General features: G+C 61.9%; 216 protein-coding genes, 1 tRNA gene and 6 pseudogenes. 120 read left to right on the top strand and 103 right to left on the bottom strand.

The genetic code is table 11. The features are described 5' to 3' along the window. Nucleotides 1-195 precede the first annotated feature (195 nt). Nucleotides 196-816: a glutathione S-transferase family protein gene (locus tag CO660_RS18405; protein WP_097599929.1), complete on the top strand. Its 621-nt coding sequence runs from the start codon at nucleotides 196-198 to the stop codon at nucleotides 814-816. A gap of 60 nt (nucleotides 817-876) precedes the next feature. Here CO660_RS18405 and CO660_RS18400 read toward each other — a convergent pair whose 3' ends face one another. From CO660_RS18400 to CO660_RS18380, 5 genes are all read right to left on the bottom strand, one after another. Continuing rightward, entirely contained in the window at nucleotides 877-1,284 is a 408-nt protein-coding gene (locus CO660_RS18400) for a type II toxin-antitoxin system VapC family toxin (protein ID WP_097599928.1), read from the bottom strand. After that, nucleotides 1,284-1,538, bottom strand: coding sequence for a type II toxin-antitoxin system Phd/YefM family antitoxin (locus CO660_RS18395; protein WP_097599927.1), 255 nt, complete (start codon nucleotides 1,536-1,538; stop codon nucleotides 1,284-1,286). Before CO660_RS18395 ends, CO660_RS18400 begins: the two co-directional genes overlap by 1 nt. Nucleotides 1,539-1,621: 83 nt before the next feature. Continuing rightward, nucleotides 1,622-2,425: an ABC-2 family transporter protein gene (locus CO660_RS18390; protein WP_097599926.1), complete on the bottom strand. Its 804-nt coding sequence runs from the start codon at nucleotides 2,423-2,425 to the stop codon at nucleotides 1,622-1,624. Between the two features lie 2 nt (nucleotides 2,426-2,427). Continuing rightward, the gene (locus CO660_RS18385; protein WP_097599925.1) at nucleotides 2,428-3,228 is read right to left on the bottom strand and encodes an ABC-2 family transporter protein; all 801 of its coding nucleotides are present in this window, start codon (nucleotides 3,226-3,228) and stop codon (nucleotides 2,428-2,430) included. Between the two features lie 43 nt (nucleotides 3,229-3,271). Then, the gene (locus CO660_RS18380) at nucleotides 3,272-4,273 is read right to left on the bottom strand and encodes an ATP-binding cassette domain-containing protein (protein WP_097599924.1); all 1,002 of its coding nucleotides are present in this window, start codon (nucleotides 4,271-4,273) and stop codon (nucleotides 3,272-3,274) included. A 41-nt stretch (nucleotides 4,274-4,314) separates the two neighbouring features. Between CO660_RS18380 and CO660_RS18375 the strand changes: the two genes are divergently transcribed. Next, the gene (locus tag CO660_RS18375; protein WP_097599923.1) at nucleotides 4,315-4,602 is read left to right on the top strand and encodes a hypothetical protein; all 288 of its coding nucleotides are present in this window, start codon (nucleotides 4,315-4,317) and stop codon (nucleotides 4,600-4,602) included. A gap of 51 nt (nucleotides 4,603-4,653) precedes the next feature. Here the strand turns inward: CO660_RS18375 and CO660_RS18370 are convergent, their stop codons facing one another. The 3 genes from CO660_RS18370 to CO660_RS18365 all read right to left on the bottom strand — a co-directional run bounded on the left by CO660_RS18370 (nucleotide 4,654) and on the right by CO660_RS18365 (nucleotide 6,255). Further along, a complete protein-coding gene (locus tag CO660_RS18370; protein ID WP_097599922.1) occupies nucleotides 4,654-5,211 on the bottom strand; it encodes a DUF2087 domain-containing protein in 558 nt (185 codons plus the stop codon). 175 nt (nucleotides 5,212-5,386) lie between these two features. Then, entirely contained in the window at nucleotides 5,387-5,611 is a 225-nt protein-coding gene (locus tag CO660_RS33870; protein WP_245421342.1) for a hypothetical protein, read from the bottom strand. Further along, on the bottom strand, nucleotides 5,608-6,255 hold the full coding sequence (locus tag CO660_RS18365; RefSeq protein WP_245421341.1) for an SDR family NAD(P)-dependent oxidoreductase: 648 nt from the start codon (nucleotides 6,253-6,255) through the stop codon (nucleotides 5,608-5,610). The genes CO660_RS33870 and CO660_RS18365 overlap by 4 nt, the downstream gene beginning before the upstream one ends. A gap of 278 nt (nucleotides 6,256-6,533) precedes the next feature. Between CO660_RS18365 and CO660_RS18360 the strand changes: the two genes are divergently transcribed. Continuing rightward, nucleotides 6,534-6,995 carry a DUF2231 domain-containing protein gene (locus CO660_RS18360; protein WP_097599921.1) on the top strand — a complete coding sequence of 154 codons (462 nt, stop codon included), beginning with the start codon at nucleotides 6,534-6,536 and terminating at the stop codon, nucleotides 6,993-6,995. An 84-nt stretch (nucleotides 6,996-7,079) separates the two neighbouring features. Here CO660_RS18360 and CO660_RS18355 read toward each other — a convergent pair whose 3' ends face one another. Further along, nucleotides 7,080-7,280, bottom strand: coding sequence for a hypothetical protein (locus CO660_RS18355; RefSeq protein ID WP_097599920.1), 201 nt, complete (start codon nucleotides 7,278-7,280; stop codon nucleotides 7,080-7,082). Nucleotides 7,281-7,462: 182 nt separating this feature from the next. On the opposite strand from CO660_RS18355, the gene CO660_RS18350 reads away from it, so the two are divergent. Then, the gene (locus CO660_RS18350; RefSeq protein WP_097599919.1) at nucleotides 7,463-8,359 is read left to right on the top strand and encodes a LysR substrate-binding domain-containing protein; all 897 of its coding nucleotides are present in this window, start codon (nucleotides 7,463-7,465) and stop codon (nucleotides 8,357-8,359) included. Nucleotides 8,360-8,362: 3 nt separating this feature from the next. On the opposite strand, the gene CO660_RS18345 is transcribed toward CO660_RS18350, so the two are convergent. Then, on the bottom strand, nucleotides 8,363-9,028 hold the full coding sequence (locus CO660_RS18345; protein WP_097599918.1) for a glutathione S-transferase family protein: 666 nt from the start codon (nucleotides 9,026-9,028) through the stop codon (nucleotides 8,363-8,365). 205 nt (nucleotides 9,029-9,233) lie between these two features. Between CO660_RS18345 and CO660_RS18340 the strand changes: the two genes are divergently transcribed. Beyond that, nucleotides 9,234-9,383, top strand: coding sequence for a hypothetical protein (locus tag CO660_RS18340; RefSeq protein ID WP_176536303.1), 150 nt, complete (start codon nucleotides 9,234-9,236; stop codon nucleotides 9,381-9,383). A 69-nt stretch (nucleotides 9,384-9,452) separates the two neighbouring features. Next, on the top strand, nucleotides 9,453-9,917 hold the full coding sequence (locus tag CO660_RS18335) for a YbhB/YbcL family Raf kinase inhibitor-like protein (RefSeq protein WP_097599917.1): 465 nt from the start codon (nucleotides 9,453-9,455) through the stop codon (nucleotides 9,915-9,917). A gap of 19 nt (nucleotides 9,918-9,936) precedes the next feature. Here the strand turns inward: CO660_RS18335 and CO660_RS18330 are convergent, their stop codons facing one another. Further along, nucleotides 9,937-11,304 carry a TIGR03808 family TAT-translocated repetitive protein gene (locus tag CO660_RS18330; RefSeq protein WP_097599916.1) on the bottom strand — a complete coding sequence of 456 codons (1,368 nt, stop codon included), beginning with the start codon at nucleotides 11,302-11,304 and terminating at the stop codon, nucleotides 9,937-9,939. 246 nt (nucleotides 11,305-11,550) lie between these two features. On the opposite strand from CO660_RS18330, the gene CO660_RS18325 reads away from it, so the two are divergent. Beyond that, on the top strand, nucleotides 11,551-13,845 hold the full coding sequence (locus tag CO660_RS18325) for an EAL domain-containing protein (protein ID WP_097599944.1): 2,295 nt from the start codon (nucleotides 11,551-11,553) through the stop codon (nucleotides 13,843-13,845). 35 nt (nucleotides 13,846-13,880) lie between these two features. Here the strand turns inward: CO660_RS18325 and CO660_RS18320 are convergent, their stop codons facing one another. Then, the gene (locus CO660_RS18320; RefSeq protein WP_097599915.1) at nucleotides 13,881-14,603 is read right to left on the bottom strand and encodes a LuxR family transcriptional regulator; all 723 of its coding nucleotides are present in this window, start codon (nucleotides 14,601-14,603) and stop codon (nucleotides 13,881-13,883) included. Nucleotides 14,604-15,066: 463 nt separating this feature from the next. Between CO660_RS18320 and CO660_RS18315 the strand changes: the two genes are divergently transcribed. After that, nucleotides 15,067-16,857, top strand: a complete 1,791-nt coding sequence (locus CO660_RS18315; protein ID WP_097599914.1) for a PAS domain-containing methyl-accepting chemotaxis protein — start codon at nucleotides 15,067-15,069, stop codon at nucleotides 16,855-16,857. Nucleotides 16,858-16,876: 19 nt separating this feature from the next. Here CO660_RS18315 and CO660_RS18310 read toward each other — a convergent pair. Continuing rightward, nucleotides 16,877-17,847, bottom strand: a pseudogene (locus CO660_RS18310) (glycerophosphodiester phosphodiesterase family protein). A gap of 122 nt (nucleotides 17,848-17,969) precedes the next feature. Between CO660_RS18310 and CO660_RS18305 the strand changes: the two are divergent. From CO660_RS18305 to CO660_RS18260, 10 genes are all read left to right on the top strand, one after another. After that, complete coding sequence (locus CO660_RS18305; protein WP_097599913.1) at nucleotides 17,970-18,773, top strand: alpha/beta hydrolase; 804 nt, start codon at nucleotides 17,970-17,972, stop codon at nucleotides 18,771-18,773. A gap of 51 nt (nucleotides 18,774-18,824) precedes the next feature. Then, entirely contained in the window at nucleotides 18,825-19,835 is a 1,011-nt protein-coding gene (locus CO660_RS18300; protein ID WP_097599912.1) for a ligase-associated DNA damage response exonuclease, read from the top strand. Nucleotides 19,836-20,063: 228 nt separating this feature from the next. Then, a complete protein-coding gene (locus CO660_RS18295; protein WP_097599911.1) occupies nucleotides 20,064-21,689 on the top strand; it encodes a cisplatin damage response ATP-dependent DNA ligase in 1,626 nt (541 codons plus the stop codon). Nucleotides 21,690-21,807: 118 nt separating this feature from the next. Further along, entirely contained in the window at nucleotides 21,808-22,731 is a 924-nt protein-coding gene (locus CO660_RS18290; protein ID WP_097599910.1) for an alpha/beta fold hydrolase, read from the top strand. A 123-nt stretch (nucleotides 22,732-22,854) separates the two neighbouring features. Further along, the gene (locus CO660_RS18285) at nucleotides 22,855-23,661 is read left to right on the top strand and encodes a L,D-transpeptidase (protein WP_097599909.1); all 807 of its coding nucleotides are present in this window, start codon (nucleotides 22,855-22,857) and stop codon (nucleotides 23,659-23,661) included. A gap of 141 nt (nucleotides 23,662-23,802) precedes the next feature. Next, on the top strand, nucleotides 23,803-24,537 hold the full coding sequence (locus CO660_RS18280) for a L,D-transpeptidase (RefSeq protein WP_085777398.1): 735 nt from the start codon (nucleotides 23,803-23,805) through the stop codon (nucleotides 24,535-24,537). 227 nt (nucleotides 24,538-24,764) lie between these two features. Continuing rightward, nucleotides 24,765-24,974 (top strand): cold-shock protein, encoded by a 210-nt coding sequence (locus CO660_RS18275; protein WP_085777399.1) that lies wholly within the window; start codon nucleotides 24,765-24,767, stop codon nucleotides 24,972-24,974. 167 nt (nucleotides 24,975-25,141) lie between these two features. After that, on the top strand, nucleotides 25,142-25,426 hold the full coding sequence (locus tag CO660_RS18270; protein WP_097599908.1) for a cold-shock protein: 285 nt from the start codon (nucleotides 25,142-25,144) through the stop codon (nucleotides 25,424-25,426). A 56-nt stretch (nucleotides 25,427-25,482) separates the two neighbouring features. Continuing rightward, a complete protein-coding gene (rpsU, locus tag CO660_RS18265) occupies nucleotides 25,483-25,719 on the top strand; it encodes a 30S ribosomal protein S21 (RefSeq protein WP_011424510.1) in 237 nt (78 codons plus the stop codon). A 140-nt stretch (nucleotides 25,720-25,859) separates the two neighbouring features. Continuing rightward, a complete protein-coding gene (locus tag CO660_RS18260) occupies nucleotides 25,860-26,096 on the top strand; it encodes a hypothetical protein (protein ID WP_097599907.1) in 237 nt (78 codons plus the stop codon). A 39-nt stretch (nucleotides 26,097-26,135) separates the two neighbouring features. Here CO660_RS18260 and CO660_RS18255 read toward each other — a convergent pair whose 3' ends face one another. Continuing rightward, complete coding sequence (locus CO660_RS18255) at nucleotides 26,136-26,618, bottom strand: MarR family transcriptional regulator (protein ID WP_085777402.1); 483 nt, start codon at nucleotides 26,616-26,618, stop codon at nucleotides 26,136-26,138. A 125-nt stretch (nucleotides 26,619-26,743) separates the two neighbouring features. On the opposite strand from CO660_RS18255, the gene CO660_RS18250 reads away from it, so the two are divergent. Continuing rightward, entirely contained in the window at nucleotides 26,744-27,166 is a 423-nt protein-coding gene (locus CO660_RS18250; RefSeq protein ID WP_064837534.1) for an organic hydroperoxide resistance protein, read from the top strand. Between the two features lie 175 nt (nucleotides 27,167-27,341). Here the strand turns inward: CO660_RS18250 and CO660_RS18245 are convergent, their stop codons facing one another. Next, the gene (locus tag CO660_RS18245) at nucleotides 27,342-27,860 is read right to left on the bottom strand and encodes a MarR family winged helix-turn-helix transcriptional regulator (protein WP_097599943.1); all 519 of its coding nucleotides are present in this window, start codon (nucleotides 27,858-27,860) and stop codon (nucleotides 27,342-27,344) included. 86 nt (nucleotides 27,861-27,946) lie between these two features. Here CO660_RS18245 and CO660_RS18240 point away from each other — a divergent pair, with 86 nt between their 5' ends. The 3 genes from CO660_RS18240 to CO660_RS18230 are packed head-to-tail and all read left to right on the top strand — an operon-like array spanning nucleotide 27,947 to nucleotide 30,016. Then, entirely contained in the window at nucleotides 27,947-28,675 is a 729-nt protein-coding gene (locus CO660_RS18240; protein WP_097599906.1) for a thioredoxin family protein, read from the top strand. A gap of 43 nt (nucleotides 28,676-28,718) precedes the next feature. Beyond that, the gene (locus CO660_RS18235) at nucleotides 28,719-29,186 is read left to right on the top strand and encodes a DUF1579 domain-containing protein (protein ID WP_097599905.1); all 468 of its coding nucleotides are present in this window, start codon (nucleotides 28,719-28,721) and stop codon (nucleotides 29,184-29,186) included. A gap of 50 nt (nucleotides 29,187-29,236) precedes the next feature. Beyond that, the gene (locus tag CO660_RS18230) at nucleotides 29,237-30,016 is read left to right on the top strand and encodes a VOC family protein (protein WP_097599904.1); all 780 of its coding nucleotides are present in this window, start codon (nucleotides 29,237-29,239) and stop codon (nucleotides 30,014-30,016) included. Between the two features lie 190 nt (nucleotides 30,017-30,206). Here the strand turns inward: CO660_RS18230 and CO660_RS18225 are convergent, their stop codons facing one another. Together CO660_RS18225 and CO660_RS18220 are read right to left on the bottom strand one after the other, a co-directional pair. Continuing rightward, nucleotides 30,207-31,733, bottom strand: coding sequence for an ABC-F family ATP-binding cassette domain-containing protein (locus CO660_RS18225; protein ID WP_097599903.1), 1,527 nt, complete (start codon nucleotides 31,731-31,733; stop codon nucleotides 30,207-30,209). Nucleotides 31,734-32,280: 547 nt separating this feature from the next. Beyond that, on the bottom strand, nucleotides 32,281-33,873 hold the full coding sequence (locus tag CO660_RS18220; protein ID WP_097599902.1) for an ABC-F family ATP-binding cassette domain-containing protein: 1,593 nt from the start codon (nucleotides 33,871-33,873) through the stop codon (nucleotides 32,281-32,283). On the opposite strand from CO660_RS18220, the gene CO660_RS33350 reads away from it, so the two are divergent. Next, complete coding sequence (locus tag CO660_RS33350) at nucleotides 33,860-34,036, top strand: hypothetical protein (protein WP_176536312.1); 177 nt, start codon at nucleotides 33,860-33,862, stop codon at nucleotides 34,034-34,036. The genes CO660_RS18220 and CO660_RS33350 overlap by 14 nt on opposite strands. A 157-nt stretch (nucleotides 34,037-34,193) precedes the next feature. On the opposite strand, the gene CO660_RS18215 is transcribed toward CO660_RS33350, so the two are convergent. After that, on the bottom strand, nucleotides 34,194-35,753 hold the full coding sequence (locus tag CO660_RS18215; RefSeq protein ID WP_097599901.1) for a helicase HerA-like C-terminal domain-containing protein: 1,560 nt from the start codon (nucleotides 35,751-35,753) through the stop codon (nucleotides 34,194-34,196). 199 nt (nucleotides 35,754-35,952) lie between these two features. On the opposite strand from CO660_RS18215, the gene CO660_RS18210 reads away from it, so the two are divergent. The 3 genes from CO660_RS18210 to CO660_RS18200 all read left to right on the top strand — a co-directional run bounded on the left by CO660_RS18210 (nucleotide 35,953) and on the right by CO660_RS18200 (nucleotide 37,324). Beyond that, nucleotides 35,953-36,345 carry a hypothetical protein gene (locus CO660_RS18210; protein WP_085780007.1) on the top strand — a complete coding sequence of 131 codons (393 nt, stop codon included), beginning with the start codon at nucleotides 35,953-35,955 and terminating at the stop codon, nucleotides 36,343-36,345. Nucleotides 36,346-36,431: 86 nt separating this feature from the next. Beyond that, nucleotides 36,432-36,887: an NUDIX domain-containing protein gene (locus CO660_RS18205; RefSeq protein WP_097599900.1), complete on the top strand. Its 456-nt coding sequence runs from the start codon at nucleotides 36,432-36,434 to the stop codon at nucleotides 36,885-36,887. A gap of 119 nt (nucleotides 36,888-37,006) precedes the next feature. After that, nucleotides 37,007-37,324 (top strand): hypothetical protein, encoded by a 318-nt coding sequence (locus CO660_RS18200; protein WP_085777413.1) that lies wholly within the window; start codon nucleotides 37,007-37,009, stop codon nucleotides 37,322-37,324. Nucleotides 37,325-37,335: 11 nt separating this feature from the next. Here the strand turns inward: CO660_RS18200 and zwf are convergent, their stop codons facing one another. After that, the gene (gene zwf, locus CO660_RS18195) at nucleotides 37,336-38,853 is read right to left on the bottom strand and encodes a glucose-6-phosphate dehydrogenase (protein WP_097599899.1); all 1,518 of its coding nucleotides are present in this window, start codon (nucleotides 38,851-38,853) and stop codon (nucleotides 37,336-37,338) included. Nucleotides 38,854-39,031: 178 nt separating this feature from the next. Then, nucleotides 39,032-39,910, bottom strand: coding sequence for a LysR substrate-binding domain-containing protein (locus CO660_RS18190; protein WP_097599942.1), 879 nt, complete (start codon nucleotides 39,908-39,910; stop codon nucleotides 39,032-39,034). Nucleotides 39,911-40,083: 173 nt separating this feature from the next. On the opposite strand from CO660_RS18190, the gene speB reads away from it, so the two are divergent. The 7 genes from speB to CO660_RS18155 all read left to right on the top strand — a co-directional run bounded on the left by speB (nucleotide 40,084) and on the right by CO660_RS18155 (nucleotide 47,378). Then, nucleotides 40,084-41,142 (top strand): agmatinase, encoded by a 1,059-nt coding sequence (gene speB, locus CO660_RS18185; RefSeq protein ID WP_097599898.1) that lies wholly within the window; start codon nucleotides 40,084-40,086, stop codon nucleotides 41,140-41,142. A 104-nt stretch (nucleotides 41,143-41,246) separates the two neighbouring features. Beyond that, nucleotides 41,247-42,329, top strand: a complete 1,083-nt coding sequence (locus tag CO660_RS18180) for an extracellular solute-binding protein (RefSeq protein WP_097599897.1) — start codon at nucleotides 41,247-41,249, stop codon at nucleotides 42,327-42,329. 60 nt (nucleotides 42,330-42,389) lie between these two features. Further along, nucleotides 42,390-43,424: an ABC transporter ATP-binding protein gene (locus CO660_RS18175; RefSeq protein WP_097599896.1), complete on the top strand. Its 1,035-nt coding sequence runs from the start codon at nucleotides 42,390-42,392 to the stop codon at nucleotides 43,422-43,424. Beyond that, nucleotides 43,421-44,278 carry an ABC transporter permease gene (locus tag CO660_RS18170; RefSeq protein ID WP_097599895.1) on the top strand — a complete coding sequence of 286 codons (858 nt, stop codon included), beginning with the start codon at nucleotides 43,421-43,423 and terminating at the stop codon, nucleotides 44,276-44,278. Before CO660_RS18175 ends, CO660_RS18170 begins: the two co-directional genes overlap by 4 nt. Beyond that, nucleotides 44,275-45,072, top strand: a complete 798-nt coding sequence (locus tag CO660_RS18165; protein WP_097599894.1) for an ABC transporter permease — start codon at nucleotides 44,275-44,277, stop codon at nucleotides 45,070-45,072. Before CO660_RS18170 ends, CO660_RS18165 begins: the two co-directional genes overlap by 4 nt. A 72-nt stretch (nucleotides 45,073-45,144) precedes the next feature. Next, nucleotides 45,145-46,344: an alpha-hydroxy acid oxidase gene (locus CO660_RS18160; protein WP_097599893.1), complete on the top strand. Its 1,200-nt coding sequence runs from the start codon at nucleotides 45,145-45,147 to the stop codon at nucleotides 46,342-46,344. Beyond that, the gene (locus tag CO660_RS18155) at nucleotides 46,341-47,378 is read left to right on the top strand and encodes an Ldh family oxidoreductase (RefSeq protein ID WP_097599892.1); all 1,038 of its coding nucleotides are present in this window, start codon (nucleotides 46,341-46,343) and stop codon (nucleotides 47,376-47,378) included. The genes CO660_RS18160 and CO660_RS18155 overlap by 4 nt, the downstream gene beginning before the upstream one ends. 102 nt (nucleotides 47,379-47,480) lie before the next feature. Here the strand turns inward: CO660_RS18155 and tam are convergent, their stop codons facing one another. From tam to CO660_RS18140, 3 genes are all read right to left on the bottom strand, one after another. Further along, nucleotides 47,481-48,251: a trans-aconitate 2-methyltransferase gene (tam, locus tag CO660_RS18150; protein WP_097599891.1), complete on the bottom strand. Its 771-nt coding sequence runs from the start codon at nucleotides 48,249-48,251 to the stop codon at nucleotides 47,481-47,483. Nucleotides 48,252-48,326: 75 nt separating this feature from the next. Next, entirely contained in the window at nucleotides 48,327-49,607 is a 1,281-nt protein-coding gene (locus CO660_RS18145; RefSeq protein ID WP_097599890.1) for a hemolysin family protein, read from the bottom strand. A 390-nt stretch (nucleotides 49,608-49,997) separates the two neighbouring features. After that, nucleotides 49,998-50,459 carry a cupin domain-containing protein gene (locus CO660_RS18140; protein ID WP_097599889.1) on the bottom strand — a complete coding sequence of 154 codons (462 nt, stop codon included), beginning with the start codon at nucleotides 50,457-50,459 and terminating at the stop codon, nucleotides 49,998-50,000. Between the two features lie 463 nt (nucleotides 50,460-50,922). Between CO660_RS18140 and CO660_RS18130 the strand changes: the two genes are divergently transcribed. Continuing rightward, a complete protein-coding gene (locus CO660_RS18130; protein WP_097599887.1) occupies nucleotides 50,923-51,729 on the top strand; it encodes a class I SAM-dependent methyltransferase in 807 nt (268 codons plus the stop codon). A gap of 152 nt (nucleotides 51,730-51,881) precedes the next feature. Here CO660_RS18130 and CO660_RS18125 read toward each other — a convergent pair whose 3' ends face one another. The 8 genes from CO660_RS18125 to CO660_RS18090 all read right to left on the bottom strand — a co-directional run bounded on the left by CO660_RS18125 (nucleotide 51,882) and on the right by CO660_RS18090 (nucleotide 59,109). Further along, on the bottom strand, nucleotides 51,882-52,610 hold the full coding sequence (locus CO660_RS18125; protein WP_097599886.1) for an SDR family oxidoreductase: 729 nt from the start codon (nucleotides 52,608-52,610) through the stop codon (nucleotides 51,882-51,884). Between the two features lie 23 nt (nucleotides 52,611-52,633). Then, a complete protein-coding gene (locus CO660_RS18120) occupies nucleotides 52,634-53,362 on the bottom strand; it encodes an SDR family oxidoreductase (protein WP_097599885.1) in 729 nt (242 codons plus the stop codon). Nucleotides 53,363-53,387: 25 nt separating this feature from the next. After that, nucleotides 53,388-54,458, bottom strand: a complete 1,071-nt coding sequence (ugpC, locus tag CO660_RS18115) for a sn-glycerol-3-phosphate ABC transporter ATP-binding protein UgpC (protein WP_097599884.1) — start codon at nucleotides 54,456-54,458, stop codon at nucleotides 53,388-53,390. A gap of 122 nt (nucleotides 54,459-54,580) precedes the next feature. Next, nucleotides 54,581-55,621, bottom strand: a complete 1,041-nt coding sequence (locus tag CO660_RS18110) for an NAD(P)-dependent alcohol dehydrogenase (protein ID WP_097599883.1) — start codon at nucleotides 55,619-55,621, stop codon at nucleotides 54,581-54,583. Between the two features lie 4 nt (nucleotides 55,622-55,625). Further along, nucleotides 55,626-55,832: a DUF2160 family membrane protein gene (locus CO660_RS18105; protein ID WP_010052171.1), complete on the bottom strand. Its 207-nt coding sequence runs from the start codon at nucleotides 55,830-55,832 to the stop codon at nucleotides 55,626-55,628. Nucleotide 55,833: 1 nt separating this feature from the next. Beyond that, on the bottom strand, nucleotides 55,834-56,667 hold the full coding sequence (locus CO660_RS18100; protein WP_085777431.1) for a carbohydrate ABC transporter permease: 834 nt from the start codon (nucleotides 56,665-56,667) through the stop codon (nucleotides 55,834-55,836). Continuing rightward, a complete protein-coding gene (locus CO660_RS18095; protein WP_085777432.1) occupies nucleotides 56,664-57,542 on the bottom strand; it encodes a sugar ABC transporter permease in 879 nt (292 codons plus the stop codon). The genes CO660_RS18100 and CO660_RS18095 overlap by 4 nt, the downstream gene beginning before the upstream one ends. A 136-nt stretch (nucleotides 57,543-57,678) precedes the next feature. After that, nucleotides 57,679-59,109: an extracellular solute-binding protein gene (locus CO660_RS18090; RefSeq protein ID WP_097599882.1), complete on the bottom strand. Its 1,431-nt coding sequence runs from the start codon at nucleotides 59,107-59,109 to the stop codon at nucleotides 57,679-57,681. A gap of 242 nt (nucleotides 59,110-59,351) precedes the next feature. Between CO660_RS18090 and CO660_RS18085 the strand changes: the two genes are divergently transcribed. Then, nucleotides 59,352-60,278, top strand: coding sequence for an AraC family transcriptional regulator (locus CO660_RS18085; protein WP_097599881.1), 927 nt, complete (start codon nucleotides 59,352-59,354; stop codon nucleotides 60,276-60,278). Between the two features lie 124 nt (nucleotides 60,279-60,402). Here CO660_RS18085 and CO660_RS18080 read toward each other — a convergent pair whose 3' ends face one another. After that, nucleotides 60,403-61,221, bottom strand: coding sequence for an alpha/beta hydrolase (locus CO660_RS18080; RefSeq protein ID WP_097599880.1), 819 nt, complete (start codon nucleotides 61,219-61,221; stop codon nucleotides 60,403-60,405). Nucleotides 61,222-61,481: 260 nt separating this feature from the next. On the opposite strand from CO660_RS18080, the gene CO660_RS18075 reads away from it, so the two are divergent. Next, a complete protein-coding gene (locus CO660_RS18075; protein ID WP_097599879.1) occupies nucleotides 61,482-62,405 on the top strand; it encodes a LysR family transcriptional regulator in 924 nt (307 codons plus the stop codon). Nucleotides 62,406-62,570: 165 nt separating this feature from the next. On the opposite strand, the gene CO660_RS18070 is transcribed toward CO660_RS18075, so the two are convergent. Next, entirely contained in the window at nucleotides 62,571-63,614 is a 1,044-nt protein-coding gene (locus CO660_RS18070; RefSeq protein WP_097599878.1) for a zinc-dependent alcohol dehydrogenase family protein, read from the bottom strand. A 243-nt stretch (nucleotides 63,615-63,857) separates the two neighbouring features. On the opposite strand from CO660_RS18070, the gene CO660_RS18065 reads away from it, so the two are divergent. Both CO660_RS18065 and nadE read left to right on the top strand, forming a co-directional pair. Further along, nucleotides 63,858-64,745 (top strand): branched-chain amino acid aminotransferase, encoded by an 888-nt coding sequence (locus CO660_RS18065; RefSeq protein ID WP_097599877.1) that lies wholly within the window; start codon nucleotides 63,858-63,860, stop codon nucleotides 64,743-64,745. A 462-nt stretch (nucleotides 64,746-65,207) separates the two neighbouring features. Beyond that, complete coding sequence (gene nadE / locus CO660_RS18060) at nucleotides 65,208-66,041, top strand: ammonia-dependent NAD(+) synthetase (protein ID WP_097599876.1); 834 nt, start codon at nucleotides 65,208-65,210, stop codon at nucleotides 66,039-66,041. 12 nt (nucleotides 66,042-66,053) lie between these two features. Here the strand turns inward: nadE and CO660_RS18055 are convergent, their stop codons facing one another. Beyond that, the gene (locus tag CO660_RS18055) at nucleotides 66,054-66,725 is read right to left on the bottom strand and encodes a glutathione S-transferase N-terminal domain-containing protein (RefSeq protein WP_097599875.1); all 672 of its coding nucleotides are present in this window, start codon (nucleotides 66,723-66,725) and stop codon (nucleotides 66,054-66,056) included. 117 nt (nucleotides 66,726-66,842) lie between these two features. On the opposite strand from CO660_RS18055, the gene CO660_RS18050 reads away from it, so the two are divergent. After that, nucleotides 66,843-67,460: a TetR/AcrR family transcriptional regulator gene (locus CO660_RS18050; RefSeq protein WP_097599874.1), complete on the top strand. Its 618-nt coding sequence runs from the start codon at nucleotides 66,843-66,845 to the stop codon at nucleotides 67,458-67,460. Here the strand turns inward: CO660_RS18050 and CO660_RS18045 are convergent. Beyond that, nucleotides 67,422-68,684 (bottom strand): MFS transporter, encoded by a 1,263-nt coding sequence (locus CO660_RS18045; protein ID WP_097599873.1) that lies wholly within the window; start codon nucleotides 68,682-68,684, stop codon nucleotides 67,422-67,424. The two genes, CO660_RS18050 and CO660_RS18045, sit on opposite strands and share 39 nt — an antisense overlap. Nucleotides 68,685-68,794: 110 nt before the next feature. On the opposite strand from CO660_RS18045, the gene CO660_RS18040 reads away from it, so the two are divergent. Continuing rightward, complete coding sequence (locus CO660_RS18040) at nucleotides 68,795-69,139, top strand: nuclear transport factor 2 family protein (RefSeq protein ID WP_097599872.1); 345 nt, start codon at nucleotides 68,795-68,797, stop codon at nucleotides 69,137-69,139. A 15-nt stretch (nucleotides 69,140-69,154) separates the two neighbouring features. Here CO660_RS18040 and CO660_RS18035 read toward each other — a convergent pair whose 3' ends face one another. From CO660_RS18035 to CO660_RS18025, 3 genes are all read right to left on the bottom strand, one after another. Further along, nucleotides 69,155-69,886 (bottom strand): sulfite exporter TauE/SafE family protein, encoded by a 732-nt coding sequence (locus CO660_RS18035; protein WP_097599871.1) that lies wholly within the window; start codon nucleotides 69,884-69,886, stop codon nucleotides 69,155-69,157. Between the two features lie 59 nt (nucleotides 69,887-69,945). Continuing rightward, a complete protein-coding gene (locus tag CO660_RS18030) occupies nucleotides 69,946-70,599 on the bottom strand; it encodes a class I SAM-dependent methyltransferase (protein ID WP_097599870.1) in 654 nt (217 codons plus the stop codon). Between the two features lie 196 nt (nucleotides 70,600-70,795). Next, the gene (locus CO660_RS18025; RefSeq protein WP_085780008.1) at nucleotides 70,796-71,122 is read right to left on the bottom strand and encodes a hypothetical protein; all 327 of its coding nucleotides are present in this window, start codon (nucleotides 71,120-71,122) and stop codon (nucleotides 70,796-70,798) included. Nucleotides 71,123-71,332: 210 nt separating this feature from the next. Here CO660_RS18025 and CO660_RS18020 point away from each other — a divergent pair, with 210 nt between their 5' ends. Next, the gene (locus tag CO660_RS18020; RefSeq protein ID WP_085777444.1) at nucleotides 71,333-71,935 is read left to right on the top strand and encodes a superoxide dismutase; all 603 of its coding nucleotides are present in this window, start codon (nucleotides 71,333-71,335) and stop codon (nucleotides 71,933-71,935) included. A 102-nt stretch (nucleotides 71,936-72,037) separates the two neighbouring features. Further along, entirely contained in the window at nucleotides 72,038-72,883 is an 846-nt protein-coding gene (locus CO660_RS18015; RefSeq protein WP_097599869.1) for a metallophosphoesterase, read from the top strand. A 258-nt stretch (nucleotides 72,884-73,141) separates the two neighbouring features. Here the strand turns inward: CO660_RS18015 and CO660_RS18010 are convergent, their stop codons facing one another. Next, nucleotides 73,142-73,834, bottom strand: a complete 693-nt coding sequence (locus CO660_RS18010) for a YafY family protein (RefSeq protein WP_097599868.1) — start codon at nucleotides 73,832-73,834, stop codon at nucleotides 73,142-73,144. 129 nt (nucleotides 73,835-73,963) lie between these two features. Here CO660_RS18010 and CO660_RS18005 point away from each other — a divergent pair, with 129 nt between their 5' ends. The 3 genes from CO660_RS18005 to CO660_RS17995 all read left to right on the top strand — a co-directional run bounded on the left by CO660_RS18005 (nucleotide 73,964) and on the right by CO660_RS17995 (nucleotide 76,170). After that, nucleotides 73,964-74,599, top strand: a complete 636-nt coding sequence (locus CO660_RS18005) for a LysE family translocator (RefSeq protein WP_097599941.1) — start codon at nucleotides 73,964-73,966, stop codon at nucleotides 74,597-74,599. A gap of 129 nt (nucleotides 74,600-74,728) precedes the next feature. After that, nucleotides 74,729-75,169: a cytochrome c gene (locus tag CO660_RS18000; protein ID WP_097599867.1), complete on the top strand. Its 441-nt coding sequence runs from the start codon at nucleotides 74,729-74,731 to the stop codon at nucleotides 75,167-75,169. An 86-nt stretch (nucleotides 75,170-75,255) separates the two neighbouring features. Beyond that, the gene (locus CO660_RS17995; RefSeq protein ID WP_097599866.1) at nucleotides 75,256-76,170 is read left to right on the top strand and encodes a cytochrome c; all 915 of its coding nucleotides are present in this window, start codon (nucleotides 75,256-75,258) and stop codon (nucleotides 76,168-76,170) included. Nucleotides 76,171-76,209: 39 nt separating this feature from the next. On the opposite strand, the pseudogene CO660_RS17990 reads toward CO660_RS17995, so the two are convergent. Beyond that, nucleotides 76,210-76,839, bottom strand: a pseudogene (locus CO660_RS17990) (glutathione S-transferase). Between the two features lie 41 nt (nucleotides 76,840-76,880). Then, nucleotides 76,881-77,375 carry a GNAT family N-acetyltransferase gene (locus CO660_RS17985; protein WP_097599865.1) on the bottom strand — a complete coding sequence of 165 codons (495 nt, stop codon included), beginning with the start codon at nucleotides 77,373-77,375 and terminating at the stop codon, nucleotides 76,881-76,883. Nucleotides 77,376-77,652: 277 nt separating this feature from the next. On the opposite strand from CO660_RS17985, the gene dmeR reads away from it, so the two are divergent. From dmeR to bla, 3 genes are all read left to right on the top strand, one after another. Then, a complete protein-coding gene (gene dmeR, locus CO660_RS17980; protein WP_097599864.1) occupies nucleotides 77,653-77,925 on the top strand; it encodes a Ni(II)/Co(II)-sensing transcriptional repressor DmeR in 273 nt (90 codons plus the stop codon). Nucleotides 77,926-77,944: 19 nt separating this feature from the next. Further along, nucleotides 77,945-78,916, top strand: coding sequence for a CDF family Co(II)/Ni(II) efflux transporter DmeF (dmeF, locus tag CO660_RS17975; protein ID WP_097599863.1), 972 nt, complete (start codon nucleotides 77,945-77,947; stop codon nucleotides 78,914-78,916). Nucleotides 78,917-79,045: 129 nt separating this feature from the next. After that, nucleotides 79,046-79,951 carry a class A beta-lactamase gene (gene bla, locus CO660_RS17970; protein ID WP_085777453.1) on the top strand — a complete coding sequence of 302 codons (906 nt, stop codon included), beginning with the start codon at nucleotides 79,046-79,048 and terminating at the stop codon, nucleotides 79,949-79,951. A 28-nt stretch (nucleotides 79,952-79,979) separates the two neighbouring features. Here the strand turns inward: bla and CO660_RS17965 are convergent, their stop codons facing one another. Continuing rightward, nucleotides 79,980-80,219, bottom strand: coding sequence for a DUF1127 domain-containing protein (locus CO660_RS17965; RefSeq protein WP_097599862.1), 240 nt, complete (start codon nucleotides 80,217-80,219; stop codon nucleotides 79,980-79,982). Nucleotides 80,220-80,393: 174 nt separating this feature from the next. On the opposite strand from CO660_RS17965, the gene CO660_RS17960 reads away from it, so the two are divergent. Then, the gene (locus tag CO660_RS17960) at nucleotides 80,394-82,400 is read left to right on the top strand and encodes a BTAD domain-containing putative transcriptional regulator (RefSeq protein ID WP_097599861.1); all 2,007 of its coding nucleotides are present in this window, start codon (nucleotides 80,394-80,396) and stop codon (nucleotides 82,398-82,400) included. A 309-nt stretch (nucleotides 82,401-82,709) separates the two neighbouring features. Here CO660_RS17960 and CO660_RS17955 read toward each other — a convergent pair whose 3' ends face one another. Both CO660_RS17955 and CO660_RS17950 read right to left on the bottom strand, forming a co-directional pair. Next, on the bottom strand, nucleotides 82,710-85,049 hold the full coding sequence (locus CO660_RS17955; protein WP_097599860.1) for a glucose/quinate/shikimate family membrane-bound PQQ-dependent dehydrogenase: 2,340 nt from the start codon (nucleotides 85,047-85,049) through the stop codon (nucleotides 82,710-82,712). 140 nt (nucleotides 85,050-85,189) lie between these two features. Next, a complete protein-coding gene (locus CO660_RS17950; protein ID WP_097599859.1) occupies nucleotides 85,190-86,692 on the bottom strand; it encodes a protein adenylyltransferase SelO in 1,503 nt (500 codons plus the stop codon). 260 nt (nucleotides 86,693-86,952) lie between these two features. On the opposite strand from CO660_RS17950, the gene CO660_RS17945 reads away from it, so the two are divergent. Further along, nucleotides 86,953-88,410: an MFS transporter gene (locus CO660_RS17945; protein WP_097599858.1), complete on the top strand. Its 1,458-nt coding sequence runs from the start codon at nucleotides 86,953-86,955 to the stop codon at nucleotides 88,408-88,410. A 20-nt stretch (nucleotides 88,411-88,430) separates the two neighbouring features. On the opposite strand, the gene CO660_RS17940 is transcribed toward CO660_RS17945, so the two are convergent. Beyond that, on the bottom strand, nucleotides 88,431-88,970 hold the full coding sequence (locus CO660_RS17940) for a DUF1697 domain-containing protein (protein WP_097599857.1): 540 nt from the start codon (nucleotides 88,968-88,970) through the stop codon (nucleotides 88,431-88,433). Nucleotides 88,971-89,023: 53 nt separating this feature from the next. Then, complete coding sequence (locus tag CO660_RS17935; protein WP_097599856.1) at nucleotides 89,024-91,132, bottom strand: S9 family peptidase; 2,109 nt, start codon at nucleotides 91,130-91,132, stop codon at nucleotides 89,024-89,026. Nucleotides 91,133-91,375: 243 nt separating this feature from the next. Here CO660_RS17935 and CO660_RS17930 point away from each other — a divergent pair, with 243 nt between their 5' ends. After that, complete coding sequence (locus CO660_RS17930) at nucleotides 91,376-91,765, top strand: DUF930 domain-containing protein (protein WP_097599855.1); 390 nt, start codon at nucleotides 91,376-91,378, stop codon at nucleotides 91,763-91,765. A gap of 98 nt (nucleotides 91,766-91,863) precedes the next feature. Continuing rightward, nucleotides 91,864-92,661: a polysaccharide deacetylase family protein gene (locus tag CO660_RS17925; RefSeq protein WP_097599940.1), complete on the top strand. Its 798-nt coding sequence runs from the start codon at nucleotides 91,864-91,866 to the stop codon at nucleotides 92,659-92,661. Nucleotides 92,662-92,713: 52 nt separating this feature from the next. Here the strand turns inward: CO660_RS17925 and CO660_RS17920 are convergent, their stop codons facing one another. Continuing rightward, nucleotides 92,714-94,006 carry an FAD-dependent oxidoreductase gene (locus CO660_RS17920; protein WP_097599854.1) on the bottom strand — a complete coding sequence of 431 codons (1,293 nt, stop codon included), beginning with the start codon at nucleotides 94,004-94,006 and terminating at the stop codon, nucleotides 92,714-92,716. Between the two features lie 18 nt (nucleotides 94,007-94,024). Further along, complete coding sequence (locus CO660_RS17915) at nucleotides 94,025-95,191, bottom strand: AI-2E family transporter (RefSeq protein ID WP_097599853.1); 1,167 nt, start codon at nucleotides 95,189-95,191, stop codon at nucleotides 94,025-94,027. Between the two features lie 215 nt (nucleotides 95,192-95,406). Here CO660_RS17915 and CO660_RS33865 point away from each other — a divergent pair. Continuing rightward, nucleotides 95,407-95,789, top strand: a pseudogene (locus tag CO660_RS33865) (hypothetical protein). Nucleotides 95,790-95,800: 11 nt separating this feature from the next. Here the strand turns inward: CO660_RS33865 and CO660_RS17905 are convergent. Next, nucleotides 95,801-96,661 carry a VOC family protein gene (locus CO660_RS17905; RefSeq protein ID WP_097599852.1) on the bottom strand — a complete coding sequence of 287 codons (861 nt, stop codon included), beginning with the start codon at nucleotides 96,659-96,661 and terminating at the stop codon, nucleotides 95,801-95,803. Between the two features lie 279 nt (nucleotides 96,662-96,940). Between CO660_RS17905 and CO660_RS17900 the strand changes: the two genes are divergently transcribed. The 4 genes from CO660_RS17900 (at nucleotide 96,941) to CO660_RS17885 (ending at nucleotide 99,657) form a co-directional block, all read left to right on the top strand. Continuing rightward, nucleotides 96,941-97,360 (top strand): universal stress protein, encoded by a 420-nt coding sequence (locus tag CO660_RS17900; RefSeq protein WP_085777466.1) that lies wholly within the window; start codon nucleotides 96,941-96,943, stop codon nucleotides 97,358-97,360. 129 nt (nucleotides 97,361-97,489) lie between these two features. Next, the gene (locus CO660_RS17895; protein WP_097599851.1) at nucleotides 97,490-98,158 is read left to right on the top strand and encodes a hemolysin III family protein; all 669 of its coding nucleotides are present in this window, start codon (nucleotides 97,490-97,492) and stop codon (nucleotides 98,156-98,158) included. A gap of 110 nt (nucleotides 98,159-98,268) precedes the next feature. Further along, nucleotides 98,269-98,784, top strand: a complete 516-nt coding sequence (locus CO660_RS17890) for a GNAT family N-acetyltransferase (protein ID WP_097599939.1) — start codon at nucleotides 98,269-98,271, stop codon at nucleotides 98,782-98,784. A 171-nt stretch (nucleotides 98,785-98,955) separates the two neighbouring features. Further along, on the top strand, nucleotides 98,956-99,657 hold the full coding sequence (locus CO660_RS17885; protein ID WP_097599938.1) for a pentapeptide repeat-containing protein: 702 nt from the start codon (nucleotides 98,956-98,958) through the stop codon (nucleotides 99,655-99,657). 85 nt (nucleotides 99,658-99,742) lie between these two features. Here CO660_RS17885 and CO660_RS17880 read toward each other — a convergent pair whose 3' ends face one another. Then, nucleotides 99,743-100,015 (bottom strand): aspartate-semialdehyde dehydrogenase, encoded by a 273-nt coding sequence (locus tag CO660_RS17880; protein ID WP_097599850.1) that lies wholly within the window; start codon nucleotides 100,013-100,015, stop codon nucleotides 99,743-99,745. 279 nt (nucleotides 100,016-100,294) lie between these two features. Between CO660_RS17880 and groES the strand changes: the two genes are divergently transcribed. From groES to CO660_RS17855, 5 genes are all read left to right on the top strand, one after another. After that, the gene (groES, locus tag CO660_RS17875; RefSeq protein WP_097599849.1) at nucleotides 100,295-100,609 is read left to right on the top strand and encodes a co-chaperone GroES; all 315 of its coding nucleotides are present in this window, start codon (nucleotides 100,295-100,297) and stop codon (nucleotides 100,607-100,609) included. A gap of 51 nt (nucleotides 100,610-100,660) precedes the next feature. Next, on the top strand, nucleotides 100,661-102,289 hold the full coding sequence (gene groL / locus CO660_RS17870; RefSeq protein WP_097599848.1) for a chaperonin GroEL: 1,629 nt from the start codon (nucleotides 100,661-100,663) through the stop codon (nucleotides 102,287-102,289). Nucleotides 102,290-102,379: 90 nt separating this feature from the next. Then, nucleotides 102,380-102,802, top strand: coding sequence for a hypothetical protein (locus CO660_RS17865; protein ID WP_097599847.1), 423 nt, complete (start codon nucleotides 102,380-102,382; stop codon nucleotides 102,800-102,802). Nucleotides 102,803-102,888: 86 nt separating this feature from the next. Continuing rightward, nucleotides 102,889-103,983, top strand: a complete 1,095-nt coding sequence (locus CO660_RS17860) for a glycosyltransferase family 4 protein (protein WP_097599846.1) — start codon at nucleotides 102,889-102,891, stop codon at nucleotides 103,981-103,983. 14 nt (nucleotides 103,984-103,997) lie between these two features. Next, nucleotides 103,998-106,208, top strand: a complete 2,211-nt coding sequence (locus tag CO660_RS17855; protein WP_097599845.1) for an amylo-alpha-1,6-glucosidase — start codon at nucleotides 103,998-104,000, stop codon at nucleotides 106,206-106,208. Between the two features lie 38 nt (nucleotides 106,209-106,246). Here the strand turns inward: CO660_RS17855 and CO660_RS17850 are convergent, their stop codons facing one another. Next, nucleotides 106,247-106,468 carry a hypothetical protein gene (locus CO660_RS17850; protein WP_097599844.1) on the bottom strand — a complete coding sequence of 74 codons (222 nt, stop codon included), beginning with the start codon at nucleotides 106,466-106,468 and terminating at the stop codon, nucleotides 106,247-106,249. A gap of 213 nt (nucleotides 106,469-106,681) precedes the next feature. On the opposite strand from CO660_RS17850, the gene CO660_RS17845 reads away from it, so the two are divergent. From CO660_RS17845 to ftsH, 7 genes are all read left to right on the top strand, one after another. Further along, nucleotides 106,682-107,161, top strand: coding sequence for an Hsp20 family protein (locus tag CO660_RS17845; protein WP_097599843.1), 480 nt, complete (start codon nucleotides 106,682-106,684; stop codon nucleotides 107,159-107,161). An 85-nt stretch (nucleotides 107,162-107,246) separates the two neighbouring features. Continuing rightward, nucleotides 107,247-107,756, top strand: a complete 510-nt coding sequence (locus CO660_RS17840; RefSeq protein WP_097599842.1) for an Hsp20/alpha crystallin family protein — start codon at nucleotides 107,247-107,249, stop codon at nucleotides 107,754-107,756. Between the two features lie 66 nt (nucleotides 107,757-107,822). After that, nucleotides 107,823-108,566, top strand: a complete 744-nt coding sequence (locus CO660_RS17835; RefSeq protein ID WP_097599841.1) for an NADH dehydrogenase ubiquinone Fe-S protein 4 — start codon at nucleotides 107,823-107,825, stop codon at nucleotides 108,564-108,566. 8 nt (nucleotides 108,567-108,574) lie between these two features. Continuing rightward, nucleotides 108,575-108,904, top strand: coding sequence for a DNA-directed RNA polymerase subunit omega (locus CO660_RS17830; protein WP_097599840.1), 330 nt, complete (start codon nucleotides 108,575-108,577; stop codon nucleotides 108,902-108,904). A gap of 30 nt (nucleotides 108,905-108,934) precedes the next feature. Continuing rightward, nucleotides 108,935-109,300, top strand: a complete 366-nt coding sequence (locus CO660_RS17825; RefSeq protein ID WP_097599839.1) for an SPW repeat protein — start codon at nucleotides 108,935-108,937, stop codon at nucleotides 109,298-109,300. 79 nt (nucleotides 109,301-109,379) lie between these two features. Continuing rightward, the gene (locus CO660_RS17820; protein ID WP_097599838.1) at nucleotides 109,380-110,765 is read left to right on the top strand and encodes a DegQ family serine endoprotease; all 1,386 of its coding nucleotides are present in this window, start codon (nucleotides 109,380-109,382) and stop codon (nucleotides 110,763-110,765) included. Between the two features lie 14 nt (nucleotides 110,766-110,779). Then, complete coding sequence (gene ftsH / locus CO660_RS17815) at nucleotides 110,780-112,615, top strand: ATP-dependent zinc metalloprotease FtsH (RefSeq protein WP_210421949.1); 1,836 nt, start codon at nucleotides 110,780-110,782, stop codon at nucleotides 112,613-112,615. Between the two features lie 162 nt (nucleotides 112,616-112,777). On the opposite strand, the gene msrB is transcribed toward ftsH, so the two are convergent. After that, nucleotides 112,778-113,191 carry a peptide-methionine (R)-S-oxide reductase MsrB gene (gene msrB / locus CO660_RS17810; protein WP_064801305.1) on the bottom strand — a complete coding sequence of 138 codons (414 nt, stop codon included), beginning with the start codon at nucleotides 113,189-113,191 and terminating at the stop codon, nucleotides 112,778-112,780. Between the two features lie 187 nt (nucleotides 113,192-113,378). Here msrB and CO660_RS17805 point away from each other — a divergent pair, with 187 nt between their 5' ends. Next, nucleotides 113,379-113,594, top strand: coding sequence for a hypothetical protein (locus CO660_RS17805; protein ID WP_085780013.1), 216 nt, complete (start codon nucleotides 113,379-113,381; stop codon nucleotides 113,592-113,594). 457 nt (nucleotides 113,595-114,051) lie between these two features. Then, a complete protein-coding gene (locus CO660_RS17800) occupies nucleotides 114,052-114,483 on the top strand; it encodes a MucR family transcriptional regulator (protein ID WP_010060045.1) in 432 nt (143 codons plus the stop codon). Between the two features lie 363 nt (nucleotides 114,484-114,846). Here the strand turns inward: CO660_RS17800 and CO660_RS17795 are convergent, their stop codons facing one another. Together CO660_RS17795 and CO660_RS17790 are read right to left on the bottom strand one after the other, a co-directional pair. Further along, nucleotides 114,847-115,269, bottom strand: a complete 423-nt coding sequence (locus CO660_RS17795) for a SufE family protein (RefSeq protein ID WP_097599837.1) — start codon at nucleotides 115,267-115,269, stop codon at nucleotides 114,847-114,849. A 491-nt stretch (nucleotides 115,270-115,760) separates the two neighbouring features. After that, nucleotides 115,761-116,249 carry a DUF5330 domain-containing protein gene (locus tag CO660_RS17790; protein WP_097599836.1) on the bottom strand — a complete coding sequence of 163 codons (489 nt, stop codon included), beginning with the start codon at nucleotides 116,247-116,249 and terminating at the stop codon, nucleotides 115,761-115,763. Nucleotides 116,250-116,698: 449 nt separating this feature from the next. Here CO660_RS17790 and CO660_RS17785 point away from each other — a divergent pair, with 449 nt between their 5' ends. From CO660_RS17785 to CO660_RS17760, 4 genes are all read left to right on the top strand, one after another. Beyond that, the gene (locus tag CO660_RS17785; RefSeq protein ID WP_097599835.1) at nucleotides 116,699-118,240 is read left to right on the top strand and encodes a HAMP domain-containing sensor histidine kinase; all 1,542 of its coding nucleotides are present in this window, start codon (nucleotides 116,699-116,701) and stop codon (nucleotides 118,238-118,240) included. Continuing rightward, entirely contained in the window at nucleotides 118,212-119,165 is a 954-nt protein-coding gene (locus CO660_RS17780; RefSeq protein ID WP_097599834.1) for a peptidoglycan-binding domain-containing protein, read from the top strand. The genes CO660_RS17785 and CO660_RS17780 overlap by 29 nt, the downstream gene beginning before the upstream one ends. Before the next feature lie 108 nt (nucleotides 119,166-119,273). Further along, nucleotides 119,274-120,722: a methyl-accepting chemotaxis protein gene (locus CO660_RS17775; RefSeq protein ID WP_097599936.1), complete on the top strand. Its 1,449-nt coding sequence runs from the start codon at nucleotides 119,274-119,276 to the stop codon at nucleotides 120,720-120,722. Nucleotides 120,723-121,138: 416 nt separating this feature from the next. Next, on the top strand, nucleotides 121,139-121,483 hold the full coding sequence (locus tag CO660_RS17760; RefSeq protein WP_097599935.1) for a DUF1491 family protein: 345 nt from the start codon (nucleotides 121,139-121,141) through the stop codon (nucleotides 121,481-121,483). Nucleotides 121,484-121,502: 19 nt separating this feature from the next. Here CO660_RS17760 and CO660_RS17755 read toward each other — a convergent pair whose 3' ends face one another. Then, complete coding sequence (locus tag CO660_RS17755; protein WP_176536310.1) at nucleotides 121,503-122,549, bottom strand: DUF2336 domain-containing protein; 1,047 nt, start codon at nucleotides 122,547-122,549, stop codon at nucleotides 121,503-121,505. A gap of 108 nt (nucleotides 122,550-122,657) precedes the next feature. Here CO660_RS17755 and CO660_RS17750 point away from each other — a divergent pair, with 108 nt between their 5' ends. After that, the gene (locus CO660_RS17750; RefSeq protein WP_141504868.1) at nucleotides 122,658-122,912 is read left to right on the top strand and encodes a hypothetical protein; all 255 of its coding nucleotides are present in this window, start codon (nucleotides 122,658-122,660) and stop codon (nucleotides 122,910-122,912) included. Nucleotides 122,913-123,384: 472 nt separating this feature from the next. Next, complete coding sequence (locus CO660_RS33345; RefSeq protein WP_176536309.1) at nucleotides 123,385-123,552, top strand: hypothetical protein; 168 nt, start codon at nucleotides 123,385-123,387, stop codon at nucleotides 123,550-123,552. A gap of 52 nt (nucleotides 123,553-123,604) precedes the next feature. On the opposite strand, the gene CO660_RS17745 is transcribed toward CO660_RS33345, so the two are convergent. The 3 genes from CO660_RS17745 to CO660_RS17735 form a co-directional block, all read right to left on the bottom strand. Continuing rightward, a complete protein-coding gene (locus CO660_RS17745; RefSeq protein WP_097599831.1) occupies nucleotides 123,605-124,156 on the bottom strand; it encodes a DUF1254 domain-containing protein in 552 nt (183 codons plus the stop codon). Beyond that, on the bottom strand, nucleotides 124,149-124,736 hold the full coding sequence (locus tag CO660_RS17740) for a DUF1214 domain-containing protein (protein WP_097599830.1): 588 nt from the start codon (nucleotides 124,734-124,736) through the stop codon (nucleotides 124,149-124,151). Before CO660_RS17740 ends, CO660_RS17745 begins: the two co-directional genes overlap by 8 nt. A gap of 150 nt (nucleotides 124,737-124,886) precedes the next feature. Further along, nucleotides 124,887-127,073 carry a transglycosylase domain-containing protein gene (locus CO660_RS17735; RefSeq protein ID WP_097599829.1) on the bottom strand — a complete coding sequence of 729 codons (2,187 nt, stop codon included), beginning with the start codon at nucleotides 127,071-127,073 and terminating at the stop codon, nucleotides 124,887-124,889. Nucleotides 127,074-127,266: 193 nt separating this feature from the next. Between CO660_RS17735 and CO660_RS17730 the strand changes: the two genes are divergently transcribed. Continuing rightward, nucleotides 127,267-127,743 (top strand): YcgN family cysteine cluster protein, encoded by a 477-nt coding sequence (locus tag CO660_RS17730; protein ID WP_097599828.1) that lies wholly within the window; start codon nucleotides 127,267-127,269, stop codon nucleotides 127,741-127,743. A 7-nt stretch (nucleotides 127,744-127,750) separates the two neighbouring features. On the opposite strand, the gene CO660_RS17725 is transcribed toward CO660_RS17730, so the two are convergent. Then, complete coding sequence (locus tag CO660_RS17725) at nucleotides 127,751-128,311, bottom strand: TetR family transcriptional regulator (RefSeq protein ID WP_097599934.1); 561 nt, start codon at nucleotides 128,309-128,311, stop codon at nucleotides 127,751-127,753. A 105-nt stretch (nucleotides 128,312-128,416) separates the two neighbouring features. On the opposite strand from CO660_RS17725, the gene CO660_RS17720 reads away from it, so the two are divergent. Beyond that, nucleotides 128,417-129,331 (top strand): SDR family oxidoreductase, encoded by a 915-nt coding sequence (locus tag CO660_RS17720; RefSeq protein ID WP_097599827.1) that lies wholly within the window; start codon nucleotides 128,417-128,419, stop codon nucleotides 129,329-129,331. Here CO660_RS17720 and CO660_RS33340 read toward each other — a convergent pair. From CO660_RS33340 to CO660_RS17705, 4 genes are all read right to left on the bottom strand, one after another. Beyond that, nucleotides 129,322-129,486, bottom strand: a complete 165-nt coding sequence (locus CO660_RS33340; protein WP_176536308.1) for a hypothetical protein — start codon at nucleotides 129,484-129,486, stop codon at nucleotides 129,322-129,324. The two genes, CO660_RS17720 and CO660_RS33340, sit on opposite strands and share 10 nt — an antisense overlap. After that, entirely contained in the window at nucleotides 129,468-129,851 is a 384-nt protein-coding gene (locus CO660_RS17715; RefSeq protein ID WP_245421340.1) for a hypothetical protein, read from the bottom strand. Before CO660_RS17715 ends, CO660_RS33340 begins: the two co-directional genes overlap by 19 nt. Nucleotides 129,852-130,105: 254 nt before the next feature. Then, complete coding sequence (locus CO660_RS17710; RefSeq protein WP_097599826.1) at nucleotides 130,106-130,486, bottom strand: VOC family protein; 381 nt, start codon at nucleotides 130,484-130,486, stop codon at nucleotides 130,106-130,108. A gap of 133 nt (nucleotides 130,487-130,619) precedes the next feature. Beyond that, a complete protein-coding gene (locus CO660_RS17705) occupies nucleotides 130,620-131,525 on the bottom strand; it encodes a S1C family serine protease (protein WP_097599933.1) in 906 nt (301 codons plus the stop codon). A 215-nt stretch (nucleotides 131,526-131,740) separates the two neighbouring features. Between CO660_RS17705 and CO660_RS17700 the strand changes: the two genes are divergently transcribed. Together CO660_RS17700 and CO660_RS17695 are read left to right on the top strand one after the other, a co-directional pair. Next, nucleotides 131,741-133,144: a PLP-dependent aminotransferase family protein gene (locus tag CO660_RS17700; protein ID WP_097599825.1), complete on the top strand. Its 1,404-nt coding sequence runs from the start codon at nucleotides 131,741-131,743 to the stop codon at nucleotides 133,142-133,144. A gap of 186 nt (nucleotides 133,145-133,330) precedes the next feature. Continuing rightward, nucleotides 133,331-133,699 (top strand): DUF983 domain-containing protein, encoded by a 369-nt coding sequence (locus CO660_RS17695; RefSeq protein ID WP_085777495.1) that lies wholly within the window; start codon nucleotides 133,331-133,333, stop codon nucleotides 133,697-133,699. A 9-nt stretch (nucleotides 133,700-133,708) separates the two neighbouring features. On the opposite strand, the gene CO660_RS17690 is transcribed toward CO660_RS17695, so the two are convergent. After that, on the bottom strand, nucleotides 133,709-134,602 hold the full coding sequence (locus tag CO660_RS17690) for a LysR family transcriptional regulator (protein WP_097599824.1): 894 nt from the start codon (nucleotides 134,600-134,602) through the stop codon (nucleotides 133,709-133,711). A 132-nt stretch (nucleotides 134,603-134,734) separates the two neighbouring features. On the opposite strand from CO660_RS17690, the gene CO660_RS17685 reads away from it, so the two are divergent. The 4 genes and pseudogenes from CO660_RS17685 to CO660_RS17670 form a co-directional block, all read left to right on the top strand. Then, entirely contained in the window at nucleotides 134,735-135,346 is a 612-nt protein-coding gene (locus CO660_RS17685; protein ID WP_097599823.1) for a glutathione S-transferase, read from the top strand. Nucleotides 135,347-135,404: 58 nt separating this feature from the next. Then, nucleotides 135,405-136,349 (top strand): pyridoxamine 5'-phosphate oxidase family protein, encoded by a 945-nt coding sequence (locus CO660_RS17680; RefSeq protein WP_097599822.1) that lies wholly within the window; start codon nucleotides 135,405-135,407, stop codon nucleotides 136,347-136,349. A 66-nt stretch (nucleotides 136,350-136,415) separates the two neighbouring features. Further along, nucleotides 136,416-136,877 carry a nuclear transport factor 2 family protein gene (locus tag CO660_RS17675; protein ID WP_097599821.1) on the top strand — a complete coding sequence of 154 codons (462 nt, stop codon included), beginning with the start codon at nucleotides 136,416-136,418 and terminating at the stop codon, nucleotides 136,875-136,877. Nucleotides 136,878-136,893: 16 nt separating this feature from the next. Then, nucleotides 136,894-137,209 (top strand): annotated as a pseudogene (locus tag CO660_RS17670) (TetR/AcrR family transcriptional regulator); the annotation flags it as partial. A gap of 60 nt (nucleotides 137,210-137,269) precedes the next feature. On the opposite strand, the gene CO660_RS34315 reads toward CO660_RS17670, so the two are convergent. Further along, nucleotides 137,270-137,401, bottom strand: a complete 132-nt coding sequence (locus CO660_RS34315) for a hypothetical protein (protein ID WP_259668252.1) — start codon at nucleotides 137,399-137,401, stop codon at nucleotides 137,270-137,272. A gap of 156 nt (nucleotides 137,402-137,557) precedes the next feature. Between CO660_RS34315 and CO660_RS17665 the strand changes: the two are divergent. Both CO660_RS17665 and CO660_RS17660 read left to right on the top strand, forming a co-directional pair. Continuing rightward, nucleotides 137,558-138,231 (top strand): annotated as a pseudogene (locus CO660_RS17665) (hypothetical protein); the annotation flags it as partial. Between the two features lie 33 nt (nucleotides 138,232-138,264). Beyond that, nucleotides 138,265-138,570: a Dabb family protein gene (locus CO660_RS17660; protein ID WP_085780018.1), complete on the top strand. Its 306-nt coding sequence runs from the start codon at nucleotides 138,265-138,267 to the stop codon at nucleotides 138,568-138,570. Between the two features lie 135 nt (nucleotides 138,571-138,705). On the opposite strand, the gene CO660_RS17655 is transcribed toward CO660_RS17660, so the two are convergent. Continuing rightward, entirely contained in the window at nucleotides 138,706-139,953 is a 1,248-nt protein-coding gene (locus CO660_RS17655; protein ID WP_097599932.1) for an MFS transporter, read from the bottom strand. Between the two features lie 463 nt (nucleotides 139,954-140,416). On the opposite strand from CO660_RS17655, the gene CO660_RS17650 reads away from it, so the two are divergent. From CO660_RS17650 to CO660_RS17595, 12 genes are all read left to right on the top strand, one after another. Then, nucleotides 140,417-140,665 carry a hypothetical protein gene (locus CO660_RS17650; RefSeq protein ID WP_085777498.1) on the top strand — a complete coding sequence of 83 codons (249 nt, stop codon included), beginning with the start codon at nucleotides 140,417-140,419 and terminating at the stop codon, nucleotides 140,663-140,665. 53 nt (nucleotides 140,666-140,718) lie between these two features. Then, nucleotides 140,719-141,390, top strand: a complete 672-nt coding sequence (locus tag CO660_RS17645) for a response regulator transcription factor (protein WP_085777499.1) — start codon at nucleotides 140,719-140,721, stop codon at nucleotides 141,388-141,390. Next, entirely contained in the window at nucleotides 141,380-142,783 is a 1,404-nt protein-coding gene (locus CO660_RS17640; protein WP_064706664.1) for a HAMP domain-containing sensor histidine kinase, read from the top strand. The genes CO660_RS17645 and CO660_RS17640 overlap by 11 nt, the downstream gene beginning before the upstream one ends. 118 nt (nucleotides 142,784-142,901) lie before the next feature. Next, entirely contained in the window at nucleotides 142,902-143,327 is a 426-nt protein-coding gene (locus tag CO660_RS17635; protein ID WP_085777500.1) for a hypothetical protein, read from the top strand. Between the two features lie 96 nt (nucleotides 143,328-143,423). Next, on the top strand, nucleotides 143,424-144,551 hold the full coding sequence (ccmI, locus tag CO660_RS17630; protein WP_097599820.1) for a c-type cytochrome biogenesis protein CcmI: 1,128 nt from the start codon (nucleotides 143,424-143,426) through the stop codon (nucleotides 144,549-144,551). Beyond that, nucleotides 144,548-145,030, top strand: a complete 483-nt coding sequence (gene ccmE, locus CO660_RS17625) for a cytochrome c maturation protein CcmE (RefSeq protein WP_097599819.1) — start codon at nucleotides 144,548-144,550, stop codon at nucleotides 145,028-145,030. The genes ccmI and ccmE overlap by 4 nt, the downstream gene beginning before the upstream one ends. Next, nucleotides 145,027-147,015 (top strand): heme lyase CcmF/NrfE family subunit, encoded by a 1,989-nt coding sequence (locus CO660_RS17620; protein WP_097599818.1) that lies wholly within the window; start codon nucleotides 145,027-145,029, stop codon nucleotides 147,013-147,015. Before ccmE ends, CO660_RS17620 begins: the two co-directional genes overlap by 4 nt. Continuing rightward, nucleotides 147,012-147,473 (top strand): cytochrome c-type biogenesis protein, encoded by a 462-nt coding sequence (locus CO660_RS17615; RefSeq protein ID WP_097599817.1) that lies wholly within the window; start codon nucleotides 147,012-147,014, stop codon nucleotides 147,471-147,473. Before CO660_RS17620 ends, CO660_RS17615 begins: the two co-directional genes overlap by 4 nt. Nucleotides 147,474-147,650: 177 nt before the next feature. After that, nucleotides 147,651-149,237, top strand: a complete 1,587-nt coding sequence (locus CO660_RS17610) for a Do family serine endopeptidase (protein ID WP_097599816.1) — start codon at nucleotides 147,651-147,653, stop codon at nucleotides 149,235-149,237. 76 nt (nucleotides 149,238-149,313) lie between these two features. Next, complete coding sequence (locus tag CO660_RS17605) at nucleotides 149,314-150,060, top strand: response regulator transcription factor (protein ID WP_097599931.1); 747 nt, start codon at nucleotides 149,314-149,316, stop codon at nucleotides 150,058-150,060. Then, nucleotides 150,057-151,469: a HAMP domain-containing sensor histidine kinase gene (locus CO660_RS17600; RefSeq protein WP_097599815.1), complete on the top strand. Its 1,413-nt coding sequence runs from the start codon at nucleotides 150,057-150,059 to the stop codon at nucleotides 151,467-151,469. The genes CO660_RS17605 and CO660_RS17600 overlap by 4 nt, the downstream gene beginning before the upstream one ends. 134 nt (nucleotides 151,470-151,603) lie before the next feature. After that, nucleotides 151,604-154,561, top strand: coding sequence for a bifunctional [glutamine synthetase] adenylyltransferase/[glutamine synthetase]-adenylyl-L-tyrosine phosphorylase (locus tag CO660_RS17595; RefSeq protein WP_097599814.1), 2,958 nt, complete (start codon nucleotides 151,604-151,606; stop codon nucleotides 154,559-154,561). Here CO660_RS17595 and CO660_RS17590 read toward each other — a convergent pair. Both CO660_RS17590 and pepN read right to left on the bottom strand, forming a co-directional pair. After that, complete coding sequence (locus CO660_RS17590; protein WP_097599813.1) at nucleotides 154,558-156,861, bottom strand: ATP-binding protein; 2,304 nt, start codon at nucleotides 156,859-156,861, stop codon at nucleotides 154,558-154,560. The two genes, CO660_RS17595 and CO660_RS17590, sit on opposite strands and share 4 nt — an antisense overlap. A gap of 191 nt (nucleotides 156,862-157,052) precedes the next feature. Continuing rightward, nucleotides 157,053-159,701: an aminopeptidase N gene (gene pepN, locus CO660_RS17585; RefSeq protein ID WP_097599812.1), complete on the bottom strand. Its 2,649-nt coding sequence runs from the start codon at nucleotides 159,699-159,701 to the stop codon at nucleotides 157,053-157,055. A 363-nt stretch (nucleotides 159,702-160,064) separates the two neighbouring features. On the opposite strand from pepN, the gene CO660_RS17580 reads away from it, so the two are divergent. Both CO660_RS17580 and CO660_RS17575 read left to right on the top strand, forming a co-directional pair. Next, entirely contained in the window at nucleotides 160,065-161,003 is a 939-nt protein-coding gene (locus CO660_RS17580; RefSeq protein WP_097599811.1) for a DMT family transporter, read from the top strand. A 229-nt stretch (nucleotides 161,004-161,232) separates the two neighbouring features. Beyond that, the gene (locus CO660_RS17575; protein WP_097599810.1) at nucleotides 161,233-162,105 is read left to right on the top strand and encodes a hypothetical protein; all 873 of its coding nucleotides are present in this window, start codon (nucleotides 161,233-161,235) and stop codon (nucleotides 162,103-162,105) included. Here CO660_RS17575 and CO660_RS33335 read toward each other — a convergent pair whose 3' ends face one another. The 6 genes and pseudogenes from CO660_RS33335 to CO660_RS17550 all read right to left on the bottom strand — a co-directional run bounded on the left by CO660_RS33335 (nucleotide 162,106) and on the right by CO660_RS17550 (nucleotide 169,591). Continuing rightward, on the bottom strand, nucleotides 162,106-162,264 hold the full coding sequence (locus tag CO660_RS33335; RefSeq protein WP_176536307.1) for a hypothetical protein: 159 nt from the start codon (nucleotides 162,262-162,264) through the stop codon (nucleotides 162,106-162,108). It abuts the gene before it with no gap. 101 nt (nucleotides 162,265-162,365) lie between these two features. Continuing rightward, nucleotides 162,366-162,557, bottom strand: a complete 192-nt coding sequence (locus CO660_RS17570; RefSeq protein ID WP_097599809.1) for a hypothetical protein — start codon at nucleotides 162,555-162,557, stop codon at nucleotides 162,366-162,368. A gap of 131 nt (nucleotides 162,558-162,688) precedes the next feature. Continuing rightward, nucleotides 162,689-163,582, bottom strand: a complete 894-nt coding sequence (locus CO660_RS17565; protein WP_097599808.1) for a uracil-DNA glycosylase — start codon at nucleotides 163,580-163,582, stop codon at nucleotides 162,689-162,691. A 68-nt stretch (nucleotides 163,583-163,650) separates the two neighbouring features. Next, a pseudogene (locus tag CO660_RS17560) lies at nucleotides 163,651-164,941 on the bottom strand (Hsp70 family protein). A gap of 208 nt (nucleotides 164,942-165,149) precedes the next feature. Beyond that, on the bottom strand, nucleotides 165,150-168,269 hold the full coding sequence (locus CO660_RS17555) for an efflux RND transporter permease subunit (RefSeq protein ID WP_097599807.1): 3,120 nt from the start codon (nucleotides 168,267-168,269) through the stop codon (nucleotides 165,150-165,152). After that, nucleotides 168,266-169,591, bottom strand: coding sequence for an efflux RND transporter periplasmic adaptor subunit (locus tag CO660_RS17550; protein ID WP_097599806.1), 1,326 nt, complete (start codon nucleotides 169,589-169,591; stop codon nucleotides 168,266-168,268). The genes CO660_RS17555 and CO660_RS17550 overlap by 4 nt, the downstream gene beginning before the upstream one ends. Nucleotides 169,592-169,862: 271 nt before the next feature. Here CO660_RS17550 and CO660_RS17545 point away from each other — a divergent pair, with 271 nt between their 5' ends. Then, nucleotides 169,863-170,744, top strand: a complete 882-nt coding sequence (locus CO660_RS17545) for an aminoglycoside phosphotransferase family protein (RefSeq protein WP_097599805.1) — start codon at nucleotides 169,863-169,865, stop codon at nucleotides 170,742-170,744. A gap of 6 nt (nucleotides 170,745-170,750) precedes the next feature. Here the strand turns inward: CO660_RS17545 and CO660_RS17540 are convergent, their stop codons facing one another. Then, nucleotides 170,751-171,539, bottom strand: a complete 789-nt coding sequence (locus tag CO660_RS17540) for an SDR family oxidoreductase (protein ID WP_097599804.1) — start codon at nucleotides 171,537-171,539, stop codon at nucleotides 170,751-170,753. 243 nt (nucleotides 171,540-171,782) lie between these two features. Here CO660_RS17540 and CO660_RS17535 point away from each other — a divergent pair, with 243 nt between their 5' ends. Together CO660_RS17535 and CO660_RS17530 are read left to right on the top strand one after the other, a co-directional pair. Continuing rightward, nucleotides 171,783-173,447: an electron transfer flavoprotein-ubiquinone oxidoreductase gene (locus tag CO660_RS17535; RefSeq protein WP_097599803.1), complete on the top strand. Its 1,665-nt coding sequence runs from the start codon at nucleotides 171,783-171,785 to the stop codon at nucleotides 173,445-173,447. 135 nt (nucleotides 173,448-173,582) lie between these two features. Next, nucleotides 173,583-174,197, top strand: coding sequence for a L,D-transpeptidase (locus CO660_RS17530; protein ID WP_097599802.1), 615 nt, complete (start codon nucleotides 173,583-173,585; stop codon nucleotides 174,195-174,197). A 75-nt stretch (nucleotides 174,198-174,272) separates the two neighbouring features. Here the strand turns inward: CO660_RS17530 and CO660_RS17525 are convergent, their stop codons facing one another. Continuing rightward, entirely contained in the window at nucleotides 174,273-175,175 is a 903-nt protein-coding gene (locus CO660_RS17525) for a DMT family transporter (RefSeq protein ID WP_097599801.1), read from the bottom strand. A 145-nt stretch (nucleotides 175,176-175,320) separates the two neighbouring features. Here CO660_RS17525 and CO660_RS17520 point away from each other — a divergent pair, with 145 nt between their 5' ends. Then, the gene (locus CO660_RS17520) at nucleotides 175,321-175,794 is read left to right on the top strand and encodes an Lrp/AsnC family transcriptional regulator (RefSeq protein WP_041678850.1); all 474 of its coding nucleotides are present in this window, start codon (nucleotides 175,321-175,323) and stop codon (nucleotides 175,792-175,794) included. Nucleotides 175,795-175,990: 196 nt separating this feature from the next. Here CO660_RS17520 and mgtE read toward each other — a convergent pair whose 3' ends face one another. Together mgtE and CO660_RS17510 are read right to left on the bottom strand one after the other, a co-directional pair. Further along, nucleotides 175,991-177,364, bottom strand: a complete 1,374-nt coding sequence (gene mgtE / locus CO660_RS17515; protein ID WP_097599800.1) for a magnesium transporter — start codon at nucleotides 177,362-177,364, stop codon at nucleotides 175,991-175,993. A 314-nt stretch (nucleotides 177,365-177,678) separates the two neighbouring features. Beyond that, the gene (locus tag CO660_RS17510; RefSeq protein ID WP_097599799.1) at nucleotides 177,679-178,692 is read right to left on the bottom strand and encodes a zinc-binding alcohol dehydrogenase family protein; all 1,014 of its coding nucleotides are present in this window, start codon (nucleotides 178,690-178,692) and stop codon (nucleotides 177,679-177,681) included. 102 nt (nucleotides 178,693-178,794) lie between these two features. Between CO660_RS17510 and CO660_RS17505 the strand changes: the two genes are divergently transcribed. Continuing rightward, on the top strand, nucleotides 178,795-179,202 hold the full coding sequence (locus tag CO660_RS17505) for a helix-turn-helix domain-containing protein (RefSeq protein WP_097599798.1): 408 nt from the start codon (nucleotides 178,795-178,797) through the stop codon (nucleotides 179,200-179,202). Here CO660_RS17505 and CO660_RS17500 read toward each other — a convergent pair. Beyond that, nucleotides 179,158-180,387 (bottom strand): MFS transporter, encoded by a 1,230-nt coding sequence (locus CO660_RS17500; RefSeq protein WP_097599797.1) that lies wholly within the window; start codon nucleotides 180,385-180,387, stop codon nucleotides 179,158-179,160. The genes CO660_RS17505 and CO660_RS17500 overlap by 45 nt on opposite strands. 290 nt (nucleotides 180,388-180,677) lie before the next feature. Here CO660_RS17500 and CO660_RS17495 point away from each other — a divergent pair, with 290 nt between their 5' ends. Then, the gene (locus CO660_RS17495; protein WP_097599796.1) at nucleotides 180,678-181,622 is read left to right on the top strand and encodes a diacylglycerol kinase family protein; all 945 of its coding nucleotides are present in this window, start codon (nucleotides 180,678-180,680) and stop codon (nucleotides 181,620-181,622) included. A gap of 9 nt (nucleotides 181,623-181,631) precedes the next feature. On the opposite strand, the gene CO660_RS17490 is transcribed toward CO660_RS17495, so the two are convergent. Then, nucleotides 181,632-182,981 (bottom strand): glutamine synthetase family protein, encoded by a 1,350-nt coding sequence (locus tag CO660_RS17490; protein ID WP_097599795.1) that lies wholly within the window; start codon nucleotides 182,979-182,981, stop codon nucleotides 181,632-181,634. An 83-nt stretch (nucleotides 182,982-183,064) separates the two neighbouring features. On the opposite strand from CO660_RS17490, the gene CO660_RS17485 reads away from it, so the two are divergent. Further along, nucleotides 183,065-184,432 carry an aspartate aminotransferase family protein gene (locus CO660_RS17485; protein ID WP_097599794.1) on the top strand — a complete coding sequence of 456 codons (1,368 nt, stop codon included), beginning with the start codon at nucleotides 183,065-183,067 and terminating at the stop codon, nucleotides 184,430-184,432. Nucleotides 184,433-184,438: 6 nt separating this feature from the next. Here the strand turns inward: CO660_RS17485 and CO660_RS17480 are convergent, their stop codons facing one another. The 4 genes from CO660_RS17480 to CO660_RS17465 all read right to left on the bottom strand — a co-directional run bounded on the left by CO660_RS17480 (nucleotide 184,439) and on the right by CO660_RS17465 (nucleotide 190,087). Next, nucleotides 184,439-185,926, bottom strand: coding sequence for a glycosyltransferase family 39 protein (locus CO660_RS17480; RefSeq protein ID WP_097599793.1), 1,488 nt, complete (start codon nucleotides 185,924-185,926; stop codon nucleotides 184,439-184,441). Next, nucleotides 185,927-187,426, bottom strand: coding sequence for a glycosyltransferase family 39 protein (locus CO660_RS17475; RefSeq protein ID WP_097599792.1), 1,500 nt, complete (start codon nucleotides 187,424-187,426; stop codon nucleotides 185,927-185,929). A 12-nt stretch (nucleotides 187,427-187,438) separates the two neighbouring features. Further along, nucleotides 187,439-188,455: a glycosyltransferase family 2 protein gene (locus CO660_RS17470; protein ID WP_085777531.1), complete on the bottom strand. Its 1,017-nt coding sequence runs from the start codon at nucleotides 188,453-188,455 to the stop codon at nucleotides 187,439-187,441. Nucleotides 188,456-188,593: 138 nt separating this feature from the next. Next, nucleotides 188,594-190,087, bottom strand: a complete 1,494-nt coding sequence (locus CO660_RS17465; protein WP_097599791.1) for a glycosyltransferase family 39 protein — start codon at nucleotides 190,085-190,087, stop codon at nucleotides 188,594-188,596. Nucleotides 190,088-190,270: 183 nt separating this feature from the next. Here CO660_RS17465 and CO660_RS17460 point away from each other — a divergent pair, with 183 nt between their 5' ends. Next, nucleotides 190,271-191,233, top strand: a complete 963-nt coding sequence (locus CO660_RS17460) for a lysylphosphatidylglycerol synthase domain-containing protein (protein WP_097599790.1) — start codon at nucleotides 190,271-190,273, stop codon at nucleotides 191,231-191,233. On the opposite strand, the gene CO660_RS17455 is transcribed toward CO660_RS17460, so the two are convergent. From CO660_RS17455 to CO660_RS17440, 4 genes are read right to left on the bottom strand one after another with little or no spacing between them, the layout of a single operon-like run. After that, nucleotides 191,201-192,442, bottom strand: coding sequence for an RNA polymerase sigma factor (locus CO660_RS17455; protein ID WP_097599789.1), 1,242 nt, complete (start codon nucleotides 192,440-192,442; stop codon nucleotides 191,201-191,203). The genes CO660_RS17460 and CO660_RS17455 overlap by 33 nt on opposite strands. A gap of 12 nt (nucleotides 192,443-192,454) precedes the next feature. Then, nucleotides 192,455-192,814, bottom strand: a complete 360-nt coding sequence (locus tag CO660_RS17450; protein ID WP_085777535.1) for a YciI family protein — start codon at nucleotides 192,812-192,814, stop codon at nucleotides 192,455-192,457. A 2-nt stretch (nucleotides 192,815-192,816) separates the two neighbouring features. Beyond that, complete coding sequence (locus CO660_RS17445; RefSeq protein ID WP_097599788.1) at nucleotides 192,817-193,176, bottom strand: YciI family protein; 360 nt, start codon at nucleotides 193,174-193,176, stop codon at nucleotides 192,817-192,819. A 10-nt stretch (nucleotides 193,177-193,186) separates the two neighbouring features. Beyond that, nucleotides 193,187-193,543: a YciI family protein gene (locus tag CO660_RS17440; protein WP_097599787.1), complete on the bottom strand. Its 357-nt coding sequence runs from the start codon at nucleotides 193,541-193,543 to the stop codon at nucleotides 193,187-193,189. A gap of 146 nt (nucleotides 193,544-193,689) precedes the next feature. Here CO660_RS17440 and CO660_RS17435 point away from each other — a divergent pair, with 146 nt between their 5' ends. Continuing rightward, complete coding sequence (locus CO660_RS17435; RefSeq protein WP_245421339.1) at nucleotides 193,690-193,905, top strand: hypothetical protein; 216 nt, start codon at nucleotides 193,690-193,692, stop codon at nucleotides 193,903-193,905. A 9-nt stretch (nucleotides 193,906-193,914) separates the two neighbouring features. On the opposite strand, the gene amn is transcribed toward CO660_RS17435, so the two are convergent. The 3 genes from amn to CO660_RS17420 all read right to left on the bottom strand — a co-directional run bounded on the left by amn (nucleotide 193,915) and on the right by CO660_RS17420 (nucleotide 196,238). Continuing rightward, nucleotides 193,915-195,417 carry an AMP nucleosidase gene (gene amn, locus CO660_RS17430; RefSeq protein WP_097599785.1) on the bottom strand — a complete coding sequence of 501 codons (1,503 nt, stop codon included), beginning with the start codon at nucleotides 195,415-195,417 and terminating at the stop codon, nucleotides 193,915-193,917. An 86-nt stretch (nucleotides 195,418-195,503) separates the two neighbouring features. After that, a complete protein-coding gene (locus CO660_RS17425; protein ID WP_085777540.1) occupies nucleotides 195,504-195,683 on the bottom strand; it encodes a hypothetical protein in 180 nt (59 codons plus the stop codon). A 216-nt stretch (nucleotides 195,684-195,899) separates the two neighbouring features. After that, nucleotides 195,900-196,238, bottom strand: a complete 339-nt coding sequence (locus tag CO660_RS17420) for a DUF2147 domain-containing protein (RefSeq protein ID WP_097599784.1) — start codon at nucleotides 196,236-196,238, stop codon at nucleotides 195,900-195,902. A gap of 436 nt (nucleotides 196,239-196,674) precedes the next feature. On the opposite strand from CO660_RS17420, the gene CO660_RS17415 reads away from it, so the two are divergent. After that, on the top strand, nucleotides 196,675-196,944 hold the full coding sequence (locus tag CO660_RS17415; protein WP_011424668.1) for a sel1 repeat family protein: 270 nt from the start codon (nucleotides 196,675-196,677) through the stop codon (nucleotides 196,942-196,944). Nucleotides 196,945-197,135: 191 nt separating this feature from the next. Further along, nucleotides 197,136-197,573 (top strand): VOC family protein, encoded by a 438-nt coding sequence (locus CO660_RS17410; protein WP_097599783.1) that lies wholly within the window; start codon nucleotides 197,136-197,138, stop codon nucleotides 197,571-197,573. Nucleotides 197,574-197,632: 59 nt separating this feature from the next. On the opposite strand, the gene CO660_RS17405 is transcribed toward CO660_RS17410, so the two are convergent. Continuing rightward, a complete protein-coding gene (locus tag CO660_RS17405; protein ID WP_097599782.1) occupies nucleotides 197,633-198,745 on the bottom strand; it encodes a pyridoxal phosphate-dependent aminotransferase in 1,113 nt (370 codons plus the stop codon). Between the two features lie 179 nt (nucleotides 198,746-198,924). Continuing rightward, nucleotides 198,925-199,350: a pilus assembly protein PilZ gene (locus tag CO660_RS17400; RefSeq protein WP_097599781.1), complete on the bottom strand. Its 426-nt coding sequence runs from the start codon at nucleotides 199,348-199,350 to the stop codon at nucleotides 198,925-198,927. A 312-nt stretch (nucleotides 199,351-199,662) separates the two neighbouring features. On the opposite strand from CO660_RS17400, the gene CO660_RS17395 reads away from it, so the two are divergent. Next, on the top strand, nucleotides 199,663-200,109 hold the full coding sequence (locus CO660_RS17395) for a host attachment family protein (RefSeq protein ID WP_097599930.1): 447 nt from the start codon (nucleotides 199,663-199,665) through the stop codon (nucleotides 200,107-200,109). 54 nt (nucleotides 200,110-200,163) lie between these two features. On the opposite strand, the gene CO660_RS17390 is transcribed toward CO660_RS17395, so the two are convergent. Next, nucleotides 200,164-201,030, bottom strand: coding sequence for a LysR family transcriptional regulator (locus CO660_RS17390; protein ID WP_097599780.1), 867 nt, complete (start codon nucleotides 201,028-201,030; stop codon nucleotides 200,164-200,166). 89 nt (nucleotides 201,031-201,119) lie between these two features. Here CO660_RS17390 and CO660_RS33860 point away from each other — a divergent pair, with 89 nt between their 5' ends. Next, the gene (locus CO660_RS33860; protein ID WP_097599779.1) at nucleotides 201,120-201,368 is read left to right on the top strand and encodes a hypothetical protein; all 249 of its coding nucleotides are present in this window, start codon (nucleotides 201,120-201,122) and stop codon (nucleotides 201,366-201,368) included. On the opposite strand, the gene CO660_RS17380 is transcribed toward CO660_RS33860, so the two are convergent. Then, a complete protein-coding gene (locus CO660_RS17380) occupies nucleotides 201,319-201,651 on the bottom strand; it encodes a hypothetical protein (protein WP_097599778.1) in 333 nt (110 codons plus the stop codon). The two genes, CO660_RS33860 and CO660_RS17380, sit on opposite strands and share 50 nt — an antisense overlap. Nucleotides 201,652-202,005: 354 nt before the next feature. Here CO660_RS17380 and CO660_RS17370 point away from each other — a divergent pair, with 354 nt between their 5' ends. Together CO660_RS17370 and CO660_RS17365 are read left to right on the top strand one after the other, a co-directional pair. Then, nucleotides 202,006-202,440, top strand: coding sequence for a glyoxalase superfamily protein (locus CO660_RS17370; protein ID WP_176536306.1), 435 nt, complete (start codon nucleotides 202,006-202,008; stop codon nucleotides 202,438-202,440). 82 nt (nucleotides 202,441-202,522) lie between these two features. Beyond that, nucleotides 202,523-203,890 carry an MATE family efflux transporter gene (locus tag CO660_RS17365; protein ID WP_097599775.1) on the top strand — a complete coding sequence of 456 codons (1,368 nt, stop codon included), beginning with the start codon at nucleotides 202,523-202,525 and terminating at the stop codon, nucleotides 203,888-203,890. A gap of 45 nt (nucleotides 203,891-203,935) precedes the next feature. Here the strand turns inward: CO660_RS17365 and CO660_RS33330 are convergent, their stop codons facing one another. The 8 genes from CO660_RS33330 to CO660_RS17330 all read right to left on the bottom strand — a co-directional run bounded on the left by CO660_RS33330 (nucleotide 203,936) and on the right by CO660_RS17330 (nucleotide 212,361). Further along, on the bottom strand, nucleotides 203,936-204,097 hold the full coding sequence (locus CO660_RS33330) for a hypothetical protein (RefSeq protein ID WP_176536305.1): 162 nt from the start codon (nucleotides 204,095-204,097) through the stop codon (nucleotides 203,936-203,938). Between the two features lie 107 nt (nucleotides 204,098-204,204). After that, entirely contained in the window at nucleotides 204,205-205,044 is an 840-nt protein-coding gene (locus CO660_RS17360) for a helix-turn-helix domain-containing protein (RefSeq protein WP_097599774.1), read from the bottom strand. Nucleotides 205,045-205,117: 73 nt separating this feature from the next. Continuing rightward, the gene (locus CO660_RS17355; protein ID WP_097599773.1) at nucleotides 205,118-205,339 is read right to left on the bottom strand and encodes a DUF1127 domain-containing protein; all 222 of its coding nucleotides are present in this window, start codon (nucleotides 205,337-205,339) and stop codon (nucleotides 205,118-205,120) included. Between the two features lie 88 nt (nucleotides 205,340-205,427). Then, on the bottom strand, nucleotides 205,428-206,225 hold the full coding sequence (iolB, locus tag CO660_RS17350; protein WP_097599772.1) for a 5-deoxy-glucuronate isomerase: 798 nt from the start codon (nucleotides 206,223-206,225) through the stop codon (nucleotides 205,428-205,430). Between the two features lie 203 nt (nucleotides 206,226-206,428). Beyond that, nucleotides 206,429-207,346, bottom strand: coding sequence for a myo-inosose-2 dehydratase (gene iolE, locus CO660_RS17345; RefSeq protein ID WP_097599771.1), 918 nt, complete (start codon nucleotides 207,344-207,346; stop codon nucleotides 206,429-206,431). A gap of 66 nt (nucleotides 207,347-207,412) precedes the next feature. Further along, the gene (gene iolD / locus CO660_RS17340; RefSeq protein ID WP_097599770.1) at nucleotides 207,413-209,263 is read right to left on the bottom strand and encodes a 3D-(3,5/4)-trihydroxycyclohexane-1,2-dione acylhydrolase (decyclizing); all 1,851 of its coding nucleotides are present in this window, start codon (nucleotides 209,261-209,263) and stop codon (nucleotides 207,413-207,415) included. A 196-nt stretch (nucleotides 209,264-209,459) separates the two neighbouring features. Further along, nucleotides 209,460-211,394 (bottom strand): 5-dehydro-2-deoxygluconokinase, encoded by a 1,935-nt coding sequence (gene iolC / locus CO660_RS17335; RefSeq protein WP_097599769.1) that lies wholly within the window; start codon nucleotides 211,392-211,394, stop codon nucleotides 209,460-209,462. Between the two features lie 91 nt (nucleotides 211,395-211,485). After that, entirely contained in the window at nucleotides 211,486-212,361 is an 876-nt protein-coding gene (locus CO660_RS17330; protein WP_097599768.1) for a MurR/RpiR family transcriptional regulator, read from the bottom strand. Nucleotides 212,362-212,569: 208 nt separating this feature from the next. Between CO660_RS17330 and CO660_RS17325 the strand changes: the two genes are divergently transcribed. The 4 genes from CO660_RS17325 to CO660_RS17310 all read left to right on the top strand — a co-directional run. Beyond that, nucleotides 212,570-213,685 carry a Gfo/Idh/MocA family oxidoreductase gene (locus CO660_RS17325; protein ID WP_097599767.1) on the top strand — a complete coding sequence of 372 codons (1,116 nt, stop codon included), beginning with the start codon at nucleotides 212,570-212,572 and terminating at the stop codon, nucleotides 213,683-213,685. A gap of 87 nt (nucleotides 213,686-213,772) precedes the next feature. Beyond that, nucleotides 213,773-214,990 carry an FAD-dependent oxidoreductase gene (locus CO660_RS17320; protein ID WP_097599766.1) on the top strand — a complete coding sequence of 406 codons (1,218 nt, stop codon included), beginning with the start codon at nucleotides 213,773-213,775 and terminating at the stop codon, nucleotides 214,988-214,990. Nucleotides 214,991-215,178: 188 nt separating this feature from the next. Then, nucleotides 215,179-215,269 (top strand) — tRNA-Ser (locus CO660_RS17315). 563 nt (nucleotides 215,270-215,832) lie between these two features. Further along, on the top strand, nucleotides 215,833-215,996 hold a 164-nt coding region (locus CO660_RS17310; protein ID WP_176536304.1), incomplete at its 3' end, for a porin.

Genomic DNA, 215,996 nt, shown 5'->3' with positions numbered 1-215,996 from the left:
GGCGGCCACCCGCCCGGCAGGCATCAATATCCTACATTTTTCTTATCCAAGAAGGTGGCGGCAGCCGGATGAGGGGCAGCCTCCCGGCACGCCGTTCATTGTCCGGCTCCCGAAAGCCTAGGCAACCGCCATCTCCCCCGGTTCCGGCGCACCAATCCCCGCGCTATAAGACGTGCCGAAAGGGAGTCGATAACCATGCTGACATTATATTACGCGTCCGGAACCTGCGCGCTCGCAAGCCTGATTGCTCTCGAAGAATCCGGCCTTGCATTCGAAACGAAAAAGCTCAACTTCCGCGACGGCGAGCAGCGTTCGCCGGACTATCTGAAGATCAATCCGAAGGGCCGGGTGCCGGCGCTCGTTACCGAGCGCGGCGTGCTGACGGAAACGCCGGCGATTCTCGGCTTCATCGCTGAAAGCGCCCCGGCCGCGAAGCTCGCGCCGCTCGGCGATGCCTTCGAAATGGCGCGGCTGCAATCCTTCAACAGCTATCTCTGCTCGACCGTGCATGTGAACCATGCCCACCGCCCGCGCGGCTCCCGCTGGGCCGACGAGCCGGCGGCGCTCGATGCGATGAAGGCGAAGGTGCCGCAGAATATGGCCGATTGCTTCACGCTGATCGAAGAGAAGATGTTCGAAGGCCCGTGGGTGATGGGTGAGACCTATTCGCTTGCCGATCCCTATCTCTTCGTCATGACCGACTGGCTGCCGTCCGACGGCGTCGATCCCGCCCGTTTCGCAAAGGTCAGCGACCATCACGCCCGCATGCTGCAGCGCCCCGCCGTCCAGCGGGCGCTGGCCTATGACCGGGGCTGATCCGCCCTGAGATGTTAAAACCCGTCTGTGATGCGGGGCCGGTCGTAGCCGCCCCTGCATTCACGCTGACGTCTGCCAGGGGTCGATTACGGATGCACCGGTGTCGCGGAAATCGCCGACATTGCGGGTGACGACGATGAGATCGTGGACGATCGCCGTCGCAGCGATCAGTCCATCAATGTCGCCGCGCGGCCGGATTGCTGCGATGCGGCCCCATTCCACGGCAATCTGATCGGTCACCGGAAGGATACGGCTGCCATGGTCGTGGCGCAGCTTGCGCAGCCACTCGGCTAAGTGGGTCGCGGCCTTCGGATCCGACCTCTGTTTGAGGGCAATGCCGCGCATGATCTCGCCGAGCGTCAACGCGCTCAGATGGATGCTCAGCGGATCGACGGAGCGCAGCCAGGAAACCGCCTGCGGCATGCTGCGTCGCGCCTCAGAGACGATATTGGTATCGACGAGATACATCAGAAGGTCACGCCACGGCTGGGACTCTTGGCCCTCGCTTCAACCGCATCGGCGAGATCATCGTCCCAGGCAGGACCGCCCAGCAGATCATCGACCAGCGTCGGACGGCCGGCACGCAGGGCGTCGTAATCGCCGGCGGACAATACGACAGCCGCGCGCTCACCGCGCAAGGTGACCACTTGCGGTCCTTCGTCTCGCGCCTTCTGCACCACTTTCGAGAACTGGTTCTTCGCGTCCTGCAATTGCCATTCCATAAAACTGCTCCTGGCTAGACTGTCTAGCTATATAAGAGAGGAAGGGCGGCAGGTCAATGAGGGTGTTCTCGGCTGGCCGATCATCAGCCGCCGGCGCCCTGGTATTTGCGGGTGGCGTAGCGCCAGTGGGCGATGCCGATGAGCACCCAGACCGGGCCGGCGGCGAGCGCCACCGGCTCGGCCCAATCGCCGAGAATCGGGATCGGCTTTCCGAGCAGGGCGCCGACCGGGACCGAGCTGGTCAGCGCCAGCGGCACGGCGGTGATCAGGGTAAGCTGGATGCTGCCGGGGAAGATGTTGAGCGGATAACGCGTCAGCTCCCAAAAGCCGAAGAAGATCGAGAACAGGTGGTTCGAGCGTACCCACATCAGAGCCGTCGCGCCGATCATGGTGATCATCGCACCGGTGAGCAGCGTCGCACTGGCGATCGCGGCCAGCAGGAACTCCACGGACGCGGCCGTCCAGGCGAAATCGACCGACAGGACAGCCCAGCAGAGCAGCGGTACCGCCAGGATAATATGACCGGCATAGCCGATATTGAGGCCGGAAAAGACGAGATAGGCCCAGGGGCTGAACGGCTTGACCAGGAGCGTATCATAGGTGCCGAGCCGCACCAGCTCCTCGAGATCGCGCAATTGCACGAAGCTCATAGCCGCACCCAGGGAATAGGCAAGCAGCTGAAAGCTGAAGAGCAGCGCCAGCTCCGGCCAGGTCCAGCCGCCAAGCGTCTGGAAGCGGGCAAGCAGGATGCCGATCGTGGCAAAGACGCTGCCATAGGAAAGGATCTGCGCAAGCCGGTCGAGCCAGAAGGCGCCGCGATATTCCATTTGCGAGCGCACATGCATGCGCACCAGAAGCGGAATAACGCGCAGGTGATGGAGGAGCACGATCAGCCTCCCTGCACGGTTATGCGGCGCGAGGCCAGGCGCCATAGCCAGAGCACGCCCAAAAGGAACAGTCCGGCCCAGCCGAGACCGAGGCCGAGATGCAGCCAGGTATCGGCGACGGAAAGCCTGCCGAGATAGACCGCGTTGGGATAATAGACGACCCAGGCGAAGGGCAGGTGGCGGGCGATCGTCGCTAAGGGCTCGGGGAAGAACCAGAAGGGCACCAGCAGGCCGGAGAACAGATGCAGCAGGGCGCCGAGAATCCAGTCCAGCGAGAAGCTCGTCATCAGCCAGAAGGCGATCAGCCCGAACAGCGCCGACATCAGGAAGATCAGCACGAAAGATAGCGCCCAGAAGGCGATAAACATCAGACCGTGAAACAGGCTCGCCGGCGCCACCATGCCGTAAAACAAGGCGGTGAAGGCGACGGTCGGGATCACCTGCGTCGCGAGGCGGTAGGAAAAGCTGCCGCATTCATTGGCGAAGAGATAGAGCGGATAGGAAAGCGGCTTCAGTAGCCAGACGGCGATATCGCCTGTTTTGAGCGACCGGCCGATCTCGCCGATGACCCTTTCCGGACGGGTGGCGCCCATGACAGCGCCGCCGAGCAGGGCGTAGGTCACCATCTGCTGCAGCGAGACGCCGTCGACGACGGTCGCGCCGACGCCGGCATAAACGGCGAGCCAGATGGCGACGCGGGCGACGACCTGCACCAGCTTGCCGAATATATTGGCCCAGACCTCGTTGCGATAGGCGAGCTGCGCGTGGAAAGCGCTGCGTGTGAAGGCCAGATAAGCGCTCATGGTGTGGGCGCCTGGGCGTTGCGGGCGAAGGCGAGATAGGTGCTCATGAGGCTCGGGCCCTGGCGTTGCGGCCCTCGTAGAAGGTGCGGATGACCTCTTCGATGTCGGGCTCGTGCAGCGCTACATCCTTGAGGTCGCGGTCGCTGCCGACCTCCGAAAGGATCTTGACCAGCGACACGTCCTCGCGCTCGATCAGATATTCCTTGCGCAGGCCCTCATCGCTGACGAGCGACGCCGTGCTGAGCCGCAATGGCCCCGGGTCGCTGGCAAATTCCAGCGTCAGCCGCCGGGCCGAGCCGAGGGCGGCGCGCAGGCTGCGCAATTCGCCGTCGAAGATCAGCCTGGAGTGATCGACCATGATCAGTCGCGGGCAGATCGTCTCGATGTCCTGCAGATCATGAGTGGTGAGGATGATGGTGACGCCGCGTTCCCGGTTGATCTCGGCGAGAAAGCGCCGCACCGCATCCTTGGCAACCACGTCGAGCCCGATCGTCGGTTCGTCGAGAAACAGAATCTTCGGATCGTGCAGCAGCGACATGACGATCTCGGCGCGCATGCGCTGGCCGAGGCTGAGCTGGCGCACCGCCCGGTCGAGGAAGGGCGAGAGGTCGAGCAGCTCGCTGAACTGGCCCAGATTGTTGATATAGCGGGCGGCCGGGATATCATAGATGCGCTGGTGCAGGGTAAAGCTGTCGATCAGCGGCAGATCCCACCAAAGCTGGCTGCGCTGGCCGAAGACGACGCCGATCTCGCGCGCATTATCCATGCGGGAGAGATGCGGCGTGCGGCCGAGCACCGAAAGCGTTCCTGAACTGGGCACCAGAATACCGGTCATCATCTTGATCATCGTCGATTTGCCGGCGCCGTTCGGGCCGAGATAGCCGACGGCCTCGCCGGCCGTAATATCGAAGCTGATATCGGAAACGGCCTGAACCTCGGTATATTCGCTGGTCACCAGCGTCTTGAAGGCGCCGATGAGACCCGGAAATCTCTTGTGCTGCCGGAAGCGCTTGCTGACGCCCCGTGCTTCGATCAAAGCCGGCATGTCTATTCCCTCGGATATGAAGCGAGCCGACTCGGGCGGCGATGGGCTTGAGAACGCAGGCTAACGCGAAGTGGGATTCGTTCAAGCTGAAGTTGCGTTTCGATCGATCACTTCGGCCTTGTATCGCCACGACCTTGACCGATCTCCGCCTGCGCTACATTGAAGGCATGGACAAGATCTACGCCTTGCTCATCGTTGCCGCGGCCATTGCGATCATCTTCCTCGCAGGCCGATGGAACACCTCGGATGCCGATCACTATATGGGCTTCGGCAATCTTCGTCCGCGCCGCAAGAGGCAGGGCGGCGATGATGATACGCAAGAAGAATGAGGCGCCTGATCGAAGGCTCTCTTCGATCAGGCGCTTCCGCGGAGGTCGGCATCAGCTCGCTTGGCGTTCGGAACGCTGACTGAGGATTGCCGATGCGTGTATCGGCATCGGCCGTTCGACGCGCCGGTAGACGCTGCCGTCGCGCGTCCGGCTCATCAGTCCGAGCTCGCAGAGTTCCCGACGCAGCAATGCGTGATCTCCAAACAGGTGCCTGTCGCGAAGAAGAGCATTGACCTCCTTCTCGGACATCTCCGTGGTCGAGGGAATCTGTGACCACAGAAGCCAAAGCGCTGTGATCTGATCCATGCGCCGCGAGGGCCAGCGCACTAGGCGGAGCTCTTCGTCAAAGCTGCGCTGAACGCGATCGATATGATTCCGGTCGATCTCGACATTGGCGGCAGGCACGGATGCCGGTAGCTGCCCCTCGCTCTCTGCGGGACCGGCTTTTGCACGCAGGCTCTGGAAATTGCCGCAACCGGCAGCCCGTGCCAGCATGTTCAAGAATTGGAGGTGAGATGGAAGCCCTTCGTGGGCGGAGAGCTGGAGGCGCAGCGACTTGGCAAATGAGGACGCATCGCTCACCTGCAGAGGAATGAGTTTTCTGGACATGACCTATCCTTTGGTCGTGCCGTTCCGGATGGATTACCGGTGATCGCCCTTCCGACATGGCACGGGATCGATGTCCATATCTCGGTTATTGTCAGGTTTAGCGAGTTCCGAAGAACGGCGATGCCTGGGTGAACTGCAGACCCGACGCAGCAATTATCATCGGGCTCTCGATATTTCAACAGTCTTCCAGTTCGCTGGCTCCGGCAGAGGGCCCGGCGTTCCCGGCAAAGTCGGCAGCGCAAAGTGGAACCGGCCGGGTGCCGTCGACATCGGCGATGCCGTATTCCCGCGCCAATGCCGCGGCGATCAGCACGTGCCCGGATTTCGACATGAGCAGCGGGTCGCGCCACAGCCCGCCAATGACATCGCCGATGAACTGAGGTGATTCCGAATTGCTCATGTCGAAATGCTCGGCGTTCTCAAGAACGGCTTCGGTGCGGACGAGCCCCGGATAAAGCGCAACGGCGGCGACACTGTGAGGCGCAGCTCATGGGCGAAGTCTGCGGCCATCTTGTCGGCGGCGGCCTTGGCGATGCCATAGACCGCATTGCCTTCGTAGAGCTGGGCCGCCCAGAAGGAAATGTTGACGATGAGGCCGCGTCGCGCCGAGATCATCAACGGAGCGACCGCGCGCGACATAATGAAAGCGCCCCTGAGCGCGGTGCCAATCATCGCCTCCCACCGCCACACCGGCTGCTCCCAAAATGGCCTGGGCCAGGTGAATTCCCCGTCTTCCACCATACGTTCGTAGCCCGGCCATGCATTGTTCACCAGAATATCCAGCCTGCCGCCGGCCCGGATCGCTTCGGCCACCCGCTCGCTGTCGGCGTCGCTAGCGTGGTCGCATCGATGGACGGAAAGGCGCCCCGGCAGTTTTGCCGCTTCAAACTCGAGCCCCTCAAGCGATCCCGCCTGCTTTGCCTCCGCCTCGAAACGCGTCCTGCCGGTCACATGAACGGTGGCGCCTTCGGCAAGCAGAGCAAGGGCAATGCCGCGCCCTATGCCGCGGCTCCCGCCGGTGACCAAAGCGACGACGTCTTTCATGGTGGGCTCTCCTTGATGGCTGTCGATCGACGCGCATGGCGCATACTGGCAGAGAGGCTTGTCCTGCCGGATCGCTTTTTGCAAGGCCCGGAGCCAGGCAGCCCTTGTCCACAGCCGGAGGTTTCAACCGTGGCGCCCTGACCGGGAACAAGCGCGACGTTCTGATGTTCGGAGGCCATCGGCGTCGGGCCACCGAGTCGTCGCCCCAATATGAGATCAAGAGCGACCATATCGCTGCCACAGCGAAGACGCATTGAGAGAGATCGGAGCAAGATAGGATGAACCCGAAGAGTACCTTGAGCATTGCCGGTCATCCGATCCACCCGATGTTGATCCCGTTCCCGGTCGCGGCCTTCGTCGGAACGCTGGTCGTCGACATCGTCTACGCCCGCTCGGGCGATCCAGCCTGGGCAGCTGCGACGAACTGGATGCTCGGCGCCGGCCTTGTCGTGGCGGCGCTGGCGGCCGTTGCCGGCTTGATCGACTTCTTCGGCGACAGCCGCATTCGCGAGCTGCGCGACGCCTGGTTCCATATGATCGGCAACATCGTCCTCGTCCTGATCGAGGCCTTCAACCTCTGGCGGCGGATGGCCGAAGGCAGCGACTTCATCGTGCCGACCGGATTGGTGCTGTCTCTGGTCGCAACCGCCCTTCTTCTGTTCAACGGCTGGAAGGGCTGGGAAATGGTCTATCGCTATCGCGTTGGCGTCAGCGAAGAACCCGGCAATCAGAGGAAATAGGTGATACGGCCCGATGCTCCGCCGAGCTAGCATACGGCAATCGACGTCTTCCTGCGGATCGCAGCCGCATTCCAAGCCTGATGGTCACGCGCATTTCGCAAGCGGCGGTTTGGCCTCGGCCGAGAGGACATTCTCCAATCCCAATGGCAGATCGGCGATTTCGCGGAGCGACATGCGTTCGACGTCAGGGTGCCGCAGCGGATCGTCCTCCCAGGTTTGGTTTCCGACAATTTGTGGGCGGCCGGCAGCGAAGGCCGACCTCAAGAAAAACTTCAGCAGTGACATGACGTGCTTCCTCTTTCCCGGTCGCGCCGATGATGGGGAGCACCCGGCGCTGAGCCACTCTTTCCGCATCGCCAATCCATGTTGCTCATGGAAGTCGAGCGGCATCGCCAATGCCGGAAATGTCGGCTTCCGCAGCCGAATTTTCAATTGAGATTACCGTGCTGGTGCTATAGAAAAACTATATGAAGAACCTGAATTCCGTTCATCTCAACGGTCTGCGGGCGCTGGAGGCTGTCGGTCGTCTCGGCTCGTTGCAGGCGGCGGCAGACGAGCTCGGCGTTTCGGTCGGCGCCGTCAGCCAGCAGGTGATCAAGGCCGAAGCGCAGTTGGGGCAAGTGATCTTCGAGCGCACCGCCCGGGGCATGATCGCTACCGAAGCCGGCCGGCCGGTGCTTGCAGCGCTCGACGAAGGCTTTGCCCGTCTTTTGCAGGCAGTCTCGATCGCAAGCCGCAAGGACGATACGATCCTGACCATTTCGGTGGCGCCGGTCTTCGCCGCCCGCTGGCTCGTCCATCGGCTTCATCGGTTCGCCGAACGTTACCCCGACATCAAGCTGCGGCTGGATGCAACGACCAATCTCGTCAATCCCGCGATCTCAGACGTCGACATTGGCATCCGCGTCGGCGCCGGCAAATGGCCCGATGTGAAGGCCGAACTGCTGCTGGAGCAGGAGGTCTTTCCCGTTTGTTCGCCCGAAATGGCGGCGAACCTGAAACAGCCCGCCGACATCCTCGCTTTGCCTGCCATCATTGATGGCCTTGCCATGTTCAGCTGGGAAGTCTGGATGCGCGAGGCAGGGCTGTCGGGCGCGACACTGTCGACGCGCCACGTCTTCAACGACGCCTCGCTCTGCCTAGATGCGGCGATCGCCGGCCAGGGCGTCATGCTCGCTTGGCAGACGCTTGCCGCCTTCGCGCTGGCCGAAGGCCGGCTGGCGGCACCCTTCGGCATTCGCGCGAAAACCGGCTTCGGCCATTATTTTGTGACGGCCGAAGGCGCGCGCGAGCCAAAGAAGGTCAAGGATTTCAAGGCCTGGATCCGTGAGGAAATGGCCGGCACGCTGGCGCTGTTCCAGTAGGCCTTAGACTTCGATCGGCTCCTTGCCGCGCGCCGCCTGCATCGCCTTGTAGGCCGGGCGGGACTGGCAGCGTTCGATCCAGGCCTTGATGTTCGGATGCACGTCGAAAAGGTCCGTCTCGCTCTGGGCATAGCGCAGCACCTCGGCGATGTTGAGATCGGCGACGGTGAAGCGCTCGCCGACGATCCACTGACGGCCGGCGAGATGGCTTTCGAGCGCCACAAATGGCCGGCGCAGCCCGTAGCAGGCGGCGGCGATCGTCTGCTTGCCGTCCTCGCTCTTTTCAAGCCCGTTGTCATAGGTCAGCACGATGCGCACCGAATGCGGCTCGACTTGCGAAGCCGCCCAGATCGTCCACATCGTCAGCAATCCGTCTTCCTCGACGGTTTGGCCGGAAAGCGGCCCGCCATACTTACGCGCGAGGTAGAGATTGATTGCCAGCGACTCGTGCATGACGAGATCGCCGTCGCGAATGCTGGGGATCTGGGCCATCGGGTTGAGGGCTGCGAAATCAGGCGAATGCGTGTTGAGCGGCGCCTCTTCGGCGAGCGGGTCGGCGAGCCGCCTGGCCTGCAGCACCGGCACGGAGCGGAATTCGAGCCCGAGCTCCTCCGCCATCCAGTAGACGCGCGAAGCGCGCGATCGATAGACTCCATAGATTGTCAGCATGACGATACCCCCTCGATGTGTCGCACAAAAGGTAAACGCCGGATCACCCCAGGAAAAGTCCTCGCCGCTGATGGGACGATGAAAGCTTTTGATCTGGCGAGCGCCTTCCCCGGCGGCAGATCGAGCACAATTGCCTGACAGGGGGAACAATGAAAGGGCCGGCGGGTTGGACCCAGAGATTGGCGCCGTCGAGGCGTCGAATGCGATGACCCGCGTGCGCAGCGCGCACCAGGCAAAGGAGGCCTATCGGAAAGGCGATCTGAAGGCCGATCCGGACCCTCGCAATGACGATCGGGGCATCATGCGTGGCCGCAATCAGGAGAGCGAGCATAAAAAAGGGAGCGGTCGTCCCTGACGGTGAAGGAGCCCAGATCACAAAGGAGCCCCGATTAGGAAGGAGCCCCGATCAGGAAAGGAGAGTTTCATGACCTTGACATTGATCAGCACGGCTTTTGCCCAGGACCAGCCGATCCCGGAGAAATATGCGCGAGCCGGCGAGAACCTCTTTCCGCCGCTTGCCTGGAGCGGTGCTCCCGCCGGGACCCGGAGCTTCGCTCTGGTGGTCGAGGATCCGGATGCTCCGCGCGGCACGTTCCGCCACTGCGGCATTGCCAATATCCCGGCGCAGTGGAGCGCCCTTGCCGAAAGCGTCGATACGGCGCCGGAGCAAGCCCCCCGCTTCTACAAGAACGATTTCGGCAATGCCCGATACGACGGTCCGCAGCCGCCGGCAGGCGATCGCCCGCATCACTACATCTTCCGCCTGGCGGCCCTCGACGTGCCGAAGCTTTCTACTCCGGATGCCGCCGGTATCAGCGCAATGTGGGCGGAGGCGAAGAAACACGCATTGGCGGAAGCGACCGTCACCGGCACCTATCAGACGCACTGACCATAGGCCGAGCCGCCTGTCATGAAATACGGTTCCGTTCTACGGTGAGTTGCTTATAGGGTGAGCCGCCGCCCGCCATCTCGCCGGAGACCTGTTTGTCCCATTCGAAGCCGAGAACGGCCCCTTCGGCCGTCTCCTGGAAGACGTTGTCAGTGATGACGGCGGTGCCGGCGCGTTCGGCGACCGAGACGGCGCATCCCACAGGCGCCTTGCGTACCACGTTGCCGCTGACGACGACATTTCTGAGATAGGGCCCCCATCCGATCTGCAGGCCCCAGCGCGGCGCGCCCTCGATCACATTGCCCGACACCAGCGTATCGGCCTCCGCCGCAATGCCGATGCCGAAGCCGACCTCGTGCGCGTAGGGGCCTTTCAGCGTCAGGTTGCGCACGACATTGCCGGTGACGCTTGCGAGTCTGCCACCGTCGTCGAAATTGGCGATCGAAATACCGTTCGCCGCCCCGTCGATCACGTTGGCGGAAACGACCGCCCCTTCGAAGGCGAATTCGACATAGATCGCCGTCTCGCCCGAGCGCCGGCACTGATTGCTGCTGATCTGGATGTCCGAGGCTGAATTGGCGCGGATAGCGGTAAAGGCGCAGTCGGAAATCTGGTTGTTCACCACCATTACGCCATCGGCGCGAAAGACATTGATGCCGTTGCCGTTCTGACCGGTGCCGCCGTCATTGGCTCGGATGTTGGAAATCCGGTTGCCGGAGACGACCGTGCCGTCCTCCGCCTTCTTCCAGCGATGCACGAGAATGCCACCATTGCCGCAATCCGAGACCGTATTTGCCACGATCGAAAGATTGGCGGAATCGACAGCGTAGAGGCCGGACTGGGCGGCGCCCGAAATGCGGCTGCGTTCGATCCGCCCGCCACAGCGCTCCAGCTGCAGGCCGTGTTTGCGGCTGCCGCCGATCTCGCAATTGTCGATCAGCACCTCGTCGACTCCGGTAAATTGCAGAAGCCCGCCGGCGTAGTCGCCGAGCCAGCGGTTGCCGCCGTCGATGACGAGATTGGAAAGCTCGATGCGCCTGATGTTTTCGGCCGCAAACAGATGGCCGTCGCCGGTATAGACGATCCGCGAGGCGCCGGGCACGCCTGATATGCGGGTATTGTCGGGCAGGCTGAGGTTGGAGATCTTATAGGTGCCGGGCGGCAGGAAGACCGGCACGTTCTCGGCCGCCGCCTGTCTGATCATCTGCTCCAGGTTGCGGATTTTGCGGTCCCCAATTTCGGGAACGGCGCGATATTCCACCGCGTCGATCGTACCGCGGAGATCCGGCTGGCTGGCAGCCGTCAGCGGCGAGGCAAGCGTGCGCGATGTCCCGCCCGCAAGCGCGGAGGCGGCGAGAAAGAGAAGCATGTCGCGGCGAAAAGGCATTCCGGGCTCTCCTGTCATGACGCGCCCGTAGCAGAAAACGTGCCAGCCCGCCTGTCCTCTTTTGGCACAGGCCCGTCACATCAATCCGAAATTCTTGCTGCGACAGGGACCGACGGCAGGATCTCGCCGCTTATATTGGTGTGTTATTCACTCTTTCATTTAAGCAACCCGAAGGGAATGGAGACTACTTTGAAGGGAAAATAAATGGATGTTGCGGGCCTTCAGCCGCTGCGGGAGAATGGCGTTATGCACGAAGCGAGTGCCGGGCGATGGGAATCGCTCGATTCCCTGACGGCCGAAACACGGCGCTTCGTTGCCGCGACCGAGGCGATGATGGCGTCTGCCGCCCATCACCTCTCGGAAGGCGTTGAAAACCTGCGCCTGAAGGCGATTATCCACGAACTTCCGGACTTCCTCTACGTCAAGGATCGTGACAGCCGCTTTGTCTTCGCCAACGCCGTCACGGCGGCTAGCCTCGGCCTCAGCGCCGAAGAGATCGCCGGCAAGCGCGATTTCGACCTGTTCGATTTCGAGGCGGCGCGCCGCCATTTCGATATCGAGCAGCAGATCATGGCGAGCGGCGTAGCCCGCATCGACATGGAGGAGACGGTCGTCCTTCCCGGCGCCGTCAAGCCGGTATGCCGGTTGACCTCGAAAATACCGCTGCGCAACGATCGCGGCGAGGTCGTCGGGCTGATCGGCGTTTCCCGCGATATCACCGAACGCAAGCTGCAGGAGGATCTCCATCGCGGCCAGGCGAAACTGCTCGAGATGATCGCCCGCAATGAACCGCTGCCGATGATCCTCGAGGCGCTGGTGCTGATGATCGAAGCCCAGCTGACGGATATCGACGGCTCGGTTCTTCTGCTCGACGGCGAGGGCACCCGGCTCTATCACGGTGCGGCTCCCAATCTTCCCGGAGGCTACAGCCGGCTCATCGACGGTGTCACCATCGGCCCCAAGGTCGGCTCCTGCGGTACCGCCGCCTGGCGCGGCCAGCCCGTCATAGTCGAGGACGTGATGAGCGATCCGCTGTGGGAGGATTTCCGCGGGCTGGTTGCGCCTTTCGGCTTTCGCTCCTGCTGGTCGACGCCGATCGCTACCTCTGAGAACAATGTGCTCGGCACCTTCGCCCTCTATTCCAGGGAGGTACGCCGTCCGACGGAGCATGAAATGAGGCTGGTGGCGCTCGCCACCCACATCGCCGGCATCGCCATCGAACGCAAGCGCGTCGACGATCGCATCCATTTCATGGCGCATCATGACGATCTCACCGGCCTGCCGAACCGCGCCTTTCTGAAGGAAAGGCTGGCCGGCATCCTCGACCAGGCCCGGCGCAACAATCGCAAGGTCACGGTCGCCTATATCGATCTCGATAATTTCAAGGACGTCAATGACGGCCGCGGCCACGCCGCCGGCGACGAGGTGTTGAAGGAGATCGCCACCCGCATGGCCAACAGCATCCGTCCCTCGGATATGGTGGTGCGGCTCGGCGGAGACGAATTCCTCGTGGTGCTCGTCCACCAGTCGAGCCACGATGCCGGCATCACCCGCCGCCTTCGCGATCTGCAGAAGGCGATTACTCGGCCGATGCAAGGCGAGAGCGGTGAGATCATCATCACCTCGAGTATCGGCGTCGCCGCCTTTCCCGTCGACGGCTCCACCTCGGAAGAGCTTCTCGCCAATGCCGATCGCGCAATGTATCGCGCCAAGCAATTCGGCCGCAACACGCTGCAGCATCATGATGGCGACAGCAGCGGGGTCGGCATGCCGCGCGGCGAGCAGGAGGAGCTCCATCAGGCGATAACAGCCGATCAGCTGTTCCTGGAATATCAGCCGCAGGTCGATGTCGCCACCGGCCGCATCACCGGCATCGAGGCGCTGGTCCGTTGGAACCACCCGGCAAAGGGCAGGGTGCCGCCGGCGAGTTTCATCCCGATTGCCGAAGAGACCGGCCTCATCGTTCCCCTCGGCCTCTGGGTGCTGAACGAGGCCTGCCGCCAGGCGCGCAACTGGCAGGATATGGGCCTGACGCCGGTAACGATCGCCGTCAATGTTTCGGCGAAGCAGTTCGCCGATCCGGATTTTGCGAGCCAGGTCGGCGAGGCATTGGAGCGCAACCGCCTGCAATCCCGCTGGCTGGAGCTCGAGGTCACCGAAAGCGTGGTGATGCAGGATGCCGAGCGTGCGCTCGCCATGATGGAGCAGCTGAGGGCGCTCGGCGTGCGCCTGTCGATCGACGATTTCGGCTCCGGCTATTCCAGCCTTGCGGCACTGAAGACTTTCCCCTTCGACCGGCTGAAGATGGATCGTTCGCTGGTCGAGGCCTTGCCGGGCGATGAAACAGCCGTCGCCATCGCCTCGGCCGTCATCTCGCTGGCGCAGACGTTGAAGCTCTCGGTTCTCGCCGAAGGCGTCGAAACCGATGCCCAGATGGATTTCCTGCGGCAGGCACGCTGCGAGGAGGCGCAGGGCTACCGCTTCTCCAAGCCCGTCCCGCCGGAGGAGGTGCCGCTGTTGCTGCAGGCGCAGCTTCTCTGAACTTTTCCTAAGCTGGTCACCAGCCGATCGTTGGTTTAGACTCGAATAATGTTGAGACGCAGAGCGCTGACGACCGCCTGCGTTCTCGTCGTGCATCCCAGCTTCCTGATCACGCTGCCGATCTGATTGTTGACCGCGCTTTCCGACAGATCGAGAAGCTTCGCAATCTCGCTGCTCTTCCTGCCTCCGGCCGTCATCCTCAGGCAGTCCAGCTCGCTCTGCGTAAAGGCAACCGGCTTGTGTTTCTCGTTCAATGTCAGCTGGGACAGCCGATCATAGATGAGCGTCGCGATAAACAGGAGTTTCGCCATTTCGACCATGTTGAAATTCCGAGACCCCGAAATCGACATCGCACCGCGTCCGGCCGCGGCATCATGAACGGGAAAATAGGCGCCTTTTTCCATGCCGTACCGCCTGAACAACTCGATGACGGTGGACTTCTTGCCTTCGCCGCGATCGGTATTGATCGCCTCGACATCATAATTGAAGGGGCTGGTCGATCTCAGCATCCTCCGGATGACCGGGCTGTCGACCATCAGGTTATGGGCGTCGTAATAATCGACCATTTCCGCCGGCCAGTTGGTGATGATCTTCGTCGCGCCGATTTCGACGACATCGACCGAAGGAAGCGTCATGATCAGGAAGGCCGTCATCCCCAGATCCTGGGTGAGGCGCTTCATGTATTTGAAGACTTCGTAATGCGTCTTGAAGCCTGCAGCGACTTCCTCAATTCGATTGAACTCGGCCTCGAGCGGCATGTCTTTCTCCGATTGCCTCGCATCCGGCGCTTGGCGGCTGATGTGTCCACTTGCCGCTCGTATCTGAAGTTGATTCTGCCGGCTCGAAGGACGGAAAAAATATGCATGTGCAGAGAAAAACGGAAAGGCCCTTGACTGTTGGCAACGGGCGGGCGGCCGTTGATTAACAAAGAGTTTACGGATCTTCGAACCATTCGAACCCGGCCAAGGCGAAAAAATCGGTGGCGGCACGTTTGACAACGTCCCGAAAGTTCAGCATCCCTGGGGAAGCCTCAGGTCAAGTCGCTGTTTGTGCTTTGTTATTTTTCAGCGTTGCTCGGATGTCACGCATCCGGTTTCGAGACGGCTCGGTTAAAGGAAGCTTAAAGATTTTATCGGATTTTATTTCCGGGGTGCCCGTCCAGCGCAAGCCCGCGGTGGGTGGCGGCAGTCATGCGCTCGATTTGAGCGATGGGGGAACAGCATGAAGAAGATAGGATTCGGCTTCGGTTCGGATGCCAAGGCCGTGCTTGCCGCGATGAGCAGGTCGCAGGCCATCATCGAATTCGACCTTACCGGCAAGATTCTCACGGCCAATGCCAATTTCTGTGCTGCCCTCGGTTACGACTTGTCCGAGATTGTCGGCCAGCATCACCGGATGTTCGTCGAGCCGGCAGAAGCCTCGTCGGCCGATTATCGCGAGTTCTGGGCGAGGCTCAACCGAGGCGAGTTCGATCAGCGCCAGTACAAACGCATCGGCAAGGGCGGCAAGGAAATCTGGATCGAAGCCTCCTATAATCCGGTCTTCAGCGGCGGAAAACCCTACAAGGTCGTGAAGTTCGCGACCGATATCACCAAGCAGAAGCTGCAGAGCGCGGAGGATGCCGGCAAGATAAGCGCGCTGTCGCGCGCCCAGGCGGTTATCGAATTCACGCCGAAGGGCGAGATACTGACGGCCAACGAGAATTTCCTGTCGGCGCTCGGCTATCAGCTGGCCGAGATCCAGGGCCGCCATCATTCGATGTTTTGCGACAGCGCTTACGCCAACAGTGACAATTATCGGCGGTTCTGGGTGCGTCTGTCAGCCGGCGAATTCGTAGCTGACGAGTTCCTGCGCATCGGCAAGGGCGGCAAAAAGGTCTATATCCAGGCCTCCTACAACCCGATCTTCGATATGAACGGCAAAGTGTTCAAGGTCGTCAAGTTCGCGACGGACGTGACCGCCCGCGTCAACAACGTCGATCAGCTGGCGGCATCCCTGATGGCGCTGTCCGGCGGTGATCTGACCCAGGAAGTCGCAACTCCATTCATTCCGACGCTGGAAAAAATCCGGACCGACTTCAACGCCGCCGTCGGCAAGCTGCGCGCAGCGATGCAGGCCGTGGCCGAAAACGCAACCGGCATCGCGGCCGGAGCTCAGCAGGTTCGTTCCGCCTCGGACGATCTGTCGAAGCGCACGGAACAGCAGGCGGCCTCCGTCGAGGAAACCGCCGCCGCGCTCGAAGAGATCACCACAACCGTCTCCGATTCCAGCAACCGCGCCCAGGAGGCCGGCCAGTTGGTGCGGAGGACCCGCGAGAATGCCGAGCGCTCCGGCGCGGTTGTCCGCAACGCCGTCGAAGCCATGGGCAAGATCGAAACATCGTCGGCCGAGATCGGCAATATCATCGGCGTGATCGACGAAATCGCGTTTCAGACCAATCTGTTGGCGCTGAACGCCGGCGTCGAGGCGGCACGCGCGGGCGATGCCGGCAAGGGTTTTGCCGTAGTCGCACAGGAAGTTCGCGAGCTGGCTCAGAGATCGGCCAAAGCGGCGAAGGAGATTAAGGAGCTGATCAGCGCCTCCAACGAGCACGTGAAGAGCGGAGTGAGCCTAGTCGGGGAGACCGGCAAGGCTCTGAAAGAAATCGTCGCTCAGGTTCAGCAGGTCAACGGCAATGTTCTGGCAATCGTCGAAAGCTCCAAGGAGCAGGCGACGGGATTGAAGGAAATCAACACCGCGGTTAACACCATGGACCAGGGTACGCAGCAAAATGCGGCCATGGTCGAGGAATCGACGGCCGCCGCCCACAGCCTCGCCAAGGAGGCCGACGCGCTCTTCCAGCTGCTGGGGCAGTTTAACATCGGAAGCGGGGGCTTGCGCCAATCACGCCCCGCCGTGGCAACCGCGGCTTCCAGACCTATTCCATCGGCACCGCGTGCAATGGCCGCGAAGGTGAGCGCGGCCTTCCACGGCAATACGGCAGTCGCCGGCGGCGATTGGCAGGAGTTCTGAGGCGCGCGGAGACTCTGCCTCATTTCATGAGCTTGCCGATCGTCTCGATCTCATTCGTCCATAGGCCTGCCGCATAATCCCGCGGCAGCCGCGCCAACTGCGCGGCATCGTCGATGCCGGTGGAAAAATCGCCGCCGCGACAGGGGCCGAGCACGAAAACTCCGTTCCGGCATCCTGCATCCGGTTGAGAAAGCGGTCCGGCCAGCCCCACAGCCAAGGCGCGATATTGATCGGCACCAGCATCATCCGATGCTTGCAGGCCTCGGGCGGGAGGCCGGTCCAGCCATAGCCGATATAGCCGAACAGGCAGCCCTTCAGGCTTTTGCGCGAGGCGGTTTTGATATCCGGTGCGAGCCGGCCGAGAACGTCGATCGGCTCGTCGCCGCCATAGACGATGATGCCGGCCCGCTGTGCCGCCGGAAGCGCGTTCAGCACGGCGGCGAGCTTTTCCCCCTCGGACGGATCGCGGCTCTTGATGTTGATGAGAAAGCGCCGATCCGGAAAGGTCGAAAGTACTTGCGCCAGCGTCGGCATCATGCCGATGCCCTGGCCGCGAAATGGAAAGGTCTTGCCGCCGTCGGCGGTATAGCCGTATCCGATGTCGAGCCTTCTCATTTCAGCCATCGATTGCTTGCGGGTCACGCCGTGTCCGTCGGTGCGGCAGTCGAGCGTCCAGTCGTGAAAGACGGCGAATTCGCCGTCCGTTGTCGGATGCACGTCCATCTCGACGACATCTGCGCCGGCGGCGAAGCCCGCCTGCATCGAGGCAATAGTGTTCTCCAGATAGTCGTGTTTCGGCGGCAGCATGCGGCTCGCCGTGCAGGTGTCGTTCTTCAGATCGTTCTCGTCGAACCGTTGGGCGATGCCGCGATGAGCGAGCAGCACCGGCTTTCCCGGCCGATGTTCGGCAATGCGGCTGGTATTGTTGAGATAAATGGCGGCGGCCGCGAGCGCGATCGCCGCCGCGCAATAGAAAAGCTTCCTGCCCATCTCTCTGCTCCTCCTGATTGCATCGACGAAGGCAACAGCTAGAAAGCGATTCTGGTTGTTCTTGGGCTGTTTTCCGGCTTTTCTATGCGCGGGATTATTCGCCGGAAAGGATTGGGACCGCTATGGAACGACAGGACGACGAGCTCATTCATTTCGAAGCGCAGGGGGCGGCCCCGCTGCCATTGGCTGCTGTCGAAGGCCATGTCGGGCGCGCAGGCGCCCGCATCTGGTATGCGAGCTACGGCACAGGCCCTGCCGTCATTCTGCTGCATGGCGGCCTCGGCCATAGCGGCAACTGGGGCTACCAGGTCCCGGCGCTCCTTGCCAGTGGCCGCCGTGTCGTGCTGATCGATAGCCGCGGCCATGGACGAAGCACCCGCGATGTCAGTCCCTACAGCTATGAGCTGATGGCTGCCGACGTGCTGGCGGTGATGGACGAACTGCGGCTGGAAACGGCGGCGTTCGTCGGCTGGAGCGACGGCGCCTGCATCGCGCTGATCCTCGCCATGACGGCGCCGTCGCGTGTGGAGGGCGTCTTTTTCTTCGCCTGCAACATGGATCCGAACGGCACGCTGGAATTCGTTCCGACTCCGGTCATCGACCGATGTTTCGCCCGCCACGCCAAGGATTATGCGGCATTGTCCGCCACGCCGGACGATTTCAATTCCTTCGTCGAGGCGGTCAGCCTGATGATGCGGACCGAGCCGAATTATGGGGCGGCCGACCTCGGCCGCATCGGCGTTCCGGTCGCGATCGTGCTCGGCGAACACGACGAATTCATCAAAGCCGAGCATGCCGAATATCTTGCCGGCAGCATCCCGGACGCTCAGATGATTTATCTGCCTGGCGTCAGCCATTTCGCCCCTTTGCAGCGGCCGGCGGAGTTCAACGCAGCAATCATATCCTTTCTCGACGGGATCAGGTGATGACGATCGCTTCCTCTGGCCCCGCGCCCGTTTCCCGCTATCTCTTGCATCATGAGAGCTGATGCGCTGCTTTATCCCGCCCCGGAAGGGCTCTATTGCCCGGAGGGCGGCTTTTACGTCGATCCGGTGCGGCCTGTCGAACGGGCGCTCGTCACCCATGGCCATTCCGACCACGCCCGGCCGGGGCATGTGAACGTGCTCGCCACCCGTCAGACGCTCGACATCATGCGCCTGCGTTATGGCGAGGGCTTCTGCGCCAGCGAGCAGATAGCCGATTTCGGCGAAGAGCTGGGGATCAATGGCGTCAAGGTGAGTTTTCACCCCGCCGGCCATGTGCTCGGCTCGGCTCAGATCGCCATCGAGAAGAACGGCACCCGCATCGTCGTCTCCGGCGATTACAAGCGCCGCCCAGACCCGACCTGTGCGCCCTATGTGCCGGTCGCCTGCGATGTCTTCATCACCGAGGCGACCTTCGGCCTGCCGGTCTTCCATCATCCAGATCCGATCGACGAGACCGGCAAGCTGCTGGCCTCGCTCCGGCAATTTCCGGAGCGCACCCATCTCATCGGCGCTTATGCGCTGGGTAAGGCCCAGCGCGTCATCCGGCTGCTGCGCGATGCCGGTTATGCCGAGCCGATCTATATCCACGGCGCCATGGAAAAGCTCTGTGATTATTATGTCGGCCAAGGAATAGATCTCGGCGAGCTGCAGCCCGCCACGATAGAAAGCCGCGACAAATCCACCTTCCGGGGCGCCGTCGTCATCGGCCCGTCCTCGGCCTTCGCCGACCGCTGGGCGCGACGCTTCAACGAGCCGCTGCCGGCTTTCGCCTCCGGCTGGATGATGGTGCGCCAGCGCGCCAAACAGCTCGGCGTCGAACTGCCGCTCGTCATCTCCGATCATTGCGACTGGCCGGAACTGACCGAAACGATCCGCGAACTGAATCCGGCTGAAGTCTGGGTAACCCATGGCCGCGAGGAGGCGCTGGTGCGCTGGTGCCACCTGCAGGGTATCAAGGCGAAACCGTTGCATCTCGTGGGCTATGAGGATGAGGCGGATTGAGATGAGCTGGAGAACGCGTCAAAACCCCTCCCCAACCCCTCCCCACAAGGGGGAGGGGCTTAACCTGCCGCGCCGTCCAGCCACAACATCATCGCCGCAAACGCTGTGGTTGAAAGAAGGCGGGGCAGTGCCGCGAGTTAGCCCCTCCCACCTGTGGGGAGGGCCTGGGAAGGGGTCTTCTCCTCGCAAAGTTGGGGGGGGATTTTCTCCCGGAATGCGGAGGCTTGCATGAAAGCCTTCGCCGACCTCCTCGACCGCCTGGTCCTGACCCCCAGCCGCAACGGCAAGCTCAAGCTGCTCACGGATTATTTCCGCGATACGCCCGACCCGGACCGCGGTTACGGCCTTGCCGCCATCGCCGGCACGCTCGAAGTGCGCGACGTCAAGCCTGCTATGTTGCGCGACCTGGTGCTGGAACGCATGGACGAAGTGCTGTTTCATTTTTCCTACGACTATGTCGGCGATCTCGCCGAAACCATCTCGCTTGTCTGGGACAATGAGCGGGATATAGACCGCTCCGCCCTTGCTCAGCCGCGTCTCGGCGAGGTCGTCACCCGCATGAACGGTCTCGGCCGCACCGAAGTGCGCGCCTATGTCCGCGATCTGCTCGACCGGCTGGATTCCTCCGGCCGTTTCGCCTTCATCAAGCTGACGACCGGCGCGTTGCGCATCGGCGTTTCCTCCCGTCTTGCCAAACAGGCGCTGGCCGATCTCGGCGGCAAGGACGTCACCGAGATCGAGACTCTCTGGCACGGCCTGCAGCCGCCTTACGAGACGCTGTTCCAATGGCTGGCGGGCGGCGGCGACAAACCGGCGCTGGCTACACCGGCGATCTTCCATTCCGTCATGCTCGCCAATGCCGTGGAGGAGGGAGACCTGGCAGGTCTCGAGCCGGCCGACTATGCGGCCGAGTGGAAATGGGACGGCATCCGCGTCCAGCTGTCGCGCTCCGGCGACAGGCGCAAGATCTATTCCCGCTCCGGCGACGACATTTCGGGCGCCTTTCCCGATATTCTCGACGCGATCAATTTTTCCGGCGTCGTCGACGGTGAGCTGCTTGTCGGAGGCACCGCCCGCTCCAACAGCCCGACCCGCACCTTCTCCGACCTGCAGCAGCGCCTGAACCGCAAGACCGTGACGGCGAAGATGCTCGACGATTATCCTGCCTTCATCCGCGCCTATGACCTGCTCTTCGACGATGACGAGGATATTCGCGGGCGCACCTATGTCGAGCGCCGCGAGCGTCTTTCCGATATTATCGAGCGCGCGCCCCATGATCGGTTCGACCTCTCGCCGCTCGTGCCTTTCTCTTCATGGGAGGAGCTCGACGCTCTGCGCGCCGCCCCGCCCGATCCGGTGATCGAGGGCGTCATGATCAAGCGGCGTGACAGCATCTACCAGGCCGGCCGCATGAAAGGCCCCTGGTTCAAGTGGAAGCGCAACCCCTATAATGTCGATGCGGTGCTGATGTATGCCCAGCGCGGCCACGGCAAGCGCTCCAGCTATTATTCCGATTTCACCTTCGGCGTCTGGGCCGATGACGAGGACGGCGAACAGCTGGTGCCGGTCGGAAAGGCCTATTTCGGTTTCACCGATGCCGAACTCGAACTGCTCGACAAGTTCGTCCGCAACAACACCACCGAACGTTTCGGCCCGGTGCGGGCCGTCCGCGCCGACCGGGATTTCGGCTTCGTCGTCGAGGTGGCCTTCGAGGGCATCAACCGCTCCACACGCCACAAATCGGGGGTCGCCATGCGCTTCCCCCGCATTGCCCGCCTTCGCCCCGACAAACCTCCTTACGAGGCCGACCGGCTGCGCACGCTGATCGCCATGATCGATGCGAAGCCGGGCTGAGCTTTGCGCTCCTGCGCAACAATGACGCAGGGCCATATTTTCAACATCATGTGTATTGGCGGCATCGGTTTTCCGATGCAAATCTGGCGTGCCGGGGAAATGATTTGGGTGCCGCGTCATGAGCTCGCATGAACAAAATTCCTTTTTCCGCCAACGCCGCGCCGTGCTGGCGGGGCTTGCCGGCGCGCTCGTCCTGCCGCGCATGGCGACCGCCTTCGATGTCCCCGACGAGCCGCGCCTGGCCAAGCACGACTATGCCGCGGTCCGCCGCCGCTTCCGCACGAAACTCCTGCAAAAGGGCCCGGCGCCGGATAAATACGAACCGCTGACCGCGCCTGCCGACGCCGAGAAGATATTCTACCGCTCCGGCTATGGCGGCGAGCTCGAACTGGTGGCATGGGTTTCCCGGTACAAACGCGAGCGCACTGCCAAGCCGGCCGTGCTCTTCCTGCATGGCGGCAATGCCATGGGCATCGGCCATTGGCAGCTGATGAAGCCCTACATGGATGCCGGCTATGTCGTGATGATGCCGTCGCTGCGCGGCGAAAACGGCCAGAGGGGCAATTTTTCCGGCTTCTACGATGAGGTCGACGATGTGCTTGCCGCAACCGAGCGCCTGGCGCATCTGCCGGGCGTCGATTCCGGCCGCCTGTTCATCGCCGGCCATAGCATCGGCGGCACGCTGACCATGCTGACGGCGATGAGCAGCCAAAAATTCCGCGCCGCCGCGCCGATTTCGGGCAATCCCAACGCCTTCCGTTTCTTCAGCCGCTATCCCCAGGACATCCGCTTCGACGACAGCAATGCGCATGAATTCGAGGTGCGCTCGGCGCTCTGTTACGCCCACAGCTTCAAATGCCCCATCCGGGTCGTCCACGGTACGGAAGAGTCGCATTTCAACGACCGCGCCGATCTGCTCGCCCGCCGCGCCCGCGCCGCCGGCGTCCATATCGAGACCGACACCGTCGCCGGCAACCACACCTCGGCGTTGCCGGCCGAGATCGAACAGAGCATCCGCTTCTTCCACGGGGTGGCGGCGTAAGCTCTGCCGCCGGTGGTACAGCCATGGTCGTGCAATGCAACGAACGCCAGCCTCGCACCAGCCGCGAATGCAATCGTCGCGCCAGATATCGCTGTCTCGCCGATCGTTGACTAGGGTGGTCCCATGAATTTTCTGCACCGGGTTTTCCCGATTGCCGGGCTTATGATTGCTGTCGCGCCGCTCAGCGGCTGCAACATCCTGATCCCCGATGTCGCTGCCGATTCGCCCGCCCGCTTCGTCCAGGAAACCTCGCCGGTCTTCTATCAGCCGCCGGGCGTCGATCCGCGCCGGGTGCGGCCGATCCCCGATCAGCCGGTGCCGCAGACGCGCGAGCTTTACAAGACCCAGTTCCACCAGACCTACGGCCTGCCGCTCACCAATCCCGTGCATATGGCGATGTATGGCGAGCAGCGGGCCGAGGACTTCACTCTGCCGGCGATCCCGGTCAGCCGGATCCAGCCGCAATTCCTGCGTCAGGAGGTCGACTATCAGACGACCGAGCGCCCCGGCACCATCGTCGTCGATACCAAGGCGCGTTTCCTCTATTTGGTCGAGGCTAACGGCAAGGCGATGCGCTACGGCGTCGGCCTCGGCCGCGACGGTTACGCCTGGTCGGGCCGCGGCGTCATTCAGTGGAAGCAGAAATGGCCGCGCTGGACGCCGCCGGTCGAAATGGTCTCGCGCCAGCCGGAAGTCCGCGCCTTTTCGGCGGAAAACGGCGGCATGAATCCCGGGCTTCAGAACCCACTCGGCGCGCGCGCCATGTATATCTTCAAGGACGGCCAGGATACGCTCTATCGCATCCACGGCACGCCCGACTGGCAGTCGATCGGCAGGGCGACATCGTCGGGCTGCGTGCGCATGCTGAACCAGGACGTCGTCGATCTCTACGACCGGCTTCCCGCCAAGGCCGAGATCGTTGTGATGTAGCGCTGCAACAGCGCTCTTCATATCGTCGGCTCCGGCCGGAACACGTCTGCGTGAAGCTATGGTTTATTTGGCGCAAGCCGATAGATTTCCTGGTGTCGTTATTCCAGGATTCCCGCATCAAAAGGAAATCAGTCCCGCGTCATGAGTTCCGATAGACATCTTTCCCGCCGCAGCTTTCTTTCCCTTTCGGCTCTGACGGCAGCCTCTGCGCTCACCGGCTGCGCCTCCTCCGTCAACACAGTTACATCGGGCGATACATCGATCATTTACCGCTCGCCGATGCGCCTGTTCCAGTCGCCTGGTGCCTCCAGCGTGCCGAGCGGGCCTGAGCTTGCCGTCATGTATGGCCCGATCGAGGACGGCGGCTTCCTCATTCCCGCCGTTCCCTATGAAGAGATCGATCCGCGCTACTATCGCCAGCGTGTCCTCGATCCCACCGGCCAGCCGCCTGGCACCATCGTCGTCGATACGCCGTCGCGCTTCCTCTATCTCGTTCAGGCCGACGGCATGGCGATGCGCTACGGCGTCGGCATCGGCCGCGAGGGTTTCGCCTGGCAGGGATCGGGCGTCATCCAGTGGCGGCAGAAATGGCCGCGCTGGAAGCCGCCGAACGAGATGGTTGCCCGCCAGCCGGAATTGGTCAAATATTCGATCGAAAACGGCGGCATGGAGCCGGGTCTGAAGAACCCGCTCGGCGCCCGCGCCCTCTATATCTTCTCGAATGGCGAAGACACGCTCTACCGCCTGCACGGCAACCCCGACTGGCGCTCGATCGGCAAGGCCGTCTCCTCGGGCTGCGTCAGGCTCTTGAACCAGGATATCATCGATCTCTACGACCGCGTTCCGACAAAGGCGCCGATCGTCGTCTGGCAGTGACGCCGCCGGGGCGGTCGCCAGTCGGCCGCCTCTGCTCACCGCTCGGAAAAGTTTTATTTTCGATTTAGCATTGCTTAATTCGGTAAAAGGCCTACATGGTGCCTATCGAATATGCTCGTGACCTTTGTCCATGCGCCAACGCGCTTCGTCAGATCTCCTCTCAGCATCGATATTGCCCGCGGATATTCTGCCACGGGTGCACTCAAACGGTTGAAAAGGAAATCGTTATGAATTCAGGCGTAGTCAAATGGTTCAATGGCACCAAAGGTTTCGGTTTCATTCAGCCTGATGACGGCTCCACGGACGTTTTCGTCCATATTTCGGCAGTCGAGCGCGCTGGCATGCGCGAACTCACCGAAGGCCAGAAGGTCCGCTACGATCTGGTCCGCGACAAGCGTTCCGGCAAGAGCGCGGCCGACAACCTTCAGGCCGCATGATTGTCATTCGCCTTGGCTGACCACAGATTGCGGCGCGCTGACCACGGATGTACTGGCAGCGCGCTGACCATCAAAGGCAGCTTGGTGGCCGAATGACTGGAAGAGGTCGGGTTCAAGCCCGGCCTTTTGTTTTGAAGTTGAGTAGCCGAAGAGTCGAGGGACGCAGAATGAGCAGACCAAGCTACAAGGTCGGCGACATGATCGTGCTGAAGTCCGGCCTGACCCGCACGGCAAAGGCAGACAAGCGGTGCCGGATCGCCAGCATCCTGCCCAACGATCACGGGCACGTGCAATATCGCGTTCAGTTCACCGGCGAGAGTTTCGAGCGCCGCATCACCGATGACGATATCGACATCGGGGAATCGCCACGGGCGGCGTCACTTGAGGCGGCCGCCAAAGCCGATGATGCCGAGCCGTGGCTGAAATTTTCGGGAATCCGCATGGGCAAGTAGCCCGCCGTTTTTTATCATATGACAGCGGCCTCGCCGCCGACAGGAAGGATATTCGTTTGCAGGTACTCGTTAGGGATAACAATGTCGATCAGGCGTTGCGCGTGCTTAAGAAAAAGATGCAGCGTGAAGGGCTTTTTCGGGAAATGAAGGCGCGCAGCGCTTATGAGAAGCCGTCGGAGAAGCGTGCCCGCGAAAAGGGGGAGGCCGTTCGCCGCCAGCGCAAACTTGCCCGCAAGAAGCTGCAGCGCGAGGGCCTGCTGCCGGCGCCGAAGAAGGCTGTCCGCGCTCGCTGATCCGGCCGTGGCATGCCGGCCCTAATGTCACGGGCCGGTCGCCACATCTCGGCCTTGTGAAAGTACGTCCCGGCCGTAAAATGATGTTGGCATCCGAAATGCAAGGATCAAACGCCGACACTACCCGAGAAGGGGGGCACATGACCGCCACCAAGGGAGAATTCTTCAACCCCGCCAAGCTTTCGTCTCGCGACAAGGCCGAAGCGACCGATCACACGGCCCGCGCCATCATTGCCGCCGAGGCATCGGCGCGTGACAAGAAGACGGAGAAGTTGAGGGCGCTTCGTCTGCAGCAGGCGGCCGAGGACGCGGATGCCGCACCTGCGCCTGCAAAAAAGCGCCGCGCGACGGCGAAGGCCGCCACTCGGCGGTCCTGATCCCGCCGCAGACGTCATACCGGCTTGGGGCAGGGGCTTTCAGCCGTCGCCGGCCCGGCCGAGATTGGCCCGCAGCCGATGCAGCATGTCGCGCATCTCGGCCATTTCCTCGATCGTGCAGCCGGCGGCTTTTCCGATCGCCGTCATGATCGTATCGACCTCTGACTTCATCGCTTCGCCTTTCGGCGTCAGCGACACGATCACCTGTCGCTCGTCGCGCAGATCGCGGATGCGCTTGATCAGCCCGCTCTGCTCCAGCCGTTTCAACAGCGGCGACAGCGTGCCGGAATCGAGGTCCAACTGCTCGCCGATCGTCTTAACCGGTAGGGCGCTGCGTTCCCACAGCACCAGCATTACCAGATATTGCGGATAGGTGAGGCCGACCCTGTCGAGGATCGGTTTATAGGCGCGGGTAAAAGCATGCGCCGTCGCGTAGACGGCGAAGCACAGCTGCTTTTCCAGCCGCTTCTCTTCCTCAGGTATCTCCATCGTCTTTACCGTTTGCGCTTTCATATCCGTCATCCCCGAGGCCGCGATTGTCCTCTTTCCATTCGTGAAATGCAATTTGCAAAATTAACTTGCGTACAATTTAATTGTGCGATAGTAAAACTCCGACCCGATCGAAGGGCCAACCAAAGGAGATCGTCATGCCTATTCTCTATACGACCAAAGCCTCTGCCACCGGCGGCCGCGCCGGCCGCGCCGTTTCCGAAAACGGCGTTCTGGACGTGACGCTGACCGTTCCCAAGGAACTCGGCGGTGACGGCGCGACCGGCACTAATCCCGAACAGCTCTTCGCTGCCGGCTACTCCGCCTGCTTCCTCGGTGCCTTGAAATTTGTTGCAGGCCAGCAGAAGGTCAAGATTCCGGAAGAGACGACCGTCTCCGCCAAGGTCGGCATCGGCCCGCGCGAAGACGGCACCGGCTTCGGCATCGAAGTAGCGCTGACGGTCGATATCCCCGGCCTCGACCGCGAAACCGCCGAAAAACTTGCTGCCGCGGCCCACATCGTCTGCCCCTACAGCCACGCAATGCGCACCTCGACCGAAGTTCCGGTCACCGTCGCCTGATCACGGCGATTCAGCGCCTTGGAATTGCCCCTCACCCTAACCCTCTCCCCGTTCTGACGGGGGGAGGGGACGTGCCCTGCGAAAGGTCGGCTTGGGACGGAGAGGTTGCGGCATATCCCTTCTCCGCGTCAAAACGGGGAGAAGGTGCCGGCAGGCGGATGAGGGGCAGGTCGCCCTAATCGCCCGTCGCCCGTCCACTTTGACGCGGCCGGCCCGACGCCTCAGCCGGCTTCGGCGCTTCCACCGTCACCCCCGATAGCGCCTGTAGATCCTGCCGCAGCCGTAGAACGCCGCCCGGCAATTCATCGTCGAGGGCCGCATGCGTGCTTTCCCAGATCGGCAGTGCTCTTGCCAATACCGCCTTGCCTTCTGCGGTAAGGCTGAGCAGCCGGCCGCGCCTATCCTTGGGGTTCTCCACCACTGCCACCCAGCCCCTGCGCTGTAAGGGCTTCAGCGCCGCCGTCAGCGTCGTCTGGTCCATGGCGAGCAGGGCGGCGACCGGCCCCATCGGCGGCGGTTCCGGCCGGTTCAGCGACATCATCAGGGAAAACTGCCCGTTGGTGAGGCCGGCCGGCCGCAGCGCATCGTCGAACAGCCGGGCAAGCGCGCGTGCCGCGCGCTGCACATGCAGACAGAGGCAGGTGTCGCGCACCATCAGCGTCGTCGAAAAGGGAATCTCGATCGAATTTGACATGCTCATTTTATATTGATATCAATGTAATTAGTCAAGGAGAAGGGGATGAGCCGGCTCGCCGGCAGCGCCGGAGGAGGGCGCATTTCATGCAGAACGAAGTTGTTTCCCGTGAGGAATGGCTGGAGGCCCGGCGTGCCCTGCTCTTGAAGGAAAAGGAGGCGACGAAGCTGCGCGACAGCATCAACTCCGAGCGCATGGCGCTGCCTTGGGTGAAGGTCGACAAGGACTATGTCTTCGAAACGCCCGAGGGAAAGAAATCGCTCGCCGATCTCTTCGATGGCCGCAGCCAGCTTCTGATCTATCATTTCATGCTCGGTCCCGACTGGCAGGCCGGCTGCCCCGGCTGCTCCTTCCTGTCGGATCACGTCGATGGCGCGCTGCCGCATCTCAACCATCACGACGTCACCTGGGTGGCCGTTTCGCGTGCTCCACTCGACAAGATCGCCGCCTACAAAAGGCGCATGGGCTGGAAATTTCCCTGGGTCTCGTCCTTCGGCAGCGATTTCAATTTCGATTATCACGTCTCTTTCAGTCCGGAGGACCTTGCCAAAGACAAGGTCTTCTACAATTTCACTTCTATCGAGCCGGCTGAGGCGCATGACGAACTGCCGGGCCTCAGCGCCTTCTACCGCAACGACAAGGGCGAGGTCTTTCATACCTATTCCAGTTATGCCCGCGGGCCGGAGGAACTGATCGGGACCCTGATGATCCTCGACCGCGCGCCGAAGGGCCGCAACGAGGAGAGCACGATGAATTTCGTACGCCGCCATGATGAATATGAGGATGCTCCGAAGACATCGTCCTGCTGTCACTGAGCAATCAAACATCTGGGATATCGTCATTCGAAGGGAGGAGAGCATGATGAAGGCCGCCGAAGTGCTGAAAGAGCATTCTTTTTTGGAAAGATTGGTCGGCGACTGGAGCGTCACCGCACCCGAGATGTCCGACGGCCACGACTGGACGGAGACCGTCCGCTCCCTTCACGGCATCTGGTTCGTCGCCGAAGGGACCGGCCATATGCCCGACGGCAAGCCGGCCACCACGATCCTGACGCTCGGCTACAACGCCGAGAAGGGCAAATATGTCGGCAGCTGGATCGGCAGCATGATGGACTATATGTGGGTCTATGAGGGCGAGGTCGACGCCTCCGGCAATGTTCTCGACCTCTATACGACTGGACCCGATTTCAGCGGCGATGGCCTTGCCGATTACCGCGAGCAGATCACCTTCATCGACGATAATCACCGCACTTTCACCTCCAGCGCCAAGCAGGAGGACGGCTCGTGGAAGCAGTTCATGGAAGCGCATTACATCCGCAAAATCTGACAATCACGGCGCCCCAAGCGAAAGGGCGGCGTCAGAAGAGGGAGAACATGATGTCCAAGACGCATGGAAAGTTCATCTGGTGCGAACTGATGACATCAGACACCGCAGCCGCCGCGAAATTCTACAGCTCCGTCGTCGGCTGGACCACCTCGGACATGCAGGTGGAGGGCATGCCAACCTATACGATCTTCGAGGCGAACGGCATCGGGGTCGCCGGCCTGATGGAGTTTCCGGCCGAGCTTGAAGGCCAGGGCATTCCGCCGAACTGGACGGGCTATGTCGGTGTCGACGATGTCGATCAGACGGCGAGAGATTTCGCCGCCAATGGCGGCGCAGTCCGCCGGCCGCCCCAGGACATCCCAACCGTCGGCCGCTTCGCTGTCGTCGCCGATCCGCATGGCGCCGTCATCTGCATCATGACGCCGGCGCCGATGGAACAGACCTGGCCGGAACTCGCCCCCGACGCGCCCGGCAACATCGGCTGGCACGAACTCTATGCCGGCAACGGCAGGGAAGCTGTTTCCTTCTATTCCAAGCTGTTCGGCTGGACGAAGGATAGCGAGATGGATATGGGGCCGATGGGCGTCTATTACCTCTTCTCCCATGACGGCCGGCAGATCGGCGGCATGATGACCAAGCCCGACAGCGTGCCCATGCCCTGCTGGAGCTACTATTTCATCGTCCCCGCCATCGACGCGGCGATTGAACGCGTCACATCGGGCGGCGGCAAGGTCGTCAACGGCCCAATGGAAGTCCCGGGCGGCAGCTGGATCATCCAGGCCACCGATCCCCAGGGCGCCTTCTTCTGCCTGGTGGCGCCGAAGCGGTAGTATTTTCGGATGTGTCGTTGACGGTGCACCGTGTGGCCGGCCCCTCATCCGGCTGCCGCCACCTTCTCCCCGTAAACGGGGCGAAGGGGATATGCCGCACCGGTTTCGTTGAGCCTCGACGTTGCGTTTGGCACGTCCCCTCTCCCCGTTTTTACGGGGAGAGGGCAGGGTGAGGGGCAGCCTGACACCCTCATCCCCGCGATCCCACAGAAGCAAAAAAACCTTCCGGGCTCTCCACCTCCACCAGCCGCTTCTTCTCGATCAGCCAGAAGCGGTTTCCCACTGCCCGCACGAAACTGCGGTCGTGCGATACCAGCAGGCAGCTCGCCTCCTGCGCCATCAGCTCTTTCTCCAGCGCTTCCTGTCCTTCGATATCGAGATGGTTGGTGGGCTCGTCGAGCAGGTAGAAGTTCGGCTCCGTCAGCCTGAGCACCAGCATGCCGAGCCGTGCCTTCTGGCCGCCGGAAAGCTGGCCGATCGGTTTTGCCTGGATATCGATCGTCATGCCGGCCCCGGCGAGCAACGCCCGCGCCCGCTGGTCGCCGACATCGAAGCGGCGGATGATCATGCCGATCGGCGTATCCTTGTCGGCAAGATCGGCAAGCGCCTGGTCGCCATAGCCGAGAACCAGTGATGGCGTCGCCTTGATCCCATCCTGCCCGGCCTCCGGTCTCTCGACCGCCTGTTTCAGCATCGACACCAGCCGTGACTTGCCGGCGCCGTTGAGGCCGAGCAACACGATGCGGTCGCCTTGGCAGATGAACTGACGACCGGTCTTGAACAGCAGCGTCCCGTCCGGCGTCGTCACCGCCGCGTCTTCCAGTGTCACCAGCACCTTGGCATGAGTGCCGCGGTTGGCAAGCCGGATGGCGCCGGCCGAACGTTCGAGATGCGCCGGTCTTGCCGCATCTTCCAGCTTCTCCGCCCGCTGCTTCAGCTGCTTCGTCTTGACGACGAGCAGGTCGCTGCCGGAATTGATGCCGATATTGTTAAGCTTGGCCGCCTGCTTGCGCAATTGTTCCGCCGCCTTCATGTCGCGCTCGAAACGCCGCGCCTCCGAGGCGTCGATCTCGTCGAGGGCCGCGCGTGCCCTGCTATAGGGGAGCGCAAAGGCCGGCGATTGCTCCGGCCGCAGGAACAACGTCCGGTTGGTCGTCGCATCGAGAAAGGCGCGGTCATGGCTGGAGAGAATGACCGGCACCTCGCGCGGCAGCGCATTCAGCCAGCTTTCCAGCTGCGCGATCCTTTCGAGATCGAGATGGTTGGTCGGTTCGTCGAGCAGAAGCACGTCAGGCTCGCTGACCCAGCTGCGGGCAAGCATCGCAAGCCGCTTCCAGCCGCCGCTCAATTGCTTCAGCGGCCGGCCGCGCATGACCTCCGGCACCTCGAGCGATTCCAGCACGACGTCGACGCGCCAGCTCTCGCTTTCGGCCTGATCGGCCGGCAGCGCCTGCAGCACCGCATCATAAAACGGCGTATCGAAAAGTGCAGCCGGCACATTCTGCGCGACGTGGCCGATCGTCAGCCCGCGAGCCTTGGTGATCTCGCCCGCGCTCGGCTCCAGCGCGCCGGTGATGCAGGCAAGCAGGGTGGATTTCCCGCGCCCGTTGGCGGCGACGAGGCCAATGCGGTCGCCTGAATTGACGACGAGATTGAGGTTGGAAAACAGCGGCTTGCTCAGCGTCACGCCGAGATTGTGCATATTGATGAGGGTCATATTCGTTCTCTGGTCCTGACCGGGAGCAGACGAAATCGGTGGCATCAGGCCATCACGGATTGCGTCTTTCGCGCCCGGGATAAAGGGAATGCGCGCAGTCATCTGACGGCGGCGCATCGGCCACAAAGGGCAGACCAGGAAGAGGTATAAAAGCGTCTCTGGTCAGCCCTGCAAACGCATTTGCAGGGCGTCGACGGGACCACGCTGGCGATGATGCCGGAAATAATACTGCATAGCGTGATCCTCCTTTCTCGAAAGGGTTGCAGGGCAGAAATACCATTGCCGGCGAAATGAGGCAAGGGAGGCATAATCAGCCGCCGCTGAGTGGAGGGGTGGCTCGGTGTCCGGTACTCAAGAGAGCCTCATCCTGAAGTGCCTTGAAGGACGGGGCGCGGCCGTCAGAGGCATGCAAGAAGCAGCGTTGCGACGTGCTTCTACGCCGTGCAGGCTTCGCACCTCAGCATGAGGGACGTCGGAGGAGTCGCGCTCTCATAAGCGGGTGGGGAATGGAGCGGTGCCGGCGGAGGGCGCTGCGATTAGCTCGAAATCACCCAACCGCATCGCGCGGCAATGCCAGCCGCCGTGTTATGCCGATGTTTTCGAGAAACGCCTCGTCGTGGCTGACGACGATGAGCGCCCCGTCATAGGCGATGAGACCCGCCTCGACCGCTGATATCGAGTCGATGTCGAGATGGTTGGTCGGCTCGTCGAGGATCAGCAGCGGCGGCGGTGCGGCGCCGAGCGTGCAGGCAAGGCCTGCGCGCAGCAATTGGCCGCCGCTGAGGCGCGAAACCGTCTGCAGCGCCGCATCGGCCCTGAACATGAAGCGGGCCAGCGCGGCCCGACAGGTATTTTCATCGGCTTGCGGGTTGATCCGGCGGAAGTTGTCGCGGATCGAGGCTGACGGATCGAGAAGGCTCACCTTCTGATCGAGTATGGCGAAGCCGGTCATTACCGAGACGGTGCCGGCCCGGGGCTTGAGCTCGCCGGTGATGAGCGCGAGCAGCGTTGTCTTGCCCGAACCGTTCGGTCCGGTGATGGCAATACGTTCCGGTCCCGTCACGTCGAATGACAGATCGTCGATAACGGGTTGATCAGGCAGATAGCCTGCCGTCACGCCGTCGATCTTCAGCACGATCTTGCTGGCCGGCAGCCCCGTCGCCGGCAGGCTCACCGACAATGGCTGCAGGATCTCGATCTTCTCGCGCGCCGCCTTTGCCTCTTCGAGCGCCCGGGTGCGCCGTCTTTCGGCAAGACGCGCATTGTCGCCGCCGGTGGTTTCGCTCCGCTCCTTCATGCCGCCGAGCATGATGCGCGGAATGCCGCCCTTGGCGGCCATCTTCCGCCCGGCGCTGTCCCTGTGTGCCTGACGCTCCACGTTCGCCTGCGCCTTCCTGGCGACCTCCGCCATGCGCCTTTCGGCATCGGCAAGATCATGCTCTGCGGCGGCAAGCTCGAGGGCCTTGCGCTCGCGGTAATGGCTCCAGTTGCCGCCGTAGCGCGTCGCGCCGAGCGAGGTCAGTTCGACGATCTGGTCGACGCTTTCGAGCAATTCCCGGTCATGGCTGACGATGACGGCGCCGGCCCGCCAGCCTGAAATCAACGCGATCACCGCCGCGCGGCCGTCGCGATCGAGATTGTTGGTGGGTTCGTCGAGCAGGAGGAAATCCGGCTCGCTGAAGATGAGCGCGGCAAGCGCCGCACGTGTGCGCTGCCCGCCGGAGAGTGCGGCAAGCGGCGTCTCCGGCTCCGCGTCGAGTCCCGTTCGGTTGAGCGCGGTTGCGATGCGTGCCTCCAGCGACCAGTCCGCCGAGGCAACCTCGTCGGCCGTTGCCGCGCCGGCTTCGGCACGACGCAGAAGTGCGAGCGCCGCGGCCACGCCGAAGAGATCGGCGATGGTTTCGTCGGCCGCAACCTGAACGCTCTGGCGCAGCATGCCGAGGCTGCCGCTGATCGATATCGATCCCGACTGCGGCCGAATATCGCCGGAGATAAGCTTCAGCAGCGTCGTCTTGCCGACGCCGTTGCGTCCGATAAGACCGCTGCGGTCCCTGCCGAAACTGAAATCGAGATCGGAAAAAAGCGGCCGCCCGTCAGGCGTGGCCCAGGAAATTTGCGAGAGAGTGATGGATGCAGACATCGATATGGATTTCCCCGTTGGCAAGGCGAACTGGCATTGCGATCGGGTTGAAATCCATTGCTGCACACATCCTGTTGAAATGGTCGATGGCGGGGAATTTAGGGGAGGAAGGCGTTGGGTTCAAGGCAAAGTGGCGATTCTGCATTCTTTCAAGCAGACCTGATGGCTGCCCCTCTCCCTGTAAACGGGGCGAGGGGGACGTGCCACGCGAGAGCTTCGTGAGGGTCGGAGAGGTCGCGGACTGGTCCCTTCGCCCCGCGAGCGGGGAGAAGGTGCCGGCAGGCGGATGAGGGGCTCAAGCGCGCTGCCGCGGCAAATGCCTACCGCTTCAAGCTCCCCAGGATCCCGCGCACCAGCGCCCGGCCGACCTGGGTGGCGACGGTTCGCGCGACGCTCTTCATCGCCGCTTCCACCACCGTTTCGCGCTGGTAACCGGAAGACCTGCCGCGCGATTGGCCCCGGCCCTGGCGGTTGTCGTCATCGCCGCCGAAGCCCGGCAGGTTCCAGCCGGAGGTCGTGCCCGGCTGTTCGGCCGCTTCTTCCTGCGCCCGCTTGGCGGCTTCTGCTTCCGCCGCCTTTTTTGCCCGCGCCGCCAGCATTTCGAAGGCGGATTCGCGGTCGACGTCTTCGTCATAGACGCCGAGGACGGGACTCCTGTCCATCACCTGCTGGCGCTCGCCATCGGTCAGCGGGCCGACGCGGCCCGACGGCGGGCGGATCAGCGTGCGCTCGACGATCGACGGCGCGCCCTTGGCCTCCAGCGTCGAGACCAGCGCCTCGCCGGTACCGAGGTTGGTGATGACGGTGGCGCAGTCGAAGGCCGGGTTCGGGCGGAACGTATCGGCGGCCGTCTTCACCGCCTTCTGTTCGCGCGGCGAATAGGCGCGCAGCGCATGCTGGGCGCGGTTGCCGAGCTGGGCGAGCACCGTTTCCGGCACGTCGAGCGGGTTCTGCGTGACGAAATAGACGCCGACGCCCTTGGAGCGGATCAGCCGCACCACCTGCTCGACGCGTTCGATCAGAACCTTCGGCGCGTCGTTGAAGAGCAGATGCGCCTCGTCGAAGAAGAAGACCAGCTTCGGCTTGTCGGGGTCGCCGACTTCCGGCAGTTCCTCGAACAGCTCTGACAGCAGCCACAGCAGGAAGGTGGCATAGAGCCGCGGGTTCATCATCAGCTTGTCGGCGGCAAGCACCGAGATCTGACCGTAACCATTGGTGTGGGTGCGCATGATGTCGGAGATCTTCAGCGCCGGTTCACCGAAGAAGTGCTCGGCGCCTTGCTGTTCGAGCACGAGCAGCGCCCGCTGGATCGAACCGACCGAGGCCTTGGAGATCAGGCCGAACTGGCTGGAAAGCTCGGTGGCATTCTCGCCCATATAGTTCAAAAGCGAGGTGAAATCCTTGAGATCGAGCAGCGGCAGGCCGGCCTCATCGGCGATCTTGAAGGCGATGTTGATAACGCCTTCCTGCGGCTCGGAAGCGTCCATCAGCCGGGCGAGCAGCAGCGGCCCCATCTCGGCGACGGTGGTGCGCACCCGGTGGCCCTTCTGCCCGAACAGATCCCAGAAGATCACCGGAAACTGGTCGAATTCGTAATCGGTGAAACCGATCTGCTCGGCGCGCTTGGTGAGAAAATCCTTGGGCTCGCCTTTGGCGGCGATGCCGGAAAGATCGCCCTTGATATCGGCCGCAAAGACCGGAACGCCGGCCCGCGAAAAACCTTCGGCCAGCACCTGCAGCGTCACTGTCTTGCCGGTGCCGGTGGCGCCGGTGACGAGACCGTGGCGGTTTCCGAACTTCAGGTCGAGATATTCCGGCTTGTTGATGCTGTCGTCGGGATTGCGGCTCGCGCCGATGAAAATCTTGCCGTCCTCGATCATCGCAATCTCCCTTCGGCCCTGCCGCCGCTTGTTGAGAAGGTCTGGCTTGCGCCGCCTTCATCGAACCATTGTTTCCCTGTTATAAGCAGGCAGGCGAATGCGGACAACTGTTTGCATCGAAAGCGAAACCGCTGGCTTGAGTTGCATTCGAATCTCGATTAACGTTGACGTTAACGTAAAAAATATGAGGAGGCTGACGATGAATGGAATTGTGACTGAAATCGCCGATCGCGTGGGCATTTCCCCGGAGCAGGCGGAGAAGGCGCTCGGCATGATGCTCGGCTTCCTGCAGCGCGAGGCCGCTGACGGCCCCGTTGCCCGGATGATCGAGGCCATCCCCGGCGGCGCGGATCTCGTCGCCCAGTTCAATGGCGCCGGTGCCGGCGGCGGCGGTCTGCTCGGCGGGCTGATGAGCTCGCTTGGCGGCGGCGGCATCATGGGGCTCGGCCAGCAGCTAATGGGCGAGGGCCTCGGCATGGGCGAGATCACCTCGCTCGCCAAGGAGACCATTGCGATCGCCAAGCAATATGCCGGCGAAGAGGTCGTCGACGAAGTCGTCGCCTCCGTCCCCGGCCTCAGCCAGTTCGTCTGAACGACGACAGAACGGCAAGAGCCCCGCGCCGCCGCTGCGGGGCTTACTTTTATCGCTCCCTGAAGCTCTCAAGATGGACGAACTGCATGACCGTCTGGCGCCCGCCGCAGCAGATCAGGGTGAAGGTGATCGGCCTTGCCTGGCGAGAGAACCGCTTGCTCGCCGCGGAAGTGGAAGATGACAGTGGCCGCATCAAAGGTGTCCGGCCGCTCGGCGGCTCGATCGAATTCGGCGAGACGCGCGAACAGGCCCTGCATCGCGAAATCCGGGAGGAGCTCGGCACGGAAATCCGCATCGTCGGCCCCTGGCATGTTCTCGAAAATATTTTCGAACACCATGGTTCGATCGGCCATGAATTCATCTTCGCCGCCGATGTCGAACTGGCCGATCAAGCCCTCTACGAGCGCGCCGAGATCCGCTATTGCGAACTGGACGAAACGGCGGCGACGGCGCGCTGGTTCGGTCGCGACATGCTGCGTGACGCCGGCCTCGATCTCTTTCCCACGGGCCTCGAGACGCTGCTGTCGCGCTGGCGTGATTGAGCCCCAAGGACGTTTTGAATCTGCTCGCCAAACTTTGATCGCCCGTACTCGCTCCAGAGGGAACAAGGGAGTAGAATTGCTGTTTCTGCCGCATCGTTGACATCAGAAGGAACAGCATCATGCGCAGGTTCATTGCAGCAACGTCGATCGCTCTCCTCAGCCTTTCTGGTCCGGTTCTTGCCCAATCGAACATGGGCATGGATGCCAGCGGCCGCTTCGATGGCACGCCGCCGCTCGGCACGGCGCCGGGCGCGGAGCCGCAAGCCGGGCTGGTCATCCCGCTCGACTCGATCGAAACAGGCAGCGTCGACAACGGCGTTCCGAGCGGCCGCGTCGACTGGGCGCGCTGCCCGCCGCGCAAGGCCCGTGGCGCGCTTGCCACGCAGGGCGGCAACAGCGGCGCCTCCGTCAGCCCGGCGTGCCGCGAAGGTCAATGATCAGGCACGCCCTATTTGCCGTTCTGGCTGTCGCGGTGCAGGATGACCCCGAGTTCGTGCCATTTGCGTCCGTCGCGCTCGATGAGCTCGTCGGCGCAGGTGGGACCCATGCTGCCCGGCGCGTAAGCTTCGGGCGTGCTCGGATCCTTGCTCCAGATGTCGAGGAAGGGTTGCACCGCCGCCCAGCCGGCCTCGATGCCGTCGGCGCGCTGAAACAGCGTCTGGTCGCCGATGAAGAGATCGTAGAGCAGCGATTCATAACCCGTCGTCTTGCCGATATCGAACTTGTCCGCATAGCGGAAATCGAGCGACACGGGCGTCGTATCGACCGAAAGCCCCGGCGACTTGATCGAGATTTCCATGCTCAAACCCTCGTCCGGCTGTACCTGGATCACCAGCCGGTTCGGCGGCAGGCGGCGATTGACCTCGGTCTCGCGAAACTGCGCGAAGGGCACCGGCTGGAAGGTGATGACGATCTCGGTGTCGCGTGCCGTCAGTGCCTTGCCGGTTCTCAAATAGAAGGGCACGCCGGCCCAGCGCCAGGTATCGGCATAGAGCTTCAGCGCCACATAGGTTTCGGTCCGGCTGTCGGGCGAAACATCCTTGCTGTCGCGATAGGCGGGAAGATCGACGCCGTTCAACGGGCCGGCCGCATAGGCGCCGCGCACGCCATGCGTCTTTGCCTCCTCTGGCGTATAGATGCGCAGTGCCTTCAGCACCTTGCTCTTCTCGTTGCGGATCGCCTCTGCATCGAAGCTGTTCGGCGGCTCCATGGCAATCATCGCCAAGAGCTGGAAGAGATGGTTCGGCACCATGTCGCGCAGCGCCCCCGTGGCATCGTAGAATTTGCCTCGGCCGCCGATATCGACGATCTCGGCGGCGGTGATCTGCACGTGGTCGATATAGCGGCTGTTCCACAGCGACTCAATGATCATGTTGGCGAAACGCGCCGTCATCAGGTTCTGCACCGTCTCCTTGCCTAGGAAATGATCGAGCCGGTAGACTTGGCTTTCGCCGATCTCGGCGAGGATTTGCGCATTGAGCGCCCGCGCAGAGGCGAGATCGGTGCCGAACGGCTTCTCGATCGCGACGCGGCGGAAGACGCCCTCGCTTTCATCGGTGAGCCCATGGGCGGCAAGCTTCTCAACGATGATGCCGAAGAAGGATGGCGGCACCGCGAGATAGAAGGCGGCATTGGCGTTCGGCCCCAACCGCTTGCCGATTTCGATAAAGATGTCATCCTTGGTAAAATCGCCCGACATATAGGAAATGCGCCGGCGCAGGCTCTCCCAGGCTTGGTCCTTGACCGTCTGCTCGTCTCCGTTCAGATGATTGAGGAAGGCATCGAGCCGCCCGCGCAGGAATTCATCGTCGCCCGCTTCGATGCCGATGCCGAGAATGCTGAGGTCCTCACCAACGAGGCCCTGGCGCGTCAGGTTGATGATCGCCGGCACCAGGAGGCGGCGCGTCAGGTCGCCCGTGGCGCCGAAGATGACAAGGGTGACCGGCGGGGTAGGGGCAGCGTGCATGTGTGTCGTCTCCGATTTTGCCGCCGACTATACTGCCTGCCGGTTTCGCGGCAACATAAGTGGCGAGATGTAACGCCCATTTGACACACTGGGGCGGCGGGAGTGCCGAGAGCCGGTGAGTTGCAGCGGGCGTGGCGATGTCAAGGTTGGCGCTCAGCCAAGCAGCCTCAACCCATGCTCAGTTGCGGACTAGCGAAGCATAGAACCAGTCGATGAAGACGCGGACGATTGGCGTCGCTTGAGCCTCGGATCGGCAGGCCACATAGACCGCGTCATTGGCCGGAACCGTAAGATCGAATGGCGCGACCAGCTCGCCCCGTGCAATCATGTGCGCGGTGGTGATGTTGTCGCCGAGCGCAATGCCATGGCCGTACATGGCGGCCTCGATCGACAGGCGCGCGTCGCTCATCATGTGCTGGCGCGCGGGCATCGAAACGCCGGCTGCGGTGAGCCAGGTGTTCCACTCATTGCCGCGATCGGCATGCAGGAGCATGTGGTCGCGCAGATCGCGTAGGGAACGCAGCGGCCGCCTGTTCATGAGGGCCGGGCTGGCGACGGGGAAGAGCTCCATCCGGCTCCAGAGGCGCGACCAATAATTGGGCCAGTTGCCGCCGCCGTAGAGAATGCACAGGTCGACATTCGGGGAACTCAGATTGTTCGGGTCATTCGAGGCGCGCAGGTCGAGTTGAATATCGGGGTATTGATCGGTGAACTCCTGCAGCCGTGGCATCAGCCAGAGCGACAGCACCGCCGCAACACAGGTTACCCGCAGCGTGCCGCCGGTCGCCGGCCGGGTCATCGCGGCTTTCGCTGCTGCGATCTCCGAAAATGCGTTGGAGACGACCGGCATCAGCAACGCGCCCTGGCTGGTCAGCTTCAACCATTTGCCACCGCGCTCAAACAGGCGCACGCCGAGCGATTCCTCCAAGGTGCGTATCTGATGGCTGATCGCGCCGTGGGTGACATTCAATTCGCGGCCTGCGGCGGAAACCGATCCATGGCGGGCAGTGGCCTCAAACGCGCGCAGCGGGTTGAGGGGCGGCAGACGGCTGGACATGAGACAACGACCTGTGAGAAAAAATCGCATGAAACTGTAGATTAATATCAATTGATTTTCCAGCGAGCTTGCCGTTCAATCACTGAAGAAGCCATCGGCCTCTGCGGCAGAGCTGCAGCCGAGGACCGATTTGCCATCCTGATCGCAGCATCGTCATCCTCAAGAAGGCCGCCATGTCCTGGAATGAAACCAAGCTTTCCGAACTCCGAACCAGATATGGCGACAGCCACGGCGGTGAATTGCACCATCCGGAGTTCCGCAAGGTAGCGGAGAAGATTTTTAACAAGAGCGGCACCCGGCTCGCGCCCTATTCGGGAATCCCGACATTCCTCTCCGCCCCGCTGATGCAGGTCGACAACGAGAATCCGGATTTCGGTGATCTGCAGGTGGCGATCCTCGGCGTGCCCATGGATCTCGGCGTGACGAACCGCCCGGGCTCGCGCTTTGGACCGCGCGCGTTGCGCGCCATTGAGCGCATCGGTCCTTACAACCATGTGCTCGGCTGCGCGCCGGTTCAGGAACTGCGCGTGGCAGACATTGGCGACGTAGCGTTTCAGAGCCGCTACCGTCTGGAATTGTCACATGAGGATATCGAAAAACGCGTCGCGCAGATCGTTGCCGCAGGGGTGCTGCCGCTCTCGGTAGGCGGCGACCACTCGATCACCCATCCGATTCTGCGGGCCGTCGGCAAGGAGCGGCCGGTCGGCATGATCCATATCGACGCCCATTGCGACACCGGCGGTGCTTACGACCTGACCAAGTTCCACCACGGCGGACCGTTCCGCAACGCCGTGCTCGACGGCGTGCTCGACCCGACGCGCGTGATTCAGATCGGCATTCGCGGCTCGGCGGAATATCTCTGGGAGTTTTCTTATGCCTCGGGCATGACGGTGATCCATGCCGAGGAGATCTCGGCAATGGGCATCCCTGCAATCATCGAGAAGGCGAAGGCCATCATCGGTGACGGGCCGACCTATCTTTCCTTCGACATCGACAGCCTCGATCCTTCCTTCGCGCCGGGCACCGGCACGCCGGAGATTGGCGGCTTCAGCACCCGCGAGGTCCTGGAGCTCATCCGCGGCTTCAAAGGCGTGAACCTGGTCGGCGGCGATGTCGTCGAGGTTGCGCCCCAGTATGACGCTACCACCAACACAGCCCATGCCGGCGCGCAGATGCTGTTCGAAATATTGAGCCTGATGGCGTTCAGCCCGGCAATCCGCCGTACCGCGTGACGGGCCTGGCCGCAGCCCAAGGCCAGGAACGACAAGAAGGCCGCAAAGGCCTCGAATACATTGAAAGAGGGAAGCGGCGTGCCGCATCGGTTAGGAGAAAGACGATGACGAAATTGACAATGAACCGCCGTACCGTGCTCGGCGTCGGAATAGGTGCTGGTGTAGCCATGTTGGCAATGCCCAACGTGCTGCGCGCCCAGGACAAGTCGCTGAAGGTCGGTGTTTATGGCGGCTACTTCAAGGACTCGTTCGACAAGAACATCTTTCCGGAGTTCACCAAGGCGACCGGCATCGCGGTCGAATCCGTCGCAGAGCCGACCGGTGAGGCCTGGCTGGTGCAGATGCAGCAGGCAGCCCAGGCAGGTCAGGCGCCGGCTGACGTTTCGATGATGTCGCAGGTGTCGATGCGCAAGGGCCAGGCCACAGAGCTCTGGGCTCCGCTCGATCTCGCGGAGATCAAGAATTCCAGCAACCTGCTTGAGCGCTTCATCAACAAATATCCGGATGGCCGCGTCGCCGGCATCGGCGCGGTCTCATGGTTCATCACCCTGGTCACCAACACAGATGTTTACAAGGAAGCGCCGACCAGCTGGACAGCGCTGTGGGACCCTGCCAATGCCGACAAGCTCGGTCTGCTGGCGCTCGTGTCCAACTCCTTCCTGCTCGACGTGACGGCAAAGACCTATTTCGGCGGCGCCCAGGCCCTCGACACTGAGGAGAGTATCCTCAAGGTCTTCGCCAAGCTGGCCGAGCTGAAGCCGAATGTCCGACTGTGGTATCGCGACGAGGCGCAGTTCGAACAGGCGCTGAAGTCGGGTGAAATCCCAATGGGACAGTATTATCACGACGTGACCGGCCTCGCCGCCGCGGACGGCCAGCCCGTTCGCTCGACCTTCCCGAAGGAGGGCGGCATTCAGGACGCAGGTTCGTGGGCGCTGTCGAAGGCGTCGAAGAAGACGGAAGAGGCGCATATCTTCATCGACTATATGTGTCAGCCGTCCATCCAGGCCGTGCTGTCACGCAAGGTGGGCACGTCGCCAACGGTCAAGCGCGAAACGACCGATCTGACCGAGAAGGAATTTGCGGCGGTTTCCTCCGACATCGAACCGATCATCCCACACTACGACATGTATCTCTCCAAGGCCGACTGGCTGAACGAGAAGTGGACGGAAATGATCGCCAGCTGACGCTCATTGTGCTTTCGCGGGCCCCGTTCAGGGGCCTGCCTTTCGGTCGGGAAGAGGCATATGTCGGGACTCACGCTTCAGAATATCGTCAAGGACTTCAACGTCATTCGCGCCGTCGACAATGTCGACCTGACGGTGCCGCACGGGGCATTCGTCTGTCTGCTCGGCCCCTCCGGCTGCGGCAAGACGACCTTGTTGCGCATGATCGCAGGTCTCGATCTGCCGACCTCGGGCCGCATCACGCTCAACGGGAAAGACATCACCAGGACGCCGACGCACCAGCGCGAGCTTGGCATGGTGTTCCAGTCGCTGGCGCTGTTCCCGCACCTGACGGTAGGCGAGAATATCGCCTATCCACTGCGCATTCGCGGCCGTCCGAAGGACGAGCAGGCGAAGCGCGTCGAAGAGCTGCTGGCGATGATTTATTTGCCGGGCTACGCTGACCGCTCCGTGTCGAAACTTTCCGGCGGCCAGAGGCAACGCGTCGCAATCGCAAGGGCACTGGCGATTTCGCCGAAACTGTTTCTGCTCGACGAGCCGCTGTCAGCGCTTGATGCCAAGCTGCGCGAAGCCATGCAGGTGGAGCTTCGCCAGCTTCATCAGCGGCTCGGCATCACCACGATCGCCGTCACGCACGACCAGCGTGAGGCGATGACCATGGCCGATACGGTCGTGGTCATGAACGGCGGTCAGATACGCCAGGCGGCGTCGCCGACGGAGATTTATCGCAGGCCGGCAGACAGCTTCGTCGCGGATTTCATTGGCCAGACAAATCTGGTCGAAGCCAGGCGAGAGGGCGGCGCAGTCAGCATATTGGGGCAGCCGGTCGCAGCCCTGTCGCTGTCGGCAGGTATCGAGCGCGCCACGCTTTCGATCCGGCCGGAAGACGTGCGCCTGGGGCCGCCCGAGGCCGGCGCATTGACGGGCGAGGTCACCTTCGTGCGCGATCTCGGCGGCGTCGTCGAAACCTTTGTCAATGTCGGCGGTCAGCAGTTCATTGCGGTCTCGACGCCGCGCGAGCGCCCTGACGTGGCGGTGGGCCAGAGGGTGGGCATTGCGCTGACCGACAAGGATTGCGTGGTGCTCGAGCAATGAGACGCGAACCCCCGCAGACGCTCGGCGACTATGCCCCGCTTGCTTTCCCGGCGATCATGCTGATCGTCTTCTTCGTCGTGCCTTTCGGCACGATGATTTCCGTCAGCTTCTTCAAACGCCAGCAGGGCGGCTTCTACACGCCTGATTTCGTCTTCGACAATTATATCCGCTTCCTCTCAGCCTTCTTCGGGGGAGTGCTCAGCTTCTCGCTGCTGCTTGCGATCGCGGTGGCCGCGACCTGTGTCGTTCTGGCCCTGCCTTTCACATACCTGCTGATCCGCATGAAGCGGAGCACTCAGGTGGCCTGGCTGGTCGCACTCCTTTCGATCCTGTCCCTGTCTGAGGTAATCATCGGTTTCGCCTGGTCGACGCTGTTTTCGCGCACGGCCGGCATCACCAACCTGTTTGTATGGCTCGGCCTCATGCAGCAGGCAGTCGCCCTGACGCCAAGCATCGGAGCCGTCGTCACAGGCATGGTCTATCAGGCCTTTCCCTACACGGTCCTGGTGCTCTACCCAGCGCTGGTGCGGCTTGATCCGACGCTTTCGGAGGCCGCGCGTACGCTTGGCGCTTCGCCGGTCAAGGCCTTCTTCACCGTCGTCGTGCCTGCGTTGCGCGACACGATTCTCGCCACGCTGATCATGGTCTTCATCTTCGCGCTCGGGTCCTATCTGTTGCCGCAACTGCTCGGCCGCCCGCAGCACTGGACGCTTTCCGTGCACATTACCGACCAGGCTATCTATCAGTCGAACATGCCCTTCGCGGCTGCGATGGCGGTTTTCCTGGTGTTGGTCACACTGGCCCTTGTAGCGCTCACCCTGCTCGTTGGCCGCCGAGGAGGAGCGACTAAATGACCATTCTCCGCAACGTTCTTTTCGGGGTCGTCGGACTGTTTCTCGCTTTGCCGCTGATCATTGTCGCCGGCGTTTCGGTCAATGCCAAGCAGAGCCTGACCTTCCCGCCGCAAGGCTTCTCGCTCGGCTGGTATGGCCAGATATTTCTCGATATGGAATGGCGCAACGCGCTGATCGCGTCGCTTGTGCTGGCGCTGTCGTCGGCGGCGCTTGCGGTGCTGATCGCCTTGCCGCTCGCCTGGTTCCTCTGGCGCCGCCACGCTCCCTGGGCCAATATTTTCCAGTTGCTTGGCGTGGCGCCCTTTACCTTGCCGCCGGTTATCACGGCGCTCGGACTGCTGACTTTCTGGGCCACGACCGGATTCTACGGGCAACCCTGGACGGCGGTGATCGGCCACGCCATTTTCTTCGTCACGCTGCCGCTGGTGACCATTTCGCTCGGCTTTTCGGCGATCGACCGCTCGCTGGTGGAGGCCGCCTCGACCTTGGGAGGCGACGACCGTACTGTGTTCCGAACCGTCGTTCTGCCGCTAATTTCGCCGTACATCGTGTCGGGCTACGCTTTTGCCTTTGTGCTGTCGCTCAACGAATACATCGTTGCCTACATGACGGTCGGTTTCACGCTGGAAACGCTGCCGATCAAGATCTTCAATTCGCTGCGATACGGCTACACGCCGACCATGGCGGCGGTGACGATCCTGTTCGTGGCGACCGCAGCGATCGTCTTCAGCCTCGTCGCGCGCTTCGGCGACCTGCCGAAACTGCTTGGCGCGATGACGTCAAACGAACCCTGATCGAAGCAACCAGTCCCCCACGGAACGGAGGGCGTCAGCCGTCCCTACCTCCTCAACATCGAAGCACCCGAGATGGACCTAGCGCTAGAACGACGGTTTCCCTGCGTCGCCGACATGGAAAAAGCCGCCCAAAGACGCATGCCGCGTTTCGCTTGGGACTATCTCGCCGGCGGACTCGGGCGCGAAGCTTCCGTTCGGCGCAATCTGGCGGCCATGGAAGAGGTGGTGCTTATGCCGGGCTACCTGGCCGACGCTGACGAGCCCGATATCGGCGCAAGCCTGTTCGGTCATCGTTTCGACGCGCCATTTGCCGTCGCCCCGCTTGGGCTGGCCGGCCTTCTGTGGCCCGGGTCGGAGCTGCCGCTGGCACAGGCTGCCAGGCAGCATAACCTTCCCTATATCCTCAGCACTTTCGCCAACACCTCGCTTGAGACGATCCGCCCTGCAGGCGGTGATCACACTTGGTTCCAGCTCTATCCACTCAATGATCCCGCCATGGAAGAGGACATGGTGGAGCGGGCGCGCAGAGCGGGCTACGACGTTCTTGTCGTGACTGTCGACATTCCAGCGTCCACGCGGCGCGAGCGCAACATCCGCAATGGTTTGAGCATCCCGCCGGTCTATGACCTTTCGACGATCATGCAGGTGGCGATGCGTCCGTCATGGGCGATGGGCATTCTGCAAAACGGCGCTCCCGACTTCGCCAATCTATCGCCCTACTACCCGAAGGGCTCGAGCCTTGCCGCCGCGGCCGAATTTGTCGGCAGGGTGATGACGGGTCACGTCACGCGCGAGCGCTTCAAGAAAATCCGAGACGCATGGCCAGGCAAGATCCTGGTCAAGGGTGTGCTTCGCGCCGACGAAGCGGAGGAATATATGTCCTTGGGCGGCGATGGTCTGATCCTCTCCAATCATGGGGGACGCCAACTCGATGCCGCGCCGTCGGCGGCGGAGGTCATCGGTGAAATCCGCGCACGACTTGGCCCCAAGGTCTTGCTGCTCGCAGACGGAGGCGTGCGCTCCGGCCTCGATATCGCCCGGATGCTGGCGCTCGGCGCCGATTTTGTGCTGATCGGCCGGCCATTCCTGTTTGCTTGCGCCGCCATCGGGCGTCGCGGCGGCGATCATTTGATGGACGTCCTGAAAGCCGAACTGAGGGCAACGATGGCGCAGCTGGGCTGCAAAGCCGTGGAGGACTTGCCAGCGTGTCACTGGCGGCCAAAAGCAGGGCGGGCGAAAGCGGAACTTGATCTTGGATGGAGAATTGCGTGACTGAAGCCGTTACCATGAGCATCGAAGCCCTGCAAAATCGAGTCGTTGCCATCTTCGAGCGCGCAGGATTGAACAAGGAGCAGGCGGCGGCTTTGGCGCATGTCATCGTGGCCGGAGAACGCGATGCCTGCAAGTCGCACGGAATATACCGCATCGAGGGTGCGCTGCGCACGGTAAAGGCGGGCAAGGTGATGCCTGATGCCGCTCCCGTCGTTGCACCGGATGACGGCAGCGCCATCGTCAGGGTCGATGCGCGGGGCGGTTTCGCCAGCGCGGCGTTTGAACTCGGCGTACCCGCCCTGGAGGAACGCGCCAAGCGGCTTGGCATCGCCGCCATGGTCATCAACGATTGCTCGCACTTCTCCTCCCTGTGGCCCGAGGTCGAGGCGCTGACCGCGCACGGCCTGGCGGCATTGGTGATGTGTCCGAGCTATGCGACGGTTGCGCCATCCGGAGGCAGCAAGCCTCTGCTCGGCACCAATCCACTTGCCTTCGGCTGGCCTCGCAAAGACCAGCCGCCCTACGTGTTCGATTTTGCCACGTCGGTGGCGGCGCGCGGTGAGATCGAACTGCACCGGCGCGCCGGCAAGCAACTGCCGGAAGGTTGGGCCATCGACGCTGCCGGCAATCCGACCACTGACCCGGCGGCCGCGCTTGAAGGCGCAATGATGCCTTTTGGCGGCCATAAGGGGTCCGCCATCGCCACCATGATAGAGCTGCTCGCCGGCATCATGATCGGCGATCTCACCAGTCCCGAGGTCTTAGACTACCTCGGCACGACGACCTTGGCGCCGTTCCATGGCGAACTGATCATTGCGATGTCACCCGAAGCCTTTGCCAGGGGCCGCCCCGGCGATCCGTTCGCGCGCGCCGAAGTGCTCTTCGATACGATTGTGGGACAAGGCGCGCGGCTTCCGTCGCAGCGCCGCTTCGCCGCGCGCATCAAATCGGAAGCCGAAGGGATCAGCCTCACCGCAGCGGAGATCGCCCAACTGGATGCGCTATTGGCTGGCGGACTGGCCGCCGTCAAATAAAGCACGTCGTTCGGAAATGTGCAGTGGTTTCGTGGCCACGACAGAATGATCGACACAAGCTTCGAAACCATTGGTGCGAAGTCATCATCGGGCCGCAGTCGGTCATTTCTTCACCGCTACGATGAAAATCCGTGGGAACCGCAGCAGCACCCGCCCGTCCGACAGCTTCGGATAGGCCTTTTCCACCCGTTCCAGATAATCGGCGAGAAAAGCCTCGCGATGTCTCTCGCGGGCATGGGCGAGATAGGGCATCAGCCCGGTTCCCTTGACCCATTCGACGATCGCCCCCGCATCGGCCATCGGGTGATTGTAGATGGTGTGCCAGATATCCACGCGCGCCGCCTTGGCAATCAGCCTGGAATAATAGGTGGACGGCGGTGCCAGCGGCTGGCGACGCACGCTCTTCGCCTCGAAGGCGGCCTTCCAGGGGCCGGCATGGGCAGTCTCTTCCATCGCCAGATGCGAGGGTTCGCCGAGATTGTCGGGCATCTGCACGGCAAGAACGCCGCCTTCGCAAAGCCCGTCCATTAGCCGCTCGAAAATGTCGAGATGATCGGGCAGCCACTGGAAGACTGCATTGGCAAAGAGCAGATCGGCGGGCTCCGTCGGCTGCCAGCTGCCAAGATCCGCCTCGACGAAGGCTGTGCCCGGCAGCCGCTTGCGGGCCGCCTCCAGCATGTTGATGTCGCTGTCGAGGCCGGAGACGCCGGCAGCCCCATAACGCTCGATGATGAGCTCGGTCGAATTGCCCGGGCCGCAGCCGAGGTCGACGGCGCGGCGAAGGCTCTGCAGCGGTACCTGCGCCAGAAGATCGCGCGCCGGCCGCGTGCGCTCGTCCTCGAACTTGACATATTGGCTGGCGGACCATGCCATGGCGATACCTCCTGATGTCGGGCCACGTCTTTCCTGTGGCGGATGCGGATCGTTTCGATGTTGCGCCCGTAGAGCTCAGTCGCGAACTTCAGACACGAGGATTTTGTCCACGCGCCTGCCATCGAGATCGATGACCTCGAAGCGCCATCCATCTCTCGTGAAGCTCTCCCCCAATTCCGGCAGATGTTTCAGTTCCTCCAACACCAGGCCGGCCACGGTCTGATATTCGAGATCGTCCTCGAGCTTGAGATTCAGGAACTCGGCGAATTCGTCGATCGGCGCCCAGCCGGAGACGAGATAGGAACCATCGTCTCGACGCGCGATGGCCTGCTCATCGACCGGTCCCTCCTGCAGCGCGCCCATGATCGCTTCCAGAATGTCGCCTGACGAAACAATCCCTTCGAAATGGCCGTATTCGTCAAACACCAGCACCATATGAACAGGCGATTTCCTGATGGCTTCGATCACGCTGGTCGCGGTTGCAAGGTCTGATACGACCGGGACGTCCTGCGTCAGAGCCTTGATATCGGCGCTGCCGTGTTCCGATATCGAATCGTAAAAATCCTTGACCGGAAGGATGCCGATCACCTCGTCGGAACTGCCTTTGCGAACCGGCAATCGAGACCGTTTCGTCCGGTGCAACTGCGCCCGGATTTCATCGAGGCTGTCGTCGATATCGATAATTTCGACGTCCCGCCGCGGCGTCATCAGCGCCCGGGCGGTGCGGTCCGCCAGCCGCATGACGCCTGATATCATCGCCGACTCTTCGCTTTCGATGACGCCCGCCGACTGCGCTTCGGCCAGAACGGTCTTGATCTCCTCGTCAGAGACGTTGTCGCCGGCTTTTCCTGTCTGGCCGAGCAGCCTGAGCATCAGATTTCCCGACGCGTTCAGAAGCCAGACGAGCGGCAGCGCAATTCGTGAAAGCAGCGCCATGGCGGGCGCGACCCTCGCCGCAACTGCTTCCGGTTCCCGCAATGCGATCTGCTTTGGCACAAGTTCGCCGACGATCAGGGAAAGATAGGTGATCGCCACGACGACGGAGCCGACGCCAATGGCGTCAGCGGCCGTCGATGACATTCCCTGCGCCTCCAGCCATGCCGTCAGGCGGCCGCCAAGCGTGGCCCCGGAAAAAGCGCCGGAGAGAACACCGACGAGCGTGATGCCGATCTGAACCGTGGAAAGAAAGCGACCGGGGTTTTCGGCAAGTTTGATGGCTTGAGCTGCACCTTTGCTCCCATTGTCGGAGAGGACCTTCAGGCGGGCTGTTCGAGAAGACACGACAGCCAGCTCAGACATGGCGAGCACACCATTCAGGATGGTGAGAAACGCCACAATTCCAATTTCCAGAAACACAGGGACCCTATTCGTTGAGGTTTTGATGCCGCATAAGGCGAGGCGGCGGAGCTTTCGCAGAGACGCTATATATGCGCATCACCCATCGGCAAAGCTTTCTGTGAGCTCGGCTGGATGCGAGGCGCGAGGCAGACATCGCCGCACCGTCTACGACAGGGGCCGGCACCTTCTGCGGCGGCTTTCCGGTTTGAACGGGCGGAGCTTGTACTGGATGGGTCGCTATCAGCCATGGCGCAATTTTGGCGGTGAAACAGGTCCGGCGCAAGAGGCGCTAGGCGAATTCCTTATAGCGCCTTGATGTGACAGTTTCGAAAAACGGCGGCAAGCATGCCTTCACGCATTCCTGCGTGATGCCGAACGCCGAACGCTGCGGCATCACGCGCTCGAATGTCACGCCGCCAGAATGGTGATCCCATAAGCATTGGCAGCGGCCGTCATCCGGGCGATGGTCTCAGGCGAGGGGGCTTTCAGCGGCTCGCTCGTGCCTTCCGTTTCGATGAACTCTGCCATCTCGCGATCGACGACGGCCGAAAAGACTGCCGGAACGGTCCCGCGGTTGGCATAGCCGTGCACCGTGAATGGCGGGATCGTGACGATGTCGCCAGCACCGGCCTCGATCTCCTCGGGACCACTGTCGGTCAGCCGCCAGATCGTCAAACGGCCCTCGAGAATGCGGAAGACTTCCGGGCTTGCATGCGCGTGTTTCGGCGTTCGGCTGCCGGATGGCACGGTGACGTCGAAGATGTTGAACCAGGTTCCGCGGAGCCGAAGCCGCCGCTCGATCCGTTCGCCGAGCACGAAATATCGCTTCGTGTTTTCGGCAGGCATTTTCACAAACGAGTTGGACATCATGTCTCTTTCTTCTTCTTAACGAGGCTTTTCTTGTAGGCGCCTTCTTGCCGGCGCAGCCGTTAGACCTTTGCGCCGCCTTTGGCAACCGCCCCGTTGCCGGGGCAAGATCGCCGGATGGCTTCGGCACGGATAATGCCTGATGAAGCGTCGCGGCGGATATCGGTGCAGCGGGCCGCTTCCGCAAGGTCCCCGATCCAGGGCGGCCTGCGTGAAAATGACACGGGCCTGCCGCGTTCTGAGTCTTGTCTCACCGCGACCTGCGCGGATCACATTGGTCAGACCGACAAGCGGGACCTCGGAGCAGCGATCGACGAGAAGGCCAGTGTGATTTTATGGGTTCCCGCTATGTCATATTTTCTTGAGAAACGTTAATAAGGTTCAGCTGGATTGGGTGTGACGGCGATACGCGCTACCTGAATGGCCGTGTTACGGTCCATTCGTGGTCGAGGGAGCATGGCGAGCCATGGAAACAGCAGAGCTACGATATAATTGGGCTGATTCCGACGTCTACGAGACATTCATAGGGCGCTGGAGCGAACATCTGGCAAGCCCATTTCTCAGTCATGCCAATGTTGCTCGGGGCGATCGCGTGCTCGATGTAGCATGTGGGACGGGAGTGTTGTCGAAAGCACTGGCCGAGGCGGGAGCGCATGTGATCGGTGTTGACGCATCGGAGGGATACCTGGAAGGAGCCCGCCGTCGACGATCCCACCCCAATATCGCATATGAACATGGCGATGTCCGGAAACTGCGGTTCGACGCCAATTCTTTCGATGCGGCAGTTTCCACCCTTGCCTTGGACGTCATCCCGGAAATTGAACAGGTAGTTTCGGAGATGAAGCGCGTGACCCGTCCAGGCGGTGTGGTCGCATCCGCCGTTACTCAGTTCCTTGGTGGCATGCCCGCCTTCGACCTCGTGATTAACACCGGCGCCGTCCTTGAGACCGACTTCGCAAGGCTGAGATCCATGCGGGCAGGGCGCCAGCTCTTCTGGCCGGATGGTCAGGCGACGTTGTGGCGGAAGATCGGCCTCGTTGGCGTGACCGAGATTCCCATTGTCGTGGATTGCGAGTATGCGTCCTTCGCGGACTATTGGGCCACCTTCACAGACGGCCCAGGCAGCACCACAAGCACATTGATGGCACTTTCTGACGACGCCCGAGGTTCGATCGAACAGCATGTTCGTGCTGGGTATCTGGTTGGCTTGCCCGATGGACCCCGGTCATTTCCGATGATGTTCCGTATGGTGCGTGGCTTGGTCCCAGCCTGACACTGGAGAGCATGCAGGGGCCTGCGCCGGCCCCGCGTCAGCTATCGTTCTTCGGCAGCCAAAAGCTGCCAGGCCGCTAAAGGCCTCAAAGCAGTCAGACCTATGACGTGAAGCCCGGAACTGAGCTTCTGCAACGACTTGATATTCCTTACCTAGATGTCGAAATTTGTCGGCAAGACAATCATGTCCCGGATTGTAACGTTTCGCGGGCGGGTCAGCATGAAGATGATGGCATCGGAGACCTCTGAGGGCTCGATCAGACTCCCATTGGCTTTTGCCTTCTCAAGGTTTTCCGCGGGCCAATCGGCAAGCAGAGCGGAAACGACCGGGCCGGGCGAGACCTGGCTGACCCTGATCCCGTGGTTTTTCAACTGCCGGCGCATGATCTGGACGAAACTGGTAATCGCCCATTTGGAGCTGGAATAGACCGGCTCCCACTGGATCGGCGCATGGCCGGCTACGGAGCAAGTGACCAAAATGTCCCCGGTCCCGCGCTCGATCATATGCGGAGCGATATCGCGGACGTTCTTCATGACGGCGTTCACGTTCAGATTCAGCATCCGATCGATTGCCGCGGTATCGGTATCGATAAGATCCCCGCCGATGTAGGATCCTGCATTGCAGTGCATGATGTCGAGGTGATCGACCTTTGCCAGGATTTCCGGCACCATGGCTGCACAACTTGCGGCGTCCAGAAGATCGGTGACCTGCATGACTACAGCGTCGCCGAACTCGGCAGCGTAGGTTTCCAGCGCCTGTCTGTTGTAGTCGACCATCACGACCTTGGCGCCGGCATCGACAAGCGCACGGGTCGTCGCCAGCCCGATACCGGAAGCTGCGCCGGTTACAGCAGCGATCTTTCCTTCGAGTGATTTAGTCATCGTCTTGTCTCGCCTTTTGATTTTCAGACAGCAAGGAAGCCGCCATCGACTGGCAGGACTGCGCCACTGATCATGGCTGCGTCCTCTGAAATAAGCAGTGCGATCGAGCGCGCGACATCGTCGACCTCTGCAAAGCGCGCCATCGGGTGGCGAACAATCATCGGGTTACGTTTGGAAGGCTCGGACCACGCCTTGGCGGCAAGCTCCGTCATGGTAACCGTAGGCGCCACTGCATTGACCCGGATTCCATAGGCGCCGAGTTCCTTGGCCATCACACGTGTCGCGCCTTCCAGTCCCGCCTTCGAAGCGGCGTAAGCCACGTGATCCACGAAACCACGATGTCCGGCGATCGAGGTCACATTCACGATCGTACCGCCGCCGCCGTTTGAAATGCGAGCCCGCGCGAACTCCTGCGCACAAATCAGCGCGGCCCGCAGGTTAATGCCGAGGACCTGCTCATAGCCCGCCTCCGTCATATCGATGACGCTTTCAAGCACGTTGGTTCCCGCGCAATTGATCAGCGCGTCTGCCAATCCCGCCTTCTTCATGGCGGCGCGTGCTGCTGCATTGTCAGCGAGATTGACTGATATTACCGTCGCGCCGAACTTTGCCGCAAGATCATCCAGATCGGCCTGCGTACGCGACAAGGCTACGATTCGAGCGCCACGGTGGGTGAGCAGTTCAACGCAGGCGCGACCGATACCCTTGCCAGCACCGGTTATGATGACCGTTTTTCCTGTAAAGTCCGACATGGTTGATCCTTCCGATGCCTGTTGCTCAGAACGAGAGTCTTTGCTCGGTTTGCCTGTCGAACACATGAGCCGCGGCAGGATCGACGTCGAGCCGTATCCTGTCGCCCGGCTTCAGCGCGTGGCGCTCGCGAAAGGCGCACAAGACCCGCTTGCCCGCCAATTGGACTGCCAACAGAATTTCGGCCCCCGTGGGCTCGATCAACTCGACAGTTGCCGGTACGCCCGCATCGCCATTCGACAGTATCCACTGGTCTGGACGTACGCCGTATATAACCTCCTGGCCGTTACTCGCCCGCGTGCCTTGTGGAAGGGGAAGGGCCGACCCGTCAGCGAGCCGCGCTGAGTTCAAGGAGAGATCGATTGTGGCCGGCAGCATGTTCATCGCCGGCGATCCGATGAAGCCGGCGACGAAGATATTTGCCGGCCTGTCGTAAAGCTCTAGTGGCGCACCGATCTGTTCCACCTTGCCGTCGCGAAGCACGACAATGCGGTCCGCCATTGTCATGGCTTCAATCTGGTCATGCGTGACATACACGGAAGTCGCGCCGAGGCGCTGGTGAAGAGTTTTGATTTCCGAACGCATATCTACGCGCAACGCGGCGTCCAGGTTTGACAGCGGCTCGTCGAAAAAGAACGCCTTTGGGCGGCGAACCATCGCACGCCCCATGGCAACGCGCTGCCGCTGGCCTCCGGAAAGCGCCTTCGGATATCGGTCGAGATAGGGCGTAAGTCGCAACATCTCGGCAGCCTTGTCGACCTTGGTATTGCGATCCGCAAGATTCTCGCCGCGCAATTTCAGCGCGAAGGCCATGTTTTCCCGAACGGTCATGTGCGGATAGAGCGCGTAGTTCTGGAACACCATCGCCACGTCACGGTCCTTGGCGGCGATGTTGTCGACGCGATTTCCGCCAAGCTTGATCGTGCCGCCGGTGATCTCCTCAAGGCCGGCAAGCGACCGCAGCAGCGTGGATTTGCCGCAACCGGAGGGACCGACCAGCACGACGAACTCACCGTCGGCTATGTCGAACGAGATGTTGCGCAGTGCGTGATAGGAGCCGTAATGCTTGTCGACCTGGTGGAGCTCGATCGTCGCCATGTGTCAATCCTTAGTCAGTTGTGGCGGCTTGGCCGCCGATCATTCGGGACGGGTCCACGGGCAGCTTCACCACCAGGTGTATCCTGCATCCGCCACTGAGATCCAACTTCCGCAGGTACATGCTACCTCCCAAGCTCGATCTGGATCTTCACGGAGGACGGCTTCGGTCGCACGGCGTAATCGAACGCCTCGACAGAATCCTCGAAAGCGTAGGTATCGGTGATCAGCGCGTCGACATTGATCTGGTTCGATCCCAACAGCGCGACGATGCGCGGGTAGACATGGGCGTAGCGGAACACGTGTTCGATGCGCAGCTCCTTGGTCTGGGCGATGACGACATCGAGCGGGACCGGCTTCAGGGGCATGCCGACAAGGACGATGGCGCCGCCGGGGCAACCATGGTGCGCCGTGTCGGCGATCACGTCGGCCGCGCCGGAACATTCGAAGACGACATCGACGCCCCAGCCGTCGGTTTCGCGGGCTATGACACTCTTCAGGTCTTGCGAGCGTACGTTGACGGTCATGATGGCAGGGCCGAGCTTTCGCGCCACGGCAAGCTTTTCGTCGACAACATCGGTAACGATAACTCTGGCGCAACCAGCCGACAGCGCCGCGATCGCTGTCACCATGCCGATCGGCCCGGCGCCCGTGACCAGCGCGATCGCACCGGGCGTCAGCCTCGCTTTGGAAACTGCTTGAAAGCCTACAGCCAGCGGCTCGACCATAGCGCCAGCGGCGTACGAAACGTTGTCCGGAAGCTTAAAGGTGAAGGCCGCCGGGTGGACCACGCTCGGTCTCAGTACGCCATGCACCGGCGGTGTCGCCCAGAAGCGCACCGCGGGATCGAGGTTGTAGAGACCCAGCCGCGACGCGCGACTTTGAGGGTCGGGAATGCCGGGCTCCATGCAAACACGGTCGCCCACTTTCAGGTTCTGTACCGCGCTGCCGACCTCTTCGATGATGCCGGCGGCTTCGTGGCCGAGGATCATTGGCTCGCGCACAACGAACGGGCCGATCGCGCCGTGAGTGTAATAGTGAACGTCCGATCCGCAGACGCCGACGGTCTTGATGGCGATGCGCACGTCGGTTGGACCGAGCGCCTCCTTCGGGTCCAGATCGCGAATGCGCAGTTCGTCTTTGCGTTCGAGGACGAGTGATCTCATGTCTTCAGCCCTTTCGGATAATGAACACGGCGAGCGCCAGGCAGAGCACCGTCGCCACCCATAGGGGCAATACGCCCTCCAGGAAGCGCATCCAGAGAAGATGCACTAGGATTAGGATCACGACCGAGATGAAGCCCCTGTCGAAGCCGTTGGTTCGGATAGGCAGGAATCCGTCGCGTTGGGTCTTCTGGGGTTGAACGCCAGCCATCATCTTACCCTTTCAATGCGCCGAACGTGAGGCCGGTCACGATGTGTTTCTGGACGAAGCCGAGCACGATGAGGGCCGGAAGCGTGGTCAGGAACGCCATCGCTGCCATCTCGCCCCAGTTCGTTCCGGTCACCGAGACATATTCAGCAAGCGCTGTCGTCACGGTCCTGGCGTGAGCCGACGACGTTAGGGTCGCTGCGAACAGGTACTCGTTCCAGGCGAAAATCCAGGTCAGGATGAAGGTGACGGCCAACCCCGGCCGCGCCAGCGGCAGGATGACGTTGGACAGCACCTGGCCGGTGGTCGCACCATCGACCCGCGCCGCTTCGTCAAGCTCTAGCGGAATCCCGTCGAGCATGCCCTTCAAGAGCCAGACGGCGAAGGGCAGGTTGAAGACGCAATAGAGCAGGATCAGGCCAATCTTCGTGTCGAACAGCATGAAATCGCCGAACACGAACCACTTGGTGAACAGCAGGAAGAGCGGCAGCAGAAACACGGCTGGCGGCGCCATGCGGTTGGTGATTAGCCAGAAAAACACATTGTCACCGCCGCCGATTTTATAACGCGACAGCCCGAACGCGGCGAGCAGGCCGAGCGCACACACCAGCGCTGCGTTCGATGTCGCCACGATCAGCGAATTCCAGAGATACTGCAGGAAGGTCGAGCTGTTCAGCACCGCCAGGAAATTGTTCCAGTAAAGATCGTCGATGAGGAACGACTTCGAATAAAGCTTCACGCGGGGGCGCATGGAAACGACCAGCATCCACCAGACCGGAAGCAGTGTCAGAATGGTCAGACAGATCCAAAGGACGAAGGACGCTATACCGGAACGTCTCATTGTGCACCTCCCTTGCGGCCGGTCATAGCGACGAACAGCAGCCAGCTCAGAACGATCGTGACGTATAGCGTCAGCAGCGACATGGCCGCACCGTAGCCGTAATCGGTCTTCGGAAAGACGTTGATCCAGATATGAAGGCCGATGAACCGGGTCGCCTCAGCCGGGCCACCCTTGGTCAGCATCCAGATCTCGTCGACCGAGCGCAATGCGTCCATCAGCCGGATGAAGACGGTTGTCAGCAGCACCGGCTTCAACATCGGAACGATCACGTACCAGAAAATCTGCAGCTTGTTGCCGCCGTCGATCTGCGCCTGTTCGAGCGGTTCTTTCGGCAAGGCGGTCAGTCCCGCCATGAGCGACAGCGTAACGAACGGCGTCCAATGCCACAGGTCCATGATAATCGCGGTGACGAAGGCGTGATAGGCATTGGTCGAGATGTTGTAGTCGATGCCGAACCACAGTTTCAGGTAGTAGGGCACGATGCCGAAGCCCGGAACGCATAGCAGCCGCCAGGTAGCGCCGACTGCAATGGGCGCGACAACGATCGGCAGTGTGTGGATCGTGCGAAAGAACTGCCGGCCCCACAGGCGGTCCGCCATCAGCGCGCGGGCCAGGACGTAGCCTAACAACAGTTCGCTCACAACGACGAAGAATGCGAAGACCAGCGTGCGCGCAAGCGAGTTCAGGAATGTCGTGTCAAAAACGAGGCTGCGATAGTTCTGAAGGCCGGCCCAGCGCAGGGTTGGGTCGACTGCGTTGGTGTTCCAGTCGAAGAAGCCGACATAGAGAATGTAGATAAAGGGAACGAACCCGACGACGAACAGGATTAGCGTGGCTGGTGTTAGAAACAGCCATCCGATGTTGGATTGTCTCATCCTGCGCTCCGTCAGATCGTCCTTGACACTAATTCGCCTGACTACCAGCGCCGCGGGCAGGCCCGAAAACGGCAGTCAGGAAAGGGGCGGCCACCTTGCTGAAGGCGGCCGCCAACCGCTTGGGAGGTGCGGTCTTTTACTTGCGGTAGCCGAGCTTCACGAGTTCAGCTTCGGCTGCGGTGGCGGCTTGGTCCAACGCATCGTCCGGCTTGATCTCACCGACGATCGCTTTGTAGATGAACGGCGCGACTACCTGCAGAACTTGCGCGTGGAACGGGAACGGCGGCGCTCCGGCGAACAGCTTTCCATCCTCACGCATCAGCGTGTAGTAGCCGTTCATCTTCTTGTCCTGGTCGACGATCTTGGGATCGTCGTAGGTCGAGTTCATGACGATGCGGGAGCCGGCCAACGCCCAGTCGGTCTGCACTGAAGCCTGACCGATATACTGCAGGAATAGCAGCGACGCGTCCTTGTTCTTGGACGAATGGGGGATGCCGAACGCGCCACCATCGTAATAGCCGATATATCCTTTGCCGGATTCGGCTGCCTCCATGACACCCGCCTCGACGGGAGGCAATGCCACTCCCACCTTGCCGACGACGGTCGACTTGCTTTCGTCGGTAGCGATCCAGGCAGCGTTTTCACCGTAGACGAGGCCTTGGGCTGCGCGGCCGGCGGCAAATGTCCCGGCAACCTCGTCCCAAGTGGACGACGTCGATTCCGGCGGCGCGTATTTCAGCAGGCCGATCCAGTAGTTGAGCGCCTTCTTCGCGGCGGCGGAGTTCATCTGGCCGCCGTTCGCTTCGGTGGCCGCGAAGGTCGTGCCATCGATGCCCCAGTTGTACACGCCAAAGGTCGGCGCGACCGACTCGAAGAATTCGTAGAAGGCGGCGGGGTGGCTCGACGAGGCCTGTACGGTGGTTCCCCAGAGCTCCTTGTCTGCGCCGTATTCGGTGAAGAACTTGGCGATCTGGGTATACTCTTCATGCGTCGTCGCGGGCTTCAGATCCGCACCGGTGGAATCCTTGTAGGCTTTCTGGATCGCCGGATCATCGAAAAGATCCTTGCGGTAGAGATAAGGCTTGATGAATGCTTCCATGGGAACACCCATGACATTGCCCGACTTCGGATCCTTGAAATAGTTCAGGAAAGTGGTGAAATTCTCCGGCTTGAAGTCCGGCGAAGCGATTTTCGCATTATCGGCGAGCGACTTGGTGATATCGACCAGGAAGTTGCGGGCCAGATACGTATATACGATGTCCTGCTCGATATAGACGAAGTCATAGATGCCGGTATTGGCCTCCATGTCCTTGATCGCCTTGTCGTACATCTGGTCCCAGGATGTCGCCTCGAATTCGACCTTGATGCCGGTCTCTTCGGTGAACTTCGGACCGAGCACCTGCTCGACATATTTCGATGCTGGGGTCGATTCCGAGATGCCCCGGATGGTTGCGCCCTGATAGGGCTGGGCGGCAGTCTTCCACCAGGAATCCTGAGCAAGAGCGGTCGAGCTCCAAAGGCCAAGCGAAATGAAGCCGACGCCCACGGCTTTGACGAAACTGTTCATTGTTCTCCTCCATTTGGATCGCAAAGTCGGTCCGGTTGTGCGTCTAAACTCTCCTCCAAGACGCCCAACGGACCACAATAGTTGTAGAAAGAACGGGTGGACACAAGCGCGGCCGTTGCGCAATACTGATACTCTCATGCGCGAAATACCGAATTTATTCATGATTTCTTGTGTGCGTTGCACAATCTAATATTGATTGTCGGCGTATGGGGCATGCTGGGAGGCACGGGAGAATGTGCGCAATGTCAGTTATTTCGCCGACGGTCGCGAGATTTGAATATGTCTTGACCGGCGCGGACGAGTCGTTCCTCTGGCGCCGCGACGACTATCCGTGGGAACGCAACGTCTGGAATTTCCACCCGGAGGTGGAGATCCACTATATTCCCAACGCCAGCGGCGTCCTACTTGCAGGCGATCATGTCGGCGCGTTCACCCCGGGCCATATTTCCGTCATCGGAAGCAACCTGCCGCACGACTGGGTGACGCCGCTCGGGCCGGATGAGCGCATTCCAGGACGTGACATCGTCATCCAGTTTCTGCCGGCCAAGCTGGAGCAGGCTTCGGCCTTCCTGCCGGAACTGGCGGGGCTGCGTGACTTTCTCGCCCGCGCAAAGCGGGGGCTCTCCTTCAAGGGCCGGGCGCGGGATCAGGCGGAGGCGCTGATACTCGACATGGAGTTCCAGTCCGGCTCGGTGCGGCTTTCGACCTTCCTGTCATTGCTCTCGCTGCTGCGGGACACCGACGAGTTCGATACGCTGTCTTCGGAGGCTTACGTGCCGGACCTGAGCTATGGTTCGCTCGAAGCCCTGCAACAGGTCTTCGCATATCTGTTCGCCAACCTGTCGGAGGATATCCGGTTGCCTGATATGGCTCGCATGGTCGGCATGAGCGACAGCGCCTTCTCGCGATTCTTCAAGAAAAACAGCGGCCACAGCTTCACCGACCACGTCAATAAGCTTCGTATCTGGAAGGCGGGCCAGCTATTGACCGATACCTCTCTACCGATAACGGACATCTGCTTCGAGGTGGGCTATCGCAATCTGTCAAATTTCAACCGGGTGTTTCTCCGCCACCACAACCTAACACCGTCAAAATACCGGAAACTGTCCACCAACCGCAGAACCGTTCCGTTACCTCAGGCAGTGACAGATCATATGCCTGTGCAGTGAACCTAGCGATTGGTCGATGAGACCAGCGATGCCGGCATGTCGATGGCGACAGGTGTCACCCGGCACTCCGGGTGACAGATCGTCCGGCCGACGTTGGGTGACGGCCGCGGTCCGGTCGATGTCGTCAAGACCTGATGAACGAGAGCAGGTCGGGGTTGAGGACATCTGCATGTGTGGTCAGCATGCCATGGGGGTAGCCCGGATAGGTCTTCAGCGACCCGTTTTTGAGCAGGTCGACCACACGCGGCACGGAACTTGCAAAGGGGACGACTTGATCGGCCTCACCATGCATCACCAGCACTGGCACGGTGATCTTCTTGAGGTCTTCGGTATAATCTTCCAGCCAAGAGTCGACGGTCGCGTAGTGAGCCAGGGCACCACCGGCCATGCCCTGGCGCCACCAGTTCGCAATGATCGCCTCCGAAGGCTCGGCCCCGTCGAGATTGTAGCCGTAGAACGGGTTTTCAGGGACGAACCGGAAGAACTGCGACCGGTTGCCCAGCACGCCCGCGCGGATCGCTTCGAACCACTCCGACGGCTGACCGGATGGGTTGTCCTCGCTCCGGTACATGTTCGGCGTCAGGGAAGCGACCAGTACTGCCTTCGCGACGCGCTCCGGGTGGCGGGCGACATAGCGAGCCACCTCACCGCCACCTGTGGAGTGGCCGATGTGAATCGCGTCCCGCAGGTTGAGGTGCTCGGTCAGGGCCGCGAGGTCGGCAACCCAGTGGTCCATGTCGTTGCCGGTGCCGGGCTGGTCGGACCGGCCGTGGCCGCGCCGATCGTGGGCGATTACCCGGTAGCCGTGGTGAAGGAAGAAGGTCATCTGGGCGTCCCAGTCGTCCGCCGACAGCGGCCAGCCGTGGCTGAAAACGATCGGCTGGCCTGAGCCCCAGTCCTTGTAGAAGATATTTATGCCATCCGTGGTTGTAATTGTAGGCATCGCGTCGCTCCATCTGCGCGGTTAAACATTAATTTGAAGATCATAATCAATCAATTAGAGCCATTCATCGACGAGCTACTGCAATAGGCTCTTTCGACATTTAGCGTTTCCTCTCCGATTGGACAGAGTTGGTTGAGAAGTACTTCGGTGAGGCGGGTTCGATTATATCCAGAAATTGCGACGATGGTTAAATTCCCCTTTTATTAAAGACAAATACCTTCTACGTTCGAGCTATGCCTTAAAGGTATAGCGAGGGCCCAATGGAACTCAGGCATTTGCGCTATTTTGTTGCTGTTGCGGAGGAGGGAAGCTTGCTGACCGCAGCAGAGCGGCGGCTTCACACTTCCCAGCCCTCACTCAGCAGGCAAATTCGCGATCTGGAAACCGAAGTCGGTGTAAAACTGTTGGAACGGCAGTCGCGCGGCGTGACGCTCACCGCCGCCGGCAAAGTTTTTCTTGATCACGCGCGGCTGGCGTTATTGCAAGTCGAGGCGGCTGCGGAAGGGGCCCGGCGGGCAGAACGGCCGGAAAAGCAGTCGTTCGTTATCGGTTTTCTCGCAGGGCAAGAGGTCGTGTGGCTACCCCATGCATTGCGCATTATTCGTGAGGAAGCGCCGGAGGTTGAAATCATATTGTCCAGTCAGTCTTCCCCGGACCTTGCTCTGGCACTGATGCGAGGCAAGCTGGACGTCGCTTTCCTTCGCCCCGAGACGCAGAGTGTTGGTGTGTCCTTCAAGTTTTTAGCAAAGGAGCCACTGATCGCCGTGCTGCCGGCGGACCATCGCTTGACGTCGCGCAAAAAGATCCGACCGCAGGACCTTGCCCGCGAAACTTACGTCAGTTCGGCTAGAATTTCTCCCGTATTGCAATCCGTGATCCAAGATTACGCGTCGAACGTTGGGATCACACTCAAGGCAGAGTACGAAGGCGAAGGCCTACCATCAGCAATGTCGCTCGTCGTGTCTACAGGTGGAATAACGCTTATTCCGCTTTATGCGCAAAATATGCCGACTCCAAATGTCGTTGCTAGAGCACTTGAGGGTGTGCCTCCGACAATTGATCTCGCCTTAGGATACAACGATTCAAATTCCTCTCCTTTGCTCCGCCGATTTTTGTCTCGTTCTGATGAACTAGTCGCCAACGTCCAAAATCAGAGCATCATCCGCTATGCTGAGGTTCCATAGCAGAGATCAAGCTCATCCGATTTCTGCTTGTTGGGGTGCTTCCGAATTTTGTTCCGCATTCTCGACTTTTCCGATCAAGGAGTGGCCCCAAAGGAGTCATTGGTCGTTCCGGGAAAGTTATCGCTTCCTCTCGTGGTCGTCCCAGCCGGGAGGGGGAAACGCTCCCTATGAAAACCGCGTAATCACGCTGATCCCTGTCGCCTCCGCCTTGTCGAGAGCCATCAGCGCCGGCACGGCCTCCTCGAGGCTGACGCGGCGTCCGATCAGTTTCTGCGGGGCGATCTTGCCGGCCGAAAGCATGGACAGCATCGCGTCATAGCGCCAGGCCTGCATGCCGTGGCTGCCGTAGATTTCCAGTTCGTGGCCGATCACCTGCGCCATCGGAATCTGCGGGGTGGCGTATTCTCCGAGCATCAGCCCTACCTGCACATGCCGGCCGCGCCGGCGCAGATTCTTGATCGAGTTGAAGCAGGTGGCGGGGTGGCCGAGCGCGTCGATCGAGACATGCGCGCCGCCCTTGGTGATCTCGCGCACCGCCTCGGCCACGTCGGCGACATCAGACGCATTGACCGTCGCCACTGCCCCGCATTCGCGCGCGAAGGCGAGTTTCTCTTCCGATATGTCGATGCCGATCGCATTGGCGCCGAGTGCGGTGGCGATCATGATCGCCGACAGGCCGACGCCGCCGCAGCCATGCACGGCGATCCATTCGCCGGGCCCGGTGCGCGCCTGGTCGGCGACGGCGCGGAACGAGGTGGCGAAGCGGCAGCCGAGGCTTGCCGCCGTCGCATCCTCGATCGCATCGGGCAAATGCACCAGATTGGTGTCGGCATAATCGATCGCCACATATTCGGCGAAGGAGCCCCAATGGGTGAAGCCCGGTTGGAACTGGTTCGGGCAGACCTGCTGGTTGCCGGAATGGCATTCCGAGCAATGGCCGCAGCCGGAAACGAAGGGCACGGTCACCCGGTCGCCGATCTTGAAGCGCATGACGCCACGGCCGGTGGCGACGACCCGCCCGGCAAGCTCGTGTCCCGGCACATGCGGCAGGCGGATATCGGGATCGTGGCCCATCCAGCCGTGCCAGTCGCTGCGGCAGAGACCGCTCGCGACGACCGCGATGACGACGCCGTCCTCGGAAGGCGTGGGATCGGGCAGGGTGCGGATTTCGGGCGCTTGTTCGAAGGCTTCGTAGAACATGGCTTTCATCGGCGTCTTTCTTGCAGCTATCCGCGGTTCATCATCATCGCATGCGGCAGCTGGCCGATCCAACATTCATTCCATCATTTTTGCTGATGCACCCATCGTCGAAGCTCGCGTCGCCGCGCACGAATATTGCGGCCCGGCGGTGTGGTCCGGCATTTTCTTGCTTCCGCATTTCCCACCCGGATTTGTCCTTGACCGGGCTTGCCGCTGCGGCTTTTGCTTTCCCGATTTGATAGGGAGGGCAGCATGGCCGTCGATACATCACCGCGTTCAACCACCTGGACTCATGTCGACGGGGAGTGGCTCCCCGGTAATCCGCCGCTGATCGGACCGACCTCGCACGCCATGTGGCTCGGCTCCTCGGTCTTCGACGGCGCCCGCTGGTTCGACGGCATCGCGCCGGATCTCGACCTGCATTGCCAGCGCGTCAACCGTTCCGCCCTCGCCATGGGCCTGAAGCCGGTGAAATCGGCCGAGGAAATCGCCGCACTCGCCTGGGAGGGTATTGCCAAATTCGATGGCGCCACGGCGATCTACATCAAGCCGATGTATTGGGGTGAACATGGTTCGCCCGGCAGCGTCGTCTCCGTCGATGCCGAATCGACCCGCTTCGCGCTCTGCCTGTTCGAGGCGCCGATGGGCGGCCATGGCGGCACCAGCCTCACCGTTTCGCCCTATCGCCGTCCCTCGCCGGAAACGGCGATGACCGAGGCGAAGACCGGTTCGCTCTATCCGAACAGCGGCCGCATGATCGCCGAGGCCCGCAGCCGCGGCTTTGACAATGCGCTGGTGCGCGACCTCAACGGCAACGTCGTCGAAACCGCCTCCTCCAACGTCTTCCTGGTGTGCGACGGCGTGGTAATGACGCCGGCCGCCAACCGCACCTTCCTCGCCGGCATCACCCGCGCCCGCGTCATCGGCCTCTTGCGCAAGGCCGGATTCGACGTTGTGGAAGCCACGCTCTCGGTCGAAGATTTCCTCGCAGCCGACGAGATCTTCACGACAGGCAATTATTCCAAAGTCGTCGGCGTCACCCGCCTCGACGACCGCAATTTCCAGGAAGGCCCGGTCACCCGCAAGGCGCTGGAACTCTACATGAACTGGGCCCATGGAAGGAGTGAGAGCGAGGAGTGAGCAGTGGTTCGGCGCAGCCGAAGCAATCGATCCGGTGAATCGATTGCTACTGCGAACGCCCGGAGCGCAAGCGCAGGGCCGGAGAGGTCCCGCGAAGCGGGAGCAATCGACCCAATAAGCGATTACAAACTGCGAACCTCGGGGACTGGAAGGCCGTCTGGCATGCGTGGCAAAATGGAGATCCGCGTCGGCCCCACCAAGCGGAACAGTCCCACGCCGGCAATCGGTCATCAATCGTTCGGCGACGACAACGTAACGAGCGTTTGAGATGCCCGTTGCATCTTGGCCTCACGCAGGTTGCAGTTCGTCGGGAACAATGTCGTCACGCAATCATTTCGGCTTCGCCGATCGATCCTAAACGTTAAACGCTCGCTCGACTATGCAGGGCGGGCGTGCCCGAAACCGCTCCGCTTCCCTACCGCCATAGTGCCCGCGAACTCCATAACACCGAGGAAACGACCCATGACCGTGCTGTCCGACGAACAAGGCGAGATCATCCGCGAGCTCGGCGTTGCCGCCGAGATCGATCCCGAGCACGAGATCGAGCGGCGAACCGAATTTCTCAAGGATTATCTCGTCGCTTCCGGCATGCGCGGCTATGTGCTCGGCATCAGCGGCGGCGTCGATTCGCTGACGGCGGCGCTCATCGCTCAGAAGGCCGTGCGGGAGCTGCGCGACAGCGGCCACTCTGCAGAATTCATTGCCGTGCGCCTTCCCTATGGCGTCCAGGTGGACGAGGCCGATGCGGAGCGGGCGCTTGCCACGATCGGCGCCGACCGATCAATGGTGGTCAACATCAAGGCGGCGGCGGATGCGATGCTGGCCGCCGCTCAAAACGGCGGCCTCGCTTTCGCCGATGCCGGCCGACAGGATTTCATCCTAGGCAATATCAAGGCGCGCCAGCGGATGATCGCCCAGTTCGCTCTGGCCGGCGCGCTCGGCGGTCTCGTCATCGGCACGGATCACGCGGCCGAGGCGGTCATGGGCTTCTTCACCAAGTTCGGCGACGGTGCGGCCGATATCCTGCCGCTTGCCGGCCTCAACAAACGCCGCGTCCGACTGCTGGCCAAGCGGCTCGGCGCGCCGGACGATCTGGTGTTCAAGGTGCCCACCGCCGATCTCGAGGATCAGCGGCCGCTGCGTCCCGACGAGGAGGCCTATGGCGTCACCTATGACGAGATCGACGATTTTCTTGAAGGCAAGCCGGTCGGCGAGATTGCTCGCCGCCGGATCCTTGCCGCCTATCGGGCGACGGCGCATAAGCGCGCCCTGCCGGTTGCCGTCAACGCACTCTGAGAGCGGCCGGCGCTACGGCCGTACTGGCTCGCCCGCCCGTCCGGCCGAGGCAAGATAGGCTTGCGGGGCGAAATAGACGCCGTCGGCATCGAACGCCTGAAGGTCTTCCGCCTGCAGCGCCTCGCGCACCTTGGGACGCGCCGCGACACGAGCCATGAAGCCGTGCAGATCAGGCCATTGTTTCAGATCGATGTCGATCCAGGGCGACCAGTTGAGGCAGACGAATAGATAGGCGTCGGCCACGGTGAAGGCATCGCCGGTAAGGTAGGGTGCGGTGAAACGGTCATTCAGCCAGGCAAGCCGTTTCGAGATCAGCGCGCGGATCTCCTCATGCACGCTGGAATAGATCGGATTGAACAGCAGCACCATCGGCTTGTGCAGTTCGGCCGTGATGAAATTTAGATAGGATTGAACCTCGTTGCGCCTGATGTCGCCGACTTCCGGCAGCAGGGCCGAGCCTTCCGCCAGAAACTGCACGATCGCCGGTCCTTCGGTCAGTACCTTCCCGTCGTCGAGCATCAGCGCAGGGACATAGCCGTTGCCATTGATGACAAGGTAATCTTCGCCATTGCTTGTTCTGTGGGTTTTCCGGTCGACCTGGACGAGCTCGATGTCGAGTCCCAACTCCCGGCAGATTATGTGCGGCGAAAGCGAGCAGGCCGCGGCGTGCATATAGAGTTTCATCGTCGGTTTCCCCTGTTTGCGGAGGCGGCGAGATTCCGCCCGCCGTAATGATTGGACATTTGTACTGTTTCGCATAAAATGTCCTTCGTCAAGAATTTATTGCGAAGTGGTACAAATATGAAGGATGAGAAGAAGCGCGGCCGCCCACGGGCCTTCGACGCCAAGGCAGCGCTCGGCAAGGCGCGGGATGTCTTCTGGGACAGGGGCTTTGCCGCCGCCTCGCTGGACAATCTCAGTGCCGCGACCAACCTCAACCGCCCGAGCCTCTACGGCGCCTTCGGCGATAAGGAGGCGCTCTATCTCGATGCGCTGGAGGCCTATCGGCAGGATGGCATGGAGGTGCTGAAGCAGGCGCTCGACCCGTCGCTGCCGCTGCGCGACAATCTCGGCCGTGTCTATGCCGGTGCATTGGCGATCTATCTGCACGGCGAAACCGCCGCCCGCGGCTGTCTGCTGATCGGCACCGCTTCGGTCGAGGCTGTCGAACATGAGCGTGTGCGCGAGGTGCTCGGCCGCAGCCTGAATGATTTCGACGGTGAGATCGAAAAGCACATGCGCATTGCCGTTGAAAGGGGCGAGCTTCCCGAAAGCGCCGACCCGCTGGCGCTGGCAAGGCTCGCTTCCGCCGTCATGCATTCGCTCGCCGTGCGCGCCCGCGCCGGCGACAGCCGCGAAACGCTGGAGGCGATCGCCCGCTCAGGCGTCGAGCTGATCTGCGGAAGCACGCATGTTTGATGTTTCCGTATCCCTCGGCCGTATCGCCCAGGCATAGGCCGCACCCGCCACAAGCAGTAGCGAGGTGCCGAGGAAAACTGCCCGCATGCTGATATGCCCGCCGACGAAACCGCCGAGGACAGGGCCGGCCACCTGGCCGACATATTGCGAGGAGACGGAAAGCCCGAGAATGCTGCCGGCGGCGCTGTAGGGCACGCTATGGCGGATGACGGCGGCGATGCAGGGCAGAAGCCCGCCGAGGGCTGCACCCATCAGGAAACGCAGGAGGATTAGCTGCCAGGAACTGGTGACGAAGGCCTGCGGGATCAGTAGCAGGCCCGCGACGGCGAGCGCGCCTGCTATGACCGGCCAGTGGCCGATCCTGTCGGCGAGCCTGCCGAGCCAGGAGGCCGAAAGAATGCTGCCGAGGGCGGCAGCCGACATGACGAGACCGGATATCATCGTCACTTGCGCTTCGATGGGGACGATCTCGGCGACATAGACGGTGATGATTGGCTCGATCGACATATTGGCGAGCATCAGCAGCATGCCGGTCGCCAGCATGGCGATAACAGGCCGCCTGTCGGCGATGGATTTCCAGCCGCCGCTCGCCTTGGCCGCCTGGCGGCGATCCGGCGACTTCTCCTCCTTGATCAGCAAGGTGGTGGCGAGAAAGGCGAAAAAGATCATGCCGCCGGCGGCAAGAAACGTGCCGCGGATGCCGATGATCGGCGGCAGAGCTCCGCCGATCAGCGGCCCCACGAGATTGCCGGCCATGATGCCGGACGAGAGCACGCCGAGCGCCCAGGCGGAGCGGTCCTTCGGCGTCTGCGTCGCCACCAGCACCATCGAGCCGGAGGAGTAGCCGCCGGCAAGCCCGACGAACAGGCGCAGCGCCACCAGCTGCCAGACATCGCCGGCCATGCCCATCAGCGAAATCGCCAGCGTCATGCCGAGGCTGGCGCGCACCAGCATCAGCTTGCGGCCGTAGATGTCGCCGAGCCGCCCCCAGAGCGGCGCGACGAGCGCCGCGGCAAGAAAGGTCGCGCCATAGGCGACGCCCGACCATTGCACGATCGCCGTGTGCTCCGTCACGCCGAGTTCCTCGACATAGAGCGGCAGGAAGGGAAGCAGCAGCGTCATCGCCACGATCGTGGTGAAGGAGCCGACAAGCGAGACGGCAAGGTTGCGCTTCCAGTAGATCGAGCCAAGCTTAACCCCGGCGCCCCATTGTGTGTCTGTCATTGCTTGCATCGATCCTGTAGCGCAATCGCGCCGCAATCTGGATCATCTCACGGAAAAGTGCTAGGACATATCCGATTGCGTAATGCAATCAGTCAATCGGAGGACATGCCATGAACGCAATGATCCCGACACGGGAGCAGACCGTCCGTGATCTCTACACCGCCTATCTCGCCGGCCGCAAGGACATCGCCGGCGCCATGCTGACCGAGGATTTCACCTTCTCCAGCCCGCGCGACGATCACATTGACCGGATCGCTTATTTCGAGCGCTGCTGGCCAAAGGAGCCGCTCTTCCGCGCGATCCACATCGAGTTCCTGGCGATAAACGGCGATGAGGCTGCTGTCCGCTATCGCGCTGAAAAACTGGACGGCGGAAGCTTCGCCAACATGGAAAGCCTTCGTTTCCGCGGCGACAGGATCGCCGCCGTAGAGGTCTATTTCGGCCGCAATCTCTGACCCGCCGAAACGGCATTAGAAGATCCGCAACGCCGACGTCGTGATGATGACCATCGAGACCGCCACCATCAGCGCCCGCACCGGCAGGCGCTTGACGAGGATAGCGCCGAAAGGGGCGGCGATGACGCCGCCGATGATGAGGCCGATCGCCGAATTGAGCTCAGACCACCCGAGCGTCACGACGAAGGTGATCGAAATCGTCAGCGTCACCGCGAATTCGGTGAAATTCGTCGAGCCGATCACCCGCTTCAGATCATGGCCGCGCCCGATCAGCGTGCTGGTGACGACAGGACCCCACCCGCCGCCGCCGATCGCGTCGAGCAGGCCACCGCAAAAGCCGACGGGCGGCACGGCCCAGTCCCGCACCTCGCGGCTGTTCTGCGGTCGGAAGGCCTTGTAGAGGATCAGGAGGCCGATCGCGATCAGATAGGCCGACACGAAGGGCTCGATCACCTTGCCGTCGATATTGGCAAGCAGCGTGGCGCCGATCGCGCCGCCGATCATGCCGGCCGGGGCGAGACGCGCCACCAGCCGCCAGTCGACATTGCGATGATAGGCATGCGACAGGCCTGACGCCGCCGTCGTGAACATTTCCGTGACATGCGTCATGGCGCTGGCATTGGCCGCCGGCACCCCGAAGGCCAGGAGACTTGTCGTCGACAGCACGCCGAAGGCCATGCCGAGCGCGCCGTCGACGATCTGCGCGCAGAAGCCGACAGCGATGAAGAAGAAGATATCCGATGTCATGCGGTCCCCTCAGGCGAACGGTAGCATCAGGATCGGCGATGCGGAAAAATCTTCTGGTGTCAGGAGGAAAAGCCGCGCTGCTTCAGGCGGACGATCTTGAAAAAGCCGTTCGGAAAAACCGGCAGAATATCGGTTGTTGAAAAATCGCCGCGACGCTCGGCCCAGGCGACGATGCGGTGGATTCGGAAGGCGGACGACCAGCCGATATGGCGCACCAGCGGCGCCACCGCCGCCTCGATCACACCTTGCAGACCCGCGCCGTCGCCGAGCTTGCTTGCCAGGATGATCTCGCCGCCCGGCCGCAGCACCCGGGCACATTCGTCCAGCGCCCGCTCGGGCTCGGGAATGAGGGTGATGACGAAGGGCAGGCAGACCACGTCGAACGATTTGTCGGCAAAGCGCAACGCATGCGCATCCATCACCTCGAGCGCACGCACATGCTGAAGATTTTCGCGCCGCACCTTTTCGCGCGCCCGCGCGATCATATGTTCGGAAATGTCGATGCCGGTTACACGGCAGTGGCGGGGGTAGTGGGCGAGAGTCAGGCCGGTGCCGACGCCGATTTCAAGAATATCGGTGCCGGCTGCGGCGGCAAGTGCGGCCAGCTTGCGATGGCCGTCGCGCAGGATGCCGCGATAAACGCGGTCGTAGACCGGTGCCCAGCGCTGATAGATTTTCTGCTGATCTTCCGCCCTGTTGCGACGCTCCGACATGTCTAGACCTCCCTGCGCGTGACCTTCGAGAATCGGAAAGGATTTTCGAAAGGGATCATGCATTTATCGCAAACATAGAGCGCCTTGACGCCTCTCACAGAGGCGCGGCGCGCTAACACCGAGACCTTCAACTCATGAGGGTGGGGCCGGGTTCCGCTCGGGAATGTGACTGACGTCACAATCGCTGCGGGGGCGGCTATTTCGCTGGCGTCAACCCAAGCTCTTTGGCATCCATCTCGCTGCCGATCTCGACCGACTTCTCCTGCTTGTCATAGACGCAGATCTGAACGACGAACCCCTTGGCCCCCTTCGGCTTTCCCGTCACCAGGGCCAGCCCGTAACGCGAGCTGCCAAAGGGATCAACGACGGCATTGGGTTTTTCGATTGCGACCGCAGCCTTCCTGCACTTGGCTTCCACCTCGGCGGCGAGCTGTTTCCAGGCCTCGTCCGAAGAGGCATGCGCCGCAGTGACAAGAAACGGAAGCGCGGCAATTGCGAGGTGCGGGATTATATTCCTGTTCATATCGGATCTCCATTGGTAGCGGTCGCCGACGAGGCGGTTTTCGGCGGTGTGGCGGCCGATTTGCACACTCGAATACCGCCCTGAAACTGAGGCAAATTTTCCTCCGTCCGGGTGTTTTTTGATATTTCGCCGGTTGCCTCTCCTCCTTTCCCCTCCTATGTTCCGCCTCACCTGCCGAGGACGCAATCTATTGCCAAGAGGAGATCTGACATGGCTTTCGAATTGCCTGAACTTCCCTATGATTACGAAGCGCTTGCCCCCTTCATGTCGAAGGAAACGCTGGAGTTTCACCACGATAAGCACCACAAGGCCTATGTCGACAACGGCAACAAGCTCGCCGCTGAAGCCGGCCTTTCGGATCTCTCGCTCGAAGAGGTCGTGAAGAAGTCCTTCGGCACCAATGCCGGCCTCTTCAACAACGCCGCCCAGCACTACAACCACATCCACTTCTGGAAGTGGATGAAGAAGGGCGGCGGCGGCAACAAGCTGCCGGGCAAGCTCGAAGCGGCCTTCGCCTCCGATCTCGGCGGCTATGACAAGTTCAAGGCCGATTTCGCCAATGCCGGCGCCACCCAGTTCGGGTCCGGCTGGGCCTGGGTTTCCGTCAAGAACGGCAAGCTCGAAATCTCCAAGACCCCGAACGGCGAAAACCCGCTCGTTCACGGCGCCACCCCGATCCTCGGCGTCGACGTCTGGGAACACTCCTATTACATCGACTATCGCAACGCGCGTCCGAAGTATCTCGAAGCCTTCATCGATAGCCTGATCAACTGGGACTACGTCCTGGAGCGCTATGAAGCAGCCACGAAGTAAGCGACTTCGCCCAATTCGACACCCGGCGTCGCAAACGCCGGGTGTTTTCTTTTCGCATAAAGCCGTCACAGCCCTGTCATCGGCCGTTCTTAAGCACGCCCCATGTCGTCCTCTGCTGTTCCTCTGTTCCGCTTCGGCATCATCGCCGACCCGCAATATGCGGCGGTCGCCCCACACGCGGCCATGGACCGCTATTACGCCAACAGCCTGACCAAAGTCGCCGAGGCGATCGAGATATTCAACGGCGAGGAGTTGAGCTTCGTCATGACGCTCGGCGACGTCATCGACCGCAGCTTCGCCAGCTTCGACGACATCCTGCCGGTCTACAGCAAGCTGAGGCACGAGGCGCTCTTCCTGCTCGGCAATCACGATTTCTCCGTCTCCGCGGGGCATCTGTCCGAAATAGCCGCTCGTCTCGGCATGCCGTCTCCCTATTACAGCTTCTCCCGTCACGGGTGGCGCTTCATCGTCCTCGACGGCAACGAGGTCAGCACCTTCGCGCCGCCGGAAAACCATCCTCATCGCGCTCTTGCCGCACGGATGCTGGCGGAGCTGCAGGCCAAAGAGGCGGCGAACGCCCATCACTGGAACGGTGCGTTGAGCGACGAGCAATTCGCCTGGCTCGGTGATGAGATCGCCAACGCGGCTGCCGCCGGCGAGAAGGTCATCGTGATGAACCACTATCCGGTGTATCCGCCGGGTGAGCACGGCATGTGGGACAGCGAGCGCGTCGTCGCGCTGCTCGCCTCGCAGCCCCATGTCGTCGCCTATCTCAACGGCCACGACCATGTCGGCAATTACGGCAAGGCCGGCGCCTGCCACTTCGTCAACTTCAAGGGCGTGGTCGACACCGAGAACCAGAACGCCTTCGCCATCGTCGAGCTGCACCCCAACCGCATCGAGATCCGCGGTTTCGGCCGAGAGGAAAGCCGCACGCTGGTTTATTAGGCTGCGACTGGGGCCGGCACGTCTTTTCATCCTGCTCAGGCTTGTGCCACTCTGCGTCAGATCAGTGCAATAGCTGCCCCTCACCCTAACCCTCTCCCCGTAAACGGGGCGAGGGGACGTGCCATACCAGAGGTTGGTGAGGAACGGAGGGGCCGCGGCATATCCCCTTCGCCCCGTTTACGGGGAGAAGGTGCCGGCAGGCGGATGAGGGGCACGTCGACGCGCATGTGAGCGTCGATGATCGGCCATACGGCTGATTCACGCAGACACAGCCTTCTCCGTCCACCCGCTCGTCCACAAATCCCGCAGCCGGTCGCCGTCGCCCTTGAAGAAATCGTCGGCCTCCTCGCAACCCTCCACCCGGTCGCTGCGGAAATTGCGGATCGCCTGTCGCAACTCGCACCATGCGACGATATTGGCGGTCTGCGAATAATAGATCAGCGCGATCGGCTGGATCGTCCGTTCGCTGGCGCGGCCGAGTTCGTCGCGGTAGGCGAGCATCAGCTTGCGTTCGTCGCGGATCGCCCGGCGCACGACCGCAAGGTCGATGGCAGCCGGCTGCGCGGTCGAGCCCCAGGCATAAAGCGCCTTGCTGTTCATCGCCTCACGAAGCGGCCCCGGCACGGCGCCTGATATCTTCTGGTTGACCCTGCGGGCGGCCTGCTTCAGCTCCTCGTCGGCCGTGCGTTCGAGCAGCGCCAGCGACAGAACGATCGCCTCCATCTCCTCGATCGAGAACATCAGGGGCGGCAGGTCGAAGCCCGGCCGCATGATGTAGCCGATGCCGCGACCGCCTTCGATCGGCACCCGCATTGCCTGGAGGGCGGCAATGTCGCGATAGATCGAGCGCACGGTCACTTCGAGCGTCTCGGCCATGACAGCGGCCGTCATCGGTTTTCTGGCGAGCCTCAGGATCTGAATGATCTCGAAAAGCCGCGAGGCCTTGCGCATTTTGCCACTCCATTTCTCACGCTCCTGACAATACACTGTCAGTTGGGTTTGCGTATAGAGCCGCCTATCGGATTGAAATCAATCGGGGTCTTTTGAAAATGGCCCGTGGAACTGAAGGTGGCAACTGACATGAATTACCATGAAAACCTCTGGCTCTTCTTTACCCTTCTCTTCGGCATCATCATCGTGCCGGGCATGGACATGCTCTTCGTGCTTGCCAACGCGCTGACCGGGGGTATCAGGCGGGGGCTCGCGGCAACGGGCGGCATCATGGCGGGCGGTGCCGTGCATTCGGCCTATGGTGCGGCCGGCGTCGGCGTGCTCGTCACCATGCTGCCGCAGCTCTTCAACCTGCTGCTCTTTGCCGGCGTCGCCTATATGATCTGGATTGGCGTTTCGCTGATGCGCAGTTCGATCACCGTCGACGCGGTCGGACCGGCGACGGCGCGCTCCGGCTGGCGCGCCTTCCGCCAGGGCGCCGTAACCTGTCTCGTCAATCCCAAGGCCTATATTTTCGTGTTCGCCGTCTACCCGCAGTTTCTCAAGCCTGAATATGGCCCGATCTGGCTGCAGGGGCTGATCATGGGCGCCATGACCGTCGTCACGCAGTTTGCCGTTTACGGAACGCTGGCGATGACGGCAGGCCGCAGCCGCGATCTGCTGGTGGCAAATCCCGACGCCACGGCCTTTGTCGGCCGCTGCGCCGGACTGCTGTTGGTTGCGGTCTCCGCCTTCAGCCTGTGGCAAGGCTGGAAAACCGCCTGAGCCGCCGGTTATCACATTGTTTTTATGACCCTCCGGCAAAACGTGACTGCCTGGACGCATGGATTTTGTCATGCTGCCGGTGCAGATTGGCCAGCGGCCGCCCTGGCCTCAAGAAAACGGAGAGGAAATATGAATTGGAAAGCAGTAGCTGCCGCCGCAGCGATCGCCGTCATCGCCTTCGGTTCGGTGACCGCCGCCGATGGTACCCATGATTCGCGTATTGCGCTGATGAAGAAGATAGGCGGCTCGGCGGGCGCCATGGCCGCCATCGCCAAGGGCGAGAAGCCCTATGATGCCGAGACGGTAAAGTCGGCGCTGACGACTATCGCCGCCACCGCCAAGGTTTTCCCCGATCAGTTCAAGCCGGGCAGCGATATGAACGATCCCGAGGTCAGCCCGAAGGTCTGGGAAAACATGGACGACTTCAAGGCGCGCGCCGCAAAGCTCTCGACCGACGCGGAAACCGCCCTCGCTCAGCTCCCGGCCGATGCCGCCGCCGTCGGTGCCGCGCTCAATACGCTCGGCGCCAATTGCGGCGGCTGTCACAAGGCCTATCGTATCAAGGAATGATAAGCCGGCCTGAGCAATTTCCGCCGGCGCGGATCGCCTGATTTGCGATCGACGGCGGGTCACGTCGGCAACAGGGGAGGCGGCGCATGGTCCGCAGGTTCATCCGGTTACTGCTCTGTCTGATCGGCGTCGCCGTTCTCGGCGGCGGCGCCTTCTACGTCGTGACCGCGCCCGATCCGCTGCCGGAGAGCCATTGGGCCGGTCTCGGCGCGCCGGATCCGGCAAACGGTGAGATGGTCTTCTGGGCGGGCGGCTGCGTCAGCTGTCATTCGGCACCCGGTTCCGAAGGCGATGCCAGGCTGACGCTGGCGGGCGGTCTGGCGCTGAAGAGCCCTTTCGGCACCTTCCACGTGCCGAACATTTCGCCGGATGAAAGGGCCGGCATCGGCGCCTGGACGCTCGCCCAATTCGGCAATGCGATGAAGCGCGGCGTCGGCCCGGGCGGAGAGCATCTTTACCCGTCCTTTCCCTATGGCTCCTATTCCCGCATGAGCGACAAGGACGTCAACGATCTCTTCGCCTTCCTGAAGACCCTGCCGAGGAGCGCCAACGTCGCCCCCGCGCATGAACTGCCCTTTCCCTACAATATCCGCCTTGCGCTCGGCGGCTGGAAATTCCTCTATTTTAACGATCAGCCGCGCGTCGCGCTCGCCAAGAGCGACGACAAGATCAAGCGCGGGCAATATCTCGTCGAAGGCCCCGGCCATTGCGGTGAGTGTCACACGCCGCGCGACGCGCTCGGCGGCTTCCAGGCCGATCTGTGGCTCGCCGGCGCGCCTAATCCGGAGGGGAAGGGGCGCATACCCGATATCACCCCAGCTTCGAAGAGCATCGGCAACTGGAGCGAGGCGGATATCGCCAACTATCTCGAAACCGGCTTCACGCCCGATTTCGATTCCGTCGGCGGTTCGATGGTCGATGTGCAGCACAATATCGCCCGCCTGCCGGCTGCCGACCGCGAGGCGATCGCCGCCTATCTCAAGGCCGTGCCGGGACGTTAAAGCGGCGGTGCGTCCATTCGGACGGACGAGGACGCTTGTTCAAAGCGAGGTGGGACCCGGCATCAGATCATAGGGGTGGCGCCAGCCTGGCATGCTGCTGATCCGGTCTTTCCAGGCTGCGATCGCCGGATAGGCTCTGTGATCGATCCCGGTTTCCTCCGGCATGAAGACGTAGCCTGCCAAGGAGAGGTCTGCGATTGTCAGCCGGTTGCCGACCATAAAGGCTCGGTGGGCAAGGTGGCCGTCGACAATTGCATAGGCAGCCTTGGCCCGCAGCCTCAAAAACTCGACGACCGGCGTCTCGCCGCTCTTCTGAAGGCCATAGATGAACCGCAACGTCGCGTAATAGCTTGTGAATTTATGGTTGTCGAAAAGGATCCAACGCATGATCTCGCGCCGTTCTTCGGCTGACTACGCCCCGAACTGCCCCGTCACCTCTGACAAGTAGTCGAGGATAACTCCCGATTGGCTGATCTTCGCTTGCCCATGTTCGAGCACGGGCGCCTCGCCCTGTTCGTTGATGGTTTCGCGCCATTGTTCGGTTCGCGTTTCACCGCCGAGATAATCGACGAAAATGCTCTCCCACTCGATGCCGGCAAGGGCGAAGAAGAGGGCGACCTTGTAGGCGTTCCCCGAGAGAGCGAAGCAATGGAGTTTGAAGTCAGGCATGAAATCTCCTCATCAACACAGACTTAGACCCGCGACGCGGGTTAAGCGATCGACTGCATGTAACGCATGCCGGTCACCGGTCTCGGCGTGAAATCCATCTGTTCGTAGAAGCGGTGGGCGAGCACATTGCCGGTCGCGGCGCTGACGGAGAGATAGCCGCAGCCGGCATTGCGCGCCGTCTCGCGGGCGCGGTCGACGAGCAGCTGACCGGTGCCGTGGCCGCGATGGCCGTCGCGCACGAAGAGATGGTGCAGGTCCATGCCGCGTTTGCCTTCCTGCGCCCTGTAGAGCGGCACGAGAATCGCATAGCCGATCAGCCCTTCGCTGGTCTCTGCCACAAGCGCGGTTATCCAGGGCAGCGGGCCGAACAGGTCGCGCTCCAATTGCTCCGGCGTTGTCGCGGCCGCATCGCCATGATGGGCGGCAAGGAGCGCAATCATCTCGTTGAGCTCGGGCAGATCGCGCGGTTTGGCGGTGCGGATCGTCACCACCGATGGGCGCATCAGTGAAATTTCGCTGTCTTCGATTTCAGTCATGGTCTTCGCGTCCTTTGATAATCTGCCGTCAGGACGCTGCCGATACAACAAAGCCGCCTGACGGCGGCTTGTTGACAATATGATCTGTCCGGCCGCCCTTTACAGGTACAGCCAAAAATACGAGCGGCTCTGGTGCACGTTCTTGATCATGCAGCATCCATCGCCGCAAACGCGGCATTTGTCAATGGCGTGAGCGCGTGACGTTGAAACATCTCAGACCTTGAATCCAGCCGAGAACATCAATAGGATACCCCCCTATGCTACCTGAAGGTTTGCGATGTCTCACACCACCCTGCAGAAGAAGAAGCTTATTGCCCGCGTCAGCCGCCTGAAGGGGCAGCTGGAAGCGGTCGAGCGGGCGCTCGAGGCTGAACGCCCCTGCGGCGAAATCCTGCAACTGCTCGCCTCCATTCGGGGCGCGCTGACCGGGCTGACCGGCGAGGTTTTGGATGATCACCTGCGCGAGCACGTGCTCAATGCCGAGGACGACAGAGCCCGGGCCGAGGCGGTCGAAGAAATATCTGAAGTGCTGAGAACCTATATCCGCTGATGAGAGAAGGACCCTGGGAATGAATGCCCGGATCGGGAAAGTCGAAGTGAAAGCCCTCGAACACGATCATGTGTTCCTCGGCGCCGATCATTTGCGCAACGAGCGGCGCATCTGGCTGGTGATTGCGCTGACGGCGGTGATGATGGTGGCGGAAATCGCCGCCGGCACCGTCTACGGCTCCATGGCCCTCGTCGCTGATGGCTGGCATATGTCGACCCATGCCAGCGCTCTTTTGATTTCCGCGCTCGCCTATCTCTTTGCCCGCCGGCAGGCGCGCAATCCGCGCTTCACCTTCGGCACCGGCAAGCTCGGCGATCTCGCCGGCTTCGCCAGCGCCATTGTCCTTGCCCTGATCGCCCTGCTGATGGCCTGGGAGAGCCTGCTGCGCCTCTCCAATCCGGTGCCGATCGGCTTTGCCCAGGCAATCGCCGTCGCGGTCATCGGCCTTGCCGTCAATCTCGCCAGCGCCTGGCTGCTGGCCGGCGGCGGTCATGCCGCGCATGCTCATCATGCGCACGCGCATGGCCATGGCGGTCACGGCGACCATGCCCACCATCACGCAGAGGCCGGCGACAACAATATCCGCGCCGCCTATCTGCATGTGATGGCCGATGCGCTCACGTCAGTGCTCGCCATCGCGGCGTTGACCCTCGGCAGCCTGTATGGTTGGCTCTGGCTCGATCCCATCATGGGCATCGTCGGCGGCCTGGTGATCGCCAATTGGTCCTGGAGCCTGCTGAAATCGTCGGGCGGCGTCCTTCTCGACATCATGCCCGAAGGCGAGAGCCTGCCGGGCGAAATCCGCCAGGCGATCGAGACAGAGGAGGATCGGATCACCGACCTGCATGTCTGGCAGGTCGGCCCCGGCCATCATGCAGCGATCGTCGCGGTCGTCACCTCGCAGCCGCGCGATCCGGCCTTTTACAAGGACAGGCTTTCGGCGCTGGAAGAATTGTCGCATGTGACGGTCGAGGTCACGCGCGCCGCCTGATTGCTGCGGGCGGAGAACGAAATCGCTGCTACTCAACAAGGGTGCAGCGGCTGACAACAAGTTGCGGCGGGGACGAGATGCCGCCGCAATCGGTCCTTAGCTCTATTCTCCGAATCGTCGGAGGAATTCATGGATCCCAGCCTTACTCGCCGCATGCTGATCGGCTCGGCACTCTGCCTGCCTGCTTTGGGCCTGTCCACGCTGGCGCTTGCGGCCAATGCACAGGAAACTGCGGGGGAGGGCGACGACAATATCGAGCGTCGCCTGGCCGCGCTGGAAAAGCGCACCGGCGGACGCCTCGGCGTCTCGGTGCTCGACACCCAGACGAGCATTTCCTTCGGCTATCGCGGCAGCGAAGCTTTTCCGATGTGCAGCACCTTCAAGGCGCTGGCGGCAGGCTTCGTCCTTGCCCGCGTCGACAAGGGGCAGGAGAGCCTCGAGCGCCGGGTGACCTACGGCAGGGACAAGCTCGTCGACTATTCGCCGCTCAGCGAAAAACACGCCGGTGCCGACGGCATGACGATCGCCGAACTCTGCGAGGCGGCGGTAACGGTCAGCGACAACACCGCCGGCAACCTGCTGCTCGAAAGTTTCGGCGGCCCGCCGGCACTGACCGACTGGCTGCGCTCGATCGGCGACGGCACCACGCGTCTCGACCGCACCGAACCGACACTGAACGAGGGTCGTAAGGACGATCCGCGCGACACCACGGCACCGGATGCGATGCTCGATACGCTCGGCAATCTGACGCTCGGCTCGGTGTTGACCGGGGCCTCTTGCGACAAGCTGATCGCCTGGCTGGTGGCGAGCACCACGGGCAAGGAAAGGCTGCGGGCCGGCCTGCCTGCCGATTGGAAGGTCGGCGACAAGACCGGCACCGGCCCGAACGGCTCCCTCGGCGACATCGCCGTTATCTGGCCGCCCGACCGTGGGCCGATCGTCGCTGCCGTCTATATCGCCGAAGCGACCGCGCCGGTGAAGGATCTCAACCCGACCTTTGCCGAAGTCGGCAGGATGATCACCGAGATGGTGTGATGTGTTAAATCGCTTCAGAATCAATTGATTACCGCATCGACATCAAGTTCGTGATCAGGCCCGCTTTGATTTCGAGCACGGGCCGATTGGCCTCCGGATGACCGATGTCTCTCAGCTGATCGGGTGTCAGCTCGGCCAGTCGTTGCCGGCTCACGACCGCCCGTCGCCACGCCTGCAGGCCGGCGATCAGCTTTGCGATGATGTTCATGGGGCCAGCCACCTGGTTTGTCGGCGCGCTGACGATGGGCTGTGTTTCCGTATGAGCCATTTCCGATCTCCACTTGTGATGTGCGGGTGGAACTCTGCCATGCGGGCGTTTTCGGCCTGTTCGGCTGAGCGTGAACCGGGAAGAAAACTTCAACAAGCCGCCGCTAAATCGGTGTTAAATCCGTCTTCCCAAATGCTATTCTGCGAGCGGCGGTTCAAAGTCTGGGGGCTTTCTATGCGCATCAGGTTGCTAGGCGGTCTCGAGGTCATCTCCGGAGAAGGCCGGCCAGTCCGCTTCGCCACGCGCAAGACGTCGCTGCTGTTTGCTGCCCTGGCGTTGGCAGGCCGCCGCGGCTGCCGCAGGGAGGTGCTGTCCGAAGCCTTCTGGCCGGGACGAGGTAATGAGCAGGCCCGCAATAGTTTGCGGCAGGCGCTGGTCGACATCAGGCGGTCGTTCCCGGCGAGCAGTGACGGCACCGTCTCTATCGAAGGGGATCAGGAGACGGTGGCGCTTTTCGTCGATCCCGATCAAGCCGACATTTCGCTCTTCGACCGGAAGCTGGGGACGGGGGCGAGCGCAGATCTCGCCTCCGCAGCGGATCTCTACCGCGGCGATCTGCTTGAAGGCGAGTCCATTCCGGATGAATTGGCTGAGTGGTTCGCACCGTACCGAAGCACATATCAGCGCAAGGCGCTGCAGCTCGTGGAACGTTTGAGCCTTGCTCTCTTGGAACCAGGCTCCGCGGAAGAACCGCCCTGTGAAGGGCTTGCCGAGAGGCTTCTCGCCTCTGACCCGACGGCGGAGGGTGCTCACAGGGCGTTGATGCGGATCCACACTCTCCGCGGCCACGAGAACATGGCCTTGCGCCAGTTCGAGACCTGCCTAGCTCTCCTGAAGAAGCATCTGGATGTCGAACCCGAAGCGGAGACGTCGTCCCTGGCTGCCTCGCTGCAACCGCGGCAGCGATCCGGTGATCGGCGGGCCGCGGCCGCAGTCGAGCCGCAGCTGCAGGTCTTCTCCGCTCCGACGAAACATCATGATCGGCCATCCCTTGCGGTGTTGCCGTTTCAGAATTTGAGCGGCGATGTGGAGCAGGAATATTTTGCCGACGGCATCGTGGAGGATATCACCATCGCTCTTGCGCAGTTCCGTCACCTCTATGTCATCGCCCGCAATTCGAGCTTCACCTACAAGGGGCAGGCCGTCGACATAAAGCGAGTCGGGCGCGAGCTGGACGTGGACTATGTGGTCGAGGGAAGCGTGCGCCGCGCGGGCGACCGGCTTCGTATCGCCGGACAACTCATCGACACCTCGACCGGCGCGCATCTCTGGGCAGACCGTTTTGACGGAACTTTGGCGAACCTGTTCGATCTGCAGGATCAGGTTGCATCCAGCATTGTCGGCGCAATAACGCCGAAAGTGGAAGAGGCGGAGATCGAGCGGGCTAAACGCAAGCCGACCGAGAGCCTCGACGCCTATGACTATTATCTCCGCGGGCTGGCGGCCTTCGACCGGACGGTGACCAACAGATCAGTCGTCGACGAGGCTCTGCGGCTATTCACGAAGGCAATCGAGCGCGATCCGGATTTTGCCATCGCCCACGCCCGGGCGGCGCGATGCTACGCGACCCGCAAGAGCAATGGCTGGATGATCGATCCGGCCAACGAAATTGCCGAGGCGACCCAACTGGCGAGAAGAGCCGTCGAACTCGGCTGGGACGATGCAGTCGCGCTCGCCTATGGCGGATATGTGCTCGGTTATGTCGGCGGCGACCTCGATGACAGCGCGGCTTGCATCGATCGCGCGCTCTTCCTCAACCCGTACCTGGCCGTTGCCCTGGGCGTCAGCAGTTGGGTGCGAGCCTGCCTCGGCGAGCCGGACAAGGCCGTCGAACATGCTGCCCTCGCCATGAGGCTGAGCCCCGTGGATCCGCGCCTGTTTGCCTGGCAGTTCAACACCGGCCTGGCTCACTTCTGCGCCGGTCGTTACGAGGACGCCGCCGTCTGGGCCGCAAAATCGTTGCGCCATCAGCCGAATTACCCCAGCGCGATGCGGGTGATGGCGGCGGGCCAAGCCATGGCCGGGCGGAAAGCGGAAGCAGGGGAAACGATTGCGCGCCTGCGCTTGCTGGATCCGGCGCTTCGGCTTTCGAACCTCGCCGATATTCTCCCACCGTTCCGGCGACCGGATGACCGCAACCGCTATATAGAGGCGCTTCGTATGGCGGGGTTGCCGGAGTAGGCATGCGGCGAAGGAGACCTCTGCCCCATTCGCTTTCCGCTCCGCTGGTGCCCGTCGTGCCGCCGTCTATGTCGCCGAGGCCGGCGATAGAGGCTCCCGGCATCCGCTTTTTGCTTGACCCGAGCATCCATGCACCTGACTTCAGGGTGGGTTTCGCCGGACGTCAGCTCTCCAGTCGGCGCCCGCAGCATGGATCGCCGGGTCAGGCCCGCCGATGACGGAATGTGAGGGAAACGCGGGTGATCGAAACGCTCCACTTTCCGTGGGGCTCATGCGGCGGCCGCATGGAGCTCGCGAGAAGATTTCCCATCACGGTAGCGTATACGCGATCACGTAATCGCCGGGCGTGGTGCCGACCGAGCCGTGGCCGCCGGCGACCATGACGACATATTGCTTGTTGTCGTCGGTCGTATAGGTCATCGGCGTCGCCTGGCCGCCGGCCGGCAGGCGCGCCCGCCAGAGCTCGCGCCCGTTGGTCACGTCATAGGCGCGCAGGTAGTTGTCGACCGCCGCGCCGAGGAAGGCGAGTCCTCCTTTGGTCAGCATCGGCCCGCCGATGCCGGGCACGCCCACCTTGAAGGGCAGCGGCAGCGGCGTCATGTCATGGACGGTTCCGTTCTTGTGCATATAGGCGATCTTGCCGGTGCGCAGGTCGACTCCGGCGACATAGCCCCATGGCGGCGCCTGGCAGGGGATCTGCAGCGGTCCGAGGAAGGGACCCATGAAGACGCCGTAGGGTGCGCCGTCATTGCGGTTGAGCCCCTGTTCGCTGCCCTTCTCGTCCTGTCCTCGCGGCGGAATGTCGGCGGCCGGTACCAGGCGCGAGGTGAAGGCGAGATAGGTCGGCATGCCGAACATGATCTGCCGCTCCGGATCCACAGCCACCGAGCCCCAGTTGAAGGTGCCGAAATTGCCGGGATAGACGATCGTGCCTTTCAGCGACGGCGGCGTGTAGCGGCCCTCGTAGCGGTAGCGGTGAAAGTCGATGCGGCAGAGGAGCTGGTCGAACAGCGATACGCCCCACATGTCCTTTTCCCGAAGCGGCTCGGGCGTGAAGGTGAGGTCGGAGATCGGCTGCGTCGGCGACGTATGATCGCCCGAGACTGCGCCGCCGGGCGCCGGAATCTCCTTGGTCGGGATGATCGGCTCGCCGCTGCGCCGGTCGAGCACATAGAGATCGCCCTGCTTGGTCGGGCCGACGAGGGCGGGAACCACGCTGCCGTCAGGCTTGGTCAGATCGATGAGCGCCGGCTGGGCCGGCACGTCCATGTCCCAGAGGTCGTGATGCACCGTCTGGCGCACCCAGCGCAGCTGGCCGCTGGCGATATCGAGCGCGACGATCGAAGAAGAGAATTTCTCGACATTGTCGCTGCGGCCGATGCCGATCTGATCGGGCACCTGGTTGCCGAGCGGGATGTAGACCATACCGAGCGCCTCGTCGACGCTGAAGACCGACCAACTGTTCGGCGAGTTGGTCGTGTAGGTCTGGCCATCGGCGATCGGCGTCGTCACGTCGGGATTGCCGGAGTCCCAGTTCCAGATCAGCGCGCCGGTTTTGATGTCGAAGGCGCGGATGACCCCGGATTGTTCCTCGGTGGAATAATTGTCGTTCACCGCCCCGCCGATGATGATCTTGCCGGCTACCGCGACCGGCGGCGAGGTGGAATAATAATAGCCGGCCGGATTGAAGCGCATGCCGGTTTCGAGATGCAGCACGCCCTGATCGGCAAAGCCGGTGCAGACCTTTCCGTCGGCCGCATCGAGCGCGATCAGCCGGGCGTCTGAGGTCGGCAGGTAGACGCGCTCGGCGCAGGGCTGGCCGGCGGCGGCATCGGGATCGGCATAATAGGTGACGCCGCGGCAGGTCTGGTGCTGCCGGTTGGGATTCATGCCGGAATTGGCGTCGTATTTCCATTTTTCCTTGCCGGTCTTGGCGTCGAGTGCGATCGCCCAGTTATGCGGCGTGCAGAGATAGAGCGTGTCCTTCACCTTCAGCGGCGTCACCTGATAGGTTGTCTCGCTGATATCCTCCGGCCGCTTGACGTCGCCGGTTTGGTACCGCCAGGCTTCCTTCAAGGTGGAGACATTCTCGACATTGATCTGGTCGAGCGGCGAATAGCGCTGGCCGAACGGCGTGCGGCCATATTGGTGCCATTCGCCGTCCGGCACGCTACCGCCGAAGCTTGGATTGGCGGCGACCGCATCCTTCGGCAGATCGCCGGCCAGATCATGCGGATCCGTCGTCATCGAATAGACGGCGACGAGGATAGCGAGAATGACCGGCACGGCGAGCGGCCAGGGATTAGCGCCGTAGACAATGCCGGTCGGGCTGCGAAAGCCGAGCGGCCGACGGATCCAGGGCGTCAGCAGCCAGAGGCCGAGCAGGATGATGACGCCGCCGCGCGGGCCGAGCTGCCACCAGTCGAATCCCACCTCCCAGATCGCCCAGGCGAGTGCGGCGACCACGAGCACCGCATAGACCCAGAGCGCCACCGCCTTGCGCATCAGCAGCAGCGCTGCGGTGATGACGAACATCAGGCCGGCAAACAGATAGAAAATGCTGCCGCCGAGCGAGATGAGCCAGAGCCCGCCGCCGCCGAGCGCAACCCCGATGATGATGAAGAGAATGGAGGTGATGACGAGCGCCATAAGGCTGTCTCCCGCGTGGGTTAGCCGGTGGGGGATCAGCGGAAAAGGTCCGCCGGTCAGGCAGATAGAGCGAGGGAGATGCCTTTCAACGGCTGCATTTGCCGCAGGTGGATGTCACGGTACGGTTGTATTGAAGCCGCTTAGGTCCCGCAGAAAGTCTGCAGCACTCGTTCCTCCGGCTTCGGCGGTTCCATATAAGCGGCAAATTCCGGCTGGTCTTCGTACGGCTTCGACAGCACGGTGAGCAGCGTCTCGAACAGCGAGAAATCGCCGTGTTCGACCGCAGCCTCGATCGCCTGTTCGACCCGGTGGTTGCGGGGGATGAAGGCTGGGTTGGCGCGGCGCATGGCGCCGGCGCGTTGGGCCGCTGTCTGCGGATCGCGCGATAATCTCTCGCGCCACCGCGTGAGCCAGGGGGTGCAGGCTTCCGGTTCCCGGAAGCTCCGGGCAAAGGCGGGCTCTGCGCCGTCGTTGCCGGCCAGATCGGACAGCCGTCGGAATGTCACGGTGAAATCGGCGCCCTGTGCCTGCATCAGCGACAGCAGCGCCTGGACAAGCTCGAGATCGCCATCTTCTTTGCCGGCAAGGCCGATTTTTCTTCGCATGCCGGCAAGCCACTCGGCCTGGAACCGCTCGCCATAGGCGCGGATGATGGCATTGGCCTTGTCGACCGCGCCGTCCGGCTCAGGGCCGATCAGCGGCAGCAGCGTTTCGCCGAGCCGGGCAAGGTTCCACTGGCCGATGGCCGGCTGATTGGCATAGGCATAACGGCCATGCTGGTCGATCGACGAGAAGACGGTCGCCGGGTTATAGACATCCATGAAGGCGCAAGGGCCGAAGTCGATCGTCTCGCCAGATACCGTCATGTTATCCGTATTCATCACGCCATGGATGAAGCCGACATGCAGCCAGCGGGCGATCAGCGCCGCCTGGCGCTCCGCGATAGCCGAAAACAGCGCGAGATGGGGTTCTTCGGCAGCCTTCAGTTCGGGATAGTGGCGGTCGACTACATAATCGGCGAGCGCCCGCACGCCGTCTGTGTCGCCCCTTGCGGCGAAATACTGGAAAGTGCCGACACGGATATGGCTCGCCGCCACCCGGGTGAAAACCGCGCCCGGCAGCACCTCTTCGCGATAGACCGGTTCGCCCGTTGTCACGGCCGCCAGCGCCCGGGTGGCGGGAATGCCGAGCGCGAACATCGCCTCGCTAATGATATATTCTCTGAGCACCGGCCCGATTGCCGCCCGGCCGTCGCCGCGGCGCGAAAAAGGTGTCGGCCCGGCGCCCTTCAGCTGGATATCGAAACGCTTGCCGCTGCGGTCGACCACCTCACCGAGCAGGATCGCCCGGCCGTCGCCGAGCTGCGGCGAGAAGCCGCCGAACTGATGCCCGGCATAGGCCATCGCCAGCGGTTCGGCCCCTTCGGGAACGAGATTGCCGGAAAAGATCGCCGCGCCGTCGCGGCGTAGCGTCTCGACGTCAAGGCCGAGCTCGGCGGCCAACGGTTCGTTCAGCTTGATCAGCCGGGGCTCGGCCACCGGCGTCGGCGTTTGTGGCGCAAAGAAGCGCTCGGGCAAGCCGACATAGCTGTTGTCGAACGGAAAGGCCGCACCGGATCGGATTTTCTGCGGGGTCGAGGTCATTGTTCATAGGTAGGGCCGGGGTGGCCCGCGCGCAAGCCGGTCTTGCGCGCCCGGTCGGTCGGCCGTCACGCAGATCATGCCGATGCAAGGAATCGTGATCTGCTTTTACCTCTCGTCAAAGCTGCTTTGCCAGAAAGGCCATAGCCCCGCCATGATCTCGGGCGTATAGCAGATCGTCTCCCCTTGGCTTTGTGCCATGTCATCCCCGCGGCCTTGCTGCTTCCTCTGCTCCGCCGCGCCACCGTGAGTGATTCCGGACGATGTCGGATCAGATTTGCCAGGCGCCGATGGTTCGGCGCGCCGCGCCCAATTTTCGGGTTATCGCGATGATCGTCGCAAGTGCGATGCTGATGGAAAATATCGACGCGACCGTGCTGGCGACCGCGCTGCCCACCATGGCGCGCGATTTCGCTGTGAGCGCGCCGGCCATGTCGATCTCACTGACCTCCTATCTCCTCAGCCTGGCGATCTTCATTCCGGCGAGCGGCCGGATGGCCGACAGCTTCGGTTCGCGCACAGTGTTCAGGGCGGCGATCGCCGTCTTCGTCATCGGCTCCGTCCTCTGCGCGCTGGCCCCGACGCTGCTCTTCCTGGTGCTGGCGCGGCTGCTGCAGGGAATGGGTGGCGCCATGATGATGCCGGTCGGCCGTCTGGTGCTGATGCGCAGCGTCGCCCGCAAGGATATGGTCAGCGCCATGTCCTGGCTGCTGGTGCCGGCGTTGATCGGCCCGATCGTCGGTCCGCCGCTCGGCGGCTTCATCGTCACCTATCTCGACTGGCGCTGGATCTTCTACATCAACGTGCCGATCGGCATTATCGGCATGATCTTCGTCTCGATCTATATCGACGAGGTCAAGGGCAAGGCGGCCGGCCCCTTCGATACGATCGGCTTCATTCTCTCTGGCATTTCGCTCGGCTCGCTGCTCTTCGGCTTCGAAATGTCGAGCCATGAGGGCGAGGGCGCCTTTTCGATCTTCCTGATATCAGTCGGCCTCATCTTCGGCATTGCCTATTTGAGGCATGCCCGCCGGCATCCCTCGCCGATCATGGATTTTTCGCTGATGAAGGTGCCGAGTTTCGGCACATCAGTCATCGCCGGTTCGCTGACCCGCATCACCCAGGGCGCGCAGCCTTTCCTGCTGCCGCTGCTGTTCCAGATCGGCTTCGGGCTGTCGGCCGCCGCAGCCGGCCAGATCGTTATCGCCACCGCGCTCGGCGCTCTGGCAATGAAGCCGATGGCGCGGTTCGTCTTCAGCCGGCTTGGTTTCCGCCGAAGTCTCGTTCTCAACGGCATCCTCGGCACGGCCGGTTATGCCCTCTGCGCCGCCTTTCGGCCGGACTGGCCGATGCCGCTCATCTTCGTCGTCCTGGTGCTCAGCGCCTTCTTCCTGTCCTTCCAGTTCACCGCCTACAACACCATTGCCTATGACGAGATCGAAAAGGAGCGGATGAGCTCGGCCACCAGCTTCTACACCACTTTCCAGCAGCTGATGCTGTCGCTCGGCATCTGCGTCGGGGCCTTGGCGCTGCACGGCTCGATGGCCTTCAACAATGTCGAAACGCCGTCGCTGGACGATTTCTCTACTGCCTTCATTGTCGTCACCCTCATCTCGATCACCGCGACCGTCTGGAATCTACGTTTCTCGCCGACCGCTGGCGAGGAGATCAGCGGCTATAAGGCCAGAGGGATGAAGGTGCCTGGAGAAACAAAGGCTTGACGCGCGTCGCTTGAATCAAATTATGCGCGCTGCGCTCGGTCGTTGCCCTCCATGTCAGCGGCCAGTTCCGCAAGCTTGCGGACGGTGTTGAGATTGCGCGAGGTCCCGGGCTTCAGCGCCGGCAGCTTCAGCTTCGAGCGGCCGGATCCATTGGGATAATGCACATAGATCTCCCGCCCGGCGAGCTTCGCCTCCTCGCCATCGGGCGCAGACATTTTCTCCAGCGCATCAGCGGAGGCCTTTTCGGGCAGGAAGTAGACGAGCAGGAAATTCGGCTTGGCATCGGGAAAAGGGGCGTTGGCGACGATATCATCAAGCTCTTTACGGCTGCGCACCATCACGCCTGGACGTTTGCCCATCTTGCGGCCGAGCGCTTCGTCGAGCCGCTCCTCCACCGTCTTTTCCGCCTCATCCGAGCGGAAAACCACATTGCCGCTCTGGATGTAGGTTTTCACGTCGGTAAAGCCGAGGCCTTCGCAGATCGCTTTGAGTTCGGTCATCGGCAAAGAGCCGGTGCCGCCGACATTGATGGCGCGGAGGAGGGCGATGTAGACGGGCATTTCTCTCTCCCTTTGCCGTGGGGGGCGCCACACGGCACGCCCCATCCAACCCCTTACATCTTCCCCGCCACCTTGATCGCAAACGCATACTCGAACGCAATCTCCTCCAGCCGCTGGAAGCGTCCCGACGCCCCGCCATGGCCGGCGTCCATGTTGGTCTTGAGCAGGATCGGCGCCTCGCCCGTTGTCTTGTCCCGCAGTTTCGCCACCCACTTGGCCGGCTCCCAATAAGTGACGCGCGGATCGGTCAGGCCGCCTAGCGCCAGGATCGGCGGGTAGGCCTTTGCCTCGACATTGTCATAGGGCGAATAGGCGGCGATCTGCTCGTATTCCTCCTTGCTGTCGATCGGGTTGCCCCATTCCGGCCATTCCGGCGGGGTGAGCGGCAGCGTGTCATCAAGCATGGTGTTGAGCACGTCGACGAACGGAACGGCGGCGATGATGCCGGCGAACTTCTCCGGCGCCATGTTGGCGACGGCGCCCATCAGCATGCCGCCGGCCGATCCGCCTTCGGCGATGATCTTCGCGTAAGAGGTGAACTTCTGTTGATTCAGATAATCCGCCGCGGCGACGAAGTCCTTGAAGCTATTCGTCTTCTTGTCCATCTTGCCGTCTTCGTACCAGGCAAAGCCCTTGTCCTTGCCGCCACGGATATGGGCGATGGCATAGACGAAGCCGCGGTCGGCAAGCGACAGGCAATTGGTGTTGAAGCCGGCCGGAATGGTGATGCCGTAGGCGCCGTAGCCGTAAAGCAGGCAGGGCGCTGAGCCGTCGAGCGCCGTATCCTTGCGATAGAGTAGGGTAACCGGCACCGTCTCGCCGTCCCATGCCGGGGCGAAAACGCGGCGGGTGACATAGTCCTCAGGATTGTGGCCGGAGGGTACTTCCTGAGTCTTCAGCAATGTGCGCTCGCGCGTCACCATATTGTAGTCGTAAAGCTGCGACGGCGTCGTCATGGAGGAATAGGAGAAGCGGATGACGTCGGTATCGTATTCCGCCGCGCCCGAAAGCCCGAGCGAATAGGCCTCCTCGGCAAAGGCGATCGCATGTTCCTCGCCGGTCGCCCGGTCGCGGATCATGATCCGCGGCAGCCCGTCCTTGCGCTCCAGCCACAGAAGATGGCGGGCATAGGCCATGTGGCTGATGATGAGCGTGCCGGGCTTGTGAGCGACGACTTCGCGCCAGTTTTCCTTGCCCGGATTGTCCACCGGCGCTTCCATGATCTTGAAATCCTTGGCCCCGCCGTCATTGGTCAGGATGTAGAAGACATCCCCGCCCTCGGTCAGCGAATATTCGATGCCTTCCTCGCGCGCTGCCACCAGCTTCGGCTGGGCTGTCAGATCCTTGGTCGACAGCAGCCGGTATTCGCTGGTCTCGTGGTCGTGAATATCGATATAGATGAAGTCGTCGAGCAGCGAGCCGCCGACACCCATGAAGAAGCCGGCATCGGCCTCCTCATAGACCAGCCGGTCTTCAGATTGGGGCTGCCCGAGTATGTGGTGGAACACCTTCGAGGGCCGGTGGTTCTCGTCGAGAGCCGAATAGAAGAAGCTCTTGCCGTCGGGCGCCCAGACGCCGCCGCCGCCGGTATTTTCGATCCGGTCGTTGAGATCTTCCCGGGTCGCGAGATCGCGCACTTTTAGCGTGAAGAACTCCGATCCCTTGTCGTCATAGCCCCAAATGCCGCGGCTATGGTCGCTTGTATGGTCGAGGCCGGCGAGGCGGAAATAGGCTTTGCCGGCGGCTTCTTCGTCGCCGTCGAGCAGCACGGTACGGATCGTCTCGTCGGCAACGTCGCCGTCACGGGGAATACGGAAATAACGCGGCTGTTCGCCGCCGGTCACATAGAACGTGCCATAGGCATAGGCGCCGTCCTTCATCGGTACCGAGCTGTCGTCTTCCTTGATGCGGCCGCGCATTTCGGCAGACAGCGCCTTCTGCAGCGGTTTGGTATCCTCCATCGCCGCATTCATATAGGCGTTTTCGGCTTCCAGATGCCGGCGGATCTCGGGGTCGAGGATCGACGGGTCCTTGAACATTGCCTGCCAGTTGTCGGCGCGCAGCCAGGCGTAATCGTCCGTGCGGGTAATGCCGTGGCGCGTATCGGAGACGGGCTTTTTCGGTGCGGCGGGCGGTGTCGGCAGGCTCTTGAAGACGGACAAGGAATTGGCTCCGGTGGAAATGTCGGGTTGGCAAGAGATAGAGGCGCGCCGCCGCCGGATCAAGCGCCAAGGGTGCAGGTGACCGTCCACAGTCGAGGAGACGGCACCGCCCGCCCTGCCTTGATGTCACCACAATATTTAAGGAGGTCCGCTATCACAGAGCGAATTTTGCACGCGCCCAGCCCCCGGCAAGCCGCCGGCGGCAGGATGAAGACTGTACAACAGTAAGGGATTTCCTCCGCAATGCCGAAACGTCTGCTCCTGTTTGTATCCCTGACCGGCTTGGCTGCCCCCGCCTTTGCCGTCGACCCGGCAATCAAGAAGCAGCTGGAAAAACTCGATCCCTCCACCCGCCTGGAACAGAGCTGCGACACGGAAGCGATGAGCCGCATCAACAAGGACAGCACCGGCTTCAAGCCCGACAAGGTGATCGCCTATACCTTCAAGGACCCGATCGCCGGCGACAATTCGCTGCAGGCGCCGGGCGCGGTCTTCCGCAGCAAGGGCGACTGGTATCATCTTTCCTACAATTGCATCACCGGCCCGCAGCATATCAACGTGCGCCAGCTCGACTACCAGATCGGTGAGAAGGTGCCGCGTGAGAAGTGGGACAAGTACTATCTCTACGATTGATGCGGTCTCCCGCCGGCGGCTGCGGTGACATCCGGCCACATGGCGTCTGGCAAGGCGAGCGGCTAGAGTTGCGGCGCTCGAATCGTAAAGTCCATGACATGAACCGCATCCTGCTCACATCGGCCTTGCTTCTCGCCTCCGTCTCCGCTGCATTGGCGGACGAAATGCCGCCGCCAATCGCTTCGGCTCCGGCCGCAATTGGTCCGTCCAAGGCGCCGGCGGTCAAGCTCGTCGAGCCGCGTCTGCATATCGCCCGTTCCAACATACCGGGCCATGCCCGCGTCGCGCTCACTTTCGACGCCTGCATGGGGCAGGCGGACGAGCGCATCCTTTCGACCCTCGTGCGCGAGCGCATTCCGGCAACGATCTTCGTCACCGCCCGCTGGCTGAAGCGCAACCCGCAAGCCCTTGCCGTCTTCCTGCAGAATCCGGATCTCTTCGAGCTCGAAAACCACGGCGAGAACCATATTCCGGCCGTCGATACGCCGACGCTCGTCTATGGCATCGCCTCGGCCGGCTCGCCGCAGGCGGTGCGGCAGGAAGTCCAAGGCGGCGCCGCCGCCATGGTCGCGGCCGGCATTCCCGCGCCGCACTGGTTCCGCGGCTCCACGGCCAAATACGATCTTTCCGCCATCGGCGAGATCCGCGCCATGGGATATCGCATCGCCGGCTATTCGGTGAATGGCGACGGTGGTTCGCTGCTCGGCGCTGTTATCACCGAAAAACGCATTGCCTCCGCCAAGGACGGCGATGTCGTCATCTCCCACATCAATCAGCCCACCCATGCGGCGGGGGAGGGTGTGGCGAAGGCACTGGTCGATCTCAAGACGAAGGGCACGGCGTTCGTTCGTCTTGAGGATGTCGAGGATATGGGCGACGACAAGACGACGGAGTAGGCTGCGGTTGAAGATGTGCCGTGTGGCGCGCGCAATAGCCAAAGCGAAGCCTCTACCGCAACGCATCTCCAGCCCCCCACCTGCCCTCGCCAAACCGCCGTATCCCCGGTCCTTGCCGGTCGAGCGCAAAGTCCTCGAACCAGTCGCGGTAGATCCCCGCAATCATCGCCCCGATCATCTGGGCGGCGAGATAGGAGAAGGTGATGCCGTTGCCGCCATAACCGTGGGCGGCGAAGACATGCGGCATCCCGGGCGCCGGGCCGATCAGCGGCAGGCCGTCGGCCGTCTCGCCGAAGGTTCCGCCCCAGGCATGGGCGATGCGGGTATCCGCTCTCGGCCATAACCGCTTCATCTTCTCCTGGACAGCGCTGATCTTGGCCGGCAGCTTTCGATCCCGCGCCGCGGCATCTGTCGTACCGTCGTCCTCGCCGCCGGCGACGATGCGATTGTCCGCGGTCGTGCGCATGTAGAGATAGGGATGGTTGTCCTCCCAGAGCAAGGCCCGGTCGCGCCAGAATGTGGCGGGATCCTGCGGCACGGTGGCGAAGGCCCAGCTCGAACTTGTGCGGTGCAGCTTCGGCATGTCGAAGCCCGGCATCGAATAGCCGGTCGCCAGCACGACATGCCGCGCTTCGATGACATAGGTGCCGTCCGTCTCCGCCGTGACGCAATCGCCTTCGCTGTGCAGCGCGGTCACGGAAGCGCTGACCAGTTGCGCGCCGCGCCGGATCGCCATTGCGATCAGCGCCCAGGTGAGCAGCAGCGGATCGGCCTCCGCCGAACCCGGCGAATAGATTGCGCCATCGCGATCGAATTCGAATTGGGTAAAGAGATCAGGATGTTCGAGATAGACGCCGGGCAGCCCCGCCCGCCGGCGAAGCTGGCGCTCTTCCCTGAGATCGCGGGCGCCTTCCAGGTTGCAGGCGAGATAAAGCGTGTTGCGCGGCCGGAAGCCGCAGGCGATTCCGTTCGCTGCGATCAGCTTCGAAAGACCGGCCACGGCAGCGGCGCTGCGGCGATAGATTCCGGCCGCTCGTTCGAAGCCGTAATAGGCCTCGAGTTCCGTGAGCGTGCTGTCGATTTCCCATTGCAGCATCGCGGTGCTGGCGGCAGTGCTGCCGAAGCCTGGCTCTTCCCGGTCGATGATAACAACGGAAAAGCCGCGCGCTGTCAGATGATCTGCGATCAGCGCGCCGGTGATGCCGCCGCCGATCACCGCAACATCGGTCGAAAAGCTCTGGGCCAGCGGCCTCCATTGCGGACGTATGGCATTCTTCCCCCAGAGCGAACGGCCGCTGACCATCTGGTCATGATCGGATTCGTCGAGATCGAGATCGGCCGCCACTTATGTCTCCTCGCTTGATCACTTCGGCAATTGCGGCTGCGGTTTTTCCTCGATCAGCAGTTCCTCGATGATAGTCATGACGATCAGCGACAGCGGCAGCGCCAGCATTGCGCCGACGGCACCCCACATCCAGGTCCAGAACAGGATGGCGAGGAAGACGATAAAGGGATTGATTTCCAGCCGCCGCCCCATCACCGCCGGGAAGATCAGGTTCTCCATGACGAGATGCACGGTGAAGAAGGCTGCCGCCGGCACCAGGCCGACGATGAAGCCGTCATAGGTAATGATCCCGGCGATGGCGACGGAGAGCGTCATCAGCGTGATGCCGAGATAGGGAATAAAGCTCGACAGGAAGGCGAAGAAGCCCCAGAGCACCGGCGCCGACAAGCCGCTCGCATAGGCGATGATGGTCATGACGACGCCAAGCCCGATGTAGATCAGCGAAGCGGTGGCGAAATAGAAGCCGAGCACCTGCTCGACGCCATTGATGACGCGGATCGCCGCCAGTCGTTGTGGGCGGGTGCGGAAGGTCATGATGATCGTCTTGCGCAGATTGACCCGGCTGGCAAGAAAGAGCAGCAGCGCGGCGAAGAAGATCAGTCCCTGTACCAGCGCCGGCGTCAGGCTTGTTGTCACCACATGCAGCACATTTCCGGTGTTTTCGAGCAGCGCACCGATCGACATCGGACCGCTTTCGAACGTCGCCGGCGTGATGTGCAGCCATTCGATGCGCTCCAGATAGGGCATGATGCGGCTTATCATCCGTTCGACGAAAGCCGGGGCTTCGTTGGCAAGGGTCGCCAGCGGATCAGCAAGCGAACTGACCAGCAGGACGATGACCAAAGCGACGCCGCTTGACAGAAGGAAAGCGTTGGCAAGCCTTGGTACGCCCATTTTGCTGAGATTTTCAGCGGCGAGGCCGAGAATCATGCCGACGACGACGGCAAGGGTGACCGGAATGAGGATCAGCGACATCGTGTAGACGGCGGCAAGGCCGAGGATGGCGAAAATGCCGATGATCGCCCAGGCCATGCTGATGTCGAGCCCGTCCTTCTCGAGCCGGTGCACCGGCGGGACGGGAAGTTCCTCCGCTGCCTCCTGCAACGACTTGGCCCAGGCACTGGGTTGGCGTTCGCCGATGGCGATCTTCTTTGCGTGTTTGCGGATGCCGTTGGCGATGCCCATGCGGTGAGGTCCCTGAAGCCCCATTGCTTCGCCACAAAAACGCGCCGATGCGGTTCCGGTTCCGCCGGTCCATGGCGCCGTCGTTAAAGACATCGGTCAGCCTGCGGGCAAGGGCGCCGAAGCATTCATCCTTTCATCGGCTCGCGCGCCGATTTGATCCTGCCGCCGGAACAACCTCGCGGTTGCCGGCGTTCGACCTCGGAAGGAGAGTGCTCATGATTGCAGATCCCGATCAGACGAAAACCACCGAGACCTATTCGACCGATCCCCCCTATGCGGAGGAGGCGAGACTGAAAGCCGCCGATCAGCGGCGCTGGTGGGTTTGGAACGTTCTTGTGGCGGGCGCGGCAGTTCTTATCATTGCCGGCGTAAGCGTTGCGATCTGGCCCAATCCAGCAACAATGATCCGACGGCGACGGCTTCGACCAAGCCGGATGCGATCAATACGCAGCCCTCCGGTCCCGGCGCCTTCAACAACGACCCGGCCTCCGGCCCTGCACGGCCACCCGAAGCGACAGACCGGTCGCCAACGCCGAGCGGAAACGGCGGCGGACCGACGCAGGTGACGACGCCATCAGGAACCGAGAAGGTTCAATAGCGTTTGCAGGTTCAGGCCGAAAGTGTCAGGCCGATGCCCCAGGGATCTTTGAGGAAGACGCCGCCGTCGCGCTTCTCGCTGTTGAGCTCCAGCGCGTCGAGCCTGGAAACCGCCGCGTCGAGCGTCGCCTTGTCGTTGAAACGGATCCGGTAGTCCGAAAGCCCGGTCATATTGTCGGCGCGGGCGGTCGCGCCCTGGCTGTTCCAGATGTTGGCGGCGAGATGGTGGTGATAGCCGCCGGTCGCAAAGAAGCTCGCGCCGGGATAACGGGCCATCAGCTTGAGGCCGAGCACGTCGCGGTAGAAGGCGTCGGCCTGCGGGATATCGCCGACCTGCAGGTGCAGATGGCCGATTGCAGTTCCCTCAGCCATGCCGCCCCAGCGATCCTCCGGTGCGCTGTTATAGAGGGCCTGCAGGTCTAGCCGCCGCGTCGCCATTTCGACCATGCCATCCTCAAGGAATTTCCATCCCTCGTGTGGCCGATCGGCATAAATTTCTATGCCGTTGCCCTCGGGATCGGAAAGGTAGATCGCCTCGCTGACGAGATGGTCCGAGGCGCCGTCGAGCACAACGTTGTTTTGGGCGGCGTGGCGCAGCCAGCGCGCCAGTTCGGTGCGGTCGGGCATCAGGAAGGCTGTGTGGAAAAGGCCTGCGGCATTCCGTGGCGCGACTGCCGCGTCCTTTGCCATCGTCAGCGTCAGCAACGGATGGCCCCCGACACCCAGCACTTCGCCGCTCGTCGTCTTCTCGATGACCTTCAGGCCGAGCATCGACTGATAGAAGCCGGAAACAAGGCCGAGGTCGGTGACGACGAGATGCGACTGGTCGATATAGGCAGGGCGCGTCAGCGCATAGGATGTTTCTGTCGTCATCAATGGGTCTCCTGCCTCTGCAGTTGAAGGCGTACCGGCGGTGGCGGCAACCATGCCGCCCGTGGCAGATCCGAGGAAGTATCGCCGGTTCATGCGCCTGGTCTCTTCGGTTGCCGTACTTGATCTCTATATGGCCTATCCCGATTGTTCACAGAAGGCTTGTTTTTGAGGATGAAGCGTTGAGCAGATGTTGACGATGACCTTCACCGGCTTGATCGGAGTGAATGCGCCCATATCTTCATCTGAGCAAGCTTATGCATCTCAGTCATGGAGGGAGCCATGTACAGGAAAATCATCGTGGCGATCGCGCTCGGCAGCCTCGACAGGGGAGAGAACATTCTCCGCAAGGCCGCCTCGCTGCTCGACGCGGGCGGCCAGATCGTCGCGCTCAACGTCGTCGAGGATGTGCCGACCTATGTCGCGATCGAGCTGCCGGCCAACATGCTCGAGGACGCCATGAAGGATGGCCGCGACAAGCTGGAGGCGCTGGTCGCCGCAACCGGGGTCACGGCGACGATCGACATCCGCAACGGTCCGCCGGCCAAAGCCATCATCGCAGCCGCCGAAAGCCACGGCGCCGACCTCATCATCCTCGCCTCGCATATTCCGGACTTTTCCAACTACTTTATCGGCGCCACGGCCGACCGTGTCGTGCGGCACGCCAAGTGCTCCGTGCTGGTCGAGCGGCAGAAGATCTGAATCTGCGCCGCCGTCGAGGTCGCCTGTGTGGTCTGTCACGAAGATTTACCACGCGCACGATGCGCCGCAGTTGCGCCCCCGCCCGTTCGGTGCGACCATCGCAATCGGGTACGAAACGGGTTGGCGTGCATGGCCGAGTTCAACGGTATTCGCTGGGCTTACGACAGATATGAGCTGATCGCCGACGGCATCGTCCATGGCGTCGGTCTTGTGCTGGCGCTGATCGGCGCCACCGCTCTGATCTTCTACGCCACGGTCTGGAGCTCCCACGGCGCGCTCGCCGCCGCCTGGATCTATGGCGTCGGACTGGTGCTGACGCTTGCCATCTCCTTTTCCTACAATCTCTGGCCGGTCTCGCGCACCAAATGGTTCCTGCGCCGCTTCGATCATTCGGCGATCTTCATCCTGATCGCCGCCACCTATACGCCCTTCCTCGAACGCGGCGCCGACGATCCGCTGCTCTTCTTCATGCTGATGGCGATATGGCTATTCGCAGCTGTCGGCATCGTCCTGAAATGCGTGTTTCCAGGGCGCTATGACCGCCTCGCCATCCTGCTTTACCTAGCCATGGGTTGGAGCGGCGTGCTGGTGGCGGGGCCTGTCGCCGCGCGCATTCCCTCCGCTTCGATGCTGTTGATCGTTATCGGCGGCGTTATCTACTCGCTCGGCGTCATCTTCCATGTCTGGGAGAAACTACGTTTCCAGAACGCCATCTGGCACGGTTTCGTCGTCATCGCCGCGGCTGTGCATTATTCAGCCGTCTTCACCTGTTTCAGCCTGCCGATGCCAGCCTTCTGAGCTGCGGCCTGCCGAGCGCGTCCCGCGAGCCTTTCTCTGGCGTGTCAGCCGTTTACATCTTTTGATCAGCAGCGTATGCCAATCCGGCAGTCAATCCGAACCGGGTGATCATGACAGACGCCGTCCTTCTCCGCGACGCCACCGAAGCCGATCTTCCAGCCATCCGGGATATCTACAATCATGCCGTCGAGCACACGACGGCGATCTGGAACGAAACGTTCGTCGATCTCGAAAACCGACGGGAATGGCTGAGCGCGCGCAGGGGCCGCGGCTTTCCGGTCATTGTCGCCGAGATGGCGGGCAAGGTCGCGGGCTACGCCTCCTATGGCGACTGGCGCGCCTTCGAAGGCTATCGCCACACCGTCGAACATTCCGTCTATGTCGAAAAGGATCATCGCGGCGCCGGCATCGGCGAGGCCCTGATGCGCGAATTGATCGCGCGTGCGGCGGCCGCCAATATCCATGTGATGATCGCCGGCATCGAGGCTGATAACACAGCCTCGATCCGGCTGCACGAAAAGCTCGGCTTCCGCATTGCCGGCAGATTTTCCGAGGTCGGCACCAAGTTCGGCCGCTGGCTGGACCTCACCTGCATGGAGCTTCGCCTGCCCTGCGAGGCCGATTGAGCTGCCTGCCCAAGGCCGACGGAGGGACGAGCGCTCGCTGGACGGAGTGAACCGGCAAATCATTGCCGGAGCGGTCACCATCTTTTTATTGTATTCTGAGCTGTGTAGAAAAGAGAGGCCGCCTGCTTCGCGAGAGGCGGCGTGATAAGCGTCATGGAGATCAACAATTCAATGGTAATGCATAGATCGCCGTTCGGCCTCCTTGCCTTCCTTCTTCTCGCCGCTGCTCCGATTTCCTCGCGTGCTGCCGATTGCGGCAGCACGGCCTCGCCGAAGCTCGACTGGCAGGAATGCACGAAGAAGAACCTGATGCTGCAGGGCAGTGATCTCCAAGGCGCCAATCTCTTCAGCACCGATTTCTCGCTGACCGATCTCAGCGGTTCGAATTTCAAATCCGCCAATCTGGAAAAGGCGAGCTTGGTGCGCGCCTCGCTTGAGGGGTCACATGCCGAAGGGGCCAACTTCGCCAAGATCGAGGCCTATCGCGCCAGCTTCGCCAATATTGTCGCGGACGCCGCGTCCTTTGCCGGGGCCGAGCTGCAGCGCGCCAATTTCGCGGGAGCCCGGCTTTCCGGCGCGAGCTTTGAAAAGGCCGAACTCGGCCGCGCCGATTTCGATAAGGCGGTACTGACGGGGGTGAAATTCTCCTTCGCCAATCTCTCCCGCGCCGATCTCTCCAGCGCCGTCTTCGAAGGCCCGGCGACGTTCGAGCGCGCCTTCATGTTCCTGACCCGCATCGAAGGCCTTGACCTCTCGGCTGCCGCCGGCCTCGAGCAGGCGCAGATCGATCTGGCCTGCGGCGATGCCTCGACCAAATTGCCGGCAGGCCTTTCTGCGCCTTCAAATTGGCCATGCCCTGCCGAGCACGAGTGAACTCGGGCTTTTGCATAGATTCCGTGCAGGTTGACGAAAGCTATGGCAGCAATGCCTGGCCGACGTGGAATGTGTCCGGTTCGAACTAGTGCAGCCTTAACTCGCCAATGACCCGACGCCATTCATTCGGTCCGATCAGCCGCTGATGGCTATAGCGGACGGAATGCAGCGGTCCGTCAAGGTTGGACTGCCAGAAATCGAGGAACTTGTGCATTTCCGGAAGGCCCGGGGCGAGATCGTAATCCTGCCAGACATAAGTCTGCAGGACGGATTCGAAATCAGGAAGGCGGTAGAGGATGTGGGCAGTGGTAAGGCCGTAACCGCTGAGCTGGCGCTCTAGATCCGATGAAAATTGCATGCTTCATCTCCGTTTCACGACAACGAGAAGGTGGCGCATATCTTGACGTCCATCAACGGGATTCTCAACGCACCGGCGGCTTTTGTTGTTCCTTCTCAGAATGTTAGCAGCCACTTCGGGTGAGTGCTAATTTTTTCTCTGCGCCCTCTTGAAATCGAAAAATCGCAAAACCAGATCAATGCGCGCAAAACGCTCGACAGAGGTTTGCACCCGCCCGGACTGGTCATCCGGTCCGGCCAGGGGAACAACATCGTTATTGTTTGTCCATTGGAGGAAAACATGTCGTTCCGACCGCTTCATGACCGCATTCTCGTCCGCCGCGTCGATTCCGAAGAAAAGACCAAGGGCGGCATCATCATTCCCGATACCGCCAAGGAAAAGCCGCAGGAAGGCGAGGTCATCGCCGTCGGTCCTGGTGCGCGCAATGATGCCGGCCAGATCCAGGCGCTCGACGTCAAGGTCGGCGATCGCATCCTGTTCGGCAAATGGTCCGGCACGGAGATCAAGATCGACGGCGAGGATCTGCTGATCATGAAGGAAAGCGACGTCATGGGTGTTATCGAAGCCCAGGCGGCCAAAAAGATCGCCGCCTGAGGCGTTCGCCCCGCGTTAGTCAAAAAAGCTGCCTATTGAAGGAGTTAAAGAATGGCTGCGAAAGAAGTGAAATTCCATAGCGATGCCCGTGAACGCATGCTGCGTGGGGTCGATGTGCTGGCCAATGCCGTGAAGGTCACGCTTGGTCCGAAAGGCCGCAACGTCGTGATCGACAAGTCCTTCGGTGCGCCGCGCATCACCAAGGACGGCGTCTCGGTCGCCAAGGAAATCGAGCTCGAAGACAAGTTCGAGAACATGGGTGCGCAGATGCTGCGCGAAGTGGCGTCGAAGACGAACGACCTCGCCGGCGACGGCACCACGACCGCGACGGTGCTCGCCCAGGCGATCGTCAAGGAGGGTGCCAAGGCGGTCGCCTCCGGCATGAACCCGATGGACCTGAAGCGCGGCATCGACCTCGCCGTCGATGCTATCGTGGCGGAACTGAAGACCAACGCCCGCAAGATCTCCAACAATTCCGAAATTGCCCAGGTCGGCACGATCTCCGCCAATGGCGATGCCGAGATTGGCCGTTATCTCGCCGAGGCAATGGAAAAGGTCGGCAACGAGGGTGTGATTACCGTTGAGGAAGCCAAGACTGCCGAAACCGAACTCGAAGTCGTCGAAGGCATGCAGTTCGACCGGGGTTATCTCAGCCCCTACTTCGTCACCAATCAGGACAAGATGCGGGTCGAACTGGAGGATCCCTATATTCTCATTCATGAGAAGAAGCTGTCGAACCTGCAGTCGATGCTGCCGGTTCTCGAAGCCGTCGTTCAGTCGGGCAAGCCGCTCCTCATCATCGCTGAAGACGTCGAAGGCGAAGCGCTCGCAACGCTCGTCGTCAACAAGCTGCGCGGCGGCCTGAAGATAGCCGCCGTCAAGGCGCCTGGCTTCGGCGACCGCCGCAAGGCCATGCTGGAAGACATCGCCATCCTGACCGGCGGCACCGTCATCTCCGAAGATCTCGGCATCAAGCTCGAGAATGTGACGCTCAACATGCTCGGCCGGGCAAAGAAGGTGGCCATCGAAAAGGAAAACACCACCATCATCGACGGGGCCGGTTCGAAGGCGGAGCTCGACGGTCGTACCGCTCAGATCCGCGCGCAGATCGAGGAAACCACCTCCGACTATGACCGCGAGAAACTGCAGGAACGCCTTGCCAAGCTCGCCGGCGGTGTTGCCGTCATCCGCGTCGGCGGCTCGACAGAGGTCGAGGTGAAGGAGAAAAAGGATCGCGTCGACGACGCGCTGCATGCCACCCGCGCAGCGGTCGAGGAGGGCATTCTGCCGGGCGGCGGCGTGGCGCTGCTGCGTGCAGTCAAGGCGCTCGACGCCGTCAAGACGGCAAATGACGACCAGCGGGTCGGCGTCGACATCGTCCGCCGCGCGATCGAAGCCCCGGTTCGCCAGATTGCCGAAAACGCCGGCGCGGAAGGCTCCATCATTGTCGGCAAGCTGCGTGAGAAGAGCGAATTCTCCTATGGCTGGAACGCCCAGAGCGGCGAATATGGCGATCTCTACGCGCAGGGCGTCATCGATCCGGCCAAGGTGGTGCGCACCGCACTTCAGGACGCCGCCTCCGTTGCCGGCCTGCTGGTGACGACAGAAGCGATGATCGCTGAGAAGCCTAAGAAGGAAGCTACTCCGGCTATGCCCGCCGGCGCCGGCATGGACTTCTAACAGCGACCACTCGGCCCGCTCTGCCATCGGGGCGGGCCGCACGCTCTCGAATGAACCAAGTTCCATCGGTCAACATCAATGGAGCGAGCTATGAGAAAGGAAAGCATCAGCAATTCCATGCAGCAGAGCGCCATGGCTGCCATCAGCGCGGCACATCTGCTTCATCCAGCGAAACATTTCAGTCACCCGCGTGACGTGCTTAACGCCGCCGACATCGGCAATGACGAGAAGCGGGCCATTCTCGCTTCATGGGCATCCGATATCTTCGCGATCGAATCCGTACCTGCCCTTCGCCTTTACCCCGGGACCGAAAAAGCTGTATCCTACGACGAGATCCTCGAAGCGCTGAAGGCTTTGGACAAAGGCGATCGACCTTCCGGGAAACAAGATACGTCCGCTCCCTTGAGTGCCCACAAGACCCGTCGTCGAAGACCGCCGGTACGCCGGCTTCCCGGCTTTGGCTTGTGCAGCTACTGGAAAGGAGGACGGCGCCGACCGCTACTCGAAACCTGACCCTCCGTCCGGCCTGCCGTGTGCCTCTCAAGGACGAGGACATGATTTTGCCGACGACTGTTTGCTCAACTGAGGAGGTTTTGCCGATGAAGATCGCTCAGATTGCGCCGCTCGCCGAGAGCGTTCCGCCAAAGCTCTATGGGGGAACGGAGCGGATCGTTTCCTACCTTACCGAAGAACTCGTGGCACAGGGGCATGAGGTCACGCTTTTTGCCAGCGGGGATTCCGTCACCCGGGCGACACTCGTGTCATGTGCGGACGTCGCCTTGCGGCTGAACCCTGCGGTCAAGGAACATTTGCCGCATCAGGTCTTGATGCTGGAGGAGATCCGTCAGCGGGCGCATGAGTTCGACGTGCTGCATTTCCACATCGACCTGCTGCATTTCCCGCTGATCCGCGATTTCGCCGACCGCACTGTCACCACACTGCACGGCCGGCTCGACCTGCCGGATCTCAAGCCGTTCTACGCGGCGTTCCCGGATATTCCGATGGTGTCGATCTCCAACGACCAGCGCCGTCCGATGCCGCCGGTCGACTGGCGCGGAACGGTCTATCATGGACTGCCGGCTGATCTGCTTCCCTTCACGCAAAACCCTGGAGGCAATTACCTGGCTTTTCTTGGTCGGATCTCTCCGGAAAAGCGCCCCGATCGCGCGATCCAGATCGCTGCAAAGGTCGGAATGCAGCTGAAGATCGCCGCCAAGATCGATAATGCCGACAAGGCCTATTGGGAAACCGTCATCGAGCCGATGATAAAGAGCAATCCGCATGTTGAATTCATCGGCGAGATCGATGAACGTGAGAAAGCTGCCTTCCTTGGAAATGCAGGCGCTCTGCTCTTCCCGATCGACTGGCCGGAGCCCTTCGGGCTGGTGATGATCGAAGCCATGGCCTGCGGCACGCCGGTCATCGCTTTCGGCTGTGGTTCGGTTCCCGAGGTCATTGACAATGGCATCTCGGGCATCCTGGTCGACAGCGTCACCGAGGCGGCCGAAAACGTCGAATGGGCGCTGCGCCTCGATCGGCACAAGGTACGGGCCGCGTTTGAAAAGCGCTTCACTGCAAAACGAATGGCGTGCGACTATCTCGACATCTATCGCAACCTGCCGGGCGTTCGCATCAAAGCCGCGCCGATCCGCCGGTCGCGTGGTCAAGCGCCCGACCTGCAGGCTGTTGCCTGAGGCAAGGAGGAGGCATGTCGAACGTGTCTGCGGACAGCAACCCCGCCAAGGCATCGTCAGGCCTGACGGCGCCGGTCGCTCAGTTCTTCATTCCGGCCGCCGCATCGCTGCAGGAGCGCCGGCCGCGTACCTTGAAGCACGGCGATACTTTTGCCGTCTTCGATCATAATGGCGATGCTCTTTCCGGTCCCGGCAGTCCGGAAGGCCTTTTTCACCGGGACACCCGTCATCTCTCGCATCTTTACCTGACGATCAATGAACAGCGGCCCATGCTTCTGTCGTCGACGCTGCGGGATGACAATGCCACCCTGACCTGTGATCTTACTAATCCTGATCAGTTCGATGACAAGGGAAGGCTGGTTCTAGGCCATGACGTGATTCATCTGCGCAGATCACGCTTTCTCTGGAATGCCTGTTGTTATGAACGGCTGGCCGTGAGGAATTATGACGAGCGGCGGCAACATGTTCGCATTCAGATCTCTTTCGGGGCCGATTTCGCCGATCTTTTTGAAGTCCGCGGCACCGCAAGGGCAAGGCGAGGGCACCATCTTCCCGCCGTCGTGGAACAGGATTGGATACTGCTTTCCTATATTGGCCTGGACGATCGCAAGCGGTCGACGCGCCTTTCCTTCATGCCTGAACCGGCCGAGATTCGTAGCGATCTCGTCACTTACGACCTCCATCTGGAGCCGCACGAGACCAAATCGCTCTTTATCCAGATCGGCTGCGACCATACCTCCGCCGATCGACTGAGCCGCCTTTCCTTCTTTCTTACCTTGCGGGATGCCCGCCGTGCGTTGCGCGCCTCCTCCTCGCGCGCAGCGTCGGTCACAACTTCCAACGAGATCTTCAACGAAGTCGCGCGGCGCAGCGCCTCTGACCTCTACATGCTGATCACCGACAAGCCGGAAGGCCCCTATCCTTATGCCGGCATTCCCTGGTTCAGCACCGTTTTCGGCCGCGATGCCCTGATCACGGCGCTTGAGACACTTTGGCTCGATCCGGAGATCGCCCGCGGGGTTCTGGGTCATCTTGCTGCCAATCAGGCGACGAACGTCGATCCTGCTTCAGACGCCGAGCCGGGCAAGATCCTGCACGAAGTGCGTTGCGGCGAAATGGCCGAACTCGGCGAGGTTCCTTTCCGGCGTTACTATGGCAGCATCGACTCGACGCCGCTCTTCGTGATGCTGGCCGGCGACTATCTTAAACGAACCGGTGACCTTGCGACCATCGACCGTCTCCTGCCGAATCTCGAAGCGGCGCTGACATGGATCGACGAACATGGGGATCGCGATGGCGACGGCTTCGTCGAATACGGGCGGCTGACGGAAGAAGGACTGATCAATCAGGCGTGGAAGGATAGCCACGACTCGGTCTTCCATGCCGATGGCACATTGGCCCGGGGCCCAATCGCGATCGCCGAAGTCCAAGCCTATGTCTACGGCGCTTGGCAAAGTGCTGCCGAAATCTTCCGGTGGAGGGGCAAGCCGGAGCGCGCGGCGAGCTTTCTCGCGCGCGCGGAGGGACTGCGCCACGCCTTCGACATGAGCTTCTTCGATGAGGAACTCGGCACCTATGTGTTGGCTCTCGACGGGGATAAACGGCCTTGCCGGGTCCGATCCTCCAATGCCGGCCATGCTCTGTTCACCGGTATTGCTTATCCTGAACGGGTCCCACAGGTGACCCGCACCCTTATGAATGCTTCCTCCTTCTGTGGCTGGGGCATCCGGACCATTCCCTCGACCGAAGCACGTTACAATCCTATGAGCTACCACAATGGCTCGATCTGGCCACATGACAATGCCATGATCGCCAGTGGTCTTGCCCGCTATGGCTATCGCGCCGAAGCCGCGCGAATCTTCGAGGGGCTGTTTGCCGCTGCGACCTATATCGACCTGCGGCGGCTTCCCGAACTCCTCTGTGGCCTGCCACGTCAACGCGCACGCGGTCCTACCTCTTATCCGGTTGCCTGCTCGCCGCAAGCATGGGCGGCAGCAGCCCCTTTGTCGCTGCTGCAATCCTGCCTTGGCCTCGACTTCGATCCGAATAATTTGCAGATCAGCTTCAGCGTGCCGCGGCTTCCTTCGTTTCTCGACGAGGTAATCTTGCGGCGTCTGCTGATCGGCAATTGCTCGGCTGACGTGGCCATCCGTCGGTCTCGACACCAGGTCGTGGTCGATGTCATCAATCGACAGGGCGATGTCAGCGTGCTCACCACGGCCTGATGAAGGACGGTGCAGGGAAGGCGGGTCAACCGCCTTTTCTAATCGGGTTCCTCTTCGTCCGACCTCAGCAGGTCAACAAGCGCAGCAACCCTGCCGGTCGGTAGATGCCGCCCTTCACCCACCAGGGCCTCGTCGTTGTTGGCCCATGCAAACGCCTCGGCAAGCTCGGCTTGGGTTGCACCTGTTGCGATGATCTCGGCCACAAGCGCTTTGTCGGCGGGCCCAAGGACGGCGATGACGTCGTGTGAAGTCATTGTCATAACAATTGCTCCTCGCTCAAGCTCCAGAACATATGGTGGCGTCTTCGAAAAGATCAATTTTTCTAGTCGAGAAATTTGATCCCCTTGAAACCGTAAGACACTGAATTATATTAGTATTGTTGATCGCCCAATAGGGATCGACAGAAGCCCAGGAGACGCCGGTCGCTCTTGGCGTCTCCTTGTGTCCATGTTGCTTGCAAGGAGGATATGGCTATGAGGACAAACCTCGATTTCTCTCCCCTGTTCCGGTCGAGCATCGGCTTTGAGCGAATGTTGAACGCGCTTGAGGCTGCAGGCCGCGCCGAGACAATCGACAACTGGCCGCCCTACGATATCGTCAAGACCGGCGAGAACGACTACCGCATTGCCATGGCAGTGGCGGGCTTCTCGCAGGACGAGCTGGCAATCACCCAAGAGCAGAACATGCTGATGGTATCAGGGCAGAGGGCAGACAGCGAAGATGCTCAATATCTGCATCGCGGCATTGCTGGACGCTCGTTCCAGCGTCGGTTCGAACTGGCCGATCATGTCAAGGTTGTCGACGCCGGTCTGGTCAACGGTCTGCTGACCATCGATCTCAAGCACGAAATTCCCGAAGAGATGAAGCCGCGCCAGATCGAGATCAAGGCCGACGGGGTGCTGCCCAAGGCCGAGACAAAGCAGATCGAAGGTGAGAAACAGGTGGCGGCCTAAGCGTTCCAATAGCAGGGAGCAGACGTGGCGCCAGACGTCTGGCGCCCACCGGAATGCCGAAGAACCACCAGAAAGGAGTAAAGCCATGAGTGTTCGTGATTTGATTCCCTGGGGCCGCAACAACGGCAATCAGATGCCGAGTCTCCTTCGCGACGACGACCGCGATCCTTTCCTGTCGCTTCACCGCGAGGTCAACCGGCTGTTCGACGACGTTTTTCGCGGCTTTGGCCCCGGCCTGCCGTCACATCGCGGCGCCGGCGGCTTCGGTGCAGGCTGGCCGAGTGTCGAGATTTCGGACACTGAGAAGCAAATCAAGGTTACGGCCGAAGTACCCGGTCTTGAAGAAAAGGACATCGAGGTCTTTCTCAATGACGGCGTGCTCACGCTGAAGGGTGAGAAGCGTTCGGAAACGGAAGACAAGGAGAAGCAGTTTTCGGAGCGCTACTACGGCCGCTTCGAACGACGCATCCCGGTCGGCACCGAGGTCAAGGAAGACCAGGTCGACGCCACCTTCAAGAACGGCGTTCTGACTGTCACTTTGCCAAAGACCGAAAAGGCGCAGTCACAGGTCAAGCGCATCGCCATCAGAAGCTGACGAGCGCGGCGGCCGGCCACCTGGCCGGCCGCCGCTCATCCTTCGCCGATAGGGAGGGATAGAACCATGGAGACCGCAAGAGACACACATCGGAAAACCCCAATATCTGACACTATCTGCGCGTCGAACGATAACGAACGGAGCAAACTTTCGTTCGGACAATCACTGTTTCCCGAAAATGCCGTTGCCCGTATCTTCAAACCGTGCCGCTCCGTTGCGACGTCGGGCAAAGCGCGAACGAAGGGCTGGCGGCTCGTCTTCGAGCGCAGCAGCGCCCCATTCATCGAACCTTTGATGGGTTACACGGGTGATCGCGATATGCTGACGCAGGTGGAACTCGAATTTCCCACGCTGCAATCCGCCATCCGGTACGCCGAGCGTCACGGTCTGACTTATGTCGTGCAACGGCCTGCTGCTGCTACGGCAAAGCGTATGACCGGCCGCCGAACCGAAAAAATGTCGCATGCTTTCGCTGACGCGACACTGGACCGGCTTGGCCTTGCCCCGCTGAGCGAGAGCTACGGGCAGGCCATGGACGGTGCGACAAGTCGAGGAGATTCTTCCGGTCCGGCGACGTGGTCGTCGCCGATGGACATCGTTGTTGATCCCTCCCTTTCGCTGCAAGCGAAGCGCTCGATCCTTATGAATTGGGCTTGGACGGAATATCTTCTCGACCAGGCAACAAACGAAGGCATGCCGGAGAACGACCGGTCGTCGCGTCTCCATGAGGTCGAGCAGGCCCTGCTTGCCCTCGAGCGGGATGTCGAGAGCGCGCAAACACATCCTGTGGCCAATCGGGAAGCTGCATGAGGTGGGTCATGGATCCGCATATCGTTTTCGATTGCCAGAACATTCTTCCGAACAGGTTCGCTTTGTCGCTCGCGGCAGCAGCCCGCACCCGCGCACTAAGGCGGGGTGCCGAACCAAGGCTTGATCCGCGGTGCGCAAGCGCGAGCGAGATGGCATTGCAGGAGATTGCTTGCGGTGCGTTCGCCGACGACGAGATGGCGCCATTTCTGTTCGCATCGCAAGCAGGCGCATGCTTTTTGCCGCCACCTGCACCCACGAAAATCGAGCTTCGCGACGACGGCCTTTCAAGCACTGCCGCCGCACCCGTCGCCTCATCGCATGAGGCGGTCGATCGATGATGTCAAACAACAGATGAGGAGAAATGAACGATGCTGAAGTCCCTGAATTCGAACAACCGGACGGCTCTCGATATCGTCAATATCGTTGCCGGTCTTGCTCTTCTGATCTCACCATGGCTGCTCGGCTTCGCAGCCGAGAGCGGCGCCGCATGGAATGCCTGGATCGTCGGCGCTGCCATCGCCCTGATCGCCGCAGCGGCTCTCTACGCCTTCTATGAGGTGGAGGAATGGGTCAATCTTGTCCTGGGCGTATGGGCCGTCGTCGCACCGTGGGTGCTGGGCTTTGCGGCCGTGACAGCGGCGATGTGGGTGCATCTGATTGTGGGTGTTGTCGTCGCCGTAGTGGCCGCCGGCAGCATCTGGTTCAGCCATAACCATCCGCTGTCAACCGTATAAGCGACTCAGAACGGGTCCGGCCGCCGGGCCCGTTCTTCCGAATTCAAGTTTCAAACGAGGAGAGTCGAGGAGCAAACCGATGTTCGATTTAGCCCCGAGGCTCCGTACGATCGCCGTTTCCGCAGCTATCGCCGCCGGAGCCGTCCTGATCACCGTCACCCCCGTCATTGCACAGACAGCGGCGCCTGTACCTTCGGCTGCCAGCTTGCCAAGCTTAGCGCCGATGCTCGATCATATCACCCCAGCCGTCGTTAATATCGCTGTCGTCTCGCTGTCACCAGCCGAAAACAATCCTCTCTACAGCGATCCGAACTTCCGCCACTTCTTTGATGTGCCGGAGCAGCAACGGCGGGGTAGGATGAGTGCCGGTTCTGGGGTCATCATCGACGCTGCGAAAGGCTATGTGCTCACCAATCATCATGTCGTGGATGGCGGGACGGAGATTTCCGTTACGCTGAAGGATGGGCGTCAGTTCCCGGCAAAACTCATCGGCAGTGACAAGGAAACCGATATCGCGCTGCTCCAGATCGACGCAAAAAATCTTGTGGCGATCCAGGTAGGCGATTCCGACGCCCTCAAGGTGGGCGACTATGTCGTTGCGATCGGGAATCCTTTCGGGCTCGGTCAAACGGTTACGTCGGGCATCGTCAGCGCCCTCGGACGCAGCGGCTTGAACATCGAAGGCTATGAGGACTTCATTCAGACGGATGCCTCGATCAATCCGGGAAATTCCGGGGGCGCCCTGGTAACGCTCGATGGCAAGCTGATCGGGGTCAATACAGCGATCCTCAGCCCCGCCGGCGCCAATGTCGGCATCGGATTTGCCGTTCCAAGCAATATGGCGGTGACGGTGATGAATCAATTGATTGCCCATAGGGAAGTGCGACGTGGCAGGCTCGGCATCGGTATCCAGAATATAACGCCCGACCTGGCTGAGGCACTAAGACTTGGCGATTTGCGGGGCGCCCTGATTGCCAATGTCGAGCCTGGCTCGTCGGCCGAGCAGGCCGGACTAAAGACCGGCGATGTGGTGACGGCGATCGACGGGCGTCCCGTTCATGGCGCGACTGACCTCAGGAATCGGATTGGCCTTACGCCGGCGGGCAGCAACGTCCGCTTGACTGTGAAGCGTGGCGATGACGAGAGGGTGATTGCTGCCACCATCGCTGCCGAAGACCACTCTCCTGCAGATCTGTCCGGCACGGCGCTGGAGGGTGCCAGCATGCGGGACGCCCCTAAAGGGGGATTGCGGGATGGGGGCGTCTCCGGCGTGCTGATAGAGAATGTGGCTCCCGGCAGCACCGCGGCTCGCGCCGGTATTCGGGCCGGCGACTTAATCGTTGCGATAAACCGCGTTCCCGTTGCTTCAATCGCCGACTTGCGACGGACGATTGCCGAAAAACCAGCTATAGTCGCCCTCGAACTGATCCGCGATGGCGGCCGGCTGCTGCTGGTCATCCGCTAGCCGGGAGCGGCCTCATGGCTATGAACAGCAAGACAAAGTTCAACATCGGATATTGGATCGCCGCCTTCTTCGCCCTCGTGGCAATCCAGTATCTTTTTGCGACGACGACGCAAGTTGCAGGGATCTCTTACAGCCAGTTCGAAACGGACCTCCGGGACGGCAAGGTCGCCGAAGTCGCCGTCTCCGACAACTTTATCCAGGGGCGCTACAAGGAGCCGCAGAACGGCCGGGCCTTTTTTCTGACGACGCGTGTGGAGCCCAGCCTCGCCCAGCAGCTTCAGAGCCATGGGGTGATCGTAACCGGTCAGATCGAAAGCACGTTCCTGCGTGATCTTCTTTCCTGGCTTATTCCCGTGGCGCTCTTCGTCGGCATCTGGATGTTCGTGCTGAGGCGCATGGGTGGCGGGATTGGCGGCGGCCTCATGCAGATCGGCAAGAGCAAGGCACGAATTTATGTCCAGTCTGACACCGGCGTGACGTTCAAGGATGTGGCCGGGGTCGACGAAGCCAAGGAGGAGCTCAAGGAAATCGTCGACTTCCTCAAGGATCCGGCAGGTTACGGCCGGCTGGGTGGCCGTATGCCGAAAGGGGTGCTGCTCGTCGGCCCACCTGGTACCGGCAAGACCCTGCTGGCGCGCGCAGTCGCAGGGGAGGCCGGTGTACCATTTTTCTCGATTTCCGGCTCCGAATTTGTCGAGATGTTCGTCGGCGTCGGTGCTGCGCGCGTCCGCGATCTCTTTGAACAGGCGCGCGCCAAGGCGCCGGCCATCATCTTTATCGATGAGCTCGATGCACTCGGCCGCGCCCGCGGCATCGGTCCGATGGCGGGCGGTCATGACGAAAAGGAGCAGACTCTCAACCAGCTGCTCGTGGAGCTCGACGGCTTCGACTCGTCTACGGGGCTGGTATTGCTTGCCGCCACAAACCGGCCGGAAATCCTCGATCCCGCCCTCCTGAGGGCCGGCCGCTTCGATCGCCAGGTGCTGGTCGACCGGCCTGACAAGGCCGGACGCATCGAGATCCTCAACGTGCATCTGAAGAAGTCGAAGCTGGCGCCGGAAGTCGACATCGAGCAGATTGCCGCGCTGACACCAGGGTTTACGGGTGCGGACCTTGCCAATCTCGCGAACGAGGCAACGCTGCTCGCCACGCGCCGGGAAGCCGATGCTGTCAGTATGGAGGATTTTAACAACGCGGTAGAACGCATTGTCGCAGGTCTCGAAAAGCGCAACCGGCTGCTCAATCCCAAGGAGCGGGAGATTGTCGCCCATCACGAGATGGGCCATGCACTGGTTGCGATGGCATTGCCTGGTGTCGATCCTGTCCACAAGGTCTCGATCATCCCGCGCGGCATTGGCGCGCTCGGCTATACGATTCAGCGGCCAACGGAGGATAGATTTCTGATGACCCGCGAGGAGCTCGAGAACAAGATGGCGGTCTTGCTGGGCGGACGGGCGGCTGAATGGATCATCTATGGCCGTTTGTCCACGGGTGCGGCCGACGACCTCGTCAAGGTCACGGATATCGCCCGCGCCATGGTTACCCGCTACGGCATGACGGAAAAGCTGGGGCACGTCGCGCTTGAGAAGGACCGGCGCTCATTCCTTGCGACAGACCAGCCCTTCTACGGACCACAGGAGCATGAATATTCCGACGAAACCGCCGCAGCGGTCGACGAAGAGGTCCGACGGATTGTCGACGAGACGTTCGGCAGGGCGGTGGAATTGCTTCGGAAACGCAAAAGCATGCTGGAACGGGCGGCGCGGCTTCTCCTCGAAAAAGAGACTCTAAATGAGACCGACTTGCGGTCCCTTCTGGTCAGGGTCGAAGCGGCGGATCAGCCCACTTGAGTGGGCGACACGATCAATCGGCCGCGGAGAAGGTGACAATTGCGGCCGAGACGTCGTAGGCCGGCGCGGCCTTTGCCGGGCTCAGGTGGCCTCCGGAACTTAATTCGCCGCGGCGACCTATGCCGCCTGGAGTGCTTTGATCGTGCCGATCATGGCTCGGCGCTATTCCCCTGGCTCGAATACCATGGCGTGGCCGTTGATGCAGTAGCGCAGGCCGGTCGGCGGCGGGCCGTCGGGAAAGACGTGGCCGAGGTGGGCGTCGCAGGTGCCGCAGCGGATTTCGGTCCGCACCATACCGTAGCTCGTGTCGCGATGCTCGGTCACAGCATCGGGAGAAACCGCTTCGAAATAGCTCGGCCAGCCGCAGCCGGCGTCGAATTTCGTGTCAGAGCGGAAAAGCGGCGCGTTGCAGCCGACGCAGCGGTAGAGCCCCGTCTCGAAGGAATCCCAGTAGGGGCCGGTGAAGGCGCGTTCGGTGCCGTGCTGGCGGGTAATGCGGTATTGCTCGGGCGTGAGCTGCTCTTTCCATTCGGCGTCTGACTTATGGATCTTGGCGGTGGTTGCAGTTTCGGACATGACGTGCTCCTTTCGCCGAAGGGCGGTTCCGTTTCGCCAGAAATGTGGTGCGCCGTCCTTGTTTCATCAAGCCTCCGGCGCCGGGCCGCGGGAATCGCGGCATGCAGCTATCAGGGAAGACGTCTGCTTTTACATCTATTAAGGGTTTTCTGTTAGGGTTAATGTTACGTACATTGAGGAGCCATTGGTGTTTGAAGCTGCAATCGTCCTGCTCTACGGCCTCGTGACCGTGACCGCCATGACGGTCACGCTGCTGGAGGGGTGGGCGAATCATGCCGGTTTGACGTTTCATCGTCTCGCCGGACTTGTGGCCTGCCTGCTCTGGCCGCTGACGCTTCTGCTCTTTATCCTGCACGGTTCGGTCGTCCGGCTGCTGACGCGTCTCTCCCGCTCGCTGGCCTGATTACGGCAACTCTCTGAACCCGTGCTATTGGCGTCTTAACCTGTTTTACGCCGAACTTATGCACAGGAAGCTGTGAGTAAAGCTTGGCCTAAAGTCCTATAATTCTTCCTCAGCCATTTTTTCTCAAGAAAAACGACAAATAATAATTGGCCTTTCGGCCAAACGATGGTATTTGAAAATGCAAGTAGAATTCTGATTGTGAATTACAATCGTTCTGCTTCCAAGTCCCTCAGTTTTGATTTTTCAATGTCTAACTGGGGCCATCGCCTGGAGCAAGACGGTAGTGATTTTCGGTCAGGCAGTATAAGAACAGGTCTCGGACTTCGGAATCTAGGGGTGGATTTCACGTTTTTCGAAACAGAAGATTGCTTCCTGTGCTTTTGCTGTTCGCTTCTACGAGGCGGGTCTTTGGCGTGACAGTCAAAGATCGTTTGAGCATGCTAACAGGAGAAAAAATATGACGGATATGGCGACCGGCAATGGGCCGGAGCTGCTTGTGGAACTGACGGCCGACATCGTCGCGGCTTATGTCAGCAACCATGTTGTCCCGGTCAGCGACCTGGCAAATCTGATTTCCGACGTGCATTCGGCACTGAGCAACACGTCCGTACCGCAGCCCGCTGCGGCTGTCGTCGAAAAGCAGAAGCCTGCAGTCTCTGTCCGCAAGTCCGTACAGGACGAGCAGATTACGTGCCTGGAATGCGGCGGCAACTTCAAGTCCCTCAAGCGTCACCTCATGACGCATCACAGTCTCTCGCCGGAAGAATACCGTGAGAAATGGGACCTGCCGACCGACTACCCGATGGTAGCGCCCGCCTATGCCGAAGCGCGTTCGCGCCTGGCGAAGGAGATGGGCCTGGGTCAGCGCCGCAAGCGCGGCCGCGGCTGAGCTTTCGAAGCAGTCAACGACAAAAGCCGGGTCTTGTGCCCGGCTTTTCTGTCTGTACCGCAAACATGGATGCGTTTCCGGGCGCTGTCTGTCCGGGCCCGTTAAATGAAAGCAGGATTCAGACTTTAGTGCAAACGGCCCAGAGTTCATCCTGTTCTGAATGAGGATAATAATCTACCCTGACTATTCCGCCGCTGTCGCAAATCATGCACGGGGGAGACGGGATATTATCAGGAAGCCTCTCTTACGCTTGGGAGGGTGAGGTAGAATGTATTCCTATACTATAAGGAAGTGTTAATATAGTCGATTGGCCGTCTCCGCAAACGCGCGATCGGCCGCGCTGACCGACCGAATCGATCGCGTTCAGGCCGCGGCGCGGACTTTCGCTTCTTCCCGGATTCGCTTCACCATCGAGCGCAGCCCGTTCGAGCGTTGCGACGACAGGTTCTCCACCAAGCCGATCTTCGAGAAGATCTCGAAGGCATCGAGAGCAGCGATCTCGGAAGCCGGCTTGCCGGAATAGGTGGCAAGTACGATGGCGACGAGGCCACGCACGATATGCGCGTCGGAATCGCCTTCGAAACTCAAGATTGGGTTTTCCGGATCGCCCGACGTATGCGTCACTAGCCACACCTGGCTGGCGCAACCCATCACCTTGTTCTCCGAGGTGCGTTTTTCCTCGGCGAGCTCGGGCAGCGCCTTGCCGAGTTCGATGACATAGCGGTAGCGGTCTTCCCAATCGTCTAGGAAGGCGAAGTCATCGATGATCTGGTCGAGGGATGCCATAAAAAGCCTTTCACCTTTTGGCATGCTGGCAAAACGACACGGCAATTTTGCGTCCGGACATGCTCTAGGACTGCATATAGGTGATAGACCGACAGATTTGAACCGCTAAAGCGCGTCGTCTTGCCGATGCCGCGCTCCAGCTTTTATTTTACGCACGTCGTTATCGAAAACCACCGCAATGTGCGACATGCTCGCAAAAGAAACGCCGTGAGGGATGGGCATCCTCACGGCGCAGCAATCTGCTGAATTAAACAGGGCAGGCACGTCAGGCATGGGGCATTTCCGCGTCATGCGGACCACCGATGCAAGCTCTAAAGCATGTCGCGCAAAAGTGTGCAGCGGTTTTGCGTGAAAGACATGCGGTAAACCAAGGACCTAAAGCGCGGCAGGCGAATCTCAAAGATCGCACCGCGCTTTAGAATTCAATTGAGAAGCGGTCTCGCCTCCGAATGTTGCTCATGCGCGGCGGGCCGATTGCTCGCGCAATTTCGTCAGATCGCCGGTTTCGGCGTCGGCAGCGGGATCGCGCCGGTTACTACGGTCGCGGCTTCATCATCGACCGGCGGACGGTAAGGCATCGGCTGGTTGAGCGCAGCCTTTGCCTCGCGTGCCTTCTCCTGAACGGAAGGAGAGGCGAGGGAGGGTGCGGCGGCTGCCACCCGGTTTGCCGGTTCGGCGGGGCTTGCGGTCGTCGTCGGTTCGTCCGTGAATTGGCTGTCGAGAAGTTCGTAAGCGACGCGGGCGCCCTCACGGGCCCGGTAGCCGAGCGCCGTCAGGGTCTCGGCGCCTTTGGCGCAGACCTCCGGCTTTTCCGAGCACATGCCAGTGAGATAGTCATAGGCGCCGCTCGCCGCCGTGAATGCATCGGAGAGCTGCAATTGCGGACCGCCGGCGAGCTTGTCGGATCCCTCCGTGCTGAAGACGGAAAGAAGCACGAGCACAAGGCCAAACCAGAAGGATCCTTTGATCAGAAACCACATTGTCGTTGCCCATCCTGTTTCCCGTCCGGTTCTATCGCCGAATCAGGCCGGTTGTCCGGTGTGCTTTCACCATATCGGCAAGTTGCGAATGCCGCTTTTCGAAACTCGTGCGCATTTGCGGCAAATTTAATTCAAATTTTAGCGAAGTGCATTTGAGCCGCATTTAAGTCGAATGCGAGCGATTGTCGTTAAGTATCAGGGCGGCACCTGCTTCCAATTGCAGGGCTTTTGCCGGTTCGCCTTGCCACAGGAGTTAACGCGATGCTGAAATATGAAGGACTTCCGCCGCTTACCGGCCATTAACCACAAAAAGCAAAGGAGCTCTCGGATGCTCCAAAATGGGAATTTCTGCTCTTTCTGGCTGTGAACAGCGCCTTTGCCTTATCCTTTCCTTAAGTCGCGGCGGCCTATTGTCCGATCGACAGACAGCCTCTTTGGGCGGGTATTGCGTGCGAGTATTGAGTGACATTGGCGGCTGGGTGACGACCCTCGTAGACCGGGCGGCGACAAGCTGGCTTTCCCGGACGGGCGGCGGCGAAGCCGTGCGCCAGCGCGAGCTTGCGATTCTGCGCCGCCTCGTGCTGCTCTCCTCGGCCGCTCTCGTCGCCGCGCCTGTCGGTCTTTCGGCGGTCACCAGTCCGGCCGTCGCGCTGCCGGCCGGCGTCGCCATGGTCTGCGCCGCCTTTCTCTTTTCCGCCGTCGGCAGCGTCGCGCTGGCCCGCCAGGGCTCGTCCGCCGGCATTGCCGCACAGTCGGCCGAGGATTTCTTCCTCGCCGTCACCCCCGGCCTCGTCTTCTTCCTGGATCCGCACGGCGGCGTCGCCACCATCGGCGGCCGCGACCGGCGCGATTTCCTTGCCTGGATGCGCGATCCGAAGGGCAGGGGCTTCCTGGAGCAGGTGCATGTCTCAGACCGTATCCTGTTCTTGCAGGCGCTCGATGAGCTCAGGCGCGGCGAAGATGCCGCAAGCGTCGATCTGCGCCTCGACCGGCCTTCGGTCTCGCGCGATCAGCGCCAGTTCGCCTATTTGAGAATGGACATGACGGCGCGCCGTGATGCCGATGGCGAGCTTGCCGCCGTCATCGCCCAGCTGCGCGATGTCTCCGTCGAGCAGCAGCTGCGGGCCGAAGCCCAGAACCGTGCGGCCGAGGCCGAGTCGGCAAATGATGCCAAGTCGCGCTTCCTCGCCGCGGTCAGCCACGAACTGCGCACGCCGCTGAATGCCATCCTCGGCTTCTCCGATATTCTGATCGGCGAATATTTCGGGAAGTTCGAAAACGACCGCCAGCGTGAATATGTCGGACTCGTCCGCGAATCCGGCGCGCATCTGCTCTCCGTCGTCAATACCATGCTCGACATGAGCAAGATCGAAGCGGGGCGCTACGAGCTGATTCTCGATGCCTTCGATATCTCAAGCTCCCTCAGATCCTGCGAATCGATGCTGGCTTTGCAAGCCAAGACCAAGGGCGTCACGCTGACGAGCCGGATTCAGCGCGGGCTTGGCGAGATCGTCGCCGATCAGCGCGCCATCCAGCAGATCCTCATCAATCTCGTCGGCAATGCCGTGAAATTCACCGAAGCCGGCGGCGTCGTCTCGGTCGATGCGGCGGCGCGTGACGGCATTCTGAAGCTGACGGTCAGCGATACCGGCATCGGCATTGCCGCCGATAAGCTGGCGATGCTCGGCCAACCTTTCGTCCAAATTCAGAACGATTACACCCGCCGCTTCGAGGGCAGCGGTCTCGGCCTCTCGTTGGTCAAGGGGTTAGTGGCGCTGCATGGCGGCAATTTTGCCATTGCCAGCCAGCCGGGCGAAGGTACGATCATCACCGTTGAGATCGCGGTGGATGGCTCGGGCGCCCGGCGCGCCGAAAATGCCGGCCATGGCGCGACCGTCGAATTTCCGCCGCGGCTGAAGGACGCGGTCGGCACCGGAGCAGAATTGGAAGAGGGGCTTTTCGATGGCCGCGCGCAAGCGAAAATCGCCTAAGGGAAAGAAGCGACGGCAGCAGCCGGGCCTTGTCGTGTCCGGTGCGGCCGCTCTCGGGGGGCTCGGCCTGCAGGGAGCCTCCGTGCTGGGTGGTCTAGGGCTGCAGGGGGCGTCCGCGCTCGGCGGCGTCATCGGCCGTAATCCGTCGGTCGCCGGCGGCACGATCGCCTTCTTCGTCATCTTCTCCTTCGTTGCGGCCAACGCGCTCTGGTATCAGCCTGGCCTGCATCCGCACCCGATTTTCCGCACCCGCGACCCGCAGTCTCCCAATGTGCTCGGTGCGCGCCGTCCAACCGACGAACAGCCGGCTGACGTCACCACCTTCCGGATCGAACGGCCGGAGGATGCCGCCACCACCAGCGGGACGCCGGCGCCGGCCGCAGCCGCTCAGCAGCCGAGCCAGCTCGTCATGGACATCCAGCAGCAGCTGGTGCGTCGCGGCCTCTATAACGGCACCGCCGACGGCATCATCGGTCCCCGCACCAGCGCCGCCATCCTGTTTTTCCAGGAGACCGTCGGCATGGCCCAGACTGGGGAAGCGACGCCGGAGGTGCTGGCCGCGCTGAGAACCGACGCTGCCGGCCCCTCGACTGTGCCTGTGGAAAAACCGCCTGAGGATGTCACCTCGAAGGCGGCGGCGGAAGACCCGGTGGCTGCCGCGATCCGCAGCGCCGAAAAGACCGTCAAGACGGCTCCGTCAGCCGCAAAGCAGCTTCCATCGAGCGAGCTCGCCACCGTCGACCTGGTGCTGAAAATCCAGAAGGGCCTTTCCAACATGGCCTATGCCAATGTCGGCGTCGACGGTGTGGCGGGCGAGCAGACCCGCGCCGCCATCCGCCATTTCCAGAAGCACTATAACCTCCCCGAAAACGGCGAACCGAACGAAGCGGTGCTGAAGAAGTTGAAGGAAATCGGTGCGATCTAAGGCGTTCGCGCCGTAGATTACAACCTAAGTCTAAGACCCTAGCGCCGTTTGCAACTTGTTAACCATGTTGTCCGAAGCTTTGCCCATTGCGGCGGGGGAATGTCGGTCATGCATGCGCTGAAGGCGATAGACGATCTGGCCGGAGAACCGGCGGCCGAAGCGGAAAGCCCGGATTGCGAGGCATTGCGCCACATCCTGCAGCGCCTTGCTGAAGAAGCATCCACCCTTGGCATCGATCTCGTCGATATTGCCGGCGCCATCCAGGACATGGCGGCGATGTCGGCGCGTCACACCTCCGCCTTCGATCATGTCACCAGCACCGCACTTTCGATTGCCGAGACCAATCGCTCGGTCGCCCTGTCGCTGCGCGAGACCGACCGCACGGCGGCCGAAGCCCGCCAGATGCTCAAGGAATCGGCCGACCGCTTGTCCGGCTCCGTTGCCGAGATCGGCCATATGGTTCAGGCTTCCAACGTCATCGGCGCCGAAATCGCCGGCTTCGCGAAATCGCTTGCGGATGTCGACAAGATTGCCGAGGAGATCAGCACCATAGCCCGCCAGACCAACCTTCTGGCGCTGAACGCCGCGATCGAGGCGGCGCGCGCCGGCGATGCAGGAAAGGGTTTCGCCGTGGTTGCCGCCGAAGTGCGCGCACTTTCGCTGCAGACGTCGAAGGCGACCGGCTCCATTCAGGACACGCTGGATGAGCTGCGGGTGAAGATCGACCGGCTGTCGGCGGTCGGCGGCAATGCCCGCGACAGCGCCGCCGGCGTGCGCGACAAGTCGGAGGCGATGCGCGGCGCCTTCGAAAGTATGGAACATGTCATCACCCGCATTCTCGACAGTTCGACCGTCATGGCCAACACCACCGAGGCGGTCGACCAGCAATGCGCCGGCTTCGTCCAGAAGCTCGGCGAGATGTCCGCCGAGGTCGCCGATTCGAATGTCAGGCTGCAGCAGGCGGCAAAACGCGTCGACAGCGTCGTTGGCCTCTCGGAAACGCTGATCCAGCTGACGGCGAGCGCCGGCGTCAAGACCGCCGACAGCCGCTGGATCGAGGAAGCACAATCGGTGGCAAGGCAGATATCAGGCGCTTTCGAACGCGCCGTCGCCGAGGGTCAGATCGGTTTCGATGCCCTCTTCGACCGGCGCTACCGGCCGCTGCCTGGCACCGATCCGGTTCAGGTGATGGCCGCCTTCACCGAGCTCACCGACCGTCTGCTGCCGCCGATCCAGGAGGCCGTCGTCGCCCTGGACGAGCGCGTCGCCTTCTGCGCGGCGGTCGACGAAAACGGTTATCTGCCGACCCATAACCGGAAGTTTTCGCAGCCACAGCGGCCAGGCGACGTCGTCTGGAACACCGCCAATTGCCGCAATCGCCGCGTTTTCGCTGATCGCGTCGGCCTTGCCGCCGGCCGCAGCACCGCACCTTTCCTCGTCCAGACCTATCGCCGCGACATGGGCGGCGGCAATTTCGTGTTGATGAAGGATATCTCCGCGCCGATCACCGTCAGGGGCCGCCATTGGGGTGGCTTGCGGCTGGCGATCAAGGTCTGACGCATTCGTCAACGCTTGACCGCGGATTGCCGGCGCTCGCGCGCCGGTCTTAGAGCCTTTCCGAGCTAGATTGAAGCATTCTGCCGGAGCAGGTTTTCGTCAGGGCAAAGGCGATTGGCGACGGGCATACCCCAAGGTACGTCCGAGCCGATCGCCTTTGATCCTGGCTAGAGATGCCCGGCCCACCGGCCACACCGCTTCGCCGTGGCGAAGCGATAAGTGCGTCCGGCGATTCTAAAGTCTTGCAGATTTGCCGGGCAAATCTGCGGGAGGGTTGGCTGAAACGGCCCGGCTGATCGACCGGCCGGCTTGGCCGTAGAATTGCGCTACGACGCGCGCCGGCCGGTCGACCACCCGACTCCGTTTGAGCCAACAGAATGCTTCAATCCAACTCGGAAAGGCTCTATACCGCGTTTATGAGATTACGCGCCGACATCTTCGTATCTTCCCTTCTGCGCCGCGTCTTCGCGAGTGGCGATTTCGCGGCTGTGGAGAAGAAGGGCGCGGAGGAGGCGGGCGCGATCTTCATCCGCCAGCACTTCCGCGACGGCCTGGAGACCCTCTATGCGCCGGCGCCGCAGACCGCCTTCGGCGAAGGCGAGATCCGAGACCGGTTGTTCGAAGTCCGTCTCGCGCGAAGCGAGCCGGAAGCGGTGCGGGCGATACTGGATCGCGAACGCCGCTTCGACCCAGATCTCTGGATCGTCGAACTGGAGGCGGAGGAATTGGGGGACATGATCCCCTTGGCGGGGGATCGCTGAGGGTCAGGTCTTCTTCAACTCAACGCGACCGCCGCCCCAGCGCGCGCATATCGCGCTGCACCGGCGCCTGACGGATGAAGCGGTGGGTTTCTGTTTTCCGAGATGTGTCCGTGGGTGCCTCGGCCTTGTAGGTGTAACGATCGGCGCGCCGCCAGGCCTCCACCCTTTCGTGGCATTCTTCCGGATCGAGCGCATCGAGCACCATCCACCCGCGCGTCACATTGTGCTGTTGATCGGCAAGATGCGGATAGAAGCGTTCCAGTACGAAGACGGCGTCGAGAAAGCTCATGCCGAGGCTCGTCAGCGTCGTGGCGAGCTGCTGGCCGGAGAGGTCGAGCATGATGCGTTCGGCAAGCCAGCGGCTGGCGGAAAGCGCATCGGCAAGTGCGGTGGCGAAATGCGTCGCCTCGTGCGACCGGGCGAAGCGCACCAGCAGCGCCTCCTGAACGTCGGTGAGGGTGCGCAGGCCGAGCCTGTCTTTATCATCGCGGCCGAGATGGCCGGCGAGATCAAGGATGCGTCCGCGCAAGGCTTCTTCATTGGCGACGCGCTGCTCCTCCAGCGCTTCGGCCTCGTTGCTCTCCACCTGAACCGGCGAAAGCGGGACGGTCACCGGTTCCGTGATCGGCGCCGAAGCGGCCGCGGCGCGCGGCTGGGTCTGGCGCAACGCCACCAGCGCGTCGATGACCTTCGGTGAGAGCGAATCGCGGCTGACGATCGCCTTGACATGTGCCGCACCCTGCATGCGCGCGATGGTGATCAGCGTGTCGTCGGCAATGGCCTTCGAGGCGATAAGGAAAGGTGCGGCGATCTCGATCGGCTGATTGCCAATGAACAGCGCCACGGCTGCCGGCATGGTCTCGCATTGGGAAAGGGCCGCGACCGCCTGGCGCTTGGCCTCCTCGGAGGAAGCTTGGAACAGCGGTGTGAAAAGTTCGGCGAATTGGCGCAGTTCGGATCGTGTCGGACGAGACAGGCTCTCGAAACTGCTCACCGTCGCCATTAACACCACGTCCTTTTTCCTGACGGCCAATGGGCCCTCCAGGTCTCGAAACCGGTCACGCACAAGCACACCCTGAAAACGCAGAACCAAGGGAAACCACGGGCCGATAGCGCTGGCGGAGACGCCTCTCGGACCACACGGATATGAACAAATCCTACAGCGGTACGGTTAATGGATGCTGAAGATTTTATTAAAATGATACAGAAATATGCCTGCGGAACGTGCGGCGAATTGTTAGCCGGCGAGGGAAAGGCGATCGGTTTTGAAAGGGCGCTGCGGCAGTTCCCGCGGCCGGTGCGGCGGCTGAAACAGCTCGTTCCTCCCTTCGGATCGGTTCTCGCGATTCGAACATGCCGCAACGAGAAAGATGAAAATCGGGCCGCTACAGCCATTTCGAGCGTGGCGGGAACTGCGATCGGTCCCTAAACGCGTGGCCAATGCGGGACAAACCAAAGCCGATCCGGATGTGCCGCAACGAATATTTTTGTGCCGCATATTTGCAACACCGGCACCGCCTGCGGCTGGCAGATACCGTCAACCATATGAATTGTTTCTAATTTTATATTACCGGCCGCCTTCCGATCTTTCACCGGGGGCATGAAACTAAATCGACTCTTCAAGCGTTGAAGAGGAAGTTACGGAAACTGTATTTGGCATCCACCGAATATTAGTAAACTGTTAACTGTCATGTGTCTCAATTCGGACAGGAACGACGCGATTTGAGTGTTTGGATCGTCGAAACTCCGCATCACGGTATTTCAGTCAGGTGCCGTGGGAAAGGCGCGAATGCCCTCGGTTCGGCCATGCCGGCACCGCAGGACGCGCCGGCCCGCAGATTGGCGGGCAGGGTGAAATCCGTCGCAAGTTCATCCGTCTCGGGCAGTGCATGGAGACGAGAATGGCAATAGTAGTCGCATTGGCGGATCGGCGGCCGCGGGCGCCGCGTCGCCCGGACAAGGAACCGCTCGAAGCCAAGATCCTCTGGTTCACCGGGGTCCGCTACGAGCGGCTCGCCGAGAAGCCTAGACATGGTCCGGCGCCCGCGCCGCGCGCCCGGAAGAAGTAAGCGCTTCCTCAACCCCGGAGCGTGATGCCGAAATTGAGAACAGACATCCCGCTTAATTGCCGGGGGTGAATTGCTCGCAGCCCGCTTCCGTCAGGAAGTTGCGCGCTGCTTCGTCGAAGCTTGCCTGCGGTGCCAGCGTCCGTAGCACGGCATAACCGTCCGGCCGCGCCATTTCCACCAGGATCGCTTGGTCCAGTTCCCTCGGCAGGTTCTTGCGCAAGTCCGTCAACTGGATCGGCCCGCCCGCCAGGACGTCGAGCGCCCCGCCGACCGATGTCCGGTCGTTCATGCTGAACACCTCGTTGGAGGCGCTGTCGTAGATGGCGATCGACCAGAAGGGCACATTGCCCTTGGCGGTGAAATGCACCGGCGCATCCTCGACATCGAAGGAGCAGACGGCGGTCCGCAGGAAGGGGTCGCCATTGGCAAGCCCAGCCTCGTCGTACTGCTCGCCGAGCAGATAGAAATTGTTGAGATCGCCCTCTGCCGCCACACGAGTCGCCGCATCCCTGCCGGTGAAATGCGGCAGGGACAGGATGATGACGAGATGCAGCAGCGCCGCACCGAAAAGCCCGGTCAGGACGGCGAAGAAGATCCTAACCATTGCCGCACCCGGTCTTGGTGAGTTTCGGCATGGCGAGATCGATTACACCGGAGCTGCCGGCGGTCGGCGTATCGAACAGCGTCAGCACCAGCCGGAAGGTGCCGGCCTGCGGCAAGGCCAGCCAGTTGCCCGGCCGAGCGACGGCGGAGATCTCGATCGAAAAGCTGCTGTCGGGCTGGCGCAGCACCGTCCAGGAATTAAGCGCCGCCGGAAGCCCGGTCTTCACCGCCGCCGGATTGCCGCCATTGTCGGCGGTAAAGAGCGTCCAGAGCCGGGCGGGTGGCGTCTGTCCGCTGAGGCGGTAGCGGCAGCCGGCATTCAGCCGTGCGCCTTCGTCGTCAACGCTCGCCGTGAAGGTCAGGCCCTCGGCGCTGCCGAAGAGCAGCTTGCCGGCGCGTGCCCGATGCGACTTGGCGTAAGGGTCGGCATCGACTGTTTGCAACGCCGGAAAAGCCTCCCAGGCGCCGAGCTTGATCGCGCCGAAACCCTGTGTCGCATCCAGCGCATAAAGCGAAATCATGATCCCGCCGCCAAAGGCGACGATCAGCGTGATCAGGATGAAAAGGGGGAATCGAAACACGTCATGACCTTGGAAATCGGGATGACAGGGTTAACACTGATTCTGGCAGGGTGGAATGCCGGGTGGGAATGAACGCCGATCTGTCCAGAGGCGGCTGGTCTCGTCTGCATGCTCGCGGAGACAGAGAAAAGCGACACTTCCACGCAGCTCCTAATCCGCACTCGCCACCTTCTGCGGCGTCGGCGGCGCGGCGGCCTTCAACTTCTCTCCGAGCTTCTTGAGAATGTTTGTCGATTGCACCGAGAGCATGCGCGGCCGGATGAGCTGCGGCAATCCGTCCTGCGGCTTGGCGGCGGCGGTCTTGGCGAGATCCTTTTCCGAGGGCGGGGGGTTTTCCACGCCGGGGATGGGGCGCAACGTCACACCCTGATGGGCGTAGTCCATGGCGCGCTTGAAGGTCATCGCAGGCAGTGAGCCGCCCGTCATGTTGTTGGTCGAGGTATAGTCGTCATTGCCGAACCAGACGGCGCAGGTGTAATTGCCGGTGAAGCCGACGAACCAGGCATCGCGATAGGCTTGGGTCGTGCCGGTTTTGCCGGCTGTCAGGATGCCGTTGTCGAGTGCCGCCTTTCGTGCCGTGCCGACATAGGGGACCCGCGACAGCATCTGGTTCATGTAGGCATCGGCCTGCTCGGACAGCACGCGTTTCGGCGCCGGCTCGTCACGATCAAAGTCGTAGAGCACATCGCCTTCGTAATCGAGGATCTGGGTAATGCCGTGGCGGCGCGATTGATAACCGCCGGCCGGGAAGGTGGCATAGGCTGTCGCCTGATCCAGCACCGTCACCTCCGATGTCCCGATCGGGATTGTGACGTCGTCGCGGATCGGCGTTTCGACGCCGAGGTTTTTCGCCATCGCCCGGATCGGCTGGATGCCGAGCTTTTCCTTGGCAAGCCGCACCGGCACGGTATTGATCGACTGGGCGATCGCCGTCTCGAGCGTGATGCGGCCGACATAGCGGTTGGCGTAATTATGCGGGCTCCAATTGCCCCAGGAAATCGGCGCGTCGACGATCGTCGTCTGCGGCGTCATTCCGCTCTCCATCGCCAGCGCGTAGGTATAGACCTTGAAGGAGGAGCCGGGCTGACGCAGCGCCTTGGTGGCGCGGTTGAACTGGCTCTCACCGTAATCCCGCCCGCCGACCATGGCGCGTACGGCGCCGCCGTTCTCGATCATCACCATGGCGCCTTGCTTGGCGTGATAAGCCTCGCCATATTCGCGCAGCGACGTCTCGACCGCATCTTCGGCCGCCTTCTGGATGCCCATGTCGATCGTCGTGCGCACGATCAGCGAGTGCTGGTGGAAGCGCGGCGAAAGCCGCTGCACTTCGTCGAAAGCCCAGTCGAGGAAGAAATCCGGCGATTCCACCTCGTTGCGATCGACGACGGTCGCCGGATTGCGTCTGGCGGCGATCACCTGACCTTCGGTCATCAGACCGCTCTGCACGAGATTGGTCAGCACTTCGTTGGCGCGCGCACGCGCCGCCGGCAGGTTTACGTGCGGCGCATATTTGGCCGGCGCCTTGAACAGGCCGGCCAGCATCGCCGACTCGGCAAGGTTCACATCGGTGATATTCTTGCCGAAATAGAACTGCGCCGCCGCAGCAGCGCCAAAGGTGCCGCCGCCCATATAGGCGCGATCGAGATAGGTGGAGAGGATTTCCTTCTTGGAAAGGTTTGCCTCGAGCCACAGGGCCAGGAACGCTTCGGTGATCTTGCGGTCGAGCGAGCGTTCGTTGGAAAGGAAGAGGTTCTTGGCCAGCTGCTGGGTCAGCGTCGAGCCGCCCTGCACGACTTCGCCGGCCTGGGCGTTGGTCACCATCGCGCGGAAGAGGCCGACGACGTCGATGCCGAAATGGTCGAAGAAGCGCCGGTCTTCGGTGGCAAGGACGGATTTGATCAGGGAATCCGGCAGCTCGTCGATCGGTACGGAATTCTGGTGGATGACGCCGCGATGGCCGATGACGTTGCCGTAGCGGTCGGTGAAAGTGACGGCGAAATCGCCGCGATTGCGCCAGTCCTCCTTGGTCGCCTCGAAGGCCGGCTGGGCAAGCACCAGCATCAGCACCGCGCCGGCCGCCCCGAGGGTCAGCCCTTCGCCGGCGAGCTCGAAGACAATGCGTTTCCAGCCGCGCACGCGGAAGCGGCGGAAGAAGATGGTGGTGTCTTCCCAGATCTCTGCGGCGCGGAAGCCGGCGTTCCAGACGGTCGAATCGATCCACGAATCGATGCGCAGCAGAATGTGGCGGCTCCTGGTCGGCCGCCTGCCCACCGTGTCACCGGTTCGCTTGTCTGCTTCCTTTTCAGGCCCTTTTTCAGGGTTGTCCGGATCCTGCACGTCCTGTATTCCCGCCTGATCGCGCTTGCCTCATGTCCGGTCGCCGGAAGCGACGAAAGCGCGAGGCCCGATCGCCCGAAAGCTCTCCGATACCAGGAGCATGCTGAAGAATTGATTGATTTTGCCGCGGATAACAAGAGAGATAGAGTGGCGGTCACGTGATTTTGCGGGCCGCTGTTGCAAGAAACGGACGATGAACGATCTGCCCTTCTGGAAGAAGAAGACGCTTGCCGAAATGACCTCCGCCGAATGGGAAAGCCTCTGCGACGGCTGCGGCCTCTGCTGTCTCAACAAGCTCGAGGAATGGGATAGCGGCGATATCTATTTCACCTCGGTCAGCTGCAAACTGCTGGACGGCCACAGCTGCCGCTGCTCCAGCTATGAGAACCGCTGGGATTTCGTGCCGGACTGCGTGCAGCTGACCAGGGAGAACGTGCCCGAGATCGCCTGGCTGCCGCCGACCTGCGGCTACCGGCTGATTAATGAGGGCCGCGATCTCTACTGGTGGCATCCCCTTGTCTCCGGCGATCCCGAGACCGTCCACGCCGCCGGCATTTCCGCCCGCGGCCGCACGATCAATGAAAACGAGATCGATGTCGACGATCTCGAGGATTACGTCGTTGACTGGCCGCTGACCGTGGGCGCGGAAAAGGATGAAGAAGAAGCGTGAGCGGCGGTCATAATTCCACTGCTGACAGGAAGCGCCGCAATTCCGTCTCCACATAGGCGTCCACCGGACCGCCTGCGCCAAAGCCCCACCAGGTGAGCGATCCCTGCCATTGTGACAGCATCAGTCGGGCGATCGTTTCCGGCGCCTTCGCCGAGCCGAAACATTGTGCGATCGCCGCCGTCAGCGTCGTTCCCCAGGCCGCACCTCGGGCGCGCAGCGCCGGATCGCGAAAATCCTCGCGCAGCACCAGCAATCCCTCGCCATAGGCGGCGGCATCGTCGCCGTAATCCTGCGACAGGCCGACGAGCAGCGCGACGGCGCCCTCCGGCGTTTTCGCCACGCTGCCGGCAAGCCGCTCTGTTTCCGCATCCAGCCGGTCCCAGGCGTAGAGTAGCGCGGCGCGCAACATCGCCGCCTTTGTCGCGAAACGCTGAACCAGTGTTGAACCGGAAAGGCCACTCGCCTTCGCCACCGCCGCAAACGTTGCTGCATCCGGCCCTTCGGCATGGATCAGGGCCAGCACCATGGCGAGAAGTTGTTCGTCGGAAAGGGTGCGGCGGCGCGGCATGAATTTCCTCTTGCGTTCATCTTTAATATGAACAAACATTCGTTTATATTCAATAAGGCCGGTGGCAATCGACCGGCTCTCGGTTCTAGCGTGGAGGATGGAAACGTGACAGCGGATTTGCAGGGGAAAGTGGCCTTGGTGGCGGGCGCGACGCGTGGCGCCGGCCGAGGCATTGCGGTGGAACTCGGCGCTGCCGGCGCCACCGTCTATGTGACGGGTCGCACAACACGCGCCGGGCAATCCGAATATATGCGGCCGGAAACGATCGAGGAGACGGCCGAGCTGGTGACGTCGGCTGGCGGCAAGGGCATTGCCGTGCAGGTGGATCATCTCGTTCCGCATGAGGTCGAGGCGCTCGTCGCGCGCATCCGGACGGAAGTCGGCCGGCTCGACATCCTCGTCAATGACATCTGGGGCTTCGAAAGGCTGTTTGAATGGGACAAGGCGGTCTGGGAGCATTCGCTGGACAAGGGCCTGCGCATGCTGCGGCTCGGCATTGAGACGCATTTGATCACCGCCCATTACGCGCTGGCGCTGATGATCGAGCGGCCGGGCGGGCTGCTGGTGGAGGTAACCGACGGCACGGCAGAATACAATGCCACGCATTACCGGCTCTCGCCCTTCTACGACCTCGTCAAGACGGGCGTCACCCGCATGGCCTGGGCGCATGCGCAGGACTTGGCCAAATACGGCGCCACCGCCGTTTCGATCACGCCTGGCTGGCTGCGCTCCGAAATGATGCTGGAGGCCTATGGTGTGGGCGAGGAGAATTGGCGCGACGCGACCAAGGTGCAGCCGCATTTCGCCATTTCCGAAACTCCGCGCTTCATCGGCCGTGCGGTCACGGCGCTGTCAGCCGATCCCGACCGCGCCCGCTGGAACGGCGAGTCGCTGTCGAGCGGCGGGTTGGCCAAGGCCTATGGTTTCGACGACATCGACGGTTCGCGGCCGGATTGCTGGCGCTATCTGGTGGAAGTGCAGGAGCCGGGCAAACCGGCTGACGTGACCGATTACCGGTGAGGCTGACCGCCGCCCTTGGGCGAGCTGCTGCCCTGAGGCGCGGTTTGGGCCGCCGTCTTCATCTGTCCGGCGAAGCTGGTTTCCGGCTTCGTCGCCAGCTTGTCCTTCTTCGGCTTGCGGGCCTCGCGATTGCTTCTCAGCTGTCCTTTTGCCATGGATGGATCTCCCGTTGGACTGGAATTGAAAGCTGTTGGCCGCGCGTTACCCGCCTGCAGAATTTGACCGGCGGCTTGGTTCGGCGTTCGCGCGGCAAACCCTGGATCGCATAGCGGTTGCAGACGGGGGTGACCGGTTTCGGTTGCTTCTTCGGTTTGCCGAAATGGTATTCGAGCGCCCGTAAGAGCATGACCGGCGAGGTGACGCCCTGCTGGAACAGCTTGATCAGCAGCATGGCTGCGGCGTTGCAGGCCTGTTCGTCCTCGACCGGGATTTTTGTTGTATAGCCGGCGGCGTCGAGCACACCCTGAAGCATGTCGAGATCGGATGACGTCAGATAGGGCTTATCGGAAGTGGAAGACATCGACGTCCTCCTTTCGTCGGGGCGGGGGTTATGAAACCCTCAGTCGGCAGCGCCCGTGCGATGGCTGCCGAAGCTGAAACAATGCGCCTTTCGCCGGAGCAACGCAACGGGATTTTCGCGGCTGACAGAGGCTCTGGCGCAGGCACAGCTCGCACCTCCGAGATGCTGGGCATGATGATCATTGCGCCGCCCGACAGGCTGGCTGACGGGCGAGGGTGTCCTCGGCCCCTCAAGTGCTGCGGCCCCGACGGCCGTTATATTTCGCCTTTGTGGAAATAGGCCTCGAGGCGGTAGCCGTCCGGATCGATGACGAAGGCGGCATAATAGAAGCGGCCGTAATCCGGCCGGATGCCTGGTTCGCCGTTGTCCGTGCCGCCGGAGGCGATCGCAGCCGCATAGAACGCGTCGACCGCGGCCTCGTCCGGCGCAACGAAGCAGAAATGCAGCCCGGACTGCATGTCGGCGACAACGGGGCGCGCAACCTGCATCACCCAGAGGCCGACCTGTTCGGAACCGTAGCCGATCATGCCGTCGGAATTCGACAGGCGCTCATATCCGAGCGGTGCCAGCGCCGCATCGTAGAAGCGGCGGGCTCTTTCGAGATCTCTGACGCCGATGGAGACATGATCGAACATGGACCGCAAACTCCGTTCATCCCAGGACTGCCGGCAGCATCTTTCAACGGCAGCTCCAAGTCAACGAGAGAACATGCATCGAACAGGCGCGCCGGATGACCGGCCCCTCTTGCGAGGCCGGCCGGGACGCGACCTACTGCAGCTGCGGCTTTTTCAGGAAGCTGTTGCGGTCGGCGGATTTGATCCGCAGCCAGGCCTCCCGGCCGTTGCGCAGGATCCGCATCGGAATCTCGGCGCCGGCTGGGCCGCTGCTCCAGAGCTTGCGGTAGAAATCGGCTAGGCCATCGACCTCTTCGTCGCGGATTTCCGAAATGATATCGCCCTGACGCAGGCCGGCCTCGGCGGCCGGGCCGCCTTCGGCGACGCTCATCACCACCACGCCGCCACTGCTTTCGGCGGAGAATGCGCCGAGCCAGGGCCGCGGCGGCTTGTTGACCTGGCCGCGGTTCAAGAGATCGTCCAGGATAGGCGGCAAAAGATCGATCGGAACGATCATGTTGATATCGGCCATCTCGCCGTCCTGGCTCATCTGCAGACGAAGCGAACCGATGCCGAGAAGCTTGCCGTCCGCGCCGATCAGCGCCGCACCGCCCCATGCGGGATGAGCCGGCGCGGTAAAAATCGCCTCATCCAGCAGATATTCCCAATAACCGGCGAATTCCTGCCGGGCCACGATGTTTGCCTGGACATATTCGCCGATGCCGTCGGCAAGCACGACGGGATCGCCGGGCTTGGCCGCGGCCGCATCGCCGAAATCCACCGCCGGCGCGTTCAGGACGCCGAGCGCCTGCACCAGTCCGAAACCGCTCTCCTGGTCATAGGCAAGCGGATGGGCGGGAACCACCCGGCCGTCCAACGTCGTCAGCCAGACTTCCTCGGCCTCGGTAATGAGATAACCGATGGTAAGCACCAGCCCATTGTCGCGAATGACCACGCCGCTGCCCTCGCGGACGGTGCCCAGCGTCTCCGCCGTGAAGGCATCTTCCGGAATGGTGGAACGGACGGCCACGACTGACCGCAAGATAGGATCGATATTCATGCTTTCATCCCAATGGGCGCCGCCGCGCAACGCCGAAAGCCGGCACTTCTCCTTCCATAGGTAAGGAGATGAAGGGGCGGCGGCAAGGTTGGAGCGGCGGGAATTTCCGCCACCGCCTCTCCTGGCGTGGAGGAATACCGGAATATGCGGGGGTGGTAGGGCGCTGCCCAACAATATACAGTCAATCCAGGAATCAGACGTGCACGGATCACGACATGAAGGACTGGCATCCCGATCTCAGCCGCAGCAGCAGCCCGCGCTACATGGCGATCGCCGATCTGATCGAAATGGATCTGCGCAGCGGTCACTTGGTAGCAGGTGACCGGCTGCCGCCGCAGCGCGTACTTGCCAAACGGCTGAACGTCGATTTCACCACGGTGGCGAGAGGATATGTCGAGGCGCAGAAGCGCGGCCTCGTTGATTCCCATGTCGGTCGAGGCACTTTCGTCACCGGCGCTGCCGTCAGGCAGCACCAGGACTTAGGCGCCGATTACCCGCCCGATCCCCGCCGTGCGTCGGTTGTCGACTTCTCGATGAACCTACCGCCGGAACCGGACGATCTGGAGTTGATCGCCCGCATGCGTGAAGGCATGTCGGCGGTAGCCGCGAGTCTGATCCCGCTTTTGCGTTATCAAGGCTTCGGCGGCTCAGTCGTGGACAAGGAGGCCGCCGCCGCCTGGCTCGGCCGCCGCGGTCTGAAGCCCTCGCAGGAGCGGTTCTTCGTCACGCCGGGCGCCCATCCGGCTCTCCTGGCGATCTTCGGCCTGCTGGCCAAGCCCGGCGAGACCGTACTTTCGGAAATCATCACCTATCCCGGGATGCGCTCGATCGCAGCCCAGTTGCGGCTCAAGCTTGCCGGCCTGCCGATGGACGGGGATGGAATCCGGCCGGATGCTTTGGCCGCGGCCTGCGAGCGGTTGAAGCCGAAGGCGCTCTATCTCAATCCGACGCTGCAGAACCCGACGACGCTGACGATTCCCGCCGGCCGCCGTGAGGAAATCGCAGCCGTCGCCCGCAAATATCACCTGCCGATCGTCGAGGACGATGCCTACGGCTTCATTCCGCAAGAAGGGCCTGCGCCGATTGCGGCGATGGCGCCCGATCTGACCTGGCATATTGGCGGCCTGGCGAAATGCCTCGGCGCGGGCCTGCGCATTGCCTATGTCGTGGCGCCCGACACCAGGGCGGTGTGGCCCTTCGTCAGCGCCATGCGCGCAAACAATGTCATGGCCTCGCCGTTGAATATGGCACTCGCCACCCGCTGGATCGAGGATGGCACGGCCGATGCGATCCTCCGCTTCATTCGCGCAGAGGCGGGCGCCCGCCAGCAGATGGTCGCCGCCGTTCTGCCCGCCGGCAGCTACCGCGCCGATCCGATCAGCTTCAATATCTGGCTGCCTCTGGCCAACGGCTGGACCCGTTCCACCTTCGGCAGCCATATGCATTCCGCTGGCATCGGCGTGGTGGCAAGCGATGCCTTCACGGTCAAGGGTGCCGCGCCTGAGGCTGTCCGGGTCTGCCTCGGCGGCCCGATTGCACGCCAGAAATTGCAAGGCGCATTGGAGTTCATGGCCCATGCGCTGGAAGGACCGCCGGAGATGGCGGCTTCGTTCTTTTGATCCGGCCGCGTCGCGGCCTCCAGGCCGCTCTTCGAATGGTTTGCGCCCATCTGCGACCGGCCCCTTGATCGTTCGGGGGCTTCTGCGGCAATCTGGCAGATTGATCGGTGTCTTCCGTACAATGTATTTGTATTGAATGCATACATTGCGCGGCATTGAATGAGCCGTGAGATAGGATCAATCATCATGGACACGGAATATCCCCCGCTTCCTCCGATGCAGACCGGCATCAGGGGACGCTGCCCGCGCTGTGGGCAGGGTCATATGTTCAAGGGCTTCCTGACGCTGCAGCCGCAGTGCGAAGCCTGCGGCCTCGATTATTCTTTCGCCGATCCGGCTGACGGCCCGGCCTTCTTCGTCATCTGCTTCGCCTGCATCCCGAGCGTGTTGCTCGGCGTCTGGCTGGAGGTGGCTTTCTCGGCGCCGATCTGGGCGCATCTTCTCGTCACCGGTCCCTTCATGCTCGCCACCTGCATTCCGCCGCTCAGGCCACTGAAAGGCTGGCTGGTCGCCAGCCAGTATTTCTATAAGGCGGAAGAGGGCAAGCTGGCCTGAAGCTGCGGGCTACTTCAGCGCGGCGCGCAGGCGCGGCGTCGCGAAATCGATGAGGGCCCGCAGTTTCAGTGGCACCAGCCCCTGCGAGGGATAGACGAGATGCACCGGCGCCGGCTGCGGTTCGAAATCGGCAAGCAGTGGCGCCAGCAGGCCTGCCTTCTCGGCGCGGGCGGCCTGGTAGGAGAGCACGCGGGTGATGCCAAGACCGGCGACGGCGGCATCCACGGCCGCCTCGGCGGTGTTGACGGCAAGTCGTGATCGGATCGGCACAACGAGGTCGCGTTTGCCCTCGACGAATGTCCAGCTTCGCGTCGAGGCCATGCCTTCGAACGTGATGCAGTCATGCACCGAAAGATCGCTGGGGTGGCGGATTGCGCCGTGCCGGGCAACATAATCCGGGTTTGCATAGACCGTGCGGCGAATCGCGCCGAGCCTTGTGGCGATCAGGCTGCTATCGGCCAGATTGCCGATCCTGAGCGCCAGATCGATATGATCCTCGACGAGGTTCGCCAGCCGGTCGCCCAGCATCAGCCTGAGATTGATATCGGGATAGGCCTTCAGAAAATCCACGACGATGGGCAGGACATGCAGCCGACCGAAGACGATCGGCGCCGTCATCGTCAGATCACCCTTCGGTGCGCGGTATTCGCCGGCCGCCGTCCGCTCCGCCTCTTCCAAGCGGTCGAGAATCTCCCGCGCCGCCTCGACATAGGCGCGGCCGGCCTCCGTCAACCCGATCTTCCGGTTGGTCCGTTGCAAGAGCCGGGCGCCCAGATGTGCTTCGAGTTCCGAAACCTTGCGGCTGACGGTGGCAAGCGGCGAGTGCAGATGCCGCGAGGCGGCCGACAGGCTGCCTTGTTCGACGACGGTGAGAAGCACGGTCATGGCTTCGAGGCGGTCCATCCTATCCTTCCATAAATTGGAAATCTGTCTTTCAGATTAGCATTCTACTCCAACTCAGCGGAAGGCCGTAGATTCGCTGCCGATGGTTCCGAGCAGCCATCGCTAATCGCCTTCGTTGCCAGAGGAGCCATCATGAAACTCTACCATCACCCGCTATCCGGCCATTCGCATCGTGCCCATCTTTTCCTGTCGCTGCTTGATGTGCCCCATGAACTGTTCGAGGTCGACTTGGCGGCAGGCGCCCACAAGGCGCCGGAGTTCCTCAAGCTCAATCCCTTTGGCCAGGTGCCGGTTCTCGATGACGACGGCACGATCATTGCCGATTCCTCCGCCATCCTCGTCTATCTCTCGCGCAAATACGGCCGCACCGATTGGCTGCCGGAGGAAGCGGTTGCTGCGGCGCGGATACAGAAATGGCTGTCGGTCGCGGCGGGCGAGATTGCCTACGGGCCGTGTGCGGCCCGTCTGGTCACTGTCTTCGGCGCTGATTTCCGTACGGAGGAGGTGATTGCCCGGGCGCACCGCATCCTCGCACTGGTCGAGGCGGAGCTCGGCGGCGACAGCTTCCTGCTCGGCGACAGGCCGACGATCGCCGACATCGCGCTTTACAGCTACATCGCCAATGCGCCGGAGGGCAATGTCGATATCTCGGCCTATCCGAGCGTCCGCGCATGGCTTGCGCGCATCGAGGCGCTGCCGGGTTTCGTCGGCTTTCGGAAGACGAAGATCGGCCTTGCCGCATGAACAGTCGCCGGGGCGGATTGCCGTCCCGGCTTCCCGATGATCCCACAAGGAGGCCATGATGCTGAATGAGACAGGACAGGGTGCCGCATCGCCCTGGCATGAGGGCGAACTTGCCATGCAGCGCAGTATCGGCGCCGTCGACCGCATGGACGGGCCAGGGCGCAATTTCATTCGCAAGGCCATGCCCGAACAGCACCGCGCCTTCTTTCCGATGCTGCCTTTCGTCGTGCTCGGCGCGGTCGACGCCAAGGGCGATGTCTGGGCAACTGTGCGGGCGGGGCGCCCGGGATTCATGTCCTCACCGGTGCCGGAGGCTCTCGACGTGGATCTGCGCCGCGACCCGGACGATCCTGCCGACGCAGGCATGGAAGATGGAGACGCGATCGCGCTGCTCGGCATCCAGCTCGAGACCCGCAGGCGCAATCGGCTGAACGGCGTGATCCGCAGGACCGATGCCGAGGCTTTCCGCCTGCGGGTCGGCCAGAGCTTCGGCAACTGTCCGCAATATATCCAGCCGCGCTCAGCCGTCTTTGTCCGCGATCCCGATAAGCCCACCTCGATGCGGCCGCTTCACTCCGTCAGCCTCGACGACCGGGCGCGGCGGATGATCGGGAGCGCCGATACGTTTTTCGTCGCCTCCTATGTCGATCGTGAGAATGGTGAGCGGCAGGTGGATGTCTCCCATCGCGGCGGCAATGCCGGCTTCGTGCGGCTCGGTACCGACGGCGTGCTGACCATCCCCGATTTTCCCGGCAACCGGTTCTTCAACACGCTCGGCAATCTTCTCGTTAATCCGACGGCCGGGCTGGTCTTCGTCGATTTCGAAACCGGCGATATGCTGCAGATCACCGGAAGGGCCGAAATATTGCTGTCTTCGCCTGAACTCGCCAGCTTTGAAAGGGCCGAAAGGCTGTGGCGTTTTAAGCCCGAGAGCATCGTGCTTCGCCCGGATGCCCTGCCGTTGCGCTGGAGCCGCAATCTCAACCGAGCAGAAGGTAGGTGAGCATGATGCTCGCTGATGTTTTTACCAATCGCTACAGTCACGACAACTCAATACAGGAGAAAGATCATGTCCAGCCTCGTCCCGCCCTTCACCCTCGAGACCGCCACCCGGAAGGTTCGTCTCGCTGAGGACGGCTGGAACAGTCGAGATCCCGAGCGCGTCTCGCTCGTCTATACGCCGGATAGTCGCTGGCGCAACCGCGCCGAATTCATCAACGGCCGCGCCGAGATCGTCGCTTTCCTCACCCGCAAATGGGCCAAGGAGCTGGATTACCGGCTGATCAAGGAAATCTGGGCCTTTACCAACAATCGCATCGCCGTCCGCTTTGCCTATGAATGGCACGATGACAGCGGCAACTGGTTCCGCTCCTATGGCAATGAGAATTGGGAATTCGACGCGGCGGGCTTGATGCAGCGCCGTTTTGCCTGCATCAACGATCTGCCGATCCGGGAAACGCAGCGCAAATACCACTGGCCGCTCGGCCGGCGGCCGGATGACCACCCCGGCCTGACCGAGCTCGGTCTTTAAATCGCGTCGCAGGCGATATCGGCCGCTGTGGCATGACGACGCCCGTCAGGCGATCGCGGCAATGTGGGACAATGTGAATGATTACTTCCGCGCCGGGGGCCGCATCTGCCTCGTCGGCGCCTTCGCGCTCCACGACACCCGTGAGCGGTTTTTCTCGGCGATCGCTGGTTATTTCATCCGCTGGGTCGATGCATTGCGTTCGGCCCTCATGCGGGCCGGCTGTGCTGATGCGCAGACGCTGGCTGAGGAAGGCGTCTGCCGCATTCAGGGTGCTCTGGTTCTAATGGCGCGCACTTAGGAACAGAGCCGTCTTCAGCCGGTCGCTGGAAACCGGCTTGAGGCCGCAGCGCAATGAGCCCGGGCCTTACATCCGCACCGCTTTGCTGTATTTCTCAGCGCTGCTGTTGAGGCTGCTGGCTCGGACGGGTATTCTCGCGCTCAGGGCGAATCTGGCGCCACTCATTTTCCATCTGGTCGAGGACATGCTGGGGAATAGTGGGCTGTGTGTTGGCGGGCGCCTGCATCGGAAGTCTCCTCTTGTGGTGGTAAGGCTTCAGGGCAAGAAAATGCATCGCATAAGCCAAAAGGAATGTAAATCAGGGGCTTAGGCACTTAAAACGATTAAGTTTATTTTAATCGATTAAGACGGTTTTAACCGTAACGTTTACGGGAAGCGCGGAATGGTTGTCCACATGGATCGTGTATTCTTTTTTGATGCGGTGCGCCAAGAGCTTTTCAAAGGCGAGCTGACTCAGCCTCAGGTGGTGGGCATGACGGCGATTCTCGACGCCTGGGAAAAGCGGTTCACCCACGCCGATCGCCGATGGCTCGCCTATATCCTTGCCACAGCCTATCATGAAACCGCCTATACGATGCAGCCGGTGCGCGAGACGCTGGCCGAAAGCGATCTGCGCGCCGTCGAGATCCTGGAGACTGCCTTTGCCGCGGGCCGGCTCTCCTGGGTGAAGACGCCCTATTGGCGGCCGGACGAGGACGGCCGCTGCTGGCTCGGGCGCGGACTGGTGCAGCTCACTCATAAGCGCAATTACGAGGCGATGAGCGCGCTGACCGGCATCGATCTCGTCGCCGATCCCGATCGGGCAATGGAGATGGATGCGGCGGTGACGATCCTGATCGAAGGCATGCTGCAGGGCAGCTTTACCGGTCACAAACTTGCCGATCACCTGAATGCGACGACCGAGGATTGGGTCAATGCGCGCCGCATCGTCAACGGCACCGACCGGGCCGAGAAACTTGCGGGTTACGCCATGGCCTTTCATGCGGCAGTACGTCCGGATGCCGCGCAGGACCGGGCGCGCGGTTGAAGGCCTGCGGCGCGCGTGTTATCGCGCGGGCCAACCCTCTGGAATCTGACAGGAGCTTCCGCGTGATCCGCCATATCGTCTTCTTCACCGTGCAGGAGGAACATCTGGAGGAGGTGAGGGCGGGACTTTCGATCCTGACCGGCATTCCGCACGCGCGACTGCTGGAAATCGGCACGAACGTGAAGACCGATCAGCTGGGCACCGAGATCGATCTTGTGGTCTATGGCGAATTCGATGATGCGGCGGCTCTCGCCGCTTACAAGGCGCACCCCGATTATCAGCGCTCGATCGAGCGCGTCCGCCCGCTCCGGGAAAAACGCATCGCTGCTGATTACGACAGCCGCACGGCCGTGACGCAGCCGCTCTGAACTTGCAATCGATTGGCTCGAGCCGGGCAGTGCTTAAGCTTCGATTGGATGAGCGATCTTCCGGAGTCGAATCGCACAGTTGAATAAACTTCTGAGCCACTGAAGGCGCCTTTTAGAAAAGCCGCGGCAAGCGATTCAGAAGATTCGCAAATCCGCCTGCCTACGAGTGGCGGGGCTCGGCTGCGATGACTGCGCGCCACGCACCAGCGTCATCAGCATCATCACGAAAGCCAGCGACAATGCCGCAAGCACGGCTGCGGCGAAGAGCGCCGGGCTGGTGCCGGCGCGATCGAGGATGGCGGTGAAGACGACGGGAGCGACGGCATTGGCAAGGTTTTGCGGCAGCGACAATCGGGCCGACTGCAGTCCGAATTCGCGCGGCGAAAACAGGGCCAGCGGCAGAAGCGCGCGGGCGACGGTCATCACGCCGGCGCCGAAGCCGTAGAACAGGATGAAGGTGACGAGCAGCGGCGTCGAAGGACTGGCGACCAGCATCACCAGGAAGCCCGTCAGCATCAGCCCGATGCCAGTAGCGGCGCTGAGGATCGGATTACCGCGCCGGCCGAGCAGCATGTCGAGGAACCGTGCCGAGATGCCGAGAATGCCGCGGGCCGAGCCGAGTTGCAGCGCGAAAGCCGGCGAGGCGCCGGACTGGCGGAAGATCTCCAGCAGCGATGGCGAGATGCCGAAGGTGATGAAGGTGGTGATGGTCGTCGAGGCGGCGATCAGCAGAAAGGCTCTGCGCCGCGCCGCCTTCGACAGCGTCACCGGGGCGATGTCGGCCGCGCCGCCGCCGACCTGGGCGGCGATCGGGCTGGGCAGGGCGAAAAGATGCAGCGGCAGGCATAGGAACAATTGTAGCGCCGCGCAGATGAGGAAGGTCAGGCGCCACCCGAAGGTGTCGTTGAGCAGGCTGAGGATCGGCCAGAAGACAGCGCTCGAGAGCCCGGTGAACAGCATCAGGACGGCGACGACGCGCTTGCCGTTCATCTCTTCGCGCTCCACGACTGCAGTGTAGGCGGGCGCCGACAGGCCAAGCGCGCCGCCGACGCCGATCACCATCCAGGCGGCGGCATAGAGAATGACGCCGTTTGCGCCGGCAAGCAGAGAGAGGCCGAGCGCAAAGGTCACAGAAGCCGCCGAAAGCACCCGGGCGGCGCCATAGTGGGCAAGGCAGCGACCGGTCACCGGACCGAGGATCGCACTGACCATCATCATGATCGTCAGGCCGGCGAACGCCACCTCGTTCGCCATGCCGAGATCGGCCGCCACGATGCGGCCCATGACTCCGAGCATGTCGAAGGTCGTGCCCCAGCCGATCAGCTGGGTGACGGCGAGGACGATGACCGTCTGCGCCGAGCGGAAGCGAAAGGAAATGGGCATCGGTGCTGAAACGGCCTGAAACGGGAGCAACCAAGCCATAACAGTTTCGATCCCCCGGTGAAAGCAGCCGCCGTCGATTCGGATTGCAGCCCGGCGCTTTTTCTCCAGCCGGAAATAGAGATCGGCCGGTACAATTTCAGGACGACCTGCTGCGCACGGAAATCGGCGATATCGACCGCCTTGCCGCCGCTTTCCCGGCAACGCTGTGGCCCAATCGCCGACCACCGGTCGGCTTGCCCGCGGCGCGATGGCAAAGGCATTGATCCCGTCTGGCGAGGTTCATTTGGGGAGCGGAGAAAGCGCCGCCTCTGCCTGCTGCGAGCGTGGTTTCCGATCGCAGGAATCGTTTTTGTCGAACAGGCGAATGGTTCTAAACGCCCTGTATTACAGCGCATTCATTTGCCATTCAGGTCGCGTGGGTACATATTCGCAGCAAGTTGGAATTACCTTGAAAGCGTAAGACATGGCCTTTCCTCTGAGCGTCGCAGTAGTGGCCGCCGGACTGGTGGCATCGGCGCCCTCACCGGACGGCGCGGGCACCCTCGTCCTGCGCGTGGCTGGCGATTGCAGCGCCGCCGCAGCCCAGGTCGTCGAACAGACGGGCGGGCAGCTCCTATCCGTGCAACCGGTGGGCGATAGCTGCATCATTACCGTTCTCGTGTCGGGCAATGGCCAGCGTCCACGCAAGGTAACGGTAAAGGTTCCGATGTAAGCGGAATCGGTCTATTCAAACACGATCGATTTGAAGCGGACGAAGGCGGACCGATGCGCATCCTGGTAATCGAAGACGACGTCAACCTGAACCGGCAGCTGACCGACACATTGAAGGAGGCGGGCTATGTCGTCGACCAGGCGTTCGACGGCGAAGAGGGCCATTTCCTCGGCGACACCGAACCCTATGACGCCATCATTCTCGATATCGGCCTGCCGGAGATGGACGGTGTGACGGTGCTGGAAAAATGGCGCGGCGCCGGCCGCGGCATGCCGGTCTTGATCCTGACGGCGCGCGACCGTTGGAGCGACAAGGTCGCTGGCATTGACGCCGGCGCCGACGACTATGTCACCAAGCCTTTCCATGTCGAGGAAGTTCTGGCGCGCATTCGGGCCTTGATCCGGCGCGCCGCCGGCCACGCATCCTCCGAGATCGTCTGCGGGCCGGTGCGGCTCGACACCAAATCCTCGAAGGCGACGGTCAACGGCACGACGCTGAAGCTGACCTCGCACGAATATCGCCTGCTGGCCTATCTCATGCATCACATGGGCGAGGTCGTCTCGCGCACCGAGCTCGTCGAGCACATGTACGATCAGGATTTCGACCGCGATTCCAACACGATCGAGGTCTTTGTCGGCCGTCTGCGCAAGAAGATGGGCGTCGATCTGATCGAAACGGTGCGCGGTCTCGGCTACCGCATCCAAGCGCCGAAACATGCGAATTAAGTCGCTCACCGCACGCGTGTTGCTGCTGACCACGGTCTGGTCGACGGTGGCCCTGGTGGTGATCGGCCTGCTGATCTCGACGCTCTACCGTAAGAGCGCCGAACGCGGTTTTCAGGATCTGCTGCGGGCGCAGCTCTATAACGTCATCAATTCGGTGACGATCGGCGATCAGGGGGCGTTGAGCGGCAGCCCGCAGCTCGGCGACCTGCGTTTCGCCCAGCCCAAGACCGGCTGGTATTGGGTGGTGGAGCCGCTCGGCACTTATACCACCGCGCCGCTGGTCTCGCCCTCTCTCGGCTCGGCGCTCATTCCGGTACCCTCCGTCGTCGAGGCGCCTTTCGACAAGAATTATGAGCGCTACTACCAGGTGACGGATGCCTCCGGCAACCGGGTGCAGGTGGCCGAAACCGAAGTGGTGCTCGACACGGACGGGCGAGCGGCGCGCTTCCGCGTCACCGGCAATGTCGACGTCGTCGAGGACGATGTCCGCACATTTTCCCACAGCCTCTATCTGGCGCTTGCCGGTTTCGGCGTCGGCAGCCTGATCGTCAATGCGCTGGCGATCCTCTATGGCCTGAAGCCGCTCGACAAGGCGCGCGCCGCGTTGGAGCGCATCCGAGCCGGCGAGAGCGAGCAGCTGAAGGGCGACTTCCCGCGCGAAATCCTGCCGCTCGCCAACGAGGTCAACGCGCTGATCGACAGCAACCGCCGCATCGTCGAGCGGGCGCGCATGCAGGTCGGCAATCTCGCCCATTCGCTGAAGACGCCGATTGCGGTTCTCCTCAACGAGGCACGCGTCCTTGAAAAGTCTCATGGCGAACTGGTGCGCAGCCAGGCGGAATCGATGCAGGGGCAGGTGCAATCCTATCTCAACCGGGCCCGCATCGCCGCCCAGCGCGAATCCGTGCTCGCCCGCACCGATGCCGAGCCGGCGCTGGAGCGGCTGGTGCGCGTCATGCGCCGGCTGAACGTCGATACCGAATTCGATCTTGTCGTGTCGCCGCCGCATCTTGCCGTTGCCATGGAACAGCAGGATCTCGAGGAAACCGTCGGCAATCTCCTGGAAAATGCGGCGCGTTTCGCCAAGAGCAGGGTGCGGCTTTCGGCCGTCGAGGCTGGCGAGGACGTGAAAGGGGCGGAGGCGAGCGCCCGTCGACGCTGGGTGGAGCTTGCCGTCGAGGATGACGGCCCCGGCCTTGAGCCCGACCAGATCCGCGAGGCGCTGAAGCGTGGCCGCAGGCTCGACGAAAGCAAGCCTGGAACCGGCCTGGGCCTTTCGATCGTCACCGAAATTTCCAACGAATACCAGGGAAGGCTCGAACTGTCCCGCGGTGAATGGGGCGGGCTGAAGGCGAAGCTTATCCTGCCTGGCGTCACAAAGGATGTTGCATGACCAACTGCTTGATGTCACAAGGATAGTGGCAAATGTATAGCATGCTTTGCCACAATGCTGACACGGGGACGCTGCACTTCGATCGGCTGAATTTGACCTCTGATCGTGGTTCGACGCAATGATTCTACGCTCGCAAGGCATGATGGTTTCCATCCTTCTTCTCGCCGTCGCGCTCACCGGCTGCACGACGACGAAGGGTGCCGCTTCGCGTGGCATTTTTTCGAGCAAGCCATCCGCCTCGGCCGCCTTTATCACCGCGCTCCAGGGCGGCATCGTCGGCCGCAGCGGCGTGAGCTTGAGCGATAGCGACAAACAGCGGGCGCTCGAGGCGGAGTATCGGGCGCTCGAAGGGGCGGCGGTCGGCCAACCGGTGGTCTGGAGCGGCAAGGAGGTCACAGGCAAGGTCGTGGCGGCCGCACCCTATCAGGTCGGCTCGCAGAACTGCCGGCAATATACCCATACGCTGACCGTCGACGGCAAGGAAACCGTGGCACGGGGTGCAGCCTGCCGCAACGACGACGGCAGCTGGTCGCCGCTCGGCTGAAGTCGTTCAGCCTAAATTGCGGCGAATAGCCTCAAATCTTCGTCATTCCGGCTTTGGCAGTTGGAATAGGCGTGTGCTTCACGTATTTGGGCCCATATGCTGTTCTGGATTCTCGTTGCCGTTCTGACGGCAGCCGTCGCCGTCATCCTGCTCTATCCCCTTCTGCGTGGTGCGAAGGCGGCGCAGAACAGCCGCGCCGGCGAGGCGGCAGTTTATCGCGACCAATTGCGCGAACTCGACCGCGATCTTGCTGGCGGGCTTATCACGCCTGAGGAGGCTGATTACGCCAGGGCCGAAATCGGCCGGCGGCTGATCGCCGTCTCTGCCGCAGAGCCGGAGACGGTAGACAAACCCGCACGGCATCACCATCTCGTCGAAGTCTTCGTCCTCTTGATCCTGCCGGTGCTCGGACTCTGTCTTTATTTGACGACGGGCAGGCCGGATCTGCCGTCGCAGCCGCTGGAAGCGCGGCTGGAAAATCCCGGCGACGACGTGGCGGTGCTGATCGCCAAGGCGGAGCGGCATCTGGCTCAGAATCCCGACGACGGCAAGGGCTGGGACGTACTGGCGCCGATCTATTTCCGCACGATGCGGATTGCCGATGCCGAGGTCGCCTACCGCAATGCGATCCGGCTTCTAGGCCCGAGCCCGATCCGGCTCGACGGCCTTGCCGAGACGCTGATGGCGGTTTCGGACGGCGTCGTGACGGAGGAAGCGCGTCAGGCGCTGGAACAGTCGCTGACGCTGGAGCCCGATAATCCGCGTGCCCGCTTCTACATCGCGCTCAGCATGGAACAGGCGGGACGGGCCGACGAGGCCCGCCGGGCTTTCGAGGCGCTGGCGCAGCAATCGCCGGCCGATGCACCCTGGCTGCCGCTGGTCAATGAACATATCGCCAAGAACGGCGGTGCGGCTCAGCCGGCTGCGCCTGGCGGACCGACGTCGGAAGATGTGGCGGCGGCTGGAAACATGAGCGCCGGCGATCGCCAGCAGATGATCCGCGGCATGGTCGAAAGCCTTGATGCCAAACTCAGCGAGGATCCCAACAATTTCGAGGGATGGATCCGGCTCGTCCGCTCTTACGCCGTATTGGACGATAAGAATCGCGCAGCCGACGCCCTGAAGCGCGGGCTGGCCGCCTTTCCGCCGTCCGGCGAGCAGGGCCGGCAATTGCTGGCGCTTGCCAGGGAGCTTGGGATAGCCACGGAGGGAATGACGCAATGACGCGCAAGCAGAAGCGCCTTGCGGTGATTGCTGGCGGGATGAGTTTCATCCTGGCGGCGGTGTTGTTGGTGATGTTCGCCTTCAGCCAATCGGTGGCCTATTTCTACATGCCGGCCGATCTTGCCAAGACGCCGGTGGCGCCGGAGACCCGCATCCGGCTCGGCGGCTTGGTCGGGGCGGGCAGCGTCGTGCGCGGCGCCGGCTCGACGGTGGAGTTTTCCGTCACCGACGGCAGCGCCAATGCGGTGAAGGTCAGATATACCGGCATCCTGCCCGATCTATTCCGCGAGGGCCAGGGGGTCGTCACCGAGGGCATGTTTGCCCCAGGCAGCAATGTCTTTACCGCCGACACCGTGCTTGCCAAGCATGACGAGACCTATATGCCGAAGGAGGTGGCCGACAAGCTGAAGCAGCAGGGGCTGTGGCAGGAAGGCCAAGGGGGAGCCGGCCAGGGGCAGGAGGCGAAAGCAACGCCATGATCATCGAGATCGGCCATTACGCTTTGGTGCTGGCGCTGGCGACGGCGCTGATCGTCTCGATCGTGCCGGTAATCGGCGCCCGCCGCCATGATCCGGCGATGATGGATGTGGCGAGCGTCGGCTCGCTTGTCATGTTTGCGCTCGTCGCCTTTGCGTTTGCCGTCCTGACCTATGCCCATGTCGTCTCCGACTTCTCGGTCGAGAACGTCTGGGAGAATTCGCATTCGCTGGTGCCGCTGATCTACAAATATTCGGGCGTCTGGGGCAATCACGAGGGATCGATGATGCTCTGGCTGCTGATCCTGGCGCTGTTCAGCGCCCTGGTCGCGATCTTCGGCGCCAATTTGCCGGAGACGCTGAAGGCCAATGTACTTGCCGTGCAAGCCTGGATCTCGCTCGCCTTCACCCTGTTCATTCTCTTGACCTCCAATCCCTTCCTGCGGCTCGATCCGGCCCCGGCCGAGGGCCGCGATCTCAATCCGGTGCTGCAGGATATCGGGCTCGCCATCCATCCGCCGCTGCTCTATCTCGGCTATGTCGGCTTTTCCGTCTGCTTCTCCTTTGCCGTGGCAGCCCTGATCGAAGGCCGCATCGACGCCGCTTGGGCGCGCTGGGTCAGGCCGTGGACGCTGGCGGCCTGGACCTGTCTGACGCTCGGCATCGCCATGGGCTCCTACTGGGCCTATTACGAGCTCGGCTGGGGCGGCTGGTGGTTCTGGGATCCGGTGGAGAACGCCTCCTTCATGCCTTGGCTTGCCGGAACCGCGCTGCTGCATTCGGCCCTCGTCATGGAAAAGCGGGAGGCGCTGAAGATCTGGACGGTGCTGCTTGCGATCCTGACCTTCTCGCTGTCGCTGATGGGCACCTTCCTGGTGCGCTCCGGCGTGCTGACTTCGGTGCATGCCTTCGCCAGCGATCCCACCCGCGGCGTCTTCATCCTCTCGATCCTCTTGATCTTCATCGGCGGGGCGCTGTCGCTGTTTGCCCTGCGGGCGCCGAAGCTTTCGGCCGGCGGGCTGTTTGCGCCGATCTCGCGTGAAGGGGCGCTCGTCCTCAACAATCTGATCCTGACGGTCGCCTGCGGCACGGTGCTGACCGGCACCCTCTATCCGCTGCTGTTGGAGACGCTGACCGGCGACAAGATCTCCGTCGGGCCGCCTTTCTTCAACCTGACCTTCGGCCTGCTGATGGCGCCGCTGCTCGTCATCGTGCCGTTCGGGCCGCTGCTGGCCTGGAAGCGCGGCGATCTGCTCGGCGCCCTGCAGCGGCTCTATGCCGTTGCAAGCCTGGCATTTCTTGCCGCGGTCGCCTTCTTCTATCTCCAACATGGCGGGCCGGTGTTGTCGGTGCTCGGGCTGGCGGCCGGGCTGTTCCTGATCCTCGGCGCCATTGCCGATCTCTGGTATCGGGCCGGCATCGGCAAGGTGGCGGGCTCCATCGCCTGGCGCCGCCTGTTGGGCCTGCCGCGCTCAGCCTTAGGCACGGCGCTCGCCCATGCCGGGCTCGGCGTCAGCGTGCTCGGCATCGTCGCCGTCACCACCTTCCAGAGCGAACATGTCGCCGAGATGAAGCCGGGCGCCACGGTCGAAGCCGGTGGCTACAGCCTTGAGTTCGACGGCATGCGAGCGGGCAGGGGACCGAACTACACCGAGGAGCGCGGCCACTTCACCATCCGCCGCGCCGGTGTCACCATTGCCGATACCTGGTCGGCCAAGCGGCTCTACACCGCCCGGCAGATGCCGACGACGGAGGCGGGCATCCTGACCTTCGGCCTCAGCCAGCTCTATGTCTCGCTCGGCGACGCCACCAAGGACGGCGGCATCGTCGTGCGCATCTGGTGGAAGCCGTTCATCCTGTGCATCTGGGGCGGCGCCTTGATCATGGCCGCCGGCGGCTGCGTGTCGCTCTCCGACCGGCGCCTGCGCGTCGGCGCCCCGCGCCGAAAGGCGAAGGCCGCAGCTCCTGCGATGGAGCCGGCGGAATGATGCGTCTCTCCCGTCTCCTCGTCGCCGTGTTCGTGTTCTTCGCACCCGTTTCCGCCTTCGCCGTCAATCCCGACGAGGTGCTGGCGGATCCGGCGCTGGAGGCCCGCGCCCGGGCGCTATCGGCCGAACTGCGCTGCATGGTCTGCCAGAATCAGTCGATCGACGATTCCAATGCCGAGCTCGCCAAGGATCTCCGCTTGCTTGTGCGTGAGCGCATCAGCAACGGCGACAGCGATGAGGCGGTGCTCAACTATATCGTCTCGCGCTACGGCGAGTTCGTGCTTCTGAAGCCGAGGTTCAGCGTGAGGACGCTGTTGCTCTGGGGCGCCCCGGTGCTGCTGGTCCTTGCCGGCGGCGCGTCGCTGCTCGTCTTTGCGCGCAAGAGGACAGGCAGGCCGACCGGAAGCAAGCTGACGCCGGAAGAGCAGGCGAAGCTGAGTGAGCTTTTAGATAAGTAACGCTGGATGGCGATCCTTCGTCGCGATGGCCCGAATTCGGGCAAGCAGAGATCACAAACATTACCAACTTTTCATTGGCTGGACAGTTCGCAGTAAGGTGCGCCATCCTATATCTTAAGTCATCGACTGATCCGGCGCCGCCGGTCTGAAGATCTAAGAACAAGAGAAGGTGCTCCAATGCTCAAGAATTTCAACGGACGTCCGTCCCTCGCCACGGTGCTCAAGGCTTCTACCGTCGCCGGTATCGCAGCCGCTGTGCTCGCAACCGGCGTTCCGCTCGAAATCACCCGGTCTTACGCTGAAGCTGTCAAGGTTCAGGCGCCTGCCGTGCCGAGCTTCGCCAATGTCGTCGATGCCGTTTCACCCGCCGTCGTTTCCGTTCGCGTCGAAAACCGCGTCAACCCCGTCGCCGACAATGACGGCTTCTCCTTCGATTTCAACGGCCGCGGCTTCGACGATCTGCCTGACGATCACCCGCTGAAGCGGTTCTTCAAGCAGTTCGGCCAGGATCCGAACGACGAGCAGGGCCACCAGCGGCGCTTCGGCCAGAATGGTCCGGGTGGCCCGAATGGTCCCGGTAAGGGCCGTCTGCGCCCGGTCGCTCAAGGCTCCGGCTTCTTCATCTCCGAAGACGGCTATATCGTTACCAACAACCACGTGGTTTCCGACGGCCAGGCCTTCGTTGCGGTCATGAATGACGGCACCGAACTCGATGCCAAGCTGATCGGCAAGGATCCGCGCACTGATCTCGCCGTCCTCAAGGTCGACGGCAAGGGTAAGAAGTTCACCTATGTCAACTGGGCCGACGACAACAATGTCCGCGTCGGCGACTGGGTTGTCGCCGTTGGCAATCCCTTCGGTCTCGGTGGCACGGTGACGGCCGGCATCGTTTCGGCCCGCGGCCGCGACATCGGCTCCGGTCCCTATGACGATTACCTGCAGGTGGATGCGGCCGTGAACCGCGGCAACTCCGGCGGTCCGACCTTCAACCTCAACGGCGAAGTCGTCGGCATCAACACGGCGATCTTCTCGCCTTCGGGCGGCAGCGTCGGTATTGCCTTCGCGATTCCCGCCTCGACCGCAAGGGATGTCGTCGCCGATCTGATGAAGGATGGCCAGGTTTCCCGCGGCTGGTTGGGCGTCCAGATCCAGCCGGTGACCAAGGATATCGCCGAGTCCATCGGCCTTTCCGAGCCGAGCGGCGCCCTCGTTGTCGCCCCGCAGCCCGGATCGCCGGGTGACAAGGCCGGCATGAAGGCCGGTGATGTCGTCACGGCACTCAATGGCGAAACGATCAAGGATGCCCGTGATCTCAGCCGCCGCATCGGCGCGATGCAGCCGGGCAGCAAGGCCGAGCTTTCGGTCTGGCGCGCCGGCAAAGCCCAGTCGCTCACCGTCGAACTCGGCACGCTGCCGGCCGATCAGAAGGATGCCAACGCCGACGACAACAACAATCAGCCGCAGCAGCCTGAGGCACCGGCTTCCGAGAAGGCGCTTGCCGATCTTGGCCTGACCGTCGGCCCCTCCGATGACGGCAAGGGCCTGACGATCACCGGCATCGATCCCGACTCTGACGCCGCCGACAAGGGCATCAAGGAAGGCGAAAAGATCACATCGGTCAACAATCAGGAGGTTTCCACTGCCGCCGATGTCGTCAAGGTGCTGAATCAGGCCAAGAAGGACGGCCGCACCCGCGCGCTGTTCCAGATCCAGTCCAGCGAAGGAAGCCGTTTCGTCGCGCTTCCGATCAACGGCCAGGGCTGATCCACAAAGAAAATCGGAGCCGTGCGGACCAACGTCCGCGCGGCTCGTTTCTTCTGACCTTTCAAGGATGATCGCGATGAACGCCGCCCCGCAGCAAGATGCTTTGAGCCTTGCCGAAACGCAGCCGGTGGGTAATGTCGGCCGCATGAAGATTCTCATCATCGAAGATGATCTCGAAGCCGCGGCCTACCTCACGAAAGCCTTTCGTGAGGCGGGCATCGTCGCCGATCACGCCAGTGACGGCGAGGCCGGCTTGTTCATGGGGTCGGAGAACACCTACGACGTTATCGTCATCGATCGCATGCTGCCGCGCCGGGACGGACTTTCGGTCATCAGCGAATTGCGCCGCAAGGGCATCCATACGCCGGTCCTCATCCTCTCCGCCCTTGGCCAGGTCGACGACCGCGTCACCGGCCTTCGTGCCGGCGGCGACGATTACCTGCCAAAGCCCTATGCCTTCAGTGAGCTGCTGGCGCGCGTCGAAGTGCTCGGCCGCCGCAAGGGCACGCCGGAACAGGACGTCGTCTATCGCGTCGGCGATCTTGAACTCGACCGGCTATCCCACGAGGTGCGCCGCGGCGGCAAGGAAATCCCGCTGCAGCCGCGCGAGTTCCGCCTGCTCGAATATCTGATGAAGAATGCCGGCCAGGTGGTCACCCGAACGATGCTGCTCGAAAATGTGTGGGACTATCACTTCGACCCGCAGACCAACGTCATCGACGTCCATGTCTCGCGCCTGCGCTCGAAGATCGAGAAGGACTTCAGCCAGCCGCTTCTCAAGACCATTCGGGGTGCGGGGTACATGATCAAGGATGAGGGATGAGCCGCTTCAGGGTTCTCTTCAAGTCCACTGCAGTCCGCCTTTCGGCACTCTACATTCTGCTATTCGCCATCTGCGCCGCGACCCTCGTCTTCTATGTGACGGCGATGTCGGAACGGCTGCTCACAGGCCAGATTCGCGACGCCGTCCGGCAGGAGGTGGAGCAGGTGCAGCGCGCCTATGACACCGGCGGCATGAACCTTTTACTGCGCACGATGGAACGGCGTGCCCGTCAGCCCGGCGCCAATCTCTACATCATCGCCGGTCCTTCGGGGGATATTCTCGCCGGCAACGTCGCCTCGGTGCAGCCCGGTGTCTTCGAGGAGGTCGGCTGGACCTCGGCTCCTTTCGCCTATCAGCGTTATACAGACGGCGGTGGTATCGAGCGCCGCCATAAGGCGATCGCCAACATTTTTGTGCTCGACAACGGCTTGAGAATCCTGGTCGGCCGCGACCTCGGCGATCCCGAGCGTTTCCGCCTGCTGGTGCGCCAGGCGCTGATGGTGGCTTTGGCGATCATGGGGCTCGGCGCGATCATCATCTGGTTCGGCATTGGGCGCAACGCACTGAAACGCATCGACCGCATGTCGGATGCGAGCAAGAAGATCATGGCAGGCGATCTCTCGCAACGCCTGCCGGTCGGCGGCTCCGGCGACGAGTTCGACCGGCTGTCGATGTCGCTGAACACCATGCTGGAACGTATCGAGAAGTTGAATGAAGGCTTGCGACAGGTCTCAGACAACATTGCCCATGATCTCAAGACACCGCTGACACGGCTGCGCAACAAGGCCGCCGATGCGCTCGATATGACGGATGGCGATACGCGTCGCGTCGCCCTCGAAGGCATTATTAGCGAATCCGATCAGCTGATCCGCACCTTCAACGCCCTGCTGATGATCTCCCGCGTCGAGGCCGGGTCGGTCGCGGCGGAGATGTCGCCGGTCGAGCTTTCGGCAATCGTTTCCGACAGTGCCGAACTTTATGAACCCGCAGCCGAGGAGTCCGGTCTCGGCCTCAGCGCCAGTGTCGAGCCGGGCATCGAGGTGCAGGGCAATCGCGAGCTGATCGGCCAGGCGATCTTCAACCTGCTCGACAATGCGATCAAATATTCCTCCGATACCGAAGGGGCGGGCGAAGTATCGCTCAAGCTCGCGCGCCATCCGGACGGCATCTGCCTGTCGGTGGCCGACCATGGGCCTGGCGTTCCGGCCGATCGGCGCGACGATGTGGTGAAGCGCTTCGTTCGCCTCGATGAGAGCCGTTCGAAGCCCGGCACAGGGCTCGGGCTTTCGCTGGTGGAAGCAGTGATGGAGCTGCATAACGGCCGACTGGAACTCTCCGACACCAATCCCGACAAGCCTGAACAGCGCGGGCTGACGGTCAGCATGATCTTCCCGGCCAAGGTCGCCTGAGGGTCTTGTCCGATTGCGATAGGCTGAATCGCGTATTGGCGGTTTTCCACCAGGACACTAAGTTACCTCCGAACCGAAGGCGGCGACCCAATTCCAGATAATCGCCACGCCTTCTGCAGAGCCAGGGAGAGCGCATGCTGACGAAATCGACGCATGGCCTGAAGGATGTCGCTGAAGGGCTACTGCGTCCGCTGAGCCAGACGGAGCTGAAGCTGGCGCTGACCGATCTGCAGCAGGCGGGCAAAAGCGAGCCTTTAATTGCGGCAATGCTCAAGACGGACGGGCGGGTGCGCGACTTCATCGCCGCCGTGCTGTCGCTGTCGCCCTACTTGCGTGAAATCGTCAATCTCGACCCCGCCGTCCTTGCCGGCGCGATCAGCGAACCGCTGGAGCCGCAGATCGAAGCGCTGATCGCCGAGGCGCGAAGCTGCTGGCGGCCGGACGGTGAAGGGGCGGCGCCGGGGGAATCCGTGGTGATGAGCAGGCTGCGCATCATCAAGCGCAAGGCCGCTTTTCTCGTTGCGCTCGCCGATCTCTCGCGCATTTTCGACAGCCGGACGACAACGGCCTGGCTGAGCGCGCTTGCCGAGGCTTCGGTCGCGGCTGCGATCGACCATCTGCTGCTTTCGGCGCATGAGGGGGGAAAGCTCAGGCTGCACGATCCGGCCAAACCAAGCGAGGGCTCGGGCCTGATCGTGCTCGGCATGGGCAAGCTCGGCGCGTGCGAACTCAACTATTCCTCCGATATCGATCTCGTAGTCTTCTTCGACGAACAGGCCGGCATCGTGGCCGATCCGGATGATGCGATCGACATCTTTCCGAGGATGATGCGCCGGCTGGTGCGCATCCTGCAGGAGCGCACGGCGGACGGCTACGTTTTCCGCACCGATCTCAGATTGCGTCCCGATCCCGGCTCGACGCCGCTGGCGATCCCGGTTGACGCGGCGATGAACTATTATGAGGGCAGGGGCCAGAACTGGGAGCGGGCGGCCTTCATCAAGGCGCGCGCCGTCGCCGGAGACCTTGCGGCCGGCGGCGAGTTCCTGCGCGGACTCGGCCCTTTCGTCTTCCGCAAATATCTCGATTACGCGGCAATCGCCGATATCCATTCGATCAAGCGGCAGATCCACGCGCATAAGGGCCACGGCGCGATCGCCGTCAAGGGCCATAATGTCAAGCTCGGCCGCGGCGGCATCCGCGAAATCGAATTCTTCGTCCAGACGCAGCAGCTGATTGCCGGCGGCCGCATGCCGGCGCTGCGCGCCCGGGCGACGGAGGAGACACTCCGTGAACTCACCCAGGCGAAATGGATCGATGAGCAGACGCGCGACGAACTGACGGAGGCCTACTGGTTCCTGCGTGACGTCGAGCACCGCATCCAGATGGTGCGCGACGAGCAGACTCATCTTCTGCCGGAGACCGATGTCGACCTGAAGCGCATCGCCTTCATGATGGGCTTTCCCGACACGCCGAGCTTTTCCGAAAGGCTGGTCAGCGTCCTGAAAACGGTCGAGCGTCGTTACGCCCGCCTATTTGAGCAGGAGAGCAAGCTTTCCAGCGAAACCGGAAACCTCGTCTTCACCGGCCAGGGCGACGACCCGGACACGCTGGAGACGCTGAAGAAGCTTGGTTTCACCAGACCATCCGACATTTCGCGCATCATCCGCACCTGGCACTACGGCCGCTATCGCGCGACGCAATCGGTGGAGGCGCGTGAAAGACTGACGGAGCTGGCACCGGAGCTGCTGCGCGTCTTCGGCGAAAGCAAGCGTGCCGACGAGGCGCTGCTGCGCTTCGACAGCTTCATCTCGGGCCTTCCCGCCGGCATCCAGCTCTTCTCGCTGCTCGGCAGCAATCCGGCGCTCCTGTCGCTGATCGTCAACATCATGTCCTCGGCGCCCCGCCTGGCCGAAGTGATTGCCGCCAAGCCGCATGTCTTCGACGGCATGCTCGATCCCGGCCTGATGGCCGAGCTGCCGACCCGCGAGCATCTCGGCGAACGCCTGAAGGGCTCTCTTGCCCAGGCGCGCCATTATGAGGAAGTGCTCGACCGGCTGCGCATCTTCGCCGCCGAACAGCGCTTCCTGATCGGCATCCGCCTGCTCACCGGCGCAATCAATGGCGCAATGGCCGCCCGCGCCTTCACCCATCTCGCCGATCTCATCATTGCGGCCGCACTCGATGCCGTGGTGAGCGAGATGCGGGCGGCGCATGGCGATTATCCGGGTGGCCGCATCGCCATATCAGGCATGGGCAAGCTCGGCAGCTTTGAGCTGACCGCAGGTTCCGACATCGATCTGATCCTGCTCTATGATTATGACGAAGCGGCTTCAGAATCCGACGGGCCGAAGCCGCTCGACTCTACGCGCTATTTCACCCGCATCACCCAGCGACTGATCGCCGCCCTGTCGGCGCCGACCGCCGAGGGCGTACTTTACGAGGTCGATATGCGGCTGCGTCCCTCCGGCAACAAGGGCCCGGTCGCCACCCGCATCAATGCCTTCGGCAAGTATCAGCGCGAGGAGGCCTGGACCTGGGAGCATATGGCGCTCAGCCGCGCGCGGCTGATTTCGGGCGATGAAAGCCTGATCGCCGAGGCGGAACGTATTATTCGCGAGGTGCTGACGGCCGGCCGCGACGTCGCCAAGGTGGCGCATGACGTTGCCGAGATGCGCGAACTGATCGACAAGGAAAAGCCGCCATCCGGCCCCTGGGACTTGAAGCACATTCCCGGCGGCGTCATCGATCTCGAATTCATCGCCCAGTATCTGGCGTTGATCGCACCAACCAAGGGCATCGACATTGTCGTGAATGGCAAGAGCACCGGCGAGGCCCTTAAGTTGCTTGGTGACCGACTGATGGCGACTGCCGACCTCGACACGTGCCTCGAAGCCTTCACGCTCTACACCAGTCTTTCACAGCTGATCCGGCTCTGCATCGAGAGCGAGTTCGACCCGAACGACGCGCCGGCCGGCCTGATCGAGCTCGTCTGCCGTGCCGGCGACTGCCCTGACATCAGAACGCTCGACGGAGAGGTGAAGCGGCTTTCGAAAGCGGTGCGGAAGATTTTCGTCAATACAGTAGGAGCCTAAGCCTCATCCGGAATGCGCAGCGAGATCACCGTGCCCACGGCTTCGCGCGAGCGGATCTTCATGCGGCCACCATGCAGCGAGGTCAACGAGCGGGATATGGCGAGCCCGAGGCCGGAACCCCCTTTGCTCTTGGCGTATTGGCTCTGCACCTGCTCGAACGGCTGGCCGATCTTGGAGAGCGCTGAGCGTGGTATGCCGATGCCGGTGTCGGCAATGGTGACGAAGACGGCGCCGTCGACGCGGCGCGTGCGCAAGGCGATGCGGCCGCCATTGTCGGTGAACTTCACCGCATTGGAGAGCAGGTTGAGCAGCACCTGTTTCATCGCCCGGCGGTCGGCCGTCAGCGTCAGGCCCGACGAGATGCGCTGCTCGATCACGATGTTCTTTTCGGCGGCCGGAATGGCGGTGAAACGCAGGCTTTCTTCGATCAGCGGCACGAGGTCTATGCGCTCGCGGTGCAGCTTCAGATGGCCGGCCTCGATCTTCGACATGTCGAGAATGTCATTGATGACGTTGAGCAGATGTTTGCCGCTGTCATGGATATCGCGGGCATATTCGTCGTATTTCAGCGAGCCGAGCGGACCGAACATCTGGTTCTGCAGGATCTCCGAGAAGCCGAGGATGGCGTTGAGCGGGGTGCGCAGCTCATGCGACATGTTGGCGAGGAATTCCGACTTCGCCTTGTTGGCGGCCTCGGCGCGTTCCTTCTCCGCTTGGTAATTGGCGTTGGCCGTCGAAAGCTCGGCTTTCTGGAGCTCCAGCGTCTGACGCGAGGCGGAGAGATCGCCGATCGTTGCCATCAGCCGGCGTTCGGATTCGCGCAGCCGCTCCTGATGACGTTTCATCAGCGTGATATCGGTGCCGACTGAGACCCTGCCACCGTCGCGCGTGCGGCGTTCATTGATCTGCAGCCAGCGCTCGTCGGCAAGCTGCACCTCGGTCGTCCGCCCCGAGCCATCGGCATCGGCGACCCGCCGCTCGATGACGGGGCGGGCGGCGGCGGCATTGACGATCGAGCGCTCGGTGCCGGGCACCAGCACGCTGTCCGGCAGGCCGTAGGCTTCCTGGAAATGCGTGTTGCACATGACCAGCCGATCGTTCTTGTCCCAGAGCACGAAGGCTTCGGAGGTGCATTCGATAGCGTCGGCGAGCCGCTGATCGGCTTCGGCATAGCGCTGGGCGAGCCGATGCTGTTCGGTCACGTCCATGGCGATGCCGATCAGGTGCATGCGGCCGGAATTGCTGCGGATCACCTGGGCGCGGGCGCGCATCCAGACATAGTGGCCGCCGGCATGGCGCATGCGGAAGATCTGGTCGACCTGACCGGAATGGCCGTTAGCGATGGCGCGGGCGATCTCATAGAGGCCGCCATCATCCGGATGCATCAGCCGCGCGGCCTCGCCGAAGCCCAGCGTCTTGTCCGAACCCGGCAGGCCGAGCATGTCGTACATCGAACGCGACCAGAAGAATTCGCGGTTCTCGAAATCGAAATCCCAGAGGCCGCAGCGGCCGCGCGACAGCGCCGTCTCGACGCGCAGGTTCGATTCCAGGAAGATATCGTCGGCGTCGCGGGCGCGCTTCACCTGGGTGTAATAGGCGTAGAGGATGACGAGCAGGATCGAGGATATGCCGGCAAACAGCGTGACGTTGAGCGCCAGTTCCTCGCGCCAGACCTGGCTGATGTCCTCGAGCGAAGTGGCGGCGACGATGTAGCCGCCGGCATTGCCCATCAAAGTGATCTCGGCATAGTGCGGCACGCCGCCGATCGTGGTTTCGATGACGCCGGCACGATCGCCGAAACGCCGGATCGCCGAGACCTCCGGGAAGAAATCGCCGACATTGCTGCCGACATGCGAAAGCCCGGCGGTCGTGGCGGCGAAAACCTTGCCGCTAGCCTGCACCAGCAGCACGAAAGCGCCGCTGTCCAGCCGGTCTTGCGGCAGGTATTTGGTGAGGCGGGTCTGCGCTTGGCCGATATCGCCGCTGTCGAAGATCTGGGGGACATCGGCAAACACCGCCGAGGCAGTCGCCGCCGAGAGCGCGGTAGCATGGCGTGCGGAAGCCTCCAGGCGGGCATATTCATTCATCATGCCGAAGAAATGCGAGGCGGCGACGACGGAGAGGAAGGCAATGATCAGCGCCGGAATGGTGCGCTTCAAGATGAGTTCCGCCTTCGGCAGATGACGAAGGAGCGGTTCCGATGTCGCGTGACCGGAAAGGCTGTTTCGCCAGGCCTTCAACCCGTCAAAATCGACACGCAGCCGTCCTCCGGCCACGGTTGCCCGCCGCACGTCCATCATCTCTTCGCCTTGTCCCTCGTGTGATTCGCGCGCCGCTCGCTCGAACCTGACCTAGAGAATCACGGGTGATTCGCCTTGTCCAGAGGCAAAGGTAAAAATCCGTTAACTATTTATATATCTGGGATTTTTGGGCGATTCGAAGCACCGGGCGACCAGGCCGTCACATCATGTGCGGCGGCCGGTTCGGCAAATCACCCTTTAAGTGTGCGCTCCACGATGTCGCGAACGTCAGGGGAAAGGTTGGGCGCCTGTTCGATCTTGCTCAATGCGGCGCGTGCATGAGCGGCACGCGTCGGCTCCAACGAACGCCAGGAGCGCATCGAGGTAAGAATCCGGGCGGCGAGCTGCGGGTTGCGCTCGTCGATTTGGAGAATCTCGCCGGCCAGGAAATGGTAGCCTTCTCCGTCGGCACGACCGAAGCCGGTCGGATTGGCGAAGGCAAAGGTGCCGACCAGTGCCCGCATCCTGTTCGGATTGGTCCGCTTGAACAGCGAATTCTCCATCAGGGCGCGGACCCGATCCAAGGTCTTGGCGCCTGGAACGCCGGCCTGGATCGAGAACCATTTGTCGATCACGAGCGCGTTTTCTGAGAAGCGCTCACGGAAGGCGGCCAGTGCTTCGCTCGTTTGCGCACTCTCGGGGAAATGATGGGCGAGGATCGTCAGCGCATGGCTGAGATCGGTCATATTGTTGGCTGCGTCGAAGGCTGCCTTGGCGCGGACGGGCGTCCGTTCCGCGTATGAGAGATAGGTCAGCGCGCTATTGCGCAGGGCGCGCAGGCCGGCGCTTCTGGCATCCGGGCTGAAGGTGCCTGAGGTCGTCATTGCCGCGTAAAGGCTGGCGAAAACATCCTTCCCGGCATCGGCGATCTGTTTCAGGATCGCCTGCCTGCCGGTATGGATCGCGTCGGGATCGTTGTTGCTGCCGAGTTCGCGGGCAATATCGGATTCGCTCGGCAGAGCCAGCGCCTGAGCGCGGAAGGCGGGCTCGAGGCTCTCGTCGGCGGCAGCCGCAATCAGCGTCTCGACGAAGGTCGACTCGCAGGCGACGGGCTTGCTCTCAAGCGCGTCGCGGGCGGCTTTGAGAAGGTTCGGCAGCGCCAGGTCGGTCAGCGCCTGCCAGCGGGCGAAATGATCCGTCTCGTACCGGGCGAGGCGGGCAAGGTCGGCCGGGCTCTGATCGAAATGCAGATTGATCGGCGCCGAGAAGCTGCGGTTGATCGAGACGACCGGACGCGAGCCGATGCCGTGGAATACCACCGTCTGGGCGCGGTTGGTCAGGTGCAGCACCTCGCCGGCATATTCGGCGCCGCTGACCGAGCTCGCTTCGATCATGCCGCCGTTTTCGCCGAACAGCGCGAGGCTGAGCGGAATATGCATCGGTTCCTTGCTCGACTGGCCGGGTGTTGCCGGAACCATCTGTTCGAGCGACAGGGTGAAGGTGCTGGCCGCCGGATCGTAGCTGCCCGATGCGGTGACGAGCGGCGTGCCGGCCTGATGGTACCAGAGCGAAAATTGCGTCAGGTCGCGCCCGCTCGCATCCTCGAAGCATTTGACGAAGTCCTCGATGGTCACGGCCTGACCGTCATGGCGGTCGAAATAGAGGTCCATGCCCTTCTTGAAAGCGTCTTTGCCGAGCAGTGTGGCGATCATCCGCGTGACTTCGCTGCCCTTCTCGTAGACAGTCCGCGTGTAGAAGTTGTTGATCTCGCGATATGTCGTCGGCCGCACCGGATGGGCCAGAGGGCCGCCATCCTCCGGAAACTGTTCGGATTTCAGATGGCGCACATCGGCGATGCGTTTGACCGGGCGCGAGCGCTGGTCGGAGGAGAATTCCTGGTCGCGATAGACCGTCAGGCCTTCCTTGAGGCACAGCTGGAACCAGTCACGGCAGGTGATGCGGTTGCCGGTCCAATTGTGAAAATATTCATGCGCGATGACCGCTTCGATATTGGCGTAGTCGGCATCGGTCGCCGTCTCGGGATCGGCAAGGACGTATCTGTCATTGAAGACGTTGAGACCCTTGTTCTCCATCGCCCCCATGTTGAAGTCGGAGACGGCGACGATCATGAAGATGTCGAGATCATATTCGCGCCCGAACCGCTCTTCGTCCCACTTCATCGAGCGTTTCAGCGCATCCATCGCGTAGGCTGCGCGAGGCTCCTTTCCGTGTTCGACATAGATCTTCAGCACCACTTCACGGCCGGACATGGTGGTGAAGGTGTCTTCGACGACGCCGAGATCGCCGGCCACGAGGGCGAAAAGGTAGCTAGGCTTCGGATGCGGGTCGAACCAGGCAGCGAAATGCTTGCCGGGGCCGTAGCCGGCGCCGCCCAGGAAGTTGCCGTTCGACAGCAGCAGCGGGTTGGCGTCCTTGTCGGCGATGATGTTGACCGTATAGGGCGCAAGCACGTCCGGTCGGTCGGGGAAGTAGGTGATGCGGCGGAAGCCCTCCGCCTCGCACTGCGTGCAGTAGATGCCGCCGGTGCGGTAGAGACCCATCAGCTGGGTATTGGCCTCGGGATTGATGATCGTGGTGATCGTCAGCTCGAAGGGCGCGCTTTCCGGCAAGTCGCGCACCGTCAGGCTTTCCGGCGTCGCATCATAACGCGAAGGGTCAAGCTCCACCTGGTCGAACAGCAGTCCCGCCAGCGTCAGCTCGTCGCCGTCGAGCACGATCGGCGCCGCAATGTCGGCGCCCGGACGACGATGAAAGATGAGACGCGCTTCGACCTTTGTCTCGGTCGGATCAAGTTCGAATGTCAGGTCCACGCGTTCCAGCACGAAGTCGGTGGGACGGTAATCTGCCAGATGAATGACCTGGCCGGTATCTGTTCGCATGGTGTTTCCTGAAGACCGTTATTTGACAACCGCGGATACAGAGGCGGGCGCACTCTGCCTAAATTGACGGGCATGATTACATTAAAGTCTGAACTAAAGTTAAAGCAAATTGCCCGCAAACGCGAAGTTCGCAGGCAAAATATCTATGGGAGCCGGATGAACGTGGCTGTCGGCCGAAAGGCGTTATATCGGATCGAGCGCCGCAGCGCCGCTCTCCCGCCTGATCAGTCGGATTGGATGCGAAAAGCGATAAATTTTCGCCCATATCGATTTTCTTTAGCTAGGATGACAGACGTCACTCGCCGCGTCCCCAAGTCGGATGCGTCTCCCCATTCCTTTTAAGTCAGCATCAGAGCCAGGATCATGCACTCGGTTCTCAGAAACCCGATGAGAGGCATTGCGCTGAAAGTCTCGTCGGTCGTGGTCTTCCTGGCCATGCAGACCTTCATCAAGCTGGCCGGCCCGGATATCCCGCCGGGCCAGGTCACCTTCTGCCGGTCCTTCTTCGCGCTCTTCCCGATCATGGCTTATCTCGCTTATATCGGCCAGCTGCGCGCAGCCTTCCACACCGCCAACCCGCTCGGCCACCTGAAGCGCGGCACGATCGGCATCCTGTCGATGGCTTTCGGTTTTTATGGCCTGCTGCATCTGCCGCTGCCGGAGGCGATCGCGCTTGGCTACGCCTTGCCGCTCGTCGCCGTTATCTTCGCCGCGGTTTTTCTCGGCGAGACCGTACGCATCTATCGTTGGAGCGCCGTTCTCGTCGGCATCGTCGGCGTCGCCATCGTCTCCTGGCCGAAGCTGACGCTGTTTCGTGACGGCGGTATGGAAGCCGAACAGGCCGTCGGCGCGCTTTGCGTGCTGCTCTCGGCCGTTCTCGGCGGCATGGCGATGATCCAGGTGCGTCGGCTCGTCGAAGAGGAGAAGACTGCGACGATCGTGCTGTATTTTTCGCTGACCGCGTCGGTCTTCTCGCTGGCTTCCCTTCCTTTCGGTTGGCTCGTCCTGCCATGGCCGTCGGCGCTTTATCTGGTCGCTGCCGGTTTTTGCGGCGGCGTCGCCCAGATTCTGCTGACGGAAAGCTACCGCCATGCAGATGTCTCCACCATCGCGCCGTTCGAATATACGTCGATCCTGCTCGGCGGTATCGTCGGCTACTTCGTCTTCGGCGACGTGCCGACCGTCACAATGCTGATCGGTACCGTCATCGTCGTTGCTGCCGGTATCTTCATCATTTATCGCGAGCATCAGCTGGGCATCGAACAGCGAGAGGCGCGCAAGGCGACGACGCCGCAAGCCTGAGGTGCCGACCGGCACTATTTAACGCCGAGATTGCCGTCATGCGAGGCTTGCTTCCGGTGAGCGAAAAGAATGGCGAATTCTTGGGATGGCGTCGACCTGCGGAATATGATTGTTGAACATGAAAAACTATCATTTATTCAATGCTATGCATGTCTGAATGAGCCGGTTTGCGGCTTTCGATATTACTGCTCTGAACGCTGGCCGGCGAGCGGAGATGGAGAAAAGCATAATGGCGTTGACGGCGGAGCAATTGGCGGGGAACTGCTCCTTTTTGATGAGCATCCGCTTTCTGGCTGGGCAGACGCGCAGCATGTTCGACGCCGGTCCACGTTTGGCGCGACTGCTCGCCTCCCATCAGCGCTGGCTCCTGACACAGACCGCTTATGCTCTCCACCTGGAATATGATCCGCGCGACCCGACGTCGGGTTTCACCGCCGTTCGGCTGACCGGCCGCATCACCGCACACAAGGTGGCGAGCCGTAACACCGTGCTCGCTTTCATTGAAGAACTTTATACCTACCGCTTCATCGCTCACACGCCTGGCGACGAGCGGCGCCGCCCACGGCATTTTGAACCGGCCATTGTCAGCCACCAGGCAATGTTTGGCTGGATTCACGCCAATCTGGCGGCGCTCGACCTGCTGGACGGCGGCGAAAGGGCGGCCTTTTTCCAGGCAAATCCAGCATTGATGAAGCTTGTTCAGCCGCGCATCGCCCGCCATTGCCTGGAAGACGCCGCCTGGCGGGAGCCGCCGGAGCAGGTGGCGCAATTTCTCTGGACGGAAGCCGGCGGCCTCGTCGTCGACAACTTGATCAGCCGGATGGATATCGAGAACACCGCGTCTGACAGGTTTGTCGTCGGCCGCGTCGAAACCCGCGCGCTCGCCGCCGATTTCATGATGTCGCGCACGCACCTGCAGCGGCTCTTGGCGAAGGCGGCGCAGCGCGGCTGCGTCGGCTGGCATGACGAGCCGCGCAAGACGCGGCTCTGGATATCGCGGGATTTTGTCGAAGAATATTGCGCCTGGCAGGCCGTCAAGTTCGCCTATGTCGACGAAGCCTTCGAATGGGCGAAAGCCCGGATCGAAGAAATAGCAGTCTGATCAGAGAACGATCGCCGCTGCACTCGCGCCAAGATCCGAGGCGACATCGGCAGGCCTGACCAACAGCTCGCGCTCATATTCCCGTGCGGCGCAGACCGCGACGCGGATATGTTCGAAGGTTTCGATTTTACGCAGAAGCGACAGCAGGATCGTCGACATGGTGGCTTACTCTGACATGAACGGGCAGGCGGCTGCGCGATTCCTTAAATGGAGGCCTTTTATGCCTCCGAAAAGATGCGCGGCGCGGCAGCGCCCGCCGGTTAATATTGCTGGAAGTCGGAAAAAATGGCGTTCGGACGTGCCGTGCGGCTGTTGATGCCGGTGCCGCGGGCAACCATCTGCTCGTTCGCGGCAAAACCGAAGCGGCTATAGCCGTGAGTGGAACGAATCTGGTCGCCGGCGAGACGAAGGGTTTCAAACCCGCAATGGATAGGACGAAATCGTTTGTTCATGGCCTTGGTTCCTGTAATTCCTCCCAAGACACGGCTTTATATTGCAGTGCAACATCGATTCTGCAATGCATCGTGACGCGATGCAGCCATGCGAAATACGCATGGATCATTTTATCAATGGTTCACTTCGACTAATTTCTAAGCAAAGAGAGCGAGTTAAGTTTCGCTTGAAAGATCAGCAGGTCGTTCCAGGCCAACCGTTTGTTGACAGGTGCGGTTAACATATCCTGAGGATGCAGGCTGGCGATGGCGGGAATGACGCGCTCGGCGACGGCAATTTCCCTCCAGCGGCCACGCAAGCCGTGAATCGTATCGTTTTCTCCGAAGAAGAACCGCGCCGCGAAATTGCCGAGCAGCAGGATCGCCTGCGGCTCGGCGAGCGCAATCTGCCGCTCGATGAAGGGTCGGCAGATATCCATTTCGGCCGGCGACGCCGCGCGGTTGCCGGGCGGCCGCCAGGGAATGACCTGCGTCAGCAGGACGCTGGCACGGCTAAGTCCGATCGCCGCCAGCATTTTGTCGAACAACTGGCCGGATTTTCCCGAGAAGGGCGTACCTTCACGATCGTCTTCGGCGCTCGGCGCCGAGCCGATCACCATGATGCCGCTGCCGGGGTCGCCGCTGGCAAAGATGGTCGAGCGGGCGCTGTGCTTGAGATTGCAGCCGTTGAAGGATTCGATTGCGGTCTTCAGCTCGCTGAGCGACCGTGCGGCTTCGGCGACGAAACGCGCCTGCTGCACGGCCTCGCCGTCCGGGATTGCCGGCTGCGGCCCGGCGGCCGGGGTCGGACGTGCTGCTGCACTCGGACGAGGCGATATCTGGCGCTGCCCAGGCGACGGACGTTGCTCAGCGGGAGATGATTCCTGCTGCGTCTGCGCGGCCGGACGGCGCGCCGCCTTCATCGCCTCGAATTCGGCGAAGCGGTCGACCGCCTCTTCTTCCAGCAGCCATTCCACACCGGCATCCGCATGGAAATGCAGAAGTGCTGCAAGCTCGGCGGGGGAAAGGTCGTTGGCGGAGATCATACGGCAAATCTAGCGAAGAGATCGTGGCATTGAAAGGGCGGGCGGCACGTTGGCCGCGCTTGCCCGCTTTATTGCACAGTCCATTGCGCGATGTCGTCGCGTTCGCCAATCAGCGCCAGACCATGGGCGATCGACAGCAGTTCGCCACCGCTTTCGATCCGGTCGCGCTCGAAGCGCTCGGTGAAGATGCGGCGCACCGCCGGCACGAAGGAGGTGCCGCCGGTCAGGAACACCTTGTCGATGTCAGCAGGCTTCGTCTCGGTTTACAAGCACCTCGTCGAGGGCGCCTTCGATGCGGGCGAGATCCTCGGCGATCCAGCTTTCGAAGTCGCGGCGCTTGATGCTGCGCTGTCCGCCGCGGCCAAGCGGCGCGAATTCGAAAGGCGCCTCGTCGGCAGCCGAGAGCGCCATCTTCGTCGCCGACACCGCCTGGTAGAGCGGATAGCCTTCGTCATGATCGATGAGGTCGATGAAGATTTCGAGCTTTTCCGGCTCAAGGCTGGTGCGCACCAGTTTCTTCAGATCCTCGAATTCCCGCGTGGTCTTGAAGATCGACAGCTGGTTCCAGCGGCCGAAGCTTGAATAGTAGTTGGACGGCACTTCGAGAATCTTGTCAAAGCTCCTGAAATGGCTTCCCTTGCCGATCAGCGGCGCGACGATATTGTCGATCATCCGATAGTCGAAATGATCGCCGGCGACGCCGACGCCGGAATGGCCGATCGGCGTTGCCGTCAGCCTGCCGGCGACGGTTTCGAAGCGGATCAGCGAATAGTCGGTCGTGCCGCCGCCGAAATCGGCAACCAGCACCGTCGCATCCTGCTTCAGGTTCTGTGCGAAATAGAAGGCGGCGGCGACCGGCTCGTAGACATAGTGGATTTCGGGAAAGCCGAAGCGCGACAGCGCCTCGTTATAGCGTTCGGTCGCGAGCGCCGGATCGGGGCTGGCGCCGGCGAAATGCACCGGCCGGCCGGTGACGATGCGGCTGACATCCGAGGGCCAGCTGTCGCCGGCATAGTTGCGCAGGCGCCGCACGAAGATCTCCATCAGGTCCTCGAAATTGTGCCGCTTGGCGAAGATCAGCGTGCCCTGGAACAGTGCGCTTGCCGCAAAGGTTTTGATCGACTGCAGGAACCGGCATTCGCCGGGATTGTCGATGAATTGCCGGATCGCCGCATGGCCCGCCTCCACTTTCAGCGCCGAGGCGCCGAGCTGGGCGTCCTTCATGAAGGAGAGTGCCGTCCGCATGCTGTCGGCCGTCCCGGCCGCGCTTGTGAACGTCATCGAACCCGTTGTCCCGCCATCCGCCATGGCGAGAACCGTATTCGTCGTGCCGAAGTCGAAACCCAGCGCCTGAGCCATGCCCGCACCTCTTCATGCCGATTGTTGCTGGAGACGGAGCAGCACTCCGCAAAGGCGTAAGGACGCCCGGATCAAGGAGGGCGGTTGATGCCACAGGGGCGTGACACATTCAAGTGGATTTGAAGATCGAGACCCGTTGCCGCGCCCGCTTCTTCGCCGCTCGGAGGGCAAGAAGCGGACAGGCAAGGCCCGGTAGCGTCAGAACGCCTTACTCGGCGGCCAGCGCCCTTGTCTCCTGCAGCACCGGCTCCTCGACCTTCTTCTGGCCCATCAGCCGGCCGAGGAAATGGCCGAACCGGTCCATCTCGACGAAGATGACTGGGGTGATGAACAGCGTCAGCAACTGCGACACGACGAGGCCGCCGACGACGGCTATGCCGAGCGGCTGGCGCAGCTCCGAGCTGGCGCCGGTGCCGAGTGCGATCGGCAGCGCGCCGAGCAGGGCGCAGAAGGTCGTCATCATGATCGGTCGGAAGCGTCGCACACAGGCCTCGTGGATCGCCGACGTCGCCTTTTCGCCGGTCGTGCGCATGGTCTCCACCGCCAAATCGATCATCATGATCGCGTTCTTCTTAACGATGCCGATCAGCATCAGCAGCCCGATGAGGGCAATGATCGACAGGTCGAAGCCCACGATCTTCAAGGCAAGCAGCGCACCGAAGGCAGCCGCGGGCAAGCCGGACAGAATGGTGAGCGGATGGATGAAGCTTTCATAGAGCGCGCCGAGCACGACATAGATGGTCAGCACCGCCGCCAGGATCAGATAGGGCGTATTGCCCTGCGACTGTTCGAAGATCTCGGCCGTGCCGCCATAGGAGGTGAAGACATCGGCCGGCAGGCTGATCTCCTTCTTGATCTGGTCGATCGCTGCCGTCGCGTCGCTGAGCGAAACGCCTTCCGGCAGGTTGAAGGAAACGGTGGTCGAGACAAGCTGGCCCGTCTGGTTGATCGTCACGGGGCCGGTGGTGCGCTGCACGTGCGCGAAGTTCGAAAGCGGCACCAGACTGCCATTGGACGAGGCGACGCGAATCTCCGACAGCTTCTGGTCGTCCCAGGGTTTGCTGGTGTCGTATTCGACGATGACGTCGTAGCTGTCGCCGGTCGACTGGATCTCCGCCGCCGTATATCCGCTGAAGGATTCCTGCAGTGTCGTGCGCAGCGTATCGTTGTCGATCCCGTAGGCGGCCGCCCGCTCGCTATCGATGACGATATTAGCTTGCAGGGCGTTGTTCTGAGCATCCGAGGTCACATCGGTGAACAGCTCGCGGTCACCACGCATCGCCGCCTGGATCTTGCCGGCCCAAAGGTTGGTCTGGTCGGCGCTCAGCGCCTGGATGACCAGTTGATATTGGCTGGCGGCCTGACGTCCGCCGAAGCGCAGGCTCTGGTTCGGCGTCACGAAGGCCTGCAATCCGGGGATCTTGTTGATCGCGGTGCGCAGCTCGCGCAACGTCTGATCAAGCGGCGGGCGCTCCTTCTTGTCCTTGAGTTCGACGAACATCGAGCCGTTGTTCTGCGGTTTGTTCGGATTGCCGCCGATCGTCGACATCACGTGGTTGACGGCCGGGTTCGCCTTGACGGCGGCTGCCGCCTGCTGCTGCAGCGCCTCCATGGCGGAATAGGAAATGTCCTGCCGAGCCTGCGTGCTGATCGTCAGCCGGCCGATATCCTCCTGCGGGAAGAAGCTCGTTGGCAGCGTCATGAAGAAATAGACCGTCAGAGCCACCGAGCCCAGGAACACGCCGAGAATCGTGACACGATGGCGAAGACACCAGGCCACCGACCTGTCGTAGCCGCGGAGTGTCCGCTCGAAACCGGCATCGAAAATGCGGATCAAAAGCGGCGGCCGGCTGTGATTGTTGGAGAGGCGCGAGCCGAGCATCGGCGTCACGGTCAGAGAAACGATGGCCGACGAGATGATGGCGATAGCGACCACCATGCCGAACTCGTTGAACACACGGCCGACGACACCGCCCATCAGGAGGATCGGGATGAAGACCGCGATCAGTGAAACCGACATGGAAATGATCGTGTAGCTGACTTCGCCGGCACCCTTGATCGCCGCCTCCCGCACCGGCATGCCTTCCTCGACATGGCGCAGGATATTCTCGAGCATGACGATCGCGTCGTCCACCACGAGCCCCACCGCCAGTGTCAGCCCGAGCAGCGAAATATTGTCGATGCTGTAGCCGAGCACATACATCATGCCGAAGGTCGCAATCAGCGACAGCGGAACGGCAAGCCCCGGGATGATCGTTGCCGTCGCATGGCCGGTGAAGAGGTAGATGACCAGAACGACGAGGCCGATCGTCAGGAAGAGTGTGAACTTGACGTCGGCGATGGCGGCGCGAATGGGTTTTGCGGCGTCGTTCATGACCACGGTCGTCACCGAAGACGGAATTTCGGCGTGCAGTTGTGGCAGCTTGGCGTTGATCGCATCGACGACATCGACCGTGTTGGCATCCGGCTGACGCTGGATGGCTAGGATGATGCCGCGCTGGCCGTCATACCAGCTGCCGGTATACTGGTTCTCGACGCCGTCCTGCACATCGGCGATGTCGCCGAGGTGGATCGGGGCGCCGTTCGGATTGGCGATGACGAGCGACCGGAATTGGTCGGCATTGGTGCGCTGCGTATTCGCGGTGATCGTCATACTCTGGGCATTGTTCTGCAGCGTCCCCACAGGCTGCTGGCTGTTGGCGGCAGAAAGCGCCTTGTTGACGGTATCGATGCCGATGCCGCGTGTGAGCAGCTTGTTGGGATCGACCTCGACTCGTACAGCATAGGTCTGCGCACCATAGACGCTGACCTGGGCAACGCCGGGCAGCGTCGAAAGCGATGGCGAGATGATGTCCTCGGCGATCTCGTCGAGCTTGCTGCGCGGCATGGTGTTGCTCTGCACGGAGAGCAGCATCACAGGCGCATCGGCCGGGTTGGTCTTGCGATAGCTCGGTGGTGTCGTCAGGTTGTCGGGCAGTTGCCGCGTCGCGTGTGAGATCGCCGCCTGCACATCGGCAGCAGCCGCATCGATATCGCGATTGAGATCAAACTGCAGCACGATGCTGGTGCTGCCGAGCGAGCTCGAGGCGCTGATTTCGCTGATCCCGGGAATGGTCTCGAACTGCTTGATCAGCGGCGTGGCAACCGAGGTCGCCATGGTCTGCGGCGAAGCACCGCTCAGCTGCGCCGAAACGTTGATCGTCGGAAAATCAACCTGCGGCAGGGCTGCAACCGGCACGAGCCCGTAGCCGGCAAGACCGGCCAGAATGACGCCGATGGCAAGCAGCGTCGTTGCGACGGGGCGCTGGATACAGAAATTCGGGATCATTGCTGAGCTCCCACCGCGATCGTCTCGGACTGCCGCAGTTGCCGAGGCTCTTCGGCAGACGCGACGTCAAGCGTCTTGTCGTCGAACTGCTCGTTGATTGCCTGCTGGTCGCTGAGCTGGCCCTGGCCTTCGATGACGACATGGTCGCCGGGCTGAAGACCCGATTCGATAGCGGTGAAGCCGCCATTGGCGCGGGCGACGGTGACCGGCGTCAGATGCGATTTGCCGTCCTTGGCGACGAAGGCGAAGAACCCGTCCGGGCCGGGGCTGACGGCAACCGTCGGCACCACCACCTGCTGTTCGTCGTTGTTGAAATGCACGACGATATTGACCGATTGGCCGGGCCACAGCGCACCGGAGGCATTCTCGAATTTCGCCTTGGCCAAGATCGTGCCCGAGGCCGTGTCGACCGTGTTGTCGTAGAAGCTGACCTCGCCCTTGCGCACCTGCCCCTTGGAGGAAGCGGGAACTGTGCTGACCTCGACCGGGCCGGCTGCCAGCGCTTTCTTCAGGACGCGCAGATAGCGCTCCTGCAGGTGAAATTTCACATAGATCGGATCGTATTTCGCGATGGTGACGATTGCCGACCCGGCATTGAGGAAGGCGCCCTTGCTGACGGCAATATCGCCGAGCCGGCCGTCGAAGGGCGCCCGGATATCCGTATTCTCGAGGGTGATTTGATCCGAGGCCAGGGTGGCCTTGTCAGCCTCGACTGTGGCCGCGGCGGTGTCGCGGGCAGCTCTTGCCTGGTCGAGGCTCTGCTGGGTGCCCGCCTTCTGGTCGAACAGGTCCTGTGCGCGGACCAGGGCGGTCTCGGCTGCCGAAAGCGTTGCCGTATCCCGGACGATCATCGCATTGTCCTTGTCGACCGCCGCCTTCGCCGTCCGGTCGTCGAGCTTGGCGATAAGGTCGCCGGCTTTGACGGTGGCTCCATCCTGCGCATTGATGCGGACGACCAGGCCCTGTTCCTGTGCGGCCATGGTCGTATTGTCGTCGGCATCGGCCCAGCCGGACGCGGTGACATCCGTCGGCAGCGTCGTTTTCACCGCAGCGACTGTTTTGACGACGGTCGGGCCACCACCTCCGAGTCTGCGTCCGCCACCCTGGTGTTGCCCGCCATTCCCGCTCTGGTCGGTCGGCGCCTGATCGGCCTGCGTCTGATCGCCCTGTGCCTGCCTTCCGCCGCCATTGCCGCCGGCCGGCTGCTTGATGAGCTGCGAGAGGTAGGGAATGTGCGCGGCATAAGGGACGAGATTCCCGAATTGCCAAACGCCGACCGCGGCGATTGCGACAAAGCTGACGGTGATCCAAAATTTCTTCATGGGTGAGACCGGGGTTTGAGCACGGGTGCAAATTTATGCTTTGATTGAGCCGCTTATATTGCGGCGCAAAAAAGACATAATTCCCGTGTTGCGATCACTAAGTGGTTATAATGGCTTAAATTTTTGTAATGAATATTCCGTAATATTCAGGTTATACTAATATATGAAGTGCAAATTGGCGCGGGCTCGAAGGCTGCAATCCGGCGGTTCGCAACAGCTCGGTGCCACTCCCCACGCGCGAAAGATGGGGAAACAGAGAAGGCAGCTCGTCATGACTGAATTGGATGCCAGCGAATTTCGCTCTGTCGTCACAAGCGTATTTCCCGAACTGACCGGCTCCGTCTTCAAGCTGGCGGCAAAGGACTGGGATTCGATCGCGATCGACGTCGATGACACGCTGATCTTCAAGTTTCCCCGCCATATAGGCGCCGAAAGAGCGCTTGTGAAAGAAGCCGCTTTGCTCGATGTCGTCCGACCGTCGCTGTCGATGGCGGTTCCCGACATGCGCATTCACGATGGGCCGCCGATCTTCTCCAGCCACGCCAAGCTCGAGGGTGAACACCTTATTGCCGAAGACTACGATGCGCTTCGGGAGGGCGACCGTCAGCGGCTCGCGGATGACCTCGCGCGATTTTACGCCGAGTTGCACGCGCTCGATGCCGATCTTCTACGGGCGGCCGGCGCCGGAGCGATCCAGCCATGGCAATCGCCGGAGGCGGTTCGGACGAAGGCTTTGCCGCTGCTGCCGGCTGATATCAAGGGCTTTGCGGAAAGCGTTGTTTCGGATTTCGAAGCCTTGCCGCCGGATCCCTTCGGCAGCGTCTTTGGTTTCTTCGATGGCCACGGCTGGAATATGGCATTCGATCACGGGCACGGTAAGCTCAACGGCATTTACGATTTCGCCGATTCAGGTTTCGGTCCGTTGCACCAGGAGTTCATCTATTCGAACTTCATCTCGCCCGATCTGACCGCGCGCATCGTCTCTGCCTATGAAATGCTGACCGGACGCAGGCTCGACCGGCGGCGCATTGCGATCCTGACGGGTTTCCATCGGCTTTCCGAACTCGCCGAACTTGCCGACGATCCAGCCAATGTCGAACAGATGATCCGGAACGCGGCGACCTGGGCCGCCGTGGCGGCCCGTGCGGCCTGAGCGGCTCTAGACGGACCGTGCGGCGCCGCCGTCGCAGCGGATGAGCGAGCCGGTAATGTAGCTTGCCGGCTGGCTGCACAGGAAGGCGGCCGTTGCGGCAAATTCCTCGACCCTGCCGTAGCGGCCGACAGGAATGCGCGCTTCCTTGTCGGCGCGGATTTCCTCGAGGCTTTTGCCCGTCCGCTTTGCCGCGGCGCCGTCGAGGTCGTCGAGCCGCCTGGTCAGGATGCTGCCCGGCAGAAGCAGGTTGGTGGTGATGCCGGAGCTCGCCACTTCGGAGGCAAGCGTCTTGCTCCAGCCGGCAAGCGCCGGGCGCAGCGTGTTCGACAGCGCCAGGTTCGCGATCGGTTCGATCACGCCTGATGAGGCGACCGTCAGGATGCGGCCCCAGCCTTGCGCCTTCATGTCAGGCAGCAGCGCATTGGTGAGCGTGATCACCCGGGCGACCATGGAGAGGAAATAGGTTTCGAGCTTTTCGGCCGTCATCTCCTCCGTCGTGCCGGGCGTTGGCCCGCCGGTATTGTTGACGAGGATGTCGATGCCGCCGAACTTCTCCTTCACTGCCGTCGTTGCCGTCTCTACGAAGCGCTCATCGCCAAGATCGGCCCAGATCCAGTCGGCCCGGCCATTGCCTTCGCTGTTGATCGCCGCGCAATTGGCCTCCAGCTGTTCGCCGCTGCGTCCGCACAGCAGCACGTTTGCGCCTTCGCGCGCGAGTGCTGTGGCGATGCCGAGGCCAAGCCCGCGCGAGGAGGCAAGAACGAGCGCCCGTTTGCCCTTGATACCGAGATCCATGATTTCCTCCGATGTCTTCGAGGGATGTATAAGGCGCGGACGACAAAAAAGGAAAGGGACGACTGTGGTCTCGCGGGTTTCACAATTGACGTTAACGTAAGCGGTACCGTAAGTCTCGCATCGGCTGGAATGTCTTTGTGCGAATTGAGGATTGGCTGTCGCATCCCGGCTCGACAATGCTTCGCGGTTTTGACAAGACAGTGGCCATGGGATGATGGCCACTGGCCAAGCGGAGACGAATGAATGACCGAGACGACTGAGCTGCCCGAACGCGAGAGCATGGAATTCGACGTTGTGATCGTCGGCGCCGGTCCTGCCGGTCTGGCGGCGGCGATCCGGCTGAAGCAGGTCAATCCGGAACTGTCCGTCGTGGTGCTGGAGAAGGGGGCCGAGGTCGGCGCCCATATCCTCTCCGGCGCCGTCGTCGATCCCATTGGCATCGACCGGCTGCTGCCCGGCTGGCGCAAGGAGGAAGGCCATCCCTTCAAGACCGAGGTGACCGCCGACCACTTCCTGGTCCTCGGCCCCGCCGGCTCGATCCGTCTGTCGAACATCCTGATGCCGCCCTTGATGAACAATCACGGCAACTACATCGTCTCGCTCGGCAATGTCTGTCGCTGGCTGGCTGGCAAAGCAGAAGAACTCGGCGTCGAGATCTATCCGGGCTTTGCCGCCGTCGAAGTGCTGTACGATGACAAAGGCGCGGTGATCGGCGTTGCCACTGGCGATATGGGCATCGAGAAGAATGGCGAGCCTGGTCCCAACTACACCCGCGGCATGGAGCTGCGCGGCAAATATACGCTGATCGGCGAAGGCGTGCGTGGTTCGCTCGCCAAGCAACTGATCGCCAAGTTCGACCTGCAGAAGGACCGCGAGCCGCAGAAATTCGGCATCGGCATCAAGGAGCTCTGGCAGGTCAAGCCGGAGAATCACAAGCCCGGTCTGGTGCAGCACTCCTTCGGCTGGCCGCTTGGCATGAAAACCGGCGGCGGCTCCTTCCTCTATCATCTCGAAGACAATCTGGTGGCCGTCGGCTTCGTCGTCCACCTGAACTACAAGAACCCCTATCTCTATCCCTTCGAGGAGTTCCAGCGCTTCAAGACCCATCCGGCGATCCGATCCACCTTCGAGGGCGGCAAGCGGCTGTCCTATGGGGCGCGTGCGATCACCGAGGGCGGCTATCAGTCGGTGCCGAAGCTTTCCTTCCCCGGCGGCGCGCTGATCGGCTGTTCGGCCGGTCTCGTCAACGTGCCGCGCATCAAGGGCAGCCACAATGCGGTGCTGTCGGGCATGCTGGCGGCCGAGAAGATCGCCGCGGCGATTGGATCAGGCCGCAGCCATGACGAAGTGGTCGAGATCGAGAATGAATGGCGCGCCACAGACATTGGCCGCGACCTGAAGCGGGTGCGCAACGTCAAGCCGCTGTGGTCGAAGTTCGGCACGGCCGTCGGCGTCGCGCTCGGTGGCCTCGACATGTGGGTGAACACGCTGTTGGGCTTCTCCTTCTTCGGCACGCTGAAGCACGGCAAGACGGATGCACAGTCTCTGGAGCCGGCCGCCAACCACAAACCGATCGCCTATCCGAAACCGGATGGCGTTCTGACCTTCGACCGTCTGTCCTCGGTGTTCCTGTCGAACACCAATCACGAGGAAGACCAGCCCGTGCATCTGCAGGTCAAGGACATGGCGCTGCAGAAGAGCTCCGAGCTCGGCATCTATGCCGGCCCGTCGACGCGCTACTGTCCGGCCGGCGTCTACGAATGGGTGGAGAAGGATGGCGACAAGACCTTCGTTATCAACGCCCAGAACTGCGTGCACTGCAAGACTTGCGACATCAAGGACCCGAACCAAAACATCAACTGGGTGCCGCCGCAGGGCGGCGAGGGGCCGGTCTATCCGAATATGTGAGGTGCATCGCCGACATCGGCGGTGATTTCGACCGCTGACGTCTTCGTGATCGCCTTTCGTCGGCTGCCGTTAGCCGTTCGTTAACCATAAATTCCTTAGCTTGCGACATGTTGTTGACGCACTAAGGACACATTCATGACGATCTCCCGCCGGGGCTTTCTGATCGTTCTGCCGCTTTTTGTCGCCGGCTGCTCCTCGACCGGCCTCAATAGCCAGACGAATTATGCAGCACTTCCGGATGAAAAGTTTCCGCTGAGGCAGGTGCCGATCGATAAGATCAAGCCGGAATTTCGCCGCCAGGAAGTCGCCTATGAAACCACACATGCGCCGGGCACGATCGTCGTCGACACGCCGGCGCGTCGCGCCTACTACGTCCTCGGTGACGGCAGGGCGATGCGATATGGCGTCGGTGTTGGCCGCGAGGGGCTGGCCTTTGCCGGCAACGCCTATATCGGGCGCAAGGCCGAGTGGCCGAGCTGGACGCCGACGGAAAACATGCAGCGTCGCGAGGAACGCTATCGCAGGCTCGCCGGCGGTATGCCCGGTGGCCCGAACAATCCTCTCGGCGCGCGGGCAATGTATCTCTATCGCGGCGGCAACGACACGCATTTTCGGATCCACGGCACCAATCAGCCGGAATCGATTGGTCTCGCCATGTCGAGCGGCTGTATCCGCATGATGAATCACGATGTCATCGATCTCTATGGTCGCGTCGAGGTCGGCGCCAGGGTCGTCGTCATCCAGGCCTGAGCGATCGAGAACACACTGAAAAGCCGCGGCAGCGAGGGCTGCCGGCGGCTTGATATTATCGATTGTGGCTGATGGTCAGCGTCGTGCAGCGATACCGGTTGAAAGCGCGACGCCGATGCCAGTGATCACTGCTGCACTGATTTCGGCAAGACCGATCGTTTCACCAAGGAGGAAGCCGCCGCCGACAGTGGCAAGAACAGGCGTCAATGCCGTAAAGGCGGCGGCCTGCGTTCCCCCGAGGATGCGGACCGCCGTGCCATAGGCGACCATGGCGACGAGGCCTGACAGAATGCCCTGGCTCAACGCCTGCAGTCCGATCTCGGCAAGCGGGGCCTGCTGCAGCGAGATACCGAAGACGAGTGCGAGCACGGCCATGATCAGGAAGGACCAGGCTGCAATCAGCGCGCTGGCCTGAATGGCCGTCAGACCCGAGCGGCGGAAGGCATGGGTGTAGCTTGCCCAGAGCACGGCGCCGGCCGGCAGCAGGACGAAGCTCGTCCAGGGCAGGGAGGCATCGGCAAGGCTGCGGACGAGCAGGATCATCACGCCGCCGACGATTGCCGCCAGCCCGGCAATGCATGTGGCATCCGGCCGCTCCCGAAACAACAGAATGCCGATCAATGCGGTTGCAAGCGGCATGGAGCCGCCGAGCAGGATGCCGGATGAGGCGGCCGGTGTGGAGTGGATGGCGAGCGTTGTCACCAGGAAGAAGATCGCGCCGCAGCCGGCGACCATGATCGCCAGCAGATGGAGCGGCAGACCCTTCGGCAACAGGCCAGTGCGGAGCCAGACCGGCGAAAGCGCAAGCGCCGGGATGCCGAAGCGGATAAGGCCGATATCGATCGAACCGAGCGACGTCGCGGCACTGTGGCGGGTTGCCAGAAACCAGCTCGCCCAGATCAACACGGTGACGCTGCCGGCGGCATAACCGAGCGTCTGCGAAGGTGATTTGTCGTTTGAAAATGCGATCGTGCTCATAGTCCCAATCCTTTCCTCGATCCGGATCCTGTCCGGTTGAAAAGAAGATTAGCGCCGGAGGCCGGGGCATGTCCTTGCTATCTGTGGCTTGAAAATCGTGCTATACGCAATCTTCTGCCAAATGATGCCGATGGATCTATGGAAAATGCCAAATCTCGATAAATTCGATATTGCCATCCTGAAATGCCTGCAGGAGGATGCGCGCGCCACCAATGTCGAGATCGCCGAGAAAGTGAACCTCTCGCCGTCGCCCTGCCTGCGCCGCATCCGCAATCTCGAACGCTCCGGTATCATCCGCGGTTACACCGCCGATATTGACCGCAAGGAGGTCGGTCTCGGCCTGACGGTCTTCGTCGAATTTAAGGTGGTGCATCACAGTCGCGAAAATTCCGAGGCGCAGCAGAAGGCGCTGCTCGCCATTCCCGAGATCGTCTCCTGCTTTCTGATCTCAGGTACGGCCGACTTCCTAGCCGAAGTGGTGGTGGAGGATCTCGCCGCCTATGAACGGCTGCTGACGGAGACGCTGCTGACTTTGCCGAACGTCAGCGACATCCGCTCGAACTTCGCCATCCGCAGCATAAAGACTCATGGGCCGCTGAAGCTGCCTGAGGGAAGGTGATTTTCCAAAGGTTTTTCTTGGATAGGGCGTGGAGCCCACGCCTCATCCGCCTGCCGGCACCTTCTCCTCGTAAACGGGGCGAAGAGAGTAGCGCCGCAACCTCTCCTTTCTCACCAATCTCTCGCAAGGCAGGTCCCCTCTCCCCGCGTGCAGGGAGAGGCAGGGTGAGGGGCACATCTAGCCGGTTGCGCATGCGCTACAGCAGCGTCCCGCTGAGGATGAGCAGCGCCACCGAGAAGTAGATGACGAGGCCGGTGACGTCGACCAGCGTCGCGACAAAGGGCGCAGAGGCGCTGGCCGGATCGAGTCGGAGTTTCTGCAGCATGAATGGCAGCATCGAACCGCAGATCGAGCCGAATGTGACGATTCCGATCAGCGCGGCAAACACCGTGACGGCGACCATCGGCCAGTGCGGACCGTAATTGTAGAGCCCCGCCGATTGCCAGAAGACGATGCGGACGAAGCCGACGAGGCCGAGGATCGCGCCGAGCACGATGCCGGTCGGCAGTTCGCGCAACAGCACCTTCCACCAGTCCGAAAGCTTCAATTCGCCGAGCGCCAGCGCCCTTATGATCAGCGAAGTGGCCTGGGAACCCGAATTGCCGCCCGAGCTCATGATCAGCGGGATGAACAGCGTCAGCACCACGGCCTTTTCGAGCTCGCCTTCGAAATGCTGCATGGCGCTTGCTGTCAGCATCTCGCCGAGGAAGAGGGCGGCGAGCCAGCCGGCGCGCTTGCGGATCATGCCGGCGAAGCCGATCTTCATATAGGGCTGGCCGAGCGCCTCCATGCCGCCGAACTTCTGGGCGGCTTCCGTCGTGTCTGCGATCATCGTGTCGATCACATCGTCAACGGTGACGATGCCGAGCACCTGCCCTTGTTCGTCGATGACAGGCAGGGCGAGCAGATCGTGCTTGCGGATCAGCCGGGCGACGTCCTCCTGCTTCATCAGCGGATCGGCCGAAACCGGCGCGCCCTTCTGAGCCACGGAGAGGATGGATGCATCCGGCTCGCCGGTGATGAGGCGGCGCAGCGTCACCACATGCTGGAGCGCATGGCTCAACTCATCGAGCACGTAGATAGCGTAAACCGTCTCGCGTGAGCGTTCGACCTGGCGTACATGGTCGAGCGTCTGGGCAACGGTCCAGCTGTTGGGGACACTGACGAATTCCGTCGTCATGATGCCGCCCGCCGTGCGCGGCGGATAGCCCATCAGGTGCTGGATGGCGACGCGCACCGGCTCGTCGAGGCTGGAGAACAGCCGGGCCCGGGTCTCGCCATCGAGTTCGAGCAGCACGTCGGCGACGCGGTCGTTGGACATGCCGTGCATCAGCCGTGCGGCGTCCTCGGCGCTGATCAGCGCGAGGATCTGGGCGGCGTTGCGAAGCTCCGGCCGGTCGAGCATATTGACAGCATAGTCGAGCGGCATGCCCGACAGCACCCGCCCGGCATCCTGGACGCTGAGCGCATTCATAGCTTCGACGCGTTCGGCGATCGTTGCGCCGCGGCTATTGTTGATGAAGGCGCGGGCGGCATGGCCTGCCCGAAGAGGGAAGCGGTTGATATTCATTGAGGCTCGCCTTTCCGTCGATCCGCCGTAGCGTCCGATCGGGCGAGCCGACAGCAGTCGGTCAGCGCACGAGGGCGGCCGCGTACGGCAAAGGCAATCGACTGTTACTGTCGCTTGGCATCTGAGTGATGGCTCCGTTGAAATGCGCGGAAGATGAATGTCATCCACGTGTCATGCTAGGTGGCTCCGAACGCCGAAAAAGTCAAGCAGGATAAATGCTTAACGCCAGAATGTCGCACCTGTGCGGTGCGGCATTCCGGCGTGTGGCAATGACTTGCGGCTGACGGCTTAAAAATCCTTCGTGCAAGTGCGAATCAGAAGCCTGCAAGCACTGCCTTGCCCTTCATACGGCCGCTTTCCACCATCGCATGTGCCTTCTTCAGATTTGCCGCATTGATCGGACCGACGGTCTCGGTGAGCGTCGTGCGGATCTGTCCGGCGTCGACCAGTTCGGAAATCTTGTTCAGCAGCTTGTGCTGCTCGATCATGTCAGGCGTGCCATAAAGCGGGCGGGTGAACATCAGCTCCCAATGAATGGAGATGGCCTTGCGCTTGAAGGGCACGATGTCGAGTGTCTTGGGATCGTCGATCAGTGCGAAGCGGCCCTGCGGCGCGATGGCTTCCACGATGTCGCCGATGTGACTGTCGGTATTGGTTGTCGAGAAAATGAATCCCGGCGCGCCGATACCAAGCGCTGCCACCTGAGGCGCGATCGGCTTGGAGTGATCGACGACGTGATGTGCGCCGAGCGCCTTCACCCAGTCCTGCGTTTCCGGCCGCGATGCCGTTGCGATCACGGTGAGGTCGGTGAGAGAACGGGCGATCTGGATGGCGATCGAGCCGACCCCGCCTGCGCCGCCGATGATCAGGATGGAGCGTGCCGGGCCCGCAATATGGTCCTGCACCTTCAGCCGGTCGAACAGCGTCTCATAAGCGGTGATCGAGGTCAGCGGCAGGGCGGCTGCGGCCGCGAAATCGAGGCTCCTCGGTTTTTTGCCGACAATGCGCTCGTCGACGAGGTGGAATTCGGCATAGCTGCCCGGACGGCTGATGACGCCGGAGTAGAACACCTCGTCGCCCGGCCTGAACAGCGTGACGTCAGCACCGATGGCCTTGACGACACCGGCGGCATCCCAACCGAGCACCTTCAGTTCGTCGGTAGGTGGCGCGGAATGGGCGCGCACCTTCACATCGACGGGATTGACGGAGACCGCCTTGATCTCGACGAGCAGATCGTGGCCACGAGCTTCCGGCATCGGCAAGTCGACATCGATCAGCGAGGTCTCGGCGGTAATGGGCTGTGGGGTTTTATAAGCGACGGCGCGCATGGGAAACTCCTGTGTTCTTTGCACGGAAGCTAGATGCGCACTATGTTCGAGCAACGCAAGAATGCACAAATTCTGTACGTAGTACCAAAAAGGATACTGTAAATGTCGTTGCCGCGCGCCAAACTCGTCAGGAATTTTCCCGGTTGCCCTGTAGAGGCGACGCTGAGCTACCTCGACGGCAAATGGAAGGGTGTGATCCTCTTTCACCTCATGAAGGGCACGCTGCGCTTCAATGAACTGCGCCGCAAGCTACCGGCCGTGACCCAGCGGATGCTGACGAAGCAGTTGCGCGAACTCGAAGGATCCGGTCTGGTGTCGCGTACCGTCTTCCCGGTGGTGCCGCCGCGTGTTGAGTATGCGATGACGCCGCTAGGCATGACGCTGAAGCCGGTCGTCGATGCGCTTGCCGCCTGGGGCGACGATTATGTCTTCTGCAGCCCGGAAGGACGTGAGTTGCGCATGTCCTCAGGCGGGCTGCACGCGCCGGCTGCGCCTCTCCAGGCGGGCTGAGGCTGCGAAGACGAAGAGGCCAAGGAAGGAGAGTGCTGCGCCGACGTAGCCCGTGGCCGCAAAGCCGTAACCCCAGGCGATGACGAGGCCGCCGAGCCAGGCGCCGATCGCATTGGCGATATTGAAGGCGGAATGGTTGGAAGCGGCCGCCAGCGTCTGCGCATCAGCGGCGACATCCATCAGCCGCGTCTGCAGCGCCGGGCCGGCGGCAAAACCGCAACCGACGAAGAAGACCGAGAGGCCAAGCATATAGGGGTTGGCGGCGGTCAGCGAGAAGGTCGTGAGCACGACGATATTGTAAACGAGCGATCCGCCGATCGTGCCCAGCAGCGACTTGTCGGCGAGCCATGAGCCGATGAAATTGCCGGCATTCATGCCGATGCCGAAGAGCACCAGCATGACCGGAACGGCGCTTGCCGGCAGCATCGCCACCTCGGTCGTCGTCGAGGCGATATAGCTGAACATGGCGAACATGCCGCCATAGCCGACCGCGGCGATGCCGAGCGTCAGCCAGACCTGTGGTCGGCGGAAGGCGCCGAGTTCGCGTGAGAAACTCGCTTCTTCGGAGACCCTGTCCTTCGGAACATAGACCCAAATCAAGGCCACTGTCAGCAGCCCGACGACCCCGACCGACAGGAACGCAACCCGCCAGTCCAGCGATTGGCCGAAAAGCGTCGTCAGCGGCGTGCCGAGCAGAGTCGCGATAGTCAGTCCGAGCATGACGCGTCCGACAGCGCGTGCCCGCCGATGAATCGGCACCATCGAGGCGGCCACAAGTGCGGCGACGCCGAAATAGGCGCCATGCGGCAGGCCGGTGATGAAGCGCAGGACGGTGAAGGTCTCAAAGGTCGGCGCCACGGCGCTCGAGATATTGCCGAGGGCAAAGACCAGCATCAGCAACAAAAGTAATGTGCGGCGCGCCATCTTCGCGGCGAGCACGGCGATGACGGGCGCGCCGACGACGACGCCGAGCGCATAGGCGCTGATGACGTATCCCGCCTGCGGCGTCGTCACCGAGAAGGTATCGGCCACATTGGGCAGCAGCCCCATGATTGCGAATTCGCCGGTGCCGATGCCGAAGCCGCCGCAAGCGAGCGCCAGTTGAACCAAAGCCACGGTCGTTGCCGACGGCAACTCGTCAGCAGGCTGGGTACCGATGGAATCGTTGATGGCGATCTCACTCATGGGAGCTCTCTCTGGACGGTTCTGCTCGGCAGGCCACTGGCCAAGTGCGGCCTCGAGGCGATCGGGACAAATGGCGGGAAGGAAGATGGCGATGTCTGATCTATCCGTGATATGCCGACAGGCGTCGAGTGCATTTTTCGCAGTGCAGCGTCCTGCTATGTGCATATGTCCGTTGCAAAATTTGCATTTCTGTCATTTCTGCCGCGCCAGGGCGGCGCTTGAAATCGTCAGTGCCGCAACCATTTGAGGAGCAAGGCAGGACGATTTCCGCGCCAGGGACGGGAGCCCTCATGAAGCTTGTAGGCTTTTTCAATCGCGACGGCGGTACCTTCAAGACCACCGATATGCTGGCCTACGAAAAGAGGGCGGAAGCAGCGTTCCGCGATGCGGGGCACGATTTCGACGCGATCGTTTTCTCTGGAAATGAAATCATTCCGGCCATGGAACGTGCGGCCAAGCGCAACGATATCGACGGCATCGTCGCCGGTGGCGGCGACGGGACGATTTCGGCGGCGGCATCGATCGCCTGGAAGAACGGTATCGCACTAGGCGTCGTACCGGCCGGCACCATGAACCTCTTTGCCCGTTCGCTGCGCGTGCCGCTCGATATCTGGCAGGCTCTCGACGTGCTTGCATCAGGCGAGATCGACAATGTCGATATTGCCAGCGCCAACGGCCGCCCCTTCATTCATCAGTTTTCCGCCGGCTTGCATGCCCGCATGGTGCGCTATCGCAATTCCTACAGCTATCGCTCGCGGCTGGGCAAGATCAGGGCAAGCACGAAGGCGGCCCTCGGCGTTATCTTCAATCCGCCCGAATTCGAGGTCGAGTTCGAAGCGGCCGGCATGCGCGAGCGTCGCCGGGTTTCGGCAGTCTCGGTCTCCAACAACCCGTTTGGCGAAAATGCACTGCTGTATGCCGATAATCTGAGAAGCGGCGAACTCGGCTTCTATACGGCAAATCCGCTGAAACCGCTCGGTGTCGTCCGCCTTGCCTTCGATATGATGCGCGGTAAGGTCCGCGAGAACGCGGACGTCATGGTGATGCACCCGGCCGAGGTGCGCCTGCATTTCCCGAAGCTGCGCTCCAAGGCCAATTGCGTGATGGACGGGGAACTGCTGCCGCTCGAACGCGACGTCTTGATCCGTCTGCATCCGGGCGAACTGAAGGTTCTCGTCAAGCAGGGTCTGGCGGCTCAGATCGATGCGGACGAACGCCGCGAACCCGCGGCGTAACGGAAGGATTCAGAGACGCGGTAGGTAGGTGCGATAGTCGAAATCGGAGACCGTGCGAAGATGCGCCAGCGCTTCCTTGCGCTTGGTGTCCCCATAGAGCGCCTGATAGCGGCTGCCGAAGATATCGGCGATGAAGGGCGAGGTGCGGAAGGTCTCGACCGCGCTCAGGAAATCATGCGTCAGTCGCCTCGTATCTGCGGGCGTGTGCGCGGGCGTCGTCTCCTCGCCGGGATCGAGCTCGCGGTCGAGACCGGTGAGCATGCCGCCGAGGATCGCCGCCAGCAGCAGATAAGGATTGGCATCGGCGCCGGCGACGCGATGCTCGATGCGTGCGGCCGGCCCGTCCTTTTCGGGTATGCGGACTGCCGTGCCGCGATGGCCGTTGCCCCAGCTCAGATCGACGGGCGCGAAGGAGCCCGGCTGAAAGCGCCGGTAGGAATTGGCGAAGGGGGCGAAGATCAGCTGCGCCTCGCGCATGCTGTCGAGCATACCTGCCGTGACCGATTTCAGCAGCTTCGGCTCGCCGCCTTTGGCGTCGAGAATGTTGCGGCCCTGTTCGTCGGTGACGCTTACATGCACATGCAGGCCGGAACCGGCATGGTCGGAATAGGGCTTGGCCATGCAGGTCGATTTCAGCCCGTGGCGGCGCGCCGCCTGTTCGGCGATGCGCTTCAAATAAAGGCAGTCGTCGGCTGCCGCCAGCGCACTGGGTCGGTGCATGAGATTGACCTCGAACTGGCCGGGTCCGAATTCCGCGGTCGTCGCGTCCGCCGGCAGCCCCTGCGCCTTGGCATAGGCCCTCAGCGTCCGCAGATAGCTGTCGAGCGCGTCGACGGCGCTCATGTCGTAGAGCTGGAAACCATTCGGCTCGCCGCGATAGGTGAGGCTTTCGGGCGGGGAAGGCCGTCCGGTCTCGCGCCAGTCTGCGGACATCACATAGAATTCCAGCTCGGTGGCGATGACGGGCGTCAGCCCGCGCAGCCTGTAGCGTTCGACCACCGAGGCGAGGATCGCGCGCGGATCCATGAAGCTCGGGGTGCCGTCGAATTCGCACATGGTGGCGAGGACCTGCATCGAGCCCTCCGGCGCCCAGGGCATTGGCGCGAGGCTGCGTCGGTCTGGAACGACCATCCCGTCGGGATCGCCGATGGTCAGCGACAGGCCGGTGATGTCGTCATTGTCGTCGCCCCAGATGTCGAGCGACTGTGTCGATGTCGGCAGGCGGATCTCGCCGGCCCAGACTTTGCCTTCGCTGCCGGGCGGAAGCTGTTTGCCGCGCAGCTCGCCATTCATGCCGACGATCAGGATATCGAAACGTGGGTCTCCATCGGCCTTGCCGTCCATCCTGTCGCTCACCATAACCTTGAAAATCCTCCGGGACAAGGCCAAGCTCCTATCCCATCGACAGCAGCCTTTCAATCCGCGAGGATCTTTTACCAGTGATGCCCGATACTTACCCGCCCTCCAACCTTGCTGCGGTAGACGCCGCGCACCATCTGCACCCCTTCGCCGACATGAAGAAGCTGAACGCCGAGGGAACGCGGATCATTCAGCGCGGAGAGGGCGTCTACATCTTCGATAGTCACGGCATAAAATATCTTGACGGCTTCGCCGGCCTTTGGTGCGTCAACATCGGCTACGGCCGCCGAGAGATCGCCGAAGCGGTTGCAAGGCAGATGAACGAGCTGCCCTATTACAACACTTTCTTCGGCACGACCTCCACGCCGACGGCGCTGCTGGCGCAGAAGGTGACGTCGCATGCGGGCGAACGGTTCAACCATATTTTCTTCACCGGCTCCGGTTCGGAAGCGAACGACACCTGGTTCCGCATGGCTCGCGTCTATTGGAGCGCCGTCGGCAAGCCGTCCAAGAAGATCGTGATCGCGAGGAGGAACGGCTATCACGGCTCGACCGTCGCTGGCGCCAGCCTCGGCGGCATGAAGTACATGCATGAGCAAGGCGATCTGCCGATATCAGGCATTGTCCATATCGGGCAGCCCTATTGGTACGGCGAGGGCGGCGATCTCTCACCCGCCGAATTCGGCCTGAAAGTCGCCCGCGAGCTCGAAGCCAAGATCGACGAACTCGGCGAGGAAAATGTCGCGGCCTTCGTCGCCGAACCGGTGCAGGGGGCTGCCGGCGTCATCATTCCGCCCGAGACTTACTGGCCTGAGATCGACCGCATCTGCAAGACGCGCAATATCCTGCTGGTAACCGACGAGGTGATCTGCGGGTTCGGCCGCCTGGGCGCCTGGTTCGGCCATCAGCATTTCAGCGTCGAACCCGATCTCGCGCCGATCGCCAAGGGGCTTTCCTTCGGCTATCTGCCGATCGGCGGCGTGCTCGTCAGCGGCCGCATCGCCGATGTGCTGATCAACGAGGTCGGCGATTTCAATCACGGCTTCACCTATTCCGGCCATCCGGTCTGCGCCGCCGCCGCACTCGAAAACCTGCGCATCATCGAGGAGGAAAAACTGGTCGAGCGCGTGCGCGACGATATCGGTCCCTACTTCGGCAAGGCCTGGGCAGCACTGGCCGAACACGATCTTGTCGGCGAGGCGGTCAGCATTGGCCTCATGGGCGGCCTGCAGCTTACTGCCGACAAGAGCGCGCGCACCCGTTACGAAAAGCCCGATCAGGTCGGCGCGCTCGTCCGCAATCACGCATTGGCGAACGGCCTGGTGCTGCGCGCCACCGGCGACCGCATGCTCGCCTCGCCACCACTCGTCATCAGCCACGCTGAGGTGGACGAGATGGCGAGAATCACCAGGCTGGCATTGGATGCGGCCTGGAAGGAGCTGAAATCATGAAGTCGTTCAGTTGGCCTGGTTGATCCAGGCATAACCGAAGCGATAGCGGTCGTCGCCGCGCCCGTAGAGATATGGCACATCGATCACCGCGGCGTCGGGCGCGGATACGCCGAGATTGACCTGGAGCCATTGCCCCATGGCCGGCGGCAGCCCTTCGTTTTTCTCCTCCCGCAGCATGAGCCACACGAGGAGAAGCGGGCGGCTTGCCGAGACATCCGGCTTGAAGCCGGGATAATCGACCGAAAGGACGGGAATACCGGGAATGTCCTGTCTGAGATTTCCGGCGAGCAGGCTGTCGCCGGCAAGGATCGCCGCCGGTTCGGCCTGCCTGCGCAAGGTTTCCAGCATATCAGCATATGGCCTGTTCAGGCGCTCGTAGTGACCCGTGAAGCGCGCGCTCGCCACACTGCCGTAAAGGGCCGCCGGCACGCCGATCATAATGACGGCGACGATGAGCATGAAGCGCCGGAAAGCCTTGCCGGTCTCGATGCCTGCCGCGTCGATCTTCAGGCAGAGATAAAGCGGCACTATGAAGAGCATCGGCACCAGCCAGCGATCCTTGATGCCGGCCGCGCCGCCGAAGACGATCAACAGTAGGATGCCGATGACGAAGACGAGCAGCATCCGCTCGAGGAGCCGTGTCCATTCCGATTGGACAGTCAGCGCTGAGCGAAGCTTCTTGCCGAAGACCATCGCGAACACTGCGATGGTCAATCCGGCGAAGCTGATGACGGCGAGAGCGAGCGAGCCGATGCCCATGGCGACCTGCATCGGATAGCTCGCATGGCCGCTCGCCGTCATCTTCTCCAGCGTGCGCGCGGTTGCGAAATCGAGATTGTCCTTCAGCCAGAAGAGATGCGGCAGGATGATGACGAGGGCCACGATCACGGTCAGCGCCAGCCGCCGGTCGAAGATTCGCGGCCGCAGGCGTGTATCCGCCAGCGCGGCAATCAGGGCAGCGGCCGGTAGGATGGCGAAATTATACTTGGCAAGCAGACCGAAACCGATGCCGATGCCCCCGATCAGATAGGAGGCAAGGCTCGGCTGCTTCAGGCTGCGGATGAAACCGTAGAAGAAGATGCTGGCCGAGAAGAAGACCGCGACCGTGTGCGTCAGGTCACGCTGCATCTCGAAAACCATCTGCGGAATGGTGAGCAGCCCGAGTGTTGCGATTGCCACGAGCGCCTTGTCACGCAGGACGAGCCGCGCCGTCAGGCCATACAGCAGATAGGAGATAAAGAGCAGAAGGTTCTTGACGACGGACAGGGCGGCAAGCGAGACGCCGGCAAACTGGAAGACGGCATACTGCAGCCAATTGTAGAAGGGCGGCTGCGGGCCATAACCGGCGGCAAGCCATTGTGAGCGAAAGGCCTGTTCGGCCTCGTCGAGATCGAGCGAATGCGATGTCGCGAGCCTCACACCGATCTGAAGGGCGAAATAGGCGGCCAGCAGGATGAAAATCCACCTGACGTCGCGAAGGCTGGTCTCGCTCATCTATCTCGCTCCCGGCCGAACCCAGGCATAGCCGAGTGCGAAATTATCGCCCTGGCGACCGAAATGATAGGGAAGCGACAAGGCGCCGATCTCCTGCGGTGCGATATCGGCCGCCGCCAGCGCCGATGAAAATCGCTCCGGCATGACCGCATCGGCGACCGTCGCCGTCTTCTTGCCGCGCCAGACGATGAGCACTGGTCCGTCCGATGTCGCATAGGCCGGGATGCCGGGTGCAGGGAAATCCGGGATCACCACGGGCACGCCGGGAAACTGCAGCCGCATGTTCCCGCCGACATAGGTATCCGAGGCGATCACCAGCGCAGGTTCGGCCTGTCGCGTCATTCCGCGGGCGAGATCGGCCATCGGCACATTCGGCCTGCTGTAGGTGTCGATCAGCCCGGCGCCGACGACGCGGAAGCCGAGCGCCACCAGGACGCAGGCCATCAGCACCGGCACGAGGGGTCGGAAGCGGCGCAGTCCGGCGGAAAGGTCGAGCCCGGCCGCCTGCATCTTTGCCAGGAAATAGATCGGCAGCACCAGCAGGAATGGGTCGAGCCAGCGTTCACGCACCGTCGTGGAGCCGGTGAACAGAACGATCAGAAGGATTCCGGCGAGGCTGGCAAGCATCATCCGCTCCATCATCCCCGTCCAGCGGTTTCCGGATGCGAGCGCCCTGAAAAAGTTCCGGCGGAAGGCGGCGGCGAAAATGGCGATGGGCAGCGCCGCAAAGGCGATGATGGCGATGACAAAGGCGACAATGCCCTTGCCGATGCGCAAGGCTCCGGCCGGTTCATTGCCGGCGGCCATTTTGACCAGAGTATCGGAGGAGGCGAATTCGAGGTTGCTCCGCAGCCAGATCGCGTGCGGCAGCACGATGATGAGCGCGACGGCGATCGCTGCCAGGATACGCCAGTCCAGCACCCTGCGCCGCCATTCGGCATCGGGCAGGACGGCGATCAGCGCCGCGACGGGCATCAGCGCGAAATTATATTTCGAGATCAGCCCTATGCCAGTCGCAAGCCCGAGCAGGAGGTAGCTGCCGATGCCGGGCCGCTCGAGCGTGCGGAAGAAGCCGTAGAGGAAGAGCGAACTGGCAAAGAGCAGCGCCGTCGTGTGGGTCAGATCCTGCTGCGCCATGTAGGAGACCTGGGGCAGGGTGATCAATGCCATCATTCCGACGGCGGCAAGCTTCTCGTCCTTCAGTGCCTCGCGTCCGGCAAGGCCGTAAAAGAGGTAACACAGGAAGAGCAGGATGTTCTTCGGGATGACAAGCGCGCCCATCGACAAGCCGGTCACCGAAACGATGGCATATTGCATCCAGTTGTAGAAGGGCGGCTGCGGGCCATAACCCGCCAGCAGATATTGCGAGAAGAAGGACTGCTCGGCCTCGTCGAGTTCCAGCGCGTGCGGAAGTACCAGCCTGAGCGCGATGTTCAGCACGAAATAGGCTGCAAGCAGCAGCGCCGCGGTTTTGATCGTCCTCGTCGCCCGGTTCAGCATCGTGCTGCCGGCTTATGCTTGGCTTTGATCGTCGAAGATCTCCCGGACGATGTAGTTCGGGGAGGCATCGTCACGATAGTAGGTGCGCGCGATCATTTCCGCCAGGATACCGGTGGTGATCATCTGTACCGACGAAAGCAGGAGCACGACGCCGACCATCAGCATCGGACGTGTGCCGATATCGTTGCCCATGATGAACTTGTCGAACCCGAGATAGAGCAGGATCAAGATGGCAACCGCGCCGAGACCGAGACCGAGCGAGCCGAAGAAATGGCCGGGCCGCGCTTTGTAGCGCATGAAGAACATCACCGACAGCAGGTCGAGGATGACGCGGAAGGTGCGCGAGATGCCGTATTTCGAAACACCGTGCTCGCGGGCATGGTGGGTGACGGCCATCTCGCCGATGCGCGAACTCGGGACGACGCCGGCGACCCAGGCTGGGATGAAGCGGTGCATCTCGCCCATCAGCTTCACCTGCTTGATGATCGAGGCCCGGTAGATCTTCAGGCTGCAGCCGTAGTCGTGCAGCTTGACGCCGGTGATGCGGCCGATCAGGTAGTTGGCGCACCAGGAGGGGATCTTGCGCAGGAACAGACCGTCCTTGCGGTTCTTGCGCCAGCCGACCAGCAGGTCGAGTTCGCGCCGCTCGAGCTCCGAGACCATCGCAGGGATGTCCTTCGGGTCGTTCTGCAGATCGCCGTCCATCGTCGCGATCAGCCGCCCCCGGGCGGTATCGATGCCGGCCTGCATGGCGGCGGTCTGGCCGAAATTACGCTGCAGCTCGACGATCCGGAGCGCCAGGCCCTTGCGGCCGACGAATTTTCGGGCGTTGACGAGCGTCGCATCCGTGCTGCCGTCGTCGACGAGGATCAGTTCCCAGCGATGAGGATACTCGGCCATCGCCGCAACGATGCGCTCGACCAGCGGGCCGACGCTTTCCTCTTCGTTGAAAACGGGCACGACCAGCGACAGCTCGAGCGATTGTACCGGATCATTCGTGCCGCGAATGGGCTCTACCGTTGTCTGCAACTTTGCATCTCCAAAAGGCCGGGCGGCCTTGCAATCTTACTGCCGCCACCGCGCTTGCGGAAGCCTACTACATGAAGTGTCCGCCCGTTGCCAGCGGGCAATGCCGCTTTCCCCGCAATCGGCCGACTTGCCGCAACCCTACTTCGCGCCGCCTTCTACCCAGGAATAACCAATCGAGAACGTATGTTTGCCGTCACCGAAAAGATAGGGAAGAGTCAGCGTCCTCACCTCCTGCAGATGAATACCCGACTTCACGAGATCATCGGCAAAGTCGGGAGAAATGGTGGGGTCATTTGCGGTTTCTCCGCGCCAGACGACGAGCACAGGACCCTTCGCAGCCGCATATTCAGGCACCCCGGGGCCTGGAAAGAATGGGATCACGACGGGGACGTCGGGGAATTCCAGCTTCATGTTGCCGGCCACGAACTTGGTTCCCGCCACGATGAGAACCGGCTTGCGGGTCGCGGTCAGCTCGTCAACGAAATTCGCGAAGGGCACGTTCGTTCTCGTGTAAACGCCGGTATATTGCATGCCGACGATCCTGAGCAGAAGGATCGCCAGGATGACGAGCATGAAGACCGGCACCACAGGCCGGAAGCGTGCTAGGCCGGCGGAAAGATCGACGCCGGCGGTTTCGAGCTTCAGGAACAGATAGATCAGCATGACGAGTAGGCACGGGTCGAGCCAGCGCTCGTGGATATCGCTCGCGCCGGCGACGATGACGACACCGACGAAGGCGAGCAGGCTCACGATCATCATTCGCTCGATGACCCGGATCATCGGACTGGACGCGGAAAACGCACGGAAGAAATCCCGTCGGAAGGCTGCTGCGAAGAGAACGATGGGCAGTGCGACGAAGCCGAGGACGGCGATGACGAGGGACAACAGCCCCTGACCGATGCGGGGAAGGCCAGCGGCGGCCTCGTGTTCGGCGGTCATCCGCTCCATGGTCGGGGCCGAAGCGCTGATGAGATTATCGGGCAGCCATAGCGCATGCGGCAGAATGATCAGAATGGCGATTGCGAACGCCGGCAGCAGACGCCAGTCCAACAGACGGCTGCGCCACTTTCGGTCCACCAGGACCGCGACGAAGGCGGCAAACGGCAGGATGGCGAAATTGTATTTTGAGATGAGGCCGATGCCGGTGGCGATGCCGATGACGAGGTAGCTCCCGATCGTCGGCTGCCGAAGTGTGCGAAAAAAGCCGAAGAGGAAGAGCGAGGTCGCAAACAGCAGGGCAACGGTATGGGTCAGTTCGCGCTGCGCCATCAGGCCGACCTGTGGCAGGGTAATCAGGCTCAGCATAGCGACGGGTGCGAGCAGACGGTTCTTCAGCACCTCGCGGGCAGCCAGCCCATAGAAAAGATAGCAGCCGAAGAGAATGATGTTCTTCGGAACCGAGAGCGCCCACATCGTGATTCCGGTGACCGAGACGATGGCGTATTGGATCCAGTTGTAGAAGGGAGGCTGCGGACCGTAGCCGGCCAGAAGATATTGCGAGTAGAACGATTGTTCCGCCTCGTCGAGATCAAGCGTATGGGGCAATGCGATGCGGAGCACGATGTTCAGCAGGAAATAGACTGCCAGAAAAATGCTCGCACTCGTGATGTTTCTGGTAATGCGCTCCAACATCGATCTCCAAGTCAAGCCGGCAAGACGCCGTGATCTGTCGGTCTGCCGCGGCGGTGGTCGGCCTTAAAGCGATCTCGCCGCCGTCGCTTCAACTCCGCCGTTGTGCCCAACCTTCATTTCTCCTAAAACGCCTGGCAATGGAGCCGAGGCTCATGCCGACGCCAAGCGAGGAATGCCTACTACATGAAGAGTTCGATCGTTGAAAGCCAGCAGTCCTGGTTTATGCGCAATCGCATGACGGCGCTGACGGTCGTAATTGTCGCAGCCTATGCGCTCTTCGTACAATGGTTCTGGGGTTGGCCCGTCATCATCAGCCAATGGGCCGATGTCGGGGCAGGCCCGGTGATCGGCGCGCTCGTGGCGTTGACGAGCACCTATTTCCTGCGTACCTGGCGCATCTACGACTATTTTCCCAAGGAGACGGCGGGCCGCTTCGCGATTCTCTTTCGCGTTACGCAGATCCACAATCTCCTGAACATCATGCTGCCCTTCCGCACCGGCGAGACCAGCTTTCCCTTGCTGATGCGCACCGAGTTCGGCATTCCGCTGACCCGCGGAACCTCGGCGCTCCTGGTCATGCGGCTGCTCGACCTGCACGCGCTTCTGGCTGCCGCCGGTATCGGCTTTGCGCTTGCCGCGGCCGATGCATTCGTCGCATGGTCGCTTTGGGCAGTCTTCCTGCTGCTGCCGGTCGCAGCTTTCGCCGCGCGCAAGCCGCTGTTCCGGCTCGCTGCCAGGCTGTTGCCTGATAAGGCGCAGAAATTCGTCGTTGAGATCGAAAACGGGCTGCCGCTCGATGCCGCAGCCTTCGCGCGCGCCTGGGCGATGACCATCGTCAACTGGCTGGTGAAGGTGATCGTGCTCGCATGGGCGCTCGGCCTGATGGGCGTGCTGCCGATAGCGGCAAGCTTCGGCGGCGCGCTCGGCGGTGAACTCTCCTCCGTTCTGCCGGTGCACGCGCCGGGCGGCGTCGGCACCTATCCGGCCGGCATCACCGCCGGCGCCATTGCGCTCGGAGCCTCCAGCGAGCGGATGGCTCTGGTCGCGCTGGCGCAGGCAAGCGTCAATGCGCATCTCTTGATCATCGTCTCGGCGCTGACGGGCACCGCAATCTCACTGCCGCTCGGGCGCCGCGGCAAGCTCTGAAATCCGTTTCCGCAAAAAAGCCTGCTCCGGCTCCTGCCGACAGAGCGACAGTGCCGTCTGATAGGCGGTGATCGCCTCTTCGGTGCGGCCAAGCCTGCGCAGGAAATCGGCGCGCGCCGAATGGGCGAGGTGATAGGACCTGAGCTCCTGACGCCCTAAAATGGCATCGACCAGATCCAGTCCCTTCGCTGGCCCTTCCGCCATTGATATCGCAACGGCGCGGTTGAGTTCCACGATCGGGGAGGGCTGCGCCGCCAGCAGCAGATCATAGTAGAAGGCGATGCGCCGCCAGTCGGTCTCTTCGGCGGTCGGCGCCCTGGCATGCTCTGCAGCGATCGCCGCCTGCGCCGTATAGGCGCTGATCTCCGCCACCCGCATCGCCTCGGCGAGCAGCGCCAGGCCTTCCGCGATTTTTGCACGGTCCCAGAGCGACCGGTCCTGGTCGGCAAGCAGCACCAGCGATCCCTGCTCGTTGCTGCGTGCCAAGCGGCGGGAGTCCTGCAGCAGCATCAGCGCCAGAAGACCACGGGCGTCAGGATGCGGCAGCAGCGCCAGAAGCAGCCGCGCCAGCCTAATCGCCTCGGCGGTCAGGTCGGCGCGGACAACATCCTCGCCGGATGAGGCGGAATAACCTTCGTTGAAAACAAGATAGATGACGTGCAGCACCTGATCGAGCCGCTGAGGCAGTGCGTCGCGGCCCGGCACTTCGTAGGGGATATTCGCGGCGCGTATCCTGTTCTTGGCGCGCACGATCCGCTGGGCGACCGTCGGCGCCGGAACGATAAAGGCATGGGCGATCTCTTCGGTGGTCAATCCGCAGATTTCGCGGAGCGCCATCGCCGTCTGGGCATCGGATGGGATAGCAGGATGGCAGCAGGTGAAGATCAGCCGCAGCATGTCGTCCTCAATCGCTTCCATATCGCCGATCTCCGTTGTGTCGACGCTGTAGAGGCTGTCCTCGATGTGATGCTGCGAGGCGTCGAAGCGCGCTCGCCGCCGGATTGTGTCGATCGCCTTGAAACGTCCTGTCGAGACGAGCCAGGCGAACGGGTTGCCGGGAACGCCATCCGTCGGCCATGACCGGGCGGCCGCGGCAAAGGCATCCTGAAGCGCTTCCTCCGCTCGGTCGAAATCCCCGAGCAGGCGGATCAGCGTCGCCAGCACCCGGCGCGACTGGGTTCGATAAATCTCTTCGATCACGCTCTCCAGCGGCGCACCTCCTCAGTACGGCGCGGGGAGTGTCCGCACGGGCCTGAGCTCGACCGCGCCGAAACGCGCCGAAGGGATCCGTCCGGCAATCTCTTTCGCCTGCATGAGGTCCGGCGCCTCGATGACGTAGAAGCCGGCGAGATGTTCCTTCGTCTCGACATAGGGGCCATCGGTGGCGGAGAGCGTGTTGTTACGAACGCGCAGCACCGTCGCCTGGTCAGGCATCTCCAAGGCATCGGCGTGGATCATGATGCCGTCACGGCGTAGCTCCTCATCGAAGGCGAAATGCGCTTTGATGAGTTCATCGGTCTCACCAGGCGTCAGCCTGCCATCCGTGTCGGCGCTGTTGTAGATTAGGCAGATATAGCGCATGGCTATTTCCCATCCTGGATCGCGTAAGTCGGGCGCACTTCAATCGAGGAATATTTGACGATCGGAAAACTCGACGCGATCGTTTTCGCCTCCTCGATACTGTTGGCTTCGATAAGCACAAAACCACCGAGGTGCTCCTTGATTTCAGCAAACGGGCCATCGGTCACAGAAACTTCGCCATTGCGCAGGCGGACCGTGACCGCTGTTGACGGTTCATACAAGGCGAGCGCCACCTGGAGGTGACCGCTCTCGCGCCAGCGATTGTCGCTGATGATGCACTCCTGTGTGAGCGCATCCCATTCGCTCTGAGGGACCAGCTTGCTTTTTTCCGTGTCGAACCAGATCTGGCATAGAAATTTCATCGCTCTTTCCTCATTTGGTTCCGAATTCATGGATTGGCCGCACTTCGATTGCGCCGAGCTTCGCAATCGGGATGCCGGCGGCAACGCGGATCGCATCGTTAAGGTCCTTTGCCTCGATCAGAATGAAGCCGCCGAGCGCTTCCTTCGTCTCGGCAAAAGGACCGTCTGTTACCGATGTCTCGTCGGCCCGCACACGGACCGTCACCGCCGATGTCGGCGGCTGCAGTGCCTGGGCAATGATCATATGCCCGCTTTCGACGAGATCCCGGTCATAGTTCAGGGAATTCGCGTCGAGGTCGGCCTTCTCCTCATTCGTCATGGCGTCGAGTATCGCGCCATCGAACCAGACCTGGCAGAGATATTTCATTGCGGGCAGCCTCCTTCAATACCTCTGGACGAATGGGGTGCGGGCATTTCGACAGCGTCAGGAAAAATCTTTTGTGCCGGTCACCTGTCGAAATGACAAGTGAGCACTCGACAAGGCTTCGTCGAAACCTGTCGAGGAGAATGGCAATGAGTATTCTTGAAATCGCGCTGGCAAGCCAGATCTGGGCGCGCCGCCATGAGAAGCGCGGGCTGGCATTCGACGAAAGCGCTGGGCTGAAGGCCCTTCTGCGCGTCGCTTTCGTCTTCGTCGCCTTCACTCTGTTGATTGCAGGGCTGAACATCGCTGCCGGCAGGCCGCAGATGCTTGCGCAGAGTTCGGCGCCTGTTGCGACCGGCCGATAAAGAAACGGCTTATTGGAATGCCGTCTCGAAGAAGCTGCGCAGTTTGCGCGAATGCAGCGCTTCCTTCGGCATGGCCGCAAGCTTCTGGACCGCACGGATGCCGATCTGCAAATGCTGGTTCACTTGCGTGCGGTAGAAGGCGGTCGCCATACCCGGCAGCTTCAACTCGCCATGCAGCGGCTTGTCGGAGACGCAGAGGAGCGTCCCGTAGGGCACACGGAAGCGGAAGCCATTGGCGGCGATCGTTGCCGATTCCATGTCGAGCGCGATGGCGCGCGCCTGGGACAGCCGCTTCACCGGCCCCCGCTGGTCGCGCAGTTCCCAGTTGCGGTTGTCGATCGTGCCGACGGTGCCGGTGCGCATGATGCGCTTCAGCTCGAAACCTTCGTAACCGGTGATTTCGGCGACGGCCGCTTCCAGCGCCACCTGCACTTCGGCCAGCGCCGGAATCGGCACCCAGACCGGCAGGTCGTCGTCGAGAACATGGTCCTCGCGCATATAGGCATGGGCGAGAACGTAATCGCCCAGCCGCTGGCTATTGCGAAGCCCGGCGCAGTGGCCGAGCATCAGCCAGGCATGGGGGCGCAGCACGGCGACGTGGTCGGTGATCGTCTTGGCGTTGGAAGGGCCGACGCCGATATTGATCATGGTGATCCCGGCATGGCCCTTCTTCTTCAGATGATAGGCCGGCATTTGCGGCAGACGGGAAAGTGTCGCATCCGTTTCCGGCACGCTTGAGCCGGGCAGGGTGACGATGTTGCCGGGCTCGACGAAGGCGGTGTAGCCGTCGCCGCCCTCCGCCATCAGCTTGCGCGCCCAGCTGCAGAATTCATCGATATAGAACTGGTAGTTCGTAAACAGCACGAAGTTCTGGAAATGCTCGGCATGCGTCGCCGTATAATGCGACAGCCGGGCGAGCGAATAGTCGATGCGCTGGGCGGTGAACGGCGCAAGCGGCGAGGGCTCTCCTGGCGGCGGGATATATTCGCCGTTGGCGATTTCGTCGTCGGTGGTATTGAGGTCGGGCGTGTCGAAGATATCGCGCATTGGAACGTCGACAAAAGCTGAGGCCGATGCTTCGACATGGGCGCCCTCGCCGAAGGCGAAATGCAGCGGGATCGGCGTTGATGATTCCGAGACGACGATCGGAACATTATGGCTCTTGATCAGCAGCGACAACTGCTCCTTCAGGTAATGCCTGAAGAGCTTCGGCCGGGTGACCGTCGTCGTGTAGATGCCGGGCGCCGTGACATGGCCGTAGGAGAGGCGCGAATCGACATGGCCGAAGCTCGTCGTCTCGATGCTGACCTGCGGATAGAAGGCGCGGTAGCGCGAGGCGATCGGAGCACCCTGGGCAAGGTCGGTGAAGCTCTGGATCAGGAACGCCGTATTGCGTTCATAAAGCGCTGTCAGCGTCTCGACGGCCTTGGCCGGATCATCGAAGCTCTCGGGCTGGAAAGGGGGCGGAGAGGAAATGTCGAGGGGCGACAGAGGGGAGATTCGTTTGTTCATGACGCATTATAGAGAGTTGTTTTTGACAAGCAAACGACGCGCGCCGGCCGAATCCGACTTTTTATCCTCTTGCGAGCCTGTTGCCGTCACCGCACCGTGGGCGCGCAGAAGGTTCCGCTTCTCTCCAGGCAGGTATAGTTCGCACCGAAATGCGACTGCGTACCGCCCCCGCCATTGTGCACGACGACCGCCGAAAATGTGACGGCGAAGACCGCCGCAAACAGCGTGATGATGGTGAAACGTCTTGCCAGAATATAGAAGTTCATCCCAGGCCCCCGATACGCAACCTAACGGTGACATGAGTTTTGCCACACCTCGGCTGAACGAGTGCTGAGATGTCGGTTCATCCACCGTTCAGCTTGCGGGGCAGGGTCTGGCGATTGCAGTGACGATTGGCAACTCGGGAAGACTTTGAGGACATGCCGGCTTTTCGACCGGCATGATTATACGTTTCGGATGCTTGTTGCGTCGGTTTTATCGCGTCAGAGCCGCGTCCAGGTCTGCGTCTTGCAAAGGATCTTCATCACGCAGCCCTGCATCTTCAGTGAATTGCCGGAAATCTTTCCTGAGCCGCTATAGGTCTTGTCGGCGGCGGGGTCGGTGATTTCGCCGGCGTAGCTGCCGCCGGTCCCGGCAAGTGTGCCGATCTTGCGGCCGGTATATTTACCGGTTTTCAGCGTCACGCAATAACTCCCGCCGCAGGCGGCAATCACCGCGGTTTCGCCGGAGGCGGTCTTCCAATTGCCGACGATAGGTTCCTCGGCATTCGCTGTGCCCGCCATCACGGCGATAGCGCCGGCAAGAATGAGGCTGCGGATCATCTTTTTTCCTCCCTGATGTCCTCTGACCGGCCGCGAAAATAACTGACGCGAACGTAAAGATAAATAGAGCCAGCTGCCGGTCGCTGAAAGCAGCCGAAAAGCCGACCGTAGAGCTTTTAAACCCGTCGCCTGCTGTTTTCATGATGAACGATCCGTTTATTTCCAAATCTGAATCTTTTGTAAAATTCGAACGAAAGTCCTTAAATCGCAGGCAATCCGATGTTTAACAAAAACCCAATTTTACCAAGCGTTTGCAGTTTGTTTGTCTCAAATTAATCATGCATTTTAGGCGTTTTTTGAAAGCAGTTTGGCATAGTCAAGCCATCAGATGAGCGGGGTAAACCCGCCGGACCGGAAGGGCCGCAAAGCCGCGTAGACGGCAGGGTCCGAAGGTAAAACAGGGTAAGTCGTAAACAGGCTAACAGGGATAAAACCGATGGCACGCTTTGAAATGCACAATGCTGAAACGGCCACCATGGGTGGCGACAACAACAGCGCCGATGTCTTCTGCGAAATGGGTCTGATGTATGCGACCGGCCGCGGCTGCGCCGTCGACCTCGTTGCCGCCCACAAGTGGCTGAACATCGCCGCGATCAAGGGCAACGACCGCGCCGCCGAGCTCCGCGCCGACGTGGCCGCCGCCATGAACAAGATGCAGCTCGTGGAAGCACTGCGCGCTGCCCGCGAATGGATGACGGTTCACTAACGCACCGACCGAGAATCCGAAACGATTCCGGACAGAACGATACCTCAACTGTTGGAGCGCCGCGTGTCCAAAAGGACCCACGGCGCTCCAACAGACGTTTTCTGAGGTTGTCGGTGTTGGGACGCCTCAGACGTCCTTCGTTAGACGAGGCAAGACCTCGTCGATTGTAATGACACCTTGGGGATCAAAACATGGCGCTCAAGCGAATGGACAATGTCGGAATCGTCGTCGAAGACCTCGGAGAGGCGATTGATTTCTTTCGCGAGCTCGGCCTTGAATTGGAAGGGCGGGCGACGGTCGAAGGCGAATGGGCCGGACGTATCACCGGACTGGGAGATCAGCGTGTCGAGATCGCCATGATGCGCACACCGGACGGCCACAGCCGGCTTGAGCTCTCCCGCTTTCTGGCGCCGCCTGTCGTCGCAGATCACCGGAACGCCCCGGTCAACGCCCTCGGCTACCTCCGCGTCATGTTCGCAGTCGATGACATTGACGAGACGCTTGAGAGACTGCGCGAGCGCGGCGCGCAGCTCGTAGGGGAAGTCGTTCAGTATAAGGATGCGTATCGGCTCTGCTACATTCGCGGACCTGAAGGGATTCTGATCGGCCTCGCCGAGGAACTCCGCTGAACGCAATACGCGGACAAAAGGGGAAGACCGACCAATGTCGGCGGACAGGGATAAAAACCTCAGGCGAGCGTCTTCAGGACCTGCGGCAGCGCTTCCTCGAACAGCGCCATCTCAGCCTCCGGTCCGACGCTGACGCGGATGCAGCGATTGAGCGGCGCAACACCAGGCATGCGGATAAACACGCCATGCTCCATCAGGCCATCGACGATCGCCCGCGCATGGGCGCCGTCGCGACCGGTATCGATCGCCACGAAATTCGTCGCCGAGGGCAGCGGCTCAAGACCATTTGCCCGGGCGATGCGGCCGATCCGCTCGCGTGCCGCATGGATCTTCCCGACCACCTCGGCCAAATAGGCCTGGTCCTTGAGCGCCGCCAGCGCTGCAACCGTCGCCAGCCGGTTCATGCCAAAATGATTTCGGATCTTGTCGAAGGCCTGTGCTGTGCCCGAGGTCGAGATCGCGTAGCCGGTGCGTGAACCGGCGAGCCCGTAGGCCTTGGAAAAGGTGCGGGTGCGGACCATGTTCGGCAGATCGATGAGCGAGAGGATCGACGGCAATGAATTTGCCGGCCCCGTTTCGCTGTAGGCCTCGTCCAGCACCATCATCGTGGTCTCGGGTAGCGCCCGGGCGAATGCGACGATGCTGTCGGCGTCCCACCAGCTTCCCATCGGATTGTCAGGATTGGCGAAATAGACAAGCGGCGCATTCTCGCGCCTGACGGCATCGAGCAGCCCGTCCAGATCCTCGCGGTCGTTGACATAAGGGACGGTCACCAGCCGGCCGCCGAAACCGGCGACATGGAAGTTGAAGGTCGGATAGGCGCCGAGCGAGGTAACGACGGGCGCCCCCGGCTCGATCACCAACCGGACGATGTGACCGAGCAGTTCGTCAATGCCGCCGCCGATGGCGATATTGGCGGGCGCCACACCGAGATGCGCGCCAAGTGCTTGCCGCAGCGCGAAATTCTCCGGGTCGTTGTATTTCCAGATATCGTGCGTCTCTTCGCGGATCGCGGCAAGCACGGAAGGGGCTGGGCCAAAGCCGTTCTCATTGGCGCCGATTCGCGCCAGGACGGCGCGACCGCGCTCGCGTTCGATGGCCTCGGGGCCAACGAAGGGAACTGTGGAGGGCAGGGCGCTGATGAGGGGTGTAAAGCGCGAGAAGGCGGACATGCGAAAGCGGTTTCCGGACATGTTGAGATCAGGCGCAACAATAGGCCCGGGCCCAGCCATGGCAAGCAAGATTATTCCGCAGCCACGGCGCTGCTGATGCGTCCCTTTCAATCGGCAAGGCGACGAGTGATTTGAATTGCTGGACGATTTTTCCTCGGATCAGTTTCCCATCCGGGGACTTATGCCGGGCTGGCGGCAAGCCTCGTCTCGCGGAACATCGGTGCACGCCTGGCGTCGATCGCTTCCATATTGCCGACAAGGAAATCGGCGCGGACGACGCGTCGCAGAACCTCTGGATCCAGGAGGTTGATGAACCTTACCCCGATGCGTTCCTTATGGCGGTAGACCTCGGCGCAACCGATGCGATAAGCCAGGCCGAGGATGTTCAGATAATAATGTTTCGGCAGACCGGCGGTTGTCGAGACGATGAACGTCGCACCGCCCTGCGATATGTCGATGATCTCGGCGCTTCGCATCGACACGCCGGTGAGGCACGGCCGCACGGCGACGATGCGGGCCGGGCGCTTGACGTGGAACTCTTCCCAGCGCAGGTCGTAAACGGCGGATTTGACCGTCGCAAGGTGTGTGGCGCGGAGCATAGTCATCTTACATTCTCCGTCAGACAGGGCACAGTTGGGGTTCTTGCTCTGAGCAAGCTGATCTTGCTCCAGTCACGGTCCCATGAATGTTTTGCACATTCGTCAAACATATGATGACAATTTTAACGAGTTTAAGTTTTGTTCCCAAGCGGGACTCCTGATGTTCACAATCGGCACGCAGGCTGTCATGCAAAGCTCGATGGCGGATTGCGCCGCTATCATTTCCGGCGCTGTTTTCTCGAACTCTTTCAATGGCCGGGCGTTCTGTCTAGATCGACGAGCAAGGGGCGCGTCGATGACGACAGCGAGGAGTTGAAGATGACCGACGTCAGAATCCCCGGAAAATCATGGATCGTAGTCTGCAATGGAGCCAAGGCCCTGATCATGCAGAACGCCGGCGATGCCCAGCTGATGAACCTGAAGGTGTTGGAAACCCTGACGCAGCCGAACGAGCCCGATCGCGAACTCGGCGCCGACAAGCCCGGCCGCAGCCATGCCGCAGACGGATTGAGCCGCAGCGCTGTCGAAGAGACCAGCTGGCAGGAGCAGGCCGAAGCGCAATTTCTGAGACATGTGGCGGAGCGAATGGACGAGCTGACGCAGGCAAAGGATGCGCGCCGTATCGTCCTCATCGCACCGCCGAAGGCGCTCGGCACCTTGCGGCCGGCGCTGAGCGCCGAGACGCAGGCAGCGATATCGGCGGAATTGGCGAAAGACTATACCAATCTGCCGATCGACGAGATCGAGCGGCATCTCGCAGCGTGATGAAACCAATCGATGAACTGACGCGGGCCTGCTGGCCCGCATTTCTTGTTCGCTTCAGACCAACGGTCTCTCCCCGGCAAACAGATCCTCATGATCGGCAAACAGTGTGGCCAGGCGATCGATGACCGTCCTGACTTCCGGCCTTTGCCGCTCGTCGTCATGCGCGACGATCCACATCTCGTAGGTCAATTCATCGATGACAGGCCCGGCGCGGACGAGTTTGCGCTCCTGGTCGCCGATGAAACAGGGCAGCACGCCGCGGCCGGCGCCGCCTCGGATCAGGTAAAAGAGCATATGCGGCGTGTTCGTCCAGCTGGTGATCCAATAATCCGGCTGTTCGAAAGTCCACTTGTCCGCCGGTGTGATGGCGATGTCCGTTCCGAGTGAGATCCAGTTGCAATTGGTCTCGTCATAATCGGCCGCCTGATAAACCGCATGCGCCACCTTGACTGAACGGCGGATCGCGACGTTGCCGGCGTCCGGCCGGCTGTGGCGAATGGCGATATGCGCCTCGCGATAGGTGAAATCGACACTCGCGTCACAAGTCTTGTAACACATGCGAAAACAGTCTTTCGGCGTCCAGACGCTGGCCAGGTGGTCGGCTATAAAGCGCGACGTCCAGCTGTCGACGACCGTCGACACAATCGGCAGCGTCAGCACTTCACCGCGCCAGTCGGAAATCGCCCGGGCCGCATCCTGCATCAGCCGGACGCGATCGAGCAGCTCCTGGCCGTCCTTGGCAAGCAGGTAGCCTGTGGGACCGCGGTTGAACAGCGACCGGCCGGTCACACGTTCGAGCGCCAGCATACGCCGGCCGATCGTCGGCGCACTGAGCCCCGTCCGCGCCGCCGCCGCCGATAGACCGCCGCCGGTCGCGACATGGAAGAAAAGCTGCAGGTCGTCCCAGCTCGCCTCTTTCATGGATGAAAACCCCCTTTCCTCCATGCCTCTACATAACGGGGGCGTGAAGGCTTAGCTCAACTACTCCAGCAATAGATGGAGGATAGGCAATGCTTCTCAACTGGGTAGTTCTCTTCAACGAGGTCGCGTCCCGCAATTGCCGGATGCGCCGCGATCCCATGGCCGATCCGCTCGATGGCCCGGAATGGCGCGGACTTCTCTGGATCATAGCGATCATCGCGCATCTCTCGGCAACAAGAGGCGAGACGAGGAGGCCGCGCCGGGACCGGGCGGTGATTGGAAGACGCCTCAGTTTTCGAAGCTCAGCCGCAGCACGTGGTGCAGGAATTCCGGATTGAGCAGCATGTTGAAGCTGATCGTCACCAGTTCGTTTTCGCGCTTGACCAAGGTGGCGCCGATTTCGTCATGGATGCCGAGTATTTCGAGAAAGAAATGACTCGGCATCTCCAGGCTCGGACTGACTTCGAGCACGGCGCCGGCAAGTGTGATCGTGCGGATCAAGCAGCGTACCTGCGTCCCGGTGCTGAGATGGTGGCCGACGAAGATGATATTGCCCGGCCTGTCGAGATTGAATTCCCGGTAAGCACGTTCCGGCTTGGGGTGTTCTGTGTCGAGGTGCATCTGAAAGGCCCTTTTAGCCTCCGCTCATCGTAAGCAGAGAATAACGCAAGAGTGCTGACGATTGCTGAAGATTATCGTTAAGTTTGAAGGTTTCTGCCGAGATCGGCTGAAAATCGCGCCGATTCCGTCCAGATCTGCTCCAAATTCGCGCAATTCGGCGGGCAGCCGCGCCATTCTTGACATGCCGACAGCGATCGCGCATACAAAGCCCCGGTTCGAGGCACCGGCCGCTCGCGGATGAAAATCCATGGTGAAGCCCTCGCGATCATGGTCACGGCCCCTTGTGCATGCTGACTGACGGCAATGCGAGCTCCCATTGACAGTCGAAGAGCATGCCTTGCGAAGGCTCACTCCATGACGACCTATCCCGGCATTGAAGAACTGAAGGCCCAGGCCAAGCGCCTGCGCCAGGCGATGAACGATCGCGGCAGCGCGCTGACCCACAGTGCGGCCTTGGAAATGATCGCCCGCCAGCACGGCGCGCGTGACTGGAACACGCTGGCGGCTCTGGCGGCAAAACCCAATGCGGCTGCGAAGACGCCGCTCTTCGTCGGCGCCCATATTCGCGGCCGCTATCTCAATCAGCCGTTCACTGGCGAAATCCTCTCGCTTTCGGCTCTGCCGGGTGGCCTCTACCGGATCACCATCCATTTCGACGAAGCGGTTGACGTGGTCACCTTCGAGAGTTTTTCAGCCTTTCGGCGGCGCGTGAGTGCACAGATCGATGCCGACGGCGTCTCCCCCAGGAAGACCTCGAACGGCGTGCCTCATCTGGCGCTCGATCTCTGATTTGCTCCTCATCCTTTCCTGGCTGCCCGCATGCGCTTGTTCAAGCGCAGCGGATGTCGCCCGATATCAAACGGATTTCTCCATGACCGATCCTTCCAAAGGCAATGACTTCCTCACCGGCTGGCTGCCGGGCGTATTCATCAGGACTGCGGCGCCGATCGTCGCGATCACTACCGTCAACGGCCTCTTTGCTGTCGTCGACGCCTATTTCCTGGGCGCCTATGTCGGCCCCGACGCGCTCTCAGCCGTCAGCCTGATCTTCCCGGGGTTGATGCTGCTGGTCGCCCTGCAATCGCTCGTCTCAAACGGCATGGGAAGCATCCTCGCCCGCCGGCTCGGTGCCGGCGATCGCCAGGGCGCGCGCCGGGTATTTTCCGGCGCCCATACGCTGGCGCTCGCCGTCGTCGTGATCCTCATCGTGATCTACTGGACCCTCGGCGAGCGGATCATCGATGCCGGCGCCGCCGAGAACACGGCCGTGGCCGACGGCGCCATGCTTTTCATGGGCGCGATGATCGCCGCGACGCCGGTGAGTTTTTTCCTGTCGCTGCATCTCGACGGGCTGCGCTGTGAAGGCAGGATCGGTTTCATGACGGCGGTCACGCTCTCGGCCTCGCTGCTCAACATCCTCGCCAACTGGCTGTTCATGGCGGTGATGCATTGGGGCGTGCTCGGTTCGGCCGCAGGCTCCATCGCTTCGCAATTCGTCTGTCTCGCCGCCGTGCTCGTCTATCGCTGGCGCCGGCCGGCGACGCTCAGGCCTTCTCCCGCATTCGCCCTTGTCGAATGGCGCGGCATTGTCGCCTTGGGCGCTCCCATGAGCCTCGGTTTCATCGGCATATCGCTTGCCTCGGCCGCGATTCTGGTCAACGTCTCGCTCTGGAGCACGCGTGATCATACCGCCACCATTGCCGCCTACGGCATCATCACCCGTATCCTGACCTTCGCCTATCTGCCGCTGCTTGGTCTCAGCATCGCCCTACAGACGATCGCCGGCAACAATCACGGAGCCGGCCTTGGGTTGCGCGTCGGCCGCAGCCTGCAGATCGCCATGCTCTCGGCGCTCGTCTATTGCAGCTTGGTGGAGATCACGGTGGAATTGCTGGCTGGCCGCATCGGCGCCGTCTTTGTTGGCGATCCCGCCATTATCGCCGAGGTCAGACGAATTCTGCCTTGGACGATCGGCGCCTATTTTCTCTTCGGGCAGATGCTGATCCTGTCGTCCTATTTCCAGTCGATCGGCGATGCGCCGCGTGCGGCGATCTTCGGTCTGTCGCGACCCTATCTTCTCACCCTGCCTCTCACCTTCCTGCTGCCTTTCGTCTTCGGCGAGCAGGGAATCTGGATGGTGCCTGTTTTTGCCGAGGCAGGCATGGTGGTGCTTGCCTTGCTGGTGCTGTCTGAGAATGCCAGGCGCCGCGGCTGGCGATACGGGCTTCTGCCCGCCTGAGAGACGGAAGCCGCGCCTTCCTGTGCGGCTTCCGTCGATTGGCTTCTATTCCTTGCCGCTCTGCGCGGCCGATGTCGAAGCCTCCGCCTCGTTCAGTGCCTCGGCGCATTCCCGGCAGCAGACTTCGACGGTCTTGCCGCCGAGCTTGACGGTGATGGTCTCGGCGCCGAGTTCGCAGTCGCAGGCAGCGCATGTGGTCTTCTTCATCGGGTAATCCTCCATTGATCGTCCCCGGATCGGGACAGCATAATAAGAGCATCGAAGACCGCGTCATCGCTGTCGAAAACTTTAGCGATTATCAACTCGGAAAGGCTCTAAGGTCGGCGTCGCAGTTGCACCGAGCGTTGGAATTCGGCCGGAGTCTGACCGAAGGCCTGTTTGAAGGAAGCGCTGAAATGACTGTGGCTGGAAAAGCCGAGATCGAGCCCGAGCGCGGTCAGATCCTCATACTGGCCGAGCAAATCGAGCGCCCGGGCAAGCCGCAGCCTCAGCTGATAGCGATAGAGCGGCGTGGCCTCGACCTGCTGGAAGACCTGGGTGAGGTAAACAGGGGAAACGCCGACTTCCGAGGCGATTTCCGCAAGCGTCCAGCGTCGCGCGAGATCGGAGGAAAGCACCAGCTTTGCCCGGTCGACGAGTTTCTGCCGGCCGAGGCTGGCGCCGGCCGCATGCGAGGTGCGCTCGCCGAGCGAGCGGCGAACCAGCGTCAGGGCCAGCGTTTCCGCCTCGAGCGTTTCGGCGACGTTGCGCCTGAGACCGTGGCGCAGCAGGGCGACCAGCGCCTGCGCGCGAGGGTCGATCCGCCGGCGCTGGCGGCGGAAGGAAAAGGCCGGGCCGGGCTGGGCCTGCTCCTTCGGCGCCAGCTCTTCCAGCATGGATTCGTCGATCGACAGGTCGATGCAGCCGTCGCCGCCCGCGATCGGATGGCTGATCCGATAGCCCTGACCGGCATTGAAGAACAGCACCTGATTGGCTTCAGCCACCGTATCCGTGCGGCCGACATGGCGCATAAAGACGCCGCGATAGGGATAGACGAGGCTTGTTTTGTGAGCACATTCCTCGTCGCTCTTGTGGCGGCACTCGCCATTGCAGACGACGTCACGAATGGTGACGGTCTTGGTTTTCAGGAGCAGCGCTGTTGAAAACTGCGACATTGTATCGTCCGGTTCAGGCAGGGCAGCCCGACAAGGCTGCGCTGGGGCACAGTACCACAGTGAGTCTGATGTTTCAGTAGCGGCTGTAAACGTGCACGTCGCTTTCTGTCTGCCCCCGGGAGAGGCCGACATCCTTCAACTGATCGTCGGAAAGTTCCATCAGCGCATTGTAGTTGCGCCGTTCGCTGATCTTGCGCCCCAGCCAGCGGACTGCTGTGGCGGCTGCAGAAAGAAGGCCGGGCCGCCGCGAAGAGCGGATATTGCTGGCCGGTATGGTGAAATGCGAGCTGTGCATGATGATCCTCCATCCTCATTGGATGGAGGCAGTGAACCATCACCGATAGTTTGGCGCTGTCAGATTATTTAGCGATCGAGCGCGGGCTTCATGCCTTCAGCAGCCATTCGTGCTCGGCGGCATTGTGGAATTTCCAGATCCGCTTCGGCCCGGCCATGACGTTGAGATAATAAAGATCATAGCCATGCGTTGCCGCGCAGGGATGATAGCCCTTCGGCACCAGCGTCACGTCGCCGTCCTCGATTGCCATCGCCTCGTCGAGCGAGCGGTCGTCGGTGTAGACGCGCTGGAAACCGAAACCCTGTGGCGGGTTGAGGCGGTGGTAGTAAGTCTCCTCCAGGAAGCTCTCGTTCGGGAGGTCGTCCTGATCGTGCTTGTGCGGCGGATAGGAGGAGGTATGGCCACCCGGCGTGATCACCTCGACGACGAGCAGCGAATGCGCCGAATTATCGTCCTCAGGCATGATGTTGTTGACGTAGCGCACATTCGTGCCCTTGCCGCGCGTCACCTGCGGATGCGTGCCGGGCGGGATCGCCTTTGCCTCATAGCCGCCGCCGCCGGGCGCCGAGCAGACAGCCAGTTCCAGATCGGTCTCCGCCGTGACCGACCACGTCGAGCCCATCGGGATATAAAGCGCATGCGGCGCCCCGTCGAAGGGATTCATCCGCTCGCCGAGCGTCCCGAAATCCTTCGCGCCGGCCGACGCCTTGCCTTTGCCTGTCACCCAGACCAGGCAGACTTCCCGATCGCCGGTCTCGCCCGAAACCGTCTCGCCCGGCTTGATGCGGTGCAGATCAAAGCCGACATAGGTCCAGCCGGCATTTTCCGGGGTGACATGCGTGACGCGGCCATGTGTGCCGGATGGTTTCACCTTGAGGTTTGGCATTGGTGTTTCTCCTCGTATGTTGGTGGGCGCAGCCCCCTCATCCGGCTACCGCCACCTTCTCCCCGAGGGGAGAAGGGATATGCCGCGCCGTCGCTTTTCGCTTCTCCCCTTACGGAGAAGGTGCCCGAAGGGCGGATGAGGGGGCCGCTTGCTCCAGCGGTCCGGTCAATTCGTCCCTCTTGTGAGAGGAGTCTTTCGGCCCGTTACCCCTTCGGAAAGCCTTCCGTTTCCACAGTATAACCAGCCGCGGTCATGACGCGCATCAGTTCGGCATGGCCGATCTCGGCCATTTTCTGCGGCGGCGCCTTGCGCGGATCCTGTTCGGCCTCGACGACGAACCAGCCTTCATAGCCATGGTCGGCGAAGCGTTGGACGATGGCGCCGAAATCGAGCGAGCCGTCGCCCGGCACTGTGAAGGCGCCAAGCGCCACGGCGTCGAGGAAAGACTGCCGGCTGCGGTCGAGCCCATCCACGACGGATTGACGAATGTCCTTGACGTGGACGTGGTTGATGCGGGCGTGGTGATTGTCGATGGCGCGCAGCACATCGCCGCCGGCAAAGGCCAGATGCCCGGCGTCGAGCAACAGCGGAATACCTTCGCCCGAAGAGCGCATGAAGGCGTCGAGTTCCGGTTCGGTTTCGACGACGGCGGCCATGTGGTGGTGATAGGAGAGCGGCATGCCCTTCTCAGCGCACCATTCGCCGAATTCCGTGACGCGGCGCGCATAGGCCTTCATCTCGTCGTCGGAGAGGCGCGGCTTGGTCGCGAGCGGCTTTGAGCGGTCGCCCTGGATGGAGCGGCCGACTTCGCCGTAAACGATGCAGGGCGCATTGACTGCCTTGAATAGCTCGATCATCGGCGCGATGCGGTCCTTGTTGGCCGCAAGCTCCTCATTGACAAGCGTCCCGGAGAACCAGCCGCCGCACAGCGTCACGTCGGCGGCGCGCAGGATGGGCAGCATCTCTTCCGGATTGCTGGGGAAACGGCGGCCTTGCTCCATGCCGGTGAAACCGGCACTGCGCGATTGCCGCAGGCATTCTTCGAGCGACACATCGTCGCTAAGCTCAGGAAGGTCGTCGTTCCACCATGCGATGGGCGACATGCCGAGTTTGGCCTTCATCAATATTCTCCTTAAAGACATTGCGGAGGAGCGGGTCGGCTCCTGCGGAAAAACGGGTTAACCTGTTCAGCCAATGCGCTGGGAGCCGCGGGCTTCGACATAACCCTTGCGCGCCTGGTTGACTTCTTCGCGCGGGCTGACTTCCGGCACCGCGACATCCCACCAATGGCCGCCGGCCTCAGTGGTGATCAAGGGATCGGTGTCGATGACGAAGACGGATGTACGATCGTTCTTCTTAGAAGAGACGATCGCCTGCTCGAGTTCGGCGATTGAACTAACCTTGACAGCGATGGCGCCCATGCTTTCGGCATGCGCGCGAAAATCGATCTCAGGCATCACCTCGTGATAGGAGTCCTTGAGCAGATTGTTGAAGTTGGCGCCGCCCGTTCCCATCTGCAACCGGTTGATGCAGCCGTAGCCGCGATTGTCGAGCACGACGATGTTGAGTTTCACCCCAACCATGACCGAGGTCGCAATCTCGGAGTTCATCATCATGTAGGAACCGTCGCCGACCATGACGACGACATCCCGTTCAGGGCGCGCCATCTTGGCGCCGAGCCCGCCGGCGATCTCGTAACCCATGCAGGAGAAGCCGTATTCCATGTGATAGCTGCCCGGCGCCGTCGCCGGCCAGAGCTTGTGCAATTCGCCGGGCAGACCACCGGCGGCGCAAAGCACGGTCGTGTTCTCGCCGCCGAGCGTGCGGGCCACCGCGCCGATCACCTGCGCATCGGAAGGCAGGGCGGTGTTGGTCGCCGCCGTAGCTTTGGTGGCAGCCTCCATCCAGACCTTCTTTTCCGCCGTTGCCTTCTCGGTAAGTGCCGCCGGCGCCTTCCAGCCGGAAAGGCCTGCCGAAAGCGCCTTCAGCCCTTCGCGCGCATCGGCCACCACAGGGTGGCTGTCGTGCTTCACCGCGTCATAGGCGGCGATGTTGAGGCCGACCATCTTCAGGCTGTCATTTTTGAACAGCGCCCAGGAGCCGGTCGTGAAATCCTGGCAGCGCGTGCCGACGGCGATGACGAGATCCGTCTCTTCGGCGATTGCGTTCGCCGCCGAGGTGCCGGTGACGCCGACCGAGCCGAGCGCCAGCGGATGGGTCTCGTTGATCGACGACTTGCCGGCCTGAGTGACAACGACGGGGATGGCGTGAGTTTCGGCAAAGGCGGCGAGTTCCTTCGTCGCCTGCGAATAGAGCACGCCGCCGCCGGCAACGATCACCGGCTTCTCAGATGCCTTGATCAGCGCGATGGCATTTGCCAGTTCGTCCGCATCCGGCTGCGGCCTGCGGGTCGCCCAGACCTTTTCCTGAAACAGGCTTTCCGGATAGTCGAAGGCCTCGGCCTGAACGTCCTGGCAGAGCGACAATGTCACCGGCCCGCAATCGAGCGGATCGGTCAGCACCTGCATGGCGCGCTTCAGCGCCGTGATGATCTGCTCCGGCCGGGTAATCCGATCGAAGTAACGCGAAACCGGGCGGAATGCATCATTGGCTGATACGGTGCCGTCGCCGAAATCCTCGATCTGCTGCAGCACCGGATCCGGCGCGCGGTTGGCGAAGACGTCGCCGGGCAGGAAGAGAACCGGAATGCGGTTGACATGCGCGACGCCCGCGGCCGTCACCATGTTCAGTGCGCCGGGACCGATCGAGGTCGTGCAGGCCATGAAGCGCGTGCGGAAGTTTGCCTTGGCATAGGCGATCGCGGCATGCGCCATGCCCTGCTCGTTGTGGGCGCGGTAGGTCGTCAATTCCCCGCGCACCTGATAAAGCGCCTCGCCGATGCCGGCGACGTTGCCGTGGCCGAAGATCGCCCAGACGCCGCCGAAGATCGGCACTTTTTTGCCGTCGACAACAGTCATCTGTACTTTCAGGAAATGCGCGACGGCCTGCGCCATCGTCAACCGTATCGTCTTGCCCATCGGGGCCTCCCGCAATCTTCGTTCTAGTTGGTTTCCCCTCCCCAACCTCTCCCCACAAAGGGGAGGGGCCACTCGTTGGGCTCGCCGCATTTCACCGCAACCTTGCGTCCGCACCAGAGCTCGTTTGTGGTGTGAAGCGATGCCTCAACTTAAGTCCCTCCCCCTTGTGGGGAGGGGTTGGGGAGGGGTCTAATTCTCAGTGAAGCCCACGCGTCTTAAGCCAAGCCTCTGTCAATTGCCGGAAGCGGCCGGCCATGTCGGCGATTGCCGCCTCGTCGCTTATCTCGCCGGAGAGCCAGGCGCGCGCCGGATCGGCAAAGATTGTCCGGCCGACGGCGAAGCCCTTCACCGAGGGAGCCGCCAGCGTCGCCTCGAAACAGGAGATCAGTTCCTCTGCGGGCGCTTCGAGCCCGAGAAGGACGATACCACGGCACCATGGATCATTTTTGGCAATCACCGCATCGATCTTCTTCCAGGCTTCGCCGGAAGCCTGTGGCTCCAGCTTCCACCAGTCAGGCTTGATGCCGAGCGCGTAGAGTTCCTCCAGCGCGGTGGCGATCGTATCGTCGGTGAGCGGCCCGTTCTTGCCGGCGATGATTTCCACCAGAAGTTCGCGGCCGACCTTGCGTGCGGCCTCGAATAGCGTGCGCAGCTTCTCCTGCTGCTCCGTCTTCAATTCGGCTGGATCGTCGGGATGATAGAAGCACAGGCACTTGATGCAATGGCTGAGCGGCCATTCGACAAGCTGCGAGCCGATATCCTGGCTGAATTCGAAGCGCAGCGGCTTCGAGCCCGGCAGTTCGACAGGCCGGCCGATCCAGGAGAAATTCTTCGTCGCCGCATCGAAGAAGGCGTCGCGGCCGAATCGCTCGTCGATCAGCATGCCGTAGCCGTCGCGGCCGTTCGAAACGCGTGCTGCCGCCTCGACCGCCAGTCGCTTGAAGGCGACGATCTTCTTGTGGTCGACGCCGAGCTCGTCGGCGACGCTGACGAGCTGCGAGCGGTGGTCGATCGCAAGCGCCATCAGAATCGGGATTTCGCCGCGGCGGGTGGATGCCCAGTGAATATGGTTGATCGACTCGTCCTTGCGCAGCGCCCGATGTTTGCTGCCGGTCTTCAGGAAGAAGTCGAGTTCGGCCCAGGTCGGATATTCCGGCGAGCATAGCAGGCGAGAGACCGCGAAGGCGCCGCAGGCATTGGCCCAGGTGGCGCAGGTCTGCAGCGGCTCGTCGCGCAGGAAGCCGCGCAGGAAGCCGGACATGAAGGCGTCGCCGGCGCCGAGAACGTTGAACACTTCGATGGGGAAGCCCTGGCCGACGATGCCGGCTTCGAGATCGTCGGCAATCGGCCCGTCATAGACGATGCAGCCCATGGCGCCGCGCTTGAGCACGATCGTCGCCGGCGTCAGCCGCCGGATCTCCTTCAGCGCGCCGAGCACGTCATCGGCGCCGGATGCGATGAGGATTTCCTCTTCAGTGCCGACAATGAGATCGCAATCGGGCAGCGTTTCCTTCATCTTCGAGGAGACTCGGTCGGATTTCACATAGCGTTCGAAGCCTTCCGCATGGCCGGCAAGGCCCCAGAGGTTCGGCCGGTAGTCGATGTCGAAGATAACCTTGCGGCCGTTCTCCTTAGCGATGCGGATTGCCTTGCGTTGCGCGGCTTCGGTGTTGGGCCGCGAAAAATGCGTGCCGGAAACGAGAACGGCGCGCGACGATTTGATGAAGTTCTCGTCGATATCGCCTTCCTCGAGCGCCATATCGGCGCAGTCGGAGCGATAAAAGATCATCGGCGACACGCCCTCGGCCTCGACCGCCAGCAGCACCAGCGCCGTCAGCCGTTCCTTGTCGGTGACGATGCCATCGGTCGCCACGCCCTCGCGTGCCGCCTGCTCGCGGATGAAGCGTCCCATCTGCTCGTCGCCGACGCGGGTGATGAGGCCGGACTTGAGGCCGAGCCGCGCCGTGCCGATGGCGATATTGGACGGGCAGCCGCCGACGGATTTGGCGAAGGAGGCGATGTCCTCCAGTCGCGAACCGATCTGCTGGCCGTAAAGATCGACCGAGGAGCGGCCGATGGTGATTACATCAAGCGCCGGCTCCGGCTGTGAACCCGGATTCGATTGTACCATGATGTCCTCCCGCTAGATTTTGCGCGGCTTCCAGTGCCTGCGAATGTCAATAATGAAACATTGGTTCCGATATTTTGTCAATTCGGAATGTTTATTCCATTTTCTCTTTTCCAGCTTTGTGATGCTGACGCTTGCGACGCCGCTCGGCGATCGCAACCGGCAGCGCCATGGTGAGCGCCATCGACGCTGAAAGCGAGCGGAACCCGGCGAAATCCGCTTCCGCCACCTCGAACCAATGCGTGGCGCAGGCGGCGAGCGGCGAAAAGGCCGAATCGGTAATCGCAATAACGGGGACGCCGCGATCGGCAAGCTCCTGGCTTTGGCTGAGGCTGTCGGCTGCATAGGGCGAGAAACTCGCAGCGATCGCCGCATCCCTCGGCGATGCGAACTGCACCATTTCAGGATCGACTCCGTTCGGCGAGGCGACGATCTGATGGCGGATGTTGAGCTTGGAAAATGCGTAGCTCATGTGCGCCGTCAGCGGATAGGAGCGGCGCTTGGCGATCAGGTAGATCGTTTCGGCGGTGGCGAGGATATCCACCGCCTTCGTGAACGTCTCGCTTTGAACCGTCGCAGCCAGCCGGTTGACCGACTGGTTCGCCGCGGCAATGAATCCGGAAAGCAGGTTGGCGTCTTCGTCGTCGCCGCTCGTTTGCTCCAGCGTGACGAGCCGCTCTTCATAGCTCAGCGTCCGGTCGCGCAGTCTTTCGCGGAAGATGCTCTGCAGATCGGAAAAGCCTTCATAACCGAGATGATGCGCGAGGCGTACCAGGGTCGAAGGCTGGACGTCGGAGGCGGCCGCGATGCTCGCCGTCGTGCCAAAGGCGATTTCGTCGGGATTGCCGAGCGCGAAGGCGGCGACCTGCGCCAGCCGCTTCGGCATGTTCGCCTTACGCTCGATGATGGTGCTGCGCAGGCTTTCGAAATCGCGCGGCACGCGCGCGTGCCTTTGGGGATCATTATCCATGCTTGCGGCTCACGGGATGAAACAAATATTCCATATCGCCGAGCATAGACGATTTCGAACGGCGCGCCTAATTGTTTTTAATCACCTGAAATTGAATGGGTTTTATACAATCGCACCGAGGAATGAAGGCCATATGCCTGCCAACGGTCTCTTGTCAAAATGATCCAAATATTCCAAAAATCCGCGCACACTTCTGGAGGAGACGGAAATGAAGCCACTTGGCATCGGTTTGATCGGCACGGGTTATATGGGCAAGTGCCACGCGCTGGCCTGGAATGCGGTGAAGACCGTGTTCGGCGATGTCGAGCGTCCGCGGCTCGTGCACCTGGCTGAAGCCAATGCCGGGCTTGCCGAGGCCCGTGCCGGCGAGTTCGGCTTCGAGAAGGCAACGGCCGACTGGCGGGCGCTGATCGCCGACCCCGAGGTCGACGTCGTTTCCGTCACCACGCCCAACCAGTTCCATGCCGAGATGGCGATTGCAGCCCTGGAAGCCGGCAAGCATGTCTGGTGTGAGAAGCCGATGGCGCCCGCCTATGCCGATGCCGAGCGCATGCTGGCTACGGCCGAGCGTTCCGGCAAGGTTGCCGTTCTCGGCTATAATTACATTCAGAATCCCGTCATGCGGCACATCAGGAAGCTTGTCGGCGACGGTGCCATCGGTACGGTCAATCATGTCCGAGTCGAAATGGACGAGGATTTCATGGCCGATGCCGACGTCTTCTTTTATTGGAAGAGCGAGCTTTCCGCCGGCTATGGTGCGCTTGACGATTTCGCCGTGCACCCGCTGTCGTTGCTCTGGTATCTTTTCGGCCACGTCGAGGCCGTCATAACAGACATGGTGAAGCCCTATGCCGACCGTCCGCTCAACCAGGGTGGCCGCCGTGCGGTCGAAAATCACGATGCCGCCAATGTGCTGATGCGGCTCGGCGGCGGCATCTCCGCGGTGTTGATGGCGAATCGCGCCGCCTGGGGTCGCAAGGGGCGGATCGCCCTGCAGATTTACGGCTCGAAAGGCTCGATCCTCTATGACCAGGAGCGCATGAACGAGTTCGAACTCTATCGGGCAGAAGGCCCCGGTTCGGAGCAGGGCTTCCGCAAGATACTGGCGGCGCCTGCCCATCGGCCCTATGATCGCTTCATCCCGGCTCCTGGCCATGGCCTCGGCTTCAACGATCTGAAGATCATCGAGTGCCGCGAGCTGATCCGGGCAATATCGGGCGAGCCGTCGTCGATCGTAACATTTAAAGACGGTCTCAGGATAGAAAAGTCGGTGCATGCCATGGCACAGTCCTTCCACGAGCGTCGCTGGATCGAAATCGGCTGAATGTAAGAAGCCGCTTTCCGTTGACGGCGCATGGGGCAGGGGATAGGCCTTGGCGTAAGTGTCGAGCCTAGTTTCAGGAGTGAGATCGTGACGGATAAAGTGGTGATCATCGGCGCGGGACAGGCGGGTTTCGCCTTGGCGGCCAAACTGCGTGCTTTGAAGGATACGCGCCCGATCACCCTCATCGGCGCCGAGGATGTAGCCCCCTATCAGCGCCCGCCACTTTCGAAGAAATATCTGCTCGGCGAAATGAGCTTCGACCGCCTGCTGTTCCGCCCGGAACACTGGTATGCCGACAACGACGTCGATCTTCGCCTTTCGACCTGGGCCGAGCAGATCGAGCGGGACAGCAAGCAAGTTCTGCTGCAGGACGGCTCCGTTCTCGACTACGGCACGCTGGTGCTCGCCACCGGCTCGACGCCGCGCCGGCTGCCGGCGGCGATCGGCGGCGATCTCGAAGGCGTCTATGTCGCCCGCGACAAGCGCGATGCCGATCTGCTGGCCGATGAAATGCGCCCCGGCCGGCGCGTCCTCATCATTGGCGGCGGTTACATCGGCCTCGAGGCTGCGGCAGTCGCCCGCCATCGCGGCCTTGAGGTCACGGTCATCGAAATGGCCGATCGCATCCTGCAGCGTGTCGCGGCGAAGGAAACGGCCGACCTCATGCGCGCCATTCACGAGAGCCACGACGTAATGATCCGCGAGAAGACCGGCCTGAAACATTTGATCGGCAAGGATGGTCGGGTTTCCGGCGCCGCCCTTTCCGACGGATCGGTCATCGACGTCGATTTCGTCGTCGTCGGCATCGGCGTCGTGCCGAACGACCAGCTTGCCAAGGAAGCCGGCCTCGAAGTCGCCAACGGCATCATCGTCGATGAATTCGCCCGCACCTCCGATCCGGCGATTTTTGCGGCCGGCGATTGCGCCGCACTTCCATGGCAGGGTGGGCGCATCAGACTCGAATCGGTGCAGAACGCCGTCGACCAGGCTGAAGCTGCGGCAGCCGTTATCGCCGGCGGCGGCGAGCCCTATGAGCCGAAGCCGTGGTTCTGGTCCGACCAGTACGACGTCAAGCTGCAGATTGCCGGCTTCAATCTCGGCTATGACGACACGCTGCTGCGTCCCGGCGCCCGCGAAGGGGCTCATTCGGTATGGTACTTCAGGGAAGGCCGGCTGATCGCGGTCGATGCAATCAATGACGCAAAGGCTTATGTGACCGGCAAGAAGCTGCTGGAATCTGGCGCTAATCCCGATCGAGCGATCCTCGCCGACCCCTCGGCCGATCTCAAGAGCCTATTGAGCTGAGTCCGCGAGCGCGCGCCGCCAGGCGCGTGCGCTTGAAGGACGATCGGCCGAGCTTTCGGGGGCGGGCGCAGACGAGCGATTGTTCTCGCTGTCCGTCAAAAGCCGAAACGCCGGCCCCTGCATTTCTTCTGGTGAAAACTGAAAAAACCCTTGCATTCAAAGACCGCTCACCCTAGTTAGGCCGCACCGGAGAGGTGGCCGAGTGGTCGAAGGCGCTCCCCTGCTAAGGGAGTATACGTCAAAAGCGTATCGTGGGTTCGAATCCCATCTTCTCCGCCACTTTGATTTCCACCGCGTGTCTCTGGTCTCAACTTCCGTCGGCGAAACACGGCCGCTTAATCGGCTATCCCTGCCAGTCGCGGCAAGGGAGAATCGCTTCGAAGAGAGAGAATCGCTGGCGGGAATCACGTCCCGCGCTTCAGCCCTCAGGCTGTAGCGAGAGCGGATCGGTGAACGTCCGGTTACCCTTTCGGAACTGCCATCTCTCCCGCAATAGCCCGAACTTGTCAAAAACGTGTCGCAAATGCGTCGGAAGACGCATGTCCAGCTCTTTGTCGACTTCGGCTAAGCAGCGGCAAAATCAGGCTTTTCTTAACAAAGCATAAAGGAAATCGGGGCCGGTTGCCCGACTTGTGTCCTTTCGGCAACAGAATGTCGGGAAGGCTCCCGCAAACCACCCATTCGAGTAAGTTGGTGATTGCGTGACGGCCGCCGTCTTGTATTTTCACCCTCGGAAGCAAGGGCGACGGATCGTCCACTTCTTAAAACACGGGGATGGGGCAGGGAACGCTGCTCAGCGAAAGATCCCAAACCCGATCGAAACTTTGAATTGGAGGTCATTTATGAACATCAAGAGCCTTCTTCTCGGCTCCGCTGCTGCTCTCGCAGTAGTTTCCGGTGCTCAGGCTGCTGACGCTATTGTTGCTGCCGAGCCGGAACCGGTTGAATATGTTCGCGTCTGCGACGCTTACGGCACCGGCTACTTCTACATCCCGGGCACCGAAAC

The sequence above is a fragment of the Rhizobium sp. L9 genome, from assembly GCF_002531885.1.
Lineage (GTDB): Bacteria > Pseudomonadota > Alphaproteobacteria > Rhizobiales > Rhizobiaceae > Rhizobium.
Note: the sequence above shows the minus strand (reverse complement) of the source record. Positions and strands in the feature narration are given on the sequence as shown.

Bases quoted from the DNA above. Each gene is read 5' to 3' on its own strand.
- CO660_RS18285 (WP_097599909.1), top strand. From the start codon at position 22,855: ATGAATTTTCTGCACCGGGTTTTCCCGATTGCCGGGCTTATGATTGCT.
- iolC (WP_097599769.1), bottom strand. From the start codon at position 211,394: ATGGTACAATCGAATCCGGGTTCACAGCCGGAGCCGGCGCTTGATGTA.
- CO660_RS33345 (WP_176536309.1), top strand. From the start codon at position 123,385: ATGGCAATAGTAGTCGCATTGGCGGATCGGCGGCCGCGGGCGCCGCGT.
- CO660_RS17890 (WP_097599939.1), top strand. From the start codon at position 98,269: ATGACAGACGCCGTCCTTCTCCGCGACGCCACCGAAGCCGATCTTCCA.
- CO660_RS18405 (WP_097599929.1), top strand. From the start codon at position 196: ATGCTGACATTATATTACGCGTCCGGAACCTGCGCGCTCGCAAGCCTG.
- CO660_RS17635 (WP_085777500.1), top strand. From the start codon at position 142,902: ATGATTCTACGCTCGCAAGGCATGATGGTTTCCATCCTTCTTCTCGCC.
- CO660_RS17885 (WP_097599938.1), top strand. From the start codon at position 98,956: ATGGTAATGCATAGATCGCCGTTCGGCCTCCTTGCCTTCCTTCTTCTC.
- zwf (WP_097599899.1), bottom strand. From the start codon at position 38,853: ATGCACGCTGCCCCTACCCCGCCGGTCACCCTTGTCATCTTCGGCGCC.
- speB (WP_097599898.1), top strand. From the start codon at position 40,084: ATGTCCTGGAATGAAACCAAGCTTTCCGAACTCCGAACCAGATATGGC.
- CO660_RS18070 (WP_097599878.1), bottom strand. From the start codon at position 63,614: ATGAAAGCCATGTTCTACGAAGCCTTCGAACAAGCGCCCGAAATCCGC.
- CO660_RS17955 (WP_097599860.1), bottom strand. From the start codon at position 85,049: ATGGCGCTCGTCATCACCTCCATTCTCTTCATCATCATCGGGGTTGCG.
- CO660_RS18005 (WP_097599941.1), top strand. From the start codon at position 73,964: ATGAATTACCATGAAAACCTCTGGCTCTTCTTTACCCTTCTCTTCGGC.
- CO660_RS18095 (WP_085777432.1), bottom strand. From the start codon at position 57,542: ATGAGACAATCCAACATCGGATGGCTGTTTCTAACACCAGCCACGCTA.
- tam (WP_097599891.1), bottom strand. From the start codon at position 48,251: ATGGCATGGTCCGCCAGCCAATATGTCAAGTTCGAGGACGAGCGCACG.
- CO660_RS18245 (WP_097599943.1), bottom strand. From the start codon at position 27,860: ATGTCAAATTCGATCGAGATTCCCTTTTCGACGACGCTGATGGTGCGC.
- CO660_RS17370 (WP_176536306.1), top strand. From the start codon at position 202,006: ATGACGACCTATCCCGGCATTGAAGAACTGAAGGCCCAGGCCAAGCGC.
- CO660_RS17390 (WP_097599780.1), bottom strand. From the start codon at position 201,030: ATGAAAGAGGCGAGCTGGGACGACCTGCAGCTTTTCTTCCATGTCGCG.
- CO660_RS17715 (WP_245421340.1), bottom strand. From the start codon at position 129,851: ATGTCTTCCACTTCCGATAAGCCCTATCTGACGTCATCCGATCTCGAC.
- CO660_RS17760 (WP_097599935.1), top strand. From the start codon at position 121,139: ATGAGATTACGCGCCGACATCTTCGTATCTTCCCTTCTGCGCCGCGTC.
- CO660_RS18220 (WP_097599902.1), bottom strand. From the start codon at position 33,873: ATGTCTGCATCCATCACTCTCTCGCAAATTTCCTGGGCCACGCCTGAC.
- CO660_RS17480 (WP_097599793.1), bottom strand. From the start codon at position 185,926: ATGAGCGAGACCAGCCTTCGCGACGTCAGGTGGATTTTCATCCTGCTG.
- CO660_RS18110 (WP_097599883.1), bottom strand. From the start codon at position 55,621: ATGAGATCACTCGTCCTCGAACGCAAAGACGAACTGCGCATTCGCGAT.
- ccmI (WP_097599820.1), top strand. From the start codon at position 143,424: ATGCTGTTCTGGATTCTCGTTGCCGTTCTGACGGCAGCCGTCGCCGTC.
- CO660_RS17880 (WP_097599850.1), bottom strand. From the start codon at position 100,015: ATGCAATTTTCATCGGATCTAGAGCGCCAGCTCAGCGGTTACGGCCTT.
- CO660_RS17895 (WP_097599851.1), top strand. From the start codon at position 97,490: ATGGCCGAGTTCAACGGTATTCGCTGGGCTTACGACAGATATGAGCTG.
- CO660_RS17545 (WP_097599805.1), top strand. From the start codon at position 169,863: ATGACTGAATTGGATGCCAGCGAATTTCGCTCTGTCGTCACAAGCGTA.
- CO660_RS17710 (WP_097599826.1), bottom strand. From the start codon at position 130,486: ATGTTCGATCATGTCTCCATCGGCGTCAGAGATCTCGAAAGAGCCCGC.
- CO660_RS17650 (WP_085777498.1), top strand. From the start codon at position 140,417: ATGGCCTTTCCTCTGAGCGTCGCAGTAGTGGCCGCCGGACTGGTGGCA.
- CO660_RS18350 (WP_097599919.1), top strand. From the start codon at position 7,463: ATGAAGAACCTGAATTCCGTTCATCTCAACGGTCTGCGGGCGCTGGAG.
- CO660_RS18080 (WP_097599880.1), bottom strand. From the start codon at position 61,221: ATGCCTACAATTACAACCACGGATGGCATAAATATCTTCTACAAGGAC.
- CO660_RS17830 (WP_097599840.1), top strand. From the start codon at position 108,575: ATGGATCCGCATATCGTTTTCGATTGCCAGAACATTCTTCCGAACAGG.
- CO660_RS18015 (WP_097599869.1), top strand. From the start codon at position 72,038: ATGTCGTCCTCTGCTGTTCCTCTGTTCCGCTTCGGCATCATCGCCGAC.
- CO660_RS18160 (WP_097599893.1), top strand. From the start codon at position 45,145: ATGGACCTAGCGCTAGAACGACGGTTTCCCTGCGTCGCCGACATGGAA.
- CO660_RS18090 (WP_097599882.1), bottom strand. From the start codon at position 59,109: ATGAACAGTTTCGTCAAAGCCGTGGGCGTCGGCTTCATTTCGCTTGGC.
- CO660_RS18385 (WP_097599925.1), bottom strand. From the start codon at position 3,228: ATGAGCGCTTATCTGGCCTTCACACGCAGCGCTTTCCACGCGCAGCTC.
- CO660_RS17465 (WP_097599791.1), bottom strand. From the start codon at position 190,087: ATGTTGGAGCGCATTACCAGAAACATCACGAGTGCGAGCATTTTTCTG.
- CO660_RS17745 (WP_097599831.1), bottom strand. From the start codon at position 124,156: ATGGTTAGGATCTTCTTCGCCGTCCTGACCGGGCTTTTCGGTGCGGCG.
- CO660_RS17600 (WP_097599815.1), top strand. From the start codon at position 150,057: ATGAGCCGCTTCAGGGTTCTCTTCAAGTCCACTGCAGTCCGCCTTTCG.
- CO660_RS17835 (WP_097599841.1), top strand. From the start codon at position 107,823: ATGGAGACCGCAAGAGACACACATCGGAAAACCCCAATATCTGACACT.
- CO660_RS33350 (WP_176536312.1), top strand. From the start codon at position 33,860: ATGGATGCAGACATCGATATGGATTTCCCCGTTGGCAAGGCGAACTGG.
- CO660_RS18035 (WP_097599871.1), bottom strand. From the start codon at position 69,886: ATGACATCGGATATCTTCTTCTTCATCGCTGTCGGCTTCTGCGCGCAG.
- CO660_RS17435 (WP_245421339.1), top strand. From the start codon at position 193,690: ATGAGTATTCTTGAAATCGCGCTGGCAAGCCAGATCTGGGCGCGCCGC.
- CO660_RS18375 (WP_097599923.1), top strand. From the start codon at position 4,315: ATGGGCTTGAGAACGCAGGCTAACGCGAAGTGGGATTCGTTCAAGCTG.
- CO660_RS17330 (WP_097599768.1), bottom strand. From the start codon at position 212,361: ATGGATAATGATCCCCAAAGGCACGCGCGCGTGCCGCGCGATTTCGAA.
- CO660_RS17965 (WP_097599862.1), bottom strand. From the start codon at position 80,219: ATGGCTCATACGGAAACACAGCCCATCGTCAGCGCGCCGACAAACCAG.
- CO660_RS17565 (WP_097599808.1), bottom strand. From the start codon at position 163,582: ATGATCTCCGCCAACGACCTTTCCCCCGCCGAGCTTGCAGCACTTCTG.
- CO660_RS18140 (WP_097599889.1), bottom strand. From the start codon at position 50,459: ATGATGTCCAACTCGTTTGTGAAAATGCCTGCCGAAAACACGAAGCGA.
- CO660_RS17940 (WP_097599857.1), bottom strand. From the start codon at position 88,970: ATGCCCGTCTACATCGCCCTCCTCCGCGCCATCAATGTCGGCGGCACC.
- ugpC (WP_097599884.1), bottom strand. From the start codon at position 54,458: ATGGCGACGATCGAGCTCCACCAGGTCGACAAGCATTACGGCTCCTAT.
- CO660_RS17825 (WP_097599839.1), top strand. From the start codon at position 108,935: ATGCTGAAGTCCCTGAATTCGAACAACCGGACGGCTCTCGATATCGTC.
- CO660_RS18225 (WP_097599903.1), bottom strand. From the start codon at position 31,733: ATGACCCTCATCAATATGCACAATCTCGGCGTGACGCTGAGCAAGCCG.
- CO660_RS18250 (WP_064837534.1), top strand. From the start codon at position 26,744: ATGCCTATTCTCTATACGACCAAAGCCTCTGCCACCGGCGGCCGCGCC.
- CO660_RS17795 (WP_097599837.1), bottom strand. From the start codon at position 115,269: ATGGCATCCCTCGACCAGATCATCGATGACTTCGCCTTCCTAGACGAT.
- CO660_RS18075 (WP_097599879.1), top strand. From the start codon at position 61,482: ATGGAACTCAGGCATTTGCGCTATTTTGTTGCTGTTGCGGAGGAGGGA.
- CO660_RS17640 (WP_064706664.1), top strand. From the start codon at position 141,380: ATGCGAATTAAGTCGCTCACCGCACGCGTGTTGCTGCTGACCACGGTC.
- CO660_RS17590 (WP_097599813.1), bottom strand. From the start codon at position 156,861: ATGATGGACGTGCGGCGGGCAACCGTGGCCGGAGGACGGCTGCGTGTC.
- CO660_RS17620 (WP_097599818.1), top strand. From the start codon at position 145,027: ATGATCATCGAGATCGGCCATTACGCTTTGGTGCTGGCGCTGGCGACG.
- CO660_RS17820 (WP_097599838.1), top strand. From the start codon at position 109,380: ATGTTCGATTTAGCCCCGAGGCTCCGTACGATCGCCGTTTCCGCAGCT.
- CO660_RS17475 (WP_097599792.1), bottom strand. From the start codon at position 187,426: ATGCTGAACCGGGCGACGAGGACGATCAAAACCGCGGCGCTGCTGCTT.
- CO660_RS18170 (WP_097599895.1), top strand. From the start codon at position 43,421: ATGAGACGCGAACCCCCGCAGACGCTCGGCGACTATGCCCCGCTTGCT.
- CO660_RS18040 (WP_097599872.1), top strand. From the start codon at position 68,795: ATGAACGCAATGATCCCGACACGGGAGCAGACCGTCCGTGATCTCTAC.
- CO660_RS17490 (WP_097599795.1), bottom strand. From the start codon at position 182,981: ATGGTGAGCGACAGGATGGACGGCAAGGCCGATGGAGACCCACGTTTC.
- CO660_RS18190 (WP_097599942.1), bottom strand. From the start codon at position 39,910: ATGTCCAGCCGTCTGCCGCCCCTCAACCCGCTGCGCGCGTTTGAGGCC.
- CO660_RS18270 (WP_097599908.1), top strand. From the start codon at position 25,142: ATGAGCAGACCAAGCTACAAGGTCGGCGACATGATCGTGCTGAAGTCC.
- dmeF (WP_097599863.1), top strand. From the start codon at position 77,945: ATGAATGCCCGGATCGGGAAAGTCGAAGTGAAAGCCCTCGAACACGAT.
- groL (WP_097599848.1), top strand. From the start codon at position 100,661: ATGGCTGCGAAAGAAGTGAAATTCCATAGCGATGCCCGTGAACGCATG.
- CO660_RS17400 (WP_097599781.1), bottom strand. From the start codon at position 199,350: ATGACTATGCTCCGCGCCACACACCTTGCGACGGTCAAATCCGCCGTT.
- CO660_RS17520 (WP_041678850.1), top strand. From the start codon at position 175,321: ATGCCAAATCTCGATAAATTCGATATTGCCATCCTGAAATGCCTGCAG.
- CO660_RS17365 (WP_097599775.1), top strand. From the start codon at position 202,523: ATGACCGATCCTTCCAAAGGCAATGACTTCCTCACCGGCTGGCTGCCG.
- CO660_RS18295 (WP_097599911.1), top strand. From the start codon at position 20,064: ATGAAAGCCTTCGCCGACCTCCTCGACCGCCTGGTCCTGACCCCCAGC.
- CO660_RS34315 (WP_259668252.1), bottom strand. From the start codon at position 137,401: ATGCAGGCGCCCGCCAACACACAGCCCACTATTCCCCAGCATGTCCTC.
- CO660_RS17915 (WP_097599853.1), bottom strand. From the start codon at position 95,191: ATGGGCATCGCCAACGGCATCCGCAAACACGCAAAGAAGATCGCCATC.
- CO660_RS33330 (WP_176536305.1), bottom strand. From the start codon at position 204,097: ATGAAGAAGACCACATGCGCTGCCTGCGACTGCGAACTCGGCGCCGAG.
- CO660_RS18085 (WP_097599881.1), top strand. From the start codon at position 59,352: ATGTCAGTTATTTCGCCGACGGTCGCGAGATTTGAATATGTCTTGACC.
- CO660_RS17495 (WP_097599796.1), top strand. From the start codon at position 180,678: ATGAAGCTTGTAGGCTTTTTCAATCGCGACGGCGGTACCTTCAAGACC.
- CO660_RS17780 (WP_097599834.1), top strand. From the start codon at position 118,212: ATGGCCGCGCGCAAGCGAAAATCGCCTAAGGGAAAGAAGCGACGGCAG.
- CO660_RS18335 (WP_097599917.1), top strand. From the start codon at position 9,453: ATGACCTTGACATTGATCAGCACGGCTTTTGCCCAGGACCAGCCGATC.
- CO660_RS17540 (WP_097599804.1), bottom strand. From the start codon at position 171,539: ATGGATCTCGGTATCAAGGGCAAACGGGCGCTCGTTCTTGCCTCCTCG.
- CO660_RS18175 (WP_097599896.1), top strand. From the start codon at position 42,390: ATGTCGGGACTCACGCTTCAGAATATCGTCAAGGACTTCAACGTCATT.
- CO660_RS18345 (WP_097599918.1), bottom strand. From the start codon at position 9,028: ATGCTGACAATCTATGGAGTCTATCGATCGCGCGCTTCGCGCGTCTAC.
- iolD (WP_097599770.1), bottom strand. From the start codon at position 209,263: ATGGGCAAGACGATACGGTTGACGATGGCGCAGGCCGTCGCGCATTTC.
- CO660_RS18290 (WP_097599910.1), top strand. From the start codon at position 21,808: ATGAGCTCGCATGAACAAAATTCCTTTTTCCGCCAACGCCGCGCCGTG.
- CO660_RS18360 (WP_097599921.1), top strand. From the start codon at position 6,534: ATGAACCCGAAGAGTACCTTGAGCATTGCCGGTCATCCGATCCACCCG.
- CO660_RS17410 (WP_097599783.1), top strand. From the start codon at position 197,136: ATGGCGCTCAAGCGAATGGACAATGTCGGAATCGTCGTCGAAGACCTC.
- CO660_RS17355 (WP_097599773.1), bottom strand. From the start codon at position 205,339: ATGCACAGCTCGCATTTCACCATACCGGCCAGCAATATCCGCTCTTCG.
- CO660_RS17840 (WP_097599842.1), top strand. From the start codon at position 107,247: ATGAGTGTTCGTGATTTGATTCCCTGGGGCCGCAACAACGGCAATCAG.
- CO660_RS18380 (WP_097599924.1), bottom strand. From the start codon at position 4,273: ATGCCGGCTTTGATCGAAGCACGGGGCGTCAGCAAGCGCTTCCGGCAG.
- CO660_RS18315 (WP_097599914.1), top strand. From the start codon at position 15,067: ATGAAGAAGATAGGATTCGGCTTCGGTTCGGATGCCAAGGCCGTGCTT.
- CO660_RS17775 (WP_097599936.1), top strand. From the start codon at position 119,274: ATGCATGCGCTGAAGGCGATAGACGATCTGGCCGGAGAACCGGCGGCC.
- CO660_RS18240 (WP_097599906.1), top strand. From the start codon at position 27,947: ATGCAGAACGAAGTTGTTTCCCGTGAGGAATGGCTGGAGGCCCGGCGT.
- CO660_RS17570 (WP_097599809.1), bottom strand. From the start codon at position 162,557: ATGAACAAACGATTTCGTCCTATCCATTGCGGGTTTGAAACCCTTCGT.
- CO660_RS17500 (WP_097599797.1), bottom strand. From the start codon at position 180,387: ATGAGTGAGATCGCCATCAACGATTCCATCGGTACCCAGCCTGCTGAC.
- CO660_RS17865 (WP_097599847.1), top strand. From the start codon at position 102,380: ATGAGAAAGGAAAGCATCAGCAATTCCATGCAGCAGAGCGCCATGGCT.
- groES (WP_097599849.1), top strand. From the start codon at position 100,295: ATGTCGTTCCGACCGCTTCATGACCGCATTCTCGTCCGCCGCGTCGAT.
- dmeR (WP_097599864.1), top strand. From the start codon at position 77,653: ATGTCTCACACCACCCTGCAGAAGAAGAAGCTTATTGCCCGCGTCAGC.
- CO660_RS17535 (WP_097599803.1), top strand. From the start codon at position 171,783: ATGACCGAGACGACTGAGCTGCCCGAACGCGAGAGCATGGAATTCGAC.
- CO660_RS18205 (WP_097599900.1), top strand. From the start codon at position 36,432: ATGACCGTCTGGCGCCCGCCGCAGCAGATCAGGGTGAAGGTGATCGGC.
- ftsH (WP_210421949.1), top strand. From the start codon at position 110,780: ATGGCTATGAACAGCAAGACAAAGTTCAACATCGGATATTGGATCGCC.
- CO660_RS33335 (WP_176536307.1), bottom strand. From the start codon at position 162,264: ATGTCGACGATCCTGCTGTCGCTTCTGCGTAAAATCGAAACCTTCGAA.
- CO660_RS18305 (WP_097599913.1), top strand. From the start codon at position 17,970: ATGGAACGACAGGACGACGAGCTCATTCATTTCGAAGCGCAGGGGGCG.
- CO660_RS18325 (WP_097599944.1), top strand. From the start codon at position 11,551: ATGCACGAAGCGAGTGCCGGGCGATGGGAATCGCTCGATTCCCTGACG.
- CO660_RS18000 (WP_097599867.1), top strand. From the start codon at position 74,729: ATGAATTGGAAAGCAGTAGCTGCCGCCGCAGCGATCGCCGTCATCGCC.
- CO660_RS18165 (WP_097599894.1), top strand. From the start codon at position 44,275: ATGACCATTCTCCGCAACGTTCTTTTCGGGGTCGTCGGACTGTTTCTC.
- CO660_RS17360 (WP_097599774.1), bottom strand. From the start codon at position 205,044: ATGTCGCAGTTTTCAACAGCGCTGCTCCTGAAAACCAAGACCGTCACC.
- CO660_RS17680 (WP_097599822.1), top strand. From the start codon at position 135,405: ATGCTGAATGAGACAGGACAGGGTGCCGCATCGCCCTGGCATGAGGGC.
- CO660_RS17945 (WP_097599858.1), top strand. From the start codon at position 86,953: ATGTCGGATCAGATTTGCCAGGCGCCGATGGTTCGGCGCGCCGCGCCC.
- CO660_RS17690 (WP_097599824.1), bottom strand. From the start codon at position 134,602: ATGGACCGCCTCGAAGCCATGACCGTGCTTCTCACCGTCGTCGAACAA.
- CO660_RS18340 (WP_176536303.1), top strand. From the start codon at position 9,234: ATGACCCGCGTGCGCAGCGCGCACCAGGCAAAGGAGGCCTATCGGAAA.
- CO660_RS18050 (WP_097599874.1), top strand. From the start codon at position 66,843: ATGAAGGATGAGAAGAAGCGCGGCCGCCCACGGGCCTTCGACGCCAAG.
- CO660_RS17615 (WP_097599817.1), top strand. From the start codon at position 147,012: ATGATGCGTCTCTCCCGTCTCCTCGTCGCCGTGTTCGTGTTCTTCGCA.
- CO660_RS18395 (WP_097599927.1), bottom strand. From the start codon at position 1,538: ATGGAATGGCAATTGCAGGACGCGAAGAACCAGTTCTCGAAAGTGGTG.
- CO660_RS18065 (WP_097599877.1), top strand. From the start codon at position 63,858: ATGGCCGTCGATACATCACCGCGTTCAACCACCTGGACTCATGTCGAC.
- CO660_RS17950 (WP_097599859.1), bottom strand. From the start codon at position 86,692: ATGACCTCGACCCCGCAGAAAATCCGATCCGGTGCGGCCTTTCCGTTC.
- CO660_RS17420 (WP_097599784.1), bottom strand. From the start codon at position 196,238: ATGATCCGCAGCCTCATTCTTGCCGGCGCTATCGCCGTGATGGCGGGC.
- CO660_RS17460 (WP_097599790.1), top strand. From the start codon at position 190,271: ATGAAGAGTTCGATCGTTGAAAGCCAGCAGTCCTGGTTTATGCGCAAT.
- CO660_RS17700 (WP_097599825.1), top strand. From the start codon at position 131,741: ATGAAGGACTGGCATCCCGATCTCAGCCGCAGCAGCAGCCCGCGCTAC.
- CO660_RS18355 (WP_097599920.1), bottom strand. From the start codon at position 7,280: ATGTCACTGCTGAAGTTTTTCTTGAGGTCGGCCTTCGCTGCCGGCCGC.
- CO660_RS17900 (WP_085777466.1), top strand. From the start codon at position 96,941: ATGTACAGGAAAATCATCGTGGCGATCGCGCTCGGCAGCCTCGACAGG.
- CO660_RS18100 (WP_085777431.1), bottom strand. From the start codon at position 56,667: ATGAGACGTTCCGGTATAGCGTCCTTCGTCCTTTGGATCTGTCTGACC.
- CO660_RS17800 (WP_010060045.1), top strand. From the start codon at position 114,052: ATGACGGATATGGCGACCGGCAATGGGCCGGAGCTGCTTGTGGAACTG.
- CO660_RS17675 (WP_097599821.1), top strand. From the start codon at position 136,416: ATGTCCAGCCTCGTCCCGCCCTTCACCCTCGAGACCGCCACCCGGAAG.
- bla (WP_085777453.1), top strand. From the start codon at position 79,046: ATGGATCCCAGCCTTACTCGCCGCATGCTGATCGGCTCGGCACTCTGC.
- CO660_RS18260 (WP_097599907.1), top strand. From the start codon at position 25,860: ATGACCGCCACCAAGGGAGAATTCTTCAACCCCGCCAAGCTTTCGTCT.
- CO660_RS18125 (WP_097599886.1), bottom strand. From the start codon at position 52,610: ATGACTAAATCACTCGAAGGAAAGATCGCTGCTGTAACCGGCGCAGCT.
- CO660_RS18210 (WP_085780007.1), top strand. From the start codon at position 35,953: ATGAATGGAATTGTGACTGAAATCGCCGATCGCGTGGGCATTTCCCCG.
- CO660_RS17750 (WP_141504868.1), top strand. From the start codon at position 122,658: ATGGATGCTGAAGATTTTATTAAAATGATACAGAAATATGCCTGCGGA.
- CO660_RS17930 (WP_097599855.1), top strand. From the start codon at position 91,376: ATGCCGAAACGTCTGCTCCTGTTTGTATCCCTGACCGGCTTGGCTGCC.
- CO660_RS18370 (WP_097599922.1), bottom strand. From the start codon at position 5,211: ATGTCCAGAAAACTCATTCCTCTGCAGGTGAGCGATGCGTCCTCATTT.
- CO660_RS18255 (WP_085777402.1), bottom strand. From the start codon at position 26,618: ATGACGGATATGAAAGCGCAAACGGTAAAGACGATGGAGATACCTGAG.
- CO660_RS17725 (WP_097599934.1), bottom strand. From the start codon at position 128,311: ATGCCGCGCCGCCGCACCCTTTCCGACGAACAACTTCTCGCCATGGTG.
- CO660_RS18200 (WP_085777413.1), top strand. From the start codon at position 37,007: ATGCGCAGGTTCATTGCAGCAACGTCGATCGCTCTCCTCAGCCTTTCT.
- CO660_RS17855 (WP_097599845.1), top strand. From the start codon at position 103,998: ATGTCGAACGTGTCTGCGGACAGCAACCCCGCCAAGGCATCGTCAGGC.
- pepN (WP_097599812.1), bottom strand. From the start codon at position 159,701: ATGCGAACAGATACCGGCCAGGTCATTCATCTGGCAGATTACCGTCCC.
- CO660_RS17925 (WP_097599940.1), top strand. From the start codon at position 91,864: ATGAACCGCATCCTGCTCACATCGGCCTTGCTTCTCGCCTCCGTCTCC.
- CO660_RS17605 (WP_097599931.1), top strand. From the start codon at position 149,314: ATGAACGCCGCCCCGCAGCAAGATGCTTTGAGCCTTGCCGAAACGCAG.
- CO660_RS17860 (WP_097599846.1), top strand. From the start codon at position 102,889: ATGAAGATCGCTCAGATTGCGCCGCTCGCCGAGAGCGTTCCGCCAAAG.
- CO660_RS18400 (WP_097599928.1), bottom strand. From the start codon at position 1,284: ATGTATCTCGTCGATACCAATATCGTCTCTGAGGCGCGACGCAGCATG.
- CO660_RS18280 (WP_085777398.1), top strand. From the start codon at position 23,803: ATGAGTTCCGATAGACATCTTTCCCGCCGCAGCTTTCTTTCCCTTTCG.
- CO660_RS18180 (WP_097599897.1), top strand. From the start codon at position 41,247: ATGACGAAATTGACAATGAACCGCCGTACCGTGCTCGGCGTCGGAATA.
- CO660_RS33870 (WP_245421342.1), bottom strand. From the start codon at position 5,611: ATGAGCAATTCGGAATCACCTCAGTTCATCGGCGATGTCATTGGCGGG.
- CO660_RS17525 (WP_097599801.1), bottom strand. From the start codon at position 175,175: ATGAGCACGATCGCATTTTCAAACGACAAATCACCTTCGCAGACGCTC.
- CO660_RS18230 (WP_097599904.1), top strand. From the start codon at position 29,237: ATGTCCAAGACGCATGGAAAGTTCATCTGGTGCGAACTGATGACATCA.
- CO660_RS17790 (WP_097599836.1), bottom strand. From the start codon at position 116,249: ATGTGGTTTCTGATCAAAGGATCCTTCTGGTTTGGCCTTGTGCTCGTG.
- CO660_RS17550 (WP_097599806.1), bottom strand. From the start codon at position 169,591: ATGAAGAAATTTTGGATCACCGTCAGCTTTGTCGCAATCGCCGCGGTC.
- CO660_RS17730 (WP_097599828.1), top strand. From the start codon at position 127,267: ATGAACGATCTGCCCTTCTGGAAGAAGAAGACGCTTGCCGAAATGACC.
- msrB (WP_064801305.1), bottom strand. From the start codon at position 113,191: ATGTCCGAAACTGCAACCACCGCCAAGATCCATAAGTCAGACGCCGAA.
- CO660_RS18330 (WP_097599916.1), bottom strand. From the start codon at position 11,304: ATGCCTTTTCGCCGCGACATGCTTCTCTTTCTCGCCGCCTCCGCGCTT.
- CO660_RS17850 (WP_097599844.1), bottom strand. From the start codon at position 106,468: ATGACAATGACTTCACACGACGTCATCGCCGTCCTTGGGCCCGCCGAC.
- CO660_RS17425 (WP_085777540.1), bottom strand. From the start codon at position 195,683: ATGAACTTCTATATTCTGGCAAGACGTTTCACCATCATCACGCTGTTT.
- CO660_RS17995 (WP_097599866.1), top strand. From the start codon at position 75,256: ATGGTCCGCAGGTTCATCCGGTTACTGCTCTGTCTGATCGGCGTCGCC.
- CO660_RS18365 (WP_245421341.1), bottom strand. From the start codon at position 6,255: ATGAAAGACGTCGTCGCTTTGGTCACCGGCGGGAGCCGCGGCATAGGG.
- CO660_RS17610 (WP_097599816.1), top strand. From the start codon at position 147,651: ATGCTCAAGAATTTCAACGGACGTCCGTCCCTCGCCACGGTGCTCAAG.
- CO660_RS17485 (WP_097599794.1), top strand. From the start codon at position 183,065: ATGCCCGATACTTACCCGCCCTCCAACCTTGCTGCGGTAGACGCCGCG.
- CO660_RS17705 (WP_097599933.1), bottom strand. From the start codon at position 131,525: ATGAATATCGATCCTATCTTGCGGTCAGTCGTGGCCGTCCGTTCCACC.
- CO660_RS17960 (WP_097599861.1), top strand. From the start codon at position 80,394: ATGCGCATCAGGTTGCTAGGCGGTCTCGAGGTCATCTCCGGAGAAGGC.
- CO660_RS17440 (WP_097599787.1), bottom strand. From the start codon at position 193,543: ATGAAATATCTCTGCCAGGTCTGGTTCGATGGCGCGATACTCGACGCC.
- CO660_RS17555 (WP_097599807.1), bottom strand. From the start codon at position 168,269: ATGATCCCGAATTTCTGTATCCAGCGCCCCGTCGCAACGACGCTGCTT.
- CO660_RS17395 (WP_097599930.1), top strand. From the start codon at position 199,663: ATGACCGACGTCAGAATCCCCGGAAAATCATGGATCGTAGTCTGCAAT.
- CO660_RS17685 (WP_097599823.1), top strand. From the start codon at position 134,735: ATGAAACTCTACCATCACCCGCTATCCGGCCATTCGCATCGTGCCCAT.
- CO660_RS18105 (WP_010052171.1), bottom strand. From the start codon at position 55,832: ATGATGGCTGGCGTTCAACCCCAGAAGACCCAACGCGACGGATTCCTG.
- CO660_RS17505 (WP_097599798.1), top strand. From the start codon at position 178,795: ATGTCGTTGCCGCGCGCCAAACTCGTCAGGAATTTTCCCGGTTGCCCT.
- CO660_RS17415 (WP_011424668.1), top strand. From the start codon at position 196,675: ATGGCACGCTTTGAAATGCACAATGCTGAAACGGCCACCATGGGTGGC.
- CO660_RS18025 (WP_085780008.1), bottom strand. From the start codon at position 71,122: ATGAACAGGAATATAATCCCGCACCTCGCAATTGCCGCGCTTCCGTTT.
- CO660_RS17985 (WP_097599865.1), bottom strand. From the start codon at position 77,375: ATGACTGAAATCGAAGACAGCGAAATTTCACTGATGCGCCCATCGGTG.
- CO660_RS17575 (WP_097599810.1), top strand. From the start codon at position 161,233: ATGGCGTTGACGGCGGAGCAATTGGCGGGGAACTGCTCCTTTTTGATG.
- CO660_RS17595 (WP_097599814.1), top strand. From the start codon at position 151,604: ATGCTGACGAAATCGACGCATGGCCTGAAGGATGTCGCTGAAGGGCTA.
- CO660_RS18055 (WP_097599875.1), bottom strand. From the start codon at position 66,725: ATGAAACTCTATATGCACGCCGCGGCCTGCTCGCTTTCGCCGCACATA.
- CO660_RS18215 (WP_097599901.1), bottom strand. From the start codon at position 35,753: ATGATCGAGGACGGCAAGATTTTCATCGGCGCGAGCCGCAATCCCGAC.
- CO660_RS18045 (WP_097599873.1), bottom strand. From the start codon at position 68,684: ATGACAGACACACAATGGGGCGCCGGGGTTAAGCTTGGCTCGATCTAC.
- CO660_RS17695 (WP_085777495.1), top strand. From the start codon at position 133,331: ATGGACACGGAATATCCCCCGCTTCCTCCGATGCAGACCGGCATCAGG.
- CO660_RS17905 (WP_097599852.1), bottom strand. From the start codon at position 96,661: ATGACGACAGAAACATCCTATGCGCTGACGCGCCCTGCCTATATCGAC.
- CO660_RS17845 (WP_097599843.1), top strand. From the start codon at position 106,682: ATGAGGACAAACCTCGATTTCTCTCCCCTGTTCCGGTCGAGCATCGGC.
- CO660_RS17580 (WP_097599811.1), top strand. From the start codon at position 160,065: ATGCACTCGGTTCTCAGAAACCCGATGAGAGGCATTGCGCTGAAAGTC.
- CO660_RS17325 (WP_097599767.1), top strand. From the start codon at position 212,570: ATGAAGCCACTTGGCATCGGTTTGATCGGCACGGGTTATATGGGCAAG.
- CO660_RS18320 (WP_097599915.1), bottom strand. From the start codon at position 14,603: ATGCCGCTCGAGGCCGAGTTCAATCGAATTGAGGAAGTCGCTGCAGGC.
- CO660_RS18010 (WP_097599868.1), bottom strand. From the start codon at position 73,834: ATGCGCAAGGCCTCGCGGCTTTTCGAGATCATTCAGATCCTGAGGCTC.
- CO660_RS33340 (WP_176536308.1), bottom strand. From the start codon at position 129,486: ATGGCAAAAGGACAGCTGAGAAGCAATCGCGAGGCCCGCAAGCCGAAG.
- CO660_RS17405 (WP_097599782.1), bottom strand. From the start codon at position 198,745: ATGTCCGCCTTCTCGCGCTTTACACCCCTCATCAGCGCCCTGCCCTCC.
- amn (WP_097599785.1), bottom strand. From the start codon at position 195,417: ATGAACAAACGAATCTCCCCTCTGTCGCCCCTCGACATTTCCTCTCCG.
- mgtE (WP_097599800.1), bottom strand. From the start codon at position 177,364: ATGAATATCAACCGCTTCCCTCTTCGGGCAGGCCATGCCGCCCGCGCC.
- CO660_RS18130 (WP_097599887.1), top strand. From the start codon at position 50,923: ATGGAAACAGCAGAGCTACGATATAATTGGGCTGATTCCGACGTCTAC.
- CO660_RS17445 (WP_097599788.1), bottom strand. From the start codon at position 193,176: ATGAAATTTCTATGCCAGATCTGGTTCGACACGGAAAAAAGCAAGCTG.
- CO660_RS17380 (WP_097599778.1), bottom strand. From the start codon at position 201,651: ATGCACCTCGACACAGAACACCCCAAGCCGGAACGTGCTTACCGGGAA.
- CO660_RS18020 (WP_085777444.1), top strand. From the start codon at position 71,333: ATGGCTTTCGAATTGCCTGAACTTCCCTATGATTACGAAGCGCTTGCC.
- nadE (WP_097599876.1), top strand. From the start codon at position 65,208: ATGACCGTGCTGTCCGACGAACAAGGCGAGATCATCCGCGAGCTCGGC.
- CO660_RS18235 (WP_097599905.1), top strand. From the start codon at position 28,719: ATGATGAAGGCCGCCGAAGTGCTGAAAGAGCATTCTTTTTTGGAAAGA.
- CO660_RS33860 (WP_097599779.1), top strand. From the start codon at position 201,120: ATGCTTCTCAACTGGGTAGTTCTCTTCAACGAGGTCGCGTCCCGCAAT.
- CO660_RS17510 (WP_097599799.1), bottom strand. From the start codon at position 178,692: ATGCGCGCCGTCGCTTATAAAACCCCACAGCCCATTACCGCCGAGACC.
- ccmE (WP_097599819.1), top strand. From the start codon at position 144,548: ATGACGCGCAAGCAGAAGCGCCTTGCGGTGATTGCTGGCGGGATGAGT.
- iolB (WP_097599772.1), bottom strand. From the start codon at position 206,225: ATGCCAAACCTCAAGGTGAAACCATCCGGCACACATGGCCGCGTCACG.
- CO660_RS17530 (WP_097599802.1), top strand. From the start codon at position 173,583: ATGACGATCTCCCGCCGGGGCTTTCTGATCGTTCTGCCGCTTTTTGTC.
- CO660_RS17450 (WP_085777535.1), bottom strand. From the start codon at position 192,814: ATGCGCTATATCTGCCTAATCTACAACAGCGCCGACACGGATGGCAGG.
- CO660_RS17645 (WP_085777499.1), top strand. From the start codon at position 140,719: ATGCGCATCCTGGTAATCGAAGACGACGTCAACCTGAACCGGCAGCTG.
- CO660_RS18300 (WP_097599912.1), top strand. From the start codon at position 18,825: ATGAGAGCTGATGCGCTGCTTTATCCCGCCCCGGAAGGGCTCTATTGC.
- CO660_RS17655 (WP_097599932.1), bottom strand. From the start codon at position 139,953: ATGCCCATTTCCTTTCGCTTCCGCTCGGCGCAGACGGTCATCGTCCTC.
- CO660_RS18120 (WP_097599885.1), bottom strand. From the start codon at position 53,362: ATGTCGGACTTTACAGGAAAAACGGTCATCATAACCGGTGCTGGCAAG.
- CO660_RS18275 (WP_085777399.1), top strand. From the start codon at position 24,765: ATGAATTCAGGCGTAGTCAAATGGTTCAATGGCACCAAAGGTTTCGGT.
- CO660_RS18030 (WP_097599870.1), bottom strand. From the start codon at position 70,599: ATGTCGGAGCGTCGCAACAGGGCGGAAGATCAGCAGAAAATCTATCAG.
- iolE (WP_097599771.1), bottom strand. From the start codon at position 207,346: ATGAAGGCCAAACTCGGCATGTCGCCCATCGCATGGTGGAACGACGAC.